The 227809-nt window shown below is 71.2% G+C and carries 198 protein-coding genes, 4 tRNA genes, 7 pseudogenes and 1 riboswitch (2 of these 210 running past the window's edge); of the genes and pseudogenes, 89 read left to right on the top strand and 120 right to left on the bottom strand.

The window, feature by feature from the left end:
• From ACZ3KP_RS14375 to ACZ3KP_RS14385, 3 genes are all read right to left on the bottom strand, one after another.
• A protein-coding gene (locus tag ACZ3KP_RS14375) for a transglycosylase family protein (protein ID WP_467499443.1) crosses the window boundary here: on the bottom strand, positions 1-236 show its 5' portion. 469 nt of this gene lie to the left of the window's left edge; only the first 236 of its 705 coding nucleotides appear in the window; it begins with the start codon at positions 234-236; the stop codon falls past the left edge of the window.
• 3 nt (positions 237-239) lie between these two features.
• Positions 240-444, bottom strand: a riboswitch (cyclic di-AMP (ydaO/yuaA leader).
• Between the two features lie 197 nt (positions 445-641).
• The gene (locus tag ACZ3KP_RS14380; protein WP_467499445.1) at positions 642-1640 is read right to left on the bottom strand and encodes a transglycosylase family protein; all 999 of its coding nucleotides are present in this window, start codon (positions 1638-1640) and stop codon (positions 642-644) included.
• Positions 1641-1876: 236 nt separating this feature from the next.
• The gene (locus tag ACZ3KP_RS14385) at positions 1877-3091 is read right to left on the bottom strand and encodes an RNA-guided endonuclease InsQ/TnpB family protein (RefSeq protein ID WP_467499447.1); all 1215 of its coding nucleotides are present in this window, start codon (positions 3089-3091) and stop codon (positions 1877-1879) included.
• Positions 3092-3141: 50 nt separating this feature from the next.
• On the opposite strand from ACZ3KP_RS14385, the gene tnpA reads away from it, so the two are divergent.
• Positions 3142-3570, top strand: a complete 429-nt coding sequence (gene tnpA / locus ACZ3KP_RS14390; RefSeq protein WP_467499449.1) for an IS200/IS605 family transposase — start codon at positions 3142-3144, stop codon at positions 3568-3570.
• A gap of 3 nt (positions 3571-3573) precedes the next feature.
• On the opposite strand, the gene ACZ3KP_RS14395 is transcribed toward tnpA, so the two are convergent.
• The gene (locus ACZ3KP_RS14395; protein ID WP_467499451.1) at positions 3574-3948 is read right to left on the bottom strand and encodes a recombinase family protein; all 375 of its coding nucleotides are present in this window, start codon (positions 3946-3948) and stop codon (positions 3574-3576) included.
• 284 nt (positions 3949-4232) lie between these two features.
• Between ACZ3KP_RS14395 and ACZ3KP_RS14400 the strand changes: the two genes are divergently transcribed.
• Positions 4233-5471 (top strand): cytochrome P450 family protein, encoded by a 1239-nt coding sequence (locus ACZ3KP_RS14400; protein ID WP_467499453.1) that lies wholly within the window; start codon positions 4233-4235, stop codon positions 5469-5471.
• Here ACZ3KP_RS14400 and ACZ3KP_RS14405 read toward each other — a convergent pair whose 3' ends face one another.
• The 6 genes from ACZ3KP_RS14405 to ACZ3KP_RS14430 form a co-directional block, all read right to left on the bottom strand.
• Complete coding sequence (locus ACZ3KP_RS14405; protein ID WP_467499455.1) at positions 5472-6473, bottom strand: nucleoside triphosphate pyrophosphohydrolase; 1002 nt, start codon at positions 6471-6473, stop codon at positions 5472-5474.
• A 135-nt stretch (positions 6474-6608) separates the two neighbouring features.
• Positions 6609-7256, bottom strand: a complete 648-nt coding sequence (locus ACZ3KP_RS14410) for a SurA N-terminal domain-containing protein (RefSeq protein ID WP_358977083.1) — start codon at positions 7254-7256, stop codon at positions 6609-6611.
• A gap of 171 nt (positions 7257-7427) precedes the next feature.
• Positions 7428-8252, bottom strand: a complete 825-nt coding sequence (locus ACZ3KP_RS14415; RefSeq protein WP_467499457.1) for a glycoside hydrolase domain-containing protein — start codon at positions 8250-8252, stop codon at positions 7428-7430.
• Between the two features lie 79 nt (positions 8253-8331).
• Positions 8332-9819 (bottom strand): protein kinase domain-containing protein, encoded by a 1488-nt coding sequence (locus ACZ3KP_RS14420; protein ID WP_467500257.1) that lies wholly within the window; start codon positions 9817-9819, stop codon positions 8332-8334.
• 38 nt (positions 9820-9857) lie between these two features.
• On the bottom strand, positions 9858-10451 hold the full coding sequence (locus ACZ3KP_RS14425) for a hypothetical protein (protein WP_467499458.1): 594 nt from the start codon (positions 10449-10451) through the stop codon (positions 9858-9860).
• A 183-nt stretch (positions 10452-10634) separates the two neighbouring features.
• The gene (locus ACZ3KP_RS14430; protein WP_467499460.1) at positions 10635-12788 is read right to left on the bottom strand and encodes an N-6 DNA methylase; all 2154 of its coding nucleotides are present in this window, start codon (positions 12786-12788) and stop codon (positions 10635-10637) included.
• Positions 12789-12975: 187 nt separating this feature from the next.
• Between ACZ3KP_RS14430 and ACZ3KP_RS14435 the strand changes: the two genes are divergently transcribed.
• From ACZ3KP_RS14435 to ACZ3KP_RS14450, 4 genes are all read left to right on the top strand, one after another.
• Positions 12976-13218: a hypothetical protein gene (locus ACZ3KP_RS14435; RefSeq protein WP_467499462.1), complete on the top strand. Its 243-nt coding sequence runs from the start codon at positions 12976-12978 to the stop codon at positions 13216-13218.
• A 116-nt stretch (positions 13219-13334) separates the two neighbouring features.
• Positions 13335-14060 (top strand): hypothetical protein, encoded by a 726-nt coding sequence (locus ACZ3KP_RS14440; protein ID WP_467499464.1) that lies wholly within the window; start codon positions 13335-13337, stop codon positions 14058-14060.
• A 53-nt stretch (positions 14061-14113) separates the two neighbouring features.
• Positions 14114-15901, top strand: a complete 1788-nt coding sequence (locus ACZ3KP_RS14445) for a M48 family metalloprotease (protein ID WP_467499466.1) — start codon at positions 14114-14116, stop codon at positions 15899-15901.
• A gap of 159 nt (positions 15902-16060) precedes the next feature.
• A complete protein-coding gene (locus tag ACZ3KP_RS14450) occupies positions 16061-17179 on the top strand; it encodes a hypothetical protein (protein WP_467499468.1) in 1119 nt (372 codons plus the stop codon).
• A gap of 39 nt (positions 17180-17218) precedes the next feature.
• On the opposite strand, the gene ACZ3KP_RS14455 is transcribed toward ACZ3KP_RS14450, so the two are convergent.
• The 4 genes from ACZ3KP_RS14455 to ACZ3KP_RS14470 form a co-directional block, all read right to left on the bottom strand.
• Positions 17219-18001, bottom strand: coding sequence for an HNH endonuclease family protein (locus tag ACZ3KP_RS14455; protein WP_467499469.1), 783 nt, complete (start codon positions 17999-18001; stop codon positions 17219-17221).
• A gap of 163 nt (positions 18002-18164) precedes the next feature.
• Positions 18165-21698 (bottom strand): transcription-repair coupling factor, encoded by a 3534-nt coding sequence (mfd, locus tag ACZ3KP_RS14460; RefSeq protein ID WP_467499471.1) that lies wholly within the window; start codon positions 21696-21698, stop codon positions 18165-18167.
• A 245-nt stretch (positions 21699-21943) separates the two neighbouring features.
• Positions 21944-24523, bottom strand: a complete 2580-nt coding sequence (locus tag ACZ3KP_RS14465; RefSeq protein WP_467499473.1) for an ABC transporter permease — start codon at positions 24521-24523, stop codon at positions 21944-21946.
• Positions 24520-25308 carry an ABC transporter ATP-binding protein gene (locus ACZ3KP_RS14470; protein ID WP_467499475.1) on the bottom strand — a complete coding sequence of 263 codons (789 nt, stop codon included), beginning with the start codon at positions 25306-25308 and terminating at the stop codon, positions 24520-24522. Before ACZ3KP_RS14470 ends, ACZ3KP_RS14465 begins: the two co-directional genes overlap by 4 nt.
• A 537-nt stretch (positions 25309-25845) precedes the next feature.
• On the opposite strand from ACZ3KP_RS14470, the gene ACZ3KP_RS14475 reads away from it, so the two are divergent.
• Positions 25846-26256: a DUF485 domain-containing protein gene (locus ACZ3KP_RS14475; protein WP_467499477.1), complete on the top strand. Its 411-nt coding sequence runs from the start codon at positions 25846-25848 to the stop codon at positions 26254-26256.
• Positions 26257-26282: 26 nt separating this feature from the next.
• Positions 26283-27881 (top strand): sodium/solute symporter, encoded by a 1599-nt coding sequence (locus tag ACZ3KP_RS14480; RefSeq protein ID WP_467500259.1) that lies wholly within the window; start codon positions 26283-26285, stop codon positions 27879-27881.
• A 61-nt stretch (positions 27882-27942) separates the two neighbouring features.
• Here the strand turns inward: ACZ3KP_RS14480 and ACZ3KP_RS14485 are convergent, their stop codons facing one another.
• The 3 genes from ACZ3KP_RS14485 to ACZ3KP_RS14495 form a co-directional block, all read right to left on the bottom strand.
• Positions 27943-28830, bottom strand: coding sequence for a cellulose-binding protein (locus tag ACZ3KP_RS14485; protein WP_467499479.1), 888 nt, complete (start codon positions 28828-28830; stop codon positions 27943-27945).
• Positions 28831-29060: 230 nt separating this feature from the next.
• Positions 29061-31754: an SUKH-4 family immunity protein gene (locus ACZ3KP_RS14490; protein ID WP_467499481.1), complete on the bottom strand. Its 2694-nt coding sequence runs from the start codon at positions 31752-31754 to the stop codon at positions 29061-29063.
• Positions 31755-31762: 8 nt separating this feature from the next.
• Positions 31763-32746 carry an SMI1/KNR4 family protein gene (locus ACZ3KP_RS14495; protein WP_360561889.1) on the bottom strand — a complete coding sequence of 328 codons (984 nt, stop codon included), beginning with the start codon at positions 32744-32746 and terminating at the stop codon, positions 31763-31765.
• 297 nt (positions 32747-33043) lie between these two features.
• On the opposite strand from ACZ3KP_RS14495, the gene ACZ3KP_RS14500 reads away from it, so the two are divergent.
• Together ACZ3KP_RS14500 and ACZ3KP_RS14505 are read left to right on the top strand one after the other, a co-directional pair.
• Complete coding sequence (locus ACZ3KP_RS14500) at positions 33044-33580, top strand: YwqJ-related putative deaminase (protein ID WP_467499484.1); 537 nt, start codon at positions 33044-33046, stop codon at positions 33578-33580.
• 82 nt (positions 33581-33662) lie between these two features.
• Entirely contained in the window at positions 33663-34199 is a 537-nt protein-coding gene (locus tag ACZ3KP_RS14505) for an SUKH-3 domain-containing protein (RefSeq protein ID WP_467499486.1), read from the top strand.
• 16 nt (positions 34200-34215) lie between these two features.
• Here the strand turns inward: ACZ3KP_RS14505 and ACZ3KP_RS14510 are convergent, their stop codons facing one another.
• Positions 34216-35604: a sensor histidine kinase gene (locus tag ACZ3KP_RS14510; RefSeq protein ID WP_467499488.1), complete on the bottom strand. Its 1389-nt coding sequence runs from the start codon at positions 35602-35604 to the stop codon at positions 34216-34218.
• A gap of 167 nt (positions 35605-35771) precedes the next feature.
• Here ACZ3KP_RS14510 and ACZ3KP_RS14515 point away from each other — a divergent pair, with 167 nt between their 5' ends.
• The 7 genes from ACZ3KP_RS14515 (at position 35772) to ACZ3KP_RS14545 (ending at position 41448) form a co-directional block, all read left to right on the top strand.
• Positions 35772-36632, top strand: a complete 861-nt coding sequence (locus tag ACZ3KP_RS14515; RefSeq protein ID WP_467499490.1) for a hypothetical protein — start codon at positions 35772-35774, stop codon at positions 36630-36632.
• A gap of 14 nt (positions 36633-36646) precedes the next feature.
• Positions 36647-36719 (top strand) — tRNA-Gln (locus tag ACZ3KP_RS14520).
• 128 nt (positions 36720-36847) lie between these two features.
• Positions 36848-38296, top strand: coding sequence for a bifunctional UDP-N-acetylglucosamine diphosphorylase/glucosamine-1-phosphate N-acetyltransferase GlmU (gene glmU, locus ACZ3KP_RS14525; protein WP_467499492.1), 1449 nt, complete (start codon positions 36848-36850; stop codon positions 38294-38296).
• Positions 38297-38437: 141 nt separating this feature from the next.
• The gene (locus tag ACZ3KP_RS14530; RefSeq protein ID WP_358977031.1) at positions 38438-39418 is read left to right on the top strand and encodes a ribose-phosphate diphosphokinase; all 981 of its coding nucleotides are present in this window, start codon (positions 38438-38440) and stop codon (positions 39416-39418) included.
• A gap of 198 nt (positions 39419-39616) precedes the next feature.
• Positions 39617-40213, top strand: coding sequence for a 50S ribosomal protein L25/general stress protein Ctc (locus ACZ3KP_RS14535; RefSeq protein WP_467499494.1), 597 nt, complete (start codon positions 39617-39619; stop codon positions 40211-40213).
• Between the two features lie 74 nt (positions 40214-40287).
• Positions 40288-40905: an aminoacyl-tRNA hydrolase gene (gene pth / locus ACZ3KP_RS14540; RefSeq protein WP_467499496.1), complete on the top strand. Its 618-nt coding sequence runs from the start codon at positions 40288-40290 to the stop codon at positions 40903-40905.
• A 42-nt stretch (positions 40906-40947) separates the two neighbouring features.
• Positions 40948-41448 (top strand): hypothetical protein, encoded by a 501-nt coding sequence (locus ACZ3KP_RS14545; protein WP_467499498.1) that lies wholly within the window; start codon positions 40948-40950, stop codon positions 41446-41448.
• 67 nt (positions 41449-41515) lie between these two features.
• Here the strand turns inward: ACZ3KP_RS14545 and ppc are convergent, their stop codons facing one another.
• Complete coding sequence (ppc, locus tag ACZ3KP_RS14550) at positions 41516-44257, bottom strand: phosphoenolpyruvate carboxylase (RefSeq protein WP_358977022.1); 2742 nt, start codon at positions 44255-44257, stop codon at positions 41516-41518.
• A 302-nt stretch (positions 44258-44559) separates the two neighbouring features.
• On the opposite strand from ppc, the gene ACZ3KP_RS14555 reads away from it, so the two are divergent.
• Both ACZ3KP_RS14555 and ACZ3KP_RS14560 read left to right on the top strand, forming a co-directional pair.
• Positions 44560-45570, top strand: a complete 1011-nt coding sequence (locus ACZ3KP_RS14555) for an acyl-CoA desaturase (RefSeq protein ID WP_467499500.1) — start codon at positions 44560-44562, stop codon at positions 45568-45570.
• The gene (locus tag ACZ3KP_RS14560; protein WP_467499502.1) at positions 45567-46244 is read left to right on the top strand and encodes a TetR family transcriptional regulator; all 678 of its coding nucleotides are present in this window, start codon (positions 45567-45569) and stop codon (positions 46242-46244) included. The genes ACZ3KP_RS14555 and ACZ3KP_RS14560 overlap by 4 nt, the downstream gene beginning before the upstream one ends.
• 29 nt (positions 46245-46273) lie before the next feature.
• On the opposite strand, the gene ACZ3KP_RS14565 is transcribed toward ACZ3KP_RS14560, so the two are convergent.
• From ACZ3KP_RS14565 to ACZ3KP_RS14575, 3 genes are all read right to left on the bottom strand, one after another.
• Positions 46274-46447: a CsbD family protein gene (locus ACZ3KP_RS14565; RefSeq protein WP_467499504.1), complete on the bottom strand. Its 174-nt coding sequence runs from the start codon at positions 46445-46447 to the stop codon at positions 46274-46276.
• Positions 46448-46526: 79 nt separating this feature from the next.
• The gene (locus ACZ3KP_RS14570; RefSeq protein ID WP_358977007.1) at positions 46527-46889 is read right to left on the bottom strand and encodes a VOC family protein; all 363 of its coding nucleotides are present in this window, start codon (positions 46887-46889) and stop codon (positions 46527-46529) included.
• Positions 46889-47716 (bottom strand): trans-aconitate 2-methyltransferase, encoded by an 828-nt coding sequence (locus ACZ3KP_RS14575; protein WP_467499506.1) that lies wholly within the window; start codon positions 47714-47716, stop codon positions 46889-46891. The genes ACZ3KP_RS14570 and ACZ3KP_RS14575 overlap by 1 nt, the downstream gene beginning before the upstream one ends.
• Positions 47717-47804: 88 nt before the next feature.
• Here ACZ3KP_RS14575 and ACZ3KP_RS14580 point away from each other — a divergent pair, with 88 nt between their 5' ends.
• Entirely contained in the window at positions 47805-48302 is a 498-nt protein-coding gene (locus ACZ3KP_RS14580; RefSeq protein ID WP_358977001.1) for a MarR family winged helix-turn-helix transcriptional regulator, read from the top strand.
• 143 nt (positions 48303-48445) lie between these two features.
• Here ACZ3KP_RS14580 and ACZ3KP_RS14585 read toward each other — a convergent pair whose 3' ends face one another.
• Positions 48446-49219, bottom strand: a complete 774-nt coding sequence (locus ACZ3KP_RS14585) for a LuxR C-terminal-related transcriptional regulator (protein ID WP_467499508.1) — start codon at positions 49217-49219, stop codon at positions 48446-48448.
• A gap of 258 nt (positions 49220-49477) precedes the next feature.
• Between ACZ3KP_RS14585 and ACZ3KP_RS14590 the strand changes: the two genes are divergently transcribed.
• Positions 49478-49936 (top strand): GNAT family N-acetyltransferase, encoded by a 459-nt coding sequence (locus ACZ3KP_RS14590; protein ID WP_467499510.1) that lies wholly within the window; start codon positions 49478-49480, stop codon positions 49934-49936.
• Positions 49937-49939: 3 nt separating this feature from the next.
• Here ACZ3KP_RS14590 and galK read toward each other — a convergent pair whose 3' ends face one another.
• The 3 genes from galK to galT are packed head-to-tail and all read right to left on the bottom strand — an operon-like array spanning position 49940 to position 53123.
• Positions 49940-51094, bottom strand: a complete 1155-nt coding sequence (gene galK / locus ACZ3KP_RS14595) for a galactokinase (protein ID WP_467499512.1) — start codon at positions 51092-51094, stop codon at positions 49940-49942.
• Complete coding sequence (gene galE, locus ACZ3KP_RS14600) at positions 51094-52065, bottom strand: UDP-glucose 4-epimerase GalE (RefSeq protein WP_358976989.1); 972 nt, start codon at positions 52063-52065, stop codon at positions 51094-51096. Before galE ends, galK begins: the two co-directional genes overlap by 1 nt.
• Positions 52065-53123 (bottom strand): galactose-1-phosphate uridylyltransferase, encoded by a 1059-nt coding sequence (galT, locus tag ACZ3KP_RS14605; protein WP_467499514.1) that lies wholly within the window; start codon positions 53121-53123, stop codon positions 52065-52067. The genes galE and galT overlap by 1 nt, the downstream gene beginning before the upstream one ends.
• A 125-nt stretch (positions 53124-53248) precedes the next feature.
• Here galT and ACZ3KP_RS14610 point away from each other — a divergent pair, with 125 nt between their 5' ends.
• Positions 53249-54949 carry a sodium:solute symporter family protein gene (locus tag ACZ3KP_RS14610; protein ID WP_467499516.1) on the top strand — a complete coding sequence of 567 codons (1701 nt, stop codon included), beginning with the start codon at positions 53249-53251 and terminating at the stop codon, positions 54947-54949.
• A gap of 27 nt (positions 54950-54976) precedes the next feature.
• Positions 54977-55318, top strand: coding sequence for a hypothetical protein (locus tag ACZ3KP_RS14615; RefSeq protein ID WP_467499518.1), 342 nt, complete (start codon positions 54977-54979; stop codon positions 55316-55318).
• A 79-nt stretch (positions 55319-55397) separates the two neighbouring features.
• On the opposite strand, the gene ACZ3KP_RS14620 is transcribed toward ACZ3KP_RS14615, so the two are convergent.
• From ACZ3KP_RS14620 to ACZ3KP_RS14640, 5 genes and pseudogenes are all read right to left on the bottom strand, one after another.
• Positions 55398-56090 (bottom strand): helix-turn-helix transcriptional regulator, encoded by a 693-nt coding sequence (locus tag ACZ3KP_RS14620; protein ID WP_467499520.1) that lies wholly within the window; start codon positions 56088-56090, stop codon positions 55398-55400.
• Between the two features lie 234 nt (positions 56091-56324).
• On the bottom strand, positions 56325-58001 hold the full coding sequence (locus ACZ3KP_RS14625) for an outer membrane protein assembly factor BamB family protein (protein WP_467499522.1): 1677 nt from the start codon (positions 57999-58001) through the stop codon (positions 56325-56327).
• 81 nt (positions 58002-58082) lie between these two features.
• Positions 58083-59888, bottom strand: a complete 1806-nt coding sequence (locus ACZ3KP_RS14630; protein ID WP_467499524.1) for an outer membrane protein assembly factor BamB family protein — start codon at positions 59886-59888, stop codon at positions 58083-58085.
• Positions 59889-60144: 256 nt separating this feature from the next.
• On the bottom strand, positions 60145-61947 hold the full coding sequence (locus tag ACZ3KP_RS14635; RefSeq protein ID WP_467499526.1) for an ABC-F family ATP-binding cassette domain-containing protein: 1803 nt from the start codon (positions 61945-61947) through the stop codon (positions 60145-60147).
• 87 nt (positions 61948-62034) lie between these two features.
• A pseudogene (locus ACZ3KP_RS14640) lies at positions 62035-62986 on the bottom strand (SDR family NAD(P)-dependent oxidoreductase).
• Positions 62987-63197: 211 nt separating this feature from the next.
• On the opposite strand from ACZ3KP_RS14640, the gene ACZ3KP_RS14645 reads away from it, so the two are divergent.
• On the top strand, positions 63198-63461 hold the full coding sequence (locus tag ACZ3KP_RS14645) for a hypothetical protein (RefSeq protein WP_132891910.1): 264 nt from the start codon (positions 63198-63200) through the stop codon (positions 63459-63461).
• 65 nt (positions 63462-63526) lie between these two features.
• Here the strand turns inward: ACZ3KP_RS14645 and ACZ3KP_RS14650 are convergent, their stop codons facing one another.
• The 6 genes from ACZ3KP_RS14650 to rsmI form a co-directional block, all read right to left on the bottom strand.
• A complete protein-coding gene (locus tag ACZ3KP_RS14650) occupies positions 63527-64480 on the bottom strand; it encodes a 4-(cytidine 5'-diphospho)-2-C-methyl-D-erythritol kinase (protein WP_467499528.1) in 954 nt (317 codons plus the stop codon).
• Positions 64477-65394 carry a 16S rRNA (adenine(1518)-N(6)/adenine(1519)-N(6))-dimethyltransferase RsmA gene (rsmA, locus tag ACZ3KP_RS14655; protein ID WP_467499530.1) on the bottom strand — a complete coding sequence of 306 codons (918 nt, stop codon included), beginning with the start codon at positions 65392-65394 and terminating at the stop codon, positions 64477-64479. The genes ACZ3KP_RS14650 and rsmA overlap by 4 nt, the downstream gene beginning before the upstream one ends.
• A gap of 52 nt (positions 65395-65446) precedes the next feature.
• The gene (locus ACZ3KP_RS14660; protein WP_467500261.1) at positions 65447-66895 is read right to left on the bottom strand and encodes a ubiquitin-like domain-containing protein; all 1449 of its coding nucleotides are present in this window, start codon (positions 66893-66895) and stop codon (positions 65447-65449) included.
• A 439-nt stretch (positions 66896-67334) separates the two neighbouring features.
• On the bottom strand, positions 67335-68270 hold the full coding sequence (locus ACZ3KP_RS14665; RefSeq protein ID WP_467499532.1) for a TatD family hydrolase: 936 nt from the start codon (positions 68268-68270) through the stop codon (positions 67335-67337).
• Positions 68271-68317: 47 nt separating this feature from the next.
• On the bottom strand, positions 68318-68758 hold the full coding sequence (locus ACZ3KP_RS14670) for a hypothetical protein (protein ID WP_467499534.1): 441 nt from the start codon (positions 68756-68758) through the stop codon (positions 68318-68320).
• Positions 68759-69210: 452 nt separating this feature from the next.
• Positions 69211-70059, bottom strand: coding sequence for a 16S rRNA (cytidine(1402)-2'-O)-methyltransferase (gene rsmI, locus ACZ3KP_RS14675; protein ID WP_467499536.1), 849 nt, complete (start codon positions 70057-70059; stop codon positions 69211-69213).
• Positions 70060-70154: 95 nt separating this feature from the next.
• On the opposite strand from rsmI, the gene ACZ3KP_RS14680 reads away from it, so the two are divergent.
• From ACZ3KP_RS14680 to ACZ3KP_RS14690, 3 genes are all read left to right on the top strand, one after another.
• Positions 70155-71933, top strand: a complete 1779-nt coding sequence (locus ACZ3KP_RS14680) for a dolichyl-phosphate-mannose--protein mannosyltransferase (RefSeq protein ID WP_467499538.1) — start codon at positions 70155-70157, stop codon at positions 71931-71933.
• Positions 71934-72076: 143 nt separating this feature from the next.
• Positions 72077-73687: a penicillin-binding transpeptidase domain-containing protein gene (locus tag ACZ3KP_RS14685; protein WP_467499540.1), complete on the top strand. Its 1611-nt coding sequence runs from the start codon at positions 72077-72079 to the stop codon at positions 73685-73687.
• A gap of 112 nt (positions 73688-73799) precedes the next feature.
• On the top strand, positions 73800-75470 hold the full coding sequence (locus ACZ3KP_RS14690; protein ID WP_467499542.1) for a penicillin-binding transpeptidase domain-containing protein: 1671 nt from the start codon (positions 73800-73802) through the stop codon (positions 75468-75470).
• Positions 75471-75481: 11 nt separating this feature from the next.
• Here ACZ3KP_RS14690 and ACZ3KP_RS14695 read toward each other — a convergent pair whose 3' ends face one another.
• Entirely contained in the window at positions 75482-75829 is a 348-nt protein-coding gene (locus ACZ3KP_RS14695) for an SsgA family sporulation/cell division regulator (RefSeq protein ID WP_132891919.1), read from the bottom strand.
• Positions 75830-75924: 95 nt separating this feature from the next.
• Between ACZ3KP_RS14695 and ACZ3KP_RS14700 the strand changes: the two are divergent.
• The 4 genes and pseudogenes from ACZ3KP_RS14700 to ACZ3KP_RS14715 all read left to right on the top strand — a co-directional run.
• Positions 75925-76179, top strand: a pseudogene (locus ACZ3KP_RS14700) (cobalt ABC transporter ATP-binding protein); the annotation flags it as partial.
• Positions 76180-76232: 53 nt separating this feature from the next.
• The gene (locus ACZ3KP_RS14705; protein WP_132891921.1) at positions 76233-76694 is read left to right on the top strand and encodes a MarR family winged helix-turn-helix transcriptional regulator; all 462 of its coding nucleotides are present in this window, start codon (positions 76233-76235) and stop codon (positions 76692-76694) included.
• Between the two features lie 175 nt (positions 76695-76869).
• Positions 76870-77274, top strand: coding sequence for an organic hydroperoxide resistance protein (locus tag ACZ3KP_RS14710; RefSeq protein WP_207921871.1), 405 nt, complete (start codon positions 76870-76872; stop codon positions 77272-77274).
• 27 nt (positions 77275-77301) lie between these two features.
• A complete protein-coding gene (locus tag ACZ3KP_RS14715; RefSeq protein ID WP_467499545.1) occupies positions 77302-78465 on the top strand; it encodes a serine hydrolase domain-containing protein in 1164 nt (387 codons plus the stop codon).
• On the opposite strand, the gene ACZ3KP_RS14720 is transcribed toward ACZ3KP_RS14715, so the two are convergent.
• The 5 genes from ACZ3KP_RS14720 to ACZ3KP_RS14740 all read right to left on the bottom strand — a co-directional run bounded on the left by ACZ3KP_RS14720 (position 78455) and on the right by ACZ3KP_RS14740 (position 84905).
• Positions 78455-78730, bottom strand: a complete 276-nt coding sequence (locus ACZ3KP_RS14720) for a DUF1876 domain-containing protein (RefSeq protein ID WP_132891924.1) — start codon at positions 78728-78730, stop codon at positions 78455-78457. The genes ACZ3KP_RS14715 and ACZ3KP_RS14720 overlap by 11 nt on opposite strands.
• Before the next feature lie 72 nt (positions 78731-78802).
• Positions 78803-79696, bottom strand: a complete 894-nt coding sequence (locus ACZ3KP_RS14725) for an NAD(P)-dependent oxidoreductase (protein WP_467499547.1) — start codon at positions 79694-79696, stop codon at positions 78803-78805.
• Positions 79697-79835: 139 nt separating this feature from the next.
• Positions 79836-82589: a phosphoesterase gene (locus ACZ3KP_RS14730; RefSeq protein ID WP_467499549.1), complete on the bottom strand. Its 2754-nt coding sequence runs from the start codon at positions 82587-82589 to the stop codon at positions 79836-79838.
• A 13-nt stretch (positions 82590-82602) separates the two neighbouring features.
• Complete coding sequence (locus tag ACZ3KP_RS14735) at positions 82603-83967, bottom strand: ABC transporter permease (protein WP_467499550.1); 1365 nt, start codon at positions 83965-83967, stop codon at positions 82603-82605.
• Complete coding sequence (locus ACZ3KP_RS14740) at positions 83964-84905, bottom strand: ABC transporter ATP-binding protein (protein ID WP_467500264.1); 942 nt, start codon at positions 84903-84905, stop codon at positions 83964-83966. The genes ACZ3KP_RS14735 and ACZ3KP_RS14740 overlap by 4 nt, the downstream gene beginning before the upstream one ends.
• Before the next feature lie 324 nt (positions 84906-85229).
• On the opposite strand from ACZ3KP_RS14740, the gene ACZ3KP_RS14745 reads away from it, so the two are divergent.
• Entirely contained in the window at positions 85230-85493 is a 264-nt protein-coding gene (locus ACZ3KP_RS14745) for a hypothetical protein (RefSeq protein ID WP_467499552.1), read from the top strand.
• Positions 85494-85578: 85 nt separating this feature from the next.
• Here ACZ3KP_RS14745 and ACZ3KP_RS14750 read toward each other — a convergent pair whose 3' ends face one another.
• On the bottom strand, positions 85579-86055 hold the full coding sequence (locus ACZ3KP_RS14750) for a hypothetical protein (RefSeq protein ID WP_467499554.1): 477 nt from the start codon (positions 86053-86055) through the stop codon (positions 85579-85581).
• A gap of 93 nt (positions 86056-86148) precedes the next feature.
• Positions 86149-86271 (bottom strand): annotated as a pseudogene (locus ACZ3KP_RS14755) (EamA family transporter); the annotation flags it as partial.
• 25 nt (positions 86272-86296) lie between these two features.
• On the opposite strand from ACZ3KP_RS14755, the gene ACZ3KP_RS14760 reads away from it, so the two are divergent.
• On the top strand, positions 86297-87745 hold the full coding sequence (locus ACZ3KP_RS14760) for a recombinase family protein (RefSeq protein ID WP_467499556.1): 1449 nt from the start codon (positions 86297-86299) through the stop codon (positions 87743-87745).
• 552 nt (positions 87746-88297) lie between these two features.
• On the opposite strand, the gene ACZ3KP_RS14765 is transcribed toward ACZ3KP_RS14760, so the two are convergent.
• The 4 genes from ACZ3KP_RS14765 to ACZ3KP_RS14780 form a co-directional block, all read right to left on the bottom strand.
• Complete coding sequence (locus tag ACZ3KP_RS14765) at positions 88298-89647, bottom strand: replication initiator (protein WP_467500266.1); 1350 nt, start codon at positions 89645-89647, stop codon at positions 88298-88300.
• Positions 89648-89945: 298 nt separating this feature from the next.
• Positions 89946-90143: a hypothetical protein gene (locus ACZ3KP_RS14770; protein WP_234545274.1), complete on the bottom strand. Its 198-nt coding sequence runs from the start codon at positions 90141-90143 to the stop codon at positions 89946-89948.
• Positions 90140-91441, bottom strand: a complete 1302-nt coding sequence (locus ACZ3KP_RS14775; protein WP_467499558.1) for an FtsK/SpoIIIE domain-containing protein — start codon at positions 91439-91441, stop codon at positions 90140-90142. Before ACZ3KP_RS14775 ends, ACZ3KP_RS14770 begins: the two co-directional genes overlap by 4 nt.
• Entirely contained in the window at positions 91441-91788 is a 348-nt protein-coding gene (locus ACZ3KP_RS14780; protein WP_467499560.1) for an SCO3933 family regulatory protein, read from the bottom strand. Before ACZ3KP_RS14780 ends, ACZ3KP_RS14775 begins: the two co-directional genes overlap by 1 nt.
• A gap of 167 nt (positions 91789-91955) precedes the next feature.
• Here ACZ3KP_RS14780 and ACZ3KP_RS14785 point away from each other — a divergent pair, with 167 nt between their 5' ends.
• A complete protein-coding gene (locus tag ACZ3KP_RS14785) occupies positions 91956-92735 on the top strand; it encodes a GntR family transcriptional regulator (protein ID WP_467499562.1) in 780 nt (259 codons plus the stop codon).
• 407 nt (positions 92736-93142) lie between these two features.
• Here ACZ3KP_RS14785 and ACZ3KP_RS14790 read toward each other — a convergent pair whose 3' ends face one another.
• On the bottom strand, positions 93143-93439 hold the full coding sequence (locus ACZ3KP_RS14790; protein ID WP_467499564.1) for a hypothetical protein: 297 nt from the start codon (positions 93437-93439) through the stop codon (positions 93143-93145).
• A 311-nt stretch (positions 93440-93750) separates the two neighbouring features.
• Complete coding sequence (locus ACZ3KP_RS14795) at positions 93751-94314, bottom strand: ATP-binding protein (RefSeq protein WP_467499566.1); 564 nt, start codon at positions 94312-94314, stop codon at positions 93751-93753.
• A gap of 326 nt (positions 94315-94640) precedes the next feature.
• Here ACZ3KP_RS14795 and ACZ3KP_RS14800 point away from each other — a divergent pair, with 326 nt between their 5' ends.
• Entirely contained in the window at positions 94641-94940 is a 300-nt protein-coding gene (locus tag ACZ3KP_RS14800) for a hypothetical protein (RefSeq protein ID WP_467499568.1), read from the top strand.
• Positions 94941-94978: 38 nt separating this feature from the next.
• Complete coding sequence (locus tag ACZ3KP_RS14805) at positions 94979-95932, top strand: tetratricopeptide repeat protein (protein ID WP_467499570.1); 954 nt, start codon at positions 94979-94981, stop codon at positions 95930-95932.
• 114 nt (positions 95933-96046) lie between these two features.
• Here ACZ3KP_RS14805 and ACZ3KP_RS14810 read toward each other — a convergent pair whose 3' ends face one another.
• The 6 genes from ACZ3KP_RS14810 to ACZ3KP_RS14835 all read right to left on the bottom strand — a co-directional run bounded on the left by ACZ3KP_RS14810 (position 96047) and on the right by ACZ3KP_RS14835 (position 104186).
• A complete protein-coding gene (locus ACZ3KP_RS14810) occupies positions 96047-99220 on the bottom strand; it encodes an NACHT domain-containing protein (RefSeq protein ID WP_467499571.1) in 3174 nt (1057 codons plus the stop codon).
• Positions 99221-99364: 144 nt separating this feature from the next.
• The gene (locus ACZ3KP_RS14815) at positions 99365-99712 is read right to left on the bottom strand and encodes a trypco2 family protein (RefSeq protein ID WP_467499573.1); all 348 of its coding nucleotides are present in this window, start codon (positions 99710-99712) and stop codon (positions 99365-99367) included.
• Positions 99713-99818: 106 nt separating this feature from the next.
• A complete protein-coding gene (locus ACZ3KP_RS14820) occupies positions 99819-100562 on the bottom strand; it encodes an EamA family transporter (RefSeq protein WP_467499575.1) in 744 nt (247 codons plus the stop codon).
• Positions 100559-101080 (bottom strand): YbaK/EbsC family protein, encoded by a 522-nt coding sequence (locus ACZ3KP_RS14825; RefSeq protein ID WP_467499577.1) that lies wholly within the window; start codon positions 101078-101080, stop codon positions 100559-100561. The genes ACZ3KP_RS14820 and ACZ3KP_RS14825 overlap by 4 nt, the downstream gene beginning before the upstream one ends.
• 111 nt (positions 101081-101191) lie before the next feature.
• A complete protein-coding gene (locus tag ACZ3KP_RS14830) occupies positions 101192-103459 on the bottom strand; it encodes an MMPL family transporter (RefSeq protein ID WP_467499579.1) in 2268 nt (755 codons plus the stop codon).
• Positions 103460-103583: 124 nt separating this feature from the next.
• A complete protein-coding gene (locus ACZ3KP_RS14835; RefSeq protein WP_467499581.1) occupies positions 103584-104186 on the bottom strand; it encodes a TetR/AcrR family transcriptional regulator in 603 nt (200 codons plus the stop codon).
• Positions 104187-104354: 168 nt separating this feature from the next.
• Here ACZ3KP_RS14835 and ACZ3KP_RS14840 point away from each other — a divergent pair, with 168 nt between their 5' ends.
• Entirely contained in the window at positions 104355-107660 is a 3306-nt protein-coding gene (locus ACZ3KP_RS14840; protein WP_467499583.1) for a S41 family peptidase, read from the top strand.
• A 98-nt stretch (positions 107661-107758) separates the two neighbouring features.
• Here the strand turns inward: ACZ3KP_RS14840 and ACZ3KP_RS14845 are convergent, their stop codons facing one another.
• The 4 genes from ACZ3KP_RS14845 to ACZ3KP_RS14860 all read right to left on the bottom strand — a co-directional run bounded on the left by ACZ3KP_RS14845 (position 107759) and on the right by ACZ3KP_RS14860 (position 111472).
• On the bottom strand, positions 107759-107995 hold the full coding sequence (locus ACZ3KP_RS14845) for a hypothetical protein (RefSeq protein WP_467499585.1): 237 nt from the start codon (positions 107993-107995) through the stop codon (positions 107759-107761).
• 89 nt (positions 107996-108084) lie between these two features.
• Positions 108085-108969 carry an SDR family oxidoreductase gene (locus ACZ3KP_RS14850; RefSeq protein WP_358976902.1) on the bottom strand — a complete coding sequence of 295 codons (885 nt, stop codon included), beginning with the start codon at positions 108967-108969 and terminating at the stop codon, positions 108085-108087.
• Complete coding sequence (locus ACZ3KP_RS14855) at positions 108966-109922, bottom strand: alpha/beta fold hydrolase (RefSeq protein WP_467499587.1); 957 nt, start codon at positions 109920-109922, stop codon at positions 108966-108968. The genes ACZ3KP_RS14850 and ACZ3KP_RS14855 overlap by 4 nt, the downstream gene beginning before the upstream one ends.
• Positions 109919-111472 carry a flavin-containing monooxygenase gene (locus ACZ3KP_RS14860; RefSeq protein WP_467499589.1) on the bottom strand — a complete coding sequence of 518 codons (1554 nt, stop codon included), beginning with the start codon at positions 111470-111472 and terminating at the stop codon, positions 109919-109921. The genes ACZ3KP_RS14855 and ACZ3KP_RS14860 overlap by 4 nt, the downstream gene beginning before the upstream one ends.
• 188 nt (positions 111473-111660) lie before the next feature.
• Here ACZ3KP_RS14860 and ACZ3KP_RS14865 point away from each other — a divergent pair, with 188 nt between their 5' ends.
• The 3 genes and pseudogenes from ACZ3KP_RS14865 (at position 111661) to ACZ3KP_RS14875 (ending at position 113797) form a co-directional block, all read left to right on the top strand.
• Entirely contained in the window at positions 111661-112281 is a 621-nt protein-coding gene (locus ACZ3KP_RS14865) for a MerR family transcriptional regulator (RefSeq protein ID WP_467500268.1), read from the top strand.
• A 253-nt stretch (positions 112282-112534) separates the two neighbouring features.
• A pseudogene (locus ACZ3KP_RS14870) lies at positions 112535-113323 on the top strand (recombinase family protein); the annotation flags it as partial.
• Between the two features lie 144 nt (positions 113324-113467).
• Positions 113468-113797 (top strand): hypothetical protein, encoded by a 330-nt coding sequence (locus ACZ3KP_RS14875; RefSeq protein WP_467500270.1) that lies wholly within the window; start codon positions 113468-113470, stop codon positions 113795-113797.
• Here the strand turns inward: ACZ3KP_RS14875 and ACZ3KP_RS14880 are convergent.
• Positions 113764-114567: an exodeoxyribonuclease III gene (locus tag ACZ3KP_RS14880; RefSeq protein ID WP_467499591.1), complete on the bottom strand. Its 804-nt coding sequence runs from the start codon at positions 114565-114567 to the stop codon at positions 113764-113766. The genes ACZ3KP_RS14875 and ACZ3KP_RS14880 overlap by 34 nt on opposite strands.
• Before the next feature lie 87 nt (positions 114568-114654).
• On the opposite strand from ACZ3KP_RS14880, the gene ACZ3KP_RS14885 reads away from it, so the two are divergent.
• The gene (locus ACZ3KP_RS14885; RefSeq protein WP_467499593.1) at positions 114655-115143 is read left to right on the top strand and encodes a GNAT family N-acetyltransferase; all 489 of its coding nucleotides are present in this window, start codon (positions 114655-114657) and stop codon (positions 115141-115143) included.
• Between the two features lie 160 nt (positions 115144-115303).
• Here ACZ3KP_RS14885 and ACZ3KP_RS14890 read toward each other — a convergent pair.
• The 7 genes from ACZ3KP_RS14890 to galU all read right to left on the bottom strand — a co-directional run bounded on the left by ACZ3KP_RS14890 (position 115304) and on the right by galU (position 121005).
• A tRNA-Ala gene (locus ACZ3KP_RS14890) sits at positions 115304-115377 on the bottom strand.
• 102 nt (positions 115378-115479) lie between these two features.
• Positions 115480-116733 carry a divisome protein SepX/GlpR gene (gene sepX / locus ACZ3KP_RS14895; protein WP_467499595.1) on the bottom strand — a complete coding sequence of 418 codons (1254 nt, stop codon included), beginning with the start codon at positions 116731-116733 and terminating at the stop codon, positions 115480-115482.
• A gap of 185 nt (positions 116734-116918) precedes the next feature.
• Positions 116919-117590 (bottom strand): GNAT family N-acetyltransferase, encoded by a 672-nt coding sequence (locus ACZ3KP_RS14900; protein ID WP_358977320.1) that lies wholly within the window; start codon positions 117588-117590, stop codon positions 116919-116921.
• A 20-nt stretch (positions 117591-117610) separates the two neighbouring features.
• The gene (locus ACZ3KP_RS14905; protein ID WP_467499597.1) at positions 117611-118138 is read right to left on the bottom strand and encodes a MogA/MoaB family molybdenum cofactor biosynthesis protein; all 528 of its coding nucleotides are present in this window, start codon (positions 118136-118138) and stop codon (positions 117611-117613) included.
• Positions 118135-118647, bottom strand: coding sequence for a cyclic pyranopterin monophosphate synthase MoaC (gene moaC / locus ACZ3KP_RS14910; protein ID WP_360511326.1), 513 nt, complete (start codon positions 118645-118647; stop codon positions 118135-118137). The genes ACZ3KP_RS14905 and moaC overlap by 4 nt, the downstream gene beginning before the upstream one ends.
• Positions 118648-118774: 127 nt before the next feature.
• Positions 118775-120097 (bottom strand): molybdotransferase-like divisome protein Glp, encoded by a 1323-nt coding sequence (glp, locus tag ACZ3KP_RS14915; RefSeq protein ID WP_467499599.1) that lies wholly within the window; start codon positions 120095-120097, stop codon positions 118775-118777.
• Positions 120094-121005 (bottom strand): UTP--glucose-1-phosphate uridylyltransferase GalU, encoded by a 912-nt coding sequence (gene galU / locus ACZ3KP_RS14920; RefSeq protein ID WP_467499601.1) that lies wholly within the window; start codon positions 121003-121005, stop codon positions 120094-120096. Before galU ends, glp begins: the two co-directional genes overlap by 4 nt.
• A gap of 157 nt (positions 121006-121162) precedes the next feature.
• On the opposite strand from galU, the gene ACZ3KP_RS14925 reads away from it, so the two are divergent.
• Complete coding sequence (locus tag ACZ3KP_RS14925; RefSeq protein WP_467499603.1) at positions 121163-121720, top strand: 5-formyltetrahydrofolate cyclo-ligase; 558 nt, start codon at positions 121163-121165, stop codon at positions 121718-121720.
• A gap of 88 nt (positions 121721-121808) precedes the next feature.
• Here the strand turns inward: ACZ3KP_RS14925 and ACZ3KP_RS14930 are convergent, their stop codons facing one another.
• Positions 121809-124568 carry a penicillin acylase family protein gene (locus ACZ3KP_RS14930; RefSeq protein WP_467499605.1) on the bottom strand — a complete coding sequence of 920 codons (2760 nt, stop codon included), beginning with the start codon at positions 124566-124568 and terminating at the stop codon, positions 121809-121811.
• 186 nt (positions 124569-124754) lie between these two features.
• Here ACZ3KP_RS14930 and ACZ3KP_RS14935 point away from each other — a divergent pair, with 186 nt between their 5' ends.
• The 6 genes from ACZ3KP_RS14935 to mscL all read left to right on the top strand — a co-directional run bounded on the left by ACZ3KP_RS14935 (position 124755) and on the right by mscL (position 130708).
• Positions 124755-126326 carry a potassium/proton antiporter gene (locus tag ACZ3KP_RS14935; RefSeq protein WP_467499607.1) on the top strand — a complete coding sequence of 524 codons (1572 nt, stop codon included), beginning with the start codon at positions 124755-124757 and terminating at the stop codon, positions 126324-126326.
• A 278-nt stretch (positions 126327-126604) separates the two neighbouring features.
• Entirely contained in the window at positions 126605-127897 is a 1293-nt protein-coding gene (locus ACZ3KP_RS14940; protein ID WP_467499609.1) for an MFS transporter, read from the top strand.
• 67 nt (positions 127898-127964) lie between these two features.
• Positions 127965-128300 carry an FmdB family zinc ribbon protein gene (locus ACZ3KP_RS14945; RefSeq protein WP_358976858.1) on the top strand — a complete coding sequence of 112 codons (336 nt, stop codon included), beginning with the start codon at positions 127965-127967 and terminating at the stop codon, positions 128298-128300.
• Between the two features lie 145 nt (positions 128301-128445).
• Positions 128446-129279: an S-methyl-5'-thioadenosine phosphorylase gene (locus ACZ3KP_RS14950; protein WP_467499612.1), complete on the top strand. Its 834-nt coding sequence runs from the start codon at positions 128446-128448 to the stop codon at positions 129277-129279.
• 232 nt (positions 129280-129511) lie between these two features.
• Positions 129512-130108 (top strand): hypothetical protein, encoded by a 597-nt coding sequence (locus ACZ3KP_RS14955; RefSeq protein WP_467499614.1) that lies wholly within the window; start codon positions 129512-129514, stop codon positions 130106-130108.
• 138 nt (positions 130109-130246) lie between these two features.
• A complete protein-coding gene (gene mscL, locus ACZ3KP_RS14960) occupies positions 130247-130708 on the top strand; it encodes a large conductance mechanosensitive channel protein MscL (protein ID WP_467499616.1) in 462 nt (153 codons plus the stop codon).
• A gap of 22 nt (positions 130709-130730) precedes the next feature.
• Here the strand turns inward: mscL and ACZ3KP_RS14965 are convergent, their stop codons facing one another.
• Positions 130731-130907, bottom strand: a complete 177-nt coding sequence (locus tag ACZ3KP_RS14965) for a hypothetical protein (protein WP_467499618.1) — start codon at positions 130905-130907, stop codon at positions 130731-130733.
• Positions 130908-131017: 110 nt separating this feature from the next.
• Between ACZ3KP_RS14965 and ACZ3KP_RS14970 the strand changes: the two genes are divergently transcribed.
• The 4 genes from ACZ3KP_RS14970 to ACZ3KP_RS14985 all read left to right on the top strand — a co-directional run bounded on the left by ACZ3KP_RS14970 (position 131018) and on the right by ACZ3KP_RS14985 (position 135677).
• The gene (locus ACZ3KP_RS14970) at positions 131018-132253 is read left to right on the top strand and encodes a low temperature requirement protein A (protein ID WP_467499620.1); all 1236 of its coding nucleotides are present in this window, start codon (positions 131018-131020) and stop codon (positions 132251-132253) included.
• A 40-nt stretch (positions 132254-132293) separates the two neighbouring features.
• Positions 132294-133328 (top strand): P1 family peptidase, encoded by a 1035-nt coding sequence (locus tag ACZ3KP_RS14975; protein WP_467499622.1) that lies wholly within the window; start codon positions 132294-132296, stop codon positions 133326-133328.
• 218 nt (positions 133329-133546) lie between these two features.
• A complete protein-coding gene (locus ACZ3KP_RS14980; protein ID WP_467499624.1) occupies positions 133547-134773 on the top strand; it encodes a L,D-transpeptidase in 1227 nt (408 codons plus the stop codon).
• A 157-nt stretch (positions 134774-134930) separates the two neighbouring features.
• Positions 134931-135677 carry a DUF6227 family protein gene (locus ACZ3KP_RS14985; protein WP_467499626.1) on the top strand — a complete coding sequence of 249 codons (747 nt, stop codon included), beginning with the start codon at positions 134931-134933 and terminating at the stop codon, positions 135675-135677.
• A 20-nt stretch (positions 135678-135697) separates the two neighbouring features.
• Here the strand turns inward: ACZ3KP_RS14985 and ACZ3KP_RS14990 are convergent, their stop codons facing one another.
• The 5 genes from ACZ3KP_RS14990 to ACZ3KP_RS15010 all read right to left on the bottom strand — a co-directional run bounded on the left by ACZ3KP_RS14990 (position 135698) and on the right by ACZ3KP_RS15010 (position 141803).
• The gene (locus ACZ3KP_RS14990; RefSeq protein ID WP_467499628.1) at positions 135698-135949 is read right to left on the bottom strand and encodes a hypothetical protein; all 252 of its coding nucleotides are present in this window, start codon (positions 135947-135949) and stop codon (positions 135698-135700) included.
• 133 nt (positions 135950-136082) lie between these two features.
• The gene (locus tag ACZ3KP_RS14995; protein WP_467499630.1) at positions 136083-138179 is read right to left on the bottom strand and encodes a PTS fructose transporter subunit IIABC; all 2097 of its coding nucleotides are present in this window, start codon (positions 138177-138179) and stop codon (positions 136083-136085) included.
• A 247-nt stretch (positions 138180-138426) separates the two neighbouring features.
• Positions 138427-139374 (bottom strand): 1-phosphofructokinase, encoded by a 948-nt coding sequence (gene pfkB / locus ACZ3KP_RS15000; RefSeq protein ID WP_467500273.1) that lies wholly within the window; start codon positions 139372-139374, stop codon positions 138427-138429.
• Between the two features lie 29 nt (positions 139375-139403).
• Entirely contained in the window at positions 139404-140165 is a 762-nt protein-coding gene (locus ACZ3KP_RS15005; protein ID WP_358976827.1) for a DeoR/GlpR family DNA-binding transcription regulator, read from the bottom strand.
• 180 nt (positions 140166-140345) lie between these two features.
• Positions 140346-141803 carry an MFS transporter gene (locus ACZ3KP_RS15010; protein WP_467500275.1) on the bottom strand — a complete coding sequence of 486 codons (1458 nt, stop codon included), beginning with the start codon at positions 141801-141803 and terminating at the stop codon, positions 140346-140348.
• Positions 141804-142006: 203 nt separating this feature from the next.
• On the opposite strand from ACZ3KP_RS15010, the gene ACZ3KP_RS15015 reads away from it, so the two are divergent.
• The gene (locus ACZ3KP_RS15015; protein ID WP_467499632.1) at positions 142007-142978 is read left to right on the top strand and encodes a helix-turn-helix transcriptional regulator; all 972 of its coding nucleotides are present in this window, start codon (positions 142007-142009) and stop codon (positions 142976-142978) included.
• A 52-nt stretch (positions 142979-143030) separates the two neighbouring features.
• Here ACZ3KP_RS15015 and ACZ3KP_RS15020 read toward each other — a convergent pair whose 3' ends face one another.
• The gene (locus ACZ3KP_RS15020; RefSeq protein WP_467500277.1) at positions 143031-143624 is read right to left on the bottom strand and encodes a TetR/AcrR family transcriptional regulator; all 594 of its coding nucleotides are present in this window, start codon (positions 143622-143624) and stop codon (positions 143031-143033) included.
• Positions 143625-144253: 629 nt separating this feature from the next.
• Complete coding sequence (locus ACZ3KP_RS15025) at positions 144254-145267, bottom strand: sigma-70 family RNA polymerase sigma factor (RefSeq protein ID WP_366889558.1); 1014 nt, start codon at positions 145265-145267, stop codon at positions 144254-144256.
• Between the two features lie 225 nt (positions 145268-145492).
• Here ACZ3KP_RS15025 and ACZ3KP_RS15030 point away from each other — a divergent pair, with 225 nt between their 5' ends.
• Entirely contained in the window at positions 145493-146011 is a 519-nt protein-coding gene (locus ACZ3KP_RS15030; RefSeq protein WP_358976817.1) for a GNAT family N-acetyltransferase, read from the top strand.
• Positions 146012-146127: 116 nt separating this feature from the next.
• Here ACZ3KP_RS15030 and ACZ3KP_RS15035 read toward each other — a convergent pair whose 3' ends face one another.
• A complete protein-coding gene (locus ACZ3KP_RS15035; protein ID WP_467499634.1) occupies positions 146128-146940 on the bottom strand; it encodes a dioxygenase family protein in 813 nt (270 codons plus the stop codon).
• 119 nt (positions 146941-147059) lie between these two features.
• On the opposite strand from ACZ3KP_RS15035, the gene ACZ3KP_RS15040 reads away from it, so the two are divergent.
• The gene (locus tag ACZ3KP_RS15040) at positions 147060-147575 is read left to right on the top strand and encodes a MarR family winged helix-turn-helix transcriptional regulator (protein ID WP_467499636.1); all 516 of its coding nucleotides are present in this window, start codon (positions 147060-147062) and stop codon (positions 147573-147575) included.
• 124 nt (positions 147576-147699) lie between these two features.
• Here ACZ3KP_RS15040 and ACZ3KP_RS15045 read toward each other — a convergent pair whose 3' ends face one another.
• Both ACZ3KP_RS15045 and ACZ3KP_RS15050 read right to left on the bottom strand, forming a co-directional pair.
• The gene (locus ACZ3KP_RS15045) at positions 147700-149238 is read right to left on the bottom strand and encodes an MFS transporter (RefSeq protein WP_467499638.1); all 1539 of its coding nucleotides are present in this window, start codon (positions 149236-149238) and stop codon (positions 147700-147702) included.
• A gap of 272 nt (positions 149239-149510) precedes the next feature.
• Positions 149511-150161, bottom strand: a complete 651-nt coding sequence (locus tag ACZ3KP_RS15050; RefSeq protein ID WP_467499640.1) for a TetR/AcrR family transcriptional regulator — start codon at positions 150159-150161, stop codon at positions 149511-149513.
• A gap of 479 nt (positions 150162-150640) precedes the next feature.
• Here ACZ3KP_RS15050 and ACZ3KP_RS15055 point away from each other — a divergent pair, with 479 nt between their 5' ends.
• From ACZ3KP_RS15055 to ACZ3KP_RS15065, 3 genes are all read left to right on the top strand, one after another.
• Positions 150641-152119: a M6 family metalloprotease domain-containing protein gene (locus tag ACZ3KP_RS15055; RefSeq protein WP_467499642.1), complete on the top strand. Its 1479-nt coding sequence runs from the start codon at positions 150641-150643 to the stop codon at positions 152117-152119.
• Positions 152120-152261: 142 nt separating this feature from the next.
• On the top strand, positions 152262-153878 hold the full coding sequence (locus ACZ3KP_RS15060) for an IclR family transcriptional regulator domain-containing protein (protein WP_467499644.1): 1617 nt from the start codon (positions 152262-152264) through the stop codon (positions 153876-153878).
• 68 nt (positions 153879-153946) lie between these two features.
• Positions 153947-154022: transfer RNA gene (locus tag ACZ3KP_RS15065), tRNA-Arg, on the top strand.
• 78 nt (positions 154023-154100) lie between these two features.
• Here ACZ3KP_RS15065 and ACZ3KP_RS15070 read toward each other — a convergent pair.
• Together ACZ3KP_RS15070 and ACZ3KP_RS15075 are read right to left on the bottom strand one after the other, a co-directional pair.
• Positions 154101-154819, bottom strand: a pseudogene (locus ACZ3KP_RS15070) (tyrosine-type recombinase/integrase); the annotation flags it as partial.
• 194 nt (positions 154820-155013) lie between these two features.
• Positions 155014-155802, bottom strand: coding sequence for an RsmD family RNA methyltransferase (locus ACZ3KP_RS15075; RefSeq protein WP_467499646.1), 789 nt, complete (start codon positions 155800-155802; stop codon positions 155014-155016).
• A 147-nt stretch (positions 155803-155949) separates the two neighbouring features.
• Here ACZ3KP_RS15075 and ACZ3KP_RS15080 point away from each other — a divergent pair, with 147 nt between their 5' ends.
• The 3 genes from ACZ3KP_RS15080 to ACZ3KP_RS15090 are packed head-to-tail and all read left to right on the top strand — an operon-like array spanning position 155950 to position 159636.
• Positions 155950-157455, top strand: a complete 1506-nt coding sequence (locus ACZ3KP_RS15080; RefSeq protein ID WP_467499648.1) for a methyltransferase domain-containing protein — start codon at positions 155950-155952, stop codon at positions 157453-157455.
• Positions 157452-158330: an SAM-dependent methyltransferase gene (locus ACZ3KP_RS15085; protein WP_467499650.1), complete on the top strand. Its 879-nt coding sequence runs from the start codon at positions 157452-157454 to the stop codon at positions 158328-158330. The genes ACZ3KP_RS15080 and ACZ3KP_RS15085 overlap by 4 nt, the downstream gene beginning before the upstream one ends.
• 43 nt (positions 158331-158373) lie before the next feature.
• Complete coding sequence (locus ACZ3KP_RS15090; RefSeq protein WP_467499652.1) at positions 158374-159636, top strand: cytochrome P450; 1263 nt, start codon at positions 158374-158376, stop codon at positions 159634-159636.
• Positions 159637-159994: 358 nt separating this feature from the next.
• Here ACZ3KP_RS15090 and ACZ3KP_RS15095 read toward each other — a convergent pair whose 3' ends face one another.
• The 3 genes from ACZ3KP_RS15095 to ACZ3KP_RS15105 form a co-directional block, all read right to left on the bottom strand.
• Complete coding sequence (locus tag ACZ3KP_RS15095; RefSeq protein ID WP_467499654.1) at positions 159995-160366, bottom strand: hypothetical protein; 372 nt, start codon at positions 160364-160366, stop codon at positions 159995-159997.
• 453 nt (positions 160367-160819) lie between these two features.
• On the bottom strand, positions 160820-161395 hold the full coding sequence (locus ACZ3KP_RS15100) for a dihydrofolate reductase family protein (protein WP_467499656.1): 576 nt from the start codon (positions 161393-161395) through the stop codon (positions 160820-160822).
• Positions 161396-161527: 132 nt separating this feature from the next.
• Positions 161528-161734: a hypothetical protein gene (locus ACZ3KP_RS15105; RefSeq protein ID WP_467499658.1), complete on the bottom strand. Its 207-nt coding sequence runs from the start codon at positions 161732-161734 to the stop codon at positions 161528-161530.
• Positions 161735-161894: 160 nt separating this feature from the next.
• On the opposite strand from ACZ3KP_RS15105, the pseudogene ACZ3KP_RS15110 reads away from it, so the two are divergent.
• Positions 161895-162339: pseudogene (locus tag ACZ3KP_RS15110) on the top strand (cupin domain-containing protein); the annotation flags it as partial.
• Between the two features lie 102 nt (positions 162340-162441).
• Here the strand turns inward: ACZ3KP_RS15110 and ACZ3KP_RS15115 are convergent.
• On the bottom strand, positions 162442-163035 hold the full coding sequence (locus ACZ3KP_RS15115) for a TetR/AcrR family transcriptional regulator (RefSeq protein ID WP_467499660.1): 594 nt from the start codon (positions 163033-163035) through the stop codon (positions 162442-162444).
• A gap of 111 nt (positions 163036-163146) precedes the next feature.
• On the opposite strand from ACZ3KP_RS15115, the gene ACZ3KP_RS15120 reads away from it, so the two are divergent.
• Positions 163147-164031, top strand: coding sequence for an SDR family oxidoreductase (locus tag ACZ3KP_RS15120; RefSeq protein WP_467499662.1), 885 nt, complete (start codon positions 163147-163149; stop codon positions 164029-164031).
• Between the two features lie 154 nt (positions 164032-164185).
• Here the strand turns inward: ACZ3KP_RS15120 and ACZ3KP_RS15125 are convergent, their stop codons facing one another.
• The gene (locus ACZ3KP_RS15125) at positions 164186-164443 is read right to left on the bottom strand and encodes an LmrA/YxaF family transcription factor (protein WP_467499664.1); all 258 of its coding nucleotides are present in this window, start codon (positions 164441-164443) and stop codon (positions 164186-164188) included.
• A gap of 241 nt (positions 164444-164684) precedes the next feature.
• Here ACZ3KP_RS15125 and ACZ3KP_RS15130 point away from each other — a divergent pair, with 241 nt between their 5' ends.
• The gene (locus ACZ3KP_RS15130; protein ID WP_467499666.1) at positions 164685-165251 is read left to right on the top strand and encodes a Uma2 family endonuclease; all 567 of its coding nucleotides are present in this window, start codon (positions 164685-164687) and stop codon (positions 165249-165251) included.
• 615 nt (positions 165252-165866) lie between these two features.
• Here ACZ3KP_RS15130 and ACZ3KP_RS15135 read toward each other — a convergent pair.
• Positions 165867-166694, bottom strand: a complete 828-nt coding sequence (locus tag ACZ3KP_RS15135; protein ID WP_467499668.1) for a ZIP family metal transporter — start codon at positions 166692-166694, stop codon at positions 165867-165869.
• 487 nt (positions 166695-167181) lie between these two features.
• The gene (locus tag ACZ3KP_RS15140) at positions 167182-167880 is read right to left on the bottom strand and encodes a cupredoxin domain-containing protein (RefSeq protein WP_467499670.1); all 699 of its coding nucleotides are present in this window, start codon (positions 167878-167880) and stop codon (positions 167182-167184) included.
• Here ACZ3KP_RS15140 and ACZ3KP_RS15145 point away from each other — a divergent pair.
• Positions 167879-168480, top strand: a pseudogene (locus tag ACZ3KP_RS15145) (cation diffusion facilitator family transporter); the annotation flags it as partial. The gene ACZ3KP_RS15140 and the pseudogene ACZ3KP_RS15145 sit on opposite strands and share 2 nt — an antisense overlap.
• Positions 168481-168884: 404 nt before the next feature.
• On the opposite strand, the gene ACZ3KP_RS15150 reads toward ACZ3KP_RS15145, so the two are convergent.
• From ACZ3KP_RS15150 to ACZ3KP_RS15160, 3 genes are all read right to left on the bottom strand, one after another.
• Positions 168885-169652, bottom strand: coding sequence for a class I SAM-dependent methyltransferase (locus ACZ3KP_RS15150; protein WP_467499672.1), 768 nt, complete (start codon positions 169650-169652; stop codon positions 168885-168887).
• Positions 169653-170282: 630 nt separating this feature from the next.
• The gene (locus tag ACZ3KP_RS15155; protein WP_467500279.1) at positions 170283-170492 is read right to left on the bottom strand and encodes a hypothetical protein; all 210 of its coding nucleotides are present in this window, start codon (positions 170490-170492) and stop codon (positions 170283-170285) included.
• 410 nt (positions 170493-170902) lie between these two features.
• Positions 170903-171439, bottom strand: coding sequence for a hypothetical protein (locus tag ACZ3KP_RS15160; protein WP_467499674.1), 537 nt, complete (start codon positions 171437-171439; stop codon positions 170903-170905).
• 518 nt (positions 171440-171957) lie between these two features.
• On the opposite strand from ACZ3KP_RS15160, the gene ACZ3KP_RS15165 reads away from it, so the two are divergent.
• The 3 genes from ACZ3KP_RS15165 (at position 171958) to ACZ3KP_RS15175 (ending at position 175174) form a co-directional block, all read left to right on the top strand.
• Positions 171958-172032 (top strand) — tRNA-Trp (locus ACZ3KP_RS15165).
• 324 nt (positions 172033-172356) lie between these two features.
• Positions 172357-174039 (top strand): Ig-like domain-containing protein, encoded by a 1683-nt coding sequence (locus tag ACZ3KP_RS15170; RefSeq protein ID WP_467499676.1) that lies wholly within the window; start codon positions 172357-172359, stop codon positions 174037-174039.
• A 556-nt stretch (positions 174040-174595) separates the two neighbouring features.
• The gene (locus ACZ3KP_RS15175; protein ID WP_467499678.1) at positions 174596-175174 is read left to right on the top strand and encodes a fasciclin domain-containing protein; all 579 of its coding nucleotides are present in this window, start codon (positions 174596-174598) and stop codon (positions 175172-175174) included.
• On the opposite strand, the gene ACZ3KP_RS15180 is transcribed toward ACZ3KP_RS15175, so the two are convergent.
• The 4 genes from ACZ3KP_RS15180 to ACZ3KP_RS15195 all read right to left on the bottom strand — a co-directional run bounded on the left by ACZ3KP_RS15180 (position 175143) and on the right by ACZ3KP_RS15195 (position 181137).
• Positions 175143-177788, bottom strand: a complete 2646-nt coding sequence (locus ACZ3KP_RS15180) for a protein kinase domain-containing protein (protein ID WP_467499680.1) — start codon at positions 177786-177788, stop codon at positions 175143-175145. The two genes, ACZ3KP_RS15175 and ACZ3KP_RS15180, sit on opposite strands and share 32 nt — an antisense overlap.
• A 190-nt stretch (positions 177789-177978) precedes the next feature.
• Entirely contained in the window at positions 177979-179019 is a 1041-nt protein-coding gene (locus ACZ3KP_RS15185; protein ID WP_467499682.1) for a LacI family DNA-binding transcriptional regulator, read from the bottom strand.
• A gap of 138 nt (positions 179020-179157) precedes the next feature.
• On the bottom strand, positions 179158-180405 hold the full coding sequence (locus ACZ3KP_RS15190) for a serine hydrolase domain-containing protein (protein ID WP_467499684.1): 1248 nt from the start codon (positions 180403-180405) through the stop codon (positions 179158-179160).
• A gap of 138 nt (positions 180406-180543) precedes the next feature.
• Positions 180544-181137, bottom strand: coding sequence for a TetR/AcrR family transcriptional regulator (locus tag ACZ3KP_RS15195; protein WP_467499686.1), 594 nt, complete (start codon positions 181135-181137; stop codon positions 180544-180546).
• A 199-nt stretch (positions 181138-181336) separates the two neighbouring features.
• Here ACZ3KP_RS15195 and ACZ3KP_RS15200 point away from each other — a divergent pair, with 199 nt between their 5' ends.
• From ACZ3KP_RS15200 to ACZ3KP_RS15210, 3 genes are all read left to right on the top strand, one after another.
• The gene (locus tag ACZ3KP_RS15200) at positions 181337-181888 is read left to right on the top strand and encodes an ATP-binding protein (protein WP_467499688.1); all 552 of its coding nucleotides are present in this window, start codon (positions 181337-181339) and stop codon (positions 181886-181888) included.
• A gap of 167 nt (positions 181889-182055) precedes the next feature.
• Positions 182056-182307 (top strand): hypothetical protein, encoded by a 252-nt coding sequence (locus tag ACZ3KP_RS15205; protein WP_358973954.1) that lies wholly within the window; start codon positions 182056-182058, stop codon positions 182305-182307.
• Between the two features lie 12 nt (positions 182308-182319).
• Positions 182320-183504: a flotillin family protein gene (locus ACZ3KP_RS15210; protein WP_467499691.1), complete on the top strand. Its 1185-nt coding sequence runs from the start codon at positions 182320-182322 to the stop codon at positions 183502-183504.
• Positions 183505-183530: 26 nt separating this feature from the next.
• Here ACZ3KP_RS15210 and ACZ3KP_RS15215 read toward each other — a convergent pair whose 3' ends face one another.
• Positions 183531-184100 carry a GNAT family N-acetyltransferase gene (locus tag ACZ3KP_RS15215; protein ID WP_467499693.1) on the bottom strand — a complete coding sequence of 190 codons (570 nt, stop codon included), beginning with the start codon at positions 184098-184100 and terminating at the stop codon, positions 183531-183533.
• Between the two features lie 165 nt (positions 184101-184265).
• Between ACZ3KP_RS15215 and ACZ3KP_RS15220 the strand changes: the two genes are divergently transcribed.
• A complete protein-coding gene (locus ACZ3KP_RS15220; RefSeq protein ID WP_467499695.1) occupies positions 184266-185258 on the top strand; it encodes a slipin family protein in 993 nt (330 codons plus the stop codon).
• Here the strand turns inward: ACZ3KP_RS15220 and ACZ3KP_RS15225 are convergent.
• A complete protein-coding gene (locus ACZ3KP_RS15225) occupies positions 185203-186405 on the bottom strand; it encodes an MFS transporter (RefSeq protein ID WP_467499697.1) in 1203 nt (400 codons plus the stop codon). The genes ACZ3KP_RS15220 and ACZ3KP_RS15225 overlap by 56 nt on opposite strands.
• A gap of 120 nt (positions 186406-186525) precedes the next feature.
• Between ACZ3KP_RS15225 and ACZ3KP_RS15230 the strand changes: the two genes are divergently transcribed.
• The 3 genes from ACZ3KP_RS15230 (at position 186526) to ACZ3KP_RS15240 (ending at position 189196) form a co-directional block, all read left to right on the top strand.
• Positions 186526-187557 carry an ArsR/SmtB family transcription factor gene (locus tag ACZ3KP_RS15230; RefSeq protein ID WP_467499699.1) on the top strand — a complete coding sequence of 344 codons (1032 nt, stop codon included), beginning with the start codon at positions 186526-186528 and terminating at the stop codon, positions 187555-187557.
• On the top strand, positions 187554-188060 hold the full coding sequence (locus ACZ3KP_RS15235) for a glutathione peroxidase (protein ID WP_358973970.1): 507 nt from the start codon (positions 187554-187556) through the stop codon (positions 188058-188060). The genes ACZ3KP_RS15230 and ACZ3KP_RS15235 overlap by 4 nt, the downstream gene beginning before the upstream one ends.
• A gap of 248 nt (positions 188061-188308) precedes the next feature.
• Complete coding sequence (locus ACZ3KP_RS15240) at positions 188309-189196, top strand: MerR family transcriptional regulator (RefSeq protein ID WP_467499702.1); 888 nt, start codon at positions 188309-188311, stop codon at positions 189194-189196.
• 117 nt (positions 189197-189313) lie between these two features.
• Here ACZ3KP_RS15240 and ACZ3KP_RS15245 read toward each other — a convergent pair whose 3' ends face one another.
• The 3 genes from ACZ3KP_RS15245 to ACZ3KP_RS15255 all read right to left on the bottom strand — a co-directional run bounded on the left by ACZ3KP_RS15245 (position 189314) and on the right by ACZ3KP_RS15255 (position 191600).
• The gene (locus tag ACZ3KP_RS15245; RefSeq protein ID WP_358973975.1) at positions 189314-189505 is read right to left on the bottom strand and encodes a DUF397 domain-containing protein; all 192 of its coding nucleotides are present in this window, start codon (positions 189503-189505) and stop codon (positions 189314-189316) included.
• Between the two features lie 202 nt (positions 189506-189707).
• On the bottom strand, positions 189708-190565 hold the full coding sequence (locus ACZ3KP_RS15250) for a helix-turn-helix domain-containing protein (protein ID WP_132891558.1): 858 nt from the start codon (positions 190563-190565) through the stop codon (positions 189708-189710).
• 282 nt (positions 190566-190847) lie between these two features.
• Entirely contained in the window at positions 190848-191600 is a 753-nt protein-coding gene (locus ACZ3KP_RS15255; protein WP_132891559.1) for a GOLPH3/VPS74 family protein, read from the bottom strand.
• Between the two features lie 168 nt (positions 191601-191768).
• On the opposite strand from ACZ3KP_RS15255, the gene ACZ3KP_RS15260 reads away from it, so the two are divergent.
• Together ACZ3KP_RS15260 and ACZ3KP_RS15265 are read left to right on the top strand one after the other, a co-directional pair.
• A complete protein-coding gene (locus ACZ3KP_RS15260) occupies positions 191769-194549 on the top strand; it encodes a D-alanyl-D-alanine carboxypeptidase (protein WP_467499706.1) in 2781 nt (926 codons plus the stop codon).
• Between the two features lie 197 nt (positions 194550-194746).
• Positions 194747-196612 (top strand): MFS transporter, encoded by a 1866-nt coding sequence (locus tag ACZ3KP_RS15265; RefSeq protein WP_467499707.1) that lies wholly within the window; start codon positions 194747-194749, stop codon positions 196610-196612.
• Positions 196613-196734: 122 nt separating this feature from the next.
• Here ACZ3KP_RS15265 and ACZ3KP_RS15270 read toward each other — a convergent pair whose 3' ends face one another.
• A complete protein-coding gene (locus ACZ3KP_RS15270) occupies positions 196735-197583 on the bottom strand; it encodes a hypothetical protein (protein WP_467499709.1) in 849 nt (282 codons plus the stop codon).
• A gap of 74 nt (positions 197584-197657) precedes the next feature.
• Here ACZ3KP_RS15270 and ACZ3KP_RS15275 point away from each other — a divergent pair, with 74 nt between their 5' ends.
• From ACZ3KP_RS15275 to ACZ3KP_RS15285, 3 genes are all read left to right on the top strand, one after another.
• The gene (locus ACZ3KP_RS15275; protein ID WP_467499711.1) at positions 197658-198443 is read left to right on the top strand and encodes an SDR family oxidoreductase; all 786 of its coding nucleotides are present in this window, start codon (positions 197658-197660) and stop codon (positions 198441-198443) included.
• 217 nt (positions 198444-198660) lie between these two features.
• Entirely contained in the window at positions 198661-200226 is a 1566-nt protein-coding gene (locus ACZ3KP_RS15280; RefSeq protein WP_467499713.1) for a sodium:solute symporter family protein, read from the top strand.
• A 94-nt stretch (positions 200227-200320) separates the two neighbouring features.
• Positions 200321-201109 (top strand): hypothetical protein, encoded by a 789-nt coding sequence (locus tag ACZ3KP_RS15285; RefSeq protein WP_467499715.1) that lies wholly within the window; start codon positions 200321-200323, stop codon positions 201107-201109.
• A gap of 24 nt (positions 201110-201133) precedes the next feature.
• Here the strand turns inward: ACZ3KP_RS15285 and ACZ3KP_RS15290 are convergent, their stop codons facing one another.
• Together ACZ3KP_RS15290 and ACZ3KP_RS15295 are read right to left on the bottom strand one after the other, a co-directional pair.
• Entirely contained in the window at positions 201134-202246 is a 1113-nt protein-coding gene (locus ACZ3KP_RS15290) for an ADP-ribosylglycohydrolase family protein (protein ID WP_358974663.1), read from the bottom strand.
• Positions 202247-202477: 231 nt separating this feature from the next.
• Complete coding sequence (locus ACZ3KP_RS15295) at positions 202478-204862, bottom strand: tetratricopeptide repeat protein (protein ID WP_467499717.1); 2385 nt, start codon at positions 204860-204862, stop codon at positions 202478-202480.
• Positions 204863-204991: 129 nt separating this feature from the next.
• Here ACZ3KP_RS15295 and ACZ3KP_RS15300 point away from each other — a divergent pair, with 129 nt between their 5' ends.
• Positions 204992-205495, top strand: a complete 504-nt coding sequence (locus ACZ3KP_RS15300; protein WP_467499719.1) for a DUF2165 domain-containing protein — start codon at positions 204992-204994, stop codon at positions 205493-205495.
• A gap of 6 nt (positions 205496-205501) precedes the next feature.
• On the opposite strand, the gene ACZ3KP_RS15305 is transcribed toward ACZ3KP_RS15300, so the two are convergent.
• The 3 genes from ACZ3KP_RS15305 to ACZ3KP_RS15315 all read right to left on the bottom strand — a co-directional run bounded on the left by ACZ3KP_RS15305 (position 205502) and on the right by ACZ3KP_RS15315 (position 209763).
• Positions 205502-206068, bottom strand: coding sequence for a hypothetical protein (locus ACZ3KP_RS15305; RefSeq protein WP_467499721.1), 567 nt, complete (start codon positions 206066-206068; stop codon positions 205502-205504).
• A gap of 88 nt (positions 206069-206156) precedes the next feature.
• Positions 206157-208742, bottom strand: a complete 2586-nt coding sequence (locus ACZ3KP_RS15310; RefSeq protein WP_467499723.1) for a bifunctional FO biosynthesis protein CofGH — start codon at positions 208740-208742, stop codon at positions 206157-206159.
• A gap of 175 nt (positions 208743-208917) precedes the next feature.
• Entirely contained in the window at positions 208918-209763 is an 846-nt protein-coding gene (locus ACZ3KP_RS15315; protein WP_358974006.1) for an LLM class F420-dependent oxidoreductase, read from the bottom strand.
• 154 nt (positions 209764-209917) lie between these two features.
• Here ACZ3KP_RS15315 and ACZ3KP_RS15320 point away from each other — a divergent pair, with 154 nt between their 5' ends.
• Positions 209918-211420 carry a CehA/McbA family metallohydrolase gene (locus tag ACZ3KP_RS15320; RefSeq protein WP_467499725.1) on the top strand — a complete coding sequence of 501 codons (1503 nt, stop codon included), beginning with the start codon at positions 209918-209920 and terminating at the stop codon, positions 211418-211420.
• A 90-nt stretch (positions 211421-211510) separates the two neighbouring features.
• A complete protein-coding gene (locus ACZ3KP_RS15325) occupies positions 211511-212167 on the top strand; it encodes a class I SAM-dependent methyltransferase (protein ID WP_467499726.1) in 657 nt (218 codons plus the stop codon).
• A gap of 26 nt (positions 212168-212193) precedes the next feature.
• On the opposite strand, the gene ACZ3KP_RS15330 is transcribed toward ACZ3KP_RS15325, so the two are convergent.
• Positions 212194-212787 carry a hypothetical protein gene (locus ACZ3KP_RS15330; RefSeq protein ID WP_467499728.1) on the bottom strand — a complete coding sequence of 198 codons (594 nt, stop codon included), beginning with the start codon at positions 212785-212787 and terminating at the stop codon, positions 212194-212196.
• Positions 212788-212855: 68 nt separating this feature from the next.
• Here ACZ3KP_RS15330 and ACZ3KP_RS15335 point away from each other — a divergent pair, with 68 nt between their 5' ends.
• A complete protein-coding gene (locus ACZ3KP_RS15335; RefSeq protein ID WP_467499730.1) occupies positions 212856-213440 on the top strand; it encodes a 3'-5' exonuclease in 585 nt (194 codons plus the stop codon).
• A 32-nt stretch (positions 213441-213472) separates the two neighbouring features.
• Here the strand turns inward: ACZ3KP_RS15335 and ACZ3KP_RS15340 are convergent, their stop codons facing one another.
• The 3 genes from ACZ3KP_RS15340 to ACZ3KP_RS15350 are packed head-to-tail and all read right to left on the bottom strand — an operon-like array spanning position 213473 to position 214316.
• Positions 213473-213613, bottom strand: coding sequence for a hypothetical protein (locus tag ACZ3KP_RS15340; protein WP_467499732.1), 141 nt, complete (start codon positions 213611-213613; stop codon positions 213473-213475).
• Complete coding sequence (locus tag ACZ3KP_RS15345; protein WP_467499734.1) at positions 213610-213882, bottom strand: hypothetical protein; 273 nt, start codon at positions 213880-213882, stop codon at positions 213610-213612. The genes ACZ3KP_RS15340 and ACZ3KP_RS15345 overlap by 4 nt, the downstream gene beginning before the upstream one ends.
• Positions 213876-214316 (bottom strand): ATP-binding protein, encoded by a 441-nt coding sequence (locus ACZ3KP_RS15350; RefSeq protein ID WP_467499736.1) that lies wholly within the window; start codon positions 214314-214316, stop codon positions 213876-213878. Before ACZ3KP_RS15350 ends, ACZ3KP_RS15345 begins: the two co-directional genes overlap by 7 nt.
• A 201-nt stretch (positions 214317-214517) precedes the next feature.
• Between ACZ3KP_RS15350 and ACZ3KP_RS15355 the strand changes: the two genes are divergently transcribed.
• Genes ACZ3KP_RS15355 through ACZ3KP_RS15365 form a run of 3 tightly spaced genes read left to right on the top strand, consistent with a single transcriptional unit; the run spans position 214518 to position 216429 of the window.
• Complete coding sequence (locus tag ACZ3KP_RS15355; protein WP_132891586.1) at positions 214518-215372, top strand: Scr1 family TA system antitoxin-like transcriptional regulator; 855 nt, start codon at positions 214518-214520, stop codon at positions 215370-215372.
• A 9-nt stretch (positions 215373-215381) separates the two neighbouring features.
• The gene (locus ACZ3KP_RS15360; RefSeq protein WP_467499738.1) at positions 215382-215567 is read left to right on the top strand and encodes a DUF397 domain-containing protein; all 186 of its coding nucleotides are present in this window, start codon (positions 215382-215384) and stop codon (positions 215565-215567) included.
• 7 nt (positions 215568-215574) lie between these two features.
• Positions 215575-216429 (top strand): serine hydrolase domain-containing protein, encoded by an 855-nt coding sequence (locus ACZ3KP_RS15365; protein ID WP_467499740.1) that lies wholly within the window; start codon positions 215575-215577, stop codon positions 216427-216429.
• A 98-nt stretch (positions 216430-216527) separates the two neighbouring features.
• Here the strand turns inward: ACZ3KP_RS15365 and ACZ3KP_RS15370 are convergent, their stop codons facing one another.
• Positions 216528-218177 carry an alkaline phosphatase family protein gene (locus ACZ3KP_RS15370; protein ID WP_467499742.1) on the bottom strand — a complete coding sequence of 550 codons (1650 nt, stop codon included), beginning with the start codon at positions 218175-218177 and terminating at the stop codon, positions 216528-216530.
• Between the two features lie 166 nt (positions 218178-218343).
• Here ACZ3KP_RS15370 and ACZ3KP_RS15375 point away from each other — a divergent pair, with 166 nt between their 5' ends.
• Entirely contained in the window at positions 218344-218730 is a 387-nt protein-coding gene (locus ACZ3KP_RS15375; RefSeq protein WP_467499744.1) for a nitroreductase/quinone reductase family protein, read from the top strand.
• Positions 218731-218752: 22 nt separating this feature from the next.
• On the opposite strand, the gene ACZ3KP_RS15380 is transcribed toward ACZ3KP_RS15375, so the two are convergent.
• The 7 genes from ACZ3KP_RS15380 to ACZ3KP_RS15410 form a co-directional block, all read right to left on the bottom strand.
• Positions 218753-219307, bottom strand: a complete 555-nt coding sequence (locus ACZ3KP_RS15380; protein ID WP_467499746.1) for a DUF3455 domain-containing protein — start codon at positions 219305-219307, stop codon at positions 218753-218755.
• A gap of 200 nt (positions 219308-219507) precedes the next feature.
• Positions 219508-220968, bottom strand: a complete 1461-nt coding sequence (locus tag ACZ3KP_RS15385) for an aldehyde dehydrogenase family protein (RefSeq protein WP_467499748.1) — start codon at positions 220966-220968, stop codon at positions 219508-219510.
• Entirely contained in the window at positions 220965-222695 is a 1731-nt protein-coding gene (locus ACZ3KP_RS15390; RefSeq protein WP_467499750.1) for an N-acyl-D-amino-acid deacylase family protein, read from the bottom strand. The genes ACZ3KP_RS15385 and ACZ3KP_RS15390 overlap by 4 nt, the downstream gene beginning before the upstream one ends.
• Positions 222696-222782: 87 nt before the next feature.
• Positions 222783-223901: an LLM class flavin-dependent oxidoreductase gene (locus tag ACZ3KP_RS15395; RefSeq protein WP_467499752.1), complete on the bottom strand. Its 1119-nt coding sequence runs from the start codon at positions 223899-223901 to the stop codon at positions 222783-222785.
• 88 nt (positions 223902-223989) lie between these two features.
• Entirely contained in the window at positions 223990-224760 is a 771-nt protein-coding gene (locus ACZ3KP_RS15400) for an SDR family NAD(P)-dependent oxidoreductase (RefSeq protein WP_467499754.1), read from the bottom strand.
• A gap of 12 nt (positions 224761-224772) precedes the next feature.
• Positions 224773-225693: an LLM class F420-dependent oxidoreductase gene (locus ACZ3KP_RS15405; protein WP_467499756.1), complete on the bottom strand. Its 921-nt coding sequence runs from the start codon at positions 225691-225693 to the stop codon at positions 224773-224775.
• Positions 225690-226934 (bottom strand): amidohydrolase family protein, encoded by a 1245-nt coding sequence (locus ACZ3KP_RS15410; protein WP_358974054.1) that lies wholly within the window; start codon positions 226932-226934, stop codon positions 225690-225692. The genes ACZ3KP_RS15405 and ACZ3KP_RS15410 overlap by 4 nt, the downstream gene beginning before the upstream one ends.
• A 255-nt stretch (positions 226935-227189) precedes the next feature.
• Between ACZ3KP_RS15410 and afsR the strand changes: the two genes are divergently transcribed.
• Positions 227190-227809 carry the 5' end (the start) of an SARP-family global regulator AfsR gene (gene afsR / locus ACZ3KP_RS15415; RefSeq protein ID WP_467499758.1) on the top strand. It continues 2332 nt past the right edge of the window, so the window shows 620 of its 2952 coding nt (coding positions 1-620); its start codon is at positions 227190-227192; its stop codon lies beyond the right edge, outside the window.

Here is a 227809-nt window from a genome sequence, read left to right on the forward strand (position 1 = left end):
GCCCAGGTGGAGGCGGAGAACTGCAGACCGCCGTAGTAGCCGTTGCCGGTGTTGATCGACCAGTTGCCGCCGGACTCGCACTGGGCGACGGTGTCCCACTCGGAGGCGGTGGCGGCGGAGGCGCCACCGGCCGCCATCAGCGGGGCGGCGACGGCGGCACCGGTGACACCGGCGACGGCGATGGCGCGGACGGCCTTGGACGGACGACGGTGCTTGCCCTTGCCGGAAAACAGCATGGAAGATCCCCTCACCGACGCCTGCGAGGTGAGCTGTCGGGTTCGGGCCGGTTGAGTTGCCCGGCCGCACGGCCCGCTCTCGCGAGACGCGCGGCTCCACCCCTAGCCGGTTCCGGCGGCCTTTCGGCCGTGAGGCCCCTGAGGGCTCAACTGCCGGACCCGGCGCTTACCTTGGGTCCCCCGCTCCTGCCTACGGCGCTTGACGCGACGACTGTTCCCGGGCGGCCGCTGGCAGGACTCGGCGTTGCGACAGCCGGGGCTCGCGGTGACGAGCGGCCTCGACCGTAAACAGACGATCAGGTGAATTTCAAAGATGATCAGGGCTTCTGAGACTCATCCCACACTTTCACCAAAGCGGACAATAATCTCCAAACGGGGCGTCAACTCCCGCCCCATTTGGCCCGTTCAGCTACCGAGTTTCAGGGTCTGACCGGAGGCGATGTCGTTCGGGTCGGCGCCGATGTCGGCCTTGTTCACCGCGTAGAGCGCGCGCCACCCGCCGTCGAGGCCAAGGGAGTCGGCGATGGAGGCGAGGGTGTCGCCGTCACGGACGGTGTAGGTACCGGCGGCGTCGGCGGAGGCGTGACGGCCGGAGGATGCGACCCCCTGACCTTTTGTCACACTTTCGTCCGCCGAGTCACCGCGATGCTTGCCGCCGCTGCTGACGGCACCCGTGTCGACCAGACTCCAAGAGCCGCCGGTCTGCCACGAGTGGTCCGAGTCGTCACTGGAGTCCGGAATCACCGGATTCTCGTGGGCCTTCGAGGAGGCGGAGGCAGAAGGTGCCGACTTGTCCACCTTGCCCGCACTGTCGGATGTGCCGGAAGTGGGCGCCTTCGAGGTGTCACTCGCGCTGGAACTCGGAGCAGGGGACGCGGATTCGGTCCCGGGGCCCTTCGTCGCGGACGACGCGCCGGAGTCGCCGGAGTCACTCGTGGAGGACGAGTCCGACAAACCGGAGGACGAGTCGGCAGAACCCGAGGAGCTGGATGACCCGTCGAGGCCCGTGTCGACGTTCACCGAGGCGTCGTCCGACGAGAGCCCGGCCAGCAGGGCACAGGTCCGCCAGGGCTTGGTGCCCTGGTCCGCGAGTATCTTCTCGGCGACCGCGATCTGCTGCGAACGGCTCGCCTGGTCGGGCGTGGCGGCGTAGTCCGTACCGCCGTACTTGTCCCAGTCGTCCTGGGACATCTGCAGTCCGCCGTAGTAGCCGTTGCCGCTGTCCATGCTCCAGGAGCCGGCGCTCTCGCACTCGGCCACCTTGTCCCAGGTGGTGTCGTCGGCCGCGTTGGCGCTCGCCGCACCCAGCAGCGGGATGGCGATGGCGGAGCCGGTCACTCCGGCCGCGACGAGAAGAGCCGGAGCCTGACGGGGGCGACGGTGACGACCGTTCCCGGAGAGCATGCGGAAACCTTTCGAGCGACAGCGGTGACCTGCGCGACGGGTCCCGCAGGGGCGCCGCGCTGATGGGTGAACGTATCGGCAGACGATCACTTGTCACAAGTTAATGCCGCGCAGATCACGTGAAGATCACAGACTTGAGCAGGCTTCACGTTCTGCTCGACTCCCTGTAGCCCCCACCATGACCTCAAGGGGTGGAACACGTGACTCCTCCCCCGGCTGAAGCTGGGGGCTTCTCGCTATGCCGGGTTGGCGTCGCGACGGACCAGCCCGGCCCGTAGAACGTTGATGGCTCCCACTGTGTCGGCGTGCGCGTGGTGGCCGCACGAGACGCAGTGGAACTTTTCCTGTGTGGGCCGGTTCTCCTTGGCGGTGTGCCCGCATTCGGGGCAGGTGCGGGAGGTGTTGCGGGGGTTCACGGCGATCACTTCTCGTCCGGCGCTCTCAGCCTTGGCGTGCAGGATCGTCAGGAACACCCCCCATCCGGCGTCGTTGATCGACGTGTTGAGCCCTGCCTTCGCGGCGGCCCCGTTGGGCAGGAACGCGCCCGGCTGACCGGGGTCGGGTTTCGGTGCGGGGGCCTTGCTCATGTTGCGGATCTTGAGGTCTTCGTGCGCGATGAAGTCGTGTGCGCGGACCAGTTGGAGGGCGGTTTTGTGTGCGTGGTCGAGCCGCTGGCGCCGCACCTTGCCGTGCAGTTGGGCGACCTTGTCCACTGCGCGCTGGTGGTTGGCGGTGCGGTCCTTGGCCTTGCGTCGTGGGAACCGGGACAGGGCCTGCTGCGCGGCTTCGAGTTTCGCGGCGGCCTTGCGCCCGTGGCGCGGGTTGGGGACGAAATCGCCGTTCGAGTCGGCGAGGAAGTTCGCGATGCCCAGATCGATCCCGGCCACGGATCCGGTTGCGGGCAGCGGTTCGGGCTGGTCCTGTTCGGCGGTCAGCACGACGAACCACTTTCGGCCCTCGCGCTTGACCGAGACGGTCTTGATGTGGCCGGCCACAGCGCGGTGCTGGTTGACCTTCACATGCCCGACGCCTTGGAGGCGGACGCGGGTGGTCGCATCGTGCGGGGTGGAGTTCCACCGGCAGCCGTCCCCGTCCCTGGGGAAGTCCACCGTGTCGAACCAGCTCACCCCGCGGAAACGCGGGTAGCCGGGCGTGTCGCCGGACTTGACCCGGCGGAAGAACGCGGCGAACGCCTTGTCGAGACGGCGCAAGGTGGCCTGCTGCGAACTGAACGACCAGCGGCCCTGACGTTCCGGGTCGAACGCCCGGATCTCCTTGAGCTGCGCGGACTGCATCCCGTACGTGACGGTGGTCTTCGAGACGTGCTGGTAGGCGTCGCGGCGTTCCTGTAACGCTCCGTTGTAGAGGGAGCAGTGATCCCGCAGCATCTCGGCCAGCGCCTGCTCCTGGCGGACGGTGGGCCGCAGGAGGAACTTGTACGCACGGATCATCCAGCCCACCCCCTCCGGTCGGGTTCGCTTGACCTTACTACACTTGGCGTATGTCACCGCGCTGGGAGCCAGATCCCGATGTCCGACGAGGAAATCATGTCATTTTCAACCTCCACGCACACTTGGTGTTTGTCACGAAGTACCGGCGGCAGATCTTCAACGACGAGATGCTGACGCGCTGCGAGGCGATCATGCGGGACGTGTGCGAGAGCTTCGGTGCGGAACTGCGCGAGTTCAACGGCGAGGGCGATCACGTCCACCTGCTCGTGCACTACCCGCCGAAAATCGCCCTGTCCAAGCTCGTCAACTCCCTCAAGGGCGTCAGCTCCCGATATCTGCGCGCGGAGTACACCGGCCGGATCAACCGGATCGGGACGGGCTCGGTGTTCTGGTCCCCGTCCTACTTCGCGGGGTCCTGCGGCGGCGCACCGCTGAGCATCGTCAAGGACTACATCGAGAACCAGAAGCGCCCAGCCTGACCGTCACCCCGAAGAGCAGAGATCTCCGGCGCTGCGCGCCTCCGAGCCGAGGATCGCAATCCCGCCCGGCCTGAAGGCCGGGATTCCCTGCGAAGAACAAGGGATGGCCCAGATCCAGGCCCAGAAAGCGGCACCCGTACGCCCGATGCGGTCGAACTTGTGGACCACGATCACATCGATGAGGCCCTGCCGGGCGGCAGCCTCCAGACGCAGCATGGCCGGAGGCTCGACGATCGCTCCTGATACCCCGACGTCCTTGAAAATCAACTCAGGGGACAGGACCCACCCGGCCCGAGCACCGACATAGGCACGCCCGGCCCGCTCCTGGACATCGAGCCCGTATCCCTGCGTCTGCTCCTGCGTCGACACGCGCAGCATCAAAGCTGCTCGAACTGTACGAACCGGTTCCGGCCCACGGTTGACCGCAGGCGCAGACACCGCTGTAGCGTTGCCCACGTCAGCCCCTCCACGGCTGGCAAGGTCCTGGAGCCCTGGCCGGCTCTGGGACCTCTTGCGTTGCTGGGAACCTAACGCGCCACAACGGACAGTGTTGTAAAACGGGTGGAATTCCCTCGTGAGTGCCTGTTTGCCGATGAATCCGGATGAGAGCCGGTATCTGTGCGACAGGGCATGCACGGGCCAACTCCGGATACGGTTTTCTCGTGAACGTGCCGAACACCGCTCCTGAACTCTTCACCTGGGAGTTCGCCGCCGACCCCTACCCGGCCTACGCCTGGCTGCGTGAGCATGCTCCCGTTCACTGGACGAAGCTCCCCAGCGGGGTGGAGGCATGGTTGGTGACCCGTTACGCCGACGCACGCCAGGCCCTCGCGGACGGACGGCTCTCGAAGAACCCCGACCATCACGCCCAGGACGCGCACGGCAAGAGCAGAACCGGCATCCCCGGTGAGCGCAGCGCCAATCTCATGACGCATCTGCTCAATATCGACCCGCCGGACCACACACGTCTGCGCCGCCTCGTCTCCAGGGCGTTCACTCCGCGCCGCGTGGCTCACATGGCGCCTCGGGTCCAGGAGTTGACCGATGACCTCATCGACCGGTTCGCTCCGCAGGGCAGGGCCGACCTCATCCACGACTTCGCCTTTCCCCTTCCCATCTATGCGATCTGCGACCTGCTCGGCGTGCCGCACGAGGATCAGGACAAGTTCTGCGAGTGGGCCGGCATGATGATCCGGCACGGCGGCGGACCACGCGGCGGCGTCGCCCGGTCCGTCAAGAAGATCCGCGACTACCTCGCCGAACTCATCCACCGCAAACGGGGCAACCTCGGTGATGACCTGATCTCGGGGCTGATCCGCGCCTCCGACCACGGGGAGCACCTCACCGAGAACGAAGCCGCCGCAATGTGCTTCGTACTTCTGTTCGCAGGTTTCGAGACCACCATCAACCTCATCGGCAACGGCGTGTACGCGCTGCTGCGCAACCCCGCGCAACGGGCCCGGCTCCTGAAGTCGATCGAGGCCGGTGACACCGGGCTGCTCGACACCGGGATCGAGGAGCTGCTCCGCTACGACGGGCCGGTGGAGCTGGCCACCTGGCGCTACGCCACCGAGCCCCTCACCATCGGCGGTCGGCGGATCGCCACCGGCGACCCGGTCCTCGTCGTCCTCGCCGCCGCGGACCGCGATCCAGCACGGTTCGCGGAACCCGACACACTCGACCTCGCCCGCGCGGACAATCAGCACCTCGGGTACGGCCACGGCATCCACTACTGTCTCGGCGCGCCCCTGGCCCGTCTCGAAGGCCGTACCGCGCTCGAGACGCTGCTACGCCGCCTCCCCGATCTCCGGCTCGCAGCAGACCCCGCCGACCTGCGCTGGCGGGGCGGACTCATCATGCGGGGACTGCGGGAGCTCCCCGTGGAGTTCACCGCACGCTGATCAGGGAGAGCCTTCCGCCGCCCTGATCGCGTCCCGGTACGTGCGGGCTGCTGCTCTGAGGGCTGCTTCGGGGTCCACGCCCTCCGTTTCGGCGCGGGCTGCCAGGGCCAGGAGTTCGTAGCCGATGCCCTCGCCGGTGGGGAGGGGGACGTCCAGGCCCGCGGTGCGGACGCGGGAGGTGAGTTTGGCGGCGAGGGCGAGGCCGGGCTGGCCGAGGGGGACGCCGTCGGTCACCGACTTCCGCTGCTTCTCCGCCGCCTTGGTCCGCAGCCAGTGCTCCTTGACCTCTTCCGGCGTGGACGCGGTCTCGTCGCCGAAGACGTGCGGGTGGCGGTGGATGAGCTTGGCTACGATGCCGCCGGCCACGTCGTCCACCGAGAACGGGGCGTCGGGGTCCTCCTCCGCTATCCGCGCGTGGAAGACGACCTGGAGAAGGACGTCGCCCAGTTCCTCGCGCAGTTCGTCGCGGTCGCCGGCCTCGATCGCCTCGACCAGTTCGTAGGCCTCCTCGATGGCGTACTTCGCCAGGCCCTCGTGGGTCTTGCGGGAGGACCAGGGGCACTCCTCGCGGATGCGGTCCATGACCTGGACGAGGTCGAGCAGGCGGGCGCCCGGCAGGTCGTAGGAGGCGGGGAGCAGCTCCAGCTCGGGCATCCGGACCCGGCCGGAGCCGGCGAGGCGGGCCAGGCCGTCGGTGAGGGCGGGTTCGCCCTCACCCGTCGCGACGACCACCACGGTGCGGCCGCCGGCGCAGGCGTCGACCAGTTCCCCGGCGGTGGGTGCGGCCTCGTCCACGGCCGTCCCGGCCTCCCGTAGGTAGGGCAACTGCGGATGTGCGCCGTCGGCGCACAGCACGCGGTCCGCCGTGCGCAGCGCCTGCCAGGCGGGCCAGGACAGCAGGCCGGGGGCGACCCGATGGCTGGTGGTGAGCAGGACGATGCGGCCGGGGTCGGTGGCGGTGCCGGCTTCCGGGGTGGTGGGTTCGGGGCTGGTGGTGTTCACGCTCCGAACGTAACGCACGGCCGTCGCCGACCTCGCGCTTTGTCCACAGCCCCGGGGTGATCAAGCGATCGTATGACCGCCATCCCAGCCCGGGTGTCGGCCCGGGTGTCGCCCGGGGCCCGGGTGCCGGGTGCCTTACGCCGACACCTGGCTCCCTGCCGAGGTGACCTCCCGTACCCACGGTGTCTTGGCGTCCACCCGGCTGCTCTTCTGGACGTCCCAGGCGCCGTAGCGCGGGTTGAGGTCGACGTGGAGTTCCTCGGAGGCCCGGGAGAGGGCCTTCCAGAAGGCGGGCTGCGAGGTGTCGGTGCCGAGGACCTGGGCGAGCTTGTTGGCCTCCACCTGGAAGCGGAGGTTGTCGTCCAGCTGCCGGGGGGCGATGCCGTACTTCTGGAGCCAGGCGGCCTGGAGCGCCTTGGCGCCGCCGGCCTGCCGTTCCAGGCGGGCGCGCATCTCCTCGACGTCCTTGCGGGAGACGCTGACGCCCGCGTCCCGGGCGGCGCGGTGCAGCACCCGGTCGAGGACCATGTTGTAGAGGGTGTCCCGGGTGAGGCTGCTGGTGGCGGAGAGCACCTGCTGGTACTGCGCCTGGTCCGGTACCGCGGCCCGCTGGGCCCGGCGCACCTCGTTCACGCGGTTCTCCAACTGCGTGACGGTGATCCGCTCGCCGCCGACGACGGCCGCCGCACCCGGGTGGGCGCCGCCCGAGCAGGCGGTGAGGAGGGGGGCCGCGGCGGCGATCGCGGCGGACAGGACGAGCGCGGTGCGACGGCGGCGGTGCAAGGAGGCCTCCCGAGGAGATTGTGCGACGGTGCACAAGGTCTTGCGGTGATCGATGGTAGGCAGTGGGCAAGCTCTGGCCAACCCATTCGACCAACGATTCACACACGCATCCGGCACCGCCGCGCCACCCCCCGGAAGGGTTTGCGGGTCGTCCCTCCCCGTGAACGGGGCTCAGCCCGTGATCGCCACCGGGGCGTCCCACGCGTCGCGGTCCACGGTGATCGTGTAACCGCCGCGGGTCTCCTTGCTGTTGACCAGGTACTGGTGCGCCCGGCTGTGCCCGGTGAACTGCGTCGAGCCGAACGGCCAGTCCGCGGTGGTGGTGTTCTGCTTGTCCCACAGTGCGTACCAGAGGTTGCCCGGCAGGTCCGTCTTGTCCGTGGCGTTCGCGATCGCCTTGGCGCTGGAGCTGGTGAAGCCGTAGAGGCCCGCGCGGTACGTCTTGGCGCGCAGTTCCTTGTCGAAGGCGCGGACGTACGTCAGCACGGCGTTGTTGCACGACGTGTTCGTCGTGTCGTACGCCTCCATGTCGAGGTAGATCGGGCTGCCGGCCTTCATCCCGAGGGCGGCGGCCTTGGCCACGGCGTCGTCCGCCTCGGAGGTGCCCACGGCGGCCGCGGTGGAGGCGCTGATCTTCACGGAGCCGCCGGATCCGCAGGACGGCTGGGAGCCGACGTAGAGCGGGACGAGCTTCCAGCCGAGCGTGGAGACGGACTTGACCCAGGAGGCGGTGAGGTTGGGCTGGTTGCAGCCGCGGTTCTTGCCTCCGATGTAGACGGCGGCGGCGCCGTAGAAGCCGGTGTTCCACGCCTTCATCGCGGCGAGGGAGGGTGCGGCGCAGGTGTCGAAGGCCCGGCCGGTGAACGTCTTCTGGGCGGGCCAGGTGGTGGCCGCCATGGAGGTCTGCGCGGCTATCCCGGCGCCGGCGACGACGGCGGCGCCCGCGACGCCCCAGGTGATGTATCTGCGCTTCTTCGACTGGCGATGGCTGGACATACCGGATCCCACCCCTGTGTGTGCACTATGCAAGAAAGTCCTGCGGAAAACGGACGGCAACCTATCAGGCGCGGTGGGACTAGCCGCGCACCTGCCCCAGCCACTGCAGCGTGCGCCGGACCTCCGCCGCTATGGGGTGTCCGGGCCCGTGCAGCCGCTCGACGTCGAAGAGCAGCCGGGTGAGGGTGTCGTGGGCGGCCGGCCGGTCGCCGAGGGCGAGCAGCAGGTGCCCGATCCGGCGGCGCACGTCGTGGGCGAGCTGGGGGTCGCCGGCCACGTACTGGTTCTCGTAGTAGGGCAGCAGCGCGCGGTACTCGGCGAGTGCCGCCGCCGGTTCGCCGAGTTGTTCCAGGCACTGGGCGATCTCGTAGCGGAAGCGCAGGGCCTGTGGGTCGGCCTGGCCGGCCTCGGCGGCGCGTTCGTCGGCGAGCCGGCGCAGCTCGGGCAGCGCGCGCCGGTACTGCCCGTCGTCCATGAGGGTGGCCGCGTACTGCTTGCGCAGGGTCCGTACGACCGTGGAGCGCTCCCCGTGCTGGTCGGCGGCGACCGGCAGGATCGCGCCCAGGATGTCGACGGCCTGGGTGATCCGCCCCTCCCCGAGCAGCCGTTTGACCTCGTCGACGGCGGTGGCGACGTCGGGCCGGGCGGGGACGGCGGCCACGGGGGCGGCGGGCTGCGGTGCGGGCGTGCGCGCGCGGTCCGGCCAAGGGGCGTGCGGGCGCAGGAAGGGGCGTGTCGGGTCCAGTGGCGCTCCGGAGGGCGTTCCGCGCGCGGGCAGGAGGGACGCCAGGTCCTCGTAGACCTCCTGCGCGGACGCCGGCCGGTGCTGCGGGTCCTTGGCCAGCAGGCGCAGGACGAGGCTTTCCAGCGGCTCCGGGGCCTCGGGGCGGATCCGGCGCACCGGCACCGGTGGTTCGTACAGGTGGCGGTGGAGCACGCCGAGGGCCGTGGAACCAGCGAACGGCACCTCGCCGCTGAGCAGTTCGTGCAGCAGTACGCCGAGTGCGTACAGGTCGGTGTACGGGCCGACCGCGCCGCCCATCGCCTGTTCGGGCGCCATGTAGGCGGGCGAGCCGATCGGGGAGCCGGTGTGGGTGAGCCGGGTGGTGTCCGTGTCCATGACGGAGGCCACGCCCAGGTCGAGGACGGTGACCGTGCCGTCCTGCTTCACCATCACGTTGCGCGGCTTGAGGTCGCGGTGGACGATCGGCACCGCGTGCACGGCGCTCAGCACGGCGCACAGTTGCGCGGCCACCGCCACCGCCCACTGCCACGGGTAGGGGTCGTGTTCCGCCAGGTGGTCGGAGAGGTCGGCGCCGTCCACGTACTGCATGACGAGGAACAGTTCCTCGCCCTCGCTGCCCGCGTCGTGCACGGTGACCAGTCCCGGGTGGTCGACCTGCGCGGTCACCCGGCACTCGCGCAGGAACCGCCGGCGCAGTTCCTCCGCCTCCGCGCCGGCCACCTTGTCGGGGCGCAGCAGCTTCACCGCCACCCGCCGGTCGAGCCGCTGGTCGTACGCCGTCCACACCTGGCCCATGCCGCCCTGGCCGATGAGCGTGGACAGTTCGTAGCGGCCGGCGACGAGCCGTCCCGTCGCCACGGTCACCTTCCGCTCTCGTGGTGGCCGTCGTGCTGGCGCAGGTAGTCGCTGAGTTCGTCGAGTTCGGCGCGCACCTGCTCGATGCGGGCGGGTGCCGGACGCTGGGGCGGGGCGGGTATCGGGGGGTGCGCCGGCGGCTGCTGGATGACCGGGGGCGGGGTGTGCGGAGGCCGCGTGTCCAGGGGCACCGTTCCCGTGGTGTACGGCGAGGCGGGGGGCGCGTACCGGTACGTCTGCGCCGCGTACGCCGCGCGCCGGCGCTGGAAGTGGCGTACGTCGGCCGCGAGGTAGTAGCCGACCGTGGCCAGCAGCGTGCCGAACAGCAGGGTGATCCCCAGGTAGCCGCCGGCGGTGTGCACGTCGTCGCCGGATTCGCTGCCCAGCAGCACGAGGCTGAGGACGTCGGCCGCCGCGGCCGCCACCAGCAGGCCGTAATCCACCGACCTGCGGGTCACGACGGCCAGCCGCAGCAGCATCACCCACGCCAGGAAGCCGAGGCTGACCAGGCCCGTCGCCACGAACACCACGCGCAACAGGACCAGTACCGCGTTGTGCGGCGGCCGCTGCACCGGCTGCGCATGGCCCTGGCCTTGCATGATCGCTCCTGTGTCGCCGGGAAAAGGGCGTACGTGCCCGTCCGGTGCGGCCCGCTCGCGGAGGCACCGGTCGTACGGTGGTCGTCCCGAGCATATGGCCCGGCACGGACATACGGTCGGGGTTGTACCGAACCGTTGTGCGCAGCCCGGCCGGTGGGGTCGCGCGCCCGCCCGGGTGACGGCTCAGTCGGGTGCGACCGTGCCGACGGTGAGACCGTCGTACATCCCGCGTACGAGCTGTTCCCCGAGCCGGCTCGTGTGGCGCAGCGCCCGCTCGAACTCGTCGAGCGCGCGGAACCGCGCGCCGTAGCGCCGCTGTTCCTCCAGTGGGAGCCGCGGCAGTTGCAGCCGGCGCACGTCCAGCCGGGTCGCGGTGGAGGCGTAGCTGCTGGCCTGCCGGTTGTTGGCACTGCCCCGCAGGAAGCCGGCGAGGAACCAGGCGTCGAGCGCCGTGCGGTCGGGGCGCAGCAGGACGAGGTTGCGGCCGAGGACGGCGCCCGCCGTGGCGTCGTCGACCACGCGCGCCACCGAGCCCCCGCCGAGGACCGGCACCACGACGTCGCCCGGCTCGGTCAGCACGGCCGCCTCCTCGCTCTCGGGAAGCGTGCCGGAGGGCGCCGTGCCGGCGAGGACGTCCTGGTCGGTGAGGACGGGCACGCGCGCGTGCCCGCCGTGGCCGCCGGTGCGCAGCACCAGGGCCCCGCCGCGGGCGAGTTCGCCGACGGTGGTGAGCGGCCAGCGCGCGGGCGGCGCCTGGCCGGCCGGGGGCGGGGTGAGGTCGGCGGTCAGTCGCAGGGTCTCGCCGAGCCGTTCGCGGACCGCCGTGAGCTGCTCCGCGCCGTCGGCCGCGGGCTCCGGCGGCAGGTGGCGGGCGGGTGCGAGGTCCACGTCGTCGTCGAGGAGTTCGATGACCGGCACCGCCCGGGCCAGTCCGGGCCGTTCCCCCGGGCCCCCGCCGCGCTCGAAGGCGCGCCAGGCGTCCAGCACGGCGTCCCGTACCGCCGCCCGGTCGGGTCCGCCCCGCCCCTCCCCCGCGAACCTCCCGGTGTCCACGAGCAGCACCTCCGGCGCGGCCGGAGTCCGGTCGGGCGCCCGCAGCACCCACAGGTGCAGCGGGATGTTGTACGGCGGTGCCGTCCCGACCGGCAGCGCCACCACCGCGCGCAGGGCGCCCCGGCGCAGCAGGTCGGCGCGGATCCGGCGGCCGGAACGGCGGGACGCGGCGGCCGGCGGCATCAGCAGGACCGCGGTGCCGCCGTCGGCGAGCCGGGCGAGGGCGTGCTGCACCCAGGCCAGCTCCGACTCGGTGCGCGCCGGGAAGCCGTACTCCCAGCGGGGGTCGTAGGCCAGCTCGTCGTGGCCCCAGTTGCGCTCGTTGAACGGCGGGTGGCACAGCACGGCGTCGGCGCGCAGCTCCGGGTGGGCGTCGGCGCGCAGGGTGTCGCCGGTGGCGGCGTGCACGCGGGCCCGGGAGTGCAACGCGAGGCGCAGCGCGGTGAGCGCGGCGAGGTCGGGGGCGCTGTCCTGGGCGTAGAGCTGCCGGTCGGGACCGGTGGGCACGGCCCGCAGCAGGGCGCCGGTGCCGCAGGCCGGGTCCAGGACCGTGCGGGCGGGCCCGGCGAGGTCGGCCATGAGACCGGCGAGTTCGGGCGGGGTGAGGGTGTACTGGCGGGGGTTGGCGTCGAGGTACCGGCCCAGCAGGAACTCGAAGCACTGCCGGGCCCCCGAGTCGGCGGCCAGTTCGGCGACCCCGCGCAGGAGGGGGACGGACGGCAGGAGCTGTGGGCCGGTGGGGGTACGTGGTTCGGCGTTCACGGCGGCGCCGGGGGGCGCGGGGTTCACGGCGGCGGCGGGGGGTGCGGGGTTCACGGCGGTGAGCGGTGGTGGCGTGTTCACAGCGCGGGCCGGTGCCGTGGTGTTCACAGCCCTGGTCGCCGCCGCGTTGCCGAAGCGGGAGGTCAGCACCTGCTCCAGCGTGCCCGGCAGCATAGCGGCCAGGCGTTCGTCGGAGCCGGCGCTCACGTCGAGCCAGACGGTCGGGCGCTCGTGGATCAGCAGCAGTGCGCAGCCGGCGTGCACCAGCGCGGTCAGCGGGCCGCCGGGGTGCCCGGCGAGTTGCTGCCAGACCCGTTCGCGCAGCGGGACCTCGGCGAGTTTGCCCTGACCGCGCAGCCAGGCCTCGACCTCGGCGAGCGCGAACGACGGGCTGGTCTCGGTGCCGCCGACCGGCTTGGGGAAGTCGGCGTGCCGGCGGCGCCAGTTGCTGACGGCGGCCCGGCCCACCCCGGCGAGCCGTGCGATACCGGCTGCGGTCACCTCTGTGGCGTTGTCCTGCACGCGGCCCCGCTTCCCTCGTTCCGTGGTGCGCCGAGCATACCGGCGTACACAAGATCCATCGATTCACGCCGTGTACGGAGCATAGCCAAGGCTTAGTGTTGACTCGGTTCACAAGCCCTGCTCTTATTGACCCCGCGAACAACGGCGGCCGGAGGGGTGACCGCCAGGGGAGGGATCTGCCATGGGCATGAAAACCAGGACGGGACTGAGCGCCCTTGTGGGATTCGTCATCATCGGCACCGTGTCCGCCAATGCCGGCAACGGCGCCGCGGGCGGCGTCGGCGGCACCCCGGGCGGCACGTCCGGCGACGCCGCGGGCGGCACCTCGGCCTCCGCCGGCCGTACCCCCCACGCCGGGAAGACCCCGGCCCCGGCAACCCGCAGCCTGCCTGCGCCGGACCCGACCTCCGCCGGGCCGACCCCGCGATGAGACCGACCCTGCGATGAGGCCGACCACGCGATGAAGCCCGCCCCGGCCGCCCGGCCGTCGCGCACACCACCGTTCCACGAGATCCACCCACCCACCACCACCCGAGAAGGACTCCGATGCGTCTCCCGTCCCGTGCCGTCGTGCTGATGGCCCTCGCCGCACTCCCGCTGGCCCTGTCCGCCTGCTCCTCCGGTTCCTCCTCCGTCTCCGGTACCGGCGCGGGCACCGGCAGCGGCACGAGCGCCGGACCCGCCAAGGCGAAGAACACCGACGCCGCCGCTCTGCCCACCGGCACGCAGCTGAAGAAGGCGCTCGCGCCCGCCTCGGCCTTCCCGGCCGGGCTCACCCTGGAGTCCGACGGTTCCGCCGACAGCGGCGGCCGGTTGCTGTCCCCGGCCGCGCGGAAGACCGGCAAGCCGGACTGCACCCGGCTGGAGACCACGTCCTGGATCCAGGTCTCCGGGTACAAGGGCGGGGTGTCGTTCGCGCAGAACGGCTACGCGAACCAGACCGAGGAGGTCGACCAGGAGATCGACGCCTTCCAGGGCACCACGGCGACCGACGTGATGAAGGCCCTGCGGTCGGTGGCCGCCGCGTGTGCCACGTACACGGACACCGACGCGCACGCCAAGGTGAAGCTCACCGGCAGCGCCACGCCGGGACTCGCCGACGAGGCCTACACGATGACGCTGACGAGCGGCTCCTGGGAGAACGGCACCACGCTGATCGCGGCCCGTTCCGGGAACTCCGTGGTCACCGTGCTGTCCACGGCGGGCACCGACGACGGCGCCGCGTCCGCGAAGAAGGTGACGACAACGGTCCTGGCGGCGCTTAAGAAGTAGCCGGGCATGGCTTCCCGGCCGCACCACCGTTCCGTCTCCCCCGAAGGATGCCGATGCGCCAGTCGTCCCGCGCCGGCGGCCGGGCAGCGGCCCTCCGGGCTCCCGGGCGGCGGCCCGCCGTACCCGGAACGCCCCTGCGCGCCGCGCTCGCTCTCACCCTGCTGACCGGGTTCTACGTGCTGGCGCTGCTCGTGCTCGTCGTGCTGGCGCTCCTGGACGTGTTCCTGGCCCGCGGCCCGGGCGTCACGGCCATGACCGTCGAGGGCTGGCTCGGCTCGCTGGCCGTCGCCTGGTGCGTGGTGCGGGTCGTCCTGCTCAGCCTCCGCCGCGACGACGGCGAGGACGAGATCCCCGGTGTGTCCGTGGCGCCGGTGGAGCAGCCCGAGCTGTGGCGGCGCGTGACCGGGCTGGCCGAACGGGTGGGCACGCGGCCGCCCACGGAGATCCGGGTGATCCCGGGGGCCGGCGCCATGGTGCAGGAGGAGGCCCGGTGGCTCGGGCTTGTCACCGGCGAACGGCGGCTCTTCCTCGGCGTGGCCCTGCTGATCGGTCTTCCGGAGAACGAACTGGACGCCGTGCTCGTCCACGAGTTGGGCCACTACGCGCGGAGCGACACCCGTCTGGGCGCTCTGGTCTGGGCGCTGCACCGCAGGCTGCTCGGGACCGTGCGCACGTTGCGGCAGCGGGCCGCCCGCGAGGAGGCGCAGGAGCGGGCGGCGTCCGCCGCACGGGCCGCACGGCGCCGTGCGGCCGGCAAGCCGCCACGGGCGAAGCGGGAGCCCACCCGGGGCCCGGACCACTACCTGGCCGTCGTCTTCTCCGCGTACGCCGGGCTGTGTCTGCGCCTGACCGAGGCCGTCAGCCGCCGGCAGGAGTACGCGGCCGACGACCTGGCCGCCGGGATCGCCGGACGGGACGCCATGGTCGCCGCGCTGCGCCGCGTGCCCGCTCTCGAAGCCGTGGACGACCTCTACCTGCGCGACTACGCCCTGATGGGCCGCACGGCACGCCTGCTGCCGCCCGAGGGGCAGTTCCACGGCGGGCTCCGGCACCTCCTCGCGGACGAGGACCGCCGCGCCGGCCTGGAATCGTGGGTACGGACACCGTCCTCCGAGGACCCGTACGAGGAGCGGTCCCCCTACGACAGCCATCCGCCCACCGCCGACCGGATCGCGGCGCTGTCGGCGCTGCCCGACGACGGGCGCGGCACCGCGTCCGTACGACGCCCCGCACTCGCGCTGCTCCGCGCGCCGGACCGCCTTCTCGCCGCACTCGAACAGCGCGTGCTGGGCGAGGAGATGCTCTCCTGGCGGCGGGTGCCATGGGCCGAACTGCCCGCCCGGGCGCGGCACGAGAGCTGGACCCGGGAGACGGCACCCCTGTGCGAGGCCATGACCTGGGTGACCGGACCGGGCGTCCTGGCCGTGCCCGCGGCCGCACGGCTCGGCCAGCTCCTGGACCTGGTCGACCACGGCCTGCTGTACGACATCGCGGACCGGCTGCCCCGGTCGGAGCGGGCCGCCCTCAGCAGTGGGCGTGCGGCACGCGAGTTCGCCCGGACGGCCTTCCGTTCGGCCCTGCGCCGACTGGCCCTGCTCGCCGCGCTGGAGACGGGTCTGTGCCGGTGGGAGCTGTGCTGGTCCGGGCCCGCGGTACGCACGGCGGAGCCCGAACGGTTCACCGAGGCGCTGGAGGAGGCGCTGGACCACGCGGTCGCGGAGCCGGCCGGCACGGCGCCCCTGCGCGCCCTGCTGCTGTCCGGCGGGAGCGGGCACCCGGCCGAGGGCACGGCACCGCCGACCGCCGCCCGGCCCTGGCCGCCGCCCCGTGTCCCGAACTGACGGGCTGTCCCGAACTGACGGGCTGTCCCGAACTGACGGGCTGTCCCGAACTGACGGGCTGTCCCGAACTGACGGACCGCCACCTCTCCGCCTCCCCCGGTCACCTCGACCGCCATCAGAACCGCCACCTCAAGCGGCCCCGACCCCGAAAGACCCGTCATGAACGTCCTGATCGACATCGCCGGTACCGGCGCCCTCGCCTACGCGGCCGTCACCGTTCCGCGCAACGCCCGCAAGGCGCGGGCGATGCGGGCGGAGGCGAAGGCCAAGGCGCCGGTCACCATCGACCCCGCCGCGTACGGGCTGGTGCCGGCCGCTCAGCTCGACAGCCGGTTCGCGGGGCCGGATCCCGAGGCGGACGCGGTCGCCGCGGACGCCCTCGCCGGTGACTGGCGGCGGGCCGCCGGCTACCTGGCCGCGGCGGGCCGGGACGGGGACCTGCGGTGGTACCGGCTCGGCATCCTCGTGCACGCCGCCGCCGAGGACGACGCCTGGGTCAAGGCGTGGCGGACCGAGTACCCGGGCGACCCGTCCGCCGCGCTGGTGCACGCCGACGCGCTCGTCGTGCTCGCCGGCAAGGTGCGCGGCGCGAAGTCGGCCCAGCACACCACCGCCGAGCAGTTCGAGGGCTTCCACCGGCTGCTCGCCGAGGCGCTGCCCGCCTGCCAGGAGGCCGCCCGGATGGCGCCCGAGGACCCCAGTCCCTGGGTCGCGCAGCTCACCATCGCGCGGGGGCTCGGCTGGTCGAACGACGACTTCCGGGCGTTGTGGGCCGAGGTCACCGCGCGCGACCCGTACCACTTCGGCGCCCATGCGAGCGCCCTGCAGTACTGGTGCGCCAAGTGGCAGGGATCGCACGAGCTGATGTACGCGTTCGCCGAGCAGGCGGCGGCCTCGGCACCGGCGGGGAGCCTGCTGCCGGTACTGCGTCTGGAGGCGCTGATGGAGCACGCGTCCCGCGAGCCGCAGGCGTCCGTGTACGACCAGCCGTTCGTGCACGCGGCCGTGGACGCCACCCTGGACGCCGTGGACCGGGTGCCGGCCGGGCACCACCGGCTGCCGGCGGTACGGCACCTGCTGGCGGACGCCCTGTTCCGGACGGAGCGGTACGCGGAGGCGGTGGAGCAGTTCAAAGCGGTCGGCGGCTACGTCGGCAGCGCGCCGTGGACGTACTCCGCCAACCCGGTCAAGGCGTTCGTCTTCGCCCGCACCCACACCTTCGTCGCATGGGAGAAGGCGGGCCGCCCCGCCCCCGGGCCGCGTGGCGGGGCTCGGTGATCCGGACGCCCGCCGCGGTGGTCAGCCGTGTCGGGCCGGTCAGCCGCCGCACTGCGTCAGCATCATCCGCTTGTCCGCGGCCGTCACCGGAAGGTCGTACTTCAACGACACCTGGGCGAAGCGCACCGCGTAGGAGCAGCGGATCCGCTTGTTCGGGGGCAGCCAGGCAGCGGGCCCCGAGTCGCTCTTGGCGCCGTTGCTGGGGCCGTCCACGGGGATCAGGTTGAGCGGGTCGTTGGCGATGTCCTCCCGCTTGCCCTTCGCCCAGTGGGCCGCACCCATCTGCCAGTCGTACGACAGTGGCATGACGTGGTCTATCTGCACCGTCGTGGCGCGGGACTTGGTCCATTCGATGGTCCTGCCCGTGTACGGATCGCGCAGCGTCATGGAGGCGACGACGCAGTGGGACCCGGCCCGGAAACGGACCTTCTCGCCGTCGCGTTTCAGCAGGTCGTTCCGCGAGTCACAGCCGTTGTGGGCGAAGGGGATGCCGCCGGGTGCGGAGTCCGTCCAGGCGTAGCCGAACTTGTCCCTCTCATAGCCCGTCTTCGGCCCGCGCCCCTTCGTCGCCACCTTCTCGATCAGCGCCCGCGCCTTGGCCCTGTCCGCGGTGGAGGTGATCGCCCCGAGCCCCGGTTTGGTGCCGTCCGGATTGTCCAGCGGGTTCACGGCTCGGCCGTCACCGGTGGTCGAGACGGCGGAACCGGCTGATCCACCGCCCTCGGGCGGAGCGATGTCCCTGCAGCCCGCGATCAGGATGCCGCCGGTCACCGTGAAGGTCACGACGACAGCGGTGACCGCCCCGCCCCTGAGCCGCCTCACGTGCGCCCCCTCGTGTTCTCCCGCTGCCGCCTCCGCACGGGCGGCTCTCCGCCAGGACGGATGCCCGCAACTCCCCCGGGTAGTCGGGGCGGTCACGAACCGGGGGGGCGGCGCGAGGAGACGCCCTCGGTCAGGATGCCCCCCGGGTCAGGACGCCCCCGGGTCAGGACCCCAGCACCGACGCGAGGAACTCCCCGACCCAGCCCAGCAGTTCCCGGCCGACCAGCGGCTTGCCGCCCACCTTCGCGGTCTTCGGGCGGGGCACCAGCACCTGGTGGACCGTCGGCTTGATGACCGTCCCCGGGTACAGCCGCTTGAGGCGCAGCTCCTGCGACTCGCGCAACTCCACCGGCGCGAAACGGATGTTGGTGCCCTGGAGGACGATCTCGCCGACCCCGCAGGCGCGCGCGAGCATCCGCAGTCCGGCGACGAGCAGCAGGTTCTCCACCGGCTCGGGCAGCTTGCCGTAGCGGTCGGTGAGTTCCTCGCGGACCGCCCGGATGTCCTCCTCCGAGTTGGCGGAGGCGATGGCCCGGTAGGCCTGGAGGCGCAGCCGCTCGCCGGGCGCGTAGTCGTGCGGGACGTGCGCGTCGACGGGCAGCTCGATCTTGACCTCGAGCGGCGGCTCCTCCTCGATCTCCCCGGTCTCCAGCTGCCGCCGGTAGTCCGCGACGGCCTCGCCGACCATGCGCACGTACAGGTCGAAGCCGACGCCCGCGATGTGCCCGGACTGCTCGCCGCCGAGCAGGTTTCCGGCGCCGCGGATCTCCAGGTCCTTCATCGCCACGTACATGCCGGCGCCCATCTCGGTGTGCTGGGCGATGGTCGCGAGCCGCTCGTGCGCGGTCTCGGTCAGCGGCTTCTCCGGCGGGTACAGGAAGTACGCGTACCCGCGCTCGCGGCCGCGGCCGACCCGGCCGCGCAGCTGGTGCAGCTGGGACAGGCCGAAGGTGTCGCCGCGCTCCACGATCAGGGTGTTGGCGTTGGAGATGTCGATGCCGGACTCGACGATCGTGGTGGAGACGAGGACGTCGAACTTCTTCTCCCAGAAGTCGACGACGACCTGTTCGAGGGCCGACTCCGACATCTGGCCGTGCGCGGTCGCGATGCGCGCCTCGGGGACGATGTCGCGGAGTCTGGCCGCCGCGCGGTCGATGGACTCCACCCGGTTGTGGATGTAGAAGACCTGGCCCTCGCGCAGCAGTTCGCGGCGGATGGCGGCGCCGATCTGCTTCTCCTCGTACGGCCCGACGAAGGTGAGCACCGGGTGCCGCTCCTCGGGGGGAGTGGTGATCGTGGACATCTCGCGGATGCCCGTCACCGCCATCTCCAGGGTGCGGGGAATCGGGGTCGCCGACATCGTCAGCACGTCGACGTTGGCGCGCAGCTTCTTCAGCTGCTCCTTGTGCTCGACGCCGAAGCGCTGCTCCTCGTCGACGATGACCAGGCCGAGGTCCTTGAACTTGGTCTCCGAGGAGAACAGCCGGTGAGTGCCGATGACGACGTCGACCGCGCCCTCCCTGAGGCCCTCCAGGGTGGCCTTCGCCTCGGTGTCGGTCTGGAAGCGGGAGAGCGCCTTCACGCTGACCGGGAACTGCGAGTACCGCTCGGAGAACGTCCCGAAGTGCTGCTGCACCAGCAGGGTCGTGGGCACGAGGACGGCGACCTGCTTGCCGTCCTGGACGGCCTTGAAGGCGGCCCGCACCGCGATCTCCGTCTTGCCGTAGCCGACGTCGCCGCAGATCAGGCGGTCCATCGGGACCGACTTCTCCATGTCCTCCTTGACCTCGGCGATCGTGGTCAGCTGGTCGGGGGTCTCGGCGTACGGGAACGCGTCCTCCAGCTCGCGCTGCCAGGGCGTGTCCCCGCCGAACGCGTGTCCGGGGGCGGCCATGCGCGCGCTGTACAGCTTGATCAGGTCGGCGGCGATCTCCTTGACGGCCTTCTTGGCGCGTGCCTTGGTCTTCGTCCAGTCCGCGCCGCCGAGGCGGTGCAGGGTGGGGGCCTCGCCGCCGACGTACTTGGTGATCTGCTCCAGCTGGTCGGTCGGGATGTACAGCCGGTCGCCGGGCTGGCCGCGCTTGGCGGGCGCGTACTCGACGACCAGGTACTCGCGGGTGGCGCCCTGGACGGTGCGCTGCACCATCTCGATGTAGCGGCCGACGCCGTGCTGTTCGTGGACGATGTAGTCGCCCGACTCCAGGGTGAGCGGGTCGATGGTCTTGCGGCGGCGGGCCGGCATCCGGGCGCCGTCCTTGCCGGCCGCCTTCTGGCCGGACAGGTCGGTCTCGGTGAGGACGGCGAGTCCGAGCGCCGGGTCGACGAAGCCGTAGTCGATCGAGCCGCACGACACGTGCACGACCGAGGGGCTCAGCTCGCCCAGGTCGACGTCCAGGCGGGCGGCGATGCCCTCGCCGCCGAGCACCTCGGCGGTGCGGGAGGCGGGGCCGTGGCCCTCGGTGACGAACACCGTGCGCCAGCCGTCGGCGAGCCAGCCCTTGGTGTCGGCGAGGGCCTTCGCGGTGTCGCCGCGGTAGGTCTCCGGGGCGTGCATGCCGAGCTTGAGGGTGTCGGCGGACAGCTCGTCGTCGGCGGCGAACGGCGACACCGACCACCACATCATGTCCAGCTCGCGCGCGCGGTCGCGGACGTCGGCGATGGACCACAGGGAGGCCGCGCCGACGTCGATGGGCGCCTCGCCGCCGCCCGCGGTGGCCGCCCAGGACGCCTGGAGGAACTCCAGGCTGGTGGCCACCAGGTCGGCGGCGCGGGTGCGGACCCGCTCCGGGTCGCACACGACGGCCATCGCGCCCTTGGGCAGCACGTCGAGCAGCAGCTCCATGTCGTCGACCAGGACCGGCGCGAGGGACTCCATGCCCTCGACCGCGATCCCCTCGGCGATCTTGTTCAGCAGTTCACCCAGCTCCGGGTGCTCCTCGGCGAGGGCACGCGCGCGTGCCCGGACGTCCTCGGTGAGCAGCAGCTCGCGGCAGGGGGGCGCCCACAGGCCGTGCTCGGCGACTTCGAGGGAGCGCTGGTCGGCGACCTTGAAGTAGCGGATCTCCTCGACGTCGTCGCCCCAGAACTCGATGCGCAGCGGGTGTTCCTCGGTGGGCGGGAAGACGTCCAGGATGCCGCCGCGTACGGCGAACTCGCCGCGCTTCTCGACGAGCTCCACGCGCGCGTAGGCGGCCGCGGCGAGGGCTTCCACGACCTCGTTCAGGTCGGCGCTCTGCCCGGTGCGCAGGGCCACGGGTTCCAGGTCGCCGAGGCCCTTGACCTGTGGCTGGAGCACGGATCGCACGGGTGCGACGACCACGGAGACCGGGCCGGTCTCGGGGTCGTCGGGGCGGGGGTGGGCGAGGCGGCGCAGGACGGCGAGGCGGCGGCCGACGGTGTCGCTGCGGGGGCTGAGCCGCTCGTGCGGGAGCGTCTCCCAGGAGGGGTACTCCACGACGCCCTCGGAGGGCAGCAGGGTGCGCAGGGCGGCGGCCAGGTCCTCGGCCTCACGGCCGGTGGCGGTGACCGCGAGCACCGGGCGGCCGGTCTCGCGGGCCAGGGCGGCGACCGCGAAGGGGCGGGCCGCCGGGGGGCCGACCAGGTCGACGTGCATGCGGTTGCCGTCCCCGGCCGCCTTGATCGCTTCCGCGAGGGCGGGGTCCTTGACGACGGCGTCGAGCAGACCGTGCAGGCTCATTCTGGGCGGCTTTCGTCCGGGGGCGGGCAACGCAAATGGCCCGGCGCGGGGTGCGACCGGGGGGTGTCCAGCCTACGACGACGGGGGCGCGTGTGCCGGGGGCTGTGGACAACCCCCGTTGCGGGGGCGTACCGGGGGGCCGCGCGGACAGCACACGTGCCCGGCGCCGCCGAGTCCCCCAGGACTCGCCGGCGCCGGGCGTTCCCCCGCAACCCCCGTGTGCGGTGGTCTGTGTCCGCGTCCCGTCAGTCCGTCGCGATGGCGTTCAGGACGTTCATGCGTCCCGCGCGGAACGCCGGGACCAGGGCGGCGAACAGGCCCACGAAGGCCGAGCCGACGAAGACCCCGATGATCGTGGGCCAGGGGATCTCCAGGACCTTCAGGCCCTGCAGGGCGAGCAGCTGCTGGGCGGTCGCGCCCCAGCCCATGCCGAGTCCGAGGCCCAGCAGGGCGCCGAACAGGGCGATCACCACGGACTCCATGCGGATCATGCGGCGCAGCTGACGGCGGGAGAGTCCGATGGCCCGCATGAGGCCGATCTCGCGGGTGCGCTCGACGACCGACAGGGCCAGGGTGTTCACGACACCGAGGACCGCGACGATGATCGCCAGGGCGAGCAGGCCGTAGATCAGGTTCAGCAGCTGGCCGATCTGGTCCTTCAGCGCCTGCTTGTAGTCGGTCTGGTCGCGCACGGTGTACTGCGGGTAGTCGTGCAGCGCGGTCTTGAGCGCCTTGTAGGCGCTGTCCTGCTGTCCGTCCTTGGCGGTGGCGAAGACCAGCTGGTCGAGCGGCATCCGGTCGGCCGGGACGTACTTGGCCAGGGTGGCGATGGACGTGTACTTGGCGCCCTGGTCGATGACGACGTCGCTGCTGGTGATCGCGCGGACCGTGAGGTGCGCGGTGCCGCCGTCCTTGAACCTGACGGTGATCTTCGAGCCGAGGTGGATGCCGTGGGCCTCGGCGAACTTCTGGTGCACGGACATCGAGTCGGGCAGGTAGGCGTCCTTGAGGTCGCCGGCGACCGTCTTGGTGCGCAGGTCGGTCGCGTAGGTCGGGTCGGCCGCCGTGATGTCGGTGTCCTTGAGCGTCCTGCCGTCGGGGGTGGTGTAGTCGGCGGTGGTGGTGCGGTACTCGGTGACCCGGGCGAGGCCGGGTACGTCCTTGACGGCCCTGACCGCCTGCGGGGTGACCCGCTGGCCGCTGTCCGACTGGATGATGAAGTCGGTGCCGACGGTCTTGTCGAGCTGGTCGGAGGCGGAGGCGACCATGGAGGAGCCGACCACCGACAGGCAGGCGACCAGGGCGAGGCCGATCATCAGGGCGGCGCCGGTGGCGCCGGTGCGGCGCGGGTTGCGCAGCGCGTTGCGTTCGGCCAGGCGTCCTACGGGGCCGAACATTCGCAGCAGGACGGCGCCCAGGACCCGTACGACACCGCCCGCGAGCAGCGGGCCGACGACGACGAACCCGATGAGCGAGGCCACGATGCCGAGGCCCAGCCAGAGCGAGCCCTCCTTGGCCTGGTCGGCGGTGGAGGCCAGCCACAGGCTGTAGCCGCCGCCCGCGGTCGTCAGGAGGCCGACCAGGGCGCGTACGACGCCCGCCCTGGCGTCGGCGGGGGCGCCCGCGTCGCGCAGCGCGGCCATCGGGGAGACCTTGCCGGCGCGGCGCGCGGGCAGGTAGGCGGCGAGGACGGTGACGACGACGCCGAGGACGAGGCCGACCACCGGGGTCGTCCAGGCGACCGTCAGGTCCCTGGTCGACAGGTGCATGCCCATGGAGCCCATGAGCTTCATCAGGCCGACCGCGATGCCGACGCCCGCGCCCACGCCCAGGACCGAGCCGACCACGCCGAGCAGCAGTGCCTCGACGAGCACGGAGCGGTTGACCTGGCGGCGGCCGGCGCCGATGGCCCGCATCAGGCCGATCTCGCGGGTGCGCTGGGCGACCAGCATGGAGAAGGTGTTGATGATCAGGAAGATGCCGACCAGGAAGGCGATCCCGGCGAAGCCGAGCATCGCGTACTTCATGACGTCCATGAAGCTCTCGACGTCCTTCTGGTTGGCGTCGGCGCTCTCCTTGGCGGTCTGCACCTTGTAGGCGGTGCCCAGTTGGGCGAGCACGTTCCGCTTCAGCTGCGGGTCGGTCACGCCGGGCGCCGCGGTCACGTTGACGTTGGTGAAGACACCGGTCCGTCCGACGAGCGTCTGCTGCGCGGTCCTCGTGTCCAGGTAGAAGATCGCGGCACCGGGGTTGGTGACGGTGAAGTCGGCTATGCCGGAGATCTTCGCGGTGTGGGTGCCGACCGCGCTGATCACGCCGATCTCGTCGCCGAGCCTCAGGTGGTGCTTGTCGGCGGTGTCGGCGTCCACCATGACCTGGCCGGCGTTCTTCGGCGCCGTGCCGGAGGTGATCTTCATGGTGCGGGCGTCGTTGGAGTTCCAGCTGCCCACGATGGTCGGGGCGCCGCTGGACGGCGACAGGCTGTCCTTCCGGGCGTCGACGACGGTCACGGACGTCGAGAAGACCGTGCCCTCGGCCGCCTCGACACCGTGCACCGCGCGGACCTTCGCCACCACCGAGGCGGGCAGGACCGGCGGCCTGCCGTTGTCGGAGGTGGTCTGACCGGTGTCGGAGGCGCTGTGGGCACTGACCGTCACGTCGGACGAGGTGGCCGCGAACAGCTTGTCGAACGTCGTGTTCATCGTGTCCGTGAACACCAGCGTGCCGCACACGAACGCCACCGACAGCAGCACGGCGACCGCCGACAGGGCCATGCGCCCCTTGTGCGCGAAGAAGTTGCGCAGCGAGGTCTTCAGGACGGTCATGACGTACGCCCCCGGGCGTCGAAGTCCTTCATGCGGTCGAGGACGGTGTCCGCGGTCGGCTCGAACATCTCGTCGACGATCCGGCCGTCGGCGAGGTAGAGGACGCGGTCCGCGTAGGAGGCGGCCACCGGGTCGTGGGTGACCATGACGATCGTCTGCCCCAGTTCGTCCACGGAGCGGCGCAGGAAGCCGAGGACCTCCGCGCCCGCGCGGGAGTCGAGGTTCCCGGTCGGCTCGTCCCCGAAGATGATCTCGGGACGGGCGGCGAGGGCGCGCGCCACGGCCACCCGCTGCTGCTGACCGCCCGAGAGCTGGGTGGGGCGGTGCTTGAGCCGGTCCGCGAGCCCCACGGTGGTCACCACGCGCTGCAGCCACTCCTTGTCGGGCCTGCGCCCGGCGATGTCCATGGGCAGCGTGATGTTCTCCAGCGCGTTCAACGTGGGCAGCAGGTTGAACGCCTGGAAGATGAAGCCGATCCGGTCCCGGCGCAGCTTGGTGAGCTTCTTGTCCTTCAGGCCGGTGATCTCGGTCTCGTCCAGGTGGATCTGACCGCTCGTCACGGTGTCGAGCCCGGCGAGGCAGTGCATCAGGGTGGACTTGCCGGACCCCGAGGGGCCCATGATCGCGGTGAACTGCCCCCGCATGATGTCCACGTCGACATGGTCCAGGGCGACGACCCGGGTCTCCCCGGACCCGTACGCCTTGACGACCTGCCGCGCCCGCGCGGCAACGGCCGTACGCCCTCCAGTACCCCCGTGCCTGGGAATGGTCACAGCCGATGTCACGGTATGTCTCCTAAGTCGGTCAGCGAACGGGCAGCGTGGTGCCGCCCCTTGCTGTGCGGCGTGCGGCGTTCGGTACGTCGATGAGTCTCGCGGTCGGCGGGGTCGCTCCGCGCTGGTGCGAAGCCCCCTCTTCCCCGGGGGAAAACCCCACCTCCGCGGGTTCGGTCAACCGCCCCCCGGCGGCGTAAAGCCAGGTTAAGGACGACGGGGGCGCCGTCTCGTCCTCCGGGGGTACGACCCCTCCCCGAGCCGTCATGCGGAGAAGCCCCTAGGGGTCCTCCACCGCCGGGTGGAGACCTTCTAGGGGTCCGGCTCCACCCTTGACCCAGGGAGCCGTCTCCCACCTCAGGGTTAACGCGGGTAACACCCGAGGTCAGACACGTTCTGATGAAGTAAGCGCATACCGACCGCCCAGTTCGGGGAAAACTGCGCGCGCTCCGGATACCTCCGGGTAACGTGCGTGCCCCGCTCCCCCTCTCCCTCTCCCTCTCCCTGCGGTCCGCCGCCACGGACCCGAGCCACGCAAGGAGCACCGGGATGTCCCACCACCCCTGCCCACCCGACCCGCCCCACCACACCTACCCCTGGCGGCCGTTGCCGCCGCAGCCGGCGCAGCACCGGCACGTGCCGCACCGGGAGCCGGTCGGCCACCACAGCGACCTGCGCGTGCTGCGCGGCGCCTACCGCCTCCAGCGGCGCGCCGCGACCCTCACCGCCCTCGGCTACTTCACGCTCTTCCTGCTGCTGTCGGCGTTCGCGCCCCACGTGATGACCCGCACGGTCGCCGACGGCATACCCGCGGGACTGCTGCTCGCCCTCCTGCAACTCCCCGTCACCTGGCTGGCGATCGTCCTGTACGAGCGCACCGCGCGCCGCCACGTCGACCCCCTCGCCGACCGGATCCGCAGGACCACGGAGCTGGACGCCAGACGAGGGGCCGTACGGTGACCGGACTGAGCGGCTCCGCGCACTCCATGTCCCTGGTCGCGTTCACCGCGGTCGCCACGCTCACCCTGCTGCTGTGCGTGATGGCCGGCCCGGACCGTGACGACCTCGACGAGTTCTACACCGGCTACGGCTCCCTCTCACCGCTGCGCAACGGCCTCGCGATCGCCGGCGACTACATCTCCGCGGCCACCGTCCTCGGCACCGGCGGCGTGATCGCCCTGTGCGGCTACGACGGCGTCGTACTCGCCCTCAGCACGGCACTGTCACTCCTGCTGCTGATGTTCCTGCTCGCCGAACCACTGCGCAACGCGGGCCGGTTCACCATGGGCGACGCGCTGGCCCGCCGGATGCCCGGCCGTTCGGTACGGATCGCGGCCTGCGCGGTGACCATCGCCGCCCTGCTGCCGCTGATGCTGGTCCAACTCGCCGGAGCCGGACAGCTGCTGGCCTTCGTCCTCGGCTTCTCCGACAGGTCCGTGGGAACCGGCTGCGTCATCGGCCTCGGCACCCTGATGATCAGTTACGCGGCCATCGGAGGCATGAAGGGCACCGCCCTCATCCAGATCCTGAAGATCGTCATGCTGCTCGGCTCCGGCACCGTGGTCGCCCTGCTGGTCCTGCACCGCTTCCACTGGGACCCGGGCGCCCTGCTCAGCGCGGCGGCCCGCGGCAGCGGCGCCGGTGACGCCTTCCTGCACTCGGGCCTCCAGTTCAAGGGCGGTCCCGCGCCCCGGCTGGACATGATCAGCTCGGAGCTGACCATCGTCCTCGGCGGCGCCTGCCTGCCGCACGTCACCATGCGCATGTACACCGCCTCCAGCGCCCGCCAGGTACGCCGCTCGATGTCCTGGGCCGTGTCCTGCGTGGCCCTGTTCGCGCTGGTCGTCAGCGTCGTCGGGTTCGGCGCCACCGCCCTGGTCGGCCGGGCCGCCGTCACCGGCGCCGACCCGCAGGGCAACACCGCCTACCTGCTGGGCTCCCGCGCGGCCTTCGGAACCGACGTGTCGACCGCGGAGACCCTGCTCTTCACCACCGTCACCACGGCGATCTTCCTGACCCTGCTCGCCTCCGTCGCCGGCATGATCCTCGCCTGCGCCAACTCCCTCGCCCACGACGTGTTCGCCACCCGCGCCCGGGAGATGCCGGCCCGCCGCGAGATGGGCCTGGCCCGCGTCTGCGCGCTCGCCATCGGAGTCCCCACGATCCTGCTGGCGACCCTCGTGCAGCACCACAGCCTGCAGCCCCTGGTCACCCTCTCCTTCTGCCTCGGCGCCTCCGCCCTCGCCCCCGCCCTGGTCTACGGCCTCTTCTGGCGCCGCTACACCCGCACCGGCCTGCTCTGCACGCTCCTCGGCGGCAGCCTCACCGTGCTGCTGCTGATGCCCGGCACCAACCTGGTCTCGGGTTCACCCGGCGCCGCCTTCCCGGGCGCCGACTTCAACTGGTTCCCCTTCACCACCACCGGGATCGTCTCCATCCCGGCCGGCTTCCTGCTGGGATGGCTCGGGACGGTGGCCTCCGGCCGGCGCGGAGCCGCGGAACAGCGCCGGCAGTACGAGGCGGTCGAGGGCTGGATCCTGGCGGGCGCCGGCCGCCGGGGGCGTGAGGACACCGAGGGGGCGTGAGGCTGCCCGGGGGCATGAAGCTACCGAGGGGACGTGAGGCTGCCCGGGGTGTGACCGCGCGCTACTCCGCCGCCGCGCGCCCCGTCAGGGTCATGAGGCTGTCGCGCATGTGGTCCATGTGCGCCTGGACGTCGTCCCAGGTCTCGCCGTGTTCGCGCAGCACCCGTTCGGTCTCCCGCGCGATGCGTTCCTCACGCAACCGCGCCTCCGTGAGGATCTCGGCGGCCCGCGCGTGCGCCTCCTCCTCCGAGCGGCGCGCCGACTCCTCCGCCTCCTCCAGGGCCCGCTCCGCCTCGGCGAGGGCCGCCTCCGCACGGGCGATGCGCTCGGCGTTGTGCGCGTCGACCGCGGCGGCGCTCGCGACCTCCTCGCGCTCCGCCTCGGCCCACCGCTCGGCATGCTGCTTCGCCTGCTCCGCGAGCATCGCCGTGGTGCGCTGGCGCACCTCGCGCAACGCCGCCAGCGCCTCACCCCGCCACTCCTTCACGTCGAGACGGGCGCCGATACGGATGTCGTCCGCCTCCGCCCGCGCGGCGAGGAGCAGCTGACGGGCGCGTTCCTCGGCGTCCGCGCGGAGCGCGTCGGCCTGCTCCTGCGCCGCCCGAAGCGCGTTCTCGACGCTCTCCTCGCACTGCGCGGCCCCGTCCGTCAGCGCCCGCCGGGCGTTGTCCCGCAGGGCCGCCGCCTCGTCCTGCACCAGCCGCCACACCCGCTGCGCACGGTCCCCGAGAGCCCCGTAGGACTGGGGCGGGAGCTGCTCGACGGCGATCCGCAGCCGCTCGGCCTCCGCACCCATGTCCTTGGCGAGCACGGTGAGCCGCGCGGCACGCTCCCAGGCCGCGTCCCGGTCCTCGCAGAGCACGGCCAGGAACGAGTCGACCTGCTCGGGGCGGTAGCCACGCCCTCGGACGGTCGCGAAGCCGTACGGCGACATCGATGCGTTGCTCACCCTGGGAACCCCTCTCCACCGGACCGCGAGAAATGATGATTTCGCGCACATCTTGATGGATGGGACGTAAGTGTTCATAACGCGACACTCCGCAGAGATGTCACGGCCGAAGCGCCCCATGGCACACCTGGGCGCACCTGGGCACACAAGCGCACCGGAGGGCGCACGGCTTCAGCCGTGCGCCCTCCGGTAGCGGGTCAGCGCCTCCGCGCCGGGCCGGTCACCGCTCCCTACAGCAGCCCGTCCCACATCTGTTCCAGCAGCACCGACCACCAGCTCTCCGGCGATCCCAGCGCCGCCGGGTCCAGCGAGGCCAGCTGAGCCTGGAAGTCGACGGTCCAACGGCCCGCCTGCTCCTGGTTCAGACCGAACCTGAGCCGCCACATCCGGCCCAGCAGCGCCAGACAGCGGGCGAACTCCGGCAGCCCGGTGTTGACGAACTGCGGCGGCACGGACGCCCCGCCCGGACCGGCCTCCACCGGTACCGCCACGATGTTCGCGGTGCCGTACTGCACACAGACCGCCTTGCCGAAGTCGGTGCCCATGACGAGGTACGACCCCGCGTCCGGCGCCGGCCGCAGCCCGCGCTCCTGCGCCAGCTCCGCCAGCGTCGGCACCGGACGGCCCGGCTGGGCCTGCGCCCAGAAGAACGGCCCCATGTCCAGCGGCAGCCCCGCGGCCACCAGCGTGTGCGCCACGATCGGCGGAACGCCCTGCCGCGACACCGCCGCCTGCTCGAACCGGAACACGCCGGGACCGAACGCCGCGCCCAGCTCCTGCGCGATCGCCTCCGGCGGGATCGGCGGCGCCGCCTGCACCTGCGGCAACGGCGCCCGCACCGGCGCGGGCCGCGCGGGACCCGCGGCCACCTGGTGCAACTCGCCCTGATGCGCCAGCAACTGCCGCATCCCCTGCTGCCGGCTCGCGTGGTCCGTCCCGTACGGCGCGATGCTCGCCAGCCGCGCCTGCGGCCACTGCTCCCGGATCATCCGTGCGCAGTAGGCACCCGGCAGCTCGCACGACTCCAGCTCCGTGTGCAGCTCCAGCACCTGGTCCGGCGGCACGTTCATGGCCCGCAGCTCGTGGTAGATCTGCCACTCCGGGTGCGGGGTGCCCGGCGCCGAACGCCGGATCAGCTGCTGCTCCGAGCCGTCCTGCGCGCGGTAGCGCAGCACCGCCTGGTAGCCGGGACCGACCGTCGGCTGACCCTGCTGCGGGTAGCCGTACGCGGACGGCGGCCCAGCGGGCATCCCACCGGGCACGGACGGCCCGGGCATCGGCTGCCCGGGCGGCGGCGGCACGACCCCGGCCGGCATCGGCGGCGGCATCGGCGGGGCACCCGGCGGCGTACCGGGGGCACCCACCGGGGGTGCGGCGAGCACGGTCTCCGCGTGGTGCACCGCTCCGCGGGAACCGCCGGGGGAGCCCTGCCCAGGGGGCGCGGGGGGCATGCCGGGGGCGCCCGGCGGTTGCGGAGCGCCAGGGACGGCCGGGGCTGCGGGAGCGCCGGGAGCGGCGGGCGGGTTCGGCGCACCGGTCATGCCGGGGGCGCCCGGCGGCCGTTGCGCGCCCATGCCGCTCGGGTCGGCCAACATCGTGGCCGCGTGATGAACATCGCCCGGCGGCCTGTTGCCCGGCGCACCGGGCACCTGCCCCTCAGGTCCGTCCGGACCCGGCGAGGACACCATCTGCGTCGGCGCGTACCCACCCGCCGGCGCGGACGGCTCAGGCGCACCACCGGGACGCGCACCCGGCGCTCCCGGAGCACCCGGCGGCGGAGGCGGCGCACCGGCCGCACCGCGTCCCCTGCGGGGCGGAGGCGCCGCCTTGCTCGTCGCGGCCTCGGCTATGTCACCGGCGTTCGGCGCGAGCGACCGCCCCGGCGCACCCGGGCCCACGGGAGGCTGGGGCGCGTGAGGAGCCCCGGCGGGCGGCTGCGGATAGCCGTAACCGGGGCCGGCCGGGGCCGGGGCCGGTGCCTGCGGGTAACCGTAGGAGGAACCGGCGGGCGCCTGCGGAAAACCGGCCCCGCCCGCGGCGTCCGGACCCTGCGGAGCCCGGCCCGATGCCGCCGGGCCCTGCGGATAGCCGTACGACGGGGGTCCCTGCGGGGGTGGCGGAGACGTGCTGCTGCCGGCGTGCGGTGTTGCCGAGGCTCCAGGGGCTCCAGGGGCTCCAGGCGCTCCAGGGGCACCCGGCGCAGTGGACGTGCCGGGCGCTCCCGGAGCACCACCCTCAGTTGCAGGCACCCCCTGCGCGCCCGGCCCGTTCGGGGCGTCGAGCGCCGGGGACACCGCCGTCGGCGGCAGCTGACTGCCGCCCGACATCAGCGCCGTCTCGGCATCACCCAGCGCGCCGTCGCCCGCGTCGCTCAGCGGTGGCGCGAACACCGTCGCGGGCAACGGGACGGAACGGTCGTCACCGGCATCCGCATTCGTGTCCGTACCCGCCCAGGGAGTCGCCCCGGCGCCCGCACCGGAACCGGCCGCCGGCGCCCCCACGCCTCCCGAGCCCCCCGAACTCTCAGAACCCTCCGACCGCCGATCCGGAATACCCAGCTTGTCCGCCGCGTCCTGGAGCCACTCCGGCGGGCTCAACAAGAACGACGTCTGATTCAGGTCCACCCGGGCGGCCGGCGCCGGCACCGCGTCGGCGACCTCCGCCTCCCGGCCGTACTCCTCCTCGTACCGGCGGATCACCTCCCCCACCGGCAGCGCGGGCCACAACGTGGCCTCCCCGCTGTCCCGGGCGATGACCAGCCGCTGCCCACCCGCGTCGGAACGCGGGCCCTCCGCGCGGTCCTCGCCCCACACCACGAACCCGAGCCCGAACTCCCGCACCCGCACCTCACGGTGCTGGTACCCGGGCACGTCCCCGTTGATCCACTCTTCCGCGCGCTCCTGCGCCTGCGCGAACGTCACCATGCCGAAACTCACTCCCCCGAGCCGACCGGGACGGCATGCGCGAAACCGCCGTCCACCATCAGGTTCGCCACCGTCTCCAACTCCGGCGGAGAACCCGCCAGCCGGGACAGGAACACGTCGAAGTCCTCACCGCACGGCAGCAACAGCCGCTCCACCCGCTCCGCCGGCGACCACGAGGGATCCACGTCACGCACATCGTCGTACGCGCAGAACCACACCGAACCCGGCCGCTCGCCCCGCACCTTCACCGCCACCAGACCGCCCTGGACGAAACAGACCCCGAGGTAGTCCTTGGTCAGGTGGTCGCGCAGGCACTTGTTCACGTACACGAGGTCGTTGACCGCCGCCTCGTCCCGCACCGTGAAGAACGGCTGGTCGACCAGCAACCCCAGATCGGCGAGCAGCGCCGTGCCCACCGGCGCGCAACCACCCGCCGCCTTCAGGAACGAGCGGTAGGCGCCGGGCAGCCGGTACCCCAGGTCCTCCTCTACGCCCTGCACCTGCGACTCCGACACCGCCACACCCGACTTCGGCAGCCCGAAGTGTGCCGGACGCGTCTCCTGCAACGGCCGCGTCCCCCGCTTCCCCTGGTCCACCCGCGCCGTCGCCACCCCGCCGTGATGCCGCAGCAGCGCCTTCACCTCGACCGGAACCAACTCGAGCCGCCGCGACCCCACCACGTGGTGCCAGGTCCAGCCGTGCGGCGTCGCCACCGCCGGCACCGTGTCCCACAGTTCGTGACCCGAAGCCGCCAGCACCGCGTTCGCGGACACGAAGTCCGTCAACCGCAGTTCGTCGACACCGAAGCCCTCCGGCGGATCGGCGATCTCCGCCACCGCACGCGCGTAGGGCGAGAAATCGGGGTAGCCACGCTCGTCGACACGTACCCCTCTCGGGTGACGTGCCGCCCGGACCGGATCCGGGAAATGCACGACCTGCCCGGCATAGGCCGCGTTCGGCGGCGCGGCCTGCCCGAGCCGACCTGTCGTCATGACGGTTGCCCCCTGCGGCACTCTGTACGAGTCCGGACCACACCCCTGCGGCGCGCCACGGCCCGTATCCGGCTGTCTCTCCCACGTCCCAGACGCGTCGACCGCGCCCATCGCGGTGCCGACAGCCTATGCGGTACGCGAACCCCGGTCACCGGCCCTCCGCTTCGTGACCAGCCGTCACCCCGCCGTGACAGCCCGCCCAAACCCGGGCGTGTCGTGACGCCCCAGCTACCGCACCCGCCACGGGATTTGGCAGTCTGTGACTTTCGGGGGGATGCCCGGGAGGGGAAGACGATCATGAACGCCACACAGACGGGACCTCACAACGCCGTACCCGGCGCCGCCCACAGCGCCCTCACCGGCGACCCGCGCATCGGCTGGAGCAGCACCGGGACACCGCCCGCGCCCACCCTCCAGCACCGCCGTGACGGCATCCTGCCCACCGTCGCCGCCGCCCTGTCCGTGCGCGGCGCCACCCTCACCGGCACCGCCGCCCGCGGCGACCAGCCGCCGCCGCTGCACCCCCTGGTCCAGGAGTTCCTCGACACCCTCCCCAGCGGACAGCGCGACCGCTTCACCGGCCGCTGCGCCGAGGCCATCCTCATCTCACGGCACATCACCACCGCCGACGCCGCCCGCAGCAAACGCGCCCTGCGCAAACCCATGACCAACGGCGAGGCCCGCAAAGCCCTCAAGCAGGCCAAGCTCACCGCCCGCCGGATACGCGAGGACGGCGACCCCCTGCACGGCAGCTTCGCCCCGCCCTGCCGGGCCTGCACCGCCCTCACCGCACACTTCGGCGTCCGCGTCGTCGACCCCACCCAGGACGACTGACACACGCCCACACCCCCCATCACACGACGCACCCGCACCCGCACCCGCACCCGCACCCGCACCACACACGAACGAAGGGCAGATGCACGCCGACCGCACCACGTCCGCCAGTCTCGGCCTCACCCGCCCCGCCGCGGGACCCCCGTCACGCTTCCCGGCGCCCGTCGACACCGCCCTGCGCACCGCCGGCTGGCAACCCGGACGCTGGGACATAAAACAGGCCGAGATCTGGGCCGACGCCCTGCGCGACCACGTCTCACCCGCCGGACACCGGCACGCCGTCTTCCCCGCCGCCGTCGAGGCCTGGGCCGAGTTCGGCGGCCTGCGCATCACGCCCGCCGCAGCGGGCCGCCAGGTCGCCCCCGCCACCCTCCACCTCGACCCGCTGCACGGCCTCCACCTCGCCCGCACCCTCGGCGACCTGGGCCGCGCCCTCGGCACCGAGGTCTGCCCGCTCGGCGCGGAGACCGACACCCACGCCCTGCTCGCCGTCGACACCGAAGGCCGCGTCTACGCCCTCGACCACACCGGCGACTGGTACGTCGGCCCCGACATCGACCACGCCCTCACCGCCCTCATCGCGGGCATCGCACCACAACGCCTCACCACCCACGGCTGACCCCCACCCGGCACGATCAAGCCGCCGGAATCACCGCCGACACCCGGAAACCCCCCGCGTCCGTCGGACCCGACACGAACACCCCGCCCAGCCCCAGCACCCGCTCCCGCATCCCCACCAGACCGTTACCCCCCGACGGCAGCCCGGCCGACGCCGCCGACGCCGGCTCCGGCGGCGGCTCGTTCTCCACCTGCATCGCGATCTCCGCCACCCGGTGCGCCAGCCGCACATGCGTCTTCGCACCCGCCGCATGCTTGTGGACGTTGGTCAGCGCCTCCTGCACCACCCGGAACGCCGTCTGCTCGATCTCCGCCGCGTACGACCGCACATCCCCCTCCACCGACAGATCCACCACCATCCCCGCCGCCGCCGACTGCCCGATCAGCACATCGAGCTCCGACAGCCACGGCCCCTCCTCCTCGGCCACCCGCGAAGCCGCCGCCGCGGCCGCCACCCCCACCGACGCCAACGGCACCGAACCCGGCGCCGTCGACACAGCCACCGAAACCGCAGCCGCGGCCGCAGCCGCACCCGAGCCCGGCACCGAGACCGAAGCCGACGCCGACGCCGTACGACGCTGAGCGCCCTCCCCCGAACGCAGCACCCCCAGCATCTCCCGCAACTCCGTCAGCGCCTGCCGCCCCATGTCCCCCACCAGCGCCGCGTTCCGCACCGCCTTCTCGGGGTCCTTGCGCGCCACCGCCTGCAACGCCGCCGCATGCACCACCATCAACGACACCCGGTGCGCGACCACGTCATGCATCTCCCGCGCGATCCGCGTCCGCTCCTCACCCCGCGCCCACTCCGCACGCTCCTCCGCGCGCTCCGCGAGCAGCTGCAACTCCCGCTCCAGACTGTCCGCCCGCTCCCGCAGGCTCTCCATCAGCCGGCGCCGCGCACCCACGTACAACCCGAGCAGCAACGGCGGCGCCGTCAGACCGAGGGACGTGGTGACCGCCGCGAAGGGCACGAACCAGTCCCCCAGCGTCAGATCCCCCCGCGCCATGTCCTGCTTCACCCGCACGAACGTCACGATCATCGTGCCGACCAGCGACATCCCCGCCAGCGCCACGATGATCCGGCGCGGCAGCTCCGCCGCGGCCAGCGTGTACAGGCCGACGATGCCCATCAGGAAGCCCATCTGGGCCGGCGTGACGGCGATCGCGACCAGGACGACAGCGATCGGCCACTTCCTGCGCAGCACCAGCACGGAACCGGCCAGCAGACCGAACACGATCCCCGCCGCCAACGGGATCCCCGCGTCCCGCGCGAACGGGATCCCCTCCGCGCCGCACTCCAACGCCGACACCAGGGCGAGCACCCCGTCCAGCACCGCACTACGCCACCGCGACCACCACCACGGCCCGGTCACGGCCGTCGCGTGGTCTGCCCCCGTCGTGGTCATGCGTCCAGCCTACGGGCGCGAGGGTGGGCTTTTCCGGTGAGTTTCGTCTACTGCCCTACACCACACTCCGTAACCGAACAACACCGAAACCCCCCGGAAACCCTCGAACTGCTGAACCATCCCTCGCTCACCCCCGGAACCCACCATTCCACCCGGACCGTATGCCCATGGCACATACACCGGGCAAATACCAGGACTTCGAGGCCCTACGGGACCAGGCGGTGGCACTCCGGCGGCGGGGCTACAGCCTGCGGCAGATCCGCGACGAACTGAAGGTCTTCAACAACGACCTCCTCAACCAACTGGTGAAGGGGGAACCGCCGCCGGAGTGGACCAAGCGCCCGAACGCCAAGGACGGGCTGCGGGCAAGGGCACGAGAGTTGCGGTTGCAGGGCTGGACGTACGACCGGATCGAGGCGGAGCTGGGTTGTTCGCGAAGCTCGGTGTCACTGTGGGTCCGGGACCTGCCGCGCCCGGAGCCTCGGTACACCCCGGAAGAACAACGGGCTCTCATGCAGGAGGGGCTCGCGAAGCGCCGCGCGGCCGATGACGAGGAGCGGAAGAAGACCAAGGCGAGCGCCCATCGGGAGATCGGCGAGATGACGGACCGCGAGCTGTTCATGGCAGGCGTCGCGCTGTACTGGGCCGAGGGGTCGAAGAGCAAGCCGTACGACCGGCGGGAGCGGGCGGTCTTCGTCAACAGCGACCCGGGGGTGATCCGCGTCTACCTCGCCTGGCTCGATCTCCTGGAGGTGGAGCGGGGGAGGCTGGGTTTCCGGCTGCTCATCCACGAATCGGCCGACGTCGAAACGGCGCATCGGTTCTGGGCGGGGATCGCGGACATCGACCCGGAGGTCTTCGCCAGGCCGACGCTCAAGAAGCACAACCCGAAGACTGTCCGCAAGAACACCGGCGACGACTACCACGGTTGTCTCGTCATCGGCGTGGCCCGCAGCGCCCACTTGTACAACCGTATCGAGGGCTGGTGGAGCGGAATCGTGGCCCAGGCAGAGGGGCGGCTCGGGTAAGGTCTGAAGCGCTGTCCCCCGTGGTGTAACCGGCAGCACACTAGATTTTGGATCTAGCAGGACAAGGTTCGAATCCTTGCGGGGGAGCTCACAGCAGACAAGACCTGGGTTCGGGCCCTGACAGCACCGTCAGGGCCCGCTCTCATGTCGCCCGGTAAACGCCCCGGTATCCTGCGGATGTCACCCCCACCCGTCCAAAGCCGAAGGGCACATCCGTGAGCGCCATTCGCCCGGCAGCCGTCGTCGTTCTCGCAGCGGGTGAGGGCACCCGTATGAAGTCGGCCACACCCAAGGTCCTGCACGACATCTGCGGCCGTTCCCTGGTGGGTCATGTGCTCGCCGCCTCCCGTGAGTTGGACCCCGAGCACCTGGTCGTCGTGGTCGGGCACGCGCGCGAGCAGGTCGCCGCGCATCTCGGCGAGGTCGACGCGGCCGTCCGTACCGCCGTGCAGGAGCAGCAGAACGGCACCGGGCACGCCGTCCGGATGGCGTTGGAGGAGCTGGGCGGGGCGGTCGACGGAACCGTGGTCGTGGTGTGCGGGGACACCCCGTTGCTGACCGGGGAGACGCTCACCCGGCTCGCGGAGACCCACCACACCGACGGCAACGCGGTGACCGTGCTGACGGCGGAGGTGCCGGACGCGACGGGGTACGGCCGTATCGTGCGCGACGCCGGTTCGGGTGCCGTGACGGCGATCGTGGAGCACAAGGACGCCTCGGAGGAGCAGCGGGCGATCCGGGAGATCAACTCGGGTGTGTTCGCGTTCGACGGCCGGTTGCTGGCGGACGCGTTGGGGAAGGTACGCACGGACAACAGTCAGGGTGAGGAGTACCTGACGGACGTACTGGGGATCCTGCGGGAGGCCGGGCACCGGGTGGGTGCTTCGGTGGCGGCGGACCACCGGGAGATCGCGGGGATCAACAACCGGGTGCAGCTGGCGCAGGCGCGCCGGATCCTGAACGACCGGCTGCTGGAGCGGGCGATGCTCGCCGGGGTGACGGTGATCGACCCGGCCACCACGTGGGTGGATGTGACGGTGACGTTCGGGCAGGACGTGGTCGTGCATCCGGGGACGCAGTTGCTCGGTACGACGCATGTGGCGGAGGGTGCGGAGGTCGGGCCGAACAGCCGGCTGCGGGACACGCGGGTGGGTGCGGGGGCGCGGGTGGACAACACGGTGTCGGAGTCGGCGCAGATCGGTGCGGACGCGTCGGTGGGGCCGTACGCGTATCTACGGCCGGGGACGCGGCTGGGGGCGAAGGGCAAGATCGGTACGTACGTGGAGACGAAGAACGCCTCGATCGGGGAGGGGACGAAGGTCCCGCATCTGTCGTATGTCGGTGATGCGACGATCGGGGAGTACTCGAACATCGGTGCGGCGAGTGTGTTCGTCAACTACGACGGTGAGAACAAGCATCACACCACCGTCGGGTCGCACTGCAAGACGGGGTCGGACAACATGTTTGTGGCTCCTGTCACGGTCGGGGACGGTGCGTACACCGCCGCCGGGTCCGTGATCACGAAGGACGTGCCGCCCGGTTCGCTGGCCGTGGCCCGCGGTCAGCAGCGGAATATCGAGGGTTGGGTGGCCCGGAAGCGTCCGGGGAGCGCGGCGGCGAAGGCGGCCGAGGCGGCTTCCCGGCGGGGCGCGAGCGAGGACTGACCGGAAACAGGTGCGCCGAAGACGTCGTACCGTGATAAGTGCACACCCGCACCTAACCAGCTGATTCGGCCCTCCGCGTCCGGCGTGGAGGTCACCGCACATGCGGCTGTACGGCTGAGACACCTCTGAGGAGACAGTGCTGTGACCGGGATCAAGACGACCGGCGAGAAGAAGATGATGTTCTTCTCCGGCCGCGCCCACCCCGAGCTTGCCGAGGAGGTCGCCCAGCAGCTGGGTGTCGGGGTCGTCCCGACGAAGGCCTTCGACTTCGCGAACGGCGAGATCTACGTCCGTTACCAGGAGTCGGCGCGCGGTGCCGACTGCTTCGTGATCCAGAGCCACACGGCTCCGATCAACCAGTGGATCATGGAGCAGTTGATCATGATCGACGCGCTGAAGCGTGCGTCGGCCCGCTCCATCACCGTGATCGTGCCGTTCTACGGTTACGCGCGGCAGGACAAGAAGCACCGGGGTCGTGAACCGATCTCGGCGCGGCTGATCGCGGATCTGATGAAGACGGCGGGTGCGGACCGGATCCTCACGGTGGATCTGCACACGGATCAGATCCAGGGTTTCTTCGACGGTCCGGTGGACCACCTGTTCGCGCTTCCGCTGCTGGCGGACTACGTGGGCAGGAAGGTGGACAAGGACAAGCTGACGATCGTGTCTCCGGACGCCGGCCGGGTGCGGGTGGCGGACCGTTGGTGCGACCGGCTGGGTGCGCCGCTGGCGATCGTGCACAAGCGGCGTGACAAGGACGTGGCGAACCAGGTGACCGTCCACGAGGTCGTGGGTGAGGTCGAGGGCCGGGTGTGTGTGCTGGTCGACGACATGATCGACACGGGTGGCACGATCTGTGCGGCCGCGGACGCGTTGTTCGCGCACGGTGCGGAGGACGTCATCGTGACGGCGACGCACGGTGTGCTGTCGGGTCCGGCGGCGGACCGGCTGAAGAACTCCCGGGTGAGTGAGTTCGTGCTGACGAACACGCTGCCGACGCCGGGTGAGCTGAGCCGTGATCTGGACAAGATCACGGTGCTGTCGATCGCGCCGACGATCGCGAGTGCGGTGCGTGAGGTGTTCGAGGACGGTTCGGTGACGAGCCTGTTCGACGAGCAGTGAGCTGTAAAAACGCTTCTGCATGATCGCCCGCGCCGGTGGGCGCCGATGATCGATTTTTCCGTGGCCTCCCGCGCCGAGTAGACTTCTCCAGTTGCTCGGCGAGGGAGGCCACGCCTCCGTTATCGACGCGCTCTTCGTAGCAGGCCGTTCGTGGCCGGGTGACCACGTCCGCATCTGTCTTTACGAGGAGTGATCCACATGTCCGAGGTGAAGCTCGCCGCCCAGACGCGCACCGAGTTCGGCAAGGGTGCCGCGCGTCGTATCCGCCGCGCCTCCCAGGTCCCCGGTGTCCTGTACGGCCACGGTTCCGACCCGATCCACCTGACCCTGCCGGGCCACGACCTGCTGCTCGCGCTGCGTACGCCGAACGTCCTGATCTCCCTGGACATCGACGGCAAGACCAACGAGCTGGCGATCCCGAAGTCCGTGCAGCGCGACCCGATCAAGGGCTTCCTGGAGCACGTCGACCTGCTGCTGGTCAAGCGGGGCGAGAAGGTCACGGTCGAGATCCCGGTGCACACCGAGGGCGAGCTGGCCCCCGGCGGCAACCTGCTGGAGCACGTCCTGAACGCGCTGCCGGTCGAGGCCGAGGCCACCCACATCCCCGAGGCCGTCACCGTCTCCGTCGAGGGCCTGGAGGCCGGTGCCTCCGTCCTCGCCAAGGACATCACCCTGCCGTCCGGCGTGACCCTGGCCGTCGAGGAGGACGCGGTCGTCCTCCAGGTGCTGGCCGCGCAGGCCGAGGAGGCCCCGGAGGGCGAGGCCGCCGAGGGCGAAGAGGCCGCCGAGGCCTGATCCTCACCTTCGTTTCATCGTTCGTCAGCCGCTGCTTCCTCCCGGGAGCGGCGGCTGGCGCGTATCAAGGAGACATGGACGTGACCACCCCCACCGGGGCCTCCCCCGCCAACGCCCCCTGGCTGATCGTCGGTCTCGGGAATCCCGGGCCGGAGTACGCGGCGAACCGACACAACGTCGGGTTCATGGTCGTGGATCTGCTCGCCGACCGGATCGGCGGGAAGTTCAAGCGGGCCGGGAAGGCGCAGGCGCAGGTCGTGGAGGGGCGGATCGGGGCGCCGGGGCCGGCGAACCGGCGGGTGATCCTGGCGAAGCCGATGTCGTTCATGAATCTGTCCGGCGGTCCGGTGAACGCGCTGCGCGACTTCTACAAGGTGCCGCTCGCCCACATCGTGGCGGTCCATGACGAGCTGGACATCGACTACGGCACCCTGCGCCTCAAGCTGGGCGGCGGCGACAACGGCCACAACGGGCTGAAGTCGATGACGAAGGCGATGGGTCCGGACTACCACCGGCTGCGGTTCGGAATCGGGCGCCCTCCGGGTCGTATGCAGGTCGCGGACTTCGTGCTGAAGGACTTCTCCTCGGCCGAGCGCAAGGAGCTGGACTACTGCGTGGACCGCGCGGCCGACGCGGTGGAGGCGCTGGTGACGGAGGGGCTGGAGCGGGCGCAAAGCACGTACAACTCCTGACTTGTCCCCCATGGAAGTTGACCGGCCGTAGGGACATGGCCAATGATCCCGGCCATGCCTGCTGCCTCCGCGACCTCCTCCCGTACGGCCGCGGTCGACGCGCTGCGTGTCGTGACGATGGGCGCGGTCGCCGTGCTGATCCTGGTCGGCGGGGTGTGGGGCTCCTGGGGCACCGCGCAGCACGTGATGCTGACGAAGGGCAAGGAGCGGGGCACGGTCAGGGTGACCTCGTGCGGTGCGGACAGCTGCTCGGGACCGTTCACCCCCGTCTCGCCCGGCGCCTCGGCGCGCCCCGGGGTCGTCATCGACAGGTCGGTCGCGGTGCGCGAGGGGCGGACGTACGACGTGATCGTGAAGCCCGGTACCGACGAGGTGGTGCGGGCCGGCACTGCGGGGTTCCTGTACTCCTGGGTGCCGTTCGGCGGGGCGTTGCTGCTGGCGTCGGTGGTGGTGGCCGGCGGGCTGCGGCTGAGCCGGGTGGCGTGGGTGCTGGGGATCTCGGGGCTCGCGCTGCTCACGGCGGCCTTCGTCACGGCGCGGTAGCCACACAGGACTGTGCCCCCGGGGGTACGGACGCCCCCGGGGGCACAGTCGTGTCCGAGAGCGGCGGTCAGCCGGTGTTGCGCAGGCCCGCCGCCACGCCGTTGACGGTGAGGAGGAGGGCGCGGGCGAGGAGCGGGTCGGGTTCGGCGCCCGCCGCGGCCGCGTCACGCTGGCGCTTGAGCAGGGTGACCTGGAGGTAGGAGATCGGGTCCAGGTAGGCGTCGCGGATGGTGAAGGTCTGCTTGAGGGCCGGGGTGGCGTCGAGGAGTTCGGCCTCTCCGGTGATCTTCAGGACCTCGGCGACGGTCAGCTCGTGCTCGGCCTTGATGGTGTCGAACACGTGCTTGAGCTCGTCGGGGACGAGGGTGTCGACGTAGTGCTGGGCGATCCGCAGGTCCGTCTTGGCGAGGGTCATCTCGACGTTGGAGATGAAGTTCCGGAAGAAGTGCCACTGTTCGTGCATCTCGTCCAGGACGGTGTCGAGGCCGGCCTCGCGCAGGGCCTTGAGGCCGGAGCCGACGCCGAACCAGCCGGGGACGATCTGCCGGGACTGGGTCCAGCCGAACACCCACGGGATGGCGCGCAGGCCGTCGAGCGAGACGCCGGAGCCGGGGCGGCGGGAGGGCCGGGAGCCCAGGTGCAGGTCGGCGAGCTGGTCCACCGGGGTCGACGCGAGGAAGTACGTCGGCAGGTCCGGGTCCTCCACGAGGCGGCGGTAGGCGGCGTGGGCGGCGTCGGAGACGACGTCCATGGCGGCGTCCCAGCGGGCGAGGGCTTCCACGGACTGGCGGGGGGCCGTGTGCAGGGCGGAGGCCTGGAGGGTGGCCGCGACGGTCAGTTCCAGGTTCTCCCGGGCGAGGGAGGGGATGAGGTACTTGTCGGAGATGACCTCGCCCTGCTCGGTGACCTTGATCTCGCCTTCCAGGGTGCCCCAGGGCTGGGCGAGGATCGCGTCGTGCGAGGGGCCGCCGCCGCGGCCGACGGTGCCGCCGCGGCCGTGGAAGAGGCGCAGCCGCACCCCGTAGCGGTGGGCGACGTCGCGCAGGCGGCGCTGGGCGCGGTGGATCTCCCACTGGGAGGTGGTGATGCCGCCGAACTTGGAGGAGTCGGAGTAGCCGAGCATGACCTCCTGGACGTCCCCGCGCAGTGCCACCAGCCGGCGGTACGAGGGGTCGGCGAGCATGTCCTCCAGGATGGTGTCGGCGGCCTTGAGCTCGTCGGTGGTCTCCAGGAGCGGCACGATGCCGATCTTCGCCCAGCCGGCGTGCAGGTCGAGCAGTCCGGCCTCGCGGGCGAGCACCGCGGCGGCGAAGACGTCGTCGGCGCCCCGGCACATGGAGATGATGTACGACTCGACGACCTCGGGTCCGAAGACCTCCAGGGCCTTCTTCACGGTCTGGAAGACGCCGAGGGTCTTCTCGCCGGCCGCGTCGACCGGTGCCGGGGTGGGCGCGAGGGGCCGGCGGGAGCGCAGTTCCTTGGCGAGGAGCTTGGCGCGGTACTCCCGGGGCATGTCGGCGTAGCGCCAGGACTCCTCGCCGAGGCGGTCGAAGAGCTGGCCGAGGGCGTGGTGGTGGGCGTCGGCGTGCTCGCGGACGTCCATGGTGGCGAGCTGGAGGCCGAAGGCGGCGAGGGTGCGGATCGTCCGGGCGAGGCGGCCGTCGGCGAACAGGCCGCCGCGGTGGGCACGCAGGGAGGTCTGGATGACGCGCAGGTCGGCGAGGAGCTCGGCGGTGCCGAGGTAGTCGTGGCCGGTCTCGTGCGGGGTGCCGGTGGCCAGGCGGCGCTTGGTGTTCTCCAGCTTCTGCCGGATGCAGGTGGCCTTGAGCCGGTAGGGCTCCTCGGCGTTGAGCCGCTTGTAGCGGGGGCTGATCTCGGGGAGCCGCTCCAGGTCGGCGCGGAGGGACTCCAGGAGTTCCTCGGTGGCGCCGGTGTAGCGGATGGAGTTGGAGAGGAAGCCGCGCAGCTCGTCGATCATCTCCAGGGCGTCGTTGATGCCGTGTTCGTGCTGGAGGATGAGGACGTCCCAGGTGACCTGCGGGGTCACGTTGGGGTTGCCGTCGCGGTCGCCGCCGATCCAGGTGCCGAAGGTGAGCGGGCGGGTGTCGTCGGGGAGCTTGACGCCGACCCGTTCCAGCTCCGCGGTGAGGTCCTCCAGGACGTCGCCGACGGCGTCGGCGTGCAGTTCGTCCAGGTAGTAGATGGCGTTGCGGGCCTCGTCGGCGGGTTCCGGGCGTACGACGCGCAACTCGTCGGTCTGCCAGACCAGGTCGATGTTCTCCGCGAGGCGGACGTCGGTGCGGCGGCGGTCGGACTCGATGACGGGGGTGTCCAGGAGTGCGGCGATGCGCCGGAGCTTGTTGAGGACGGAGCGGCGTGCGGCCTCGGTGGGGTGGGCCGTGAACACCGGGCGGACGTTGAGGTTCTGGACGGTCTGGCGCAGGTGGTCGGGGTCGGCGTCCTTGAGCCGGTCGGCGGTGCGGGCGAGCAGGCCGCCCTCGGCGCCGCGGCGGGCGCGCAGCTCGCGGCCGCGGTGCACCTGTTCGGTGACGTTGGCGAGGTGGAAGTAAGTGGAGAAGGCGCGGACCAGCTTGGCTGCGGTCTCCAGTTCGATGCCGCGCAGCAGGTCGGCGGCGGCCTCGCCGTCCTCGCGGGTCAGTCGGCGGACCCGCTCGACGAGGTCCAGCAGTTCGGGGCCCTCCTGCCGGACGAGGGTCTCACCGAGGAGGTCTCCCAGTCGCCGGATGTCGGCGCGCAGCTCACTGCTGGTCGTCGTGGCACTGGTAGTCAGGTCGTCGGCACTGCTCACAGGTGCGGCTCCTTGCAGTGTTGAAGCTCATCTGGAGGGGTACCCGTCGGTCGGCCGTGGCGGGCGTGCCCCGCATACGGGCCGGACATCCGGGAAGGAAACAGAGCGGACCGCGCTGTCCGACCGACTCAAGGATAGGTGTCCGTGAGGACGCGCAGGCTGTCGGGCTCTTGCTGTGAGACGCCTCGCTGCCATACTTACGTCGCCGTAGGTTACGGAACCGTAGGGAATGAGTTCTAGAGTCCCGTGCGGTGGCCGCGGATCGGCACCTGTCTCAACCCTCGACCCCACAGGGGACGCGCATGACCTCGTCTGGTTCCGATGTGATCGAAGAAGCCCAGCAGCCCCCCGCCGCCTCGTCCTCGTCCGCCACTCTGGGCGGCGAGCAGAAGGGTTCGATCGAGCAGATCACCCTTCTGCTGTTCATCGTCGTCCCGTTCCTCGCGCTGCTGGCGGCGGTGCCGCTGGCGTGGGGCTGGGGCGTGAGCTGGCTCGACCTGGGTCTGCTGGTGTTCTTCTACTACCTGGGCTGTCACGGCGTGACGATCGGTTACCACCGGTACTTCACGCACGGGTCGTTCAAGGCGAAGCGGCCGCTGCGGATCGCGCTGGCCGTCGCGGGCTCGATGGCGGTGGAGGGCCCCCTGGTGCGGTGGGTGGCCGATCACCGCAAGCACCACAAGTTCTCCGACGCGGAGGGCGACCCGCACTCCCCGTGGCGGTACGGGGAGACCGTGCCGGCGCTGATCAAGGGCCTGTGGTGGGCGCACATCGCGTGGATGTTCGACGAGGAGCAGACCAACCAGGAGAAGTACGCCCCCGATCTGATCAAGGACCCGGCCATCCGGGCGATCTCGCGGCAGTTCGTCTACTGGACCATGCTGTCGCTGGCGCTGCCGCCGCTGATCGGCGGTCTGGCGACGATGTCCTGGTGGGGCGCGTTCACCGGGTTCTTCTGGGGTTCACTCGTGCGGGTGGCGCTGCTCCACCATGTGACGTGGTCGATCAACTCGATCTGCCACGCGGTGGGCAAGCGGCCGTTCAGGTCGCGGGACCGCTCGGGCAACGTGTGGTGGCTGGCGGTGCTGTCCTGCGGCGAGTCCTGGCACAACCTGCACCACGCCGACCCGACCTCCGCGCGGCACGGTGTGGAGCGCGGGCAGCTGGACTCGTCGGCGCGGATCATCCGCTGGTGCGAGCAGCTGGGCTGGGCGTACGACGTGCGCTGGCCGTCACGCTCGCGTATCGATTCGCGCCGTAACACCGGGGACGGCGGCTCCCGACAGGGGGTGGAGCCCGCGAAGGCGGCATGATTGACGCCGTGGCGACCGACTCCAGCACCCCCAGTCCCGACGGCAAGCAGCGGCGGACGCGCCGTACCCGGATGACCGGGGCGGAGCGCCGCCAGCAACTGTTGGAGATCGGTCGCACCCTCTTCGCGGCGAAGGGGTTCGAGGGCACCTCGGTGGAGGAGATCGCGGCGAAGGCGGGGGTCTCCAAGCCGGTGGTCTACGAGCACTTCGGCGGCAAGGAGGGGCTCTACGCGGTGGTGGTGGACCGGGAGATGGGGCGGCTGCTCGACATGGTGACCGGTTCGCTGACGGCCGGGCATCCGCGGGAGCTGTGCGAGCAGGCCGCCTTCGCGCTCCTCGACTACATCGAGGAGTACACGGACGGTTTCCGGATCCTGGTCCGCGACTCCCCCATCCCGCAGTCGACGGGGTCCTTCGCCTCGCTGATCTCGGACATCGCCACCCAGGTGGAGGACATCCTGGGCCGCGAGTTCAAGTCCCGCGGCTTCGACCCGAAGCTGGCCCCGCTGTACGCGCAGGCGCTGGTGGGCATGGTCGCGCTGACCGGCCAGTGGTGGCTGGACGTGCGCCGCCCGAAGAAGGCGGAGGTCGCCGCCCACCTGGTCAACCTGGCCTGGCACGGTCTGGACGGCCTGGAGCAGAAGCCACGGCTGATAGGGCACCGGAAGGCGTGAGGGCCCCGGTGCCCTGATATCAGCGTTTCTCAGTGCTTGAAGACGTCCTTGATCTTCTCCTTGGCCTGGCGGGCGTCGCCCTTCGACTGCTCCAGGCGGCCCTCGGACTCCAGCGGCACGTCGCGCACCGCGCGTCCGCTGACCTCCTTGGCCTTGCCCTTGAGCTGTTCCTTCTTGCCCTTGGCCTTCTGGTGTCCTGACACCGTGGGTCCCTCCTGACGCCGAAGACGTGCGTGGGGTCACCGGTCCGGGTAACCGGAGCGGGCCGGAGCAAACCGCCGCTCAGCGCACCGGTTCCAGGAACTCCAGGCGGTTGCCGACCGGGTCCTGGGAGTAGAAACGGCGGTGTCCGGGGAGTTCGTCGTCCCAGGTGACCGGGGCGCCGCCCGCTTCGAGCCGGTCGGCGACGGCCTCGATGTCCGTCACCCGCAGCCCCGGGTGGGCCTTCAGGGCGGGACGGAAGGCCGCCTCGACCCCCAGGTGCAGGTGCACGGTCCCGGCCCGGAACCAGCAGCCGCCGCGCGCCGCGAGCACGGGCGGCTTGGGGATCTCGGTCATGCCGAGGAGGTCGACGTAGTACGCGCGCAGCAGGTCCTCGGAGCCGGGTGGCACGGCCAGCTGGACGTGGTCGAGGGCGGTGAGCATCAGGAGGCCTCCTTGCGGGCGACGGCGAAGATCCGCCGGAACGGGAACGGGGTGCCGTGCGGGCCGGCCGGGTAGGCCTCGCGCAGGGCGGAGCGGTAGTCGGCGAGGAAGGCGTCACGGGCCTCGGGGTCGTCGGCGAGGGTGGTGAGGACGGGGCGCAGGCCGGTGCCCTTCACCCAGTCGAGGACCGGGTCCTCGCCGGTGAGCAGGTGGATGTACGTCGTCTCCCAGACGTCGGCGGCGCAGCCGAGGGCGGTCAGCCGCTCCAGGTAGGCCTCGGGGGCGAGGACCGCGTCCTCGTGGCGGAGGGTCTCGGCGAGCCGGCCCCGCCAGCGGGCGGAGTCGGCGAGGTCGCGCATCAGCCGGTGGCTGGGGGCGGCGAAGTTGCCGGGGACCTGGAAGGCGAAGGTGCCGCCGGGGGTGAGGGCGGCGGTCCAGTCGGCGAAGCGGTCGGGGTGCCCGGGGACCCATTGGAGCGTGGCGTTGGAGACGATCAGGTCGTAGGGCGCCTCGGGGGTCCAGGTGCGGACGTCGGCGTGGCGGAAGTCCAGGCGGCCGCCGCCCGCGGTGGGGCCCTCGTACTCCACGAGCGCCTTGTCGAGCATGTCGGGTGAGTTGTCGTAGCCGGTGATGTGGGCGGTGGGCCAGCGTTCGGCGAGCAGGGCGGTCATGTTGCCGGGGCCGCAGCCGAGGTCGGCGATGCGGGGGCGGCCGGTGGTGGATGTGGCGGGGAGGCCGGGGACGCGGGCGAGGAGGTCGGTGAAGGGGCGGGCGCGGTGGCCGGCGTGCCGGAGGTACTGGGCGGGGTCCCAGGCGGGATTCGTCATGTGTCCACCATCCCCACCCTGATAACTTGATGTCAAGATACTCGACATCAAGAGACTTCATGTCGACACAACCACTACACTGATCGCCATGGAGGACGAGGTCGATCGGCTGGTGGCTGCGTGGCGCCGGGAGCGCCCGGACCTCGACGTGGAACCGCTTGAGGTGCTCAGCCGGGTGAGCCGACTGGCCCGGCACCTGGACCGGGCACGTCGGCTGGCCTTCGCGGAGCACAGCCTGGAGCCCTGGGAGTTCGACGTGCTGACCGCGCTCAGGCGCGCGGGCACCCCCTACCAGCTCTCCCCGGGCCAGCTGCTGACGCAGACCCTGGTCACCTCGGGGACGATGACCAACCGGATCGACCGGCTGGCCAAGAAGGGGCTGGTGGAGCGGTTGCCGGACCCGAGCGACCGGCGTGGCGTGCTGGTCCGGCTGACCACCGAGGGCCAGGACCGCGCGGACCAGGCCCTGGCAGGTCTCCTGGAGCAGGAGCGGGCGATCCTCGCCGAACTCTCCCGCCCGCAGCGTTCCGAACTGGCGGGTTTGTTGCGCCGGCTGACCGCCCCGTTCGACAACATCCCCGGGTAGGCGCTTCGCTGGACTTGCCCGACATGCCGTCTGCCGGCTGCGGCGCCGTCGTGGCTGGTCGCGCAGTTCCTCCCCCAGCCTTCGGCCGGGGGTGCCCCCAGCGCCCCCAAGGGGCGCTGCCCGAACCGCGGCGCACCGACCCGTCAGGCGCTGCTGCTCGCCTCCGGCATGATCTGGCCAGTGGGTCCCAGGTCCGCCGGTCCGACCCCGGCCCGCCGCGCCAGGGCGACCGCGGCCAGGGTGCTGTGGACGCCGAGTTTGCCGAGGACGTTCTGCATATGGGTGCGGACGGTGTGCGGGGACAGGAACAGGCGCTCGGCGACCGCCTTGCGCCCCAGGCCCGCCACCATGCACCGGAGCACTTCCCGCTCTCTCGGCGTGAGGGACTCCACCAGCCGTTCGCTCTCGGTGCGGTGCTTGCGGGCGGCCGTCAGCTCGCGCAGCACCCCCGTCAGCAGGGCGGGCGGCAGGTGCGTCTCGTCGCGCAGCACACCCCGGATCACGTTCAGCAGCCGGGACAGCGAGCAGTCCTTGGCCACCCAGCCGCAGGCGCCGGCCTGCAGGGCCAGGGCCGCCCGCCGCGGGTCGTCCCGCTCGGCGAGGACGACGACCCGCACGGCGGGATGCGCGGTGCGGACGCCGGCGACCAGCGATATGCCGTCGACCAGCCCCTCCTCGTTGGCCACCTGCACCGGCACGGCCGCCCGGCCGCCCGGCAGTTGGCCGCCCAGGTCGGCGTCGACGAGCAGCACGTCGTAGCGGCGGCCCTCGGCGACCGCGCGCTCCAGGCAGCGCAGCGCCGCCGGACCGCTGCCGGCCGCAGACACGTCGACATCGGGCTCGGCGGCCAGTGCGGCGGCCAGCGACTCGGCGAAGATGCGGTGGTCGTCGACGACCAGAACTCGGATGCGAACCACGAAACCCCCTTCCCCAAGCTCCTCAAGAGCAGGGGATGCCCCAAGGTCGGGAAACGACGACCCATGCGGACACGACACCCGTGGGAGGAGGGAACCGCACGGCCGCCGCCGTGCCTGAACAGCTACCCCACCACGGGCGTCGTATCCGACTTGTCTCGCCCCCTGATCAGCACCGGCCCCCACCGGTACCGCTCATCAGAGTACGGCTGGGCGCCGGAAGCGGAAGGCAATTTGCAGAACTGTCCGACGGACGCGTTTATGGTGTGCCGCATGTTTCGTATTGAGGCGGAAGTCGACAAGGAACGACGTGATCTGCTCCGCGCTCGGCTGCTGGCCACCAACACCGCGGCCTCCCCGGTGCTGGCGGCCCTGCGCGGTACCCCCGCGGAACGCGACGTGCCGCTGCACGTCTGGGCGATGGACGAGCGTACGGGCGACCTGGGCGGCGGCCTCGTCGGGCACACCTGGGCGTCCTGGCTGCACGTCACCTACCTGTGGGTGGACGCCCGCCGACGCGGCACGGGGCTGGGCGGCCGACTGCTCGCCGAGGCGGAGCGCATCGCCCGCGAGGACCGCGCCTGCACCGCCGCCCGCCTGGAGACCTGGGACTTCCAGGCCCCCGACTTCTACCGGAAGCAGGGGTACGACGTGGTGTGCGTGATCCCCGACTACCCGCCGGGGATCACGGAGTACACCCTGACCAAACGGCTGGCCTGAGGCTCAGCCCGCCTTGCGGGCACCCGCCGACGGCACCGCCTCGAAGACCCGCGGCGCCTTGAAACCGGCCGCCGCGAAGGCCTCCTCGACCGCCTTGGTGACCGTGTCGACGTCGGCCGTCTCGGCGAGGACGATCGCCGAGCCGCCGAAGCCGCCGCCGGTCATCCGGGCGCCCAGCGCACCGGCCGCGTTCGCCGCCTCGACCACCAGGTCCAGCTCCGGGCAGGAGACCCGGAAGTCGTCGCGCAGCGAGGCGTGGCCCTCGGTGAGGACCGGTCCGATCGCCCGGGTGTCGCCGGCCTCCAGGAGGGCGACGACGCGTTCGACGCGGTGGTCCTCGGTGACGACGTGGCGGACCAGGCGGCGCACCTCCTCCTCGTCGCCGAGGCGGTCGAGCGCCGCGTCCAGTTCGCCGTAGGGAACGTCCCGCAGGGCGTCCACCCCCAGCAGGGCCGCGCCCTTCTCGCAGCCCGCGCGGCGCTTGCCGTACTCGCCGTTGCTGTGCGCGTGCTTGACCTGGGTGTCCACGACCAGCAGCCGCATGCCCTCGGCCGCGAGGTCGAAGGGGATCTGCTTCTGCGAGAGGTCGCGGGTGTCCAGGAACAGGGCGTGGCCGGCCTCGCAGCAGGCGGACGCCGTCTGGTCCATGATGCCGGTCGGCGCCCCGACGTAGACGTTCTCCGCGCGCTGGCACAGCCGGGCCAGCTGCCAGCGCTGCAGGCCGAGTTCGAAGAGGTCGTTGAGGGCGAGGGCGATCACCACCTCCAGGGCCGCGGAGGAGGACAGGCCCGCGCCGGTCGGAACCGTCGAGGTCAGGTGGACGTCGGCGCCGGTCACCGGGTGGCCGGCCTCGCGCAGCGCCCAGACCACACCCGCCGGGTACGCCGTCCACTCCTGGTCGGTGCCGGGTTCCAGGGCGTCGAGGGAGAGTTCGGCGACGCCGCCCTCGATGTCCGAGGAGTGCAGGCGCAGCACCCCGTCGGTACGGCGGGCGACCGCGGCCGTCGTCACGTGCGGCAGCGCGAACGGCATCACGAAGCCGTCGTTGTAGTCGGTGTGCTCGCCGATCAGGTTGACCCGGCCGGGCGCCGACCAGACGCCGTCCGGTGCGGTGCCGTACAGCTCGGTGAAGCCCTCACGGACCTGCTGTGCCCCCACTACTGCTCCCTTGCCGCGCTTGCGATGGTCTGTGCGAACTCCCAGGCGTCCGCGACGATGCCCGCGAGGTCCGCGCGGGTCGGGTGCCAGCCCAGCTGCTCGCGGGCGGCGGCCGCCGAGGCGACCAGGACGGCCGGGTCGCCGCCCCGGCGCGGGGCCACGACCTCGGGGATCGGGTGGCCGGTGACCTGCCGGACGGTCTCGATGACCTGGCGGACCGAGAAGCCCTCGCCGTTGCCGAGGTTGCAGATCAGGTGCTCGCCGGGCCGTGCGGCCGTGAGCGCCAGCAGGTGGGCGTCGGCGAGGTCGGCGACGTGGATGTAGTCGCGGACGCAGGTGCCGTCGGGCGTCGGGTAGTCGTCACCGAAGACCGAGATGGCCTCCCGCTTGCCCTGGGCGACCTGGAGGACCAGGGGGATCAGGTGCGACTCGGGGTTGTGCCGCTCGCCCTGCGCGCCGTAGGCGCCGGCCACGTTGAAGTAGCGCAGGGAGACCGCGCCCAGGCCGTGCGCGGCGGCCTCGCCGGTGATCATGTGGTCGACGGCGAGCTTGGTGGCGCCGTACGGGTTGGTCGGCTTCGTCGGGGCGGTCTCGACGATCGGGACCTGCTCCGGCTCGCCGTAGGTGGCCGCCGTGGAGGAGAAGACGAGCTTGCGCACGCCCGCCTCGCGCATCGCGCCGAGCAGGGCCATGGTGCCGCCGACGTTGTTGTCCCAGTACTTCTCGGGCTTCACGACCGACTCGCCGACCTGGGAGAACGCGGCGAAGTGCAGGACCGCCTCGTAGGAGGAGTCGAGCCACTTGGCGGCGTCGCGGATGTCGCCCTCGACGAAGGCGGCGCCCGCGGGGACGCCCTCGCGGAAGCCGGTGGAGAGGTTGTCGAGGACGGTGACCTCGTGGCCCGCCTCCAGCAGGTGCTGGGCGACCACGCTGCCGACGTAACCCGCTCCGCCCGTCACCAGGTACTTCATCAACTCGCTACCTCTCGCAGTCGCTCGGCCGCGCGCTCCGGCGGCACGTCGTTGATGAACACGCTCATGCCGGACTCGGAACCCGCGAGGAACTTCAGCTTGCCGGACGTCCGGCGGATGGTGAAAAGCTCGAGGTGGAGCGCGAAGTCGTCGCGCGTGACACCCTCGAACTCCTCCAGCGTCCCGAACGGCGCCTGGTGCCAGGCGGCGATGTAGGGCGTGGGGGGTTCACCCTCGCCGAAGATACGGTCGAAGCGCCTCAAGAGTTCCAGATAAACCTTGGGGAACTCTGAGCGGGCCGCCTCGTCGAGGGCGAGCAGGTCGGGGACGCGGCGCTTCGGGTACAGGTGGACCTCGTAGGGCCAGTGCGCCGCGTACGGCACGAAGGCGACCCAGTGTTCACCCTCAAGGACGATCCGCTCGTCGGCGAGTTCACGCTCCAGGACGGCGTCGAAGAGGTTCCCGCCGCCGGTCGCCTCCTTGTGTGCCGCGAGTGAACGCAACATCAGGGCGGTGCGCGGGGTGGTGAAGGGGTAGGCGTAGATCTGCCCGTGCGGGTGACCGAGCGTCACGCCGATCTCCTCGCCGCGGTTCTCGAAGCAGAACACCTGCTCGACGGAGGGGAGATGCGACAGTTCCGAGGTCCGGTCGGTCCACGCGTCGAGGACCAGCCGGGCCTGCTCCTCGGTGAGGCTCGCGAAGGAGGCGTCGTGGTCCGAGGTGAAGCAGACCACCTCACAGCGTCCGGAGTCGCCGGCCAGCGAGGGGAAACGATTCTCGAAGACCACCACGTCGTACGACGAGTCCGGGATCTCGCTCAGCCGGTCGCCCTCGGTCGGGCAGAGCGGGCACTGGTCGGCCGGCGGGTGGTAGGTGCGGCCCTGCCGGTGCGAGGCGATGGCGACCTGGTCGCCGAGCAGCGGGTCCCGGCGGATCTCCGAGGTGGTGTGCGTCCGCTCCAGCGGCCGACGGTCCACCGCGTCCCGCACGGTGTCGTCACGCAGGTCGTAGTAGATGAGCTCGCGACCGTCGGCCAGCCGGGTCGAGGTCTTCTTCACTGCGGACTCCCGTTGATCGAGTCATCCAACCTTCAAACAGAACCGAACACACCAAAACACAACTCACCACGCCAGTCAACATCGGAATCAATCAAGGTGAGACAACGAAAGTGTTGAATTACTGGGTGCAGAACCCCACAAACGCCCCATGTTCCCCCACATACCTCGCGGCGGGGCTACGGCTCCCCACCAACGGCCTCGACTACACGATCCTGGCGATCTACTTCGTCGTCGTCCTGGGCATCGGCTTCGCGGCCCGCCGCTCGGTGCGGACGAGCCTCGACTTCTTCCTCTCCGGCCGGTCGCTGCCCGCCTGGATCACCGGCCTCGCGTTCATCTCGGCGAACCTGGCCGCGACCGAGATCCTGGGCATGGCCGCCAACAGCGCGCAGTACGGCGCGTACACCGTGCACTGGTACTGGATCGGCGCCATCCCCGCCATGGTCTTCCTCGGCCTGGTGATGATGCCCTTCTACTACGGCAGCAAGGTCCGCTCGGTCCCCGAGATGCTGCTGCTCCGCTTCGACAGAGCGGCGCACCTGCTGAGTTCGATCCTGTTCGCCTTCGCGGCCATCCTCATCGCGGGCGTCAACCTGTACGCCCTCGCGATCGTCGTCGAGGCGCTGCTCGGCTGGCCCCAGTGGGTGGCGATCGTGGTCGCCGGCGCGTTCGTACTGGCGTACATCACCCTCGGCGGCCTCTCCTCGGCCATCTACAACGAGGTGCTCCAGTTCTTCGTGATCCTGGCCGCCCTCATCCCGCTGTCCGTGCTCGGCCTGAAGAAGGTCGGCGGCTGGAACGGCCTGGTCGACAAGCTCACCGCCACCCACGGCCACAACTTCACCACCGCCTGGGGCGGCACCGGCATCGGCTCCCCCAACCCGCTCGGTGCGAACTGGCTGACCATCGTCCTCGGCCTCGGCTTCGTCCTCTCCTTCGGCTACTGGACGACGAACTTCGCCGAGGTGCAGCGCGCCCTGTCGGCGAAGAACCTCTCCGCCGCCCAGCGCACCCCGCTGATCGCCGCCTACCCGAAGATCTTCATCGTCTTCCTGGTGATGATCCCGGGGCTGGTCGCCGCCGCGCTGGTGCCGAACATCGGGACGGCGAAGTCCGGCCTCCAGTACAACGACGCGATCCCCTACCTCATGTCGCAGCTGCTGCCCAACGGCGTGCTCGGCATCGCGGTGACCGGTCTGCTGGCGGCCTTCATGGCGGGCATGGCCGCGAACGTGTCGTCCTTCAACACCGTGTTCACCACGGACATCTGGGCGAAGTACGTGGTGAAGGGCCGCGAGGACGGCTACTACGTGCGCTTCGGGCGGCTGATCACCGCGATCGGCGTCTGCGCGTCCATCGGGACGGCGTTCCTCGCGTCGTCGTTCTCGAACATCATGAGCTACCTCCAGACCCTGTTCTCCTTCTTCAACGTGCCGATGTTCGTCGTCTTCATCGTCGGCATGTTCTGGAAGCGCGCCTCGGCGAAATCCGGCTTCTGGGGGCTGCTCGCGGGGACGGTGACCGCGATGGTCAACTACTTCGTCCTCTACAAGCGGCACATCATCCACATCCCCTCCGACCAGGGCGCCAACTTCGTCTCCGCGATCGCCGGGTTCGTCGCCGGCGCGGTGGTGATGGTGGTCGTGTCCCTGTTCACGGCGCCGAAGCCGGAGGAGGAACTGGCCGGGCTCGTCTACGGCACGACCTCCCCCGGCATGGCCGAGCCGCCCGCGCCCGGGGACGAGGCCTGGTACCGGCGGCCGGCCCTGCTGGGCTGGGGTGCGGTGGTCCTGGCGGCCCTCTGCTACATCCCGTTCTCGTTCTGATCGCCGTCGCTGGAGAATGGAGAGACCATGACCGACGACTTCGGGCACCCGGAGCGCACCGGGTTCCACTACTCCGAGCAGGACGTCCAGCGCGAGGTCACCGAGCTGGAGGGACGGTCCGCGACCGCCGCGCGCATCTTCGACCTGCGGCGGATCATCGGCGGGCTGTTCGTGCTGTACGGGATCATCGTGACGATCACCGGGATCACGGACTCGCAGGCCGAGATCGACAAGGCACAGGGGATCAACATCAACCTGTGGACGGGGATCGGGATGCTGTTGCTGGGGGCGTTCTTCCTGGTGTGGCTCTGGCTGCGGCCCACTCCGCCGCCGGTGCCTCCGGTGGAAGGAGAGGGTAAGGCGGAGTAGGTCGTGTTTCGGGTGCAGGTCTGTGGGGGCTGGTCGCGCACCCGCGGCGGTGGCCGCACATCGATACAGCCCCGCGCCCCTAACGGGGCGCTTCGGTGCCGCCGTTGAGGGGTCCCGCCCTGTCCAACAGGCCTGTCCTCGCCGCCAGGGCCGCCGCTTCCAGGCGGGACCCCACGCCCAGCTTCATCAGGACCCGCTGGACGTGGGTGCGGGCTGTGCTGGGGGCGATGTTCATGCCGGCGGCGATGAGGCGGGTGTCCTCGCCGTCGGCCACCCGGACCAGGACCTCGACCTCCCTCGGGGTGAGCATCTGCAGCAGGCGCTGGCCCTCGTCGTCGGGCTGGGCGGCGGGGTTGAGGAGTTCACCGAACGCGCCCTGCAGGAGGGCGGGGGCCACGGCCGCCTCACCCGCCCGCGCCTTCATGATGGCCCGCTCGACGCCCTCTATCCGCTCGTCGTGCCGTACGTAACCGGAGGCGCCCGCCGCGAAGGCCGCCGCGATGCCCCGCGGGGACGGCACCGGGCCGAGCACCAGCACCGCGACCTGCGGGCGCTCCTTCTTGATCCGCACCACCGGGTCGAAGATGCCGGGCTCGGCCGGGGTCGCCGTGCCCAGCAGGCACACCTCGGGCGCCCGTGTGATCACCAGCTCGGCCGCGCCCGCCGCCGGTGCCGCCGCCGCGAGCACCCGGTGGCCGCGCAGTTTCAGCGCAGACGCCAGCGCCTCGGCGAGCAACCGGTGGTCGTCCACCACCATGAGCCGCACTCCCATAGAGCAACCCCCCAGTCCCCCCAATGGATGCCCCACTATGGATGCCCACTGGTCCGCATGGACAGAGGGCCCCCCGGCACCCCGTCCTTTCATGCCCCCGGAAGCTACACGCTTGTTCGACGTTGCGCTGCCCCTACTGATGAGAAGTGCCCCGGATCGGAGGAATCTCAGGCTTTTCTCGTATTCGCGGGTGAAGAGCGGGTGTGGTGCGGTAAGCGCCCACTTGACCGGACCTCAGCCTCCCGCGCCGAACGCGGTGACCAGGTACTCCTTCCCCGACGTCGAGGAACCGACGGTGTGGGCGTACACCGCGGACAGGTAGAGCCGGCCCTGTCCGTACAGGACCTCCGCGTACTGCGGTGACATGCTCGTCTCCACCGCCTTGACCGCCGTACTCACCGGATTCTCCAGCAGCCTGGTCTCCTTGAACGAGCCGCCGTCGATACTGACGACCTGAGCCCCCTTGTTGTACGGGGCGCTCTTGTACGCGATCACATTGGGGCCGTCCATGCGCAGCGGCGTGATCGTGTAGTTGTTGCCGGCGTCGGCGCGCTGGCCGGTCTGCTCGCCGGTGGCGAGGTCGAAGGCGACGATCTCGTTGGTCTTCGCGAAGGCCCCGCTGCCGTCGTGCTCCTCGGTGGCCAGGTACAGCCGGTCGTTGCCGACGACCACGCCCTTGCACTTCTCCACCTCGTAGATGCCGTCGCAGCGGGCCGCGTACGAGCTGCCCGGGGTGGAGATCCGGGTGCGCAGCTTCCCGGTGGCGTTGTCGAGGGAGAAGACGTCGGAGAAGCCGCTGCCGTCGCCCGCGCTGTCGTTGACGTCGGCGGCCACCACGAGCGGGTCGGTCGACACGACGCTGGCGTATTCGATGCCCGAGGTCATCCTGTACTCGGACACCACCTTGCCGGAGACCGGGTCGATGGTCTGGATGTGCAGCTGGGCGGAGTCGCCGCTGCCGCACCTGCGGACCGCGACCAGTTTGGTGCCGCCGCCGTAACCGGCGTCGTAGCAGGTGTCGGCCGGCTTCGGCTGCCAGCGCACCGTGCCGGTGGCCAGGTCGAAGGCGGCGCCGCCGCTGGTGCCGCCGACCGCGACGGTCCCCTGGGCGACCGTCACGTTGTTGAAGTTGACCGGAACGTCACCGGACTTGACGGACTTGGTCCACAGCTTCTTGCCGGCCTTCAGATCGATCGCGGCGACCTGGGAGCAGCCCGAGCTGGAGCCCTTGGGGGGCGTCTTCGGCTGGAAGACGATCGCGGTCCTGCCGTCGGTGCTGACGTGGCCGGTGGCGTAGCAGACCGGGCCGGGCAGCGGGACCGTCCACAGCCTGGCGCCCGACTCGGGGTCGTAGCCGGTGATCCCGGCGACGCCGGTCTTCGCGTACACCTGGTCGGTGAGCCAGGAACCCGCGGTGACCGTGGTGTCGTTCGCCGTGGGCATCGGGACCTGGAAGAGGACCTTGGAGGTGGGGTCGGCGGGGACCTTCTCGGTGGCCTTGCCGCTCTTGCCGCCGCCGGTCGTCCGGCCGCCGGTGCCGCCGCCCGCGGAGTTCGCGGAGTCGTCCTTCTTGCCGTCGCCGCCGGAGGACCTGGCGTACCAGATGCCCCCGCCGACGATCAGCGCGATGGCGACGACCGCGGCGGTGACGATGAGCAGCACGGCGTTGTTGCGGCCGGGACCGGAGGGGCCGGGGCCGGGGCCGCCGGGGTGGCCGTAACCGGGCTGCTGAGCATAGGGGTTGGCGCCTGCCGGGGGCGGGGCCGGGTAGCCGTAGCCCGGCTGCGGGGGCGAGGGCGGGGCCGGGTAGCCGTAGCCCGGCTGCGGGGCCGGGGGCTGCTGGGGGTAGCCGTAACCGGGCTGCGGGGCCGGGGGCTCGTTGGGGGGTGGTGGCGGGGGTGGCTGGGTCATGGTGGGTGTACCTCTGGGGACGGCGGGTGGGGCGGCGGCCGGGGACGGTGTCCGGGCCGGACGGGAAGGGGCGCGCCCCGCTCAGTTGCCGAAGGTCATCATCAGCTTCTCCTTCGCCTGGTCACTGCCGGTCAGCCGGGTGGAGGAGAGGTAGAAGCGACCGTCGACCCAGTCGACCGCGCCGTTGTAGAAGCCGTCCTCGATGTCGGCGGTGTGCTGCGGGTTCTGCAGCAGCCGGACCGGGGTGTGGGTGGCGCCGGTGGTCGGGATCGACACGACCCGGCCGCCCGCGTCGTACGACGGCCGTACATAGGCGACGAGTTTCCCGCCCTCGGCCCTGACGGGGGACATCGGCTCGTCCGTCGGGGACTTCACCCGCCACTTCGCCTTGCCGTCGGTGAGGCTGATCGCGACGATCTCGTTGGCGCCGCCGCCCGCGTCCGTCGGCAGGTAGAGGGTGTTCGCGTCGGCGACGACGCCCTGGCAGCCCTGGAGGTCGCTGTTGAGGAGCGCCCAGCCGCACTGGGGGGCGAACTTCTCGTCGACCTTGACCTCCGAGCGGAACGTGCCCCTGCCGTCCAGCGTCGAGATGTTCCAGGCGTTCTTCTCCTCGTTGGTCATGTAGACCACGAGCGGGTCGACGGAGTAGGTCCGCCCGACCTTCCAGCCCTTCTTGACCGGCCGCGTCCACTTCACCTTGCCGGTGGCCGGTTCGAGTTCCGAGATCTCGTCGTGCTCGTTGCTGCCGCCCGCGGCGCAGGACGCCACCTCGACCAGCCGGTCCGTGCCGCCCGCGAAGCCCGACGGGAAGCAGGCCGCGCCGTACTTCTCCTTGTCGTACAGCTTCTTGCCGCTGCCGAGGTCGTAGGCCGTGCCCGACTGGGAACGGCCGACCATCAGCGTCTTTCCGCTGATCGTCAGCTCGATGCTGAGGGCGCTGTCGAACAGCGCGCCGTCGGCGACGGTCGCGGTCCAGCCCTTGCGGCCCGTGTCCAGGTCGATCTCCTGGAGCTGGTTGCACTTGGCCCGGTCGCTGGTGCCGTTCATGTAGGCGACGACGACCTTGTCGTCGGCGGACTTGGCCGAGGTGACCGCGCAGATCTTCTGCGGGAACGTGATCGGGCCCCACGCCGGATCGCCGTTGCCCACCTTGTAGGCGAAGACCTGCTTGTACGCCGCCTTGACCGCCGTCCTCCCGGTGATCCACATGCCGGGGGCGTCGGCGCCGTTCGCCGGTGCGTCGGGGGCCGACTTGTACCAGAGCACCTTGGCCTCGCCGGACTTGCGGCCCTCGTTGAGGTTCTCCGGGTCGGCGCCGCCGTTGCCGCTGCCGTCGCCCGGGTTGACCGGGTCGGCGGACGTCCCGGAGGCCTGCGACGGGTGGGCGACCGGCTTCTTGCCGTCGTCCCCGCCGCCGGTCACGGCGTACACCGTGCCCCCGACGACCAGCAGACCGGCCACCACCGCCGCGACGACCAGCGCGGGCTTCCCCTTGAAGGGGCCGCCGGCGCCCCCGCCGCCCGGCGGCGGGGCGACCCCTGGGCCGCCCGGGTACTGCGGCTGCTGGGGGTAGCCGTAACCGGGCTGCGGGACCGTGGGCTGCTGCGGGTGGCCGTAGGGACCGGGCGCGGCGTACGGGCCGGCCGACTGGCCGTAGGGGCCGGGCTGTTGGCCGTAGGGGCCGGGCTGCTGTGGGTAGCCGTAGCCCGGCTGGGGCGGCTGGGCAGGGGGCGGCGGCGTGCCGGGGGCGGCCGGAGGCGTGCCCTGGGGGGCGCCGAACCCCCCCTGCGCGGGCGGTTGTTGCGGAGCGCCGAAGCCACCGGCCGGCGGCTGGTCCTGTGGTGGCCCGAAGCCGCCCTGCGGCGGCTGGTGCGGTGGCTGGGTCATCAGCGCTCTTCCCCCGTTCACTGATTTCTAGCCACGTCCCGGGACCCGTGACGGACCCAGGACGCTCTCAGACGGCTCTCAGACCGACCTTTCTATCACCCGGCACCGACAGGCCCCGGAGCCGTGTCACCCGCCGTTCCCAAGGCAGAACCGCCCCGTGATGCGCCCGTTACGCGCCTTCACGCCCCCTTCACCGGGCGCACGCAAGGGGGTTGCGCGCCCGGTGGTCACCGGCTGATTCACGCCGATGGGAGTGCTACGCGTCCTCCGCCAACTCCAGCCAGCGCAGCTCCAGTTCCTCGCGCTCACCGGCCAGGTCCCGCAGCTGGGCGTCCAGTTCGGCGACCTTGGTGAAGTCCGTGGCGTCCGCGGCGATCTGGTCGTGGAGCTTGGTCTCCTTCTCGGAGATGCGGTCCAACTGGCGCTCGATCTTCTGCAGTTCCTTCTTGGCGGCGCGCTGGTCGGCGGCGCTGCGCTCGGCCGAGGGGGCCTTCGGGGCGACGGCGGTGGCGGCGACCGCCTCCTCCATGCGCTGCCTGCGCTCCAGGTACTCGTCGATGCCGCGCGGCAGCATCCGCAGGGTGGCGTCGCCGAGCAGGGCGAAGACGCGGTCGGTGGTGCGCTCGACGAAGAACCGGTCGTGGGAGATGACGATCATCGAGCCGGGCCAGCCGTCGAGGAGGTCCTCCAGCTGGGTGAGGGTCTCGATGTCGAGGTCGTTGGTGGGCTCGTCCAGGAAGAGGACGTTCGGCTCGTCCATGAGCAGGCGCAGCAGCTGGAGGCGGCGGCGTTCACCGCCGGAGAGGTCGCCGACCGGCGTCCACTGCTTCTCCTTGCTGAAGCCGAACGTCTCGCACAGCTGCCCGGCGGTCATCTCGCGCCCCTTGCCGAGGTCGACGCGCTCGCGGACCTGCTGGACCGCCTCCAGGACCCGGGTGTTCGGGTCGAGCTCGGCGACCTCCTGGGAGAGGTAGGCGAGCTTCACGGTCTTGCCGACGGCGACCCGGCCGCCCGCCGGCTGTGCCTCGCCGTCGGTCCGCGCGGCCTCGGCCATGGCGCGCAGCAGCGAGGTCTTGCCCGCGCCGTTGACGCCGACCAGGCCGATGCGGTCGCCGGGGCCGAGCTGCCAGGTGACGTGCTTGAGCAGCACCTTGGGGCCGGCCTGGACGGTCACGTCCTCCAGGTCGAAGACGGTCTTGCCGAGCCGGGAGGAGGCGAACTTCATCAGCTCGGAGCTGTCGCGCGGCGGCGGCACGTCCTTGATCAGCTCGTTGGCCGCCTCCACGCGGAAACGCGGCTTGGAGGTACGGGCGGGGGCGCCCCGGCGCAGCCAGGCCAGCTCCTTGCGGACCAGGTTCTGCCGCTTGGTCTCCTCGGTGGCCGCGATCCGCTCGCGCTCGGCGCGGGCGAAGACGTAGTCGGAGTAGCCGCCCTCGTACTCGTAGACGGCGCCGCGCTGCACGTCCCACATGCGGGTGCAGACCTGGTCGAGGAACCAGCGGTCGTGGGTGACGCAGACCAGCGCCGAGCGGCGCTCGCGCAGGTGCCTGGCCAGCCAGGAGATGCCCTCGACGTCGAGGTGGTTGGTGGGCTCGTCCAGGACGAGCAGGTCCTGTTCCTCGATGAGCAGCTTGGCGAGCGCGATGCGCCGCCGTTCACCGCCGGACAGCGGGCCGATGACGGTGTCCAGGCCCTTGGGGAAGCCGGGCAGGTCCAGTCCCCCGAAGAGGCCGGTGAGGACGTCCCTGACCTTGGCGTTGCCGGCCCACTCGTGGTCGGCCATGTCGCCGATCACCTCGTGCCGGACGGTGGCGGCCGGGTCGAGGGAGTCGTGCTGGGTGAGGACGCCGAGGCGCAGTCCGCCGGAGTGCGTGACACGTCCGGTGTCGGCCTCCTCCAGCTTGGCGAGCATCCGGATGAGGGTGGTCTTGCCGTCGCCGTTGCGGCCCACCACGCCGATGCGGTCGCCCTCCGAGACGCCGAGCGAGACGCCGTCCAGCAGGGCACGGGTGCCGTAGACCTTGCTGACGTTCTCGACATTGACCAGGTTGACGGCCATTTCACTCCTGCGCACGGGGACGGTCAGCCTCCCAGCGTAATGCGCGCGGAGAGGCCGCCCGGCCGTGAGCGCTTCCGCCCGCCCGCGCTAGCCGAGGGCGGTAGCGGGATCGGTGCCGGTCAGGTCGCGGCTGGCGTCCCACAGCCGGGTCGCGGCAGCGGGGTCGGCGAGGTGGTTCCACAGGGGTTCGGGGCGGGGCTCGCCGCGCAGGCCGAAGGCGCGCGGGGCCCAGAGCCGGCCGCCGCGTACGGCCGGGTCGAGCACCGCCCGGACCGCCGGCCACGCGCCCGCGTGCTTGCCCTGGACGAGGAGGGCGGCGGGTGCCGCGGCCAGCCGCGCGCCTGCCGTCCGCGTGTGCACGGGCGGCCGTGCGGGGGTGAGGGAGTCCAGTGCGCCGCCGGGATGGACCACCACGCTCGACACCGTGCTGCCTGCGGCGCGCAGCCGGCGGTCGAGTTCGACGCCGAAGTACATCTGCGCCAGTTTGGAGCGCCCGTAGGTGCGCTTGGGCCGGTAGTCCGCACGGGACTGGAGGTCGTCCAGGTCGAGCCGCTCGGACTTCGCCGCGAAGCTGCCCATGGTCACGACGCGGGCCGCGGGCGCGGCCGACAGCAACGGCATCAGCCAACGGGTCAGGGCGAAGTGCCCGAGGTGGTTCGTGCCGAACATCAGCTCATGGCCGTCGCCGGTCTCCTGGCGCGGGGGGGTCGTCGAGCGCGACCCCGGCGTTGTGGACCACCGCGTCGAGACGTCCCGGCTCCAGTGACTCCACCGCCGCGCGGAGCGAGGGGAGGTCGGCGAGGTCCATCCGCACGGCCCGCACCCGCGCGCCGGTGACCCGCGCGCGGATCGAGGCCATGGCGTCCTCGGCCTTCGCCGGATTCCGGCAGCCGAGTACGACGGTCGCTCCGGTCGCCGCCAGCTGCTCCGCGACGAAGTACCCGATGCCGGCGTTGCCGCCGGTGACCAGGAAGACGCGGCCGTCGGCGCGCGGCAGGCGGTGGACGTCCCAGGGCGGGGTGGAGGATGCGGACGACATGGCGACGGGGCTCCCTTGCCGGTGAGGTCGGCTGCGGCTGACTGCCGGGCAACTCGGTCCTCACGGTTCCAGCGAACGCCGACACCTCGCCTACAGATCACCTACAGTCCGGCCCGGCGGCGCCGACAGGGTCGCGAATGAGGCAAAAGCTGCGGGTCACTCCGATTCGTGATCCCGTAGACGTGATCCCGTACAGAACGGAGACAGCCCTATGGTGATCAAGAAGCTTCACGACATGGGCGTTCGCAGCGAGCACGCCTACATCGCCGGCCTGGCGTCGATCGGGCTGAGCTTCGCCTCCTGGCTGGCCAGCCTCCAGGCCGAGCAGGCCGGTGTCGAACGCGCCGACCGCTGGGGCATTTTCGTCGGCGAGTGGGCCCCCACCTTCATCGGTCTGGGTCTCGCCCTGTCGCACTACGAGCAGCAGGAGGGGACGCTGAGCGGATCCCTGCACGCCGTACGCCAGGCCGGCTGACCGGCACACCCACCCCGGTACGGTCCGGCCCCCGCCGGCCCGCGCCGGGGTTCAGGCGCCGGGGTTCAGGCGCCGACGGGGGCGCCCGGGTCCTGCGTAGTCGCCTGCGCCGGGGCCTGCGCAGGGATGAGCACCCGCGCACCCGGCGCGGGGGACGTCGCCGTGCGAACCGCACGGCAGGTGCCGGAGGCGCGCAGGGCCTCGGAGACCTCTGCCGCCCTCTCGGCGTCGCGGACCAGGAACGCCGTGGTGGGCCCGGAGCCGGAGACCAGCGCGGCGAGGGCACCGGCCGCCCTGCCGGTGTCGAGGGTGGCCGCGAGGTCCGGGAAGAGGGAGAGCGCGGCGGGCTGGAGGTCGTTGGAGACGGCGGCGGCGAGCGCGTCCGGGTCACCCTTGGCCAACGCGGCGAGGAGGTCGTCGGAGGCGACGGGCTCGGGGATGTCGTGGCCCTCGGCGAGCCGGTCGAACTCGCGGAAGACGGCCGGGGTGGACAGGCCGCGCCCGGCCATCGCGAACACCCAGTGGAAGGTGCCGCCGACGTCCAGGGCGGTGAGGCGTTCACCGCGGCCGGTGCCCAGTGCGGCGCCGCCGACCAGGCTGAACGGCACGTCGCTGCCCAGCTCGGCGCAGATGGCGAGGAGTTCGGCGCGGGAGGCGCCGGCGCCCCAGAGCTCGTTGCACGCGAAGAGCGCGCCCGCCCCGTCGGCGCTCCCCCCGGCCATGCCGCCGGCGACCGGGATGTCCTTGACGATGTGGATGTGCACGGCCGGTTCGATGCCCCGGCGCGCGGCGAGCGCGAGCGCGGCGCGTGCGGCGAGGTTGGTGCGGTCCAGGGGTACCTGGTCGGCGTCCGGGCCCTCGCAGGTGATGCGCAGCTCGTCGGCGGGGGTGACCGTGACCTCGTCGTACAGGCCCACGGCGAGGAAGACGTTGGCGAGGTCGTGGAAGCCGTCCGGGCGGGCGGCGCCGACCGCGAGCTGGACGTTGACCTTGGCGGGCACGCGCACGGTGACGCTCACTTGCCGGACTCCTCTGCCTGGGACTCGGGGGACGCCGGGGGCGCCTCGGGGGCCGCGGGCGCGGACTCGGCGATCCTCGCGAATTCCGCCACCGTCAGGGACTCGCCGCGGGCCTGCGGCGAGACCCCCGCCGCGACCAGGGCCGCCTCGGCGTTCGCCGCGGACCCGGCCCAGCCGGCGAGCGCCGCCCGCAGGGTCTTGCGGCGCTGCGCGAACGCCGCGTCGACGACCGCGAAGACCTCTTTCCGCGACGCCTTCGTCTGCAGCGGCTCGGCGCGCCGGACGAGGGAGACCAGCCCGCTGTCGACGTTCGGCGCGGGCCAGAAGACGTTGCGGCCGATGGCACCGGCGCGCTTCACCTCGGCGTACCAGTTGGCCTTGACGGAGGGCACGCCGTACACCTTGTTGCCGGGCGCGGCGGCGAGCCGGTCGGCGACCTCGGACTGCACCATCACCAGCGTCCGCTCGATGCTCGGGAAGGTCTCCAGCATGTGGAGCAGGACGGGGACGGCGACGTTGTAGGGGAGGTTCGCGACGAGCGCGGTCGGCGGGGGCCCCGGCAACTCGGTGACGTGCATCGCGTCGGAGTGGACCAGCGCGAACCGGTCCGCGCGCGCCGGCATGCGCGCCGTGATCGTCGCGGGCAGGGCGCTCGCCAGGACGTCGTCGATCTCGACGGCGGTGACCCGGTCGGCGACCTCCAGGAGGGCGAGGGTGAGGGACCCGAGCCCCGGCCCGACCTCGACGACGACGTCGTCCGGGCGGACCCCGGCGGTGCGGACGATACGGCGGACCGTGTTGGCGTCGATCACGAAGTTCTGGCCGCGCTGCTTGGTGGGGCGTACACCGAGCGCTGCCGCGAGCTCACGGATGTCGGCGGGGCCGAGGAGGGCGTCGGGGGTGGGGCTGCTCACGGGACTAGGGTACGGGCCGCCGAGAACGCCCCCCGCCGGTCACCCCGTCACCTCACCCGTGCAGGCGGGCCCCGCAGTGTGGCCAGGGAGTGGAGCCGCGGCTCACGTAGAGCTTCTTCGCCCGGAACGTCTGCTCGTCGGCCGGGGCGTCCTGCGGGCGGCCGCTGCCGCCGAGGCTGTGCCAGGTGTGGGTGTCGAACTGGTACAGCCCGCCGTACGTCCCCGAGGGGTCCACCGCGTGGGGGCGGCCACCGGACTCGCAGACGGCGAGACCGTGCCAGTCCAGGCCCTCGGCGCCCCTGACCGAGTCGGGGTGCGGCTTGGTGCCCACCTTCACGAGCTGCGCGGTCGGTTCGCGCACCAGCTCGGACCACTCGCGGTGCGGCTTCTGCCGGACCCCGTTGACGGTCCGCAGGTAGTAGGTGACCCGGCGCAGCCCCGGCCGCCCGGCTTGTTCGACCACCTCGGTGCCCTTGAACAGGCTCGGGTCCTGGGTCCGCCGCACCTCGAACGGGATCACCTCCTCGCGCACCTCCTTGCTGCCCGTGACCCGCAGCACCGTCACGGTCTGCCCGTCGCGCGGGAAGCCGGTTCCCGGCACGGAGGTGGTGTCCTGGCCGTGCAGGGTGATGCCGGCCTCCTCGACGGCCTCGCCGACGGTCGCGGCGTTGGTGCGGATGGTGCGGGTCCGGCCGTCCGCCAGGACGGTGACGGTGCGCTCGGTGCGGACGTCGAGCGCCAGACCGGCGCGTCCGATGCTCTGGGAGCGCGACGCCGACAGGTACGCGCCCTCGGCGCGCACCCCCAACTGCCTCAGCGCCCCGTCGACCGTGCGCGCCGTCGTCCACACCTCGCGCGGTTCGCCGTCCAGGGTGAGCCGTACGGGCCGGCCGTAGCGCACCGCGACCTCGTCGCCGGTGGCCAGGGCGGTGCCGGGGGCGGGCGCCACCACGTCGTGGGCGCCCACGGGTACGCCCTGCTCGGCCAGCAGACCGCTGACGTCGTCGGCGAACGTGTGCAGGGTGCGCGGCCTGCCGTCGACGGTCAGTTCGACCGCCTTGTCCTTGGCGAGGAAGGCGGTGGTACCGCCGGCGAGGAACACGACGACCAGCGCCTGGGGCAGCAGACGGCGGACGGCGGACTCCGGCCGCTGCCCGTACCGCGCCCTGCGCCGGCGTGCGGCACGCCGGCCTCCGGCATGCGTACCCGCCTCCCGCGCCTCGCCCTGCGGCCCGCGTCCGCCCTGCCGTGCGAACGCCGGCTCACTCGCGTACCCGCCGGCCGCCGCGTGCCGACCGTCCGCCTGCACCTGGGTCTGGGTCTGGGCCTGAGCCCGTACCTGAGCCTGCACCTGGGCATGGGCGCGCGCCTGGGCCCGTGCCTGCGCCCGCCCCTGCGCCGGCGCCGCCGACGGCACCGCCCCGGCCGCCGTCTCGTAGGCGGGCCGGTAGGTGTCGCCGCCGTAGGTCATGCCGTAGCCGAGCGTCTCGGCGTCGTACATGGCCTGCGCGCCCTGTGCGCGGTACACGCCCTGTGCGCCGTGCACGCCGGCCACCCCCGGCGCCCCGTGGCCGCCGTACGTCCCGTAGGCACCGCGGACGCCGTGCGCGGCGTGGGCGCCGTGTGCCCCGGGCGTGCCGTAGGCCCCGTACTCCCCGTGCGCGCCCCAGGCGCCGGGCGCCCGGTGGCTTCCCTGCGCCGGGGGTGTGCCGCCGGCGCCGTGCGCCCCTGACATGCCGTAGGGGTCGTACGCCTTTGGCGTCTCGTACTGCGATGCGCTCACGCCGACACGCTCCAGAGGGCCAGACGGGTCCGGATCGGGCCCCCAGAACCTAGCGGAGCTCCCGTCACTCTCCAAAGCGGCACGACTACGCACGGTCGCGACCGGAGCGGAGCCGCAACCTGGCGGTCGTTACACGCCAGTTATGATCGATACACCCTCAGTAGTCAAAGGCGTGGGCGGTGTTGGCGCCCAGGGCCGTCGCCAGCGCGTCCTCGCCGATCCCCCGCACGGCGGCCATCGCGCGCACCGTGACCGGAATGAGATACGGGGCGTTGGGCCGTCCGCGGTACGGCGCCGGGGTCAGGAAGGGCGCGTCGGTCTCCACCAGGAGGAGTTCGAGGGGGGCCACCGCCACCGCGTCCCGCAGGTTCTGGGCGTTCTTGAAGGTGACGTTGCCGGCGAAGGACATGAAGTAGCCCTCGCGGGCGCACTCCTCGGCCATCTCGGCGTCCCCGGAGTAGCAGTGGAAGACGGTCCGCTCCGGGGCGCCCTCCTCCTTGAGGATCCGCAGGACGTCGGCGTGGGCGTCGCGGTCGTGGATGACGAGCGTCTTGCCGTGCCGCTTGGCGATCTCGATGTGCGCGCGGAAGGAACGCTCCTGCGCGGCCTTGCCCTCGGGTCCGGTCCGGAAACAGTCCAGGCCGGTCTCGCCGACGCCCCGCACCTGGGGCAGCCCGGCCAGCCGGTCGATCTCGGCCAGCGCCTCGTCCAGCGCGGCGTCACCGCCGGCCGCGCGGGCCCCCTGCCGCGACCATCCTCCCCCAGCCCCAGAGGGCTGGGAGGTGCCCCCAGGGTCCCCGTGCACGATCCGCGGGGCCTCGTTGGGGTGCAGGGCCACGGTCGCGTGGACGTGCTCGTGGGCGGCCGCGGTGTCCGCCGCCCAGCGCGAGCCCTTGAGGTCGCAGCCGACCTGGACGACCGTCGTCACCCCCACCGACGCGGCCTTCGCGAGGGCCTCCTCGACCGTGCCGGACTGCATGTCGAGATGGGTGTGGGAGTCGGCGACCGGCACCCGGAGGGGTTCCGGCAGCGGCGGTGCCGCGTTCTTGTCGGACGTACCGGAGGCGCCGGTACCGGCGGCGTTCGAAGGCATGCCCCGATCCTACGGAAGGGGCATGCCCCGCCGGACCCGCGCCCGGGTCAGCCCGCCTTGCGCTGGAACGGGTGCAGGAGATCGGACAGGTGCCAGTGGTGGTCCGCCTCGGCTCGTGCGGGGGCCTCCGTCGCCGCCGCCCCGGGTCCGGGCTCCGTACCGTCCTCCCCGGCCGGCCGGGGCCGCGGCGGCCGGTGCTGCTGCGACCGGCCGGCCGCGTTCTGCACCGACGAGACCTGGCCCGCACGCATGATCCGCACGACCTGTCCGTCGCAGTTCTGGCACGCGGGCCGGCTCAGCGGGGACGGCACCACGCGGCCGTTCGCCACGTACGTGACGAACTCGTGGTTGTCGGCGTCCGTGTGGTGCTCTATCTCGTACGACTGCTCCCAGCCGTGCCCGCAGCGCATGCAGGCGAAGGAATACGACTCGTGGACGACGGCTGTGGCCGCACTGCGGAGGCCGGTCTGCCCTGCGATCTCACTCATGCCAGCTCCTCTTGTCCGCTGGACAAGCACCCCCGGCGCGGGATTCCCCCCGGAATCCCATGGGGGTGAGGGACGGGTGCGTCCCTGCTGACCAGTGGACGCCTTCACCGGCGCGAATGCAGCAGGGCTGTCGAGTGTTGGAGGCGATTTGGACTTCGCTTGCCGAATCGGCCTCGCGAAGGGGGGCTCGCCTTTGCCTTTCCCCACCTTGCTTTACCGTCCTGTGGGGCGCGCGCTCAGAGGAGAAGCTTCCTGCTCATAGGACATATTTCCGCAGGTCAGGGGCGCACGCTCAAAGGAGAAGCGGCGCGCTCGGAGATCAGCAGCGCCCCCTTTGCGACACCGCTCACCGAAGCGCCCCTTTCAGGGGCGCGGGGAACTGCGCGACAAGCCCCCACCGGCCCGCACCCGACTACACAAAAGCAACCACGAGGGCGCTACAGAAGCCGACCTCACCCGTCCACACGCTTCGCCGCGACCACGGCGTCGAAAACGACCCGCTTCGGAATTCCCGCCTCCACCGCCACCGCCGCGATCGCCTCCTTGCGCCGCTCACCGGCCTCCTCCCGCACCCGCACGCGCCGCACCAGCTCCGCCGCGTCCAGCTCCTCGGGCCCCCGCTCCGGCGCGCCCTCCACCACCACGGTGATCTCGCCGCGCACCCCCTCGGCGGCCCACACCGCCAGCTCGGCCAGCGGGCCGCGGCGCACCTCCTCGTACGTCTTGGTCAGCTCACGGCAGACGGCGGCCCGGCGTTCGGCCCCGAAGACCTCGGCCATGGCGGCGAGCGTGTCGTCGAGGCGGTGCGGGGCCTCGAAGTAGACGAGGGTGCGGCGCTCCTCGGCGACCTCCTGGAGCCGGGAGCGGCGCTCACCCGCCTTGCGGGGCAGGAAGCCCTCGAAGCAGAACCGGTCGACGGGCAGTCCGGAGAGCGCGAGCGCGGTGAGCACCGCGGACGGCCCCGGGACGGCGGTGACGCGGATCTCCTGCGCCACGGCCGCGGCGACCAGCCGGTAGCCGGGGTCGGAGACGGAGGGCATCCCGGCGTCGGTCACGAGCAGCACGCGCGCGCCGCCGACGAGTTCCTCGACCAGTTCGGGGGTGCGGGCGGCCTCGTTGCCCTCGAAGTACGACACCACGCGGCCCTTGGGCGTCACCCCGAGCGCCTGGGTGAGCCACCGCAGCCGCCGGGTGTCCTCGGCCGCGATGACGTCGGCGCCGGTCAGCTCGGCCGCGAGCCGGGGCGGCGCGTCCGCGACGTCGCCGATGGGGGTGCCTGCGAGGACAAGGGTTCCAGTCACCCCCCCATCCTCCCAGCCCGGGCCGATCGCAAAGGAACCCACCGTGAAGACCCATTGCACGGGACTCACACAGAACGGTTCCCTACGATGGCGCGGTGACCAGTACCGCGTCCTCCACGGACACCCGGCAGGACCAGGCGGCGCTCGACCAGCGGCCGGCGTGGCAGCAGCGGCTGCGCCGGTTCGGCTACCCGCAGAGCACGGCGCGCACGGCGGGCGCCGCCGGCGGCAGAGGCGCCGAGGACGCCGGTGTCGTCGACCGCCTGGTGCCGCCGTACGCCGAGCCCGGCTCGCGGCTGTGGCTCGCGCTGGGCGTGCCCCCGGTGCTCGCCGACCGGATCACGCGGTGGTCGGCATGGGGCGGCCCGCTCCTGGTGACGCTGATGGCGGGCCTGCTGCGGTTCTGGAACCTGGGCAGCCCGAAGGCGGTGATATTCGACGAGACGTACTACGCGAAGGACGCGTGGGCGCTCGTCCACCGCGGTTTCGAGGTCAACTGGGACAAGAACGCCAACGACCTGATCCTGCAGTCGAACGGCCACCTGACGATCCCGGCGGACGCGGCGTACGTCGTGCACCCGCCGGTAGGCAAGTACGTCATCGGGCTCGGCGAGCTGGTCTTCGGCTTCAACCCGTTCGGCTGGCGCTTCATGACGGCGCTGCTGGGCACGCTGAGCGTGCTGCTGCTGTGCCGGATCGGGCGCCGGATCTTCCGCTCGACGTTCCTGGGCTGCCTCGCGGGCGCGCTCATGGCGGTGGACGGCCTGCACTTCGTGATGAGCCGCACCTCGCTGCTCGACGGCGTGCTGATGTTCTTCGTGCTGGCCGCGTTCGGCTGTCTGGTCGTCGACCGGGACAGGTCGCGGGCGAGGCTCGCCGCCGCGCTGCCGCCGGACGCGGACGGCCGGATCCGCCCCGACGCGCGCGTGGCCGACGGTTTCCGCTTCGGCTGGCGCCCCTGGCGGTGGGCCGCGGGCCTGCTGCTCGGGCTCGCGATCGGCACCAAGTGGAACGGGCTGTACGTGCTGGCCGCGTTCTGTGTGATGGCGCTGTTGTGGGACGTGGGCGCCCGCCGGGTGGCCGGTGCCGCGCACCCCTACCGGGCGGTCCTGACGCACGACACGGGGATCACGTTCCTGGCGACGGTCCCGGTGGCGATCGCCGTCTACCTGACCTCCTGGATCGGCTGGATCCTCTCCCCCACCGACGGCACCGGCGGCTACTTCCGCAACTGGGCGGCCGGTGACGGCAAGGGCGGCGACTGGACGTTCCTGCCGGACTGGCTGCGCAGCCTGTGGCACTACGAGCACGAGGTGTACCTGTTCCACATCGGCCTGTCGTCGCCGCACACGTACATGTCGAACCCGTGGTCCTGGATCGTGCTGGGCCGCCCGGTGTCGTACTACTACGAGTCGCCGTCCCCCGGTGCGGACGGCTGCCCCGCGGACGCCGGTGAGAAGTGCGCCCGTGAGGTGCTCGCGATCGGCACGCCGCTGCTGTGGTGGGCGGCCTGTTTCGCGATCGCCTACGTCCTGTGGCGCTGGGCCTTCCGCCGGGACTGGCGGGCCGGTGCCATCGCCTGCGGTGTCGCGGCCGGCTACCTGCCCTGGTTCATGTACCAGGAGCGCACGATCTTCCTCTTCTACGCCGTCGTCTTCGTGCCGTTCCTGTGCCTGGCGGTGGCGATGATGATCGGCGCGATCATCGGCCCGCCGGGCTCCAGCGACACCCGCAGGCTGGTCGGCGCCTCCGGTGCGGGCGTCCTGGTGCTGCTGATCGCCTGGAACTTCATCTACTTCTGGCCCCTGTACACGGGCACGGCGATCCCCATCGACTCCTGGCGTTCACGGATGTGGCTGGACACCTGGGTCTGAGACACATCCCTGATCTCCGTTCGGCCAACAATCGGTCAACCTCTGTCACGGGAACCCCACAACGACCTACAGTGCGAGTCACGACCAGCTTTTGAACGCGTTCACAAAACGCGGCAAAAGCACACGGGGAGGGATGTCGCGCCATGCGCAAGGGGGTCAAGGCGGCCATCGTCGGCAGCGTCTGCACCGTCGTGGTGGGCGGTGCGGGCTACGGCGCCTACAACGTGCTGTCGGCGCTCAGGGGCGACAGCACACCGGCCGTGCGGACCGGGCCGCCCACCGAGGACGAGATCAAGGACACCACGCAGGAGTTCTTCACGGCCTGGGAGAAGGGCCGGTCGGTGGACGCCGCGTCGTTCACGAACAACTCCGCCGACGCCGAACCGGTCCTCACCTCCTTCAGCGCCACCGCGCACATCAAGGACGTGCACATCACGCCCGGCAAGGCCCACGGCGCCACCGTGCCGTTCAGCGTCAGGGCGACCGTGACCTACGGCGGGAAGTCGAAGCCCCTCGCCTACAAGAGCTCCCTGCGGATCGTGCGCGGCGAGACCACGCACCGCGCGCTCGTCGACTGGCAGCCCTCCGTGGTCCATCCGCAGCTGCGGCGCGGCGACACCCTGGCCACCGGCGAGGCCGCGAGCCCGCCGATCGAGGCCGTCGACCGCGAGGGCAAGGTCCTCACCAAGGACGCGTACCCGTCGCTCGGCCCGGTCCTGGACGAGCTGCGCAGCCGCTACGGCGACAAGGCGGGCGGCACCCCGGGCGTGGAGCTGGTCATCCACCACGCCTCCCAGGAGGCCGCCGACACGACGCTGCTGACCCTCGCCGAGGGCCGGGCGGGCAAGCTGCGCACCACGCTCGACGCGCGCGTGCAGGCCGCCGCCGAGACGGCGGTGACGAAGTACGCCGAGTCCTCCGTGGTGGCCGTCAAGCCGAGCACCGGCGAGGTGCTCGCGGTCGCCAACAACCGCGTGGACGGCTTCAACGCGGCCTTCCTCGGCGAGCTGGCGCCCGGCTCCACCATGAAGATCATCAGCGCCGCCACCCTCATCGACACCGGCCTGACCACCTCGACCGGACCGGCCCCCTGTCCGCCCACGGCGACCTGGCAGAGCCAGACCTTCAGCAACCTCAAGGGCCTCCAGCCGGACGAGAAGGCCACCCTCTCCGACAGCTTCGCGCGCTCCTGCAACACGGCGTTCGTGAAGTACGCGGACTCGGTCCAGGTGGACTCGCTCACCAAGGAGGCCGAGGACCGCTTCGGACTCGGGAGGAACAACTGGAAGGTCGGCATCCCGAGCTTCGACGGCCGGGTGCCCGCCTCCGGCGGCCCGGACACCGCGGCCAACCTGATCGGCCAGGGCCAGGTGCAGATGAGCCCGCTGAACATGGCCTCCGTCGCGGCGACCGCGATGACGGGCACCTTCCGGCAGCCGGTGCTCGTGTCCCAGAAGCTGGACGGGCGTGAACTGGCCACCGCCAAGGGCCTGTCGGCCGGTACGACCGCGCAGCTGCGCGCCATGATGAACCGCACCGCGACCAGCGGCACCGCGGCCGGTGTGATGCGCGGGCTGAGCGGCAGCATCGGTGCCAAGACGGGTTCGGCGGAGGTCGACGGGCAGTCCAAGTCGAACAGCTGGTTCGCCGGCTACCGCAACGACGTGGCCGCCGCGGCCATGACCCAGGACGGCGGGCACGGCATCGACGCGGCCGGTCCGATTGTCGCGAGTGTGCTACGGATCGGTGGCTGACGTCATCCCCGCGGGGCGGGACTCTAGGCTGATGCAGTCGTTGGGGAGCGTGAGGGCGACGAGGGCGACGGGGCGGCGGGGGCCCTGGGGAAGTGCGCGGAGGAACTGAGCTGTGGGCAAGAGAAGGCGTGCCGCCGAACGGCGGACGAAGAGACCCGCCGTCATCGGCGGGGCGATCGCCGTCGTCATCGGCGCCGCCGGGTTCGGCGGCTACGCGCTGTACGGCGGCGGGGCCGCCGCGGACGCGGCCTCCGGCACGGCCGACCACAAGGACGTCAGGACCGGCCCGCTGTCGGCGACCGAGGTGCAGACGACGGCCCACACCTTCCTGGCCTCCTGGCAGCAGGGCCGGACCACCCGGGCCGCCGCCGTCACGGACGACCCCGCGGCCTGCGTCAGGCTGCTCACCGGCTACGGCAAGGACGCCCACATCAAGGACGTCACCCTCACCGAGGGCACCCGCACGGGTACGAAGGTGCCGTTCTCGGTGAAGGCGACGGTGTCCTACAAGGGCGTCAGCAAGCCCCTGTCGTACTCCTCCTCCTTCACCGTCGTCCGGCACAAGAGCGACGGCAAGCCGCTGGTCGACTGGCACGCCTCCGTCGTCCACCCCGACCTCCAGGACGGCGACACCCTGGTCACCGGCGAGTCCGGCGCCCCGCCCGTCACCGCCCTGGACCGCGACGGCGGGAAGCTCACCACCGCCGCGTACCCGTCGCTCGGTTCGGTCCTCGACGGACTGCGCGAGAAGTTCGGCAAGAAGGCCGGCGGCAGGGCGGGCGTCGAACTGCGCGTGGTGCGCGGCAAGGCGTCCGAGAAGGCGAAGCTCTCCGACAAGACCCTCCTGGAGCTCAGCAAGGGCACCCCGGGCACGGTGCGGACCACGCTCAGCCCGACCCTCCAGGCGGCCGCCGAGAAGCAGGTCATGACCCGGAAGAACGCCTCGGTGGTCATGGTGCGCCCCTCGACCGGCGAGATCCTCGCGGTCGCCAACTCCAGCCACGGCTTCAACGTCGCCTTCCAGGGCTCCCTGGCCCCCGGCTCCACCATGAAGATCATCACCTCGACGATGCTCTTCGAGAAGAACCTGATCACGCCGGACGCGTCGCACCCCTGCCCGAAGACGTACAAGCTCGCCGGGTGGACCTTCCACAACGACGACGACTCCGAGATCAAGAAGGGCACGTTCAAGCTGAGCTTCGGCGCCTCCTGCAACAACGCCTTCATCGACTTCGCGCCGAAGCTCTCCGACAGCGACCTGACCACCGAGGCCCAGCAGGTCTACGGCCTCGGCATGGACAACTGGGCCATCGGCGTGCCGACCTTCGACGGCTCGGTCCCGGTGCAGAGCGGCGCGCAGATGGGCGCCTCGCTGATCGGGCAGGGCGGGGTGCGGATGAACCCGCTGAACATGGCGTCGGTGGCGGCCACGGTCGAGACCGGCACCTTCCACCAGCCGTACCTGGTCGCGCCGAGCGTCGACAACCGGACGCTCGCGAAGGCATCGCGCACGATGTCCGCGAAGACCCAGTCCGAGCTGAAGGAGGTCATGTCCTACACGGCGGCGTACGGCACCGCGGCCAAGGCGATGGCCGGGCTCGGGCCCGACTACGGCGCCAAGACGGGTTCGGCCGAGGTCGACGGGCAGAAGAAGCCGAACGGCTGGTTCACCGCCTACAAGGGCGACCTGGCGGCCGCGGGCGTGGTCCAGGCCGGCGGCCACGGCGGCGACACGGCCGGCCCGATCGTGGCGGCCCTGCTGAAGCTGGGGTCGTCCCTGTAGGGCCCTGGGGCTCAGCCGGCCACGGGGGTGGCCATGTAGGTGCGCCTGAGGAAGCGCAGCAGCGCCTTCGACTCGAACTGCACCACCGAGGTGCCGTGGTCGGAGTGGAACTCCACCACGGCCTGTACCCGCCCGAGCGGCCACACCCGGACGTCGCCGCTCTCCGCCGGGGTTCTCAGGCCCTGCTCCAGGAGCGAGCGCGAGAAGGTCCACTCGTCCGTGCCGGGCAGGCCGACCCGTACCGACCGCGGGTCCGCGTCGGGGTCGTACCGCAGGACGACGGGCACCGCGGGCGGCTCGCCCCGGGCGTCCTCGTCCGTGACGATGTGGGCCCGCGCGTACTGCTCGACTACAGACATCGGACTGCCCTCTACGCTCCGTGATCCCTGCGAAGACCGTGCATCCGCTTCCTCTCCAATGTCGCACATTTTCCGGAATGCGCTTGCGGACGGTACTCGACGCACGCGTGCGCGCCGCCCTCGCGGAGGTCCTGCGCACCTTGGAGGTGGCGGTCCTCATGGTCACGCATGACCTCCCCTACGCCCTCGAACCGGGGCCGCGCACCCCGATCCTGAGCGACGGCACGATCGCCACTGACGGCCCCACCGGCGAACTCCTCGCCGGCGTCGCCCTGTTGCGGCCCCACCGGCTGGAACTCCGCTTCGGTTCCGACCCCCGGGCGGCGACGGCGCGGCGCCAGGAGATGTGACGCGTTTCCGTGACGGCCGTCCCGCACATGCCCGCGTCCGTGACAATGGGCACGTGACGACAGAAGAGGACGCCAGGGTGCCGCGCCTGGACGACCAGCTGTGCTTCGCGCTGTACGCCGCGCAGCGTGCCGTGACCGCCGCCTACCGCCCGCTCCTCGACGAACTGGGGCTCACCTACCCGCAGTACCTGGTGCTGCTGGTCCTGTGGGAGCGGGGCGAGACCACGGTGAAGGAGCTGGCCGGCGCGCTGCGCCTCGACTACGGCACGGTCTCACCCCTGCTGAAGCGACTGGAAGCAGCCGGCCTGGTGCGCAGGGAGCGCTCGGAGCAGGACGAGCGCTCGGTGCTCGTCGCCTGCACCGAGCGCGCGGAGGAGCTGCGCGAGCGCGCGGCGCGCATACCGGGCGCGCTGCTCACGACGACGGGGCTGGGCGGGGCGCAGGTGGCGCGGCTGCGCGAGGAGCTGCGCGAACTCGCGGACCGGGCGGGCCGGTCGGCCTGGCACCAGGTGTAGCCACCGCCTGTTACCCGCGGTTTCCACCCCCCTGCTCGTCACAGCCCTTCCTACTGGTCGGTACCTTGTGCACGATGTGCTTGCACACTTCTGTGTTGCCCACCACCGTTTCCGCTCTGGGGGAGGTCCCGCCGTGCTCGAAGGCGCCACCGTCGACACCCGTCCGACGAAGATCATGTATGTCGCGGAGGCGACCGCGCACGGCGGCCGGGACGGGTACGTCACCAGCCAGGACGGCCATATCGACCTCAAGGTCGCGATGCCGCCGGAGCTGGGCGGCGACGGGAACGGCACCAACCCGGAGCAGTTGTTCGCGGCCGGCTACAGCTCCTGCTTCCACAACGCGCTGATACTCGTCGGCAACCGCTCCGGCTACGACCTCACCGGCTCCACGGTCGCCGCGAAGGTCGGCATCGGCCCCAACAAGCAGCGCGGCTACGGCCTCGCGGTCGCCCTCAGCGTCTCGCTCCCGGTGCTGGACGCGGACGTCGCGGCGAAGCTGGTGGACGCCGCCCACGAGGTGTGCCCCTACTCGAACGCGACCCGCGGGAACATCGACGTGACGATCGTGCTTGGTTGAGAGAGGAACGACAGGAGGGGGACGGACGTGGACGTGAACGGCACTGTGGCCGAGGGCTTCGAGCCGGTGAGGGACGCGTTCACCCGTAACTTCGAACAGCTGGGGGACCGCGGCGCGGCGGTGGCCGTCTACCGGGGCGGCCACCGGGTGGTCGACCTGTGGGCGGGCACGAAGGACGTCGACGGCACCGCGCCCTGGGAGCGGGGCACCGCGCAGATCGTGCGCTCGGCCACCAAGGGCGTGGCCGCCGCCGTACTGCTGCTCCTGGCGCAGCGCGGGGAACTGGACCTGGACGCACCGGTGGGCGAGTACTGGCCGGAGTTCAAGGCCGCGGGCAAGGAGCGCACGCCGGTACGGCAGCTGCTCGCGCACCGCGCGGGCGTGCCGGTGCTGGACCGGCCCCTGACGCCCGCGGAGGCCGCCGACCCCGAGGTGGGCGCGGCGGCGGTGGCCGCGCAGGCGCCGGTGTGGGAACCGGGCACCGACCACGGCTACCACGCGCAGACATTCAGCTGGCTGACCGGCGAGCTGGTACGGCGGGTGACCGGGCGCGGCGTCGGCGCGTGGATCGCGGACGAGATCGCCCGGCCGGTCGGCGCCGACCTGTGGCTCGGGCTGCCCGAGGCGGAGCGGGCACGCGTGGGGCGGGTCGGGCCGGTGGCCGCGCCGGAGGCCGCCGGCGGGCTGCGGACCCGGCCGAAGCGGGCCGTGTCCGAGGCGTACGCCGACCCCGGATCGCTGACCCGGCGGGCGTTCGGCGCGATCAGCCCGCTCCCGGACGAGAACGACCCCGCCTACCGCGCGGCCGCCCTCCCCGCCTCCAACGGCATCGCCACCGCCGACGGCCTGGCCCGCTTCTACGCCGCCCTGATCGGCGAGGTCGACGGCGGCCGCCGGCTGTTCGCCCCAGGGACCGTGGAGCTGGCCCGCGCCGAGCAGTCCGCGGGGCCCGACCGCGTCCTGGTCGTCCCCACCCGCTTCGGACTCGGCTACATGCTGCACGGCAGCGCCTCCCCGATGCTCTCCCCGGCCTCCTTCGGCCACCCGGGCCGCGGCGGCTCGCTGGCCTTCGCGGACCCCGTCTCAGGCATCGCCTTCGGCTACGTCACCAACGGCTTCCGCAAGAGCGTGACGGCGGACCCCCGGGCCCAGGCCCTGGTACGGGCGGTACGCACGGCGCTCACACGTTGATCGGGTGCGAGTGGCGGCCCGAGTCCGCGTCGATCTCGCCGTGCGCCTTGGTCAGCAGTTGCATGGCCAGTTCGTTCAGGGCGCGGGCGCCGGCGATCTCCTCGCCGACCCGCGGCTGGTTGTTGTCGGAGTCGTGCCGGCTCGCGTGGCCGTGCGCGCGTACCTCGGTGCCGTCGGGCAGGCGGACCAGGGCCACCGCGCGCGTGTGCGTCTCGTCCTCCAGGAACTCCAGCTCCACATGCCATCCCACAGCGGTTCGCATCATGAGCACCACCTTTCCGGAATCGCTGCTTCCAGGGTGCTCCCGAGGGGCCCGGGCCGTCACGTCGGCCCGGGCCTACTCCTTGTCGGACTCCTTGTCGAAGCTGGCGAAGTACGCGGCGGCCATGTCCTCGTCGGCGTGCCCCTGGGCGGCGGCCCGAGCGAAGCGTTCGGCCGCGGCCTCGGCGACGTCGAGGCGCACGCCGTTGCCCGCGCCCGCGGCGACGATCAGCCGGGCGTCCTTCTCGGCGGTGTCCACCGCGAAGGACGGCGGGGTCAGTGCGCCGTCGAGGATCAGCTTGGCCTTGGCCCGCAGATAGCCCATGTCGAGCGGGCCGCCCTCGATGATGTCGAAGAAGTCCTGCGGGTCGACGTCGAGGGCCCGCGCCAGCGCCACCACCTCGCCGGTCGCCGCGGTGGCCGCAAGCACCCAGCTGTTGGCGACCAGCTTGAGCCGGGTCGCGGCCGCGGACGAACCGTCGTCCCCGGTCCACAGCGTGCGGGCGCCGACGGCGTCGAAGACCGGCGCGAGCGTCTCCCGGCCCTGCTCGGGCCCGGCGGCCAGGACGGTCAGCTGTCCGGCCTCGGCGGGCTGGCGGGTGCCGAGCACCGGGGCGTCGTAGAAGACCAGGCCGTGCTCGCTCGCGAACGCGGCCAGGTCGGGGATCTGGTCGAGTCCCGCGGTGGTCGACTGGACCCAGAGCAGGCCGGGGCGCAGCGCCGGGGCGGCCTCGCGCAGGGCCGCCAGGGCGGTGGCACCGTCGTAGAGCATGGTCAGCACGACGTCGGCGCCCTCGACGGCCTCGGCCGGGGTGCCGGTGACCCGGGCGCCGTCGGCCGCGAGCGGCTCGGCCTTGGCGCGGGTGCGGTTCCAGGCGCGGACCGGGTGCCCGGCCTTCAGGAGATTGCGGGCCATCGCCGCGCCCATGATCCCGGTGCCCAGCACGGCGACGGTCGGCTTGTCGGTCATGACGTCTCCCTGTCCTCGTACGTTCCGCAGGCCAGCTTTCCGCATTGCGGTCGGCTGCGCGCGACGCCTACCCGTTCCGGACCGGACGACACGGAAGACCCCGGCACCGGCCGGGGTCTTCCGGTGTGCGCGGGCGGGATCAGCCGTCGTTCTCCGAGGAGGGCAGGTAGGCGCCCGGGACCTCGTCCGGCGTGTAGATCTTCTTGTCACCCGGGTACGGCTTGGTCCAGTTGTGGGTCTGGTACCAGGTCCAGCGGTTCATCTGGGTGGGGTTGGCGTAGTCCGGCACCGCGTTCTTGCCGGTCAGCCGCTGGTGCGAGGCCCAGCTCTGCCACTGCGCCGCGACCTGCTTCTCGGCCGCCGGCACCGACACCGACGTCGGCGCGGCGGCCGCCCTGGTGTCCTGGGCCGCCGGGGTGTCCGAGCCGCAGGACGGCTGCGGGTTCACGCCGAGGGTCAGCGAGGTCCGGTTGGGGACCGCCGTGAACGGGGTGTCGTCCGCCTTGCCGGTGAACGCCCCGTACATCGGGGTGGCCGCGCTGTCGAGCTGGTTCATCGGGTGGATCCCGAGGATCTGCTCGATGGTGCGGACCATGGTGATCTGCGAGTAGTAGTGGTCGTCGACCTTGCCGTGCTGGGCGTACGGGCTGATGACCTGGACCGGGGCACGGTGGCCGTCGACGTGGTCGAGACCGGCCTGGGAGTCGTCCTCGACGACGAAGATCGCCGAGTCCTTCCAGTACGTGCTGTGGGTGATCTCGTCGACCATCCGGCCGACCGCGAGGTCGTTGTCGGCGACCTCGGCGGCGGCGTTGGCCGGGCCGCCGGTGTGGTCGTTGGAGAACCAGAACATGTTCAGGTTCGCCGGGCCGTTCTTCTCGAAGTCCTGCTTCCAGATCTGCTCTTTGTAGATGTCCGGGACGCTGAGGTCGAACAGCGGGAAGCCCTGCACCGACACGTCGTTGAGCGAGGGGATCGCCGAGCCCGTCTTGATGGGGTAGGCGGTCGAGGCGCCGGTCGCGGCCATGTTCTTGCTGTCGCAGTACAGGTTCTGCCAGGTCGCACCGGCCGGCTTGGTCTCGACCGACTGGAACTCGCCGAAGTCCTTCACCGACTTGCCGGCCGCCTGCGCTCCGGTCCAGATGAACCCGGTCTTCTGGTGGCCGAGGACGTCGTCCTCGGTGTCGTAGCTGCGCGTGTACTCGCCGGCCGACGACTCGGTGTACTCCGGGTTGTCCGACTGCATCAGCCAGTTGTGGCCCTCGGCGGAGTTGGTGCCGATGTCGTAGAAGTTGTCGTACAGCCCGAACTGCTGGGCCAGCGCGTGCTGGTTCGGCGTGACGTTCGCGCCGAACTGGGTGAGCGCGGAGTCGCCGTTGCCCTGCGGGAGGTCGCCGTAGACCTGGTCGTAGGTGCGGTTCTCCTTGACGAGCAGGAAGACGTGCTTGATCGTCGACGGGTCGCCGATCCGCTTCGGGACCGGGACGGCCCTGGCGTGGCCGTAGCCCCTGGCGGTCTTCACCGAGCCGGCGGTCCAGCCGTTCTGCCTGAAGACCTTGGCCGTCTCGGACCTGACGACCTGGTCGCCCGGCAGCGTGAACCGGGTGAGGCTCGACGTGGTGTCGTGCGTGTTGTGGCCGGCGGCGTCCGGGCGCCGCGCGTCGACACCGCGGGTGTTGGCGACGACGATCTTCTTCCCGTCGGCGAAGACCCCGGACGGGTAGTAGTCCGTCGGGAGCAGGCCGACGTAACGGGCCGGCATCTGCGGGGAGGTGTACCGGTAGACGGCGACGGCGTTGGCACGGCCGAGCGTGACCAGCAGGCGTCCGTCGTCGGTGAGCGTGACCGCGTTGGGCTCGTAGCCGACCGACGCCTCCGGCCACGGCTGGGTGGCGATGGTCTGGACGACCCGGTCCTTGCGGCTGTCGATGACCGACACGCTGTTGTCGGCGGTGTTGGTGACGAACACCGCGCCCCTGCTCGCGTACACCGCGGTCGGGTGCAGGCCCACGGCGACGGTGCCGACGGCGGCGGACGGGTCCGCGGTGTCGATGACGCTGACCGTGCCGGTGGTGCTGGCCCCGGTCCTCGGGTTCGCCACGACATCCGTGCCGTACGAGTTGATGGTGGTGTCGCCGGCCTTGGCCGGGCGCCCGCCCTCGTTGCTGACGTAGAGCTTGCCGCCGACCAGGGCGATGCCGCGCGGCGCGTTGCCGACCGCCCAGGTCTGCTTGATCGTGCCGGTCGCCGCGTCTATCGCGACCACCTTGTTCTGGCCGTTGACCGCGGAGTACACGGTGGAGCCGTCGGCCGAGAAGACGGCCGCGCCCACCAGCGCCTGCTTGGCGCCGTCGGCCGGGATGTTCACGGCCGTCGGGGTGCCGAGGGTGCCGTCGGCGTTGACGGTGAACTTCGTGTAGCCGTTCGCCTGCCCCAGCCACAGCTGCTTGCCGTCGGGCGAGTAGGTCGGGCCCTCCTGGCCGACCGCGCCGCTGCTGATCCGCAGGTCGTCCGCCGTGCTGGTGCCGATCTTCTGCTTGACCTGACCGGTGCTCAGGTCCATGACGACCAGGGAGGCGTCGCCGTCGGCGATCGAGGCGGCGAGGTGGGTGCCGTCGGGGCTGACCGTCGACGACATGATCTTGCCGTCGTTGATGACGGTGCGGGTGCCGTAGGGGTTGATGTACTGGTCGGCGGAGACGACCTGGCCGTTGGCGGTGTTCTGCCCCACCTGCTGGGTGCCGAACTGGTACGTCGAGGCGACCGCGGTGCCCGTGACGCCGAGGGCGACGGCGATACCCGCCGTCACCATCATGGCCCGGCGGCCGACGCGGTGGCCGAAGAGGTTGAGCTGTCTGGTCTCACTGGTCCGGCGCTGGCGGATTACCTGCACGGAACTGTTCCCTTCAGTGGATGTCGAGCAGATCGACGTTGCCGTCGAACTGCCACAGCGGATTCGGGGCGTCGCCGGTGGAGGTCCGCACGAGGAAGTAACCGTTGACCTCCTTCGGACCGTCACCGTCGGCCACGAACCGCCCGTCCGAGGTGATGTCGAGCTGGTAGATCGCCGTCCCCGTCACCGGGACGCCGGGGAGGTGCCAGCTCACGACGCAACGCCAGTCGTTCCCCGCGCCCTCCTGGGCGGCCTGGCCGTCGCTCTTGGTGCACGCCGCCGTGGCCCCCAACTGCCTCTCGGTGACGGCGGGTCGATGGAGTTCCTGCGTCTGCAGGCGGTAGAGGTGCCCGAAGGCCGTGGCGAGGGACTCCTGCACCTTGTCCTGCCGGATGCCGGAGCCCGTCGAGGGGGTGGCCGCGGCGACCACCCCGACGGTTACGGCGGTCAGCGCCGCCAGCGGCAGCACGCCGAGGGTGAGCGCGCGGCGTCCGGAACCGTCGTCAGCGGGGTTGGTGAAGTCCCGCCGTACGAACAGCACATGGGCGAGGACGGTGGCGAGCACCGCCCACGCCAGGCTCACCGCGACGCCGGTCAGCAGCGGGGCGAGCTGGGTGGGACTGGTGAACAGGCCGTTCCAGGAGACGAAGGCGTAGCCGGGCAGAGCGAGGCGCACGGCCACGGGCAGCGGCAGCATCTGGGCGACCGACATCGCGAGCGCGACGACCGGGGGCAGCAACAGCCCCATCGGGGAACGGCCCAGCGCCACCGAGCCGAGCAGTCCGATCGCGGCCAGGGCCAGGGTCGGGGCGAGGGCGGCGGCCCAGGCGAGCAGGACCCTGACGGCCGTGTCCCCCGGCGTGAGCAGATGGCCGTCGAGCCCGACCAGCGGCTGGTCGCCGACCGCCAGCAGTCCGCCGACCGCGCTGGAGCAGGCCAGCCCGGCCACCAGGAGCACGATGACGGTGAGGCTGGCCAGCGACTTCGCCACGAAGATCCGGGTGGGCGAGCGGACCGCGACCAGCAGGTGCCGCCAGGTGCCGAGCCGGTCCTCGGCGGCGAACACGTCACCGGCGACCACCGCGGCCAGCAGCGGCAGCGCCCAGGTGCCCGCGAAGCCGAGGATCACCAGCGGTCCGGCCCAGCCGGTCGCGTGCATCCAGCGCCCGAACAGCGTGTCGGACGGGAGCGTGCTCTGCTCGCCGACCCCGGCGACGAACAGCCCCGGAGCGATCCAGCAGGCAAGGACCAGCAGCCGGATCCGCCACTGCGAGACGAGTTTGACCAGTTCGAAGCGGTAGCCGCGGGACACCGGGATCCGGCGCGCGACGGCCGGGCCCGGCCCGGTGCCGGTCGTGGGGGCGGTGGTCGCGGTCATCGGGCGGCCTCCTGCTGCTCGGTGAGGGCGAGGAAGGCGGCCTCCAGCGGCGAGACGACCGGGGCGAGTTCACGGACCGCGACGTCCGCGCGCACGACCTCGGCGACGAGGTGGTCGAGGGCGGGCACCAGGGCGCGGACGACGAGCACGTCGGGGTCCTGCCGTACGCCGCTGTCGTCGACGATCCGGATGCCGGCCGCGTCACCTGCGATCCGGCGCGCGGCGGCCGGGTCGGAGGTGCGCAGCCGGTAGTCGAGTTCGCGGTTCTCGGCGGCGAGTTTGCCGAGCGGACCGGAGAACACGACGCGTCCGGTGGCGAGGATGGTGACCTCGGAGCACAGGGCCTCCAGGTCGTCCATCCGGTGGCTGGAAAGGACCACGGCGGTGCCGTCGGCGGCGAGCCGGTTGAGGACGCCGTGCACGTGTCTCTTCCCGGCAGGGTCAAGGCCGTTGGACGGCTCGTCGAGGACGAGCAGCCGGGGTCCGGTGAGCAGGGCGGCGGCGAGGCCGAGCCGCTGGCGCATGCCGAGCGAGAAGCCACGGGCCTTGTCGTCGGCGACGTCGGTGAGCCCGGCCTCGCCGAGCACCTCGTCGATGAGCGCCGTCCCGGTGTCCAGACCGCGCAGCGCGGCGAGGGCGGCGAGGTTCTGCCGGGCGGTGAGCGAGGGGTAGAGACCGGGCGCGTCCACGAAGCCGGCGACGCCGTCGGGGGCGGTGAGGGCCCGTTCGACCGGCGTGCCCAGGATCTCGAGGCGGCCGCCGTCGGCGACGGCCAGGCCCAGAAGCAGGCCCAGCAGCGTCGTCTTTCCGGCGCCGTTGGGTCCGACCAGGCCGTGGATCTGACCTTGCGTCACATCCAGGTCGACGTCGTCGAGTGCGACGACCTCGCCGAAGCACTTGGTGATCCCGCGGGCCCGGACTGCGTGGAGTGTGTCCATGAGTCCCATGCGTCCCTTCTTCCGCAATCCGCAGGGACCTTATGGAGACCACACAACCCGGGCACAGGCGGGCGTCTGAACGTTCGACGAACGGTTCGTCAAGGCAACGGCAAGTCCGCCGGACGGGCGGTCGGCGCAAGGGGCATACCGGCCGAGGTCGGTGCGGGCCGGACTCCGCGGGGACGGCCGTCCGGCGGACTTCGCGGGGACGGCCGTCCGGCGCGGCGCCGCACGCACCGACGCCGGCGGTCGCAACCCGGTGCGGACGCGCCGGACACGAGCGGAGAGAATCCTCCCACCTCGACCGAAAGCGAAGGTGCCGTCATGAAGGGACCGACCCCCCGCCACGCCACCGCCCTCTACGCGGTCGCCGCGACCTGCGGCGCCCTGGGCGCGCTGCTGTGGGTGCGGGGGCAGACCGCACCGCCGCGGGTCTACGCGTCCTACCTGGCCGCCGACAGCTACTCGGGGTCCGCCTGGCGGGTGTGGTCACCCGCGGTGCCCGAAGCCCGCCTGGGCCTGTACCTCGTCGGCGTCGGCCTCGCACTGGCCCTGGCAGCACGCCTGCTGCCGTCCCGCCGCCGCTGAGGGACCACGGGTCAGCCGGCGTGGAGCATCAGCTGGGCCGATGGCGGCGCCGACGAGTCGGCCGCAAGCAACAACTGACGGCCGCTCATGAAGTGAGCGGCTGATTCCCGGGTGGCTGAGTGACGACGACCCGCCACATCACCGAATCAGCCGTCGAGAACTTCCATGTGAGCCGGCGCACATTGGCATGCGGAATCCTGGCGGTGAACACGCCGCTCCCGTCACCGCACTGAGACCCGGCGAGGGCCTCTCCGGCGGCAGTGATGTCGAACTTCGAGGGACCGGCGCATGTCCACATCACCGTGATGGATGAGGCTTTCCCCGCCGACGCGGGCAGCGTGAGGCCACCCGCGCCGCGGCCTGACCCGGTGTAGAGCGTCTTCGATCCCACCGGAATCGGAGATCGGACCGGATCGGGAAGGCGGTCCGGGCTTGTCGGGACCGACGCCGGAGCGGCCGTCGCACCATGGGAGGCGGTGGGCCGGGGGTGCGCGGAACCCCCGGAACAGGCCGACACAAGTACCAGAACAGACAGGCCGACGGCCGGCAGGGAACGCTTCATCAGGTCGTCCTCACGTCACGAGTGGGCGTGCCCGTCGCGGGCCGGTCGTGGTGCTGACACTTCCGCCGAGATCTGAGGCATCGGGGCCACCGGTCAACCGGCATGCAGCATCAGCCCGATGCCCACGACCAGGAGACCGGCCGCCGCGATCCTGGGGGCCCCGAAGCGCTCCTTGAAGAAGAGGGCGCCGATGGCGGCGCCGACGATCACTGATGTCATAGCAGGCTCATACAGTGTTTCCATGAGTCGATCCAAGTTAGCCAAGGCCACTGTCACACCGGGCGAGCCCGCAGCAATCTACTGCCGTATCTCGCACACCCGGGACGAGGACCAGACCGGGGTGGACCGGCAAGAACGCATCTGCCGTGAGATCGCCGAACGGCTTCAGCTCCGCGTCGAGTCGGCCCACGTCTACGTGGACAACAACCGTTCGGCATGGCAGCGCAACCGGAATCGGCCGGGGTGGGAAGCGATGCTGAAGGCGATGGGGGAAGGGGAGATCCGGCACGTCATCGTCTACCACCCTGACCGGCTCATGCGGCAGCCCAAGGACCTTGAAGAGTTGCTCTCCATAGCCGATGACAAGCGCGTCTTGCTGCACGGCGAGGCGAACCGGCGTGATCTGTCAGACCCCGATGACCGGTTCATCCTGCGTATTGAGGTCGCCCACGCATGCCGATCGTCGGACGACACGTCGCGACGCCTCAAGGACGCCTTGAAGGACCACGCCCGTGAAGGCCGGCCGCACGTGGGCAACAGGCCGTACGGCTACACCCGCGACGGAAGCGCGATCGTCGAGGAAGAAGCCGAGATCGTCCGTGAGGTCTACCGCCGTTACCTGGACGGCGAGTCACCGAACCTCATAGCGCAGGATCTCACCGCACGCGAGATCCCCACGTCCAAGGGCAAGGCCTGGAACCCGGAGAACGTCCGCCATCTGCTGTCGTCCCACTTCGTGGCCGGACTACGGTTCCACCTGGGCGAGGAGGTGGCCGTCGGGACGTGGCCCGCCATCATCGACCGGGGGCAGTGGGACGAGGTACAGCGGCTCAAGGAGTACCGCGCCCAGCAGCACCGGGACACGAAGAAGCGGCCGCTCCGTAACTACATCCTGCGCGGAGTCGTCACGTGCGCGTGCGGGGCACGGATGGGCGGATCCAACAGCGTCCGGTACCCCTACTACCGATGCAACCGCTCCGACAACACCGACCAGCAGAAGTGCGACCGTTCCGTCTCGGCCGTGCCGCTGGAAGCCTTCGTGCGGGACGTCGCGATCAAGGTGCTGACCAAGCTCGACACCTCCGGCTACGAGCCCGCCACAACTACGCGCCCCGAGGCTGACGTACTCGCGGACGAGAAAGACCGCGAGAAGCTGAAGGAACTGAAGGAGCTGTGGCTCAACGACGACGACTTCACCACCGCCGACTTCCAGGCCATGCGCGCGCCGATCATCAAGCGGATGAAGGAGCGGCAGCGCAAGACCGTCAAACGGCCGGTCGCCGTGCTGGAGGGGATCGCTGGGCCGGATGCCGAAGCCAACTGGGAGAGGCTGGAGAAGGCGGGGGACTACGCGCGCATGAACGCCATCTACCGGTTCCTGTTCGCCGCCGTGATCGTTCGGCCGCCGACACGGAAGGGCAGGGGGTTCGACACGGACCGGGTGGAGATCGAGCCGAACCCGCTTGAGTGACTGGCACTTTGCGCAAGTCGTCCGTTCCGACCTCACCAGGTGGGCCCGCACCGCGGTCGTAAGGGACCGCTAGATAGGCTTCTAAAACTAATGTGCGGGTTCCCGCAGGTCAGGTGCAGAGGTCAGGAATGTCGGCAGTCTGACAAAACGCCGAACTGCCCAGGTTCACAACGTTAAACTCCCCATCCGAGGACGTCGAACCACTGACCATACGGAGGGGAAAGATGAGCGCGAGCGGGACCCGAACTTGCTCATGGTGCGGTGGGGGAGGGCACGACAAGCGGTCGTGCGACGTCTCTCCCAACGCCGGGAAGTGCAGCGTGTGTCGATACCACGGGCATGACAAGCGCAACTGCCCGCGCAAGTGACACCCAAGCAGTAGAGCCCCTGCCATTTCGCCTTGTGGCAGGGGCTCGCTCGTGGGTTCCTAGTCCTTCCGCACCGGGCCAAGAAGCCGCGCGAGTCGGGCAGCGCTCCTCGGTCCGATCCGTGTAGGGAACTTGGCCGCCTGCCGCTCCACCGCCCGAGTCCACTGCTCGCTGTGGCGTCCCGTCACGCAAGCACCTCGCGCTGCTCCCGGGCGATCTCGCCGTTCGCTGCGACGTCTTCGGCAACGCCTGCGGCGATGAGGGAGGCGCCGGGGGTGTGGCCGGACCCGACGTAGCGCCAGTGCCGTTCGGTGAGCGTGTCGGGTGTCTCGGTGTGGCCCATGTGGTGGGCGCGTTCGGCGCGGAGCGCTGCGTAGGTGGTCGAGTAGGCCCGCGACTTGGTGAGTATGTGGCCCCGATAGCCGAGGGTATGAGTCCAGCCTCGGAGGTGGAGGGGTTCGTATTCGGGGAGGCCGCCGAGGCGCCAGCAGGTCCGCATGAGGGTGCGGACGTGTGCGCTCACGGGTGCCGACTCGATGTCCGCCTGATCGGTGACGGGGTGGTCGAGGCCGGCGCCTGTCTCGTTGGCTCCCTTGGTGACGTATTTGGCGACGTACGCGGCAACGGCATCATCGTCGGGGCCGTCGCCGTTCGTGCGCAGGGGCCGAGTGTCGACCTGGGCGCCCCAGCGCAGTGCCAGTTCGCCCACGGCCAAGCTGTAGGGAGTGTGGACCAGGACCCGCCGGGCGGAGGCGCGCGCGGCGTCGGCCAGTAGCTCGGTGGTGCCCCAGGCCGGTGGTTCGTCGTCGGCCCCGTCTGGTCCGTCGAGGCGGACGACAGCGTGCACGTGGACGGCCGCGCGTTTCTGGTACTCGGCGACGCGGGCGAAGGACAGGCGCGCGTGCCGTGCGAACTGGGACTGTACGAGGCCGACCGAGGAGGCCAGGCGGCGGCGGACGTCGATGACGAAGCGGTCCCACAGCTTGGAGGCGTGCGCGTGCCACAGCACGTGGGCGGTGTAGTCGTAGCAATCGGCGCACAGCGGTTGGCCGGTGGCCGGAGCGTCCGGGGTGTGGACGGCGCCGCAGCCGAGGGGCCGCCCGTGCTGGCAGGTTCCGCCGTCGCGGCGAGGGCGGCACGCATCCCCGGCGCGGTGGACGGGGCCGAAGGAGGGGGCTGTCAGGGTGACGAAGAGCCGGGGCCGGTGGCGGACCGTGGAGGGGATGTTCTTGCCGCCGAGGAGGCCCGCGCGGACGAGGTGGAAGGTGTCTCCGGCGTGGAGGCGGGAGCAGGCGGGACAGATGGTCGCCCGGCGGTTGCGGCAGCGGACGAGGAGACGTTCACCCGGTTCGGCGCGGGTGTCGTAATGGTGGAGGATCTCACCGGTCGCGCCGTCCAGGGTGGTGGTGGAGCCGGACAGGTGGACGGGGTGGGCGCATCCGCCGGTAGCGGTGACCTGCTCCAGCCAGCGAGGGAAGTTCGGATCTTGGGCGAGGCGTATGGCGTCGCGGTCGGTTTCGGAGAGCTGACGCAGGCGCGCCGCGCGGTCGAGGACGGCACGCCTGTCAGCCGGGGTGAACTCCGGGGTGATGGTGGTGACCTTCCGGGGTGGGCCGCCGAAGCGGCACGGTGAATGGGTGGTAGTGCGCCGTAGGTCATGGGGATCACTCCCTTGCGGGTGTCGGGCGGGCAGGGGTTCAGCGGATGGTTCCGGTGCCCCGGCAGATGCGGCAGCGCCGCAGCCGTCCGGTCCAGGTCTTCCGTGCTCCGTCGCCCTTGCAGTACGGGCACCTCACGCGAGGCATAGGCATGGTGGTGTGGTCCCTTCGTGCTCAGTGGTGGGAGAAGCCGCTGATGACCCAGGTCACGAGTTCGTGCACGGTCAGGCCCACGGGGGTCTGGCCGAGGTAGAGGCCGAAGAGGCCGACGCAGACGGCTTCCCACGGACGGACGTCGCGGGAGCGGACGAGGAGGACGGTGATGATCCCGAAGATCACCGCGAACCCGTAGGCCGTACCTTCGCTGATCACTTGTCGTCTCCTTCCAGCACCGTGAGGGTGCGGACCAGGGCGGGCAGGTGCGGAGTCAGCGCGCTGTACTTCCGGGCCGTCGACACGGCGTCTTCGGTCGGGGTGAGGTGAGAGCGGGCGCGGCTCCAGCCGCCATCAGGGCCGGTGCAGACAGCCACGCCGCGTTCCTCTGCCGTGATGGACTGGGCGACGGCCACGGCGTCTTTGTTGAGGTCGCCGAGGGTCATCTCTGCGGTGCCGGGGTCGTTGACGCGGTGGCAGATGCGGCCGCCGAGCTGGGCGCGCAGGGCGGTGACGCCGGGGCCGAGGTCGGAGCCGACGCGTTGTCCGGCGACGACCAGGTGCAGGCCGAGCGCGGCCCCGAGCTGGGCCAGCCGGAGCAGGAGCGTGGAGCACTGCTCAGCCTCCGTCTTGCTCTCCCGCGTGCCGTCGGACAGGTACAGTTCCGCGATCTCGTCGACGATGACGACGATCGGTACCGGCCGGAGCTTGTCGGGAAGCTCCCAGATCGAGCGGACGCCGGCCGCCCTGCACGCGCTCATGCGCTCTCGCATGTCGGCCACCAGCGCGAACAGCACGGTGACCGCTTCTTTCCGGCTGGTGGCCAGTGCGCTGAGCCGGTCGGCGAACAGGCCCAGTTCCATGCCGCCCTTGCAGTCGATCCCGACCAGGGCAACCGGCTGAGTCGCCAGCTGCGTGATGAGCCGGGCCAGCAGGGTGGACTTACCGGAGCGGGTGGCACCGGCGATCAGCCAGTGCGGCACCAGCCGCAGGTTCATCACCCAGGCGCCGCCGGACTCCAGAACCCCGATGAGGGCGGACAGCAGCTCGGTGGGAGCCGTCGCTAAACCGGGCCGCTCCAGCGGATCCGTTGCGGTCGCGGTCAGGAGCACGAGGCCTCGTTCGGGTGAGGTGACCCGGACCGCGTGGACCTTCCACGCGTGCACCAGGGCATCCGCTGCCTTCATGTACGTCGCCGGGGTCTGTCCAGCGTGCAGGCGCACGGTCACGGTCAGGCCCATGCGCGTGGCGCGGGGGAATGAGGCCCGCGGGATGACCGGCCGCAGCGGATCGCCTTTGACGACGAGGTCGCCGAGGAGTCCGCGGGGCGGGCGCCGGGACACGGACAGGTCGTTGAGCATGGCCACCTTGCGCCAGGTCGCCAGCACCCGGAAGGCGGTCACCGGGTAGCCGACGACGTACCAGTGCCAGACTGGGCGATACCGGCGGACCAGGTCACCGACGACGAGCATCCAGGCGAGGACGGCGAGAGCGAACGCGAGCACGATGGGTTCCATCACGCGTCACCGCCCTTGTGCTGCGCCGAGGTTCCCTGCACGGGCGTGATCGCGTCCGCGCGGAAGCTGACGCCGTGCCGCTCACCCATCGACCACATGAATGCGGTCAGCCCGGTGACCTTGACGATCTGACCTTCCTCGATGCCCTTGGGCTGCCCGCTGACGGCGATCTCGATAACGGAGATCCGCCGCCCGTCCTGCCGCACGGTCACGGCCACGGTCCAGACCGGGTTGCCGTCCCGGTCCCTCTTCACCTCCTGTGTCTCGCTGTTGGTGATCTTCGCTTCAGGCGCGATGGCGCACCGCAGTACGCCCAGCCGCGCCGTGTCCACGGGAATGGACTGCATTTCTTCGGCCTCCCTGGCCAGTCGAGACGCCAGACTCACTCTGACGTCACTTGTCCTTACGAGTGATGACTATGGAGCTCTGTACGGCGAGTGCGCAAGTACTTATGCTGACGAGTGATGTCGCGCGTGCGACGTGCCTACGACCCCGACCCGCCGGAGATGCCCTCATGTCGGAGATCCAGCGCCCCGGAGCCCTCTACCAGCAGGTGGCCGCCGCGATCCGCCAAGCGATCCTGTCGGGCGAGTTCGCCCCCGACTCCCTGCTCCCGTCCGAAGCCCAGCTCATGACCCGCTACGCCGTCTCCCGCCCCACCGTCCGCAACGCCATCGCAGCCCTGCGCGCGGAAGGCCTGATCGACGTACGCCACGGCAAAGGCAGCTTCGTACGCTCCGACGGACAGCCGTCCCTGACGATCGAGCGCCGGATCAGCCGCACACCGGACGGCAAGTTCGTCATGCCCAACGGCGACATGTGGCAGGAAGCCGAAGAGCCCAGCGCGTATCGCACGCACACCACGAAGGCCACCGGCCGACTCCTTCAACTCGGGGAGGAGGAGGCTCTGTTCGGCTGTGACCGGTTGCTTCTGGATCCTGGTACGGGCACGCGTGCCATGCACCGCACCCTGATCCCGTTCGCCGTCGCGGACATGGTTCCTGCGCTCGCCGAGGATCCTTACAAGCGGTCGGGTGCCCTCTACCGGCAGCTCACCGAGGACGGCCACAAGCTCACCTGGTCCGAGACCGTGCGCGCCCGCATGCCGCTGCCCGACGAGCGCAGCACGCTCCAGCTCCCCGACGCGACCCCGATCCTGCACCTCGCTCGCGTCACCCACGACACCGACGAGACGCCCCTGATCCTCGAAGAACTCCGCATCGGTGCCGACCGCGCCGAACTCGCCTACCGGATCACCGCCGACAAGCAGCCCGCCCGACGCGCCCGCGCCTGAGCTGGGTCGAGGATCGGTCGAAACAGCCTTCACTTCCTCAAGGGCGCGCCTTCGGCGCGCCGGGGCGCTCGGCCGCCCCGGCCGGGCGTGCGGCGTGGCCGCCGGTCCCGTCCGGTCGGCAGCCGCCCCCGCACCCAGGACACCCAGGGAGTCGAGGCGTGGACCGGCCGACGAGGGCCGGGGCCCACGGGGCTGGGGGTCGCCGGCCTCCGAGACTTTAGGCAGCTCCCATGGGGCGAGCCTCGAAGAACAGGGGGCCGATCGGGCTCTTGCGGGCAGGTCCAAGGACTGCCCGATCCGCTGGCGAGCGTAAGGCCCCCTGTTCACTCGCCCCATGGCAGCTACCGCCCAAAGTCTCTGCGGCCTGCGACGTGCCCACGCACACCACTCACCAGCGAAAACACCTCTCACGACGCACCACCGTCACCATCCGCGCGCGCTTCCAGGAGTTGAGCAAGCCGCTCTACCGCACCAGGCCAGCCCACGAAGCGGACGACCCCGCGCCCGTCGTCGTACGTCGAGCCGGCGGCGCGCACCTCCGACAGCTCGAAGCCCGCTCCCAGAAACGCGCGGTTGAGCCGGTCGGCGCTCTCCCTCGCGTCACGCCACCCGGCGAGGTAATCGACGCCGGACACCCAGAGCCCGAAGTCCCTGCCCGTTGCGTCGAGCCCGTCACCGATCCACTCATCGTTCGCGCCAGTCACTGCGTCACTCCCCGCTCGGGTAACAGATCGTCAACTGTCTTTGGCCCAGGGCGAATGCACAGCACAGCGACCCCGGTACCATCAGGCACCGGGGATCGCCGTATCCCCTCCCGGACCACCCCGGTTGCTGCCAGGCGCGGGGGTGGTCCGGTCTCGGTATGAGGTTGTGAGGCGTGGCCCCTGGGGCCGGGTGGGGATCCCGGCGGACAGTCCCGAGGAGCCACGCCCCGATCACCGGAGGATCTGCCTCCGGCCCCTGACTGCCGCCCCGTCAGCACGGATGGGGCGCAGGAGCGGCAGCCCGGAGATCATCAGGCCGAGCAGAGTCCGCCTCCGTCGTCAAGGTCGAAGCGGCACCAGACCGTCTTTCCTCCGCCTTGTTTCGGCGTCCACCACACCGCCGCCGCCATCCGCTGAGCGAGCATCAGGCCACGGCCGCTGTCGGCCAGAACTGCCTCTGAGAACGCCGACACCAACTCCGGCGAGTAGAAGTCGCCCATGGGGAGCAGCGGAGGCGTCGAGTCCTCATCGGCAACACCGATGAACAGCCACTTCGGGTAGAGCTTGAAGGTCACGTCGATGCGCCGAGCCCCGCCAGCATGGGCGCGACAGCGGTCCGGCACCACATGGTTCACGACGTTGCCGACCAGTTCCGAGACGACCAGCCGCGCGTCACATATGACGTCGTCCGTCACCGCGCCGCGAAGGAACACGGCCGTCGTATCGCGCGCTACACGTCCTGTGCTACTGCACTCGGCAAAGAGCGTCAGCGTAAGGAAGTGCCCGGAGGACGGATCCGGCACCACGAACCAGTGGGCATATGCGTCTAACTCACCGGCCAGCTCTTCCGACCGCCGCACTCTCCTCGCACCCATGACACAGACCACCGACCCTGATCACGTCCACCGAGGCTCTCCCGGCAGGGTGACCCGAGGATGCACACCAAACGCCAGCCGTCGCTTCCCCCTCATGGGGACCCCCCTCATGGGTACCCCCCGGCCAACCGGCCACCTCCCGGTACCACTTGGGTCCCTCCGCTGGGCAAAGCCCCTGGGTAGACTCGCCAGCAGGACAGGGCTTGAAGAGCGAAAGAGACGAACGACCCAGACGAGACTTTGGTCAATCACGATGGGGAAGTGAGATGACCGCAGCCGCACCGACACCGGCCGCTTTGCCGCCTCACGTTCTGGAACGCGCAGACGTGCGGTCAGCGATCGCCAACCACGACTTCGGCGAGGTCTTCAGACTCGCCAAGATCCACGGAAACGTCAGCTACGCGAAGATCTCCGAAGCCGTCGGCTACAAGCGCGAGCACATCGGCAAGATGGCCCGGCCCGAGACCGACGGCACGAGCACCCGCCCACGGATCACGCAGTTCCACAAGATCCTCGAAGTGGTGGACGGCCTACGCATCCCCGGCCACCTCGCAGGACTCTCCCCGCGCCCATGGGAGCTGGAGAAGTCAGCCAAGACCACCCAGACGGACGACCCAAGCACCTGATCGCACAGGGCGGGGCAGGCATATGGGACATCGCCGAGATGCTGCGCCGCACCGAGATGTCCAGCATCAACAGCGCGGCCCTGGAGTCGATCGAAGAGGGCATTGACCAACTCGCCCGCGCCTACCCGTACGCCAACGCCGACTACCTGCACGAGCGCACCCGCAACGGCCTGAACTACGTCACCAAACAGCTCGAAGGCCGTGTGACCCTGCGCCAACACCGGGAACTACTCGTCGACGCCGGATGGCTCTTCCTTCTCAACGCATGCGTCCAGTACGACCGAGGCCAGCGCGAGGCCGCCAACCTCAGCAAAGCCGCCGCACTCCGCATCGGCGAGGAAGCCGGACACGGCGAGATCAAAGCATGGGCGTGGGAGATCGAAGCCTGGTTCGCCCTCACCCAAAGCCGCTGGCAGGACATGCTCAACGCCGTCGAGGCCGGACACATGGCCGACCAGACGCACTCCGTCGGCGTCCAGCTCTACGCCCACAAGGCCCGCGCCGCCGCCCGCATGGGAGACGCCCGCCTGGTCCGCGACTCCCTCGACGCCGGCCGCGCCAGGCTGGACCGACTTCCCAGGCCCGCCCACCCCGAACACCACTTCATCATCGACCCCGACAAGTGGGACTTCTACGAGATGGACGCCTACCGTCTCCTCGGAGACGACGAACGCGCCGCCGCCCACGCCCGATCGGTCATCCGCATCAGCACCGGCCCCGACGGCACGGAGATCTCTCCCATGCGTGCCGCAGAAGCCCGCCTCACCCTCGGAGTCGCCGCCGCCCGCATGGGAGAGATCGAAGAAGCCATCGGCATGGGCACCACAGCCCTGGAAGCCGACCGCAAGTCCCTCCCGTCCCTGCTTTTAGTCGCTGACGAGCTGGACAAGGAACTACGCGCCAGGTACCCGCGCGAAGCCGCCACCCGCGACTTCCATGAGCAAGTCATGGCCATCAAGCGAGGTGCCGTCAGACCCCAGCTTCCGTTCTGAAGAAGTTCCAGCGCATCCGCGCCTCGCTCGTCAACTTTCTGAACCCCTGCCTACAGCGCGCCCCGATTCCGACAGACCATAAAACCTCCGCGGTCCAACATCAGGACTTCAGGGTCACGCTGCCCCGATTCTAAGCATCCCAGCGACATCATCCGGCATATTCAGTCGTTCGCTAAAACCGCGTAATTGAATCTTTAGATCGGGCCGGAACTGAACCCCGTGGAAGTCAGCTATCCCGTCAGGTCTAATATGTTGGAGGGTAAGCCGTCGCAACCCAGGGAAACCGTCTAGAAGGGGAGCCACGGACACACGCTGAGGGCACCGAAGAGTGAGCGTTTTCAGATGAGGAAACGTGTGGCTGCCCAAGTCTTTCAGAGTACTAGAAGCAACTTCAAGATCCTCCAGCGCCTCAAGTGAGTGGAGATGCAATAGCTCTTCAGTAGCCCAAGGTCCCATCAGACGGACTTCCCGCAGACCGCTCCAACTATCTATGCCACGCAAAGAAACACGATTATTCATACCGGCACCAAGCCATAGGCTATCGACTTGCTCAAGGGGGGGAGCCTGCCGAAAATCCGACCATGGCAGCTTAGTGTTGATATTGAGCGAGCGTAGCTGTGACAAGTGAGGCAAGACAGAAACATCCACCTCACTGTGCGCATGCACGAGATTTAGAAACTCCACCCGAGTCCCCATGAGCGCAGACAAGCTTTCCACGTTTGTACATCCACGCAGCCACAATGCGCGCAAGTTCGGATAGGCGTGCAGAAATCCGAGATCACGCAATGCCATGTTCTCGTGAAATATCAGTTCACGTACATCAAGGGTGCGAGTTTTCTCAACAAGAAAATCATCGCCCCAGTCGCCAACGCATCGTAGATTGCACTCGCCCGATAGGTAGGCAAGGCTATCAAATTGGCGAATATTCTCAAGGGTCAGGTGAACATCAGCCAATGACATTGAGGACAAGACCTCGGCAGCAAACTCCTCGATGGGGAATTCATTCCAAACCTCCACAATATTTCGCCGAACCTGAAAACTTGGATACGTCGCGAATTTCTTTATCAGTGCCAGCGCGCGACTTCCCCGGATTTCACCAGCTGTCACAACAACTGCCGCTGAACTTATCGGGTCCAAGCCGTCCGGGCCTGGCAGGATGTCCAACATGATAGGTCCAAGGCGCCCGAACTGAACGGCATCACGATGATTTCGCGGAGGCATCAGGGAGGCGATCTTTTTCCAAACTTCAGTCCGCACTGAATCCTCGAGGAAAATTGCACTGTTCGCACAAATAGCTGCCAGGATAATCGCGTCCCGTCGGCTCCGTGATCTAGTAAAATTCTCTCCTACTCGCAGCAGATCTTGTATAAGGCGTCGACTATCTGGCCGATTGCAATGTCCTACCGCCATCTTGATAACGTCTTGCCACGCCTCATCGTCTGCATGCAGGACCAGTTCGTCTAGGCTGTCATTCTCCACGAATTCCTTGGCAGCAAGGTAGTCTTGAAAAGTTCTATGAATGAATTGAATGGAATCATCAGATAGCTCCTGCAGCAATCCCGTCCGATTGAGCAGGTGAGTAAAGACCGTCTGCGGAGGGCCCTGATCTCGAACCTGTGGCATCCCCTCAAGAGCTATGGATATCTGCCTGAGAGCCTGGTCTGATGAGAGTTGGGAGCGACTATTCCTTACGAGCCAAATGGCGACCCGCTGAAGTAGTTGCTGGTGTTCCTCAAAACTGAGAGTTATCCCTTCAGGCGCTGCGATGCTACGTCGGGAATCCCGCTCGCCGAGTAGCATCGTTAGTGCTGCTCGATACAACTCCCATCGCGTCTGGGGGAGGACACCGCGACGTCGACGGTGAAGCGCACAGATTACAGCGCAGAGGAGCGGCACACGGGCAAGGTCACGCAACGCGTCATTACGGAAGAGTTCTCTTAGCAGCTCATTCCTAAGTTCGTCTATACGCGCATTTTGAGCGGCAAGTTCATCCTGATCAGAATGGGCATGATGTTCCAAACATGCTGCAGCATGCCACACGGTGACAAACTTTCGAATTTCGATGTCACGCATAGGAAGCAGGCGTGTTTCTCGGAATCCTTCGGATTGGAGCCAGTCCCGTTCTACGGCGAGCGGTCTAACGGTGGCGATGCATCGAGATTTCGGATACATGCGAAGCAATTCCGAAAGCCATCTCCTTGCGCCTTCCCTCTTGTCTTGTGTTACTTCATCGAGACCATCTACCAACAAGACGGCGCGCCCGGCATCAAGTACCCGACCGGCCCATCCGGACGGCGCCTCGTCCAAGGGAAGCCTTGTCACCCGTGGTAGTTCCGCTGGACTCGGGAATTCCTGGTCCACCAGATTGCGCATTGGAACGACGAACGGAACCAGTCCGTTCAGCGAAGCCAGGCTGCCTTTCAGGGTTCCACATGCAGTATGCGCAGCTAGCCACCAAACTAGAGTTGTCTTTCCCGCGCCAGCTTCACCCCTTACGACAATTTTGGGATACATAGCCAGAAGCTCGTCTATGACTCGCCTCTCCGTCGTAGCCGGGATCGTGCGGGCCTCTGATATCTCCGATCGTCCAGGCTCTACGATCTCCGCCTCAAGGCTAAGGTATGCAGTATCCAGGTCCCAATTACTATCGTTACTGGTGATTTCATCCAGACCGAAAATCTCAGTTCGCCGATAGCGTGCTTTGATCGCTTTTGCGTACTGTTCCTCATAGTTGGAGTCGTCGGGATGTGAACTGGTCAGATCTTCCAATAGCGGAGCTTGCTTCCACAGCAGAGGTAGGTCAGATGCAAATCCAGGTTGACTAAGGATTCGCTCAATCGGCACGGCCTCGATTCTGCCATGCTGTCGGTTCGCCGGGTCTCTCGCCACCACACCAATAAGAACTGGTCCCGCAAATAGGGGAGCGCCGGACAAGCCAGCCCACGGCGAACCACCTCCCACCTCGGACGGAGGGGTATGGTCGATGTCGAGGGCATAAACTCTCCGCAAAAGGCCGGCGGCGGCCTTTACGGTGCCCGTCAACTGCTCACATTCCAACCGATTGCCATCGTAGCGCTGCACCGCTGGAAAGCCGAATACTTGACAGTCCCGTAACGGCGTCCGAGTCGCAATACGCCCCCAGCGCAATGGGGGAAGGGTTTCGGCGAACGAAACATCAATCAGATCTTGGTCAGCGCGCAGCAAGGCTGCGTCACATTCTGATTCGGAGCCTACCCAAATTACGTCGCAGTGGGTCGGTTTATCAGCGTAGGGCGATATGGCCTTCACTCGCTGCGCATCCATAATTACGTGCGCGCTAGTGAGTACAAGTTTCGACGTTAGCAGAATTCCGCTACCTTGACGTCCTGCGAGAACCGCGACCATGCGGTCTTCATGGCTAACCACAGTTCAGTCCTGATTGGAATGCGCTAATCAAGGATTTACAGGGACGGAGACGCCGAATCCGCTGGTATCGGCCTCCTTGTCATCTGCGATTAGCCATCCACTGCCATCAGATGATTTCTTCGCTGCCAGAGTGAAAGAGATCTTATGTGTCTGCCCGGTAGTGGTAGTAGCTCCGGCATCCATGGAAACCACCCAGGCTTTGACTCCGCCTTTCACCGTGGCATCCTCACGGAATTCCACAGCGAATTCCATGTGGATATCACCGACTTCGAAAACGAGCTGTTCGTTTTGCCCGATTTGCGCTGCGGCCACAAGATCGTCACGCACTGCCCGCACGGCACGAACAAGATCAAAGCCATTGACATCCGGCCCCATGCGCCACCCCCGAGATAGATGCAACCTCGGAGTATGTTATGGCTGGTTGAGCCTGGATGCACCAGAAACGCGCCTACCAGTCACGACCAGCGAAGTTATTACCGCATCAGCAAGAGTTGACCGAGGATTCGCGCAGTGCCGCGATCGGGGCGAGTTCGGCGCGGGTCTGGGCCCACAGGACCAGGCCGTAGGCGCAGACGGACAGGAGTGCGCCGAACAGTCCCAGGGCCGCGAACGGGCGTGCCGCCGTGATGAGTTCGCCGCGTCTGCGGGCGAGGGCGTACGCGGGGATCACCAGGCCCTGGAGGGTCATGAGCCAGGCGATGTAGCCGACGGGGGAACCCGAGGCCCGTACGCCGAGGCCGTCGATGACCGTGTACGCGGCGATCGTCAGGCCGGTGGCGAGGGCCGCGCCGATCGCCGCCCAGTCGGGCCGGCGGCCGCGCAGCCCCCACAGCGCGACCCCGGTGAGCCCGGCGCAGGACACGGCGATCCCCGCGGCCGCCGGGGCGTCCGGCACCTCGTGCGCGAACGCCGCCGCGAACAGCGTGACCAGCAGCGGCGCGGTGCCGCGTGCCAGCGGGTACGCCTGCCCGAAGTCGCCGAGCCGGAAGGAGAGCATCAGCAGCGCGAAGTAGGCGACATGGACGACCGCGGAGGCCAGGAGGTACGGCCAGGCGGCGGCCGCCGGTGTCGCCGAGAGCGGCATCAGCAGCAGCCCGATCAGCACGCCCCCGGCGGCGATCAGCGACGAGCCGACCAGCTTGTCGCTGATCCGGTGGGCGATCGCGTTCCAACTGGCGTGTGTGACGGCCGCGACCAGCACGGCCGCGGTGACCAGTGGGGTCACGCGGTGGGCTCGCGTACGTCCACGACCGTGGCGCCCGCGTGTGCCACCAGGGCGGCGGGCGCGATCGGGAAGACCGTGTGCGGGTCGCCCGCGGCGGCCCACACCACGTCGTGCCGCAGCAGCGCCCGGTCGGCGAGCACGCGCGTGCGAGTGCGGTGCCCGAACGGCGGTACACCGCCGATGGCGTACCCGGTCGTCCCGCGTACGACGTCGGCCCCGGCCCTCGTCACCTTCCCGGCGCCGAGCACCTCGCGGACGCGTTCCACGTCGACCCGGGAGGCGCCGTCCATCAGCACCAGCACCGGGACGCCGTCGGCCGCGAAGACCAGCGACTTGCAGATCTCGCTCAGCTCGCAGCCGAGCGCCGCGGCGGCCTCCGCCGCGGTACGGGTCGCGTCCGGGAATCGCCGGACCCGAGCGGTCAGCTCCCCCAGCCCCAGCTCCTCCAGGGCGGCGGCGAACCGCGGGTGCGCCCCGGGCTCCTGGGCGTCGGCGTCAGTGGCGGCTGTCGTCGTCATGAAGGGCACGCTAACGAAGAGGGTGCGCGCGCTGCGAGCGGATAAGCCGGAAGCCGGTGAGGGCTTCCCGTCCCCACGGGCCCTCACCGGCGGTCGGTCACGCGCCCCGCGTCAGGCGCGTACCAGCTCCCGGTCCTCCTCGTCCCGTCCGCTGTCGCCGCCCGCGTTCGTGTCGGCGGCGGTGCGCAGGCCCTCGCCCTCGACGTCCACGTTGGGCAGCGCGCGGTCCAGCCACCTCGGCAGCCACCAGGCGCGCTTGCCGAGCAGGGCGAGCACCGCCGGAACGATCGCCATGCGGACGACGAAGGCGTCGAAGAGGACGGCGATGGCGAGGCCGAAGCCGATCATCTTGATCATGGACTCGCTGGAGGTGATGAACCCTCCGAAGACGGACATCATGATGACCGCGGCGGCGCCCACCACGCGCGCGCTGTGCCGGAAGCCGGTCACCACGGCCTGGCCGGGCGTCTCGCCGTGGACGTACGCCTCCCGCATCCGGGTCACGAGGAACACCTCGTAGTCCATGGCGAGTCCGAAGACCACGCCCACCATGAAGATCGGCATCATCGACATGATCGGGCCGGTCTGCTCGACGCCGAGCAGGCCGCCGAGCCAGCCCCACTGGAAGACCGCGACGACGGCGCCGAGCGCGGCGAGCACGCTGAGCAGGAAGCCGAGGGCCGCCTTCAGCGGGACCAGGACGGAGCGGAAGACCGCGATCAGCAGGAGGAAGGCGAGGCCGACCACCAGCGCGAGGTAGGGGACCAGCGCGTCGTTGAGCTTCTGCGAGAAGTCGATGTTCATCGCGGTGGTGCCGGTGACCAGGACCCGTGCGTCGGTGTCCGCCCTGACCTCGGTGCCCTCGCCGCGGATGGCGTGCACCAGGTCCTCGGTCCCGGTGGAGGACGGCTTGGACGACGGGACCACGGTGATCATCGCGGTGTCGCCGGCCTTGTTGAACATCGCCGGGCTGACGGAGGCGACGTCCTTGAGGTTCTTGATGCCGTTCGTGACCGTGGTGGCCGCGGCCTTCGGGTCGGCGCTGTCCTTGGCGTCGAGCACGATCAGCAGCGGGCCGTTGAAGCCGGGGCCGAAGCCCTCCGAGAGGAGGTCGTAGGCGCGGCGCTGGGTGGTGGAGGTGGGCTGCGAGCCGTCGTCGGGCAGGCCCAGTTCGAGCTGGGAGACCGGCAGGGCGACCGCGCCGAGGCCGACGACGCCGAGCAGCAGCACAGCGGCCGGACGGCGCACGACGAAGCTCGCCCAGCGCTCCCCCAGACCGGGCTTGGCGGGGGCGCCGGAGACCGTGGCGGAGGAGACGGCGCCCGCGGCGGCCGAGCCGGCGCCGCGGCGCCTGCCGCGCTTCTCGCCGGCCGGCTTGACCCGCTTGCCCGCGTAGCCGAGCAGCGCCGGGATCATGGTCAGTGCGATCAGGACGGCCACCACGACCGTGCCGGCCGCCGCGAGACCCATCTTGGTCAGCATCGGGACGCCGACGACGGACAGGCCGGCCAGCGCGATCACGACCGTGAGGCCCGCGAAGACCACCGCGGAACCGGCGGTGCCGGCCGCGCGACCGACCGCTTCCTCGCGGTCCCGGCCCTCGGCCAGTTCGCCGCGGTAGCGGGAGACGATGAACAGCGCGTAGTCGATGCCGACGGCCAGGCCGATCATCAGCGCCAGCGTGGAGGTGGTGTCGCCGAGGTCGAGCGTCTTGGCGAGCGCGGTGATGGTGGAGACGCCGATGCCGACGCCGACGATCGCCGTCAGCAACGGCAGACCGGCCGCGACCAGCGAGCCCAGGGTGACGACCAGGACGACGGCGGCGATCGCGAGGCCGACGACCTCGCCGGCCGCGCCCGGTTCGGCCCCGGCCTGCAGGGCGTCACCACCGATCTCGACGGTCAGCCCGGCCTTCTGCGCGTCGTGGCCTGCCGCCTCCAGCGCCTCGCGGGAGGCGTCCTTGAGTTCCATGCCGGAGACGCCGTAGCGCACCGAGGCGTAGGCGACGGTGCCGTCCCCGCTGACGGCCCTGGTCTTGAACGGGTCGTCGACGGAGGTGACCTCGGAGCCGTCGGCCAGCTTCCGCACGGTCTTCTCGACGGTCGCCTTGTTGAGCGTGTCGGAGATCTTCTCGCCTGCCGGGGCCTTGAAGACGACCCGCGCGGTGGCGCCGTCGGAGCTCGATCCGGGGAACCGCTGGTCCAGCAGGTCGAAGGCCTTCTGCGCCTCCGTACCGGGGATCGAGAAGGACGTGGAGCCCGCGGCGGGGGCACTGGCCGCGCCGACCCCCGCGAGGGTCAGCAGCGCCACCCAGAGGAGGGTGACGAAGTGCCGTCGCCGAAAGGCGAGCCGGCCCAGTTTGTAGAGGAACGTGGCCACGAGGGCGTACTCCTGGTCAGGTCGTGGGGTGTGCAGGGCAGGGGTGATCAACCCGGTGGGTGGCAGGGGTGATCGGCCCGACGACATGAGCGGAGGCGTCAGGTGGGCAGGCTGTGGGGAAGGGTCAGGGGGCGGTGCGGACACCGAGGGCGGGGAGCACCACGGCGTCGATGTACCTCAGCAGGAAGGCCTGGGTGGGCGGCTCTTCGTCGATCAGCGACCGGGCGGCGAACCCCCCGATCATCATGTGCATCACGAAGTCGATCGCCGGGTTGTCCGCGGGGACCTCGCCCCGGTCGATCGCCCGCTGCAGCACCCGGCGGAACTCGGCCATCTCGGGCTCGATCAGGTGCTCCTTGAACGCCGCCAGGAGCTCCGGACTCCCGTGGACCGCCATGGCGAGACCGCGCATGAGCGCGGAGCTCTGCTCCATCTGGCAGTCGTCCGAGCGCAGGGTGAGGGCGTGCAGGTCGCCCCGGAGGGAACCGGTGTCGATCTTCCCGAGGCCGCCCGGCTTGTTGTGCCGCACCGCCTTGGCCACCAGCTCGGCCTTGCCGCCCCACTGGCGGTAGAGAGTGGCCTTGCTGGACTTGGTACGGGCCGCGACGGCGTCCATGGTGAGGGCGTCGTAACCGACCTCACGGAGCAGTTCGAGCACGGCCTCGTACAGCTCGGCCTCGCGCTCGGGCGTGATCCGACTGCGACGCGCCGTTGCGACCTCAGTCATGCCACTCACCCTCCATTGCTCCATCGGTGTCTTCCCGCCTACATCATGAAGATACCCCGAGATCTATAGAAACGAAACCGTTTCGTACGTGTGCTCCCTCACGCCGGGCGCCCCACACGTGTGTCCTCACGAGTTGCTACCCCTCCCGGCCCGGAAAAGCATGGGGAGGTGAGCTATCTGCGCCTGCCGCATCTCCACGGCGACCTGTTGTGCTTCGTGGCCGAGGACGACCTCTGGCTGACCTCCCTCGACTCCCCGGGCCGCGCCTGGCGGCTCACCGTCGACCGCACCAAGGTCGGCCATCCGCGCTTCTCCCCCGACGGCCGCAGGATCGCCTACACGAGCTGGCGCAGCCTGGTGCCCGAGATCCACCTGACCGACGTCGACGGCGGCCCCGGACGGCAGCTGACGTACTGGGGCAGCGCGGACACCCGGGTGTGCGGCTGGACCCCGCCGGACGGCGAGGGCGGCGCCGACATCCTGGCGGTCGCCTCGCACGGCCAGCCGTTCTCCTACTTCACCTGGGCCTACAAGGTCTCCCCGGACGGCGATCCCGGGCGCAAGCTGCCCTGGGGCCCGGTCGCCGACATCCAGGTCACCGACATCGCGGGCGAGCGCAGGACCCTGCTGCTCACCGGCACCCCGCCGCACGAACCGGCGGGCTGGAAGCGCTACCGGGGCGGCGCCACGGGCCGGCTGTGGCTGCACGGACAGCGGCTGCTGGCCGGCATCGGGGGCCACCTGGACGCCCCGATGTTCGTCGGCGACCGCATCGTCTTCCTCTCCGACCACGAGGGCGTCGGCAACCTCTACTCCTGCGCCCACGACGGCTCCGACCTGCGTCGGCACACCGACCACGACGCCTTCTACGCCCGGCACGCCGCCAGCGACGGCACCCGGGTGGTGTACCAGTGCGCGGGCGACCTGTGGCTCGTCGAGGACCTCGGCCCGAACGCGGAGCCGCGCAGGCTGGACGTGCGGCTGTCCGGGCCGCGCGCGGGCCGCCGCCCCTACCAGGTGCCGGCCGCCCAGCACGTCGACGGCGTCTCGGTCGACGAGACGGGACGGGCCAGCGCCGTCGTCGTACGCGGCAGCCTGTACTGGCTCACCCACCGCGACGGCCCGGCGCGCACCATCGCGGACACCCCGGGGGTACGGGTACGGCTCCCGGAGATGCTCGGTTCCACCGGGCGGATCGCCTACGTCACGGACGCCGGGGGCGAGGACGCGATCGAGGTGGCCTCGCTGCCCCGGGCGAGCGGTGACCGTCCGCCGCGCCGGCTGGCCTCCGGGCGGCTGGGCCGGGTTCTCGAACTGGTCTCCGACCCGCTCGGCGAACGGCTGGCGGTGGCCTCGCACGACGGACGGCTGCTGCTGATCGACATGCCGGAGGACGAGGGCGCAGAGGGGGCCGAGGGGGCCGATTCCTCTGCTGACCTGATGGATCCCGCCGATCCCGTCGAGCTGATCCACTCGCTCAACGGTCCCGTCCGCGATCTGGCCTTCTCGCCGGACGGGTCATGGCTGACCTGGTCGCATCCGGGGATCGGCCGTACGCTGCGGCAGATCAAGCTGGCCCGGATCAGCGACCGGCTCGTCATCGACGTCACCAACGGCCGCTTCGAGGACGAGAACCCCGTGTTCACGCGTGACGGCCGCTACCTCGCGTTCCTCTCCTGGCGCGGCTTCGACCCGGTGTACGACGTGCACACCGGCGACCTGTCCTTCCCGCTGGGCTGCCGCCCCTACCTGGTCCCGCTCTCCTCGGCGACCCCCTCCCCCTTCGCCCTCAGCCCGGACGGGCGGCCCGCCGCCGGCGGTCTGGACCCCGTCGAGGACGAGGAGCCCGGCGACGGCAGTGCGGTGACGGTCGAGGTCGAGGGGCTGGAGAACCGGGTGACCCCGTTCCCGGTCGCCGCCTCCAAGTACTCCACCATGTACCCGGTCGCCGGCGGCGGTCTGGTCTGGCTGCGCTGGCCGATCTCGGGCGCGCTGGGCGAGACCTTCGCCAACCCCGCCGACACCAGCGGCCGCCCGACCCTGGAGTACTTCCACATCAGCAAGGCGAAGAAGGCCGAACTCGTCGACCACCTCGACTGGTTCAGCGTCAGCGGCGACGGCAGCCGGCTGGTCGTGGTCGACGAGGGCGAGCTGCGGGCCGTCCCGTCGACCGAGTCGGGCGACGGCGACACGACCGTCTGGATCGACCTGCGCCGCATCCTGCACGAGGTCGACCCGCCCGCCGAGTGGCGCCAGGCCTACGCCGAGGCCGGCCGGCTCATCCGCGACTACTTCTGGGACCCCGGCATGTGCGGCATCGACTGGGACGGGGTGCTGGACCAGTACCGTCCGCTGGTCGAACGCGTCGCCTCGCCCGACGAGTTCGCCGACCTGATGCGCGAGGTCCTCGGCGAGCTGGGCACCTCGCACGCCTACGTCACCCCCGCCCGCCGCAACGAGGGCCCGCCGCACTACCAGCGCTTCCAGGGCCTGCTCGGCGCCAACCTCGCCCGCCGGGAGGGCGGCTGGACGGTCCAGCGGATCCTGCCCGGCGACTCCTCCGACTCCAAGGCACGCTCCCCGCTCGCGGGCACCGGGATCCGCGAGGGCGCGGTGCTCACCCACGTGGACGGCCGGCCGGTGGATCCGGTGGCCGGCCCCTATCCGCTGCTCGCGGGGGCGGGCGGTACGACGGTGGAGCTGACGTTCGTCCCGGGCGAGGGCGAGCCGGGGCCGCCGCGCCGGGTCGCCGTCCTCCCGCTGATCGACGAACGGCCGCTGCGCTACCAGGACTGGGTGGCCAAACGCCGTGAGGTGGTACGGGAGATGAGCGGCGGCAAGTGCGGCTACCTGCACATCCCGGACATGGGCGGTTCGGGCTGGGCCCAGTTCAACCGCGATCTGCGCGGGGAGGTCGCGCGGCCGGCGCTCATCGTCGACGTGCGCGGCAACGCGGGCGGGCACATCAGCGAACTCGTGGTGGAGAAACTCACCCGGACCATCCTCGGCTGGGACCTGACGAGGAACGCCCAGCCGGTGTCGTACGCCTCCAACGCCCCGCGCGGCCCGATCGTGGCGCTCGCCGACGAGGCCACCTCCTCCGACGGCGACATGATCACGGCCGCGATCAGGCTGCTCAGGCTCGGCCCGGTGGTCGGGCAGCGCACCTGGGGCGGCGTGGTCGGCATGACCGGGCGGCACCGGCTGGGCGACGGCACGGTGATCACGGTGCCGATGAACGCGGCCTGGTTCGAGGAGTACGGCTGGTCCGTGGAGAACCACGGCGTCGCCCCCGACCGCGAGGTCCTGCGCACCCCGCTGGACTGGGCGGAGGGCCGCCACGTGGAGATGGACGAAGCGATCCAGCTGGCCCTGGACCTGCTGCGCGACCACCCGGCGGCGATCCCCCCGGACTACACCGAAACCCCCGACCGCTCCCGCCCCAAGCTGCCGCCGAGGCCGACGGCGACGTAGAGCGGGACCGACGGCGACTAGGGCCCCGGCAGCACGCGGGGCGCCCTCCGCGAAGAAGGGCGCCCCGCGCCTACCGGTCGAGCCGAGGAGGACGACGGCTAGGCGTCGTAGTCCTGGCTGAACCGGTCCTGCATCTCCTGCTCGGTGTCGTCCATGGTCTGACGACCGCGCTCACGCGTCTGCTGGCCGTGCTGCTGGGCCTGCTGCGACTGCTGGCCACGCTGCTGCGTCTGCGGGCCGTGCTCCTGCGTCTGCTGACGGCCGTGCTGCTGGCCCTCGCGCGTCTTCTGCTTGGCCTGACCCTGCGTCTTGCCGGCCTTGTCCTTCATACCCATGTGGGTTCACTCCCGTGGAAAGTGAGGGGAATCGGCCCTCGGTGGGGCCTCGACCAGATTCACACGGGCCGACTACGCACGCATGTCGATCAGTGACGCTGCGTAGCACGAGCCTCCTCGTCCGCCGCCCCACCCGCGCCGACGAGCCCCGTGCGCACCCCCTGCAAGCGGGGCGCGAACCGCTTCATCTCGCGCTGCCCGACCGTCCCGATGAGTGCCGGCAGGTAGCCGCGCACGCCCTGCATCCCGCGCAGCCACCACTGCCCGTACACGTGCGCCGAGCGCCGTTCGATCCCGGCGACCATCCGGTCCACCGCCGGACCCAGCGGGTACGTCTTGTTCGACGGCCACGGCAGCCGCTGCCGCAACTCCCGCATCACGTCGTCCTGGTCGGCGCCGCGCACCATGTCGGTGTCCGTCCACGACAGGTACGCGACGCCGACGCGCACGCCCTGGTGGCCGACCTCGGCGCGCAGACTGTGGGCGTACGCCTCCACACCCGACTTGGACGCGCAGTACGCGCTCATCATCGGCGCCGGTGTGATGGCGGCCAGCGAGGCGACCTGGAGCAGATAGCCGCGGCTCTCCGTGAGCACCGGCAGGAACGCCCGTGCCGTCACCGCCGAGCCGATCAGGTTGACCTCGATCACCCGCCGCCACGCCTCGGGGTCCGAGTCGGCGAACGGACCGCCGTTGGCCACCCCGGCGTTGGCGACCACGATGTCGACCTTGCCGAACCGCTCCTTGACCTCGGCCGCGACCCGGCTCATCGCCTCGTGGTCGGTGACGTCGGCGTACCAGTGGGCGCCTTCGGTGTGCAGCCGCCCGGCGGCCTCCTTCAGCGCCTCCTCCTCCAGCCCCACGAGCGCCACCTTCGCCCCGCGCGCGGAGAGCTTGCGGGCGAGCAACTCGCCGACCCCGCGCGCCGCTCCGGTGACGACCGCGACCTGTCCTTCGAGACCGACCCTGCTCATGAGCCCTCCGTGATCCGCTCGGGCGCCTCGGCGCCGGTGTCCGCCGGGGTGACCGTCACATACGTGGTGACGAGGTCCCGGATCTTTCCGTTGACCGGCTCCGGAGCCTCGACCGGTGTCATGTGGCCGATGCCGGGCAGCTCGGTGAGGCCGAGGGAGTGCGGCAGCGCGGCGACCAGCGCGCGGGCGTGCAGCGGGGGCGTGAGCCGGTCGGCCGTACCGGTGAGGACCGCCGTGGGGACCCGCAACTCCCGTACGCCGGCGTCGAGGTCGAGCTCCGCGAGGACACCCGCCCAGGCATGCCGTACGGCGCGCGGGCAGGCGTGCACGATCCGTGCGCACGCCTCCACCATGTGCGGGGCGGAACCTGCGCCCATGGTCGCGTACTTGAGGATGCGCTTCGCGACCGGCGTGACCGGACCGAGCGGGGCGCGCGACGCCAGCACACGCGTCGTGAGCCGGGTGCGCAGGGCCCCGGCGCGCAACGGTATGACGAGCGCCTCCGCGATCAGCCGTGAACTCCCGGTGCTGCACAGCAGGACGGCGGCGGCGTGCTCCCGGAAGCGGGGACGCGCGGCGGCCGCCATGACCGTCATGCCGCCCATGGAGTGGCCGACGATCACGGCCTTCTCCCCGGGCGCGAGTGTCTCGGCCAGCACCGCTTCCAGGTCGTCCGCCAGCGCACCGGTGGTGCACGCGGGGCTCGCGGGACTGCGCCCGTGCCCCCGCTGGTCGTAGGCGACGACCCGGTGGTCGACGGCGAGTTCCCGGATCTGTGTCGCCCAGAAGGCGGTGGAGCAGGTCCAGCCGTGGGCGAGGACGACGGGGGGCGCGCCCTCGGGGCCGTGCACCTCGACGTGCAGCCGGGCGCCGTCGGCGGAGACGGCGGTGAGTTCCCGCGCGGGCACGGGCGGGGCGTAGGGCCCGCTGGTCACGTGGGCCGGCCGGCTCATGCGCCCACCTCCGCGCCGGACCTGGCTCCCGGCTCGCCGGCCCCGTCCGCGGCCCCGTCTTCGGCCCCGTCGTCGGGCAGGGGCGGGCGGATCACGTCGTACTCGGCCAGGTCCACGCGCTGGGTCGCACGCCGGAACTCGGTCGTCGTGCCGGGCCAGATGGTGGTGTTGCGGCCGTTCGCGTCCAGGTACCAGCTGGTGCAGCCGCCGGTGTTCCAGACGGTGCGCCTCATGCGTTCCTGGACCTTGTCGTTCCAGGCGGCCACCGCGCCGGGGCGGGCGTCGAGGGCGACGCGCCCGCCGAGGACCCGGAGCTGGCGCAGGTAGTCGGCCAGGTAGTTCAGCTGGGACTCGATCATGAGGATCATGGAGGAGTTCCCGAGGCCGGTGTTGGGTCCGATGATCGTCATCCAGTTGGGGAACCCGGCGGCCGAGGCACCGCGCAGCGCCTGCATGCCGTCCTTCCAGGTCTCCGCGAGGGTGCGACCGTCGGCGCCGACGACGCGTTGCGCGATCGGCATGTCGGTGACGTGGAAGCCGGTGCCGAAGATGATCGCGTCGACCTCGGCGGTGCTGCCGTCGGCGGCGACCACCGTCGAACCGCGGACCTCGGCGAGGCCGCTCGCCACCACGTCCACGTTCCGCCGGGCGAGCGCCGGATAGTAGGTGCTGGACAGCAGGATGCGCTTGCAGCCGATGCGGTAGTCCGGGGTGAGCTTCGCCCGCAGCGCCGGGTCCTTGACGGCGCGGGCCATGTTGCGCAGGGCGAGCTTCTCGACCAGGCCGAGTTCGTCGGGGTGCTTGGTGAACGCCTGGACCTGGAGTTCCCGGATGCCCCACAGGAGCCCGCGCCGGGCCCGGGTGGTGAAGGGCAGCGCCCGGTGCAGCCCGCGTTCGGCGGCGCCGATGGCGCGGTCCACGCGGGGCATCACCCAGGGCGGGGTGCGCTGGAAGAGGGTGAGGCGGGCGACCTCGGGCTGGATCGCGGGCACGATCTGGATCGCGGAGGCACCGGTGCCGACCATGGCGACCCGCTTGCCGCGCAGGTCGTAGCCGTGGTTCCAGCGGGCCGAGTGGAAGACCTCGCCCTCGAAGGAGTCCAGGCCCGGGATCGCGGGGATCTTCGGGTCGGACAGCGGGCCGGTGGCGGAGACGACGACGTCGGCGGAGAAGGTGCCGGCGGCCGTCTCGATGTCCCAGCGCAGCTGCCGCGCGTCCCAGGTCATCCGCTGCACCTCGGCGCCGAAGCGCAGGTGGGGCCGGAGCCCGAAGGTGTCGGCGACATGCTCCAGGTAGGCGCGGATGTGCTCCTGCCCGGAGAAGGTGCGCGGCCAGTCGGGGTTCGGGGCGAAGGAGAAGGAGTACAGGTGGGACGGCACATCGCAGGCGCAGCCCGGATAGCTGTTGTCCCGCCAGGTGCCGCCGACGCCGTCCGCGCGTTCCAGGACGACGAAGTCGGTGACCCCCTCCCGGCGCAACCGTACGGCCGCGCCCAGTCCGCCGAAACCGGACCCGATCACCGCCACCCGTACATGCTCGTGCTGGGCCATCCCGGAGCCTCCACACCTCGACCGTGATTGCGCCAGTAATCACTGGCGCAGTCGCACTCTAGGGCAGCTCCGTACTGATGGGTAGGGGCCGCGCGGAAGACGTTCGCATCAGCGGCTCCGCCGCGGGTACCGTCGGTACAACGTAGGCTGCGGCCGTGGCAGACGACGACGGACCGCGCGAGTACCGCATGGAGGAGCTGGCGAGAAGGGCCGGCATAACCGTGCGCACGCTGCGCTTCTACCGCGAACGCAAGCTGCTCGCACCGCCCCGCCGTGAGGGCCGTATCGCCTGGTACGACGACCACCACCTGGCGCGGCTGCGCACCATCTCGGCGCTCCTCGAGCGCGGCCACACCCTCAGCGGCATCGCCGAACTGGCGGAGGCCCTCGACCACGGCCGGGACGTGGCCGACCTGCTGGGCGTCGACACCCCCAGCGAGGAGGAGCCGGTCCGCCTGACCCCCGAGGAACTCGCCGCCCGCTTCGAGGGCGAGGTCACCCCGGAGAACCTCGCCGCCGCCATGGAACTCGGCTACCTGGGCACCGACGGCGACGACATCGTCCACATCAGCCGCCGCCTCCTGGACGCCTCCTCGGCCCTGGTCCGCGAGGGCTTCCCGCTGGCGGAGGTGCTGGCGGCGGGGCGCAGCGTACGCGAACACGCCGACGCCCTCGCCGATCTCTTCGCCCGGCTCGTCCTGCGCCACGGCCCCGAGGAGGACCTGGCCCGCCTGCGCCCGCTGGCCCGCAGCGTGGTGGAGGCGGAGGTCTCCCTGGCCCTGGACCGCAGGCTGCGGAAACGTAGCTAGATCGCCGACCGCAAGGACTCACTCCTTCGGGGTACTTTCCGGAGACTGCCCCTCGGAATGATGTTCGTGCTCCGAGAGTGAGTCGAAAGGCCCCGGCGGCTGTGCGACCAGCCCCGGGGTACGGCCGACTCTGCCTAGGAGCGTCGACGTGTCCGAGCGTAGTCCTCAAGCACCTCCTTCCGTCCCGTTCCCTCTTCGCCGTACCGAGCGACCAAGAGCTCTTGCCGCGTTGCGCCTCAGCTGCCTCACCAGCGTGACGACCTCACCGGACCTACAGCGCGCGGTCATTCAGCTCACCGCAGAGCGACTCGGTTTCGACCTCGTGGCCGAGGCTTCGGACCTCGGCGTCTCGGCCCGTCGGACGACACCGTTCGAGAGGCCTGCTCTCTCGTCCTGGCTGCTACGGCCGCAGGCATTCGAAGCGATCGTCTGGTCCCACGTGGATCGCGCCGTGCGCTCCGTGGCCCACATGACCGAACTGCTCGCCTGGGGGCGGCGGCACGGGCGGACGTTCGTCTTCGGTATGCCCGAGACCGGTCCCCCTCTCGTCGTGACACCGCAGGCGAAAGGTTCGGCTGTCCGGCAGTGCATGGCCCTCGCCCACGATGCCGAGCAGGAGGCACGCACCATCTCCGCCCGGCTCAGCAGCAGCCATGAAGCGCTGCGGACAGCGGGCCGATACGGCGGCGGGCTGGTCCCGTTCGGATACCGGAAGGCACCGCACCCCTCGGGCAGCGGGTGGTGCCTGGCCCCCGACCCCGAATCCGCCGCCGCCGTTCACATGATTGTGGCTGCCGTGCACGAAGGACGTTCCCTGATCTCCATCGCACGCGAACTGAACGATTCGGAGGTACTGGTACCCCGCGACCGACACGCCCGGCTTCAGGGCCGCCCGACGGGCGGGCATCGACACGGACGGGAATTCGAGCGGTTCCGGTGGACTTCGGGGACTCTGTCCAAGGTCCTGCGGAGCCCGTCACTGGCAGGGCACCGGACACATGGCGGGCAGACGGTCCGCGACGCACACGGCAGCCCGGTACTCGTCGGCCAGCCGCTGCTCTCCGAGGAGGAGTTCCAAGCCTTGCAGGACATCCTGGCGGCCCGTTCCAACGGCACTCGCCGACCGAGAAGCCGGACAACCGCCCTGCTCACCGGCATCGCGCATTGCGCAGGCTGCGAAGGGCGCATGTACTTCGCCGCACGCAAGGGGTATCCGTACGGCGACTACATGTGCCGCGCGACAGCACGCGGCGACGTCTGTCCCCGCCCCACTGGAATCCGCTCCGACTGGCTCGACGAGTACGCCGTCAACCGCTACCGCGAGGCGTTCGGCACGGCCGGTGAGGTGACGCGGGAGCAGTTGCTCAGGGACGGAGTGCGCGTCACTGTCGGCAAGGGGCGCTCGGGTGGCGGACGGGACCGGTCGGCCGGGCCCGACACCTCACGCCTGACCTTCACCCCCGGTGAACGGCCCATCTCACCTCACACCTCGAAGACCACCGTCACAGGCGCGTGATCCGACCACCGCTGCTCATGACTGGCCGCCCGCTCCACGAACGCCTTGACGGCGCGGGCGGCCAGTCCAGGGGTCGCGACGGCGAGGTCGATGCGCCATCCTGAATCGTTGTCGAAGGCCCGCCCCCGGTAGGACCACCAGGTGTACGGGCCCTCCATGTCCGGGTGGAGCGCGCGTACGACGTCGACGTAGCCGCCGTCGGCCGGGTCCAGGACGGTGCCGAGCCACTCCCGCTCCTCCGGGAGGAAGCCGGAATTCTTGGTGTTGCCGCGCCAGTTCTTCAGGTCGGCCTGCTGGTGGGCGATGTTCCAGTCGCCGCAGACGACGACCTCGCGTCCGTCGGCGGCGGCGCGTGCGCGCAGTTCCTTCAGGTGGGCGTGGAACTCGCCCATGAAGCGCACCTTCTCGTCCTGCCGCTCGGTACCGACCTCGCCGGAGGGGAGGTACAGGGAGGCGACGGTGACACCGGGGAGGTCGGCCTCGACGTAGCGCCCGCTCGCGTCGAACTCGTCCGACCCGAAGCCGATCCGCACCCGGTCCGGCTCACGCCGGGTGTACAGGGAGACCCCGGCGCGCCCCTTGGCCGCCGCGGGGGCGTGCACGACGTGCCAGCCGCCGGGCGCACGCACCTCCTCCGGGAGCTGCTGCGGTTCCGCGCGCACCTCCTGGAGGCAGAGCACGTCCGCGGAGGTCTCGGCGAGCCACTCGACGAAGCCCTTCTTCGCGGCGGCACGCAGCCCGTTCACATTCACCGAGGTCACAGTCAGCACGCGGGAACGATACCGGCACACTGGACGGAGTCCCGACGCCCACCGCGCCGCCCGACCGAGCGCCCGTACGAATCTACGATGCCCCTCATGAACATTCGCCGCGTTGCCTTCGACCACCCCGACGCCGTCAAGCTCAACGACGAGGTCCAGGCCGAGTACCACGTCCGCTACGGCGACGGCGGCGACGCCACGGTCCTGGACCCCTCCGACTTCCGGCCTCCGAACGGGGTCTACCTGATCGCGTACGACGAGTCCGACCGCCCGGTGGCCACCGGCGGCTGGCGCAGCCAGGACGCGAACGGCGAGGGCAACGAGGACGGCGACGCCGAACTCAAGCGCATGTACGTCGTCGAGGGGATGCGCGGCCGGGGCCTGGCCCGCCGGATCCTCACGGCCCTGGAGGACGACGCCCGCGCGGCCGGCCGGCTGCGCATGGTCCTGGAGACCGGCACCAAGCAGCCGGAGGCCATCGCCCTGTACACCTCCAGCGGCTACGCCCCGTGCACCAAGTTCGGCTACTACCGCCACTACGAGTCGAGCCGCTGCTTCGCGAAGGACCTGCGCGGGGACCGGTAGCCGGCCTCGGGCGCCCACCGCCCCCACGGCGTCGACACGGAGTCGCGGGGTGGTGGAGTGCTTCGAGCGGACCCCGGAAACGACGAAGATCCCGACCGATCATGAAGATCGACGGGATCTCGTCAACCACCCCCGAGCGAACTCGAGAACAGATGTGCAGTGGACCTGAGGGGATTTGAACCCCTGGCCCCCTCGATGCGAACGAGGTGCGCTACCGGACTGCGCCACAGGCCCTTGCAACGAGTGAAACTCTAGCATCCCCGTCGGGGTGCTTGGAAATCCGTTCCCTGACTGGTCAGGACCGGGGTCCCGAGGGAGCCTCGGGCCCGCTCCGGATCACTCGTTGGCCGCGCGCGGGCGCTCGCCGTCCTCGTACTGGTCGAAGAGCGGCGTACGGCCGCGCTCCCGTGCCCGGCGGGCGGAGGCCGCCCGGCGGGCGTCGGTGCGGCCGTCGTCCGGCCTGTCGTCGTCGGCGGCGGTCCCCTGCGCCTCGGGCTCCGGCGCCGCCGGCCTCGCCTCCAGCTCCGGCGCGACGGAGCTGGACCGCGCGGAACTCCACGCGTCGGGCGCCCCGAGGTCCACGTCGGAGGTGGCGCGCGGGGCGACCGGCGCGGTCACGTAGGTCGGCAGCGGCACCGGCACCGGGTCCCAGCTGTCTCCCTGTCCGGGCCGCCGCTGCCGCTCGCGCTGCTGGTCGACCCACTCGGCGTGGTCGGTCTGCTCGACCAGGGCACGCCGGTCCGCGGCGAGCGCGGACAGCCCGGGGTCGGTCTCGGTGGCCGGGCCCTCGTCGGGTTCGTCGGCGACCGCGCCCGGATCGAGGGGTGCGCGCCGCCGCGGCTGCCGCTCACGCAACCGCTGGGCGGCGGCCTCGGCCTGACGCCGGTCCATCTGGTAGGCGAAGCGGCGCCGTTCCTGCGTGCGCAGGTAGGCGATGTACGTGCTGAGCATCACGGCGGGCACGCCGGGCGCCCACAGGAACGCCAGCCCTCCGACGGCCGCGACGATCGCGCCGAGCGTGAAGGCGACGAAGAGCAGGACGGTGGTGCGCCGACGGCGCGCGAGCACCTTCGAGCGCTGGGCGCGTGCTGCCGCCGTCTGCGTGGAGGGCGCGCGCCGGGCAGCCGGGACCCGCTTGCGCGCCGCGTCCGGTTCGGTCGCGGGGGTGGCTGCCGGGGCCTGCCCGGAGGCGGCCGCGCCGCCTTGCCGACGTGCCGGTGCGGAGGGCGACTTGGCCGCCACAGCGGCCTGCTGGTCGTGGGCCGGTTCCCGGTACCCGGGTGTCTCCGGCTCCGCCTCCGCCCGGACCTGACGGCGGGTCGGAGGCATGGCGAAGGCCCGGACGTCCACCGAGTCGGTGACGTCCGGATCACCGGCGTCCTGCTCCCCCTCCGAGGCGGAGCGCGCCCTTAGGTCCCTGGCGTACCGGCGCTCCATCCCCGCCCGTCCGGACAGCAGCCGGATGGCGGTGCTGAAGCGTTCCGTCGGACGGGCCTCGTTCAGCTCGTCCTGCCTACGGAGCCACATCGGCACCAAGTAGGCGGCCCAGGCCCCGACAATGACTGCGTAGATGAGGCCGCTGCTGCTCACGCCTCACACGGTAGAGGGGTTTGCGTGGGGCCATCTGCCAATTGCGTCGGTGTGTCGCACGATCCGGCTGATATTTCGAGCTTTTTTTGTGACCGATGCGATCAACAGGCCGCCGGAGTCGCGAATTCAACGCCCCGAGGCGGTCACCAACCGATCAATTTCGAACACTTATTCAATTTCCGGGGCTAGCCGGGATTCCCCGAGGTGTTCTGCTGATTCCAGGGGGCGTTCGGGCCGCCCGTCGTGCCCGGCGCCTTCGCGGACGCGCTCCTGGAGCGTGCCCGCTGCCAGCGCGCGAGCAACCCCTCGGGCACCTCTTCCGCCGTCAGGGCGAAGACGAGGTGGTCGCGCCAGGCTCCGTCGATGTGCAGATAACGCGGCCGCAGCCCCTCCTCGCGGAATCCGAGTTTCTCCACCACCCGGCGGCTGGGCCGGTTCTCAGGGCGAATGCAGACCTCGATGCGGTGCAGCCCTACGGTGCGGAAACAGTGATCCACCACGAGCGCGACGGCCGTCGGCATCACCCCGCGGCCCGCCACCGACCGGTCCACCCAGTAGCCGACGTGCCCCGAGCACATCGACCCCCAGGTGATCCCGGCGACCGTCAGCTGCCCCACCAGCCGCCCCTGGTACTCGATGACGAACGGCAGCATGCGCCCCGCGTTCGCCTCGGAGCGCAGGTGCCGGACCATCTGCCGGTAGGTCGGGCGGTGCGTGACCGGCCCGCTGGGGGTGGGCGGCGGAATGGTCGCCTCCCAGGGGCGCAGCCAGTCCCGGTTGCGCCGGTTGACCTCGCGCCAGGCCCGCTGGTCGCGCGCTTTTATGGGCCGCAGGACGACATCGCCGTCCACCAGCACCACGGGCCAGGAAGGGCTGTTCAGCTCGCACCCCCACTGCCGGTTCCAGGGTGGTCGCCGCCGCGGATCTGGTCGACGGCGTGCGCCAGCAGCGGTTCCAGGACGGCGAGGCCGTCCCGCACCCCGCCGGTGGACCCCGGAAGGTTGACGATCAGTGTCCGGCCCGCCACCCCGGCCAGGCCCCGGGAGAGCGCGGCGGTGGGCACCTTCTCCCGTCCGAACGCCCGGACGGCCTCCGCGATGCCCGGCACCTCGTAGTCGATCACCGCGCGGGTCGCCTCGGGGGTGCGGTCGGTGGGCGAGACGCCGGTGCCGCCGGTGGTCACGACGACGTCGTACCCGGCCTCCACCCCGGCGCGCAGCGCGGCCGTCACGGGCTCCCCGTCGGGCACCACCCGCGGCCCTTCGACGGTGAACCCGAAGCCCCTGAGGCCGGCCACGACCAGCGGACCGCCCCGGTCCTCGTAGACCCCGGCGGCGGCACGGTTGGAGGCGGTCACCACGAGCGCCCGGTACGGCGCACCGCCGCCCGCGGGCCCGCCCGTCACGTCCGGCTCCAGTCGCCCGACTTGCCGCCCGTCTTCTCCTCCACGCGTACGTCCGTGATGACCGCTCCCTTGTCGACCGCCTTGACCATGTCGATCACGGTGAGTGCCGCCACGGAGACCGCCGTGAGGGCCTCCATCTCGACGCCCGTGCGGTCCGTCGTCCGGACGGTGGCCAGGATCTCCACCGCGTCGTCCGCGACCGACAGGTCCAGTTTCACACCGGAGACCGACAAGGGGTGGCACAGCGGGATCAGATCGGGGGTGCGCTTGGCCCCCATGATCCCGGCGATGCGCGCGGTGGCGAGGGCGTCGCCCTTGGGAACGCCCTCGCCGCGCAGCAGCTCGACCACGCGGGGCGAGACGAGGACGCGTCCGCTCGCGCGGGCGGTGCGCGCGGTCACGTCCTTGCCGGACACGTCGACCATGCGGGCGGCACCCGCGTCGTCGATGTGCGTCAGACGCTCGGGCACAGGGGGTCCGGGGGTCTCCCCCCGGAAGGGCTCAGTCATGCTGTGTGGCGCTCCCGGTCCGGGCCCGTCGCGGTGCGGCGCTCGGGCCTGCTGTGCGCGACACGGTACCGCCAAGCAGGCGCACCCGACCGGGCAGGACCGCCCGCCGGACAGCACCGCCCACGCCCTAGCCGAGCAGGACGACCTCGACCTCGGTGCCCGGCTCGACGGTTTCCACGTCCTCCGGTACGACGATCAGCGCGTCGGCGTGCGCCAGTGCCGCGACCAGGTGCGAACCGGCCCCGCCCACGGCGGTGACCTCGCCGTCCGCGTACGCCCCGCGCAGGAACTGCCGGCGCCCCTTCGGGGAGCTCAGCGCCTTGCCCGCCCTGAGCGTCGCCGTGGTGCGGGGGCGGTGGACGTCGGGCAGGCCCATCAGGGTGCGGATGACGGGCCGGACGAACAGCTCGAAGGAGACGTACGACGACACGGGGTTGCCCGGCAGGGCCAGCAGCGGGGTGTGCTCGGGGCCGATGGAGCCGAACCCCTGGGGCTTGCCCGGCTGCATGGCGAGCTTGCGGAAGTCGATGCCGCCGCCCGCCTCGTCCTCGTCGGCGACGTGCGCCAGCGCCTCCTTGACGACGTCGTAGGCCCCCACGCTCACCCCGCCGGTGGTGACCATCAGGTCGGCGCGGACGAGCTGGTCCTCGATGGTGGAGCGCAGCGTCTCGGCGTCGTCCACGACGGCGCCCACCCGGTAGGCGATGGCACCGGCGTCCCGGGCGGCGGCGGTGAGGGCGAAGCTGTTGGAGTCGTAGATCTGGCCGCTGCCCAGCTCCTCGCCGGGCTGGACGAGTTCGCTGCCGGTGGACACGACGACCACGCGCGGGCGCGGGCGCACCCGCACCGTGCCGCGGCCGACCGCGGCGAGCAGGGCGATCTGCGGCGCACCGAGCACGGTGCCGGCCTCCAGGGCGAGGTCGCCCGCCTTCACGTCGCTGCCCTTCGCGCGCACGTGCGCGCGTGCCTCGGCCGGCCGGTGCACGCGCACGTGTCCCCGGGCGCCCTCGGGCGTGAGGCTGCGCGCCCGCATCCCGGTGACCGGTCCCTCGCCGAGCCCGCCGTCGGTCCACTCCACGGGGACGACGGCCTCCGCGCCGGGCGGCAGCGGGGCGCCGGTCATGATGCGGGCCGCCTGGCCGGGGCCGACCGGGGTCAGCTCGGCCGCGCCCGCCGCGACGTCCCCGACGACCTCCAGGACGGCCGGGAACTCCTCGCTCGCGCCCGCCACGTCCGTGACCCGTACCGCGTACCCGTCCATGGAGCTGTTGTCGAAGGGCGGCAGCGAGACCGGCACCATGACGTCGTCGACCAGGACGCAGCCCTGCGCGTCGAGCAGTTGCAGCTCGATGGGGTCCAGGGGGCGGACGGTCGAGAGGATGTCCTCCAGGTGCTCGTCCACCGACCACAGGCGGTCCGGGCCGGCGGGGCGGGTCGCGGCGCTGCTCAACTCTGCTGCATCTCCTCGGCTACGTAACTGCGAAGCCAGGCCCGGAAGTCCGGTCCCAGGTCTTCACGTTCGCACGCGAGTCTGACAATGGCACGCAGATAGTCGCCGCGGTCGCCGGTGTCGTACCGCCGGCCCTTGAAGACGACGCCGTGCACCGGGCCGCCCGCCTTTTCGTCCTGGGCGAGCTGCTGGAGGGCGTCGGTGAGCTGGATCTCGCCGCCGCGCCCCGGTTCGGTGCGCCGCAGTATGTCGAAGATGTGCGGGTCGAGCACGTACCGGCCGATGACCGCGTAGTTGGACGGGGCGTCCGCCGCGTCCGGCTTCTCGACCAGTCCCGTCACCTTGACGACGTCGCCGTCGGTGGTGGTCTCGACGGCCGCGGAGCCGTAGAGGTGGATCTGCTCGGGGGCGACCTCCATGAGGGCGATCACGCTGCCGCCGTGCCGCTCCTGGACCTCGATCATGCGCTGGAGCAGGGGGTCGCGGGGGTCGATCAGGTCGTCGCCGAGCAGCACGGCGAAGGGCTCGCGGCCGACGTGCGGGGCCGCGCACAGCACGGCGTGACCGAGGCCCCTGGGGTCACCCTGGCGCACGTAGTGCATCGTGGCCAGGTCGCTGGACTCCTGCACCTTGGCGAGCCGGTGGGCGTCGCCCTTCTTCTGGAGGGCCGACTCCAACTCGTAGTTGCGGTCGAAGTGGTCCTCCAGGGGACGCTTGTTGCGTCCGGTGATCATGAGGATGTCGTCGAGCCCCGCGGACACGGCCTCCTCGACCACGTACTGGATCGCCGGCTTGTCGACGACCGGCAGCATCTCCTTCGGAGTGGCCTTGGTGGCCGGCAGGAACCGGGTGCCGAGGCCTGCCGCGGGAATGACAGCCTTGCTGATCCTGGGGTGCGACTGAGTCATGTCCGCAACCTTATCCGGTGCCTTTGCCGAGAATCTGAGCCTCCGGTCAATTGGCACGCATATGACCTGATTGAGAAGGGTACGGGAACGACCAGTGGAGCACGGTGGACCCGAGGCCGAGAGTGACAAGCCGACATTGCGGCGGAACTTCCTGGGGATGAGGAACAGGTTGACGACGGATGTCGTCAGGGAGGCGGCCGACGCGCTGTCCGGACACGCACTGGAGCTGCCCGAGCTGGCGGGCGCGCAAACCGTCGCGGCCTACGTCTCCGTCGGGAACGAGCCGGGCACCCTCCCCCTGCTGAACGCGCTGCTCGCGCGGGGTGTGCGCGTCCTGCTCCCCGTACTGCTGCCCGACAACGACCTGGACTGGGGCGCCTATGCCGGGGAGGACTCCCTGGCCCTCGTCCGACATGGCGGGAAAATGGCCCTGTTCGAACCCTCGGGTGAACGCCTCGGGCCGGACGCGGTGCTCCGCGCGGACGTGGTGCTGCTGCCGGGACTGGCCGTGGACGCGCGTGGGATGCGGCTGGGGCGCGGCGGCGGGTCGTACGACCGTGTGCTGGCCCGGCTGGAACGCGCGGGCGCGCGGCCCGCGCTCGTGGTGCTGCTCTACGGCACGGAGATCGTCGGGCACGTGCCCGCGGAGGCGCACGACCGGCCGGTGCAGGCGGTGGTGACGCCGTCGGGCACCCGCCGGTTCGCCGGCCCTTGAGCGGTCCCGTGCGCCGCACGGGTGCGAAACGGCCCACCACGCGTACGTGGTGGGCCGTTTCGGCGGTGCCCGGGGTGCGGTCAGCCGCTCACGGCTTGAGGACGAGCGTGTCGCTGGTGCTCTTGTCGACCGCCTTGTCCGAGAACGACCAGGGGAGCAGCTCGCCGGCGGCCCACTTGCCCGTCTGGTCGGTGTAGTGGGCGCTGAAGGCGTGGCCGGAGGCCCCCGTCAGGTTGATCCACTTGGATTTGTCGAGGTCGTCGAGGTTGACGACCATCCGCATGGACGGGACCCAGACGACGCCGTAGCCGCCGGCCGCGTTCCAGCCGGTCGCGTTGACCGTGGCCTCGCCGCCGCTGAGCTTCCAGGGACCGCGGTTGAGGACGTACTGCAGGAAGCTCGGGCCGTCGGTGCCCAGGGTCTGGTTCTTCAGGAACAACCGGTGCAGCCGGCCCCAGCTCCAGGTGTCGATGTCCTTGCCGAGCTTGGCGGTCAGCTCCCAGCGGGCGTCGATCATGGCGCGCGCGAACAGCTCGTTCATGTTGTCGGCCTTGGGGCGGGTGCCCGACTTCGGCGTCTTCCACCAGTCGCTGTTCGGCTGGTTCATGAGGGTGCGGACCACCTCGAACCAGCGGTCGCCGCCGTCCGGCTGGGCCTGGTCGGCGTCGCGCTCGCCGCACTCGCGCACCTTGGCGTCGTCGTCGACCGGACCGGTGCTGTCGATCTTGTCGACCCACAGGCACTGGCCCTTGACCCGCAGTTCCTTGGGCAGCTTGTTGCCGAAGGCGAGCTTGAGGACGTTGCGCCAGACCGCGTTGAAGTAGGCGGCGGCCGCCGAGTCGGAGTCCTGGGTGTAGTCCCAGCCCTCGAGCAGCTTCTGGGCCTCGCGCACGTCCTTGTCGTCGAGGTTGATCTTCAGCAGCCTGGGCACCAGCAGCTTGGCGATCTCACTGCTGTTGTCCAGCTGCATCTGGCGCATGTCGTCGGTGGAGATCTTGCCGCCGTCCTTGATCTTCGACTCGATCAGGTCGGTGATGCGCTGGCTGCGGGTGCCGTAGCCCCAGTCCGTGGTGAGGGTGTAGGGGTACTTGTCCTTGTCGATCACGGCCTGGTTGGCGGTGACGATGTAGCCGCGCTTCGGGTTGTACTCGTAGGGCAGTTCGTCCTGCTTGATGAACCCGGTCCACTTGTACTTGGAGTCCCAGCCCGGGGCGGGGATGGAGCCGTCGTCCACCGAGGACCGCGTGGGGATCTTGCCCGGAAGCGTGTAGCCGATGTTGTTCTTGGTGTCGGCGTAGATCAGGTTCTGCGAGGGCACGTCGAACTGGGCGGCCGCGTTCCGGAACTCGCTCCAGTCGGACGCCTTGTCGAGGGCGAAGACGGCGTCCATGGTGGTGCCGGGGTCCAGCGCGGTCCACCGCAGGGCGATGCCGTAGCCGTCGCCGCGGTCGGGCGCGGCGGTGTTGACGGTGGCCCGCTTGCCGACCTGGACGAGTTCGTCGTCGCGGTCGGACAGCAGGGGCATGCCGTCGGCGGTCTGGCGTACGACGATCGTCTTCGACGCGCCGCCGGCGACCTTGATGGTCTCCTCACGCGTGGTGAACGGCTTGGTCCTGCCGTTGTAGAGGTAGCCGTCGCCGGAGAGCTTCTCCAGGTAGAGGTCGGTGACGTCGACACCGGAGTTGGTCATGCCCCAGGCGATGTCCGCGTTGTGGCCGATTATCACTCCGGGCATGCCGGCGAAGGTGTAGCCCGTGACGTCGTACTGGCACTTGCTGGAGACCGTGGTGCAGTGCAGGCCCATCTGGTACCAGACGGACGGCAGCGAGGCCGACAGGTGCGGGTCGTTGGCGAGCAGCGGCTTGCCGCTGATGGTGTACTGGCCGCCGACGACCCAGGAGTTGGAGCCGATGCCCTGGCCGTTCACACCGACGGCCGTGGGGACGTCGTCCAGGACGTTGTAGAGGCCCGCCAGCTGGCTCGTGACCGCCGAACCGGCGGACGACGAGGTGGTGCCGGTGCCGGTGCCCGTCGAGGTCCCGGAGCCGCTCGTGGCGCCGCCCTGCTGGAACGTCCGGGTGACGTCGTCGTACTGGCCCTCCTGGACGATCGCCTTGTTGCGGCTGTACGGGTAGTCCGGGTAGAGGTCCTTGATCTGCTGCGGGTCGAGGCGGCTGGTCATCAGGGCGCGGTCGATCTCGTCCTGCATGTTGCCGCGCAGGTCCCAGGCCATCGCCTTCAGCCAGGAGACCGAGTCGACCGGGGTCCACTGCTCGGGCTTGTAGTCGTTGACGAAGCCGAGGGCCGCGTACTCCAGGGAGATGTCCTTGCCGTCCTTGCCGGCCAGGTAGGCGTTGACCCCCTTGGAGTACGCCTGGAGGTATTTCTTCGTGGCGGCCGACAGCTTGGTGTCGTACTCCTGCTTCGCGACCCGGTCCCAGCCCAGGGTGCGCAGGAACTCGTCGTTCTTCACCTGGCCCTTGCCGAACATCTCCGACAGGCGCCCGGACGTCATGTGGCGGCGCACGTCCATCTCGTAGAACCGGTCCTGCGCCTGGACGTAGCCCTGGGCCATGAACAGGTCGGCGTCGGTCGAGGCGTAGATCTGCGGAATGCCGTTGCCGTCGCGCTTCACGGTGACGGGCCCGGAGAGGCCTTCGAGCGTGATCGAACCCTTGGTCTGCGGGAAGGACGCACGGACGGTGCTGATCGACCAGTAGGCCCCAAAGGCGATGCCTCCGACGACGGCCAGGACGAGCACCAGAACGATCAGACGGGCTTTGCGCCCCTTCTTCCTGCCGGTCTTGCCGGGCTTGTCACCCGATGTGGCGGTGGTGTTGGGGGGCATCGCTGTCCTTGCTGTCCTAACGCGAGCGGCAGGCGGGCATGTGCTTTTGACTGAGCGCTGGAGCAACCATAGGCGCAGGGCCCGTCACCACTTGACGCGGAGTCGGGTACCGGCGGGCACGGGCGTTCGATCTTGCCTCGGCGAGCGTCAAGAAAGCGTCAAGAGTTAGGTAAGGTAACGAAGTACTTGGGTGCCGTGTACCGCACCCTCGGGTCCTGTGCACGTGAGCTTCCGCGCCGCCCGCGCGCGAGCCAAGGAAGGGAACCGCCGCTGACTGTCCACCACCTCAACCAGCTCCTGCTCGTCTGCTCCCTGGTCCTGCTGGTCGCCGTCGCGGCCGTCCGGATCTCCTCACGCAGCGGGCTCCCCAGCCTGCTCGTGTACCTGGGCATCGGCGTCCTCATGGGCCAGGACGGCATCGGGAACATCCACTTCAGCAACGCCGAACTCACCCAGGTCATCGGATACGCGGCCCTGGTCGTGATCCTGGCCGAGGGCGGCCTCGGCACGAAGTGGAAGGAGGTCGAACCCGTCCTCGCGTCCGCCACCATGCTGGCCCTGGTCGGGGTCGGGGTGAGCGTCGGCGTCACCGCCGCGGGCGCGCACTACCTGGTCGGTCTGGAGTGGCGGCAGGCGCTCATCATCGGGGCGGTGGTGTCCTCCACGGACGCGGCGGCGGTGTTCTCGGTGCTCCGGCGCATCCCGCTGCCCGCGCGCGTGACGGGCACCCTGGAGGCGGAGTCCGGCTTCAACGACGCACCGGTGGTCATCCTGGTCGTCGCCTTCTCCACCGCGGGACCGGTCGAGCACTGGTACGTCCTGCTGGGCGAGATAGCCATGGAGCTGGCCATCGGCGCGGCCCTGGGCCTCGCGGTCGGCTGGCTCGGCGCCTGGGGCCTCCGGCACGTCGCCCTGCCCGCCTCCGGCCTCTACCCGATCGCCGTGATGGCCATCGCCGTCACCGCGTACGCGGCCGGCGCGCTGGCGCACGGCAGCGGCTTCCTCGCCGTCTACCTCGCCTCCATGGTGCTCGGCAACGCCAAGCTGCCGCACTGGCCCGCCACCCGGGGGTTCGCCGAGGGGCTCGGCTGGATCGCCCAGATCGGCATGTTCGTCCTGCTGGGCCTGCTGGTCACGCCGCACGAACTCGGCGACGACTTCCTGCCCGCCCTGGTCATCGGGCTGGTGCTCACCATGGTGGCGCGGCCGCTGAGCGTGATCGCCAGCCTCACGCCCTTCCGGGTGCCCTGGGGGGAGCAGACCCTGATGTCCTGGGCCGGGCTGCGCGGCGCCGTCCCCATCATCCTGGCGACGATCCCCATGGTGAACGGCGTCGACAGCAGCCGCCGCATCTTCAACATCGTCTTCGTGCTGGTCGTCGTCTACACCCTCGTCCAGGGGCCGACCCTGCCCTGGCTGGCGCGCAAGCTGCGGCTCGGCGAGGGCCCGGAGGCCGCCGACCTGGGCATCGAGTCCGCGCCCCTGGAGCGGCTGCGCGGCCATCTGCTGTCCGTCTCCATCCCCGAGGGCTCCCTGATGCACGGGGTCGAGGTCAACGAGCTGCGGCTGCCCGCCGGGGCCGCCGTCACCCTGGTCGTCCGCGAAGGAAAATCGTTTGTCCCGCTGCCCGCGACGGTGCTGCGGCGCGGCGACGAACTCCTCGTGGTGGCCACCGACCCGGTGCGGGACGCCGCGGAACGGCGGCTGCGCGCGGTCGGACACGGCGGCAAGCTCGCGGGCTGGCTGGGCACACGTTAAGGGCATGTTTCGGAGGGTTCACACCGCTCTCGATCCCAGGTGAACGAACCTCTCCGTGCGCGTTTTCACAGGCGGACAAGGCCTCTGCCCCTGTACGATGAATGCACCCTGATCGAACCAACTCTGCCTGACGCAGAGCTGGCGCGACCGTATGGCGGCCGGGATCGCTCTCGCACAGCGCGCCGGTATCTACCGCAGTTCCGCGCAAGAGGACAGCTCTCGGCGCCCGCCTCCCGTCCGGAGGGGCCGCGCTACCAGGCGGCAGAAAGGCACGGGCCGTGGCATCCACGGTCACCACCGAGCCGTCGGACACCTCGGCGGCGCCGACCCGCCCGGGTTACGGACAGCTGCTGCGCACCCGCGGCGCCTGGACGTTCCTGCTTCCCGGTTTCGCGGCGCGCCAGCCGTTCGCGATGCTCACCATCTCCATCGTGCTGCTCGTGCAGCACACCACCGGCTCCTACGGCGCCGCGGGCGCCGCCGCGGCGGTCACCGGTGTCTCCATGGCGCTGTTCGCCCCCTACAGCGGCCGCCTGGCCGACCGCCACGGCCAGCGCGCGGTGCTGCTGCCCGGGGTCCTCGTGCACGCCCTGTCGGGCCTCGCCCTGACGGCGCTCGCACTGGCGCACGCGCCCCTGTGGGCACTGTTCGCCGCGGCCGTGCCGACCGGCGCCTCGGTGCCCCAGGTCGGCCCCATGGTGCGGGCCCGCTGGGGCGTGCGGCTCCAGGACTCGCCGCTGATGTCCACCGCCGCGGCCTTCGAGTCCGTCACCGACGAGCTCACCTTCGTGTTCGGTCCCCTCCTCGCGACCGCCCTGTGCACCACCGTGACCCCCGCCGCGGGACTCGTCACCGAGGCCGCGCTGACGCTGGTCGGCGGTCTGCTGTTCGCCGCCCAGAAGGGCACTCAGCCCCGGGTGACCGGCGCCGGGCACGCGCGCGTGCGGCACGCCTCGGCGCTCCGCGTCCCCGGCGTGCGCGTGCTCGTCGTGGCCTTCCTCGGCATCGGCTCCGTCTTCGGCGGCATGCAGGTCTCCCTCGCGGCGTTCACCGAGTCGATCGGCGAGCCCGGCCTGAACGGCGTCCTGTACGGCACCTTCGCCGCCGGGAACATGCTCTCGGGCATCGTGTGCGGCGCCATCGCCTGGAAGGCCGCCCCGCACCGGCGGCTGGTCCTCGGCTACGCGGCGCTCGCGCTGACCGCCTCGGCGCTGTGGACCTCCCACTCGGTGCTCGTCCTGGCCGGCCTCGGCCTGCTGGTCGGCATGTGCATCGCGCCCGCCCTGATCACCGGCTACACGCTGGTCGAGGGCCTGGTCCCGGCCGGCGCCCGCACCGAGGCGTTCACCTGGCTGACGGGCGCGGTGGCGCTCGGCCAGGCGGCCGCCGTCACGGTCGCCGGTCAGCTGGAGGACCGGCTGTGGGGCGGCGCCGGGTTCCTGGTGCCGATGGCCGGCACGCTGCTCGCCCTGGTGACCCTGCTGGCGCTGCGGTCACGACTGGTCGTGCGCCCCCGGAACCGCACGGTGGCACGTGGCGTCGGTCACCGCGAGCCGGTGACGGTGGACTGATCCTCAGGAATACGTCACTATGGACCGTCGTTAGCACTCATCGAGTGAGAGTGCCAGGAGGAAGACAGTGCCGACCTACCAGTACCAGTGCACCGAGTGCGGCGAGGGCCTCGAGGCGGTGCAGAAGTTCACCGACGACGCCCTGACCGAGTGCCCCAACTGCGGTGGCCGCCTGAAGAAGGTGTTCTCCGCGGTGGGCATTGTCTTCAAGGGCTCGGGCTTCTACCGCAACGACAGCCGCGGCTCCTCGTCGAGCAGCAGCCCCGCGTCGAAGACGTCGGGCTCCACGTCGTCCGAGTCGAAGACCTCGTCCTCGACGTCCTCGGGTTCCGGCTCGTCCGAGTCCAAGGCGTCGTCCTCGACGTCCTCCTCGTCGGGCTCCGCGAGCACCTCCGCGGCCTGAGCACCTCCTTACGGAGCCCTTTCGGACCCCGCTGTCGAGCGACGGCGGGGTCCGAGGCGTGCTCGGACGCCAGGGCGGGGGCGTTCCGGAGGCGTTCCCGGACACCGGCTCCTGCCCGCTCGGACGGGCGACTAGTGTGCTGGGCATGGTGAACGCAGAGATCGGCGTGATCGGCGGTTCGGGCTTCTACTCGTTCCTCGACGACGTGACCGAGGTCCAGGTCGACACCCCCTACGGGCCGCCCAGCGACTCCCTCTTCCTCGGCGAGGTCGCCGGCCGCCGGGTCGCCTTCCTGCCCCGCCACGGACGCGGCCACCATCTGCCGCCGCACCGCATCAACTACCGCGCCAACCTGTGGGCGCTGCGCTCCGTCGGGGCGCGCCAGGTGCTCGGCCCGTGCGCGGTGGGCGGCCTGCGCCCCGAGTACGGTCCCGGCACGCTGCTCGTGCCGGACCAGCTGGTGGACCGGACGAAGTCCCGGGCCCAGTCGTACTTCGACGGACTTCCGTTGCCCGACGGCAGCGTGCCGAACGTGGTGCACGTGTCCCTGGCCGACCCGTACTGCCCCACCGGGCGCGCCGCGGCGCTGAAGGCGGCCCGGGGCCGCGACTGGGAGCCGGTGGACGGGGGCACGCTGGTCGTGGTCGAGGGGCCGCGCTTCTCGACCCGTGCGGAATCGCTCTGGCACCAGGCGCAGGGCTGGTCCGTGGTGGGCATGACCGGTCACCCCGAGGCGGCGCTCGCCCGGGAACTGGAGCTCTGTTACACGTCGTTGACGCTGGTCACCGATCTGGACGCGGGCGCGGAGAGCGGCGAGGGCGTCTCGCACGACGAGGTGCTCCGGGTGTTCGCGGCGAACGTGGACCGGCTGCGGGGCGTGCTGTTCGACGCGGTGGCGGCCCTGCCGGAGAACACGGCCCGGGACTGCCTGTGCACGAACGCGCTCGGCGGGATGGAACCGGGGTTCCGGCTGCCGTGACGCAAGCCGGGGTTCCGGCTGCCGTGACGCAAGCCGGGGTTCCGGGCGCTGCGACGGGAGTCGGGGTTCCGGGCGCTGCGACGGAGCCGGGAACCCGGGCGGGGTGACGGAACTTCCCGTTCGAGTGACGGAGTTGTCCACAACCAGCCGGTAGCCCACCAGCTCCGACGCGTTTCGGCGCGAGGCCTCATCGTGGCCTTGCAAGCCGATCCCTCGTCGCAGGTGGTGCCCCATGACCGTTCCCCCGTCCCCGCCGCTCCCGCTGCCCCCGTCCCCGCCGCTCCCGCCGTCCCTTCGCGTTCCGCGCCCCCTGGGCACGGACGCCCCCGCCACCTGCGTGGTCCCGCAGTTCGAACCGGTGCGGGTGCGCGGCGGCCGGTACCGGCTGGCACAGGTGCTGCGGCACCGCAAGGGGGTGCTGGCGGCCACCGGCCTGGCGGTCACCGCGGCGGCGCTCGTCGCGGCCGGGCCCCGCACCGCCCCGGACGCCCCGCGCGCCGAGCGGACCCGCGGTCATCCGGCCGCCCAGCCGGTACGACGGCACGCCCCACCGGTGGACATGGTGACGGCGCCGGTGCGGATCGCCGACGCGGCCACCGTGCGGCTGCTGCGCCCCGGCGACCGGGTGGACGTCATCGCCGCCGGAGACCGGGCGGCGGGCGGGGACGCCGAGGTGATCGCGCGCGGCGTACGCGTGACGGGACTGCCGGAGCCGGTCGAGGGGGCCGCGGAGAGCGGGGCGCTGGTCGTCCTCTCGGTTCCGCGCGGCACCGCGGCCCGGCTGGTCGGCGCGAGCGCCACGGCACGGCTGGCGGTGACCTTGTGCTGAACAACCTGGGGAGATTTCTAGGGCGAATCGCGTCAAGTCGCTCGTTCGAGCTACCGGATACGGCGCAATGGCCGCATGCTGACGTAGGTTGCGGAGCGTTTTGTTCCACACCCTGTGCATGCGAGGAGAGTCCCCTAGGTGAGCGCGAAGCAGGAACCGAGCGTCTGGCAGGGCTTCAAGGCCTTCCTGATGCGCGGCAACGTCGTCGATCTGGCGGTAGCGGTGGTCATCGGCGCCGCCTTCACGAACATCGTCAACTCGGTGGTGAAGGGGATCATCAACCCGCTGGTCGGCGCGGTCGGCACGACCAGCCTCGACAACTACAGCTCGTGCGTGAGCTCGTCGTGCCACGGAGGCCATGGCATCCGGCTGATGTGGGGCTCGGTGCTCGGCTCCGCGCTGAATTTCGTGATCACCGCGGCGGTCGTGTACTTCCTGATGGTCCTGCCGATGGCCAAGTACCTGGCCCGGGTGCAGGCGCACCGCAAGGCGCGCGAGGGCACGCACGAGGTCATCGAGGTGACCGAGCTGGAGGTGCTCAAGCAGATCCGCGACGAGCTGGTCGCACAGCGGGGTACGGCGGGCCGTCAGGAGCGCTGACCGGGGCCTCGCCGGGGCCGGTTCAAAGGTGGTGGGGCGGCTTCTCGTCGAGGAAGCGCTTGAGGTCGGCGGCCGAGTCGCCCGTCGGGCGGTCGCCCCAGCCGCGGTCCGTGTCGTCGGAGGACTGCCGGTCCAGCGGGTCGTCGAAGATCAGCGCGGCCTTGGGATCGCGCGCCTCTGGCTCGGGGACGGTGCTCATCACTCAAGGGTACGGCGGACCCACCGCCACTCCGGCCGGACCGCCCCCACGGACGCCGTCACCGGACCCCGAGCGCGATGACGCCGCGGTTTTCTGCTGTGCTGGAGGGCATGACGTCGAGTTCCACCCCGGCGCCCGCCTCCTCGGGCACGCCCCAGCCGATCCGGCCGCTGCGCCGCCTCACCGCGCGCGGGCGCGGGGAGTCCCACCGGGTCTCCTCGCCGCTCGAGCTCTTCTTCGACCTGTGTTTCGTCGTGGCCATCGCCCAGGCGGGCGCGGAGCTGGTGCACGCGGTCGCGTCGGACCACGCGGGCGAGGGCGTCCTGAACTACGCGATGCTGTTCTTCGCCATCTGGTGGGCCTGGATGAACTTCACCTGGTTCGCCTCGGCGTACGACAACGACGACGTGCTCTACCGGGTCGTCACCCTGGTCCAGATCGCCGGCGTGCTGGTGCTGGCGGCCGGCGTCTCCCAGGCCTTCGCGGACCACGACTTCGCCGTGGTCCTGATCGGCTACGTGATCATGCGGCTGGCGCTGGCCTCGCAGTGGCTGCGGGCCGCGCGGGAGGCCTCGGGGGCGGAGCGGACCATGGCACTCCGGTACGCCGGCGGGGTGCTGCTCTGCCAGGTCGGCTGGGTCGGTCTCGTGGTGCTGCCGGAGCACGCGCGTCCCTGGGTGTTCCTGGTGATGGCGATCGCCGAGCTGTGTGTGCCCGTGTACGCGGAGAAGGACTACAGCACCTCCTGGCACCCCCACCACATCGCCGAGCGCTTCGGGCTGTTCACGATCATCGTGCTCGGCGAGACGATCTCGGCGGCGACGGTCGCCGTGAAGTCGGCGGTGGCCGAGCACGACGCCCTGACCGAGCTGCTGCCGATCGCGGCGGGCGGTCTGCTGATCGTCTTCTCGGCGTGGTGGATCTACTTCGTGGTGCCGATCCACGGCCACCTGCGCTCCAACAGGCAGTCGTTCCTGTGGGGTTACGGCCACTACCTGATCTTCGCGGCGGCGGCTTCGATCGGTGCGGGCCTGGAGGTGGCCGTGGAGGACGCGGTCGGCAAGGCGCACATCTCGACGCTGTCCGCCTCGGCGGCGGTGACCGTGCCGACCGCGCTGTACCTGCTGACCGTGTGGGCCCTGCACGCGAGGCACTTCAAGGTCGGCACGGCCCAGCAGCTGGTGCTGCCGGTCACGGCGCTGCTGGTGGTCTGCTGCACCTTCGTGGGCGGCTGGGCGGTACCGGCGGCGGGCCTCGTGTCGGCGGCCGCGGTGGCCACGGGCACGACCCTGACGGCGCGCACGGCGGGCCGCGGGCGCCCCTCGGACGCCGCCGACGCCTCCTGACCTCGCCGCCGGGGAGCCGGGCTGGGCCAGACTGGCCGTCATGACAGTTGACGCATTGACGGACGTGGCCGGGGTGCGGGTGGGACATGCCACCCGCAGCGGCGACGGCTGGCTCACCGGCACCACGGTCGTCCTCGCTCCGGAGGGCGGCGCGGTCGCCGCCGTGGACGTGCGTGGCGGCGGTCCGGGCACCAAGGAGACGGACGCGCTCGATCCGCGCAACGTGGTGCAGCGGGTGGATGCGGTGGTGCTCTCGGGCGGCAGCGCCTACGGGCTGGACGCGGCGTCCGGGGTGATGGCCTGGCTGGAGGAGCGGGGGCGCGGGGTGCGGGTGGGGCCGGATCCGGCGCATGTGGTGCCGGTGGTGCCCGCCGCCTGTGTCTTCGACCTGGGGCGCGGCGGCGACTTCCGGGCCCGGCCGGACGCGGCGACGGGGCGGGCGGCGGTCGAGGAGGCGGCCGCGAGCGTGCCCGGGGCGCCGGTCCGGGAAGGGTGCGTGGGCGCGGGCACGGGTGCCGTGGCCGGGGCCCTGAAGGGCGGGGTGGGCAGTGCGAGCACCCTGCTGGCCTCGGGGATCACGGTGGCCGCGCTGGTGGTGGCGAACGCCGCCGGTGGGGTCCTCGACCCGGGAACGGGGGTGTTGTACGGGGAGTTGTTCCAAGGGCGGGTGGACTACCCCGAGGAGCGGGTGCGGGAGGCCGCGCGGCTGCGGCTCGCCGAGAGCGCCGCAGCGAACGGGCTGCCGCCGTTGAACACCACCCTCGCCGTGGTCGCGACGGATGCCGAACTGTCCAAGGCGCAGGCGCAGAAGCTGGCCGGGACGGCGCACGACGGGATCGCCCGCGCGGTGCGGCCGGTGCACCTGCTGCACGACGGGGACACGGTGTTCGCGCTGGCCACGGGCGCGCGTCCGCTCGACGCGAGCCCGCTCGCGCTCAACGAGATCCTGGCGGCCGGCGCGGACGTGGTGACGCGGGCGATCGTGCGGGCGGTACGGGCCGCCGAGCCGGTCGACGGGCCGGGCGGGGCGTGGCCGTCGTACGAGGAGCTGTACGGGGCGCGCGCGGAACGGTGAGGTCCGGACCGGTGAGATGCGGGACCGGTGAGATGCGGGACCGGTGAGGTGCAGGGCCGGTGAGGTGCAGGGCCGCCACCTTGCGGGTTCCTGTCGATTGTCCTGGTTCTGTCACGTGATGGCGTCAGCGCGGACCGGCGGGAACCCCGGCGGGGGCCCGCCGCCTCTTCTTCCACGCACTGGAGCGGATCACCCACCTCACGAACCTGGAGCAGCCCGTGACAACGCCGGACATTGCAGCGCGGCGCGTACTGGGGGCCTGTGCCGCCCTGATGGTCGGCGCCCTCACGCTCACCGCCTGCGGTGGCAACGCCGACGCCAGGACCGACGACGGCAAGGGCGGCGGTCAGGACAGCGCCGCCAGGACGTCGGCCGCGAAGATCGCGATCTCGGCGAAGGACGGCTCGACCGGCGCGTCCATCAACACGACCGGGGTGCGGGTCAGCGGCGGCAGGCTGACCGTGGTGAAGATGACGGTGGCGGGGTCGGGGCAGACCGTGGCCGGCACCGTCTCGGCGGACGGCAGCACCTGGAAGCCGAAGGAGCAGCTGGAGCGCGGCACCAAGTACCAGATATCCGCGACCGCCAAGGACTCCAAGGGGCTCACGGCCGCGGCGAACTCGATCTTCACCACCGTCAACTCGGCGAACAGCTACATAGGCACCTACACGCCGGACAACGGGACGACGGTGGGCGTGGGGATGCCGGTGTCGTTCGACTTCGACAAGGTCATCACCGACAAGAAGGCCGTACAGTCGCACATCACGGTCACCTCCAGCAGCGGCCAGCAGGTGGTGGGGCACTGGTTCGGGGCGCAGCGGCTGGACTTCCGGCCGCAGGAGTACTGGAAGGCCGGCTCCAAGGTCACCATGAAGATCGACCTGGACGGGGTCGAGGGCGCGAACGGCGTCTACGGGGTGCAGAAGAAGACGGTCACCTTCACCGTCGGACGTTCGCAGGTCTCCACGGTGGACGCGCACACGCAGACCATGACGGTGATGCGGGACGGCAGGCTCCTCAAGTCGGTGCCGGTGTCCACGGGCAGCCCCGAGCACACGACGTACAACGGGCAGATGGTGATCTCCGAGAAGTTCACCCAGACCCGGATGAACAGCCAGACGGTCGGCCTCGGCGGGGAGTACGACATCCCGGACGTGCCGCACGCGATGCGGCTGACGACGTCGGGGACGTTCATCCACGGAAACTACTGGTACAGCAAGGGCAACCCGCCGTTCGGGCGCGTGGGCACCAGCCACGGCTGCGTGGGCATGGCGGACGTGCAGGGCGCGCAGGGCGACACGACGGCCAAGTGGTTCTACGACAACTCGCTGATCGGTGACGTCGTGATCGTGAAGAACTCCCCCGACAAGACCGTGCAGCCGGACAACGGGCTCAACGGGTGGAACCTGTCGTGGAGCGAGTGGACCGCCGGAAGTGCCATCTGAGCGACAGATTTTGACGGTTCGTCGGGCCGCGCGGGAACAGTTCGCGCGGCCCGCGCGTTTTCCCGGCGTACGTTTTCTCGGTTCCCGGACATGATGTCCGACCGAGGGGCTACGGTATGCACCCACAAGGTGACATGCAGCAACGCCGGGAGAGACCTTGAGCGTTCCGTACGAGACGGCAGCGCCCGAACCAGCCGAGTCGCCCGAGTCTCCGGAGGAGCATCTCGCGCGGCTTCTCGGCCGTGCCCTGAACTCCTTCGAGTTGCCGGACGAGGCCATAAGGCAGCTGGACTGCGCGCTCGCGCACGACAGTTCGCTGCACTCCGCGCACCACAGCGCGGGGCTGCACCGGGAGACGTACCGGCACACCTGGCTGCTCGCCGACGGCTCGGCGGTCACCCTGTGGGAGCTCGTGCACAACACCGCGCCGGGCAGCGAACCGCAGCACGAGGTGTACGTCGACGAGGAGGAGCTGCGGGCGGCGACCCTGCGGCTGCCGTTGCCGCCGGACGCCCCGGACTTCGAGCTGCCGGTGCTGATGACGCTGGCGCCGGTCCCGGAGCCCCGGCACGTGTATCTGCCGGACGAGTCGGCGGACCACGCACGCCGGCTGCTGCGCCGTGCGGAGAACGCGGACCGGCCGGGCACGGAGACCGCGCGGGCGCTGGCGACGGCGTTCGCGCACCAGATCACCCAGGCGTTCGGGCGGCTGGGGCGGACGGGCCGGGCGGGCGTGAGTTTCTCGCTCTACGAACACGCGTTCCTGCTGGGTGACGGCCGTGAGCTGTCCCTGTGGGAGGTCGAGCACACGGCGACGCCGGACGGCCGGCACATGTGCGAGGTGTACCCGACGGAGGACGCGGCCAGGGACGCGATGGAGCGGCGGGCGGCGCGGCTCGGCTAGCGCCAGGTCTTCCGGGCGGCTCAGCGTCCGCCGAGGCGGCGGACCAGGCCGGCGAAGGCGTCCTGTTCGGCCGGGGTCAGTTCCACGACCTCCCGCGAGGGGCTGGGCCTGAGCGGGTACGGGAAGCCGGGCAGGGTGTCCGCGGTGTACCGGGCGAGGGCATCGCGGCGGTTGCGGCGCAGCAGGCGCGTCACGACGGCCGCCCAGGCCACGGTCGCCAGGGTGAGCGCGGCCATGCCGATCAGCTGGAGGGTCGAGACGTGCTCAGGCATACGCCCCAGTACACACCACGGTCCGGGACTTTGGCCCCGGACCGTGACGTATCTCGCAGGTGCCGTGAACAACTCACAGCGAATCAAAGGGACAAGAGGGGTGCGGGCCCCACGGGGCGGGCCGCGCGGGCGCTCAGGCCGCGACCGGCTGCTTGGCCTCCTTCGCGGGGGCGGCCGGGCCGGAGACGGCGCCGTCCTCCGAGGCCTGTCCGGCCGGCTTGCGCATGCCCTTCAGGATGACGACCAGGGCGGTGGTGACGCAGACGCCGACGGCGATGGCGATCAGGTAGAGGAACGGGTTGCCGATCAGCGGGACCACGAAGATGCCGCCGTGCGGGGCGCGCAGGGTGGCGCCGAAGACCATCGACAGGGCTCCGGTGATCGCGCCGCCGACCATCGAGGAGGGAATCACGCGCAGCGGGTCGGCCGCGGCGAACGGGATCGCGCCCTCGGAGATGAAGGAGGCGCCCAGGACCCAGGCGGCCTTGCCGTTCTCGCGCTCGGTCTCGGTGAAGAGCTTGCCGCGCACGGTGGTCGCGAGGGCCATCGCCAGCGGCGGGACCATGCCGGCCGCCATGACCGCGGCCATGATCTTCATCGCGGAGTCGCTCGGGCTGGAGACCGCGATACCGGCGGTGGCGAAGGTGTACGCGACCTTGTTGACGGGGCCGCCGAGGTCGAAGCACATCATCAGGCCGAGCAGGGCGCCGAGCAGGACGGCGTTGGAGCCGGAGAGGCCGTTCAGCCAGTCGGTCATGCCCTTCTGGGCGGAGGCGATGGGCTTGCCGACCACGACGAACATCAGGAAGCCGACGATCGCCGTGGAGATCAGCGGGATCACCACCACCGGCATGATGCCGCGCAGCACCGCCGGGATGTTGATCTTCTGGATCGCCATCACCACACCGCCGGCCAGCAGACCGGCGACCAGACCGCCGAGGAAGCCCGCGTTGATGGTGGAGGCGATCATGCCGCCCACGAAGCCGGGGACCAGGCCGGGCCGGTCCGCCATGCCGTAGGCGATGTAGCCCGCCAGGACCGGCACGAGGAAGCCGAAGGAGACGGCGCCGATCTGGAACATCAGGGCGGCCCAGCTGTCGGTCTGGGTCCACACGAAGTGGTTCAGCACCGAGGGCGCCGACTTGATCTCGTAGCCGCCGATCGCGAAGCCGAGGGCGATCAGCAGACCGCCGGCCGCGACGAAGGGGACCATGTAGCTCACGCCGGACATCAGCCACTTGCGCAGCTTGGTGCCGTAGCCCTCGCCCGCCTCCCCGGCGCGCTCGACCGGCGTGGCCGGTGCGGAGCCGGAGGTGACCTCGCCGCGGGCGGCCTTCGCGCGGACCTCGCCGATGAGGTCGGCGGGGCGGTTGATGCCCGCCTTCACGCCGACGTCGACGGTCGGCTTGCCGGCGAAGCGGTCCTTCTCGCGGACGGGGACGTCGTGGGCGAAGATCACGCCGTCCGCCGCCGCGATGACCGCGGGGTCGAGCCGGGTGAAGCCGGCCGAGCCCTGCGTCTCGACGACGAGTTCGACGCCCGCCTCGCGGCCCGCGTTCTCCAGGGACTCGGCGGCCATGTAGGTGTGGGCGATGCCGGTGGGGCAGGAGGTGACGGCGACGATCCGGAAGGGACGCGCGTCGCCTTCCGGGCTCGCGTCCTCGTCGCTGGCCGCTGCGGTGCCGGCGGAGGCCGCCACCGGCGCCGCAGCGGTGTTCTGGGGGGCGCCCGCGGCACTCACGGCGTCCTCGGCAGCGCCCTCGGCCGGTTCCGCGCCCTGCGCGGGCGTCTCGTCGCCCCGGATCAGCGCCGCCGCGGTCCCCGCGTCGGCCGCCGAGCGCAGCGCGTCCGTGAACTCGCTGTTCATCAGCTGGCGGGCCAGCGAGGAGAGGATCGTGAGGTGGGCGTCGTCGGCGCCGGCGGGGGCCGCGATCAGGAAGATCAGGTCGGCGGGGCCGTCGGGCGCGCCGAAGTCGATGCCGGCGGCGCTGCGCCCGAAGCCGAGCGTCGGCTCGGTGACATGGGCGCTGCGGCAGTGCGGGATGCCGATGCCGCCGTCGAGTCCGGTCGGCATCTGGGCCTCGCGGGCGGCCACGTCGGCGAGGAAGCCCTCCAGGTCGGTCACCCGGCCCAGGGCCACCATGCGCTCGGCGAGGGCGCGCGCCGCCGCTTCCTTGGTGTCGGCGGACAGGTCGAGATCGACCAGGTCCGCGGTGATCATGTCGCTCATCGCGGGCTCCTATGCACGCGTATCGCCCGGAGTGTGGGGTGGGCGGGGGTGGGGACGGGGGTGCCGTGGGGGGCGGGGTGGGAGACGGGGCCGGGGAAGCCCCGCCTCCCGGGGACGGCGGGGCGGCTCAGGGTGCCCCGACGGCCCGTCGGCGCGGCGAGTAACGAGGGACCTCGCCGCTCCTGGGCCGGTTGCCGGGGGGCGGCGCCGGGGCGGAGCGCGGCGGTACGGGCGGTCGTGTCCGGGGTCATGACACCGGCTCCGTCAGTTCGCGGTCGACGGGGACGAGGTCGGTGACGGTCACCGCCGCGGGGTCCAGGTCGGCCGGGGTGGGCATCACGCTGCCGGGCAGCTGGACGGCGGCCGCGCCGTGGGCGACGGCGGAGGCGAGGGCCTGCGGGCCGCTGCCGCCGGCGATGAGGAAGCCGGCCAGGGAGGAGTCGCCGGCGCCGACGTTGCTGCGGACGGTGTCCACGCGGGCGCTCGCGAACCAGGCGCCGGTGTCCGCCACGAGGAGCTGGCCGTCGGCGCCCAGGCTGGCGAGCACCGCGCCCGCGCCCATGCCGCGCAGCTCCTCGGCCGCCTTCAGAGCGTCACCCACGGTCGACAGGGGACGCCCGACGGCTTCCGCGAGTTCCTCGGCGTTGGGCTTCACCACGTCGGGGCGTTCACGCAGCGCTTCCAGCAGCGCGCGCCCGGAGGTGTCGAGGGCGATGCGTGCGCCCCCGGCGTGCGCCCGGGCGACGACATCGGCGTACCAGGAGGGGGCGAGCCCGCGCGGCAGGCTGCCGCAGCAGGCGATCCAGTCGGCGTCGCGGGACTGCTCGCGGACGGTCTCCAGGAGGAGTTCCTGCTCGGCGGCCGAGAGCTCGGGGCCCGGCGCGTTGATCTTGGTGAGCACCCCGTCGGACTCCGCGAGGGCGATGTTGGAGCGGGTGGCCCCGGCGACCGGGACCGGCGCGACCTCGATGCCCTGCGTGTCGAGCAGCTCGGCGACGAGCGCGCCCGGCGCACCGCCCAGGGGCAGGACGGCCACCGTGCGCCGGCCGGCCGCGGCGACGGCGCGGGAGACGTTCACCCCCTTGCCGCCGGGGTCCATGCGTTCACCGGTGGCGCGGATGACCTCGCCGCGCTCCAGGGCGGGGACCTCGTAGGTGCGGTCGAGGGAGGGGTTGGGGGTGACGGTGAGGATCATGCCCGTACCGCTCGTGCTGTTCGTGGTGCTCATGCTCGTACTACTTCCGTGCCGCCGCGCTCGATGGCGGCGGCATCCTCGGGGGTCAGTCCGGTGTCGGTGATCAGCAGGTCCACGTCGTCCAGGGCGCCGAAGCGGGCGAAGTGCTCCTGGCCGTGCTTGGCGGAGTCGGCGAGCAGGACCACCCGGCGGGCGGCGGCCACGGCCGCCCGCTTGACCGCGGCCTCGGCGAGGTCGGGGGTGGTCAGGCCCTGCTCGACGGAGAAGCCGTTGGCGGCCACGAAGAGGACGTCCGCGCGGATCTCGCTGTACGCGCGCAGCGCCCACGCGTCCACGGCGGCGCGCGTACGGTGCCGTACCCGCCCCCCGACCAGGTGGAGCTGGATGCCCGGGTGGTCGGCGAGACGGGCCGCGATGGGGAGGCTGTGGGTGACGACGGTGAGGTCCGCCTCCAGCGGGATGGCCGCGGCGAGCCGGGCGACCGTCGTACCGGCGTCGAGGATCAGGGTGCCCTCGACGGGCAGTTCCGGCACGGCAGCCTTGGCGATGCGGTCCTTCTCGTCGGCCGAGGTGGACTCGCGTTCGGCGAGGTCCGGCTCGAAGTCGAGGCGTCCGGCCGGTATGGCGCCGCCGTGCACCCGGCGGACCAGGCCGGCCCGGTCGAGGGCCTTCAGGTCACGGCGGATCGTCTCCTGGGTGACCTGGAACTCCTCGGCGAGCGACACGACGTCCACCCGACCGCCGTCACGGGCGAGCCGGAGGATCTCCTGCTGCCGCTCCGGTGCGTACATGCCCCTGTGCCTCCGCTCCAGCCGACGACGTCCACTCGATGTTCGGCCGGGTCCGACTGTGTCCGACTGATGCCCGAACTTGTGGTTTCGCTTCGGAGGCTACGCCTGCATTTCCGGAAAGTAAACAGGTTCGGACCTCAAACGGGCATGATCGGACTTCCGGCCTCTTCCGGGCGACGGTCAGTGGACGAGTTCGCCCTCCTGCTCCGGCGCCCCCGCGCCCCGCTCCGGAAGCGGCTCGTCCGCCGCGCCCGCCTCCGGATGCCGCGCCGGGCGCTTCGGCAGGGCGAACATCAGCAGGAAGATCACGCCCAGGACGGCGGCCACCCACAGCAGCGCGTGCCGGAAGGCGTGCGCGAAGGCCGGGCCGACCTCGGCCGGGGTCAGCCGGTCGCCGATGACGCCGAAGAAGACGACCGAGACCAGGCCGAGGCCGAGCGCGTTGCCCATCTGCTGCACGGTGTTGATCAGGCCGGAGGCGGAACCGGCGTGCTCGCGCGGCACCTCCGACAGCACCGCGTCGGTCAGCGGGGCGACGATCAGACCCATGCCCGCGCCCATCACGACCAGCGGCAGCGCCATCTGCCAGGAGGCGACGGCGAGGCCGTAGCGGTGGGACTCCCAGACGTAGATCAGCACACCGAGCGCCATCAGCAGGGCGCCGGCCTGGAGCACCCCGCGGCCGAAGCGCGGGACCAGTTTCTGCACGGACAGGCCGGCCGCGACGGACACGGCGAGGGAGAACGGCACCCCCGTGAGGCCGGCGTGCAACGGGGTCCAGCCGAGGCCGATCTGCATGTACAGCGTCCAGACCAGGAAGAACACCCCGAGCGCGATACCGAAGACGGTCTGGACGGCGATCCCCGCGGCGAAGCTCTTCACCCTGAAGAGGGACGTCTCGATGAGCGGGGAGCCGTCGGCGGCGGCCTTGCGGCGTTCGTACGCGACGAGGACGCCGAAGACGACGAGCGCCCCGGCCATCGACGCGTACCCCCACAGCGGCCAGCCCAGCTCGCGGCCCCGGGTCAGGGGGTAGAGCAGCATCAGCAGGCCGAGGGTGACCAGGGCGACGCCGACCAGGTCCAGTTTCAGGGCGCGCGGGGCCTTGGATTCGGTGATGTAGCGGCGGCCGAGGAGGAGCGCCGCGATGCCGACCGGGAGGTTGATCAGGAAGATCGGGCGCCATGCGAGACCGAACAGGTTCCACTCGGTGAGGAGGGCGCCGAGCACCGGACCGGAGACCGCGCCGAGGCCGACGATCGCGCCGAACAGGCCGAAGACCTTGCCGCGTTCGTGGGCCGGGAAGGTCGCGTGCACGATCGACAGCACCTGCGGGACCATCATCGCCGCCATGGCGCCCTGCAGGATACGGGCGGCGACCAGCGTCTCCGGGTTGGCGGCGAAGCCGCACAGGGCCGAGGCGAGGGTGAAGCCCGCGACGCCGAGGAGGAACAGCCGCTTGCGGCCGTGGATGTCGCCGAGGCGCCCACCGGTGATCAGACCGGCCGCGAACGCGAGGGCGTAGCCGGCGGTTATCCACTGGATCTGGCTGAACGAGGCGCCGGCGTCCCGCTGGATGGAGGGGATCGCGATGTTGACGATCGTGACGTCGACGAGGTCCATGAAGGCGGCGGTCATCACGATGGCGAGGGCCAGCCAGCGGTGCGGTGCACCGGAGGAGGCCGAGGCCGACGTCCCGGGTGTCGCCGGGGTGGGCGTGGCGGGTCGGGCGCGCAGTTCTCCGCGCCGCTGGGGAGCGTTCATCTCGCTGGAGGTCATGGGACGAACCTAAAGAGGAATTAGGCCAGATCCTGTCCTCTTGGTACGGCATGCTCGGACGCATGACGACGGACACTCCGGCTCGGCTGCTCCAGCTTCTGTCTCTCCTCCAGACACCCCGTGAGTGGCCCGGGGGTGAACTCGCCGAGCGGCTCCAGGTGTCCCGGCGCACCGTGCGGCGGGACATCGACCGGTTGCGGGAACTCGGCTACCCGGTGGAGGCCAGCAAGGGTTCCGACGGGGGGTACCGGCTGGTCGCCGGCAAGGCCATGCCGCCGCTGCTGCTCGACGACGAGGAGGCGGTGGCCATCGCGGTCGGACTGCGGGCCGGGGCCGGGCACGCCGTCGAGGGCGTGGACGAGGCGTCGGTGCGGGCGCTGGCCAAACTGGAACAGGTGCTGCCGGCCCGGCTGCGGCACCGGGTGAGCACGCTCCAGGCCGCGACCACTCCGCTGACCAGCGGGGACGGGGCGAGTATCGCGCCCGAGACGCTGACCGTGATCGCCTCCGCGGTGGCGGGGCAGGAGCGGCTGCGGTTCGCCTACCGGGCGGCCGACGGGAGCGAGAGCCGGCGGCAGGCCGAGCCGTACCGGCTGGTGTCGACCGGCCGGCGCTGGTACCTCGTGGCGTACGACCTCGACCGCGCCGACTGGCGGACGTTCCGCGTGGACCGGGTGAGCGAGCCGTTCGCGACCGGGGCGCGGTTCACCGCACGCGAGTTGCCGACCGGGAACGCGGCGGAATACCTCCGGCGGTCCATCCAACGGCAGCAGGAGACGTACGAGTTCGAGGTCGCGTTCGCCGCGTCGGCGGCGGAGGTGGGGGCCCGCGTCCCGGCGTGGGTGGGAACACCGGTCGAGGAAGGGGACGGTGGCCGGTGCGTCCTCCGGGGGGTGACCGGGGATCAGGTGGAGTGGCTGGCGGTGCGGTTGGCGATGACGGGGTACGAGTTCGAGGTGCGGGCGCCTTTGCGACTCGCGGAGCGCGTGAAGGAGTTGGGGGCCCGGCTGAGCCGGGCCGGCGGGGGGTCCTGAGCGGGTGCCTGGGTGGGCGCCTGGGCGGGCGGGACGGTGCCGGCGGTGCTGGTCACGCTCCCGCTGCCTGCCAGTCGAAGCCCCGCAGCGCCTCCAGGTTCCGCAGTGCCAGCGCCATCGGCCCCTGCTCCCCCGTCGGGGCGGCCGTGCCCGCCGCCCAGGTCTCCATCGCCACCCGCACTGCGGCGCCGGCCACCGCCGCGGTGAAGCGGAGGCGCGGTGTAGGGGCAACGTTGTCGCCGCCCTGCGCGGTGCGCTCCGCCAGGACCGACGCCAGGTGGTGTTCGGCGGACTGGCAGACCTCCGCCCACACCTTCCGCAGAGCCGGGCTGGTGTCGGCCAGGTGGATCAGGGTGCGGACCCATTCCCAGGAGGCCGCCGAGACCCCGGCGCCCGGGGTGAGGGTGTGGCGGACCGCGTGGTCGAGGGCCGCGGGCACGGAGAGGGCCGCCGGGGCGGACCGCACCGCCTCCGCCCAGCGCTGGGCGCCGGTCACGTAGAGGGGGGCGATCGCCTCCTCCTTCGTGGCGAAGTAACGGTAGAACGTGCGCGGGGCGATCCCCGCGGCCTGCGCGATGTCCTCGGCACGGGTGGCCCGCAGGCCCTGTCGTACGAAAAGGCCCGCGGCCGCACGGGCGATCTCCATCCGGGTCTCCGCTTTGCGCCGTTCCGTCAGGGAGGCGGTCGGAGGGTTCTGCCCGGGGGTGTCGCCGGCGATGCTGGGGGTGCTCACCTCGGCAGGCTATGCCTCTGTGGCAGAATCTGCCATCCGGTGGTTCACCCCGTGGTTCAGGTACGGGGTGAACCACCGTCTCCGCATGCGGGAGCGAACCGGTACCCCGTGCGGGAGAGCGCGGGGACCCTGGAAGCGCGGGGACCCTGGAAGCGCGGGAACCCTGGAAGCGCGGGGACCCTGGAAACGTGGAGCCGGGCTCCGGCGCCCGGGGGGGGGGATGGGCGCCGAAGCCCGGCTCGGGGTAAGTCCCGGCGCCGGGGGGATGGTGCACCGGGACGTGGCTCAGGGGCAGGTTGTCAGAAGTCTTCGAGGGCGGCCGGGGTCCGCTGGAACGTTTCGTCCCATCGAGCTCCCGACTTCCGGGCCCGTCGGGCCCAGAGTGCTTGTTCCCGACGCGCGGCTCTTGAAGCGGCGGTACCGCGCCATGTTTGCGCCGTCTTTCGTCACCCGGCGCACGCGTCCAGGGTGTGTGGCACCTCGCGCGCTCCCAGGCGCGCGAGCCCCACAGTCACGCCTTCCCCTCACAACCCCTCACGCCCTCACGCTGCCGGTTCGAACCCGGTGGAGCGGGCCAGCTTCTTCAGTTCCAGGAGGGCGTGCTTCTCGATCTGGCGGATCCGCTCACGGGTCAGTCCGTGTTCCTTGCCCACCTCGGTCAGCGTGCGCTCGCGGCCGTCCTCGATGCCGTACCGCATCTTGATGATCGACGCCGTCCGCTGGTCCAGGCGGCCGATCAGGTCGTCCAACTCCTCGCTGCGCAGCAGGGTCAGGACGGACTGCTCGGGACTGACCGCCGACGTGTCCTCCAGGAGGTCGCCGAACTGGGTGTCGCCCTCGTCGTCCACCGACATGTTCAGCGAGACCGGGTCGCGGGCCCAGTCGAGGACGTCGATGACGCGCTCCGGCGTGGAACCGAGCTCGGCGGCGATCTCCGCCGGCTCCGGGTCGCGACCGTTCTCCCGGTTGAACTCGCGCTGGACACGACGGATCCGGCCCAGCTCCTCCACCAGGTGGACGGGGAGCCGGATGGTCCGGGACTGGTCCGCGATGGAGCGGGTGATGGCCTGCCGGATCCACCAGGTAGCGTAGGTCGAGAACTTGAAGCCCTTGCGGTAGTCGAACTTCTCGACGGCGCGCACCAGGCCGGCGTTGCCCTCCTGGATCAGGTCGAGGAGGGGCAGTCCGCTGCGCGGGTAGCGCCGCGCGACGGCCACGACAAGGCGGAGGTTGGAGCGGATGAAGACGTCCTTCGCCCGCTCGCCGGCGGCGACGAGCGCCTCCAGCTCCTCACGGGTGGCGTCCGAAGCGGACTCCTCCTCGCCGTCGAGGACCTGCCGCGCGAACACACCCGCCTCTACGGCCTGGGACAGCTCGACTTCCTTGGCGGCATCGAGCAGCGGCGTGCGCGCGATCTCGTCGAGGTACATGCCGACCAGGTCACGGTCGGCTATCTCGCCGCCGTGGCCGCGAACGGCACGGGCGCGAACACTGCTTGCCGAGTCGGCCGCCTCGCCAGTGGCGGTCTTACGACGGGCGACGGCACGGGTTGCCATGCGTGCTCCCTTGCGATGGTGGGCGGGCGGGGTGGTCCTGTCGGTCCTTCAGCTGCCGGGTCCTCGACTCGACGCCCTGGGGAACTCCACTCCTGGAACTCCTCGGACTCTCGCCGAGTGCCCTGCATCCGATGGAAACAACGACTGGAATCCGGACAGAATTCCCACCCCGCACCCCGAATTTCTGATCATGCAGTATCCTGCGCGACCCCGTGAGGAGACCGGATGCCGTCGGAACGCACAGAGGTGCAGGTCAGGCCGGGGAACGAGGGGGACCTCGCAGCCCTCACCGAGATCTACAACCACTACGTCCGTGAGACGCCCATCACATTCGACACGGTGGCCTTCACTCCGGAAGAGCGTCGGCCGTGGCTGCTCTCCCACCCGGAAGACGGCCCGTACCGCCTGATGGTTGCCGTGGCGACGGACTCACAGGAGATTCTCGGGTACGCCACATCCAGTCCCTACCGAGCGAAACCGGCCTACGCGACCTCGGTGGAGACCACCGTCTACGTCGCCCCGCACGCCGGCCGACGCGGTGTCGGCACCCTTCTCTACGAGGCCCTCTTCGAGGCGCTCGCGGGCCACGACCTGCACCGCGCCTACGCGGGCATCGCACAGCCGAACGAGGCGTCGACCCGGCTGCACGAGCGCTTCGGCTTCGGGTACGTCGGCACGTACCGTGAGGTGGGCCGCAAGTTCGGTCGCTACTGGGACGTCGCCTGGTACGAGCGCCCGCTCTGACCGCCGCGCGCACGAGCGCCCGCTCCGCGCGAGCGCCCGCCACAACCCCGCCACGGCGGAGCGCCCGTTGCGGTCGCCCCGCGCACGAGCGCCCGCTCCGGCCGCCCCGCCGCGCGTCACCCGAACTGCACCGACCGCTTCGCCATCCCCATCCAGAACCCGTCGATCACCGACTTCTGCGCGTCGAGACCGCCACCGGCGTCCGCCGCGCCCATGGTGACGAAGAGCGGGGCGAAGTGTTCGGTGCGCGGATGGGCGTAGCGGCCGGCCGGGGCCTTGTCGAGGAAGTCGAGCAGCGCGTCCCAGTCGCGGTGCTCCAGCGCCCGGCGGCCCCAGTCGTCGAACTCGGAGGACCAGGTAGGCACACCTCCCCCGGCGTGGCGCAGGGCGGCCAGGTTGTGGGTGAAGAAGCCGGAGCCGACGATCAGCACGCCCTCGTCGCGCAGCGGGGCGAGCCGGCGGCCCATCTCCATCAGCCGGACCGGGTCGAGGGTGGGCATGGAGATCTGCAGGACGGGGATGTCGGCGGCCGGGAACATCTCCACCAGGGGCACGTAGGCGCCGTGGTCCAGGCCGCGGTCCGGGATGTCCTGCACGGGGGTGCCGGGGGCGCGCAGCAGCTTGCGCACGCTCTCGGCCAGCTCCGGTGCGCCGGGGGCGGCGTACTGCACCTTGTAGTAGTGCTCGGGGAAGCCCCAGAAGTCGTAGACGAGCGGCACGGTCCGCACGGCACCGAGGGCGAGAGGGGCCTCCTCCCAGTGCGCGGAGACCATCAGGATCGCCTTGGGGCGGGGCAGGTCGGCGCTCCACGCGGCCAGCTCACCCGGCCAGACCGGGTCGTCGGCGAGCGGCGGCGCGCCGTGGCTCAGATAGAGCGCGGGCATGCGCTCCTGGGAGGCGGCGGATCGCTCCGGGGTGGCGGCGGACATGACGGCGACTCCCTCCGGGTCTTTCCTGGACCCGATGTTTTAACTCTCAAGCTTTACTCCCGAACACCTTACGCCGGACTTGTTTAATTTTCAAGGAGAGGCCTCGTAGAGTGGGATACATGAATAGGGCATCCTTCGACTCCGCCGCCGCGCAGGACCGCTGGCTCACCGCCGACGAACAGCGCGTCTGGCGCTCGTACCTGCACGCCTCGACCCTGCTGGAGGACCATCTGGACCGTCAGCTCCAACGGGACGCGGGGATGCCGCACATCTACTACGGCCTGCTCGTCGGCCTCGCCGAGGCGCCCGGCGGGCGGCTGCGGATGACCGAGCTGGCGATGTACGCGAAGATCACCCGGTCCCGGCTGTCGCACGCCGTGGCCCGCCTGGAGAAGAACGGCTGGGTCCGGCGGGAGGACTGCCCCTCCGACAAGCGCGGCCAGTTCGCCGTGCTGACCGACGCGGGCGCCGAGGTGCTGCGGCGGACCGCGCCGGGCCACGTGACCGCCGTACGGCAGGCGCTGTTCGAACGGCTGACCCCGGAACAGCAGCAGACCCTCGGCGAGATCATGCAGATCGTCGCCGAGGGCCTGCAGCCCAGCGATGCGGGCGCGGACCTGCCCTGGCTCCGCTGAGGAGCCGCTCCGCTGAGGAGCCGGACAGGCCCGCGGGGGTACCCGAACCAGTCTCGTCAGAGGCCACGCGGCCTCTTCAGTGACCGCACGGCCTCGTCAGTGGCGCACGGCCTCTTCAGTGGTCTCAGTGGGCGACCACCGGGATCGCCACCTCGTCCGCCGAGCCGTCCCCGGAGGCCACCGGGGTGGCTTCCGGCTTGCCGGCGTTGACCAGGGTCACCACGATGACCGCGGCCAGCACCAGCATGCCGACGGCGAACCAGATGGCGTTGGTGTAGCCGTGCACCGCGCCCTGCATCTGGACCAGCTGCTGCTGCGACTTGGAGGTCGCGGTGGCGATGTGGTCCTTGATGTACGACGTCGTCGCGGACGCGGCGATCGTGTTCAGCAGGGCGGTGCCGATGGCGCCGCCCACCTGCTGCGAGGTGTTGACCATCGCGGAGGCGACACCGGCGTCCCGCGGCTCGACGCCGAGCGTGGCCAGGGACATGGCCGGCATGAACGCCGTACCCATGCCGAGGCCGAGCAGCAGCACCGCCGGCAGGACCGTCGAGGCGTACGACGAGCCGATCTCCAGCCGGGTCATCAGCAGCATGCCGAGCGAGGCGACCAGGAAGCCCGGGCCCATCAGCAGCCGGGCCGGGACCCGGGTCATCAGCCGGGTGCCGATCTGGGTGGAGCCGATCATCATGCCCGCGACCATCGGCAGGAAGGCGAAGCCGGTCTGGATCGGCGAGAAGCCCTTGATGGCCTGGAGGTAGTAGGTCAGGAAGAGGAAGGTGCCGAACATCGCGATGATCGCGATACCGAGGGAGAGGTAGATACCGCCGCGGTTGCGGTCGGTGACCACGCGCAGCGGCAGCAGCGGGGCCTTGACGCGGGCCTCGGTGACGACGAACGCGATCAGCAGTACCGCGGCGGCGACGAACAGGCCGATGGTGGTGGCGTCGCCCCAGCCGTCGGACTCCGCGCGGGTGAAGCCGTAGACCAGGGAGACCAGGCCGAGGGTGGACAGCAGCACGCCGGGGATGTCGAGCGGGTTGCGGTTGCGGCCGCCCTCCGGCTCACGGATGACGAAGTACGCGCCGAGCGCGGCGACGATGGCGAACGGGATGTTCACGAAGAACGTCCAGCGCCAGTCCAGGTACTCGGTGAGCACACCGCCGAGGATGAAGCCGACGGCGCCACCGCCACCGGCGATCGCACCGTAGATGCCGAACGCCTTGGCACGCTCCTTGGCATCCGTGAACATCACGGCGAGCAGGGACAGCGCGGCCGGGGCGAGCATGGCGCCGAAGACGCCCTGGAGGGCACGGGCACCGAACATCATCGCGCCGGAGGTCGCGGCGCCGCCCAGCGCGGAGGCCGCGGCGAAGCCGGTCAGGCCTATGACGAAGGCCCGCTTGCGACCCCACAGGTCGGCGATGCGGCCGCCGAAGAGGAGCAGACCGCCGAAGGCGAGGGCGTAGGCCGTGACGACCCACTGCCGGTTGCCGTCGGAGATGCCCAGGTCGGTCTGGGCGGAGGGCAGTGCGATGTTCACGATGGTGGCGTCGAGGACGACCATCAGCTGGGCGAGCGCGATGAAGACGAGCGCTTTCCAGCGGTTGGCGTCACCGGACGGGGCCGGTGCGCCGGGAGCCTTGGCGGCTGTTTGAGACATGGGGGTACCCACTTCGTGACTTCGTGACTTCGTGACGGAAAGTCAGGTGTTCGTGACGGAAGAAGTGCTTCGTGGAAACGTGCTTCGTGGAAACGTGCTGCGTGAAGGACGGACGCGTGGAATACGGCCGCGGTGACTAGGAATGCGTGAAAGAGGGGACCTGTCGGCGGCCCCGGACTAATCGGCGGTCGGACTGATCGGCTTCGGACTGATCGGGTGTCGGACTGATCTGGTGTCGGACTGATCGGCTTCGGACGGTTTTCGCGGCTGGGTCAGGCCTGGCGCAGGTCCTCCATGGTCACGGCCGTGCCCGGCAGGTCGGAGCGGGCCGGGGCCCGCAGCCCGTCCAGGAACAGCTGCAGATGACGGTGGACGAAGCGGTCGTTGATCAGGCAGCCGGTGCCGGCCGGCGGCCGGCTGAGCTGGGCCACCGCGATCATCAGATCGCCGACGCCCACGTCCGGACGGAGCTGTCCGGCCGCCTTGGCGCGGTCCATGAGCTGCCCGATGAGCTGCTCACACCGCTCGCGCGCCGCTTCCAGATCAGGGTGGTTCTTGTCGAAGGTGCTGGAGACCATCGGGCACAGCGCGCTGACCCGCTCGTCGGCGGACGTGTGCACGAACCGCTCCAGTGCCCCGAAGGCGTCGCCGGTCTCCGCGAGCGCCAGCTCGGCCGCCTCCGACGTCCGGTCCATCACGGAGCAGACGACCTCACGGACGAGCGCGTCGCGGTCGGGGAAGTTGCGGTACAGGGTGGCGTTGCCGACGCCGGCCCGGCGGGCGATCTCGTCGAGGGGCACGTCGTGGCCGTGCTCGGTGAACATCTCGCGGGCGGCGGTGACGATCCGCTCCCGGTTGCGCAGGGCGTCGGCGCGGGGCCGGGGTGCCTTGCGCACGGCGGGGGTGGCGGTCGCGGTCTGCACGGCGCACTCCTGTCCAGTTCGGTCGGTCGGTCGGTGGTCCGGGACGGTTGAGCCCGGAGTCTGCCTGTCGAACGATCCGGGGACCGGCTCCCCGTTTCGCTCGGACACAGGTCTAAACGGGGAGCCGGTCCCCGGTTATTTCCCCACCCTCCTCCCAATCGCTGTGATCTGAATCACACTCGCATGCCCGGGGAAATCCCACGATCGGCCTCTACAGCGCGCGCCACCACCCCCCTCGACACAGGGTGATCGAAAGGGTGCAGCCGGACACCGGCGGCTGCCGTGGCGCGAAAGGTCCATGCATGCAGCCGCAGCAGCCCGGCCGCCGTAACCCCGTGAGCCGCAGCACCCCCACGCACCGCCGAGGACCCGCCCACCGCCGCCTTCGGCTTCCCAAGGGCCGCCGGGGGGCCGCCAACGGCGGGATATCCACGGGCGCCGGGATACCCGCGGACCGCGACCCAGCCACGGACCACCGGATGTCCACGGACGACGAGAAATCCGGGAACCGCCGGACCTCCACGGACCACCGGACCTCCGCAGACCGCCAGACCTCCACAACCCGCCAGACCTCCTCGAACTACCGGACCTCCACGGACCGCCGGACACCCGCGGCCCCCCGGACCTCCACGGACCGCCGGACCCCCTCGGCCCCCCGGACCTCCACGGACCGCCGAATACCCGCGGGCAACCGCATACGCCGCCACCGCCGTGCGGTCTGCCTCGCCGCCCTCACCGCGCTGCTCCTCGTGGTCGGCACCTCGGCGGGCTCCGGGCACCTCACCGCGGCCCCCACACCGGCCGGCGCCGGCCCGTTCGCGCTGGCCCGCTCCGCCGCCTACAGCCCCTGCCTGATCAGCGGCGGCCACAACGTCCAGATGACCGAGGGCATCCCGACCCCCGGCGGCTACTCCCGCTCCACCGGCACCGTGCACGCGCTGACCCTGATGGTCGACTTCCCCGACGCACCCGGCCAGGGCAGCGCACTGGACCGCTACGCCGAGTTCTTCCCGCAGACCCAGGAATGGTTCAGGACGGCCTCCTACGGCAAGCTCGACTACCGGCCCGAGGCGCCCGTCGACCACTGGCTGCGGATGCCCAAGCCGTTCAAGGCCTACGGTATAGAGCGCGGCGCCCCCTTCGACCCCGGCTACCGGCAGCTGGTCCAGGACATCGTGGCCGCCGCCGACCCGGACGTGGACTTCCGGTCGTACGACCTCCTGAACGTGCTGGTCACCCCGAACGCCGGCCCGTCCGCCCTGGACACGGTCCTGTCGGTGACCTTCGCGGGCAACGGCGACGCCCCCGTCGCCGACGGCGTCCCGGTCGCCAACGCGTCCTTCGTGTACTCCCGCCAGGACGACGGCTCCGGCTCCTACGCCCACACCGGCTACCGGGTCCTCCCCCACGAGAACGGCCATGTCTTCGGCCTGCCCGACCTCTACACCCAGGAGGGCGGGGGCGCGGTGGGGCACTGGGACATCATGAGCGAGGACTGGGGCGCCGACAACGACCTGCTCGCCTGGCACAAGTGGAAGCTGGGCTGGCTGGACGCGGACCAGGTCAGCTGCGCGGCGGCCCGGGGCACCGCCGACTACACCCTCACCCCGCTGGCCCGCACCGGCGGCCGCAAACTCGTCTTCGTCCCCGTCGACGCCCGTACCGGCTACGCCCTGGAGGTACGCGCCAAGGGCGGCAACGACGAGGAGGTCTGCCGCCCCGGCGTCCTGATCTACAAGGTCGACGCGAACGTCGACACCGGCCGCGGGCCCATCAAGGTCTATGACGCCCACCGCGACAGCGACGGCTGCACCCGCAGCCCCAACGTCCAGGCGGAACTCTCCGACGCCCCGTTCGGCCCGGGCGAAACCTTCAAGGACCCACGACACAAGATCGAGGTACGGGTGGAGGGGGTGGAGGGGGACGGGGGATACCGGGTGCGGGTGATCCGTGGGTAGACCGGATCGTGGGCCCACCTCCTGGGCCCGACCCCGCACGCCACCTCCTGGCTCGGCCCAGCCCGAGGGACCACGGTTTACGGTAGGCGTGCCCTGAACGAGGCCCGCGCCGCCCCCGTTGGCCGGCCGTACCGGAGAACCGATGACCGCCGCCACCCCCCTGCCCTCCCCGTCCCCCACCCCTCTTCCTGCCTCCTCCTCCGCGGGGCACGAAGCGCAGCCGCCCGCCGAGGCGGTCGCACCGCTGATCCGGGGTGTCGCGGTGCTGGAGGCGCTGACCGGGGCGGGCGGGACGCTGAGCGCGAGCGCGCTGGAACGGCGCACCGGCCTGGCCCGTTCCACGGTCGACCGGATCACGGCGACCCTGGCGCGCACCGGGTACGTCCGTCTGGACGGCCGGGACGCGGCGCTCACGCCCCGGGTGATGGAACTGGGCAACGCCTACCTGGCCGCCCTCCGCCTCCCCGCCCTGCTCGACGCACACGCCGACGCGCTGGCGGACGAACTGGACGAGTCCGTGTCCCTGGCGGTCGCCGACGGGGACGGCATCCGTTTCATCCACCAGGCCACCCGCCGCCGAGCCCTGTCCGTCAGCTTCCGCATCGGCGACCTGCTGCCGGCCGAACGCACCGCCCCCGGCCCGCTGTTCGCGGCTCAGTGGACCGAGCCGGAGTGGACGGCATGGCGCGCCCGGCGCGCGGCGGACCCCACGGACGCCGGCTTCCCGGCCGTACCGCCCAGAGGCCCCGACGGTCAGGACGACTTCGTGTCACGGACGGAACGGGCCCGCCAGGACGGCTGGGCCCTGGACGACCAGCTGATCGAACCGGGCCTGGTGGCGGTGTCCGTACCCGTCCGCGACCCGGCCTCCGGCCGGCCGGCGTGCGTGGCCAGCGTGGTGAGCCACACGAGCCGTCACACCGCGGCAGACCTGCGCGACACCCTCCTCCCCCGTCTGCGCACGGCGGTGACGGCGATGGCACGGGAACTGCGCGAGGCGCGCCCCCCGGAGCCGGGCCCGCCCCCCGCCGACCTGGCGACCTGGACCACCGCGTCCAAGCACGAACTGGGCCGCGACTTCGTGGAGTCCCTCGCCAGGGGCCTGACGGTCCTCACGGCCTTCGGCGAGGGCCGCTCGGCCCTGACCCTGACGGACGTGGCCAAGGCGACGGGCCTGGCGAGGGCGACGGCCCGCCGCGCCCTGATCACGTACGAGCACCTGGGCCTCGTGACGGCACAGGACCGCACCTTCGCCCTCACCCCCCGGGTACTGTCCCTGGGCTACCCGCCCCTCTCCCGTACGACCCTGGCCCGCCTGGCGGCCCCACACCTGCGCACCCTCGCGGACCGCCTGAACGAGCCGGCGGCACTGGCGGTCCCGGTCCCGGGCAGCGCCCCGGAGGAGATCCAGTACATCGCGGTGGCGGCCGCCGGCAGGGTCCTCACCGTGGACATCACGGTCGGCACCCGCCTCCCCGCCACGCACACCGCACTCGGCCGAGCCCTGCTCACCCCGGACGCCCCGCCCGGATACGCCCTGGCGGACGAGGAACTGGAATCGGGCCTGCGCTCGATCGCCGTACCGGTACGAGACCGGTCGGGCCGCCCGATCGCAGCCCTGAACGTCGCCACCCACGCGGCCCGCCGCACCCTGGACGACTGCGTGACGGACTTCCTCCCCGCACTGCGCACCACGGCGAACGCCATCCAGACCGACCTCCACACCGCCACCCGCTTCGCCCAGATCCCACTGTCCTGACACCCCCACACCCCACCAGCGGAATCCGGTACGCTGACGCCTACGGCCCACCAGCCGCGCACCACCCCGCCTTCGTAGCTCAGGGGATAGAGCACCGCTCTCCTAAAGCGGGTGTCGCAGGTTCGAATCCTGCCGGGGGCACCAGCCAAAAGGCCCCGGACCGATCATGGTCCGGGGCCTTTGACATCAACTTTTGACATCAACGGGGGCGGTCGCCGCTGATCACTGGCGACCGGGGCGCCTCCTCCCGTTCCTGAGGAGCCGGTCCATGTGGCTCATGGCTTCCCGCTGGGTGTCCTGAACGACGTGTGTGTACACGTCCATGGTGGTGCTGATCTGGGAGTGCCCGAGGATCTCCATCACGACGCGGGGCGCGACCCTGCCGCCGTGAGGAGAGTGGCCGTGCCGTGGCGGGCGTCGTGCAGCCGGATGGCGCGGATGCCGGCTGACTCGGCAACGCGGGTGAAGGAGCGGTAGAGGTTGCGCGGCTCGACGGGGCGGCCGGTGCGGGTGGCGAAGACGTAGTAGGAGTCCTGCCACCTCTCCCCCGCCTTGGCGCGGTCATCTGCCTGCCGCATGCGGTGCCAGCGCAGGGGTGCGATGCAGAGGGCGGGCAGCGGGACGACTCGACGGCGACGGCTCTTGGGGTCGTCGTCGTAGAGGACGCCACGGCGGCGCTGGACCTGGTGGCGGACGTAGAGCACACGGTTGTCGAGGTCGACGTCAGACCAGCGGAGCCCGACGATCTCTCCCCGGCGGAGCCCCATGGCGATGGCAAGGACGAACGCCGCGTAGAGCGGGTCCTCACGGGAGGCGGCGAGGAAGTCGAGGGTCTCGTCGAGGGTCCAGGGGTGCAGTTCGGGCGTGTCCGTGCGGGGCGGCTCGACGAGCTTGGCGGCGTTGCGCGTGATGAGTTCCTCGGGACAGGCGGAGGACAGAGCCACCGCTCACCGCACAGACCCCCCCTGGCGACCTGGCAGCCCGCCGCCGGCCCCGGTCGGCCCGGAGGACGCGGCGTTCCTGACGGCGATGCGCTCCAGCAACTTCGCCATGACCGGTGTCGCGGCCCCCGACAGCAGCGCTGCTTCCTCGGCCAGATCTGCCGTCCGGGCCGTCCAGGAGGGGCAACGGGGGTTCAGCGGTGGTCGTTCGGGCTGAGCCGGTAGAGGTGGAAGTCCATATTCGCGCCGTACGGGAGGGCCGGTGCCGGGGTGATGCTGCGCAGGTGCCGGGCTTGGTGGAAGGACCGGGCGAGGGAGTCGTGGGCGATCTGGTCGTTGGTTTTGATCACGACCAGGCAGGGGATGCCGTCGCGGGCACGGCTGATGTCGTCCAGGATTTCGGGCACCGGCGGGGAGGTGCGGGTGAGGTCGAGGCCTTCGGGGGTGAAGGCGGGTCCCCAGGGGGGCTCGACGAAGAACGTGTCGCGATGACCGCGTGCGGGGTGCTTGCCGAGGAGGTCACGGTAGTCGCCGAGGAACAGCTCGGTGGAAGCGCCGACTTGCTTCAGATTGTGCGCAGTGGCGGCATGGACCTCGGGATCGAGTTCGGCGGCATACGCGGTGGTTCCCAGGCGGGTGGCGAGGGGGTGACTGAAGTTGCCCGAGCCACAGAACAAGTCCATCAGCAGCGGCTTTTGATCACCGGAAAGAGTGGCGTGGTATGCGGCGATGACGTCGGCGACAGCGGTGGCGTAGTCGTCGACGCAGCACTCGATGGTGGTCCGCCCGAGCAGGCGGATGCCGACGCTTTCCATCTCCGGGGCGGGCACGCCGTAGAGGGAGAGCCCTTCCGGCCGGCCATAGATGAGGCGTCCGGCCTCGCACAGCTGCTCGCCGCTGAGGGTAGTGGTGCGCAGGTCGCCCAGGAGTCGGTCGCGGTAGGCGAAGTAGGCAGCGTGGGGGCTTTCCGCCGTGGTGGTCACGAGGAGGGTCTCCGCTCAGGTGCGTGGGCGTGCGCCCCGTAGTGCGCCGGAGCAGAAGCCCGACCCGCTACGATTAGTTATTGATCAAGTGCGGAGTGTAATCTTCGCTCGCTCTTGATCACCAAATCCGGAATGAGATCCTCCGCCATGACGACGCATGCCCCGACGTTCCCCCCGCAGGGTGACGCATCATCCGAGCGGGCTGCACGACCGTTCGATGTCCTCGGCAAGGTGTACGAGGAAACGTATGCGCACCTTCCCGAACAGCTGGCGGCCATCGACTGGCTGCTGGCACGGCTGCCCGCGCGGGCAAAGGTCATGGACATCGGCTCCGGAACCGGGCGTCCGACCGCCGACCTCCTCACGGCAGCCGGGCACCAGGTGACCGGCTACGACGTGTCCGCCACGATGGTCGAGCTGGCGCGCGCTCAGGTCCCGGGCGCACGGTTCGAACAGGCCGACGTTCGCGCCCTGCCCGAGGCGCTGGGGCAGTGGGATGCGATCACCGCGTTCTTTCCGCTGCTGCAGATGCCGCGGGCGGACCTCGACGCCACCCTCGCGCGCATCGCCGACTGGCTGGCGCCGGGCGGCCTGTTCGTCTTCGCGACGGTTCCCTTCGACGCGGAGGACGAGGAGATCCAGTGGATGGGCCAGACCGTCCGCTGCACCAGCTACCCGGCCCCCGCCTACGAACGGATTCTGCGGGACGCAGGCCTGGACATCGAGCACCAGCAACTGAGCGTGTTCCACCCCGACTTCCCCGGCATGGGGGCCGAGGAGCACCTGTTCGTCCACGCGCGTAAGCCCGGAGGATTCGGCGTCACCGCGCACGCGCTGGCCGGTCCCTACCCGCTGCCCGCCTCCTACCGGGGGCCGCACGAGCTGAGCGAGCAGGGCTGGCTGGGTATGGAGGCCCGCTTCGAGCGACGTGACGTCGAGGTGGTCGTCGACGCGCTCGCCGCCAACACCCGGGTGCTGGATGTCGGCGGCGGCACCGGTGCGGTCGTACGGGAGATCGCCGCGCGGCTGGGGTCGGTGACCACCGTCGAGCCGCACGCGGCACGCGAGGAGAGCATGCGGCCCCTGGCCGCCGCAGGGGTCGAGGTCCTGCCCGGGCGGGCCGAGCAGCTCCCCTTCGCCGACGGGCAGTTCGACGCGGCCGTGGCGACCTGGGTGCTGCACTACACCGACGACCCGGCAGCGGCGGTCGCCGAGATGGCGCGCACGGTCGACCGCGCCCACCCCGAGGCGAAGGTCGTCCTGGTCCAGGGCGCCCCGGACAACGAGCTGGTCGAGCTGTGGAACCGCACCTGCGCCGATCTGATCGGTGAACCGCGCGATCACCAGGGGTATCTGCTCTCCCTGGCCGCGGGCGTCCTGGCCGAGCACGGTTTCGACGACATCGCCTTGACCCGCGCCCGCGTGGACGTGGTCTTCCCCGAGGACGGTGCCGAGGCCAAGGCGCAGGCGGCCTCCGAGGTGCTGGCCGCGTTCTGGAACACCGGACACCCCCGCCTCGGCCGGCTGCGCGAAGCCCTGCTGCCCGCTCTGCGCGCGCACTTCGCCGACGGAACCGACCGGTTCAACGACGACGCCGTGATGCTCACCGCCCGCCCTCGCACTCGCGCCGTCCGACAGGAGCCGCAGGCATGACGACCACCCCCGCCGCCCCCGCCGCCCCCGCTGCTCCCCTCACCTCCGCGGAGGTAGCCGCCTGGTACGAGGCCTCTGACGAACTGTGCAAGCTGATCAGCGGCGACAGTTTCCACTACGGCCTCTGGTCGCCCGGCAGTCTCGATGAACCGCTGCCCGCACGGCAGCTCGCCACCCGGGCCCAGAACCGGATGACCGACTTCTTCTGTGACCTGCTCGCCGTCGAGCCGGACGGCCATCTCCTTGACGTCGGCTGCGGACACGGCAGCCCCGCCCTGCACGCGGCCCGCGAGCACGGCATCCGCGTCACCGGGTGCAGCATCAGCCACGCCCAGATCACCGAAGCGGCCCGCCGCGCCGCCGCAGCGGGCATGTCCGACCGGGTCGGTTTCGGTTTCGGCGACGCCATGGACCTCCCCTACCGCACCGGCGAGTTTGACGCGGTGTGGGCGCTGGACAGCTTCCCCCACCTCAACGACCCCGTGAAGGGACTGCGTGAACTCGCCCGCGTCGCCCGGCCCGGCGCACCCCTCCTGGTGACCTTCTACACCCAGCGCGTACCCGCCACCGATGCCGAACTGGCCATGTGCCGGGAGGCTTTCGCCTTCTGTCCCCTGCCGACGAACGACCACGTCCACGACCAGATCCGCGCGGCCGGTCTCATCGCCGAGCAGGTCCACGACCTGGGCGAGCACATCGCACCGACCTGTGTGTCGTACGGGCGGATCTACGAGGACAACCGCAGCCTGATCGCGGACAGGTTCGGCGCCGAGTACGCCGACGCCATGGACACCGCTCTGGCCGACACGCTCGCCTTCCTCACCGACAAGACGGGCTACCTCGCCTGTCTGCTGCGCGATCCCGCCCGCAGCTGAGCCCGCTCCCCGCCCCGCTTTGGCCCCCTTCACCGAGGAAGCCGTGACGACGACCCTTCCCGTCTCCGCCGACAGCCGATGCCCGGCCCGTTCCCCTGGAGCGATCGCCCAGCACGGCGCCGGGGACTCCCGCGACGCCTACGCACACCTGCGCCAAGAACACCCCGTCCACTACGACCCCGAGCTCGGCCTGTGGGTGGTCTCGCGGCATCGCGACATCGACGAGGTCCTGCGCGACCGCAACGGGTCCTTCACCCCCGCCCACAGCTACGACCCCGTCCAGCCCACCGACCCCGAGGCCGCCCGCATCTACACGGCGGTCCACGACGTCCCCGTCGCGGCCTCCACCGATCCCCCCGTGCACACCCGCTATCGTGCCGCTCTCACCGCGGTGTGGCCCACCAGCACCGGCCAGCTCGCACCGTGGCAGACCACCGTCGAGAAGCGGGCACTGGACATGGCGCACGCACTCGCCGCCCGGCCCGGCCGCACCGGCGAGCTCACAGCCGACTACGCGCGGCCGCTGACCGCACGCATCATGAGCGAGATCATCGGCGTCGCCCCCGCTGACGAGCAGTGCGTCATCGACGGATCATCCGCCATGGCCGACCTGCTGTGGTCCTTCCAGTCGCCCGCCGCCCAGCAACGCTGCAGCCAGGCGGTCGTGGACCTGTGGAACCTGTGCACCGACCTGGTAGCCCGGCGCCGCGACCGCCCGCAAGACGACCTCACCAGCGCGTGGATCGCCTACCGCGACGAGCAGGGCGTTGCGCTGACCGACGCCGAGATCGCCTCCACCCTCATGGAAGTCCTCACCACCAACGCCGAGACCCTGGCCCTCCTCATCACCACCGCCCTCCAGCACGTCCTGGCCGGCGACGGCTACCAGCGTCTGGCCAGTCATCCCGGCGAAGCGCCCGCAGTCGTCGAGGAGACCCTGCGCCTGGATCCGCCCCTGATCGGCTGGCTCCGCACCACCACGCGCCCCGTCACCCTCGCTGACACCCCCCTTCCGCAGGGAGCCCGCCTGCTGCTCCTGATGCACTCCGCCGCCCACGACGAAGCCCACGCCGTCGCCGCGCCCAGGGTCTTCGACCATCGGCGCACCGACGCACCCCCCACGCTCAACTTCGGTGCAGGCATCCACTACTGTCCCGGCGCCCAGTACACACGGCTGGTCGCCCAGCACGCCCTGACCGCGCTGACCCGCGTGCTGCCCGGTCTCGCTCTCACCGCCGCAGCACCGGGCCCCCGCCCGGTGAACCTGATCCTGCGCCGCACCGTCCATCTCCATGCCCACTGGTAGACCAGAGCCGGCCCGCCGGCTCGCGCGGTAACCGCATCACCCACGCCCGGGGCTGTCCGCACGATGACAGCAGCCCCGGGGAGGGCGACCAGGCCTGCCGTGTGACGCAGAGCGAGACCAAGGCCCTGGGACGCGTGGGCGCAGAGGGAAACAGGGCAGAGACGAAAGCACGGTGGCCCGGGCCGATGAGGGCCCGGGCCACCGCTGTTGTCGCAGAAGCCTCGTACTGGCTCCGTGTCTGTTCTCGATCGCTTGGAGGGCAGGCCGCAAACGGTGAATGAGCGCCGGCGCCCTGAGCGATGGCCGGACGGCTCGTCTGACCCGACCAGGGGCGGGCATTCACCCGCTGGGGCTCGGGCTAGAGCAGGCGGATGGAGCCGGTGGCGGTGCGGGGATCATCCTTGACGGTGACCTTGTGGCCCCGCAGGAGCCCGTCGAGGGCGGCGTCGAGGCGAGAGATCGCGACGGTGGCGGCCGTGCAGAGCGGAACGTTGCCGAACGAGGTGAAGGTGACCTTCTCGCCGACGATGCCCGGGCTGAGAGTGGCTGACAGGCCGGTGACCTTGAGGGGCAACTTCTGCAGCCTGGCCTGCTGGGCCGTCACCGAGCCGCCGGTGCCGGGAGCGGGGACGTTCTCCGGCTCGTCGCACACCAGGACGTCAGGGTCTTCGTTGAACCACAGGTCGCCAGCCAGGGCACTTGTCGAGCCTGCGCCGGTAGGCGCCGTCACAGATGTAGAAGTACGGCGGGTCGACGCGGTGCTGGTGGTAGCGCGTGCCTCGAACAGCGCGGCAACATCTCCTCAGCCTCGGTCCTCGACGTCCTGCAACGCACCCTCACGACCCCGCCCAGGGCTTGATCAAGTTCCGGAAGCGTGTGGATTTGCTGCGATTCCCAGGATGGGGAGTGCTCCGGCTGGTTCATCACGAATCGCCCAGATGGTCCTGGCGAGGTTCTCGGCTCCGAGGAGGCGTTCCGGGTGGACGGTACACGGAACCCTGCGAGGTCTGCGCCGTACCCGGAGCCCAGGTGGGCTTGCCATTGCCCCACGATCATGTGACCCGACCGCAGGATCGGATCAAGAGACACTGTCTGCGCGAGTCAGATGCCCTTCCAGACTCTGCGCCCCGAGCCAGGCGCTCGCCTTCGTGGTCTCCTTCAGCCAAACCATCGTCCCTCGCGGTCAGCGAACGACGCGGTAGGAGAGGTGGGTTGCCGCCGGGGTCGCTGTCACCTGGGTGCGTTCGAGGGTGATCGCGGAGTCGAGCACGCTGAACAACCGCGTGCCACCGCCGACCAGGACCGGGATCACATGCACGCGGATCTCGTCGACCAGGCCGAGCGGGAGCGCCTGCTGCATGACGGTAGCGCCGTGCAGCCCGACGACCTTGTCGCCCGCCGCCTTCTTTGCCTGCTCGATCGCGCTGACCACTCCGTCGGTGACGAAGGTGAACACGGGCGGGTACGAGGTGGTCGGTGCCTGGTGGGTGACCACGAAACACGGGACGTCGCCCATCGGGCCGCCCTGGCCCCAGCCACCCTCTCCCTCGTTCTTCTCGAAGGACGTACGGCCCATCACCACCGCACCCGAGTCATCGACCACCTGCTCCAGGATGGCCCGGTCCTCGTCGGTCGCCTGGTCGGACATCCACTTGTGCAGCATCCAGGCACCGTCGCCGAACGGGTTCTCGCGGCTGTCATTCGGTCCGGTGACGTATCCATCGAGCGAGATGGACATGTCGCAGATCACTTGTGCCATGGGTGACGCCCTCCCTCTGCCGGTGCTCCACAGTGCGCTGTGTACGACTCGGCGCGCCGGCCGAATTCATCGGTGATCCGTGGATCGCCCATGACGCCCTTCCGCCGCGAACGAGCGCCCGCGGCGATCCCCTCACCCCCACGGCCCCGCCCGGTCCGACCGGGGCGCTGCGCCATGCCGTCCCGGCCGGGTGGTCTTGGCGATGTTCTCGGCTCCGAGGGTCTTCAGTGCGCCGATGGCGAGGTTGCGGAGGGATGCCATGGCACGCGGTGCGGTTCCGGCGTGGACGGAGGAGGCGTCCTCGGCGAAGGTCTGGGCTTGATTCGCTTTGCCGGACATCCGAGATCAGGGGTTCCGCCCCGGAAGGATGTCCATCATGGAGAGCGTGGGGAAGAAGAAGCCTCGGCCTCGCCGTTCGTTCACGCCGGAGTTCAAGGCCGAGATCGTCGAGCTGTGCCGACGCGGTGACCGCTCAGTCGGTCAGATCGCCAAGGACTTCGAGTACGGCGTCTCCCTGGACGAACTGGCCGGCACCGCGCCCGCCCCCCGCGGCCGAGCCGCGCGCTACGGCGCCGCTGAGCTTCGGGGATGACAAGGCGGTGCTGCCGTTGACCCGGTACGTCGGCGGCCTGCACGCCCACAAGCACGTCCTGCCCGCTGTCGAGAGTCCGCCCGCGCGGCCGCGGCAGGTCTCCCACGACGGCCACGAGTGGCTGTGCGTCCTGTACGGGCGGCTGTGGCTCGCGCTCGGAGACCAAGACCTCATCGTGACCCCGGGGGACGTCGCCGAGTTCGACACCCGCACCCCGCACGGGGTGGCGAACTCCAGCCCCGGCGGGCCGGTCGAGTACCTGGTCCTGTTCGGACCGCAGGGCGAGCGCCTGCGACCGCGCACCCCTCCAGCCGCTGGTCGCGGGACTGGTGACAGAAAGGCGGATGAATGAGCACGTGTGACAAGCCGGGTGCCTTGTTGACACCGTGACCGGCAACCGCCCCCTCAGCTCGCTCCAGCGGCCCGGGGCGGACGCGGGGCGGACGCGGGGCAGTCACATGATCGTGGGCGGTTCCCTGACGAGTGCGGCTGTCGCGGCTCGGAGTTCGTCCAGCGTGTGGCGTACGAGTTCGATGAGCGTCTGCTGGTTGGCCGCATCGGCCCACTGGTCGAAGGCGTGATGAAAGGCGCGGATGCCGAGTTCGGCGGCGAGACTCGCGGTCGGCTCCGGTACGCCGCGCTTGTGGAGTGCGTCCGTCATGGCCTTGGCCAGTCCGCCGCGCTTGAAGGCGGCGCGCTCCTGCAGCTCGCCGTTACCGGCGGTGACCGAGCGGATCCTGGCGGCGAACTCGCGGCGGTCGTCGGTGAAGGTGGCCGCGAGGGCGTCGAGGGCCCCGCCGACCGCTTGCAGTGGCGTGGCCGGGCCGGGCGCTTCGGTGATCGCGTCGGCGAGGAGCCGGGCGTGCACCTCCTGGCCGGCGAAGAGCACTTCCCGCTTGTCGGAGAAGTGCCGGAAGAAGGTGGTCTTGGTCAGGCCGGCCAGATCGGCGATCTCGTTGACGGTGGTGGCCTCGTAACCCTGTTCGGTGAACAGGTCGAGTGCGGCACGCACCAGCCGTTCCCGCGCGTTCGGTTCCCATCGAGCCATGCGGAAAGCATAAGTGACGTTACTTAGTACCGTCACTTGGGCTAGGGTGATGGCACCAAGTCACATCACTTCGCTCCGCGGGCGGAGTGCCGCATCCCAGGAGAGCTGCTCATGCGTGTAATCGTCACCGGCGCCGGCGGGCACATCGGATCGGCCGTGGTGCCCGAACTGATCCAGGCCGGACACAAGGTCGTCGGCCTGGCACGGTCCGACGCCTCGGCTGCCGCCATCAAAGCCATGGATGCCGAGGTACGCCGCGGCGACACCGCAGACCTGGACGGTCTGCGCGAGGCCGTGTCCGACGCGGACGCGGTCATCCACCTCGCGTTCAACCATGACGCCCTGGCCCCCCGGGACTTCGCCGCTGCGGCCACCGCCGACCTCGCCGCGGTGCACACCCTCGGCGACGCGCTGGCCGGCACGGACAAGACCCTCATCGGCGTCGGCCTGACCCCCACCGGCGATCCGAAGCGCGACGCGGCGATCGACGCCAACCCCCGCTCCGCCGTCGCGCGCGCGATCGCCGGGTTCACCGGGCAGGGCGTGCGGTCCATGCTGGTCGCGGTCCCACCGGTCACCCACAGCGTGCGGGACCGGCACGGCTTCATACCCAGGCTGATCAGGATCGCTCGCGACACGGGCGTGTCCGGCTACGTCGGTGACGGCGCCAACCGCTGGGCCGCCGGGCACACCCTGGACGTCGGCCGCTTGTTCCGGCTTGCGCTGGACCATGCTCCCGCCGGATCCCAGCTGTACGCCGCGGCCGAGGAGGGCATCACGGTACGCGAGATCGCCGAGACCATAGGCCGCCACCTGAACGTGCCGACCGTGAGCATCCCCGCCGAGCAGGCCGCGGAACACTTCAAGGGCTTCCCGTTCATCACGCTCGACACCACCATGCCCAACGCGGACACCAGGCAGTTGCTGGACTGGCAGCCGGTCCACCCCGGCCTGATCGCCGACCTCGAGGCCGGCCACTACTTCACCACCGGCTGACGCCCGCACGCTCCACCAGCACAGCCGGCGGTCCGTCCACCGGCTGTGCCGACACGGGCACCCCCGGCCCCCGCCACATGATCGCCCGGACAGTTTCCGGCACTCCGGCCGGAGATCCCGATCGGGCTGGTCACGGGTGGTGCGGGGGGGCAGGTTAGGCCGCCGACGATGTCACGCGGCGGCGTGCTGTCCGCCCAATCCCTCGGCAAGCGCTTGATCGCGTCGGCGACGAGCGCCTGCAGTTGCTCGGCGGTGCGGTCGAGGGCTCGGTGCTGCGCCTGGCTCGGCAGATGGCGACCATGCCCTCGACCGCCGCCACGATGGGCGTCGAAAGCTGCACGGCCTGTTCCGCCTCGGCGCCATGTTCCCGCAGGGAGCCGGTCAGCAGACTCTCCCAAGAAGCCCGATGCACACCTCCCTCGCCAACCTGCCCGCCACCGGCACCGCTGAGCTGGAACGCCAGAAGCTGGAACGCCGGAAGGCGGCCATCACCCGACCGGGGCGTTTCGCAGGCCGGCGCCGGTTCCTCACTTGTTGTGGGATCGCCGGCCGACGGGGAGTGGCGTGAACGGGATCAGCGTGCCGGGCGGATGACGGACAGTACGCTGAATCCAGCGGGATCAGGCCCGCAGCACAGTGTCCGGAGGTGCTTCATGTCGGCCGAGATGGTGGCCCCGGCGTGGATGCATGAGCAGATCACGGCGGAAGAGTACGAGTCCTGGTCCGACGAGCAGTGCGCCGGCATCGAGATCGTGGACGGGATGGTCGTCGTAAGTCCGGGCGCGTCCAAGCGGCACAACCGGCTGGCCCGGATTCTGGCGAACGCCCTGGACGCCGCCGCGGGCCCGGAGTGGAACGCCGACACGGACTTCGACGTCCGGCTCCAGGACGTCCCGCTCACCAATCGGCGCCCGGACGTCGTCATGTACCGCGCAGACACCATCGACGTCACCCCCACCCGTCCCGAGCACGTGCTACTGGTCGCGGAAGTGGTGTCGCCGGGTTCGGAGACCACCGACCGGATCGTGAAGGTCGACCAGTACGCCAAAGCGGGCATCGGCTTCTACTGGAGGATCGAGCAGGCCGCGACAGGCGTTCCCCTTGTGTACACCTCCATTCTCGACCCCGCGACAAAGACCTACCGGGAGGGAGACGTGTTCACCGGCGTTCTCAAGGCAGTGGCCCCGTTCCCCATGGAGATCGACCTCGGGCAGGTCTGATCTGGCGCTGCTCAACAGCCGGCGGCGCGTGAGCAATGCGTGAGCGGACGGTCCGGCACAGGGCGGCACGAGCCGGATCAAGTGGCTCGCCGTGCTCTTCCGACCAGGGGAAACAGCACCATGCAGCAGCGTCGGGCACCACCCGGCAAGGATCCAATCCCACTCCTAAAGCGGGTGTCGCAGGTTCGAATCCTGCCGGGGGCACAATTGACCTGCGGTTTTGCCGCGGAGTAGATCGGCGGGCTCGTTTCCGTGGGGAAATGGGAACGCCGTGGGAACGAAAGCTGACCGTCCGTCAGGACTGGCTGTGGGTGAGGGTGGCAGGGCTGCCCCATGCGCAGCGGCCGAATTGACCTGGCCGTAGGATCCCCGCAGGCGCGGGGAGCAGTCCGAGGCGCGTGCATTTCAGCCAAGCCTTCGCCTGGGGGTTCAGGGGCGAGCGGGGCGTTCTGACCTGGGGCGCAGCGCGCGGTGGTGACCGTTCCGTACAGCATCGGGCCGGGGTGAACGAGACCAGCACTGAGACCAGACACCTGTCGGTCCTCGCTGGTCAGCGACACTTCGGGATTCCGGCCCGCCGACCGGCCTGGAGCGGTTGACGGGCTGCCGGTCGGTTCAGGCGCCGGCGGCCGTGACGACGGCGTCCGTGGCGAAGCCGAGGAGGAGGCCGAGCAGGATGCACCAGGTGGTGAGTGTCTTCAGCCCGGTCCTGCGGGCAACGGCCAGCAGCTCGATGACCACGTAGAGGATCGAACCGGCGGCGAGGCCGAGGAAGGCGATCGACAGGGTGTCGTTGACCAGGTGCCGGCCGACGAGCGTGCCCAGGAAGGTGGGGCCGCCGCCGATCAGGCCGAGCCACAGGAGGGTGAGCCAGGACGGGCGTTCGCCTTCCGCTGCCAGTGGTGCGACGATGCCGAAGCCTTCGGTGGCGTTGTGCAGGCCGAAACCGATGATCAGCAGGACGGCGAGGGAGAGTTCGCCCCGAGCGGCGGAGTTTCCGATGGCCAGGCCCTCGGCGAAGTTGTGCAGGCCGATACCGGTGGCGATCATCAGCGCCAGGGCCCCTGCCTGGCTGCGGACCTTCGGGGCCAGCTCGGCGGTGGCGGCGGCGCCGGGTCCCGACGGGCGGTCGGCAGACGTCCGGCGGCGGCCGATCCAGCTGTCGTAATGCACGAGACCGGCCAGACCGATCGTCAGACCCACAGCCAGAGTGCCGCCCCCGGAAGCACTGGTTCCCCACTCGTGCTTGCTGAGCGCCTCGTCAACCGGCTCCCACGCGTGGGTCAGCACGTCCCACACGAGGAAGACGAGGATACCGATGGCCACGGCGTTCAGGGCCGCCTTGAGGCGGGGAGTCGGTGCGCGGAGTCGGCCGATCGGGAGGCCGAGGTAGATGGTGAAGCCGGCGATGGCGCCGAGCAGGGTGACGTTTGCGCTGGACATGATGACTCCGGTCTGACGTGCGGGGACGCAGAGCGAGTAAAAGTTAGACAAGGCTTGCCTAACAATCCCTGAAGCGCCATTTCACGCAAGTTTGGTGAAGTCATTGCATGGGGGCGCGGCGAGCGAGCCCGTGGCCTGCCCCGGGCCTGGCGGCCGTCAGGGGGTGCACGAACGCCGCACCGGCCGATCCGTCCAGCACCGTTGCCCGCATGTGAAGTCAGCGGAAAGGGGTGCCGAGACCCGCCGCCCCAGCACTCTCCGAGCGCCTCCTCGGCGTCGGGTGTACGGCGGGCGACGGACATGCCGGCCCCGCTCCCGGACGGGGCGCCGTACCTGCTCGACCGGTGAAGCGGCGCGCTGCGAGCCGCTACGCCCTGGTCTCTCAGGTCTGCTGGTGGGGCGCCGTCGTCTGATTCACCATGGCGCAGTCGCCTCTGGTGGCGGCAACGCCGACCGGCATCTGGAAGCGCCGCACTTGGCGCCGTGCTCAGTTCCTGTCCGCCTCGACGTCAGCCGTTGAGGGAGCTCCGGACGCGGCCGCGGAGCGGGAGCCGACGAGCAGCAGGCACAGCACCGCGACCCCCGCGACAATGCCTGCGAGGACGAGCAGCGGGTCGAGCGGCCGGGCGGCTGCGGCGCTGTCGGCGGCTGTCGGGACCTGCGCCTGAAGCGTGGGCGCCGTGCTCTGAGCGCGGGAGAGCGGGCTGTCGGACGCGGCTGGTACAGCGGCCGCCGACGCGGTGGCATGCGGGTGCGTGGACGCGGTGACCCGGGCAGGGGTACGCGGGGCGGCCGTCTTGGTGGGGCCCGAGGGGTTGTTGTGCTGGTGGGCGGGCGCCGCGGTCGTCGGCTTCTGGGTGGTTGCGGCTTGGACCACGAGCTGGGCGGTCATGCCGGGGTGCACGGTGCAGACGTAGCCGTACGTTCCCGCAGTGGTGAAGGTATAGCTCCACGTGCCGCCCTTGTTGAGCATCGGGGAGTGGACCGATGCGGGGCCGGACGTGGTCTTCACGTCGTGCGGCGCCTGGTCATGGTTGACCCAGGTGACGGTGTCCCCGGCGGTGACGGTCAGAGAGCGTGGGGCGAACGCGTAGCCGGACATGACGACTTGGTGGCCGGCGGCGCTCGCCTGCGGAGCGCCGAGGAAGGTGACTGCACCCGTGGCGAGGGGGAAAGACGTCAGCATGAGCGATCACGGCCACGACCACGGGCATGGTCCGCGGCACGCACACGATGCAGGGCACAGTGCGGGCGGGCACGCCGGGCACTCCCACGGTGTCTCGGCGGACGCCGACCGCCGCTGGCTGGCCATCGCCCTTGCCCTCATCACCGCGTTCATGGCGGTCGAGGTCGTCATTGGCATCGTCGCCGGTTCACTGGCCCTCATCTCCGACGCGGCGCACATGCTCACTGACGCCGCCTCGATCGTCCTCGCGCTGATCGCCATGCGGCTGGCCGCCCGGCCGGCCAAGGGCGGCTTCACGTACGGCCTCAAGCGCGCCGAGATCCTCTCCGCCCAGGCCAACGGGCTGACACCCTGCTCCTGCTCGGCGTGTGGCTGGCCCAGGAGGCCGTACGCCGTCTGATCTCCCCACCGGAGGTCGAGGGCGGCCTGATGCTCGCCACCGCGCGCGCCGGCATCGTGGTGAACGTGGCCGCGACCTGGTGCCTGTCCAAGGCCAACCGGTCCTCGCTCAACGTCGAGGGCGCCTACCAGCACATCCTCAACGACCTGTTCGCCTTCATCGGCACCGCGATCACCGCCCTGATCGTCGTCCTGACCGGGGTAACGCCTTCGACCTCGCCTCACTCGGGCCAGACGCGTAGCACGGCGACAGCAGCCGGGTGCACCGCGCCATTCTCGTGGCGCACCCGGCCCGTGCCACTCTTCGGCGTGAGCGCTGCGTGAGCGGACGGCCGAAAACCAACCGCCACGACTCAGCTTGGCCAACATGCTGGGTACCTCTGGCCTGCCCAAACATCAGGGTGCGGCAGAGACAAGCACCACCCGGCACGAATTCGATCCCACTCCTAAGCAGGTGTCGCAGGTTCGAATCCTGCCGGGGGCACCAGGCAAAAGACCTCGGACCGATCATGGTTCGGGGCCATTGGCATCAACGGGGGCGGTCGCTGGTCTTCGGCACGCCTCCTGGGCGGCGTGGCAAGCGATCCGCGAGGCGGCGGGATCACCTACTTGTCGGCGCGCGCCGCGAGCAGCGGCTGGAAGAAGCCTGTCTCGTGCGGCATCCGCCACTCGGGGTCCACAAACCCGGCATCGGCCACGAGGCCGGTCAGCCGGTCCCGGCCGAGCGCCCAGTAGACGGTCCGACGGACCTTGACGCGCCATTCTCCGCTGGCCGGCAGCAGTTGGAAGTGCTCCACGTCGTAGTGCTCGCCGTCCTCGTGCCAGTGCCAGAGCTGGAAGGTAACGGTCCGTTCTCCTCCGTCAGCGGGCTGGTGGACCTGCGGAGGCGCCGAAGCAGGTCGGCTGCGCAGCAGGTCATCGTAGGAACGCGTGCTGAGCAGCAGCAGTCCGGCAGGACGCAGCACGCGGCGCATATCCGCCAGGGCAGCGTGGACATCCTGCTCCGTCAGCAGGTGGGGCAGGGCGTTGTCGGCGCAGACGACGGCGTCGAACCGGCCGTCGGAAAACGGCAGGCGTCGCATGTCGGCGGCGGCCGTGCGCAGGGGCACATTGCGGTGGGCGGCTTCCCGGGCGGCGCGGGCGGCGGCGCGGACGCTGAGGTCCGTGCCCGTTACGCGGTGCCCGCGCAGCGCGAGACCGATGGCCTGCGTGCCGATGCCACAGGAGCAGTCGAGCACTGACGCGTTGTCCTGGCCAATCAGGCCGTCCAGGGCGTCTCCCTGCCGGCGAATGGCTGCGTCCCAATCTGCATAGATCAGGTGGTAGTCGTCGGCCAGGTCGTCGTAGAAATGTGCCACCGAGGTCTCGGACATGGACCGAGGCTACGGTGCGTGAGGCCCAGCGCAAGGGCCCCGGGCCGAGCACGGTCCGGGGCCCATCACGGGCTGGGACGTTACGCGGCGGGTTCACCACCAAGCTCGACGTGACCGTCGATACAGGGCCAGAAGCCCGTGGCGATCGGCATCGCGGCAGGAAGCTGCACCGTCGCGGAATCCGCTGCGCCATCCCCGATAAGGCCGACCATGCCCGCAACCGCAGAAGGCTCGGCCTCACGGCAGGTATTGAGAGGGGTCAGAGAGTGCGAGCGTCGGGGGTGGAGGCGGCCACGCCGGGCCGGCGAGCCGCCCCGGACCGACGGATGACGGACAACCGGCATGCGCCTTCCACGGCCACCTGAAGAAGGTACGGGCCCACGTACGTCGGTGAGCACGGAATTACCCATCGGTTCACAGACCGCGGTCGGGTCGACGGACCGATGTCCGGGCCGTCCGAGGCCGTTCAGCGGTGACCAAGGACGACTGCGTGGAAAACCTTGACGACCAAGCCCCCTACCAGAGGAGACCCACGGGTAGGGGGCTTGTTGCTGTGATTACCGATCAACGGTCGGGCTGCCGCTCAGGTCGTCAGCGGTCACCCGGCGAGGGAGTCCGGCGATCCGGCGATCAGAAGGAGACGGTCAGTCCCACCTGGTGGTACTGGCCGACGGTGTCCAGGACCTCGTCCTTGACCGTGCCCAACTGAGCCACGAGGTCCGAGCTGCCGAGCGCCGTGGGACCGGCGGTGACACCGGCCTGCGGGCTCAGGCCACCGGAGACGGTGTCGAGCTCGGTGTCGGAGATTTCAAGGGTCTGAACCTGGGGAGCGGAGTTCATCATGAAACTGCCCTTCGTATGGATGTTCCACAAGGGGGGAGCGGCCAAGTTGGGGGACGGACGGTCGGCCGCGGCCTCAGCCCGCGCCGACCCTTTCCAGACACTTGGCGTGATCCCTGCGGCGCGAAGGATCAAATCACGGAGCATGCCCGGCATCCAGTCGGTCGCCGTTTCCAGCCGCGCAGTTGCAACGGTCTGCCCCTCATCCGTGCACGCGTGCACACGAATTCAGGGCAGCGTCTCTACATGTAGTGCTGCACATGGAAACCGGCAGCTGTTGTCACGTCCGCTCCGAGTCGGACAACTCGGCATCAACCGAACTCACCTGTGCCGCAGTTGCACCTTTGCTGTGTAGATCCGGGCGCCGGGTCCTGGCCGAACAAAGTGTGGGGCGAGCGCTGGCCGATGTCCTACGAGGGGCCGGTCCGGGTGGTGCATGTGAACGGCTCGTCGATCCAGTAGGTGTCGTGCTGCGCGTCGTGGACGATCGGGTACCTGGTGGTCGGATCGCAGAGCCTGTCGATCTGCGTACGGTCCGCGGAACTGATGGTGAACCAGTACCGGTTGGTGTCCGGCGCCACCTTCTGGCACTTGTAGAAGAACCCCTTCATGCCAGGACCGAACACGTCGCTGCGGAATTGGGCGCTCAGCTTCTTATTGATGTTGATGTTGACGCAGTCGGCCTTCATGCCCTCGACATTGACAGTCTTGGCCGCCTCGGTCGTGTACCCCTTGGCCGTGTGGGTGCCCGACGCCGTCCAGGTCTTCGCCGGCAGGGCGATCTGCCGGGCGACCTCGGCGAGAAGCGGGCTGCCCTGAGCGGTCGACGCGATCCGCGTCACCGTGCGGGCCTCCGCGGTGCAACCGGCGACGGAGGCGGCGGTGACCATCGTCGCCAGCACTAGGGATGCCATCCGGATCCCGCGGACCAGGGACGAGGATGTCACGTTGCTCTCCGTTCCGGGCTCCCCGACGGACCCGGCCACTTCCGGGCGACTCTTCGCACCCTAGCCGCGAGAACGAACGGCCGAGGGGATCAGGGGTCGACAAATGTTCTGCGGCGTCACGGTCACAACCCGGACGGGCGAACGAACGAGGGCGCCACCTGGCACGGCCGTCCGTTCGCGGGGGTCTCCAGGCGAGACGGTGGGTCTGTCGGTCTGTGGGTCACTCTGCCCCATGGACGGGCGGGCTCTGATCCTCTCCCGTATCGCAGCACTCGTGGCCATGGATGCACCAGCGGTCTCATACCTGGCCCACATCAACCCCGCGGATCGATCCCGCGGTCAAGGCCGAGTTCACGGTCCAGTTCACGGTCGAGCAACTCGCCATAGCGGCCGTCGTCGGGACAGGACGGGTGATGTCGGCCGCAAGGCCGCATGGCCCGGTGCCGGGGAGGGCGAAGCCCGGTACGGGCCGGAGCGCGGCGCGCGGCGCGCGGCGCGCGTTAGGATCCCCGCCGGGCGGAGCCGTAGCGCAGAGGTCGTCGCGCGCGGTCTCCAAAATCGCGAGGACGCCGGTTCGATTCCGGTCGGCTCCGCCGCTCACGGCACGGCCTTGCGGGGGCGGGTGGGGCGCCGGGGCGTCTGTCCCATCCGGTGGCGTGCTGGTCTGGATGGGGGGCATGCCCGGTGTGGTGTGGATGACGGTGCCTGACGGACTGTCATTTTATGGGGCGGTCCGTCTCGTTCGCTCACCTGCCTGTTCCGGCAGGGGGATGTGGTGGGCTCCTCACGGTGGTGGGTCGCTGCCGTGAGGCCTTCTCTGCGCGCGCCCGCGCCCCGTCCCCCCGCTCCGGCCGGAGTCGGGCGTGTGTGCGGTGGGTGGGGTGCGCCGTGGCCAGAAAGGGTTCTGGATTCATCTCATGGCCGTTTCCACCATCGTCGGGCACGGGCGGGTAGCACGCCTGGTGTCCGGCCGTGCCTCTCATGGTCGTCGGGCGGGGCGTGCGGCGCTGGCCCTGGTCTGTGGGGTCGTCGCCGGCAGTGTCACGGTCCCCGTGGCCGCGACCACCGCTTTCGCCCTGCCGACGGCGTCCACGGTGCGCGTCGCGCACGCCTTCCCCACCTCCGCGGGCAAGGCAGGTCCCCGACGGCAGCCCCAGTCGGTCTCCTTCACCTGCACGCACGGCGACCAGACGTTCACGGTCCCCGCGGGTGTGTCCTCCATCGTGGTGGACGCCGTCGGCGCCCCCGGCGGCAACGGAGCCGACACCGGTGGCAGCACCGGCGGGGCCGGAGGCAACGGCGGCACCGTCTCCGGCGCCGGCCTGACCGTCACCCCTGGCCAGGTACTCCACGTCGAGGTCGGCTGCGCGGGCAGCAGCACCGGCGCGGGCGGTTTCAACGGCGGCGGCTCCGGCGGCTCCGGTGCCGCCGACATCACCAACCCGGGTGGGGGCGGCGGCGGTGCCACCAGCCTCCAGACCGCGGACAACAGCGGCTGTGTCCTGTCGGGCAACCCCGCCACGGACTGCCGCCTCCTCGTCGCCGCCGGCGGCGGAGGCGGCGGCAGCATCAACAACCCGGCCGCCACCGGGGCCGCAGGCGGCAACGCGAGCGGCAGCGGCGGCGCCCCCGGCACCGCCTCCACCAACTCCCACGGCGGGAGCGGCGGAGGCTTCGGCATCGGCGGGGGTGGCGGCGCCGACAGTGAGGCCAACCGCCCCGGCGGTGACGGCACCTCCAGTGGTGGCGGCGCCGGCAACGGCAGGGGAGGCGACGGCGGCGGCGCCTCGGCCACGACCGCCGGCGGTGGCGGAGGCGGTGGTGGCGGCGGGGTCATCGGGATCGGCGCCGGCGGGGGCGGGGGCGGTTCCACCCATGGCGAGGGAGCGACCGTCACCCCGGGCGTCGGCTTCATCCCTGGTGGTGACGGTGCTGCCGGCCACGGCGGCACCGGCGGCACCGGCCCCGTCACCGGCCCGTTCGGTACCGCCGGTGGTGGCGGTGGGGGTGGCTGGTTCGGCGGCGGCGGGGGCGCTTCGCGCGGTGGCGCGGGGGCGGGCTCCTCGTACGCTCCGACCGGCTCGGGGGCGACCGCGGGTACGGACACCACGGGCACGCCGATGCTGAAGATCACCTACACGGCGGCGCAGGCGACCACCCTGACCGCGACCCCGGCCACGTTCACCCGTACCGCCGCCACGCTGGACTTCACCGGCATGACGGCCACCCTCACCACCACCAGCGGCGGCACTCCCGTGGCCGGGCAGACGGTGACCTTCACCAGCACCGGCAGCGGCACGCTGCTGTGCACGGCCACGACCGACGCCAACGGTGTGGCCACCTGCGCCACCTACACCGCCCCCGACCTCGCCACCGCCATCGCGGTCGCACTGGACCTGCGCCTCAACGGCTACACCGCCACCTTCGCCGGCACCGCCGACCTCGTCGGCAGCACCGCCCACGCCGACGCCACCCAGATCGTCAGGCCCTGCCTCCCCGGCATGCCCTGCGACTGCGACCAGGACGGCGACGGCGGCTACTACGGCGGCCATGGCGATCACGGTGGGAGCGGCTGCGACCACGACGGCTACAGCGACTGACAACACCGTCGAGCCGGCCGCGCACGTATGTTTCCGGTCGGCCCGGCGGCCATGAGCACCGTGGTGACGACAGCGGGGCGAGGAACAGCACCCGGGTCTGCGCAGCGATCACGCGCAGACCCGGGTGCTTCGCGATCCGGTGGGCGTTGAGGTACACCGCGAGGCCTGAGGCCTTCAGGCCCTTCAGGCCCTTCAGGCCCGGGCACGAACGCGCGGGTGCGTTGCGCCAGCTCATCCCCATCGAGCAGGAGCTGGGTCCGCAGGCCCGCTACGCGGGGGCAGCCGCGCTGGGCCTGCGCCGCTGAACCGCGCGCACGCCCCGGTCCGGTTGCGATCTCGGGTGGGACGGGGCGTGCGTACGGGGCGCGACCTCGAGATGCGGTGACCGCACCTGCTGGATACGCTCGCTCAGTGGCCGGGTGACCATGGCCCAGGGCCGTGGCACGGCACTCGCCCACCCCGCCCGCGGAAATGAAGAGTTCCGCAGTCTCAGACCGTCCCAGACCTCTGCAGTGTTCACGCCTCCACGGGAGGCTTCCACGGGAGGAAGGTTGCGATGAGGTTCACCCGCATGCGTACCGCCAAGGCAACGGCGGCCGTCCTGGTCGCCGTCCCGCTCGCGTTCGGCGGCCTGGCGTCCCAGAGCCAGGCGCAGGACGCGTCTCCCAGCCCCTCGGGGACGTTCGGTCCCGGCTGCTCGGCGCTCTCCCAGAAGGCCAACACGGCCAAGGACAAGGTCGTGGAGGCCGCGGCCGCCTACCCCCAGCTCAGCCAACTGGTCTCGGCCCTGGTCAGGGCCAGGCTGAACGGCAGCCTCGACGGGAAACCCGCCATCACCGTCTTCGCCCCCAACGCCCAGGCCTTCCAGAAGGTGACCACGTCGCAGCTCTCCTCGCTTCTCAGCAACGAGGGGCAGCTGAAGAAGGTGCTGACCTACCACGTCGTGGACAAGCAGATCACCCCGAGCGAGCTCTCCAACGGCTCCTTCACGACGGTCGAGGGCGGCAAGCTGACCACGTCGGGGTCGGGCAGCAACTTCAAGGTCAACGGCAAGGCGAGCATCGTCTGCGGCAACATCAAGGCCGCGAACGCCACGATCTACGTCATCGACTCGGTTCTCCAGCCGCCGTCCTGACTCCCGCACCGCCATCCGGTTCCGGCGAGGGCTCGGCCGCCGGGGCCGGAGCCGCGGTCGGGGCGGTGTTGTCGGCGGGCGTGGTCGGGGCGGGGGCCGTGGTGGCAGGGGTGGTCGGGGCCGGGGCCGGGGTGGCGGGGGTGGTCGGGGCCGTGGTCGCGGGGGTGGGGTGGGAAGGGTGCGGTGTGGACCGGGTGGTGTCCTCGGTGGTGAGGGGCCGGGTGAGGGCCTGGGTCCTCGCCCTGCGGGTGGTGGGCGTGGTGGCGTGCTCGGCGACCAGGGTCCGCGCCCGCTCGGGCAGCGACGGCGGATCGAGCCTGCCCGCACCGGCTCCGGGCACCAGCGCCTCGGCCACCTCACCCGCCGTCGGCCGCCCCTCCGGGTCGGGGTGCAGACACCGGCGGACCAGCTCCGCGAGGTCCTTCGGCAGCCCGGCGAGATCGGGGGTACCGGCCCGGATGCGGGCGACCACGGACGGCGTGTCCCGGCCCCAGGGACTGCGCCCCAGGGCCAGGCGGGCGAGGACGGTCCCCAGGGAGAAGACGTCGCTCGCGGGGGTGAAGGCGGCCTGTTCGCGCAGCTGCTCGGGCGAGGCGTACGCGTACGTGCCGGCGAAGCCGCGCCGTGGCTCGGTGAGCCGTTCGATCTGGGCGATGCCGAAGTCGATGACGCGCGGTCCGTCCTCGGTCAGCAGCACGTTGGCCGGCTTGAGATCCAGGTGCACGATGCCCTCGGCGTGGATGGCGCTCAGGGCGACGGCGATGCCCGCCCCCAGTGAACGCACCAGGCCGGGCTCCAACCGGCCGCAGTGCGCGACGAGTTCCTGCAACGAGGGGGCGGCCACGTACGGCACCGCCATCCACGGGGTCGCGCCGTCCGTGTCCGCCGCGATCACCGGCACGGTGAACCGTCCGTCGACCCGCTGGGCCGCCCGCACCTCGTGGGCGAAGCCCCGCTTGATCGGGGGAGCCGCCGCGAGGTGCGCGTGCAGCGTCTTGACGGCGACCATCAGCCCGTCGGCGTCCTGGCACAGGTAGACCCGCCCGAAACCGCCCTCGCCGACGCACTCCAGGACCTCGTACGTACCGAAGACCGTCGGCTGGTCCGCCCCGCCCGCCCCGGCCGCGGGCCGCGCCCGCTCCATCTCCCGCCAGGTGCCGATGGCGGCCGCCTGCGGGTGGAACGCGATCCGGCCGTCCTCCGCGGCCGACGCCCGCTCGCGCGGACCTTCCTCACCCGTGGCCGTCCGCTCCGCCTGCTCGTCCTCCACCACGACGAACACCGCCGTCTGCGGCGTCCGCGCCGACTCCGGGCCGCCGTCCTCGAACACGTACGCCTGGATCTGCACGTTCTCGTCGCTCATGCGGGACACGAAGACGCCCGGCAGCCCCAACCCCGCGCACACGGAGGCCTCTTGTGGGGTCGGCCGCAGGTCGTCGCGGGCGAAGCACAAGGCCGCCACCTCGTACCCCTGCACGGTCAGGCCCCGCAGCACGTCCTTCCACTGCTCCGCCGTCCAGGCGCGCCACGCCGGTTCGGCCGCGATGTCGTTCACGACCGCGAGGCGGTTCGCGACGGCCGCGCCGCCCGCGCGCGCCAGCACCGCGCACGCCGTGTCCGGCGCCGCCTGCACCGTCTCCCCCAGCAGCGTCGCGGTCCGCTGCGCGACGCGCAGTACGGTGCGGCCGACCATCCGGGCGAGCCCGTCGCGCTGCCCGCGCAAGGTGTCGTAGACCGGCGAGCCCGGCAACTGGCCCTGGAGTTCCATGCACGCGAGCACCTTGTCGAAGCAGTCGACGGCCGTCGCATGGTCCTCCGCCCGCACCGCCGCTTTCGCCTGCGCGACGAGCGCGGAGAGAACCTCGGAACCGGCCGGGCCGTAGAGCTCCTCGGCCCGTACGGCTATCTGCCCGTACATCCGGCCGGCGCGCGCGTAGTCCCCGGCGGCCTCGACCGCGGCGGCGGTCGCGAAGAAGTCCCGCAGTCCCTCCTCGCCGCCCTCGTTGCCGAACGGCAGTACGCCCGCGACCTCGACGTAGCGCTGGCGGGCGATGCTGACCAGTTGGTGGGTGGGGCCGAAGTTCTGCTGGGCGGTCCCCAGCATCTGGGAGAACGCGCGCAGCGCGGCCGCGTTGTCGCCGCTCTTCTGCTGCCAGTAGCCCACCTCGCACAGCAGGGTGAGGGCGGTCTCGGTGCGGTTCTCCCGCTCGGCGGCCCGGCGCATCGCCTCGTAGCGGCGCACGGCCTCCTCCGGCCTACCCGACCGGCCGTGCCAGTGGGCGAGTTGGTGCCGGGCCAGTTCGGTGTCCCGGTGGCGCGGTCCCTGGATCCGCTCCCGGTCGGCCAACAGGCGTACGAACAGCTGGACCGCGACCTCGGGGCGACCCGACTCGCCGGTCCAGTGGGCGAGTTGATGTCGTAGCGCCAAGGTCTGGGGGTTCTGCGGTCCCAGCCCGTCCTCCGCCTGCGCGACGAGTCGCCCGTAGTGCTCGGCGGCCTTGCGCGCGTCGCCCTGGCGGCCGGTCAGCTCAGCCGCCTCGCCGCCCTCGCGCAGCGCCTCGACGAGCGCGCGACGGCTCGACGGCGTTCCGTGCCCTCTGCCCAACCACCTCATCGAGTCTCCCCCAACGCCGGATCCGGACGTGCGCCGAGTAGCCAGTATGCGCTACCCAAACGATTGCGCCAATCGTTTGGGCAACCTTGCCCATGGAGTTCCGCTGCCTACCAACCGGCGGCTGCGGACGCCGAGTTACGCCGCTTCGGCAGCCGACGAGGCGGAGTTGCGCCGCGCCGCGCCGCGCCGCTCACCGCAGGCTCGGGCCGATCGGTGTGCCGGTGGAGGTCCGCACCACGAGTTCGGGCGTGAGCGCCTCCGAGGCGACGGGCTCGCCCGCGATACGGCGCAGCAGCAGCCGTACGGCGCGACGCCCCTGTTCGGCCATCGGGGAGTGCACGCTGGTGAGCGGGACGGGCAGTTCGGCGGCGAGAGGGGTGTCGTTGAACCCGGCCAGCGCGAGGTCCTCACCCAGCCGCAGACCCAGGTCGCGGGCGGCGCCCATGGTGCCGATCGCGGCGAGGTCGTTGACGGCGAAGATCGCGGTGGGCCGGTCGGGGAGGCTCAGCAGTTCGACGGCGGCCTGGTGCCCGCCTGCCGTGTCGAAGCGGCAGTGCCGCACCCGGTGGGGAGGCAGCGGCAGGCCCGCCTCGCGGTAGCGGTCGGTGAAGCCGGTGGTGCGGTCGGTGCCGGTGCTGGCGAAGGGTTCACCGGCGACGACGGCCACCCGGCGGTGGCCGAGGGCCAGGAAGTGCTCGGCCACGAGCCTGCCGCCCAGCGGGTCGTCGCAGGTGACCGCCGGAAGGCCGGTGTCCGTGCGGCGGTTGACCAGCACGAAGGGCGTGCCGTCCAGGGCGGGGTCGGCGAGCACGGCCCCGTCCAGGTGTGCGTCGCCGATGACGAGACCGTCCACCCGGCGCCCGAGGACCATACCGATCCGCTCGCGCTGGGTGGCGGGATCGTCATGGGTGTTGGTGACGAAGGTGGAGAGTCCCCGGAGGGTCGCCTCCTCCTCCACGCCCTCGTAGATGGTGGCCACCACGATCTCCGACAGCCGGGGGAACAGCACTCCGACCAGGTTGCTGCGCCGGGTGCGCAGGCTGGTGGCGTGCGGGTTGGGCCGGTAACCGAGTTCGTCGGCCAGTTCCCGGATCCGCCGCGCCGTCTCGCCCGATGCGGCGCGGCCCTGCTCCCCGGACGGGCCGTTGAGGACCCGGGAGACCGTCGAGACGTGCAGCCCGAGCCGGTCCGCGATCCCGCGCAGTGTCACCGGACCGCCGTCGCCCGCCATAGTCGTCTCCCACGTCGCCGTCTCCGAACAGGTCACATTCTCTCGAACGGCGGGCCCTCGGGGGGTTGGCGGGGGCGGGGGGCTGGGCTCCGCGGGCCCGGTGGGCTCGGCAGGCCAGGTGTGGGACCGGTTCCGGGGTCAGCCGCCCGCCGGGACCACGGTGCCGAAGGAGGCGGCGGCGATCCGCTGGACGTAGCGGATCTCGGTGCCGTCGAGGTTCCTGGGGTTGAGGGAGTAGACGATCCTGCGGGAGAGGTCGCGGGTGGCGAACGCGCCGCTGGTGTAGCCGGGGCGGGAGCCCGTCTTGCCCCAGACCACGACACCGTCGGAGGCCTGGACCCGCATCAGGCCCATGGTCATGCAGGCCCGGCCGGCGTCGGCCTCGGTGCGGCACTGGCTGCTCCGGAAACTGGGGACGTCGGGGACCGTGAAGAGCTCGGCCTCCTGGGCCGGTGGCAGGAAGCGGCCACGGAAGAGCGCGGTCATGAAACGGTCCAGGTCGCCGGGGGTGGAGATCATGCCACCCTCGGCCCAGGGCCAGGGGCTCTGTTCGGTGACGTCCACCGGGTGCGTGGTGCCGTCCGCGGACCTCACCGTCAGATAGCCGTGGGAGTGCGGGCCGGGCAGCCGCGGGTCGTCGGCGTCGGGGACGTAGGTGTCGCGCAGGCCGAGCGGCCGGGTTATCCGGGAGCGGACCTCGTCGGCGAAGGTGCGCCCGGTGATCTTCTCGATCAGCACACCGGCGACGTAGTAGTTCTCCCCGTTGTACTGCTGTGCGGTGCCCGGCGTGAACTGCATCGGCTGGCCCGCCATCAGGTCGATCACCCGTTGCGGGGTGAAGCTCTTCAACCGGTTGGCGGCGAACCACTCGGGGCTGCCGTCGCCGAAGTCCGGGGTGTCGGCGCCGCGCGGCAGGCCGCTGGTGTGGTTGAGCAACTGGCCGACCGTGACGGGAGGCAGGCCCTTGGGCAGGACGCCCGGCAGGTACCGCTGGACGGGCGCGTCCAGGTCGATCCGGTGCTCGGCGGCGAGCTGGAGAACGATCGTGGCGGTGAAGACCTTCGAGATACTGCCGATGCGGATGTGCGCGTCGGGCGGCACGCCGCGGCCGGTCTCCAGGTCGCCCACACCCGAGGTGCCCGACCAGTGACCCGCACGACCGGTGATCCGTAGCAGGGCGCCGGTGACGTCAGCGTTCGGCAGGCCGCCGATGGCCGCCTGCAACGCGACCGGGTCCAGGCCGGGCAACGGTGCGGTGGCGGAGGCGCCGGCTGTGTCCGACGGGGCGGCGGAGGCGGGCCGGGCCACCCCCGTGGCCAGGGTGGCCAGCAGGCCGCAGCAGGCCGCCAGGGTGGCCCAACGGCTCCGGCGGGCAAGGTTGTTCACGATGAGGGGCTCCGTACTCGCGAGGGTCGGACCGACGGTCGAGCGGCCCGGCCATCAGTCTCGTCCGCGCCTGCGGTCCGCCCCATCAGGGAACGCCCCTGAGCAGACCCTGATCGGCCCCCGACACCTGATTGCGGGTCAGGTCGTCCAGCCCGGCTCCAGAGCGTCGAGGAGGGCGTGGAAGGCCGCCTCCGCCCGGTCCCAGTGGCCGTCCGCGAGGGGGGCGAGCAGAAGGCCCAGGGAGGCGTCCGTGAGGAGGGTGGCCTGGGTTCGGGAGCGGTGTTCGGACAGGCCCAGGTTGCGCAGGATCGACGTGATCATGTCGGTCCACTCGGTGACGATGTCGCGCATGACGGGACCGTAGCGGTCCGGGTGGAGCACGCTGGCGCTCATCACCTCCAGGTAGAGGGGGAGTGCGGCGCGCACCTCGGGGTCGCCGAAGTCGCGCCACAGCTGCTCCATGAAACGGCGCAGGCCCTGGGCGTCCGCGGGGGTGCCGACGGCGTCCAGCAGGGTGCGGGCGCGCAGGAGAGGGCGGCGGTCGTAGAGCGAGATCGCCTCGGTGATCATGCGTTCCTTGGTGCCGAAGTAGTACAGCAGCATGCGGTCGCTGGTCCCCAGCGCCTGGGCGAGCGGGCGCAGCGAGAGCTCCGCGAGGCCGTTGCGCAGGACGTATGCACGGATGCCGGCGAGGAGGGCCTGCCGTTTGGCCGGGTCGGGCGGGCGGGGCATGCGGGGCTCCTGATGCGAGAGGTGCTGGAGATGTATGAGGTGCTGAAGATGCGTGAGCGCCGGGCAGCATGGGTGACCGATTGGTAACTCTTGGGGGGGTATTTACCGTAGCATCCATTACGTCTATATTTGAATGTAGCGGCCGCTTCACGCACGACGCGTGCCGCCACCACTGGTCTCCCCCAAGGACTGATTCGCCATGACCGCCCAAGCCTTCGACTCTGCTGTCCCCGGGGAGGAGCGACTCGTCCACGGCACCGCTCTTTCCTGGTTCGCCAGGCAGTGGGCTCTGTGGTCGCGCATGCTCGCACCCGTGCGGCCGTTCGACGCGCCCCGGGGCCGGGCCACCGCCTGGGAGGCCTCCTGGCCCCTGGCACGGGAGCTCACCTCGGTGCGCCGGGCCCGGCGGCTGGTGACGGCCCAGTTGAGCGAGTGGGACGTGGGTGACCTCGCGGACGCCGCGGAGCTCCTCGTCAGCGAGCTGGTCACCAATGCCCTGCGCCACACGCGGGGGCCGCTGAGGCTCAACCTCCAGCTGTCCCGGGGCCGGCTGCTGTGCGAGGTCGAGGACACCGAGTCGACCGGCCCGGTACTCGGCGCCGCCGAACCCGACGACGAGGGCGGCCGGGGTACGGAGCTCGTCGACCTTCTCGCGGACGCCTGGGGCAGCACGCGGACGGCCACCGGCAAGACCGTCTGGTTCGAGCTGGGGCCCGTGGACCGGTTCCCGGCGGCTCCGGCGGCCACCTGATCCCTGCCGGCGCGGGGCGGGCGGAGCGGCTGTGTTCCCGCTCAAGCTCCTGCGGTGTCCGGACGGATCGGTGTGCCGTGCTCGCGGAAGTGCACCAGGCGTTGGGTAGGGGCGTCGCTGGGTCTATCGTCGGAATCACGAGGCCAGGGCGAGGAGGACGGTCGGTGATGCCGCAGGACGAGGCCGTGATCGGCTGCATGGGGAAGGTTCTCATCGGAACGCGTGGTACCGGTGGCCCCGGTGAAGTCCTGGTACGGGTCAGGGGCGGTTCGGAGACGTTCCTCGCCTGGTCGGAGGAGCCCCTGCCCGTGGGTGCGACCGTGCTCGTGATCGAATCACGGGGATGCCGAGAGGTCGGCGTCATCGAGTGGGTGGATCCATTGGACGCGCTCGGCGGGGACGCCGCCGAGGCAGGCTGAGGAGTAACAGGGATGTTCGGATACCGCGTTCCCGCTCCCGACGAGGCGATGTTGATCTCGGGGGGCAGGCGGGGACTGGGGGGCGCGCCGTTCCGAGTGGTCACGGGGCACGGGAAGTTCGTGCTGCCGGTCTTCAGGAAGGTCCGGTTCCTGACCCTCTCCATGTGCGAGTCCGAGGTCACCGAGACCTGTGTGACCAGGCAGGGCATCGCGCTGCACGTCCGCGCGGTCATCGCCTTCAAGGTCGGCAACGACCACGAGAGCATCATCAACGCGGGCCAGCGCTTCCTGTCCGACCAGGAGCAGATGTCGGTGCTGACCGGCCGCATCTTCGCCGGCCATCTGCGGGCCATCATCGGCTCGATGACCGTCGAGGAGATCGTCACCGAGCGGCAGAAGCTCGCCGCGGAGGTGCTGGACACCTCGAAGACGGAGATGGCGAAGATCGGCCTGATCGTCGACTCCCTGCAGATCCAGTCCATCGACGACGGCGACACCGGCTACATCGACGCCATGTCCGCGCCGCACAAGGCCGCCATCCAGCGGCAGGCGCAGATCGCCCAGGCGCAGGCCACCCAGGCCGCGGTCGAGGCGGAGCAGGCGGCGGCCCGCAAGCAGGCCGAGTACGCCCGTCAGACCGCCATCGTCAAGGCCGAGTACTCGGCCGAGGTGGACCGCGCCCAGGCGCAGGCCGGGCAGGCCGGGCCGCTGGCGCAGGCGCACGCCCAGCAGGAGGTGCTCGCCGCCCAGACCGAGCTGGCCCAGCGGCAGGCCAAGCTGCGCCAGCAGCAGCTGGTCGCCGAGGTGGTGAAGCCCGCCGAAGCCGAGGCCGAGCGGGTGAGGATCCTCGCGGCGGCCGAGGCGCAGCGGATGAAGATCCAGGCGGAGGCCGCGGCGTCGTACGACCGGGTCGCCCTCGACCGGATGCTGATCGACCAGCTCCCAGGGATCGTCAAGGAGGCCGCGGGCGGTCTCGCCGGCGCCAACGTCAACGTCCTCAACGGCGCGGACGGGCTCGGCGAGATCGCCGCCGGCCTCGTCTCCCAGGGCCTGACGATCCTCGACTCGGTGCGGCAGAACCTGGGCGGCCAGGACTCCGACGGCCGCCGGTCCGAGGACGGCAAGGGCAACGGCGTGCTGCAACTGCCCGGCGGCAAGGGGAAGAAGTCGGACGACGGCCCGGTGGACGTCGACTAGAGGAGCGCACGGGCCGGCCGTCGCTGTCAGCGGTGGCGGACGGCCCCCGTGGCCCGGTACTCCGAGGCGAGCAGGCCGTGGAGGAGATCGTCGGTCCACTCCCCCTTCATCCAGGTGCTCTGGAGAAGGTGGCCCTCACGGCGGAAGCCGACGCGCTCCAGGAGCTTCGCCGAGCGGACGTTGCGGGCGTCGCAGGCGGCCGAGACGCGGTGCAGTCCCTCCTCCAGGAACAGGAATTCCACCACCCGGGTCACCGCCTCGGTGGCGTAGCCGCGTCCCTGGAACGCCGGGTCGAACGTGAAGCCCAGTTCGGCCTGGCGCCCGTCCTCGCCGCGACGCACCCCGACGTCGCCTATCAGCCCGGGTGCGTCCCGCAGTTGGACGGCGTACTGGAACCAGCCCGGGGCCCGGGGATCTCCCGCCGCGAACCGGGCCGCGAGCCGTTCGGCCTCCGCCGACGGCACCGGCGCGGCCCAGGACTGGTAGCGGCTCACGTCCGGGTCCGACCGGTACGCCGCCAGCGCCGGCGCGTCCTGCGGCCCGAACCTCCGCAACCGCAGCCTCGTCGTCTCCATCAGGTCGGTCACGTCCCTCACGTCCCTTCCGTGGTCGTCGTGCATCCCCGGCGCGGCGGCCCGAGGGGCCCGAGCCGCTTTCTTTGCAGACTCCTGACGCCCGGGACCGCATCCGGGCGGGCCCGGCCGGTGTCGTTCCTGTTGGCCGGATTTTTGTCCGGGTCACGTCGAGAATGGAGTGTGCCCATGGACGGCGCCGTTGTAGGGGTCGTACTGGTGGTCGCGGCGGTACTGCTCGTGCTGCGCGGTGGGATGCGCGTGGTCAACCAGGTCGAGCGCGGGGTCGTGTTCCGGTGGGGCAAGGCGCTGCCGGGGTACCGGCAGCCGGGCGTCACCTTCCTCATTCCCTTCGCCGACCGGATGCGCAAGATGAACGTCCAGGTCGTCACCATGCCGGTGCCCACGCAGGAGGGCATCACCAAGGACAACGTGTCGGTGAAGGTGGACGCCGTCGTCTACTTCCGGGTGACCGACCCGGTGCGCGCGGCCATCGAGGTGCAGGACTACGTCTTCGCCGTCGGCCAGGTCGCCCAGTCCTCGCTGCGTTCCATCATCGGCAAGAGCGACCTGGACGACCTGCTGACCGACCGGGAGCGGCTGCACGAGGGGCTGGCCCTGATGATCGACAGCCCGGCCGCGGCCTGGGGCGTCCACATCGACCGCGTCGAGATCAAGGACGTACAGCTGCCGGAGTCGCTGAAGCGGTCCATGTCCCGGCAGGCCGAGGCGGAGCGGGAGCGGCGGGCCCGGGTCATCACGGCGGACGGTGAGTTCCAGGCCGCGCAGCAGCTCGCCAACGCCTCCCGGATCATGTCCGACACCCCGGAGGCGATGCAGCTGCGGCTGCTGCAGACCGTCGTCGAGGTCGCCGCCGAGAAGAACTCCACGCTGGTGATGCCCTTCCCGGTGGAGTTGCTGCGCTACTTCGACCGGGCGGCCAAGCGCCTCGACCAGGAGGTCGAGAAGAACGACCGTGAGCAGGCCGCGCCGGACGACACGCACGGGCGGCACGCGGCGGACGGGCGGGCCGCGCTCAAGGCGGGGATCGAGCAGATCGCCGGTGTCGCCGACAGGTTCGCCCCGGCCGCGGAGATCACGGCCCCGGACATCACGGCCCCGGACATCACGGCCCCGAGGGAGCCGGCACCGGAGCAGTCCGGTGCTGCCGAGCGGCCGTAGCCAGCAGCAGCGTCACGGCGAGCGAGGCGCCCGCCACCAGTGTCATCGCGTCGGCGGGCGAGGTGAGTTGAGCCACCGAGCCCGCCAGCGCCGCGGCCACGCCCTGCATGGTCAGCATGCCCGCCGAGTGCAACCCGAGGGCGTGGCCGCTGAGTTCGTCCGGCGTCAGTTTCATCAGCCGCTCCTGCTGGACCAGGCTCGCGCCGAAGCCGACGGAGGCGACGGCGGCGCAGCCCGCGGCGAGCGCCGGCGCCGGGTGCAGGAAGAAGACCAGGTAGGGCGTGGCCAGGAGCAGCAGGAGCGGGGTCGCGAGACGGGTCCGGACGGCGGGCGGGAGCAGCCGGCCGACGGTCAGGTCACCGGCCAGCATGCCGAGGGCCGCGCAGGCGAAGAGGGTGCCGGCCGACTTCGGGGCGTACGACACGTACAGCGACTCGCAGCCGACCACCAGGCCGTTGGGCAGCCACAGGCCCAGGTAGGTGAGCCGGCGTGGACGGGACGACCACAACAGGGCGTTGGTGCGCCAGGTCGCCGCGACGGAGAGGCGGCCCGCGGCACGGGGCGGGCGGGTGCTCAGGCCGAGGCGGACCACGACGGCGGCCGTCAGGTAGAGGGCGGCGGCGAGCAGCAGGCAGGTGCGCGGGGAGACGGTGGCCAGCAGGGCGCCGCCGGTGGCGTACCCGGCGACCTGCACCAGCCCGCTCATCATGTTGAACAGCGAACGCCCGGGCAGGTAGCCGTCCTTGGTGAGAATCTCGGTGAGCAGCCCCCAGCGGACCCCGCCGCCCAGCGCGGCGACCAGGCCGAGCAGCAGGACGCCGGTGAGCAGCACGGCGGGCGGGAGACCGGGCAGCGCCATGGCCGCGGTGGCCATGGCGAAGGTGAGGGAGATCGCCGCGAGGGTGGTACGGGGTGGCAGCCGGTCGGCGCCGGAGAGCAGGAAGGTCGCGCCGAGCACCTGGGCGAGCGAGGGGCCGAACATGCTGAGGGCGGAGAGCAGCGGGGAGCCGGTGCTGCGGTAGACGAGCGTGCCGAGGGCGAGGCCGCCGACGGTGCCGCCGGCGTTGTGGGCGGCGGAACCGAGGAAGAGGGGGGTGAACTCGGCGGTGCGGAAAAGGGACCGGTAGCCGGTGGGTGCGGTGGGCATGGTCGGGAGTCTCGGGGGAGGGTGCGGCGGGCGTTATTGTTTCGCGTGAGCGCGAAAGGTTCTCGGCGCCCGCGCGGGGCGGCGCGGCCGGGAGCGGCTCCGACACGGGGAGAGGCCTCCATGGGCTGGTGGGAGCTGAACGCGGACACGCTCGCCCGGAGCCGGTTCGTGCTGTCGCCGCTCGCCGAGACCTTCGCGAGCCTCAGGCTGCTGCACGTCCGCGCGCCCGCGCACCCCGGCGAGCGGCGCTGGCTGGACGCGTACCTGCCCGCGTACCGGGCGCGGCTCGCCGCCGACCCCGTCACCGCGCTGCTCGTGCGGGCCGGGCTCGGACGGGAGTGGATCGCCGACTTCCTCACCCCGACACCGCGGGACGGGGAGAGCGCGGAGGCGGGTATCGCACGGGTGGGGGCGGCCCCCGCGGACGCCGCCCGCGCACACCTGCGGGTCTCCCTCGGCGGCCCCCTCCCCGCCGCCCTGGACCGCGACGACCTGCCCGGCCGGGCCGCGGAGCTGCTGACGTGGGTGTGGGAGACGGCCGTACGGCCCGACTGGGACCGTCGGCGGCGGATCCTGGAGGCGGACGTGGTGGCCAGGACCACGCAGGTCAGCCGGGGCGGCTGGGCCGAGGTGCTGGACTCGCTGCGGCCGGGCCGGACCCGCTGGCTGGGCTCCAACCGGCTCCAGGTCAATCTGCACGAGTATCCGCCGCGCGCGATCTCCGGCGCGGATCTCCTGCTCGTCCCGGTGACGCCGAAGTCCGGTTGGGTGTCCTGGGAGGAGCCCGACCGTTACGCCCTGGTCTACTCCTGCGCCGGTGCCCTCGCCGACCCCACCGCGCAGCACGTCCCGGCGGCCCTGACCGCGCTGCTGGGGGCCGCCCGTGCCGGGGTGCTGGTGCTGCTGGGCGCGCCGATGAGCACGACCCAGCTGACCGCGGTGACCGGGCAGGGGCTGGGTTCGGTCGGCCGGCACCTGAGGGTGCTGCTGGACGCGGGGCTGGTGGAGCGGCGGCGGGCCGGGCGGGCGGTGCTGTACTCACGGACGGCGGCGGGGGACGTGCTGGTCGAAGCAGGAACGGGGCCGGAAGGGGGCCGGAACGGGGCCGGGAATCCTGGGCGGTCATCTGACGGAGCTAGCATCCGCACATGACGACTACTGAGAACAACGGGTCCGTGCTCGACGTCGAGATCGGGGCGCTGCAGGGCGGCTCCGCCGACCTGAGCCGCTATGCCGGCCAGGCCGTGCTCATTGTCAACGTGGCCTCCAAGTGCGGTCTGACCCCGCAGTACGGCGGCCTGGAGAAGCTCCAGGAGCAGTACGCGGCGCAGGGCTTCACCGTGCTCGGGGTGCCCTGCAACCAGTTCCTGGGCCAGGAGCCCGGCAGCGCCGAGGAGATCGCGGAGTTCTGCTCGGCGACGTACGGCGTGACCTTCCCGATGACCGAGAAGGTCGAGGTGAACGGGGAGGGCCGGCATCCGCTCTACGACCGCCTGGTCGGGTTCGCCGACGCCGAGGGGCACACCGGTGACATCCGCTGGAACTTCGAGAAGTTCCTGATCGGCCGCGACGGCCAGGTCGTCGCCCGGTTCTCGCCGCAGACCGAGCCGGGGTCGGCGGAGGTGGTGGCGGCGGTGGAGCAGGCCATCGGCTGATCCGGACGGTGCAGCCCGAGCGCCGGTTGGCCGCGCCGCCTCCGGAGAGGATTACCGTGCCCTTCTCCGGACGCGGTTGCGGTGCCCCTCTCCACACACGGTTGCCGCGGCCCCCTTCGGACGCGGTTGCCCCCCGACCCTCTCCCGACGCGGTTGCCCCGCTCCCCTCTCCGGGTCGGGGGGGCGGTTGACCTTGACCCTGGGGTAGGGGGGAGGCTCCTGGGCGTCGGGCGGGAGGGAACCGTCCGGTGACGGAGGATGTGGGCGTGGAGGACGAGGAACTGCTTCCGATCGGCGTGTTCGCCGCCCGCTCCCGGCTCTCGGCGAAGGCCCTGCGGCTGTACGACCGCCTCGGCCTGCTGGCCCCGGCGCACGTCGACGGGGCGACCGGCTACCGCTACTACCGCGCCGGCCAGGTGGAGCGCGCCCGGCTGGTGGCGCTGCTGCGCAGGCTGGACATGCCGCTGGCCGGGATCGCCGAGGTGGTGGCGGCGCCGGACGGGGACACGGCCGCCGGGCTGCTGGCCGCCTACTGGGCGGACGTGGAGCAGCGGTTCGCCGGGCAGCGGACCCTTGCCGCATACCTCCGTGGACAGCTTTCCGGGAGGAGTTCGGAGATGGGTGAGTCGTTCGCGGTGGAGATGGTGGAGGTGCCCGCGCAGGTGGTGATCACCGAGACGCGGCACACGCTGGCGGACGAGCTGCCGGCCTGGATCGGCGCCTCACTGGGGCGCCTTGAGGCGGCGGCCCGCGAGTGCGGGGGTGTGGCCGGGTCGCCGTTCGTCGTGTACCACGCTGAGGTGTCCCTGGAGAGCGACGGCCCGGCCCAGGCCTGTGTCCCGGTGGCGGACGAGGCGGCGGCCCGGACGTGGGCGGAGCGGCACGGGCGGGCCTGGGAGACGGAGGTGCGCGTCGAACCGGCGCGCACGCTGGCGTACACCCGGATCCGCAAGGCGCAGGTGGCCAATCCTCAGATCATGGCGGCCTTCGAGGCGGTGGAGCGGTGGATCGCCGGGCAGGACGGGCTGTCGTACGACGGCCCGTGCCGGGAGATCTACTTCGCGGACTGGGACGCGGCGGGGCCGGAGGACCCGGTGTGCGACGTCGCCTTCCCGGTCCGCCGTTCGGACGGCTGACGGGCACAAGCCGAGCCCCCTCGGCAAGGACGGCGAGCTGGTCGAGAGGGCTCTGTGCGTGACGCTTGTTCGGTTGTCGTAGCCGGATGCGTGAGCGGTGGGTCAGGGAATGCCCCCCTACGCCTTGACCGAGGCCACGAAGGTGTTCCAAGCGGTGGCCGGGAACGCGAGGACCGGGCCCTCCTCGACCTTGGAGTCGCGTACGGCGAGTCCTGCGGTCGTCGGCGACTTGACCTCGACGCACGCCCCGTTCCCTGCGGAATAGGAGGACTTCGTCCACGTCTCCGTGGCGCCCTGAAGCAGTGCCATGTCCACTCCTGTAGCGAGTTGCAGTGGTGCTTGCTGTAGTGCGATTCACGCCAACCTTTCTGACCGGTTGGCGTGATCGACGCTACTAGGCAACTTCCCCACCTGGAGTACCCGTTCACTCGACCGGATGGCATATTCCATTGGAGACTTCCGCTGGAGCGTGTCCTCCGTGTACTATCCGGCGCTCACAGCTCGAGAGGGCTCAACGGGCGTACTCCTTGGCCGCGTCGGCGATGAACTGCCGGGACTGCTCGACGTTCAGCGACTGGGCGCGCAGGTGCTCGTACATCACGGCGTACTTCTGCACGTCGTGGGCCTTCTCCAGGTACAGGTCGCTGGTGACGCCCTCCAGGTAGACGACGCTGGAGTCGGCCGTGTCGGCGAACTCCAGGATCGCGTACTGGCCGGTGACGCCGGGATGGGCGCCGCACTCGAAGGGCAGTACCTGGACGGTGATGTGCGGCTGCTGGGACATCTCGATGAGGTACTCCAGCTGCTCGCGCATCACCAGCCTGTTGCCGACCAGGCGGCGCAGCGCGGCCTCGTCGAGGACCACCCAGAGCCGAAGGGGGTTGCTCTCCGCGGTGATACGTTCCTGTCGCCGCATCCGGACCTGGACGCGCTTCTCGATGTCGGCGGCCGAGGTCTCCGGCAACGCGCCCTGCACCAGCGCCTCGGCGTACGCCCGGGTCTGCAACAGGCCCGTGACCAACTGGGGTTCGTACACCCGCAGCGACTCGGCGTCCGTCTCCAGGCCGATGTAGACGCTGTACGGGATGTCGCCGAACGCGTGCCACCATCCCTGCTGCCGCGAATCCCTGGCCATCTCCATCAGGGACTCGACGACCCGCTGGTCCTCGACCTCGTACACCCCGCACAGGTCGCGGACGTCACGCTGGCTGATGCTCCGGCGCCCGTTCTCCAGCCGGCTGATCTTCGACTGGGAGACGAGCAGCCGCTCGGCGACTTCCTCGGCCGTCATGCCCTTGAGCTCACGGAGCCTGCGCAGCTCCTGGCCCAGCCGGCGCCGCCTGACGGTGGGATTGACATTGGACGCCACGGGACGTGCACCTCCGGCTGCCTGCCTGTAACTACCACTTTGCGTATCTGCTGTTGAGCAGACTGCCACCAAGGTGCTTCCTACCGCTGGGAAACCCCGGATATGCAGCGCGTACGCGTCAGTTCGGGCACGTTCCGGTTGCCCCGGACCCGGATACCGGAGACGGCCGAGCGGGACGGCGGGGCACGCACTGCCGCGTGTGCCTCGCCGCCCCGCTCGGACCAGCGGCTCCCGAACCGGGTCTCAAGGGTGCTGAGGTGGTGCTGAGTTGCTGCCGGTCGCTCAGTGCACCACGGCGCGTGCCATCGCGCCTCGGCGCGGCTGCATCGGAACACCGCGTGCGGGTTCCGGCGCACCGGGCCTGGGGCCCGGACCGGCCGGAGCCGGCGCCTGGTTACGGCGTGGCTGGGCGCCCGCGCCGTTCTGCACGTCCATGACGGCGTGGGCCACGAGCCCACCCATCGGGTCGTGCCGGATCAGATCCCGCAGCCTGGAACGAGAGGACCGCCCCTCGTTGCCCGGATACAGGTGCTTGCCGAGGCCGACCGCGTGGGCCAGGGCGGCGAGCGCCGCGGTCCGCGGGTCCGGCGGTACGCCGGTGCGGATCGCCGAGTCCAGCCGGCCACGGATCTCCCGGGTGACGGCGTTGTCCGTCGCCTGGTAGCGAGTGGTCGGCAGCACCCCGCACATCTGGCCCGCCACGGCGGCGACCATGCCGCACCGTTCGAGATGCGAGAGGTAGACCTGACGGAGCCCCAGGCGGGGTCCGCCGATCCAGTGCACAGCCCGCACGGGAGCGCCACGCCTTCGCAGCAACTCCAACGCGCAGTCCAAAGTCGGATCTCCAGTCGGCCGTGGCTGCACCACGGCGATACGATCCCCGTCTGGGGCTATCCGTCCGGCCAGCGCCAGCTCCACTAGCTGTGCTCCGGCCAGACCGAGGTCGAGCGACTGCGGCTGCGCAGTGGTACCCGTGGCCGGGTCCAGTGCCAGCAGCAGAAGCTCCTCCGGAAGTGTTCTGCGGCTCCTGCCCATCCATGCCTCCCCGCGTGGATGAATGACAGGGTGACCCCTCTCACATTGGTCTGTCGAGGGTGCGTGACCGGTTCGTAAGGGAACCGGTAGGTATGTCGTTCTCGTCTACGCCAGGGGTTAAGCCCGCACACAGGACACTGGTACATGGTTCGGACAGCGCACGGAGACGTGCGAAGCGTGGAGGAGGCATCGGTGGCGGGCGAGTCCCCCGACAGGTCGAAGCAGCGCGAGTCGTCGGCAGAACCGACGTCGGGGAGCGCGGGTTCGGTTCCCGAAGCACGCGATCCGCGGCTGGCGGTGGCCGCCGCGAAGGAGACGGCCGGCGGTGTGGACACCGCCACCCGGGTCTTCTCGGTACGGGACCCGAAGGCGGCCGGGGAGGACGACACGGAGCTCCGCGAGGCGGTGGCGACGTGGGTGCGTACCCCCGACGAGGAACCGGAGGGGTCGGAGGGGTCGGAGGCGGCCACGGAGGGCGCTGAGCGCCCCCAGGAGGGCCGGGAGGCCCCGGAGGCTCCCGGGGCCCCGCAGGACGCCACCGACACCCCTGAGGCGAAGCCTGAGGCGACGGCCGCCCCGAAGGGCGCGGCTGCGCCGGAGGACGCCAAGCCCACGGCCCCGTCGGCGACTTCACCTGCCGACGCGGAGGACACGAAGCCCGCCGACGCCGATCCCGGGTCCGGCGCACAGGCGGACACCGAGCCCGAAGAGGCCGACGCCGAGGATGAGTTCACGCCCGAGGCCGAGCCCGAGGACGCCGAGCCGGCGGCCACGACCGAGTCCGAGGACGCCCGCCCGGCCCGCAAGCCCGAGGCCCAGCCGAAGGCAGCCACCGAAGCCGCCAAGGCCACGCCGGAGGACGCGACCCCCGAAGCCGCAGGCAAGCCGGGCACCGCGCCCGCCGACGCCAAGCCCGAGGACCGGCCCAAGGCCGACGTCGAACCCGAAGACGCCAAGCCCGAGGACCGACCCAAAGCCGACGCCGCGCCCGAAGACACCGAGTCTCAGGACCGGCCCAAGGCCGACACCGAACCCGAAGACGCCAAGCCCGAGGACCGACCCAAAGCCGACGCCGCGCCCGAAGACACCGAGTCTCAGGACCGGCCCAAGGCCGACGTCGAACCCGAAGACGCCAAGCCCGAGGACCGGCCCAAAGCCGACGCCGAACCCGCCGACGCCAAGCCCGAGGACCGGCCCAAAGCCGACGCCGAATCCGCCGACGCCGAGGCTCAGGAGGAGGCCGGGGGTGACGCCGGGGCCGAGGGGCGGTCCGGTGGCGGTGGTGCTGACAACGATGGCCGGGGGCAGGGGAAGAAGGTGGTGGATCAGCCGACCACCACGCTCAAGGCTCCGCGCGCCCAGCAGGTCGACCAGCCCACCACGATGCTCAAGCTGGGCGGCGCCCCCAAGCCCAAGGCCCCCGAGGCCGAGACCGAGACCAAGGCCGAGACCGAGGCCGAGCGCACCAGCAAGTTCGTCGCTCTCAAGTCGGACATAAAGCCGGGTTCGACCCCGTCGGCCAAGCCGGGCGCCAAGCCGCAGGCCACGCCGGGCGCCAAGCCGGAGAGCGGTCCGGAGGGGCGGCCCGAGACCGCGTCCACCACCCGTACCTCGGTCATGCCCCAGGTCGGCCCCGAGCGCACCACCCAGCAGCCGCTCCCCCCGAAGCCCCCGCTGGACCTGCTCGCCGAGCTGACCAACACGCCCCGGCCGCCGGAGACCCCGGTCAGGACCGCCCTGCGCCGGGTCAAGATCTGGACACCCCTGGTCATCCTCCTGCTGATCGTCTTTGCGGTCGTACAGACCCTGCGCCCGCTCCCCCAGCCCACCCTCGACCTCACCGCGAAGGACACGTACACCTTCGACGGCAGCAAGGTGGACATCCCCTGGCCGGCCGACGGACAGGCCGCGCTCGACGTGCAGGGCATCGGCACCTTCGGCTCCTCGGGTGCTCAGAAGCCGGTGCCGATCGCGAGCGTCGCCAAGGTGATGACCGCGTACATCATCCTGCGCGACCACCCCCTGAAGAGCGGCGCGGCGGGCCCGAAGATCAAGATCGACCAGGCCGCCCAGGACCAGGCGAACGCCGGTCAGGAGTCCACCGTCGACGTGACGGCGGGCGACTCGATCACCCAGCGGGAGGCCCTGGAGTCCATCCTGATCGCCTCGGCGAACAACATCGCCCGGCTGCTGGCCCGCTGGGACGCCGGCTCCGAGAAGTCGTTCGTGTCGAAGATGAACGCCACGGCGAAGAAGCTCGGCATGACCAACACGACGTACACGGACCCGTCGGGCCTGACGAACTCCACCGTGTCCACCGCCGTGGACCAGGTGAAGCTGGCGAAGGCGGCGATGGCGAGCGAGCCGGTGTTCCGCGAGGTCGCCGCGATGATGTCGTACGACGACTACAAGGGTGTCAACCACGGCAACTGGAACCAGCTGGTCGGCCAGAACAACGTGGTCGGCATCAAGACCGGCACCACCACCTCCGCCCTCGGCAACCTGGTCTTCGCCGCGAAGAAGGACGTGAACGGCGAGACGCGCACGGTCATCGGCGCGGTGATACGGCAGCCGGCCAACGCCAGCAACGACAACAGCATCCTCAAGGCCGCCCTGAACGCCGGCGACCGGCTGATCCGGGCCGCCCAGGGCGCCCTCAGGTCGGCGACCATCTACAAGAAGGGCGATGTCGTCGGTTACGTGGACGACCGTCTCGGCGGCCGTACCCCGGTGGTGGCGACCAAGGACGTCACCGCCGTCGGCTGGTCCGGGCTGAAGGTGAAGCTGACGTTCGCCGCCGACGACGTCCCGCACACCGCGAAGGCGGGCACCAAGGTCGGCACCCTCACCGTGGGTGACGGCTCCGGTTCCGCCGTCCAGGTTCCGGTCGCCCTGGAGAAGGATCTCGCGGAGCCCGGGTTCGCCGCCAAGCTGACCCGCCTCGGCTGACCCATAACCGGCATTCCGTCACCGCACCCCGCTGATGGCGGCCCACCCCAGGGCCCCGCGGCGGGGTGCGTGCTAGCGTCGCGAATCGGGGCAGGTCGCCGGACGCCGTGACGCGGCCGCGAACTGGACGGGAAGCGGCCGCCAACACCGTGGAACGCGGCCGAGAACAGAAGACGGGACACGGGGAGTGCCTTCAGGTGGCCACAGCGGAGCCGACACGCGCCGACAACGCCGATCCGGGTCCGGTATCCGGCCGGCGAATAGCCCGGACCCCGGCGGACCCGGGCGTCACAGCCGACCCGGCCGGTACGGAGAGTAACAGCCGCACCGCCCGGTTGCTGCGCGCCGCCGAACCCCTGCGCCGGCGGCTGCTGAGCCACCCGGTGCTCTCGATGACCGTCATCGCCGGGATCCTGCACGTCATCTGGTTCTTCACGTTCGCGAACAGCGGCGGGGACCTGGCGGCGCAGGACGCGTGGGCCGAGTTCGTCGGGCGGCACCCGGACTCGGCGTACAACCTCGCCTGGTACGGCGGCATGCACCCGGTCTCGTACAGCGTGGTGTCGCCGTACCTGATGTCGGTGCTGGGCGTCCGTACCACGATGATGATCGCGGGCACGGCCTCGGCCGGTCTGCTGACCCTGCTGCTGATCCGCAGCCGGGCGGTGCGCAACCCGCTGTGGGCGGCGTCCGCCGGGGTCTTCGCGCTGATCTGCAACGCGATCTCCGGGCGGGTCACCTTCGGTCTGGGCACGGTGTTCGCGCTGGGCGCGGTGGGCGCGGTGTTCTGCTGGCCTCACCGCTGGCGTCTCAAGCGGTGGGCGAAGGCGCTGGTCGCGGCGCCGCTGGCCGCGCTCGCCACCATGTCGTCCCCGGTCGCCGGGCTCTTCGTCGGCCTGGTCGCGGTCGCGCTGTTCCTGCAGAAGCGGCGGCCGGGTGCCTGGGCACTCGGTCTGGCGCCCGCGGCCGTGGTGGCGGTGTCCGCCTGGCTGTTCCCGTTCTCCGGCACCCAGCCCATGACCATCGGCTCGGTGATCCTGCCCCTCTCCTACGGCCTGCTGTGCCTGTTCCTCGTCCCCAAGGAGTGGCGGACCGTCCGGCTGACGGCGGCCGTGTACAGCCTCGGGGTGGTGCTGGTGTGGCTGGTCAGCTCGCAGATCGGCTCGAACATCTCGCGGCTGCCGATGCTGTTCGCCGGCGCGACCCTGATCGCCGCCCTCCCGTACACGGTCCCGCGCTCGCGCAAGTACTACGTCACCGTCCTCGCCTTCCTCGGCTTCGTGGGCTGGATCGGCTTCAAGTCGGTCGACGACATCATCCACACCACCCCGGCCGCGTCCTGGGCCCGTGAGCTCGCCCCGCTGGTCCACCAGCTCCAGCAGGTCGGCGCCGAGAAGGGCCGCGTCGAGGTGGTCCCGGCCCGCTCCCACCGGGAGGCGTCCGCGCTCGCGCCGTACGTCAACCTGGCCCGCGGCTGGAACCGGCAGGCCGACATGGAGCGCAACCCGCTCTTCTACGACGACACCCTCAACTCCGCGAACTACCACGAGTGGCTCCAGCGGTGGGCCGTCCACTTCGTGGTCCTACCGAAGGGGGAACCGGACGGTGACGGCGGCGAGCGGGAGCGTGCGCTGGTGCGGCGCGGGATGCCGTACCTGAAGCAGATCTGGGGCGACGCCAACTGGCAGCTGTTCAAGGTGACCGACCCGGTCCCGCTGGCCGAGCCGAACGCGGTGGTGGACAGCGCCGAGCAGGGCGAACTGACCATCGAGGTCCGCAAGGCCGGCCGGATCCTGATCCGGATCCCGTACTCGCCGTGGCTGAGCATCGTCGACGCCAAGGGCAAGAGCCTGAAGGCACCGCAGGAGACCCAGGCGTCCAAGCACCGGGCCGAGGGCACGCCGAAGACGTACGTCAACGTCAACGGCTGCCTCGCGGAGACCCCCGAGGACGCGAAGGGCGACAAGTGGACAGTGCTGCTGGCACCGAAGGCGGGCACGTACCGCCTGGCCGCGCCGTACCAGCTCCCCCGCGGCACACCCTGCCCCGACGAGCTGAAGTGACCGTGGGCCCGGCCACCGGGACGACCGCCGCGGGTTCCCCGTACCCGTCCGTGCCGGGGAACGTCGGCCGACGCGCCCCGGCGGTGCCCGGCCGGCCCGGGGAACAGGCCCCGCAGTCCCGGCTACCGAACTGACCGCAGTTCGTCCACGTACCGGTCCGTGCCCGGGATCGTCGGTACGAACGGGGCGGCGAACTGGACGGTGCCGAGTTCCGTGGCGGCCACCTCGGTGTCCAGGCCCGTGAAGTGCTCCTCCCACACGTCGCGGGGGTCGGCCTCCAGGAACCACAGCAGGGTCAGCCGGGTGTCCACCCCCTCCACCTGCTTCACGTACGTCATCCGGTCGCCGGGCAGCGGGGTCGGCCGGAAGACGGTCACCATGGCGCTCGGCGAACCCGCCAGCCGCTTCGGCAGGTGCCGGCCGCGCAGCCACTCCACCAGTTCCGCCCGCTGCTCGGGCGTCTCGCTGTCGACGACCTCCAGCACCAGTCCGGCGTAGGGGTGGTCGAGGGCGTGGAAGTCGCGCGGTCCGGCGGCGCCGTCGCGGTACACGGTCGCCTCGTGGTCCTGGAACGCCGTGAACACGTGGGTGCGGTCCTGGTAGACCCGGGCGTCCCGGTTCAGCCGCTTGTTGATGGCGACCGTCCACTTCATGTGGTCGGCGTAGCGGCCGTCGGTGATCCAGTAGGTGGAGAGGTAGCAGCCGGCGGTGACGGGCTGGGCGACGGCCGACTTCTCGGGGTAGCGCAGGAGCTGGAGGTCGCGGGGGGCGACCCAGCGGCGGCCGGCGTACATCCAGGGCATGGCCATGGCGCCCGCGTAGTAGTGGTCGTCCTCGTACCAGCGGTTGTAGGCGTACTCGTGCCCGGGGTGCGGCTCGACCATGGTGATGAGGGCATGGCCGGGGCGGACGCCGTACGGCCCGACGGCGGCCAGTTCGGCGTAGACGTCACTGCGGGTGTCGTCGCTCATGCGGTTCCCCTTTCCGGTGGTCGCCCATACTCTGACGCTCCGTCAGATAAAGCGCCAGGGTTCGGGAGGCTTCCATGTCGCTGCTCGCGGGCAAGACCGTCGTCGTCTCGGGAGTCGGCGCCGGGCTCGGGCACCAGGTCGCGGCGGCCGTCGTACGGGACGGCGGGAACGCGGTACTCGGTGCGCGGACCGAGGCGAACCTCGCGAAGAGCGCGGCCGGAATCGATCCGGAGGGCGGCAGGACCGCGTACCGGGCCACCGACATCACCGACGAGGCGCAGTGCGAGGCGCTGGCCGCGCTGGCGCGGGAGCGGTTCGGCGGGATCGATGCGGTGGTGCACGTGGCCGCCTGGGACTCCTACTTCGGCGGGGTCGAGGACGCGGACTTCGCGACCTGGGCCTCGGTCATCGACGTGAACCTGCTGGGCAGCCTGCGGATGACCCGGGCCTGCCTGCCGGGGCTCAAGGAGCGGGGCGGGGCGGTCGTGTTCGTCGGGACGCAGTCGGCGGTCGCCGCGCCCTCGCAGGTGCGGCAGGCCGCGTACGCCGCCTCCAAGGGCGCGCTGACCAGTGCGATGTACTCGCTGGCGCGGGAGCTGGGACCGTACCGGATCCGGGTCAACACGGTGCTGCCGGGCTGGATGTGGGGGCCACCGGTGCAGGCGTACGTGCAGTTCACGGCGCATACGGAGGGGGTGCCCGAGGACGAGGTACTGGGGCGGCTGACCGAGCGGATGGCGCTGCCGGAGCTGGCGACGGACGGGGACGTGGCGGACGCGGCGGTGTTCCTGGCGTCGGACCGGGCGCGGGCCATCACGGGGCAGTCGCTGCTGGTCAACGCGGGGGAGCTGATGCGCTGAGGTCTGTTTCCAGCCATCCCGGTCGTTCATGTACATAAATCAAGGTCAGCTAACCGAACGATTTTACGCCCCCTTGACCATACGCCCGCTTGTCGTGCCCGCGTAAGCGAACCCACGATGAGCGGGCACTTCGCGGCCTTCCCCGTCCTCGCTCCGCTTATGCGAAGTGCCAGCCTGCTGAGCGGAGTTCACAAGGCGGACCCTGGAAGGGGGGCGCATGAACGGGCTCGACTGGGCCGTGCTCATCGGCTACTTCGGCGTGATGGTCGCGATCGGCGTCTGGTCGCACCAACGGGTGGACGACGTCAGCGACTTCTTCACCGCCGGCGGGAAGATGCCCTGGTGGCTGTCCGGCATCTCGCACCACATGTCGGGCTACAGCGCGGTGATGTTCACCGGCTACGCGGGCATCGCCTACACCTACGGCGTGACGTCGTTCGTCACCTGGTCCTTCCCGATCGCGCTCGGGGTCGCGATCGGCTCCCGGCTCTTCGCGCCGCGCGTCAACCGCCTCCGCTCCCGCCTGCACGTGGCGTCCCCGCTCGAATACCTGAAGAACCGCTACGACCTGAAGACCCAGCAGGCCCTCGCCTGGTCCGGGATGCTGCTGAAGATCGTGGACGTGGCCGCGAAGTGGGCGGCCATCGCGACGCTGCTGTCCGTCTTCACCGGCGTCACCCTGAACCAGGGCATCCTCATCACCGGCGCGATCACCGCCGTCTACTGCACGATCGGCGGCCTGTGGGCGGACGCGCTGACCGAACTCGGCCAGTTCGTCATCCAGTTGCTGGCCGGTATCTCGATGTTCGTCGCGGTCGTGCTGAAGCTGAACGACCAGCACATCGGCTTCTTCGACGCCTGGAACCAGCCCGCCCTGCACGGCCACGGCAAGCCGCTGGTCGGGCCGTACGGGACCGTCTTCCTGCTCGCCTTCCTCTTCATCAAGCTCTTCGAGTACAACGGCGGCATGCTCAACCAGGCCCAGCGCTACATGGCCACCAGCGGCCCCCGGGAGGCCGAGCGCGGCGCCCGGCTCTCCGCCGTGCTGTGGCTGGTCTGGCCGGTGGTGCTGTTCTTCCCCATGTGGATGTCGCCGCTGCTGGTGCACGCAAAGAAGCCGGACGGCTCCGACTCCTACGGCCTGATGACCGAACAACTGCTGCCGCACGGCCTGTTGGGCCTGGTCGTCGTCGGGTTCTTCTCGCACACGATGGCCATGTGCTCCTCCGACGCCAACGCCATCGCGGCGGTGTTCACCCGGGACGCGGCACCGGTGCTGTCCCGGCGGGCCCGGGAGTGGGGCCAACGCACCGGGTTGATCGCGGCCCGGGTGACCACGGTGGTCTTCCTCGGCCTGTCGATGACGGTGGCGACCCAGGTCAACTCCCCCACCTTCAAGGACATCATCACGATCGTGATCAAGTGGGTGGCGGGCCTGATGGGCCCGATCGCGATCCCGATGATGCTGGGTCTGCTCCGCCCGTTCCGCCGCTCCGGCCCGACGGCAGCGCTGACCAGCTGGGCGGCGGGCCTGCTGGCCTTCTGGCTGGTCAACTACCCGATCAACTGGAACGTCGACGGCGGGGTCCCCCTCCAGTACCAGGTGTCGGTCCCGCTGGCCGTCTCCCTGGTCCTGTACATCCTCATCGGCTACCTGAAGCCGGAGGACACCCCGGAACGCCTGGCGATCATCGAGAGCGTCAACACGGACGACGACGGCGCGGCGGCGGCACCGGTTCCGGCCCAGGCCGGCGGAGAGGCGACCGTCGCTCCACCATCGTGATTAATCACCCCATATAACTGGTGCGTCGTGACGGGTCGGCGCACCGGCGATCCCTACCGTGGCTGACCTCGCACGGACCACGGAAGGAGTGGGTGTGAAGGCTCGCTTCGGGGTGAGAAGGAGAACGGCGCTCGCGGTCACGGCGGTGGCCGCGATCGTCGTTTCCGCAGTCCCGGTTCCGGCCACCGCCGACGTGGCGGGGCAGTTGGGCAGCCCGGACCACTGGGGCGTCATCACCCGGGACACGATCGGCTCTCCCGTCGCCGACCTGCGGCCCGGCCCGTTCGGCTCGTTCGGCCTGCCGGCGGCGGCCGCGCGACCGCCCTACGGCCGGGGCAGCCTCGGCATCTCGGTGGCGGACCGCGCCACCTCCCTCACGCCGCCCAGCGAGGCCGTCCACTTCGGCGACGAGACCGACTTCTACGGCATCCCGGTGCCGGGGCTGCGCCAGATCGGCTTCCACGTCTTCCAGACCGGCGAGAACATCTCCTACGGCGGCCCCGGGAACATGCCGAACATCAGGTTCGAGATCGACCCGAACCTCGCCGCGGCCCGCGCCACCACCTACTCCTCGATGGTGTGGAACCCGCCGCCCTCCCCGGTGGTGGACCAGTGGAGCCCCTACCTCGACGCCACCAGGACCGGCACCTGGTACCTCACCGGCAGCGCGGGCGCCACGGCCAAGTGCGCCGTGGACCACCCGTGCGGCTTCCACGCCCTGCTGGCCGCGCTGAACGACGGCGGCGCACCACCCGTCGTCTACACCGCCGGGGTGAGCAAGGGCCGCGACTACATGTGGAACGGGGCCGTCGACGGCCTGCGCATCAACGACGTCGTCTACGACTTCGAACCCGACGGGGTCCAGGCCCGCCGCGCCGGCTGAGCGGGTGTCTTGGGGCGGGCACGGTCAGCGCGGGTAGCGCGCGAGCCAGCCCGGGGCCGCTCCGACCGGGCTGTGCAGGGCCGGGCCCTGGGTCATCTCCATCGCGAAGTCGTCGGCGAGTTCGAGGATCGTGGGGCGGCCCTCCAACTCGGCCACCCAGGACGGCGGCAGGGCCGTCTCGCCGTGCAGGGCGCCGAGGAGGCCGCCGGTGAGGGCACCGGCGACGGCGGAGGGCCCGGCCTGGTTGACGGCGAGGCACAGCCCGTGCCGTACGTCCTCGCCGACGAGCGCGCAGTACACGGCGGCGGCGAGCATCCCGTCGGCCGCCCCGTCCCCGGCCAGTTCCTCGACCCGCGCCGGGGACGGCATCCCCTGCCGTACGGCGCCGAGCGCGTGCTGCAGCGCGTCCGACACGGGCTGGTGCCCCGGCCGGACCGCCAGCAGCGCGAGGGCCCGCTGGACGGCCCCGTCGAGCGAGTCGCCCCGCGCCAGCGCGTGCACGATCACCGCGTACGCGCCCGCCGACAGACAGGCGGTGGGGTGCCCGTGCGTCTGCGCCGAGCACTCCACGGCCAGCTGTACGACGAGTTGCGGCTCCCACCCCACCAGCAGCCCGAACGGCGCCGACCTGGCGACCGCCTCCGGCCCCATGTCCTCCGGGTTCTTGGGCTCCTCCAGCGTCCCCATCCGCTCGTCCCCCAGCCCGAGCAGCAACGACCGCGTGGGATCCCGCCGGGCGTACAGCCACTCCTCCCGGGCCAGCCACCCGTCGTCCGCACGCCGCTCGTCGGGTCCCCAGTCGCGCTGGGTGGCCGCCCACCGCAGATACGCCCGGTGCAGGTCGGTCGGCGGATGCCAGGCGCCGGTGTCCCTGCGCACCTGGGCCCTTATCAACCCGTCCACGGTGAAGAGGGTGAGCTGCGTGTGATGCGTGACCGTCCCGCGCCGCCCGTACCCGGCCCCGAGATCGACGATCCCCTCAGGTCCGTACGCCCCCTGGATCTCCTCCAGCGTCAGCCCGTCCACGGGCCCGCCGAGCGCGTCCCCGACGGCGGTCCCCAGCAGCGTCCCCCGCACCCTGCTGCGGAAGTCCTGCTGCTCCACACGCCCCCAGACGGCACCCGACGTCGCACTCACCATGACCTCCTCACGGGCACCGTCCGTACATACGAGCGCTGAGCACTGTAATCGACCGGGAACGGTCGGTTCAGGGGCCGGTTGGGTATGCGAGGTGTGGGTTGTGTGCGCCCGGCTGACCGGGTTTCGACCGGGTCGGGAGGCGCGGTGGGGCCGGGGACGGGGCGGCGCTCGTCTTCGTCGACGGTGCGTGGTCGGCGTTCGTCGGGGTCATCCGGGGGTACCGCGGGGTCATCCGGGAGTGGGTCCGCCGCGTACCCGGTCCCGTGCCTCCCGTGCCCAGGTGAAGTCGGGGGCCAGGGCGATGGCCCGGTCGAGGTCGGCCAACGCCTCCTCTTCTCGGCCCAGTTCGTGGAGGGCCACGCCTCGGCCGGCCAGGGCGGACGGGTAGTCGGGCAGCAGGGCGACGGCCCGGGTGAGTTCGGTGACCGCGTCCGTGAAGCGGCCCGCGCGCCGGTAGGCGTCGCCCCGCTCGGAGGCGATCCAGGGTGAGTCGGGGGCGCGCCGGACCGCCTCGTCGAGGTCGGCGAAGGCCTCCGCCCACTCGCCCCGCGCGCCGCGCAGCCGTCCCCTGCGCACCCGCGCCCACAGGTGCCCCGCGTCGATGCCCAGCGCGCGGTCGAAGTCGGCGAGGGCCTCGTCGTACTGCTCCAGTGCGTGCCGGCACACGGCCCGGGAGGCGAGAGTGCTCGCGTCGGCCGGTTCCAGGGCGACGGCCCGGTCCAGCGCGGCCACGGCCTCCTGGAAGCGGCCGGCCAGTCGGAGGGTCTCGCCCCGGGCGGCCAGGAACAGCGCGGTGCCGGGAGCGAGGGCGTCCGCGCGGTCCAGGGCGACGAGGGCCCCGGTGAGGTCGTCCAGGGCCCGGCGGCACAGGGCCCGGCCGTAGTGGGCCATCGGCCGTTCCGGGTCCAGTGCGATCGCCTGGTCGTACTCGGCCAGGGAGCGGGCGGGTTCACCGGCGTTCCACAGTTCCCGGCCCCGGACCACATGGGCCAGCGCCCGGCCGCCGTTGTCCAGTCCGGGCCAGGCGAGCAGCAGGTCCATGGCGCCGGTCACCCCGTCGGCGAGGGCCTCGGCCAGGCGGCGTCCCCAGTCCCGTACGGCCGGGGCGTCGGCGGCGGTGCCCGCTTCCGCCACGGTCGCCGCCCAGCGGCGGCCGACCGCCGGGTCCGCGGCGCAGGCCGCCAGGAAGGTGCCGAGCGCTTGTGCGAGTGCCGTCCCCGGCCGGGCGCACAGGCGGTGGTAGGTCTCCTCGAGCAGCAGCGCGCGCCATGGCTCGTGGTCCCACTCCGCGCCGGGGCGGAGCCCGTGCGCCGTCTCCGCGCGCCAGCCGCCGTAGGCCTCGGCGAGTGCCTCGTGGTCGCGGGTCCAGTCCCGTGGGGAGCGTCGCCGCCGCAGGCGGAGCATCGCGTCGCGGACCAGGTCGTGGTAGGTCAGCCGGTCGGGCCGCTCGGTCACGAACGGCAGGCCGCGCAGCCAGCCGAAGAGCGCGTCGGCCTCCTCGGCGGGGCAGTCGACGGCCGCCCGGAACACGTCCAGGTCGAGGCGCCGGGGCAGCGCGCAGGCGAGTGCCACGGACCGGCGTGCGGGATCCGGTTCCCACTTCAGGAAGCGTTCCACGGCGGTGGCGCTGGGGTCTCCCACGTCGTCGGGGTCGGTGGGGCGCTGTTCGGCCAGGGCGGTGACGAGTACCGGGAGGCCGCCGCTGAGCCGCAGCACCTCCGCGATCACCGGTTCGTCCCGCACCCCCTTGTCCGCGAGCAGCCCCCGCGCCTCCGCCTCCGTGAACGGGCGCAGCGGGACGTCGGCCATGAAGTCGGCGAAACCGCCCCAGCGGGCCGTGTCGAACGGGCGCTGGCCGGAGGTGACCACGACGACGTCGGCGGGCAGGGCGCCGTACCGGTCGGTGGTCATCACGTCGTGCAGCCAGGGGTCGAGGAACGTGCCGGTGCGCTCGTAGGTGTCGAGGAAGAGGACGATCCAGGGGGCGGTGTCGGCGGCCGCGGTCAGTTCCGCCAGCAGTACCGGGGTCAGCACCCGCTCGGGGGACAGGGCCAGCTGGACGTCCTCCTGGCTGCGGAAGCGGGCCCGGATCCGGTCGGCTCCCTGGGCGAGGCGGTCGGTGTCCAGGGCCGCGGCGAAGGCGCCGGCCACCGGGACCATCCCCAGGCCCACCTGGGCCGCCCGGGCCACGGCCAGGCTGCCCGCCGACGGTGCCTCCCGGTCCTGCGGTCCGTCCATCGCGAGGGCGGCCGCCGCCTCGTGCCGCCGCTCGCGGTGCGCGGCCAGCAGCCGGTCCAGTTCCTTGAACCGCCGTCCCTGGGCCGCGAACTGACGCGCCATCGCCGCCATCGTCTCGGGCACGCTGTCCGCACCCTCGTCGACGTAGGCGGTCAGCGCCCCGGCCTCCCGGGCGAGCTGCTCCAACTCCCGCACCAGGAAGGTCTTTCCGACGCCCGCGTCACCGTGCACATGGAACAGGAACCGGTGCCGCTCGTCCTCGGGCGGCAGTTCGAGGTTCCGCCGGAACGCGGCGCGCTCCTCGGCCCGCCCGACGAACCCGGCCCTGCGCCGCCGCCCGATCAGCTCCTGCATCGACGGCCGTGTCGACCCCATCCGCCCTCCACCCCCGCAGCCGGCCCACGCCCAGTCTCGCAGAGGCCGGGGGCGACGTGGGGTGCCGAAGCACCGCTTGTCCGCCCCGGTCAGGGGTGTAATCGGGCGGGGTGGGGAAAGGACGGTGTCATGTCCACCTCCCATGCGCCTCGTGCGCTCTCGCTTGCCGCCGCCGTGCTCACCGGTACGGTCGCGCTCTACATCGCCCTCGTCGCCTTCGGGAACATCACCGACTTCGGCACCAACCAGGCCTTCGTCCAGCATGTGCTGGCCATGGACACCACGTTCAAGGACGACGACCTGATGTGGCGGGCCATCACGGACAAGGGGCTCGAGAACACCGCCTACGTCGCCATCATCGTGTGGGAGACGCTGGCCGCGCTCGTGCTGATCGCCGGGACCGTGCTGTGGTTCCGGCGCGACGACGGCCGCGCGCGGCGCGTCTCCACCTACGGTCTGCTGATGCTCGTCCTGCTCTTCGGCGCCGGGTTCGTCGGGATCGGCGGCGAGTGGTTCTCCATGTGGCAGTCCAAGACCTGGAACGGCCTGGACGCCGCGACCCGGGTCCTGGTCCTGACCGGCCTCGCACTCGTCGTCGTCCAGCTGTCGGGCCGGTCGGCCCCGGAGGACTGAGCCGGCTTACTTCACCACCGTCACCTTGGTGTCCGGTTCCGTGCCGAAGGTCCACAGGGCCGTGCCGTCCGCCTTGCGCATGCGGATGCCGCTGGTCTGCTTGCCGACGGCAGGGGGCGGGGAGGCGCCGTCGACCGCGTTGGAGAAGGCGATCGACAGGCCCGACTTCGCGGCGAAGTAGAGGATGTGCTCGATCTGGACGCCGTCCGAACCGGTCGTGGACGCCAGCGTCTTGGAGATCGTGTAGGTGCCGGGGTCGGGGCTCACCGTCCCCGGCCACACCGTGAACGTCCGGGTCGCCTTGTCGCTCGCGTCGACCAGCCAGACCCGCTTGTCGCCCAGCGCGTAGACGACCCGGCGGCCGGTGCCGGAGGCCGCGGGGACGTCCGGGGCCTTCGCCGGGGCCGGGGACGCGGAGGGATGGACGCCTGCCGACGCGCTCGCCGACGGCCGGACCTTCGCGGCCGTGGGGTGCGGCCCCTTGTCGGCCTGCACGGCGAGGAAGGCGACGGCCACCGTCGCCCCCGCCGTCAGTCCGGTGACCGTGACCCAGGAGGGCAGTAGGGCAGCCACGGGTACGTATCTCCTCCGCTATGAGGCCCCCTGTACAGACGACAGAGGTCGGATCATCGTACCGGGCCGCACCCGGGCACCCGGCCGCTCAGTCCAGCACCGGCAGCAGCTCCGGCAGGTGCCCGTCGGACGCCTCCGCCGCCCGCCGCCGCTCCTCGGACACCTCGCCGTACAGCGTCGTACGCGGCCGTGCCGGACGGCCCGCCGCCTGCGCCACGGCGACCAGGTCGCGTACCGACTTGTACGAGCCGTACGACGACCCCGCCATCCGCGAGATCGTCTCCTCCATGAGGGTGCCGCCGAGGTCGTTGGCGCCCGAGCGGAGCATCTCCGCCGCCCCTTCCGTGCCCAGTTTCACCCAGCTCGTCTGGATGTTCGGGATGTGCGGGTGCAGGAGGAGCCGGGCCATCGCCGTCACCGCGCGGTTGTCGCGCATCGTCGGACCCGGACGGGAGATGCCCGCCAGATAGACCGGGGCGTTGGTGTGGATGAAGGGGAGCGTCACGAACTCCGTGAAACCGCCGGTTCGCTGCTGGATGCGGGCCAGGGTGCGCAGGTGGCCCAGCCAGTGCCGGGGCTGGTCGACATGCCCGTACATCATCGTGGACGAGGACCGGATGCCCACCTCGTGGGCCGTGGTGACGACCTCGATCCAGGTGGCGGTGGGCAGTTTGCCCTTGGTCAGCACCCAGCGAACCTCGTCGTCCAGGATCTCGGCGGCGGTGCCGGGGATGGTGTCCAGGCCCGCCTCCTTGGCCGCCATCAGCCACTCGCGGATCGACAGGCCGGTGCGGGTCGCGCCGTTCACCACCTCCATCGGCGAGAAGGCGTGCACGTGCATGCCGGGGACCCGCTCCTTCACCGCCTTCGCGATGTCGAAGTAGGCCGTGCCCGGCAGGTCGGGGTGGATCCCGCCCTGCATGCAGACCTCCACCGCGCCGACGTCCCACGCCTGTTGCGCCCGGTCGGCGACCTGATCGAGGGAGAGCGTGTACGCGTCGGCGTCGGTGCGACGCTGCGCGAAGGCGCAGAACCGGCAGCCGGTGTAGCAGACGTTGGTGAAGTTGATGTTGCGGGTGACGATGTACGTCACGTCGTCGCCGACGGCCGCCTTCCGGACGTCGTCGGCGATCCGGGTCAGCGCGTCCAGCGCAGGGCCGTCCGCGTGGAGGAGGGCGAGGGCCTCGGCGTCCGTGAGTTTCGTGGGGTCGTCGGCGGCGGTGGCCAGGGCCGCGCGGACGTCGGTGTCGATGCGCTCCGGTGCCATGCCGGGGGCCGCCGCCTCGCGCAGGGCGCCCCAGTCGCCGTACACCTCGTCGAAGTCGTCGCGGCGGTCGGCCGTACGGCCCTCGGTGTCGATGGCGGTGTGCAGGTCGGTGCGGCCGGTGGCGACGAAGACCTCCTCCGGCTCCTGCCACGGATGCCCCTCGACGACCGCGTCCGGCACCGCGAGGCCGGTGGCCGGGTCCGCCAGGGCGGCGATGTGCGGACGCAGCCGCGGGTCCAGCCAGGGCTCGCCGCGGCGGACGAACTCCGGGTACACGCAGAGGCGTTCGCGCAGTTCGAAACCGGCGGCCGCCGACTTCGCGGCCAGTTCCTCGATCCTTGGCCAGGGGCGTTCGGGGTTGACGTGGTCGATGGTGAGCGGGGAGACCCCGCCCCAGTCGTCGATCCCGGCCGCGATCAGCCGCTCGTACTCGCTGTCCACCAGGTTCGGCGGGGCCTGGATGTTGCCGGCCGGACCCATCACCAGCCGCGCCACCGCCACCGCCGCCACCAGCTCGTCCAGTTCGGCGTCCGGCATGCCGCGCATCGCCGTGTCCGGCTTGGCCCGGAAGTTCTGGATGATCAGTTCCTGGACGCCGTGGTACGACCGGGCCACGCGGCGCAGCGCGAAGAGCGACTCGGCGCGCTCCTCGTACGTCTCGCCGATGCCGATCAGGATCCCGGAGGTGAACGGCACGGAGGAGCGGCCCGCGTCCTCCAGGACCCGCAGCCGGACCGCGGGCTCCTTGTCCGGGGAGCCGTGGTGCGGGCCGCCGGGCTCGGACCAGAGCCGGGTCGCGGTCGTCTCCAGCATCATCCCCATCGACGGGGCGACCGGCTTCAGGCGCTGGAAGTCGGTCCAGGACAGCACCCCGGGGTTGAGGTGGGGCAGCAGGCCGGTCTCCTCCAGGATGCGGACGGAGATGGCGCGGACGTAGGCGATGGTGTCGTCGTACCCGTGCGCGTCGAGCCATTCCCGCGCCTCCGGCCACCGCTCCTCCGGCTTGTCGCCGAGGGTGATCAGGGCTTCCTTGCAGCCGAGGGCCGCGCCCTTGCGGGCGACGTCCAGGACCTCGTCCGGGGACATGAACATGCCGTGCCCGGCCCGGCGCAGCTTGCCGGGGACGGTGACGAACGTGCAGTAGTGGCACTTGTCCCGGCACAGGCGGGTGAGGGGGACGAAGACGCTCTTCGAGTACGTGATGACGCCGGGGCGGCCCGCCGCTTCGAGGCCCGCGTCCCGGACCCGGGCGGCGGAGGCGGCGAGGTCGGTCAGGGCCTCGCCGCGCGCCTGGAGAAGTACGGCGGCCTCGGCGACGTCGAGGGCGACGCCGTCCCGGGCGCGTTTGAGGGCGCGACGCATGGAGTTCTCGGTGGGGCCGGTTCCGGAGGTCGCGGAAGTCGTCATTCCTTGAGCATACGTAGGGGCTCCGCGGGTCCGGCGGGGCCGGGGGCGTGCGGTGCGGGGCCGGGTGCGGGTGCGTCGTGGCTGTTCGCGCAGTTCCCCGCGCCCCTGAAGGGGCGCGGGGAACTGCGCGAGGAACCACGACGGACCCGCAGCCGCGACGGCTCCCCAGTCCCCCTCACAGATACTGCGCGCACGCGTCCAGCACTCCCAGCACCTCCCCCTCCCCCGCCGGCGGCAACTGCACCACCACCTCCTCGATGCCCAGCTCCGCGTAGTGCGCCAGCTTCCCCGGCGTCGGGTACACGGCATACGGCACCACCTGGAGCGCCGCCGCGTCCCGCCCCGCGTCCTCCCACACGCCCCGCAGCACCGGCAGCGACTCCGTCAGCCCGCGCCCGCCGATCGGCAGCCACCCGTCCGCGTACTCCGCGATGTGCGCGAACAGCTTCGGCCCCGCCGCCCCGCCGACCAGCGTGCGCGGACCGACCACCGGCCCGCGCGGCTTCTGCACCGGCTTGGGATGGGCGGAGGAGGCCCGTACGCTCCCGAACTCGCCCTCGTACCCGGTCGGTTCCGCCGCCCACAGGGCCCGCATCAGGGCCATCCGGTCCCGGGTCAGCTCCCGCCGCGTCCGCCAGGTCACGCCGTGGTCCGCGGCCTCCTCCACGTTCCAGCCGAAGCCGACGCCCAGGGTGAACCGGCCGCCGGAGAGGTGGTCGAGCGTGGCGATCTGTTTGGCGAGGTCGATCGGGTCGTGCTGGGCGACCAGGGTGATGCCGGTGCCGAGGCCGAGGCGCTCGGTGACGGCGGCGGCCTGGCCGAGGGCGACGAAGGGGTCGAGGGTGCGGCCGTACTCGCGCGGCAGTTCCCCGCCCGCCGGGTACGGGGTGGTCCGCTCGACCGGGATGTGGGTGTGCTCGGGCAGGTACAGACCGGCGAAACCGCGCGCCTCCAGCTCACGGGCGAGGCGGACGGGGGCGATGGTCTCGTCGGTGAGGAAGATCGTGACGGCTATACGCATGCCCCATCTGTACCGGTGGTGGCTCGATCTGTCCATACCGACTGGTCGGCATCAGGCGTCCCACCTGTCACACCGCTGGGCACATGGCATACGGATGCCTGTGGATTCCCTGTCCTTCCGGGGGAGTTCACGTCCGGCGGGGAGAGTGAGCGGCATGTGTGAGGACACGCACGGCATCGGCAGACGCGCGCTGATCGTGACGGGCGCCACCACAGCCCTTACGTTGGGAACCGTGAGCTTCGCAGCGGCGGACGGTCAGCACCAGGAGACCCGCACGGTACGCGGCACGCTGCCACCCGGCTGCCCGGACTTCGTGTACGTGCCGGTCGAAGTACCGCCCGGCGTACGGGAGATCAAGGTCTCCTACACCTACGACAGACCGAGCGTCCCGGCCGGCACCCCGGGCAACGCGCTCGACATCGGCGTCTTCGACCAGCACGGCACCGAGCTGGGCGGCAAGGGCTTCCGGGGCTGGTCCGGCGGCGCCCGCACGGAGTTCTACGTCCGCGCCGACGACGCGACCCCCGGCTACCTCCCCGGCCCGGTGGGCGCCGGTACCTGGCACATCGCGCTGGGCCCCTACACGGTCGCCCCGCAGGGACTGTCGTACGAGCTGACGATCACCCTGACCTACGGGGAACCCGGCACCCCCGTCCGCCCGGTCCACCCGCCGCAGCGGGCCAAGGGGCGCGGCCGGGACTGGTACCGGGGCGACTGCCACCTGCACTCCTGGTACTCCGACGGCCGCCGCACCCCCGCCGAGATCGCCGCCCTCGCCCGGGCCGCCGGCCTGGACTTCATCAACTCCTCCGAGCACAACACGAACGCGGCGCACGCGCACTGGGCCGACCAGGCCGGCGACGACCTGCTGATCATGCTCGGCGAGGAGATCACCACGAGGAACGGCCACGTGGTCGCCCTCGGCACCGACCCGGGCACCTTCGTCGACTGGCGCTACCGGGCCCGGGACAACCGCTTCGGCCACTTCGCCCAGCAGATCCACCGGGCCGGCGGCCTGGTCGTACCCGCGCACCCGCACGCCACGTGCGTGGGCTGCGCCTGGAAGTTCGGGTTCGGGGACGCGGACGCCGTCGAGATCTGGAACGGGCCGTACACCCCCGACGACGAGGTGGCCCTCGCCGCCTGGGACGCCACGCTCGTCGCCTCGGTACGGAACGACCGGCGGTGGCTGCCCGGCATGGGCAACAGCGACGCGCACCGCGACCCGGACGCCGTGGGCTCGCCCCAGACCGTCGTCCTCGCCGACGACCTGAGCCGCGAGGCGATCCAGGAGGGCCTGCGCGCGGGCCGCTCCTACATCGCCGAGTCGAAGAACGTGACGCTGAGCTTCACGGCGACGGGCGGGCGGGGCGAGCGCGCGGGCATCGGCGAACGCCTCGCCGTGGCCGCCGACACCCCGGTCACCGTCCGCCTTGAAGCCTCCGGCGTCCCCCGTTGCACGGTCCGCCTCGTCACCGACGAGGGCGTCCTGCTCACCACCGACCCCTTCCCGGTGACCGGCTCGGGCACGGTCGAATGGGGGACCACGCCCTCCTACGCCGCGTACGTCCGCGCCGAGATCCGCCACGAGACGGCAGCGGGCCCGGTCCCGGGCGCCCTGGCGGCCCTGACGAACCCGATCTTCCTGGGGCGGTGACCTTCAGGAGGGGTTCAGGGGTTCTACGCTGGACCCCTGTCCTCGGTCTCCGGCGGACACGGGGCCGGCCTTTTCGAAGAAGGACTTGCCTTGCCCGCACAACACGACATCGCCGCCGAGACGGAGCTGTGGGACACCTTCGCCGCTTCCGCTTTCAAGGACGACGCGGAGCCGGGCTTCTGCTGGACCCAGTACGCCGGCCACGGCCCCGGCCCCGAACTGCTCGGCGACCCGCGTGCCGTCCTGGAGATCGGGTGCGGCACCGGCCGGGCCCTCGCCCACCTCGCCCAGCGTGGGATCTACGCTCGTGGTGTCGACCTGTCTCCCGTCATGGTCGAGAAGATCACCACCAAGTGGGGCCGCACAGGGGCGGAGTTCGTGTGCTCCGAGGTGCTGGAGTACCTGAGCGCACACGAGGACACGTACGACGCCGTCTACTCGATCTTCGGAGCGGCCTGGTTCACCGATCCGGGTCGCCTCTTCCCTCTCGTCCGCCGGCGGCTCAACCCGGGGGGCGTCTTCGTCTTCTCACAGCCCCCGGCCATCCCCGGCGCCTACGGACCGCAGGGCATGTACAAGGGCGGCTTCGCAGGCAAAGCGATGTTCACCTACCGCTACAGCTACCGTCCGGCCGTCTGGGAGCGCCTGCTCACCCGGGCAGGATTCGCCACGGCCCACGCGGAGGTCCTTGACGCGCCTCACCCTGGACATATCGGAACCCTTTTGGTCCGCGCTGTCGCGACGTGAACCTCGGCCTTCAGGGGCTGTCGCGCTCAGCGGCGGTCGTCCCGTCCGCGCTCGGTGCGCCGCAGTTCGCGCCGCAGCGCGCGTCGCTGCTTTCCCGGCAGGGTGGCGGCCAGCTCGCCCACCGGGGCGACGTCGTGACCTTCGCCGTCCCGGCACCACCACACCGGCGGCCCCGCCGCGTCCGTCGCACCCGGGTACCAGTCGTCGGCGGTCCCCGCGGGACGCGGGTGCATGCCGAGCTTGTGTTCCCCGCAGACCGGCCAGACCTGCCAGAGCAGCTCCACCAGGGTCTCCTGCGCCGCGTCCGCCACCACGGTCAGCACCGTCGCCTCGTCGTCCGGCTCCAGCGGGTCGCCCTCCTCGGGGTCCCACGCGTTCACCTGGTTGCCCTGCCAACGGCCGTCGGGCATCGCCACGTGGACCCGCCCCCTGTCGGTCTCCCCTGGGTCGACCATCAGTACCAACGCGTCCTGCCCCGGCAGGGTCGCCGTCACGTCACGGTTAACCACCGCGAGCGCGGCCTCCAGCTTCGGCCACTCACCGGGCTCGACGGGCCTGGGCTCCGGGAGCCGCGGGCGGTCGCGACCAGGACCGACACGGTGATACGAGAAGTAGCTCACCGGCGCATCGTGCCATCCGCGCCGAAACTCGCGTGCCCCGGTCGCCGCGCCTCCCTACGCTTCCCGTCATGGACAGCGCCCGGGCCGAGGGGCTCGTCAACGTCGTGGATGTCGAGGCGACCTGCTGGGCCGGTGCTCCGCCGCCCGGTGAGGTCAGCGAGATCATCGAGGTCGGGCTGACCGTCGTCGACCTGGTGGCGGGTGAGCGGCTGGCCCGGCACCGGATCCTGGTGCGGCCCGTCCGGTCCACGGTCAGCGTGTTCTGCACCGAGCTGACCGGCCTCACCCAGGCCGAGGTCGCCCGGGGGGTCAGCTTCGCCGAGGCGTGCCGACTGCTGGCGGCCGAGCACCGCGCGGGCGTCCGGCCCTGGGCCAGCTGGGGCGACTACGACCGCCACCAGTTCACCCGGCAGTGCCAGGCCACCCGGACGCCGTACCCCTTCAACCACCGCCACACCAATGCCAAGGCAGCCTTCACCGAGGCGTACAGCCTGCGCAAACGCCCCGGCATGGCCCAGGCCCTGGAGATCGCCGGGCTACCCCTCGAAGGCCGCCATCACCGCGGCGAGGACGACGCCTGGAACATCGCGTCCCTCGTACTTCTCCTCGCCGCGCGCGGCCACTGGCCGGACCTGGCGGAACACCTCGGCTGAGTGGTGTACGTCTACTCCACGGACGGAGGCCGTCACCCGGGGATCTCGCGGCCGGTCGCCGGGTTTCGGGCGATGGCGGCGAGCGCCTCCCGGACCGCTTCCCGCTCCCCCTCCGTCAGGTCCCCGAACGCCTTCCTCGCGGGCTCGGCCTCCTCCAACGGGACTTGGTTCACCCGCCGCCTTCGGCTCGCGCGTCTTCCAAGGCCGTCATGATCTCGGCCGAGTTCCTGATCAGGACCCGGTGCCGGTAGGCCCGGACCACGGCCGCGGCGCCGGTGAAGTCGTCGGTCGGGGAAGCTCCTATGGCGGCCGCCAGCTCCGCTTCGAAGCGCTCGCGATCGCCTGGGAAGCCGTAGCGGCTGAGTGCGCCGCGCAGGTCGTCAACGGTCCGGATCTCCGGGAGGGGCGTCGCTCCGTTTCCCAGCCTGGCACCGGTCACCACGCCGCCGCCGCGGCTCCGCACTCCGCCCACATCACCTTGCCGCCCTTCGACGTGCCCAGTTCACGGAGTACCGACGCGCCCCACCGGTCCGCGCAGGCCCGCACCAGGGGCAGGCCGCGGCCGTGCTCGGCGTCGGGTGGGGGTGGTGGGGCGGGGGCGGTCGAGAAACCGGGCGGGAGGTGGGGGTCCGTGTCCCATACGGTCACGCGGAGGCGGCCGTTGTCGGTCGAGCGGAGCCGGAGCGCGTACGGTCCCTTCGTGTGACAGTGCGCGTTCGCGAGGAGCTCCGCCGCCACCAGCTCCGCGGTCGGGGCCAGCTCCGGGAGCCCGTGCGCGGCGAGGACCAGCCTCAGGGTGCCCCGTGCGATACCCGGTGCGCGTGGATCGTGCGGAAGGTGCAGGGTGTACGCCCAGGACGGGGATACGGTGGCCATGGGAAGTCTCCGGTCACAGAGGGGAGTTCGACAGATGCCTGGTGTCTGTGCCGTGGCGTCCCGCGGTGCGCTTCCAGGCGTGGCGCCCGAGACGAAGACAGGGGCTCCGCAAAGTAGCTTTGCGGGCTTTCGAAGGATCTCGTCCTCATCTCCCTCGTGTGAGTGACAAGCTCGCTGTACGTCCGCTAGGAGGAAGCACTCATGACGCCACGGCCCGCGCCGACGGCCCGACGCGTCCGGCTCGCCACCGAGCTGCGCAAACTCCGTGAGCGGGCGGGCCTGACCTCCACCGAGGCGGCCCAGATGCTCGGTACCAGCTCGGGTCAACTCAGCAATGTGGAGTCGGCCAGGTTCGGAGTGAGCCCTGACCGTGTCCGGGCCATGGCCAACCTCTACTCGTGCACGAACCAGCCCTACGTCGACGCCCTCGCCGACATGGCCGCGGAGAAGACACGCGGCTGGTGGTGGGAGACGTACCGCGAGGTGCTTCCCTCCGGTCTGCTCACCCTCGCCGAACTGGAACACCACGCGACAGCTGTCCGTACCGCCTTCACGGCTCACATCCCGGGCATGCTCCAGACCGCCGAACACGCCCGGGAGATCTTCAGCAAGGCGATCCCGGCTCCCACCCCACCGGAAGTCGAGCACCGCGTCTCACACCGCATCAAGCGCCAGGACGTGGTGTTCCGTGAGCACCCGAATCCGTACAGCACCGTCATCCACGAAGCCGCCCTGCACATGCGGGTGGGCGGCCGGAAAGTGGCCCGCGACCAGCTCAGGCACCTGATCAGCATGAGCCTGCGGGATCACATCACCCTGCGGGTGCTTCCCTTCGACGTCGGAGCCTTCCCGGGATCAGGCCAGTCCATCAACTACTTGTGCGGCCCCGTGGCGGAGCTGGACACCGTACAGCTCGACCAGTTCCACGGTCCCGTACTGCTCGACGCCGAGGCCCACTTGGAGAAGTACCGACGCCTCCTGGACGTCGTCGAAGCCACCGCTCTCAGTCCCGAGAAGTCCCGCGACCTGATCCACGCCATCATCCAGAACATGTGAGGAGCCCGCATGCCCACGCACCCCTGGCGGAAGTCGTCCTACTGCCAAGAAGGAGAGGCCTGCGTCCACATATCCACCACCCCCACCCTCGTCCGCATAGCCGACGCCGACCCGCCCCGGAACGTCCTCACCGTCGGCGCCAAGGCCTTCGGCGGTCTTCTCGACATGCTGAAGTCATCCGCACACGGGATGTGACGGAGTTGTGCGCCCTGTTCCCACCTGCGTCCTCAGCAGCGGCCAAGCCCCCCGGGTCCAGCACGGACACGCCCTGGACTCGTACGTCCAGATCGGCTCCCTGAGCAAGCCGCTCACCGGAACCGTGCTGGCCCGACTGGCCGCGACGGGCGTGCTGCAGTTGGACGCCCCATTGGAGGAGTTCCTCCCGGTACCGCGGGGCACCGGCATCACCCTGAGGCATCTCGCCCAGCACACCTCCGGACTGCCACGGCTGCCCCCACACCTGAAAGGGCGCGACCCCTACGCCGCCTTCGACGACGCCGCCCTGCACGCCGTACTCCACGGACTGGACACCCTCACCACCACCGCCCCCGGCCACACCGAGGAGTACTCCAACCTCGGGTACGCCATCCTCGGAGCCGCGCTCACCTCCGCCACAGGGATGTCCTACCAGGACCTCCTGAACCACTACGTCCTTGCCCCGCTGGACATCACGGAGGTGACCGGCACTCCTCCGCCGGACAGACGCCTGCACAGCCGCGGGCTGTTCGGCCGCCCACGTCGCCCCTGGACCATGACCGGCGCCATCCTGCCCGCCGGAGGCCTCTGGGCCACCCCGCGGGCCGCCGCCGATCTGGTGGTCGCCCTCCTCGTCGACCGGAAACTGGGAGAGCCCGCCCTGTCCTGGCAGAGATCCGGCCCCGTGCTCTGGCACAACGGCGCCACGGGTGACGCCTCCGTTTTCGCCGGCGCCGTGCCGGACGGCAGATGGGTAGTGGTGCACCGGCTCACCGGACAGGCAGACCGCACCGACGAACTGGGCATCGAGGTCCTGCGGCAGGCCGTACCCGGCAACACGGTCGAACTTCAGGACGAGTGAGTCCTGCAAGGCTCCCCACGTCGTCGCCCGGGGCCGCGGCGTCTGCGTGGCCGCGGCCCCGGGACAGGGACAGGGACAGGGACTGGGACTGGGCCCGGTCAGCGGACCGGCAACGACCGGGTGTGTTCGATGCGGACGGCGTCGAGGGCGCGCGGGTCCAGGCCGAGCAGCCGGAGCAGCGTCGGTGCGATCTGCGTGGTCCGCACCGGGGCGTTGACCCGCACGGCGTGCGGGGTGCCGGCGCCGTAGACGACGAGCGGCACGTCGCGGTCGTCGGCGGCTGCTCCGCCGTGCTCGGCGATCTTGCCCTTGCCGCCCGTGTAGACCACGCCGTACCGGGCGATGCCGAACAGGTCGGGCACGCGCGGGTCGCCGGGCCGGGCGTGGAAGTACCGGGCGGCGGCCGCACCGGCGTACACGGTCTTCAGGCCGCTCGCCGTGAACGGCTTGGCGGCTCCGTCGATGCCGTCGCCGGTGCCCGACTGCGCGAGCAGGTAGGCCTTGGCGAACTCGGTGGCGGCCTGGGAACGGTCGCTGAGCCACAGCAGCATGGCGTCGTCGTCCACGGCGTGGGCGACCAGGTCGCCGGCGCCGGGGTGGGCGGCCTTCCAGGCGGCGTTCAGCCCGTCGAGCAGCGGTCCGTCATCGATGCGGGTCAGCGCCTTCGGGTCGGTGGGCGACTGGCCGTGCTTGGCGGACAGGATGACGGTCGTGCTGCCGTCCAGGCCCCGCTCGTGGATCTCGGCGAGGAACGCCCCGACCTCCCGGTCGACGAAGGCGAGGTTCTTCGCGAGCAGCGGGCCGGGGGTGCCGGGCGTGGTGTAACCGCCCGTCAGGCCGTCGGAGGACGGCAGCTTCTGGGCGGTGGACACGGACTGGAAGTTCATCCCGAAGACCGCCGGGACGCCGGTGCGGTGGGCACCGCTGTGGTCGTGGCCGTCGATCTCGTTGAGGACGGCCTTCACCTTGTAGGCGTCGTACTGCTCGGTGGCCGCGTTGTCCTTCGTCCAGTCCTGGCCGGCCGGGTAGCCGATGGCCTGGCTGTTGATCTCGGGCGCGAACAGGTCCTGGATGCCCTTGCCGGACGGCCCGTCGAGGATCTCGTAGGCGACGTGCTTGTCCGACCACGCGGTGCGCAGCCCCGCCTCGCGGGCCACGTCGAAGACCGTGTTCACCTTGAGGTAGGAGTGCGGGTAGACCGGCTTGCAGGTCTTCGGGTCGACGGGCAGCTTCGCCGGGTCGATGAGGCGGGCGGCGTCACCGGTCATGTTCAGGATGCCGCCGGGGAGCCCGGACAGGCCCTGGCCCGCGTCGAGGGAGTTCGGGTTCTTGTCGAGGTCCTCCGTGAGGTCGACCTCGGCGCCCGGCTTGACGCCCGCACAGTGGGTGGTGCCGGCCGGGAGCAGGGCGTTGCTGTAGGTGTCGTCGTAGTAGACGCCCGTGACGCCCGGGTCGCCGCCGGTCAGCTGGCCCACCATGCCGGGGAAGGAGTCGGAGGGGACGGTGGTTCTGGCGTGGGTGTACTCCACGCCGCCGCCGGCCAGCCGGGCGAGCGCGGAACGCGGGTGCCGGGCCACGTACCAGGCCAGGTCGGACTGGTGCAGGCCGTCCACCGACAGCAGCAGCACGTGCCGGGAGCGGGACGCCGGGGAGGCCGCGGCGGGATCCGCTGTCGCGGCGGTCAGGCCGCCGACGGCGGCGAGCGCGGCGGCGGCGGCCGCGACAGGACGGAGGGGGTGTCGGAACACGGTGGTTCTCCTCGAAACTGTGCGGAGCTTGGGATCCTGCGGGGGGCGCACCGACATTCGAGAAGGAGAACGTGTACGGAACCGGGCCTGCGTGCCCGATTCTGTCAAAGAACGTCATGTCGGCGCGCAAAGCCGACCGGCTCACCAACCTGTAGACAGAGGAACGATGTCCGACCGCAGATTCCGGATCACCACCGCCTTCCAGCGGCACGTCGCCAACCCGCTGACCCGGCTCATGCCCTTCCAGACCCTGCTGGAGACCACCGGGCGGGTGTCCGGGCAGGCCCGGCGGACCCCGCTCGGCGGGCGGCGGGTCGGGGACAGCTTCTGGCTGGTGTCGGAGTTCGGGACGAAGTCGCAGTACGTGCAGAACATCCAGGCCGATCCGCGGGTACGGGTGCGGATCGGCGGGCGGTGGCACCACGGCACCGCCCACCTGCTGCCCGACGACGACCCGGTCGCCCGGCTGCGCACCCTGCCCAAGGGCAACAGCATGGCCGTGAAGGCCCTGGGCACGCGGCTCCTGACGATCCGGGTCGATCTCACCGACTAGGACGACCGGGGCGGCCCCTGGTTCAGCTGGCGGCCTTGTAGAACGCGTACGTCGCCGCGTACGGCACCGAGATCTGGTCCGTGCCGGTGCAGGCCGCCGCCGGGGCCACGCCGCCCTCCGTGTCGAGGCGCTGGACGTAGGTGACGCCCTCGAACGTGCCGGCGCCGCGGGTGGCCGTGGCCTTCAGGAGCAGCTCGGGGACGGCGCCGTCCTTGGGGGAGTTGGCGATCGCCGAGGCGTTGACCGCGCTGCCGTCGACGGTGGAGACCCAGACCGGGCCACGGGAGTGCAGGGCGACCGGGCGGTGGGCGCGGTCGCGCTTGTCGGAGAGGGTGGCGGCGGGCTCCAGGAGCTTCCAGGCGCCGTCGGTGCAGGTGTAGGTCTGCACGCCGTGCGCGGCGTAGACGCCGGTCAGCTTGTTGCCGTCGGGCACTGCGAGGGCGGCGGGGGCGTGGACGGCCGGGAGGTGGGCGGGCCGGGCGGAGTAGGCCTGGACGGCGGACGTCCCCAGCGCGGTGACGGCCGCGGTGGCGGCGACGGCCGTGGTGGTCAGAGCGATTCTCTTGGCGAGCTTCATGGCGTGGTCTCCGGAAAATTCCGTGCGTGTGCGTGCGGGGAAGAGGGACGGCCGGACGTCGATCAATCGGAAACCGGCCGTCCCCCCTTGTGCCCCGGACGCTACGGACCCGCTCCGTCCTGTGCGGCCACTTTCACGATCTCTGCCCGCCGAGGACACCTCCCCGAGCCCGAAGGGGCAGGTGACCGGCCGGTAACACCTCATCCGGGCCAGACGATCGCCTGCACCTCGCTGTAGGCGTGCAGCGCGTACGAGCCCACGTCCCGGCCCACCCCGCTCTTCTTGAACCCGCCGAACGGCGCCTCCATGTTCCGGCCCACCGTGTTGATCCCGACCCCGCCCGCCCGCAGCCGCCGCGCCACCCGGAAGGCCCGCGCCACGTCCCCCGACCAGACGTAGTCGATGAGGCCGTAGTCGGAGTCGTTGGCGAGGGCGATGCCCTCCTCCTCGTCGTCGAAGGGGACCACGGAGACGACCGGGCCGAAGATCTCCTCACGGGCCGCCCGCATGTCGTTGGTGCAGTCGGCGAGGAGGGTGGGGGCGACGTAGAACCCGCGTTCCAGCGAGGGGCGTTCGCCACCGGCCACCACCGTCGCCCCTTCCTTGCGGGCGAGTTCGACGTACGACTCGACGCGCGCCCGGTGCTCGGCGGTGATCACCGGTCCCACCACGGTGCCGGGTCGCGCGGGGTCCCCGACCGGCAACCGGCGCGCGTACGCCGCCAGTTCGGCCACCAGCCGGTCGTACAGCCCGCGTTGCACCAGCACCCGCGTCGGCGCGGTGCAGATCTGTCCGCTGTAGAAGGAGTAGGTGGTGCCGATCCCGGCGACGGCCGAGCCGACGTCCGCGTCGTCGAAGACCACCGCCGCGCCCTTGCCGCCCAGCTCCATCAGCTGCCGTTTCATGTCCCGCCCGCACACCTCGGCGATGCGCTGCCCGACGGCCGTGGACCCGGTGAAGCTGACCATGTCGACGTCCGGGGAGGCGACGGCCGCCTCGCCGACCCCGGTGGACCGCCCGGAGACCACGTTCAGCACGCCCGGCGGGGCACCCGCCGCCTCCAGCGCCTCCGCCATCCGGTAGACGGACAGGGGGTCCTGCGGGGCCGGCTTCACCACCACCGTGTTGCCCATCGCCAGCGCCGGCGCGACCTTCCCCGCCGGATTGGCCCACGGGTTGTTGTACGACGTGATGCAGCTGACCACGCCGACCGGCTGCCGTACGGCCAGCGCGCCCATCACCCCGGCCTTCCCCATCGGCCCGGCCTCGTTGATCTGCGGTGCGATCGCCCACTCGGCGGGCTCCACGGTGGCGTACCGCCGGAACCGGGCCGCGGCCACCCCCACCTGCATCGCCCGCGCCGTCCCGGTGGTCGCCCCGGTCTCCGCCCGCGCCAGCTCCGTGTACGGCCCCAGCCGCCCCCGGACGATGTCGGCGGCCCGGCCCAGCACCGCCGCCCGCTCCCCCGCCGGCGTCCGCGACCACGCCCCGAACGCCTCCCGGGCCGCCGCGCAGGCCGCCAGCACCTGCTCCTCGGAGGCCTCGGGAGCCCAGCCGACGGTCTCCTCGGTCGCCGGGTCGACGACCGGGTAGTGCCCGGCGTCCGGCTCCACCCAGGCGCCCCCGACGAACAGCCGCTGCCCCTCGGCCGCCGTGCTCACCGAGTGCTCACCGTCCTGGTGTCCCGCCCGGACCGCAGCACCCTCCCCGGCACGGCACCGCTCACCACGTCGTCGCGGATGGCCTCGACGCCGTTGACCCACACCGCCCGCACCCCGATCGCCCTGGAGTCCAGGCGCGGGCTGTCCCCCGGCAGGTCGTGCACCAGGGTGGCCTGTCCCGCGGCGATCCGCTCCGGGTCGAAGAGCACCAGGTCCGCGTGCCAGCCCTCGGTGATCCGCCCGCGTTCGCGCAGCCCGAAGAGCCGGGCGGGGTCGTCGGTCAGCATCTTCACGGCCTGTTCGAGACCGAGCAGCTTCCGGCCGCGCAGACAGTCCCCGAGGAACCGGGTGGTGTACGGCGCCCCGCACATCCGGTCCAGATGGGCCCCGGCGTCGGACCCGCCGAGCAGGACGTCCTCGTGCTGCCAGGTCTCGGCGCGCAGCGCCCAGGAGGCGGGGTCGTTGTCGGTGGGCATGGGCCACAGGACGGTCCGCAGGTCGTCGGCGGCACAGATCTCGACCAGGGTGTGGAAGGGTTCCTGGCCGCGTTCCCGCGCGATGTCCCCCACCACCCGGCCGGTGAGCCCGGCGTTCGCCTCGCTGTAGGTGTCCCCGATGACGTACCGCCCGAAGTTCGCGAGCCGCCGGAACACCCCGGCCTCCTTGGACCCGGCCCGCTCCAGCATTTCCGCGCGCACCGCGGGATCCCGCAGCTTCTCGATCCGTGCCGGGACCGGCAGCCCCAGGATCGGGCCCCAGCCGGGGATGAGGTTCAGCGCGCAGAAGGTCCCCAGCGACATGTTCATCGGCGTGAGGATGGGCATGGTCAGCGCCACCACCCTGCCGCCCGCCTTCCGTGCCCGCTCACTGGCCCGGAGCTGCCGGGGCACCCGTTCCGGCACGGACGCGTCCACCGTCAGCACGTTCCAGTTCAGGGGCCGCCCGGCCACCGCGCTCATCTCGGCGAACAACTCGATCTCGGCATCGCTGAACTGGTCCAGGCACCCGGCGACGATCGCCTCTATCTGCGTCCCCTCGTGCTCCCCCACCGCCTTGGCGAGGGCCAGCAGTTCGGCGGGGCGGGCGTGCCGGGAGGCGACGGGCTGCCCGTCCCCGTCGGAGTGGGTGCTGGACTGGGTGGTGGAGAAACCCCACGCTCCCGCGTCCATCGCCTCGTGCGACAGCCGTACGATCTCGGCCAGTTGCTCCGCGCTGGGCTGGCCGCCGACCGCCTCGGGACCCATCACGTACCGCCGCAGCGCACAGTGCCCCACCATGAAACCGGCGTTGACGGCGATCCGCCCTTCGAGCGCGTCCAGGTACTCCCCGAAGGAGTTCCAGCTCCAGGGCGCCCCCTCCTCCAGCGCGACCAGGGACATGCCCTCGACCTTGGACATCATGCGCCGGGTGTAGTCGGCGTCGGCGGGGCGGGCCGGGTTCAGCGGCGCGAGGGTGAACCCGCAGTTCCCGGCGGCGACCGTGGTCACCCCGTGGTTGAGGGAGGGCGTCGCGTACGGGTCCCAGAACAGCTGCGCGTCGTAGTGCGTGTGCGGATCGACGAACCCGGGGGCGAGGACGAGCCCCGTGGCGTCCTCGACCGTCCGGGATTCCTCGGTGACGGTTCCGATGGCGGCGATCCGGCCGTCGCGTATGCCGACGTCGGCGGTGAAAGCGGGAGCGCCGGTCCCGTCGACAACGGACGCACCTTTGATGAGGTGATCAAGCATGGGGCTCCCTTTGAAACTCCGGTACTGAAAAGGGGCGCGGGGAACTGCGCGACCAGCCACAACGCACCCGCACCCGCCAACGCACGCTCAAGCCCCTTGACGGAACCGCGTGGTCCGGTGCACCGGATCCGTGTCGATCTTCGGGATCACGTGCTCCCCGATCAGCCGGATCGTCTGGAGCGTCTCCTCCTTCGGCACCCCCACCGGCAACCCGAAGCTCAACTGGTCGGCCCCGGCCTGCTCCCACCGCTTGCACTGCCGCAGCACCTCGTCGGGGTCGCCGCAGATCAGCAACTCCTCCTCGACCAGCAGCTCCACGAACTCCGGGGTGTACTCGGGCAGCGTCTCCGGCCACTCCGGGAACCCCTCGGGCCGCGGGAACGTGTCGTGGTACCGGAACACCAGCGAGGGCAGGTAGTGGAGCCCCCCGGACGCCGCGATCCGGATCGCCTCGTCGTGCGTGGGCGCGCAGATCGCGGTCGTCGTCACCATCACGTTGTCGTTGACGAAGTCCCCCACCGGCTCGGCGTTCACGATCGCCGTCTTGTACTGCTCCAGCACCCACTCCATGTCGGAGACCTTCTGGATGCTGAACCCGAGCACCCCCAGCCCCTTCTTCGCGGCCATGCCGTACGACGGCGGGGACCCGGCCGCGTACCACATCGCCGGGTGGGACTTCCCGTACGGCTTGGGCAGCACCTTGCGCGGCGGCAGCTGCCAGTGCTTGCCCTGGAAGCCGGGGTACTCGTCCTGGAGCCACATCTTGGGGAACTCGGCGATCGTCTCCTCCCAGATCTCCTTGGTGTAGTTCATGTCGGTGACGCCCGGTATGAACCCGAGGATCTCGTGGGAGCCGGCGCCGCGTCCGCTGCCGAACTCGAAGCGGTTGCCGGTGAGGTGGTCGAGCATGGCGACCTTCTCGGCGACCTTCACGGGGTGGTTGACCTGGGCGAGGGGGTTGAAGATCCCGGAGCCGAGGTGGATCCGCTCGGTGGCGTGGGCCAGGTACCCCAGGTACACGTCGTTCGCGGACAGGTGCGAGTACTCCTCCAGGAAGTGGTGTTCGGAGGCCCAGGCGTACTTGAAGCCGGACTTGTCCGCCTGGATGACGTACTCGGTCTCCTCCATCAGTGCCTTGTGCTCGGCCAGCGGGTCGGTCTCGGCTCGCTTGCCCACGTATCCCTGTACAAAGAGCCCGAATTCCAAGGCGGTTCACCGTCCCCAGTTCAGGTGGTCCCTATGAGTCCTACGACTTTCTGACGTTGCGTCAGAAACGTCAATAGCTGACAGTACGTCAGATGACGCTGACCCCGGCCAGCCATCCCCCGTCGATCACGAACGGCTGCCCGGTGATGTACGACGAGTCGTCCGAGGTCAGGAACAGTGCCAGCCGGGCCACCTCCTCGGCCCGCCCGATCCGCCCCAGCGGCACGAGCTTGCGGTACAGCTCGTCCAGGGCCCGGCTCATCTCCGTCGGGTCCGCGTCCGGGTCCAGCCGCGCCGGGTTGGACATCGGGGTGTCGATGGCGCCGGGGCAGATCGCGTTGACGCGGATCCCCCGGTCGGCGAGTTCCAGGGCGGCGACCCGGGTGAGGCCGAGCACCGCGTGCTTGGTCGCCGCGTACGTGCCCACCGCCGCCATCCCGGTCAGCGCGGTGTAGGACGCGGTGTTGACGATGGTCCCGCCGTCGGCCAGCTCCGGCGCCACCGTCTTCATGCCGAGGAAGCAGCCGACCTGGTTGACCTGCACGACCTGCATGAACTCGTCGAGGGGCGTGTCCACGAGGGCGTTGAAGCGCAGGATGCCCGCGTTGTTCACCAGCCCGTCGAGACGGCCGTACGCCTTCTTCGCGGCGGCGACGGCGGCCTGCCACTCCTGCTCCACACCGACGTCGAGGTGGACGTAGGCCGCCCCGATCTCCTTGGCGAGCGCCTCGCCCTGGTCGTCCAGCACGTCGGCCACGACCACCCGCGCGCCCTCCGCCACGAAGAGCCGCGCCTCCTGCTCACCCTGTCCGCGCGCCGCCCCGGTGACGATGACGACCCGCCCGTCCAGCTTGCCCATGCCCTGCACTCCTCAGGTCAGGTGGGGCGCGACCTCGGCCCCGAACGCGGTGATCTGGTCGACGAGTTCGGTGCGGCCCCGGCTGCGGAACCGCACCTGGATCTGGTCCACGCCCATCGCGCCGTACGCCCGCAGCGACTCGGCGAGGGACTCGGGGGCGCCGCTGAGGGTGCGGCGGCCGACGTCCCAGCCGGGCGTGCCGACGTACAGCGGCTCGGTGATCGCGCCGACCGTCAGCGGCCCGGTCGCTCCGGCCTCCTCGCGCAGCCGCCGCAGCCGGTCGATCTGGGCCGGGAGACGGTCCCTCGGGTCGCCCTGCGGCAGCCAGCCGTCGCCCTTGAGCGCGGCCCGCCGCACGGCCGCCGGCGAGGACCCGCCGACCCACACCGGGATCCGCCGCTGGGCGGGGCGGGGTCGCTGGCCGAGTTCCTCGAAGTCGTAGAACTTCCCGTGGTGGACCGGGAACTCGTCCGCCCCCAGCGCCGCCCGCAGCGCGTCGATCGTCTCGTCGAGCACCGCGCCCCGCCGCCGGAAGTCCACCCCGAGCACCTCGAACTCCTCCCGTACGTGCCCGGCCCCGACCCCGAGGATCAGCCGGCCGCCGGAGAGGTGGTCGAGGGTCGCGTACTGCTTGGCGGAGAGCAGGGGGTGGCGCAGCGCGACGACGGCGACATGGCTGAGCAGGCGGACCCGCTCGGTCACGGCGGCGAGGTGGGCGAGGGTGGCGACGGGGTCGTACCAGACCGTGCTCATCGCGGGGGCCAGCCGGCGCGGGATCGCCACGTGGTCGCAGACGGCGAGGTAGGCGAAGCCGGCCCGGTCCACGGCCCGCGCGATCTCGACGAGGTCGGCGGCGCCCGCCCCGGCCTCCCAGCGCTCCGCGTACATCGTGGACTGGGACTGGACCGGGAGCTGGATGCCGTAGTCGGTCACCGCGGACCGCCCCAGAGACCCTCCGGGGTGAGTCCCAGCAGGTCGATGGCGTTGCCGCGGACGATCCGCTCCACCACGTCCGGTGCGAGGTGGCCCATCTGCGCCTCGCCGACCTCCCTCGACTTCGGCCAGGTGGAGTCGGAGTGCGGGTAGTCGGTCTCGTAGAGGACGTTGCCGAGGCCGATCGCGTCGAGGTTCCGCAGGCCGAAGGCGTCGTCGAAGAAGCAGCCGTAGACGTGGTCGGCGAAGAGTTCGGAGGGCGGCCGGGTGACCTTGTCGGCGACCCCGCCCCAGGCCCGGTTCTCCTCCCAGACGACGTCGGCGCGTTCCAGGATGTAGGGGATCCAGCCGATCTGGCCCTCGGCGTACATCACCTTCAGGTGGGGGAAGCGTTCGAACTTGCCGCTCATCAGCCAGTCGACCATCGAGAAGCAGCAGTTCGCGAAGGTGATGGTGGAGCCGACGGCGGGCGGGGCGTCCTCGGACGTGGAGGGCATCCTGCTGCTGGAGCCGATGTGCATGGCGACGACCGTGCCGGTCTCGTCGCAGGCGGCGAGGAAGGGGTCCCAGGCGTCGGTGTGGACGGAGGGCAGCCCGAGGTGCGGGGGTATCTCGGAGAAGGCGACGGCGCGGACCCCGCGGGCCGCGTTGCGGCGGACCTCGGCGGCGGCCAGCTCGGCGTCCCAGAGGGGGATGAGGATCAGGGGGATCAGACGGCCCCGGGCGAGCGGGCCGCACCACTCCTCCACCATCCAGTCGTTGTAGGCCCGCACGCACAGCAGCGCCAGCTCGCGGTCGGCGGCCTCGGTGAAGGTCTGCCCGCAGAAGCGCGGGAAGGTGGGGAAGCAGAGGGCGGACTGGACGTGGTTGACGTCCATGTCGGCGAGTCGCTGCGGCACGTCGTAGGAGCCCGCGCGCATCTGCTCGTACGTGATCACTTCGAGCTTGATCTCGTCGCGGGAGTAGCCGACGGCGGTGTCGAGGCGGGTGAGGGGGCGGTGCAGGTCCTCGTAGATCCACCAGTCGCCGACCGGGCCGTCCTCGCCCGGCGCGCCCATCACGGGCTTGAACCGGCCGCCGAGGAAGCTCATCTCCCGCAGCGGGGCGCGGACGATGCGCGGCCCGGTGTCCAGGTACTTCTTCGGGAGGCGGGACTGCCAGACGTCCGGCGGCTCCACGGTGTGGTCGTCGACGGAGATGATCAGCGGAAGGGTGCCGTCCTGGATGTCGTCACTGTCCATGGCGCTCACGGTAGCGCCGATCTGACGAACCGTCAGCTCTTGTGATGACGGTTCGTCAGCGGTGCGCGGCGGCGCGCCGGCCGCTCCGGGGAGAATCGTTCTGCCAGGGAACCGGCCCGCTCGCGGGGCTCGTCGTCACGTGAAGACTCTGTGGACCACCGCGTGTCGCCCTGTGATCGGCGTCTCGCCCGGCTGACGCAACCCGGCTGAACAAGGCAAACTGACGGGGTGAGTCGGGTGTCTAGGGGGACGGGCATGGACGGTGGACCGCGGGTACCGGAGCAGCGGCGCCCCTCCTCCGCGGCGGAGGCGGCGGCGTTGCGCTTCAGCGTGCTCGGTCCGGTGCGCGCCTGGCGTGCGGAGGAGCCGCTCCACACCGGCTCCCCGCAGCAACGCGCGCTGCTCGCCGCCCTGTTGCTGCGCGAGGGCCGGACGGCCACCGCGGCCGAGCTGATCGACGCGCTGTGGGGTCCCGAGCCGCCCTCGCAGGCGCTGGCGGCGGTCCGCACGTACGCCTCCCGGCTCCGCAAGATCCTGGACCCCGGGGTCCTGGTCAGCGAGTCCGGCGGGTACGCGGTGCGCGGGCTCGGCGAGGGCGCCCTGGACCTGGCCGCCGTGCAGGACCTGGCGGCGGAGGCGGAGAAGGCGAAGAGCGCCGGGGACCTGCGCCGGGCCCGGGACGTCCTGAACCGGGCGCTGGCCCGGTGGGACGGCGAACCGCTGGCGGGCGTCCCCGGCCCGTACGCCGACGCCCAGCGGGCCCGCCTGGAGGAGTGGCGCCTGCAACTGCTGGAGTCACGCCTGGAGATGGACCTGGAACAGGGCTGCCACGCGGAGACGGTGTCGGAGCTGACGGCGCTGACCGCCGCGCACCC

The organism is Streptomyces sp. NPDC020958 (assembly GCF_055562175.1).

Coding starts and splice junctions, on each gene's coding strand:
- ACZ3KP_RS14510 (WP_467499488.1), bottom strand. CDS start 35,604: ATGACCACGACGGGGGCAGACCACGCGACGGCCGTGACCGGGCCGTGG.
- ACZ3KP_RS14685 (WP_467499540.1), top strand. CDS start 72,077: ATGCGCAAGGGGGTCAAGGCGGCCATCGTCGGCAGCGTCTGCACCGTC.
- ACZ3KP_RS14930 (WP_467499605.1), bottom strand. CDS start 124,568: ATGCCCCCCAACACCACCGCCACATCGGGTGACAAGCCCGGCAAGACC.
- ACZ3KP_RS14450 (WP_467499468.1), top strand. CDS start 16,061: ATGAACGTCCTGATCGACATCGCCGGTACCGGCGCCCTCGCCTACGCG.
- ACZ3KP_RS14480 (WP_467500259.1), top strand. CDS start 26,283: ATGTCCCTGGTCGCGTTCACCGCGGTCGCCACGCTCACCCTGCTGCTG.
- ACZ3KP_RS14670 (WP_467499534.1), bottom strand. CDS start 68,758: ATGAGTGAGATCGCAGGGCAGACCGGCCTCCGCAGTGCGGCCACAGCC.
- ACZ3KP_RS14635 (WP_467499526.1), bottom strand. CDS start 61,947: ATGGCCGTCAACCTGGTCAATGTCGAGAACGTCAGCAAGGTCTACGGC.
- ACZ3KP_RS14380 (WP_467499445.1), bottom strand. CDS start 1,640: ATGCTCTCCGGGAACGGTCGTCACCGTCGCCCCCGTCAGGCTCCGGCT.
- ACZ3KP_RS14965 (WP_467499618.1), bottom strand. CDS start 130,907: ATGAGCACCGTCCCCGAGCCAGAGGCGCGCGATCCCAAGGCCGCGCTG.
- ACZ3KP_RS14955 (WP_467499614.1), top strand. CDS start 129,512: ATGACCGTTCCCCCGTCCCCGCCGCTCCCGCTGCCCCCGTCCCCGCCG.
- ACZ3KP_RS14495 (WP_360561889.1), bottom strand. CDS start 32,746: ATGACGACAGGTCGGCTCGGGCAGGCCGCGCCGCCGAACGCGGCCTAT.
- ACZ3KP_RS14825 (WP_467499577.1), bottom strand. CDS start 101,080: ATGACGACGACAGCCGCCACTGACGCCGACGCCCAGGAGCCCGGGGCG.
- ACZ3KP_RS14665 (WP_467499532.1), bottom strand. CDS start 68,270: ATGCCTTCGAACGCCGCCGGTACCGGCGCCTCCGGTACGTCCGACAAG.
- tnpA (WP_467499449.1), top strand. CDS start 3,142: ATGTCACCGCGCTGGGAGCCAGATCCCGATGTCCGACGAGGAAATCAT.
- ACZ3KP_RS14535 (WP_467499494.1), top strand. CDS start 39,617: ATGTCCGAGGTGAAGCTCGCCGCCCAGACGCGCACCGAGTTCGGCAAG.
- ACZ3KP_RS15390 (WP_467499750.1), bottom strand. CDS start 222,695: ATGCTTGATCACCTCATCAAAGGTGCGTCCGTTGTCGACGGGACCGGC.
- ACZ3KP_RS15005 (WP_358976827.1), bottom strand. CDS start 140,165: ATGTACGCACCGGAGCGGCAGCAGGAGATCCTCCGGCTCGCCCGTGAC.
- ACZ3KP_RS14805 (WP_467499570.1), top strand. CDS start 94,979: ATGCTGCGCCGCACCGAGATGTCCAGCATCAACAGCGCGGCCCTGGAG.
- ACZ3KP_RS14745 (WP_467499552.1), top strand. CDS start 85,230: ATGAAGGGACCGACCCCCCGCCACGCCACCGCCCTCTACGCGGTCGCC.
- ACZ3KP_RS14490 (WP_467499481.1), bottom strand. CDS start 31,754: ATGGTGACGTTCGCGCAGGCGCAGGAGCGCGCGGAAGAGTGGATCAAC.
- ACZ3KP_RS15315 (WP_358974006.1), bottom strand. CDS start 209,763: ATGCGTATAGCCGTCACGATCTTCCTCACCGACGAGACCATCGCCCCC.
- ACZ3KP_RS14835 (WP_467499581.1), bottom strand. CDS start 104,186: ATGACTGAGGTCGCAACGGCGCGTCGCAGTCGGATCACGCCCGAGCGC.
- ACZ3KP_RS14850 (WP_358976902.1), bottom strand. CDS start 108,969: ATGAGCAGGGTCGGTCTCGAAGGACAGGTCGCGGTCGTCACCGGAGCG.
- ACZ3KP_RS14625 (WP_467499522.1), bottom strand. CDS start 58,001: ATGACCCAGCCACCCCCGCCACCACCCCCCAACGAGCCCCCGGCCCCG.
- ACZ3KP_RS14500 (WP_467499484.1), top strand. CDS start 33,044: ATGAACGCCACACAGACGGGACCTCACAACGCCGTACCCGGCGCCGCC.
- ACZ3KP_RS14860 (WP_467499589.1), bottom strand. CDS start 111,472: ATGGCCCAGCACGAGCATGTACGGGTGGCGGTGATCGGGTCCGGTTTC.
- ACZ3KP_RS14580 (WP_358977001.1), top strand. CDS start 47,805: ATGGAGGACGAGGTCGATCGGCTGGTGGCTGCGTGGCGCCGGGAGCGC.
- ACZ3KP_RS15335 (WP_467499730.1), top strand. CDS start 212,856: ATGGACAGCGCCCGGGCCGAGGGGCTCGTCAACGTCGTGGATGTCGAG.
- ACZ3KP_RS15235 (WP_358973970.1), top strand. CDS start 187,554: ATGACGACTACTGAGAACAACGGGTCCGTGCTCGACGTCGAGATCGGG.
- ACZ3KP_RS15045 (WP_467499638.1), bottom strand. CDS start 149,238: ATGTCTCAAACAGCCGCCAAGGCTCCCGGCGCACCGGCCCCGTCCGGT.
- ACZ3KP_RS15380 (WP_467499746.1), bottom strand. CDS start 219,307: ATGAAGCTCGCCAAGAGAATCGCTCTGACCACCACGGCCGTCGCCGCC.
- ACZ3KP_RS15360 (WP_467499738.1), top strand. CDS start 215,382: ATGCCCACGCACCCCTGGCGGAAGTCGTCCTACTGCCAAGAAGGAGAG.
- ACZ3KP_RS14545 (WP_467499498.1), top strand. CDS start 40,948: ATGATCCCGGCCATGCCTGCTGCCTCCGCGACCTCCTCCCGTACGGCC.
- ACZ3KP_RS15120 (WP_467499662.1), top strand. CDS start 163,147: ATGCGTGTAATCGTCACCGGCGCCGGCGGGCACATCGGATCGGCCGTG.
- ACZ3KP_RS14615 (WP_467499518.1), top strand. CDS start 54,977: ATGACCGACGACTTCGGGCACCCGGAGCGCACCGGGTTCCACTACTCC.
- ACZ3KP_RS14620 (WP_467499520.1), bottom strand. CDS start 56,090: ATGGGAGTGCGGCTCATGGTGGTGGACGACCACCGGTTGCTCGCCGAG.
- ACZ3KP_RS14990 (WP_467499628.1), bottom strand. CDS start 135,949: ATGCCTGAGCACGTCTCGACCCTCCAGCTGATCGGCATGGCCGCGCTC.
- ACZ3KP_RS14865 (WP_467500268.1), top strand. CDS start 111,661: ATGGAGGAGCTGGCGAGAAGGGCCGGCATAACCGTGCGCACGCTGCGC.
- ACZ3KP_RS15170 (WP_467499676.1), top strand. CDS start 172,357: ATGGCCGTTTCCACCATCGTCGGGCACGGGCGGGTAGCACGCCTGGTG.
- ACZ3KP_RS15245 (WP_358973975.1), bottom strand. CDS start 189,505: ATGGCACTGCTTCAGGGCGCCACGGAGACGTGGACGAAGTCCTCCTAT.
- ACZ3KP_RS14575 (WP_467499506.1), bottom strand. CDS start 47,716: ATGACGAATCCCGCCTGGGACCCCGCCCAGTACCTCCGGCACGCCGGC.
- ACZ3KP_RS15040 (WP_467499636.1), top strand. CDS start 147,060: ATGAATAGGGCATCCTTCGACTCCGCCGCCGCGCAGGACCGCTGGCTC.
- ACZ3KP_RS14395 (WP_467499451.1), bottom strand. CDS start 3,948: ATGCTGCGCGTGTCGACGCAGGAGCAGACGCAGGGATACGGGCTCGAT.
- ACZ3KP_RS14645 (WP_132891910.1), top strand. CDS start 63,198: ATGGTGATCAAGAAGCTTCACGACATGGGCGTTCGCAGCGAGCACGCC.
- ACZ3KP_RS14515 (WP_467499490.1), top strand. CDS start 35,772: ATGGCACATACACCGGGCAAATACCAGGACTTCGAGGCCCTACGGGAC.
- ACZ3KP_RS14425 (WP_467499458.1), bottom strand. CDS start 10,451: ATGCAAGGCCAGGGCCATGCGCAGCCGGTGCAGCGGCCGCCGCACAAC.
- ACZ3KP_RS14440 (WP_467499464.1), top strand. CDS start 13,335: ATGCGTCTCCCGTCCCGTGCCGTCGTGCTGATGGCCCTCGCCGCACTC.
- ACZ3KP_RS15375 (WP_467499744.1), top strand. CDS start 218,344: ATGTCCGACCGCAGATTCCGGATCACCACCGCCTTCCAGCGGCACGTC.
- ACZ3KP_RS15225 (WP_467499697.1), bottom strand. CDS start 186,405: ATGCCCACCGCACCCACCGGCTACCGGTCCCTTTTCCGCACCGCCGAG.
- ACZ3KP_RS15350 (WP_467499736.1), bottom strand. CDS start 214,316: ATGGCCACCGTATCCCCGTCCTGGGCGTACACCCTGCACCTTCCGCAC.
- pth (WP_467499496.1), top strand. CDS start 40,288: ATGGACGTGACCACCCCCACCGGGGCCTCCCCCGCCAACGCCCCCTGG.
- ACZ3KP_RS14845 (WP_467499585.1), bottom strand. CDS start 107,995: ATGGGTATGAAGGACAAGGCCGGCAAGACGCAGGGTCAGGCCAAGCAG.
- galU (WP_467499601.1), bottom strand. CDS start 121,005: ATGACTCAGTCGCACCCCAGGATCAGCAAGGCTGTCATTCCCGCGGCA.
- ACZ3KP_RS15155 (WP_467500279.1), bottom strand. CDS start 170,492: ATGAACTCCGCTCCCCAGGTTCAGACCCTTGAAATCTCCGACACCGAG.
- ACZ3KP_RS14465 (WP_467499473.1), bottom strand. CDS start 24,523: ATGACCGTCCTGAAGACCTCGCTGCGCAACTTCTTCGCGCACAAGGGG.
- ACZ3KP_RS14415 (WP_467499457.1), bottom strand. CDS start 8,252: ATGTCCAGCCATCGCCAGTCGAAGAAGCGCAGATACATCACCTGGGGC.
- ACZ3KP_RS14475 (WP_467499477.1), top strand. CDS start 25,846: ATGTCCCACCACCCCTGCCCACCCGACCCGCCCCACCACACCTACCCC.
- ACZ3KP_RS14695 (WP_132891919.1), bottom strand. CDS start 75,829: ATGTCTGTAGTCGAGCAGTACGCGCGGGCCCACATCGTCACGGACGAG.
- ACZ3KP_RS14660 (WP_467500261.1), bottom strand. CDS start 66,895: ATGTACGACGCCGAGACGCTCGGCTACGGCATGACCTACGGCGGCGAC.
- ACZ3KP_RS15140 (WP_467499670.1), bottom strand. CDS start 167,880: ATGCTGACGTCTTTCCCCCTCGCCACGGGTGCAGTCACCTTCCTCGGC.
- ACZ3KP_RS15035 (WP_467499634.1), bottom strand. CDS start 146,940: ATGTCCGCCGCCACCCCGGAGCGATCCGCCGCCTCCCAGGAGCGCATG.
- ACZ3KP_RS14385 (WP_467499447.1), bottom strand. CDS start 3,091: ATGATCCGTGCGTACAAGTTCCTCCTGCGGCCCACCGTCCGCCAGGAG.
- ACZ3KP_RS15100 (WP_467499656.1), bottom strand. CDS start 161,395: ATGGCACAAGTGATCTGCGACATGTCCATCTCGCTCGATGGATACGTC.
- ACZ3KP_RS15105 (WP_467499658.1), bottom strand. CDS start 161,734: ATGTCCGGCAAAGCGAATCAAGCCCAGACCTTCGCCGAGGACGCCTCC.
- ACZ3KP_RS14570 (WP_358977007.1), bottom strand. CDS start 46,889: ATGCTCACCGCCCTCGACCACGTCCAGCTGGCCGTGCCACCCGGCTCC.
- ACZ3KP_RS15275 (WP_467499711.1), top strand. CDS start 197,658: ATGTCGCTGCTCGCGGGCAAGACCGTCGTCGTCTCGGGAGTCGGCGCC.
- ACZ3KP_RS15200 (WP_467499688.1), top strand. CDS start 181,337: ATGACCGCCCAAGCCTTCGACTCTGCTGTCCCCGGGGAGGAGCGACTC.
- mfd (WP_467499471.1), bottom strand. CDS start 21,698: ATGAGCCTGCACGGTCTGCTCGACGCCGTCGTCAAGGACCCCGCCCTC.
- ACZ3KP_RS14775 (WP_467499558.1), bottom strand. CDS start 91,441: ATGGAACCCATCGTGCTCGCGTTCGCTCTCGCCGTCCTCGCCTGGATG.
- ACZ3KP_RS14760 (WP_467499556.1), top strand. CDS start 86,297: ATGAGTCGATCCAAGTTAGCCAAGGCCACTGTCACACCGGGCGAGCCC.
- ACZ3KP_RS15060 (WP_467499644.1), top strand. CDS start 152,262: ATGACCGCCGCCACCCCCCTGCCCTCCCCGTCCCCCACCCCTCTTCCT.
- ACZ3KP_RS14970 (WP_467499620.1), top strand. CDS start 131,018: ATGACGTCGAGTTCCACCCCGGCGCCCGCCTCCTCGGGCACGCCCCAG.
- ACZ3KP_RS15195 (WP_467499686.1), bottom strand. CDS start 181,137: ATGCCCCGCCCGCCCGACCCGGCCAAACGGCAGGCCCTCCTCGCCGGC.
- ACZ3KP_RS15255 (WP_132891559.1), bottom strand. CDS start 191,600: ATGGGCAGGAGCCGCAGAACACTTCCGGAGGAGCTTCTGCTGCTGGCA.
- ACZ3KP_RS15270 (WP_467499709.1), bottom strand. CDS start 197,583: ATGAGCGACGACACCCGCAGTGACGTCTACGCCGAACTGGCCGCCGTC.
- ACZ3KP_RS15400 (WP_467499754.1), bottom strand. CDS start 224,760: ATGGGCAAGCTGGACGGGCGGGTCGTCATCGTCACCGGGGCGGCGCGC.
- ACZ3KP_RS14925 (WP_467499603.1), top strand. CDS start 121,163: ATGAGGAACAGGTTGACGACGGATGTCGTCAGGGAGGCGGCCGACGCG.
- ACZ3KP_RS15055 (WP_467499642.1), top strand. CDS start 150,641: ATGTCCACGGACGACGAGAAATCCGGGAACCGCCGGACCTCCACGGAC.
- ACZ3KP_RS15185 (WP_467499682.1), bottom strand. CDS start 179,019: ATGGCGGGCGACGGCGGTCCGGTGACACTGCGCGGGATCGCGGACCGG.
- ACZ3KP_RS15115 (WP_467499660.1), bottom strand. CDS start 163,035: ATGGCTCGATGGGAACCGAACGCGCGGGAACGGCTGGTGCGTGCCGCA.
- ACZ3KP_RS14995 (WP_467499630.1), bottom strand. CDS start 138,179: ATGAGCGACATGATCACCGCGGACCTGGTCGATCTCGACCTGTCCGCC.
- ACZ3KP_RS15410 (WP_358974054.1), bottom strand. CDS start 226,934: ATGGACAGTGACGACATCCAGGACGGCACCCTTCCGCTGATCATCTCC.
- ACZ3KP_RS14720 (WP_132891924.1), bottom strand. CDS start 78,730: ATGATGCGAACCGCTGTGGGATGGCATGTGGAGCTGGAGTTCCTGGAG.
- ACZ3KP_RS15020 (WP_467500277.1), bottom strand. CDS start 143,624: ATGGAGATCGCCCGTGCGGCCGCGGGCCTTTTCGTACGACAGGGCCTG.
- ACZ3KP_RS15080 (WP_467499648.1), top strand. CDS start 155,950: ATGACGACGCATGCCCCGACGTTCCCCCCGCAGGGTGACGCATCATCC.
- ACZ3KP_RS15220 (WP_467499695.1), top strand. CDS start 184,266: ATGGACGGCGCCGTTGTAGGGGTCGTACTGGTGGTCGCGGCGGTACTG.
- ACZ3KP_RS15320 (WP_467499725.1), top strand. CDS start 209,918: ATGTGTGAGGACACGCACGGCATCGGCAGACGCGCGCTGATCGTGACG.
- ACZ3KP_RS15130 (WP_467499666.1), top strand. CDS start 164,685: ATGTCGGCCGAGATGGTGGCCCCGGCGTGGATGCATGAGCAGATCACG.
- ACZ3KP_RS15135 (WP_467499668.1), bottom strand. CDS start 166,694: ATGTCCAGCGCAAACGTCACCCTGCTCGGCGCCATCGCCGGCTTCACC.
- ACZ3KP_RS15230 (WP_467499699.1), top strand. CDS start 186,526: ATGGGCTGGTGGGAGCTGAACGCGGACACGCTCGCCCGGAGCCGGTTC.
- ACZ3KP_RS15085 (WP_467499650.1), top strand. CDS start 157,452: ATGACGACCACCCCCGCCGCCCCCGCCGCCCCCGCTGCTCCCCTCACC.
- ACZ3KP_RS15030 (WP_358976817.1), top strand. CDS start 145,493: ATGCCGTCGGAACGCACAGAGGTGCAGGTCAGGCCGGGGAACGAGGGG.
- ACZ3KP_RS14950 (WP_467499612.1), top strand. CDS start 128,446: ATGGTGAACGCAGAGATCGGCGTGATCGGCGGTTCGGGCTTCTACTCG.
- ACZ3KP_RS15280 (WP_467499713.1), top strand. CDS start 198,661: ATGAACGGGCTCGACTGGGCCGTGCTCATCGGCTACTTCGGCGTGATG.
- moaC (WP_360511326.1), bottom strand. CDS start 118,647: ATGACTGAGCCCTTCCGGGGGGAGACCCCCGGACCCCCTGTGCCCGAG.
- ACZ3KP_RS14885 (WP_467499593.1), top strand. CDS start 114,655: ATGAACATTCGCCGCGTTGCCTTCGACCACCCCGACGCCGTCAAGCTC.
- ACZ3KP_RS14785 (WP_467499562.1), top strand. CDS start 91,956: ATGTCGGAGATCCAGCGCCCCGGAGCCCTCTACCAGCAGGTGGCCGCC.
- ACZ3KP_RS14975 (WP_467499622.1), top strand. CDS start 132,294: ATGACAGTTGACGCATTGACGGACGTGGCCGGGGTGCGGGTGGGACAT.
- ACZ3KP_RS14735 (WP_467499550.1), bottom strand. CDS start 83,967: ATGACCGCGACCACCGCCCCCACGACCGGCACCGGGCCGGGCCCGGCC.
- ACZ3KP_RS14505 (WP_467499486.1), top strand. CDS start 33,663: ATGCACGCCGACCGCACCACGTCCGCCAGTCTCGGCCTCACCCGCCCC.
- ACZ3KP_RS14795 (WP_467499566.1), bottom strand. CDS start 94,314: ATGGGTGCGAGGAGAGTGCGGCGGTCGGAAGAGCTGGCCGGTGAGTTA.
- ACZ3KP_RS15300 (WP_467499719.1), top strand. CDS start 204,992: ATGTCCACCTCCCATGCGCCTCGTGCGCTCTCGCTTGCCGCCGCCGTG.
- ACZ3KP_RS14750 (WP_467499554.1), bottom strand. CDS start 86,055: ATGAAGCGTTCCCTGCCGGCCGTCGGCCTGTCTGTTCTGGTACTTGTG.
- galE (WP_358976989.1), bottom strand. CDS start 52,065: ATGAAGTACCTGGTGACGGGCGGAGCGGGTTACGTCGGCAGCGTGGTC.
- ACZ3KP_RS15025 (WP_366889558.1), bottom strand. CDS start 145,267: ATGGCAACCCGTGCCGTCGCCCGTCGTAAGACCGCCACTGGCGAGGCG.
- ACZ3KP_RS15015 (WP_467499632.1), top strand. CDS start 142,007: ATGACGACGGACACTCCGGCTCGGCTGCTCCAGCTTCTGTCTCTCCTC.
- ACZ3KP_RS15010 (WP_467500275.1), bottom strand. CDS start 141,803: ATGACCGCCGCCTTCATGGACCTCGTCGACGTCACGATCGTCAACATC.
- ACZ3KP_RS15175 (WP_467499678.1), top strand. CDS start 174,596: ATGAGGTTCACCCGCATGCGTACCGCCAAGGCAACGGCGGCCGTCCTG.
- ACZ3KP_RS15180 (WP_467499680.1), bottom strand. CDS start 177,788: ATGAGGTGGTTGGGCAGAGGGCACGGAACGCCGTCGAGCCGTCGCGCG.
- ACZ3KP_RS14855 (WP_467499587.1), bottom strand. CDS start 109,922: ATGAGCCGGCCGGCCCACGTGACCAGCGGGCCCTACGCCCCGCCCGTG.
- ACZ3KP_RS15150 (WP_467499672.1), bottom strand. CDS start 169,652: ATGTCCGAGACCTCGGTGGCACATTTCTACGACGACCTGGCCGACGAC.
- ACZ3KP_RS14445 (WP_467499466.1), top strand. CDS start 14,114: ATGCGCCAGTCGTCCCGCGCCGGCGGCCGGGCAGCGGCCCTCCGGGCT.
- ACZ3KP_RS14435 (WP_467499462.1), top strand. CDS start 12,976: ATGAAAACCAGGACGGGACTGAGCGCCCTTGTGGGATTCGTCATCATC.
- pfkB (WP_467500273.1), bottom strand. CDS start 139,374: ATGATCCTCACCGTCACCCCCAACCCCTCCCTCGACCGCACCTACGAG.
- ACZ3KP_RS15355 (WP_132891586.1), top strand. CDS start 214,518: ATGACGCCACGGCCCGCGCCGACGGCCCGACGCGTCCGGCTCGCCACC.
- ACZ3KP_RS14780 (WP_467499560.1), bottom strand. CDS start 91,788: ATGCAGTCCATTCCCGTGGACACGGCGCGGCTGGGCGTACTGCGGTGC.
- ACZ3KP_RS14875 (WP_467500270.1), top strand. CDS start 113,468: ATGTACTTCGCCGCACGCAAGGGGTATCCGTACGGCGACTACATGTGC.
- ACZ3KP_RS15210 (WP_467499691.1), top strand. CDS start 182,320: ATGTTCGGATACCGCGTTCCCGCTCCCGACGAGGCGATGTTGATCTCG.
- ACZ3KP_RS14630 (WP_467499524.1), bottom strand. CDS start 59,888: ATGACCCAGCCACCGCACCAGCCGCCGCAGGGCGGCTTCGGGCCACCA.
- ACZ3KP_RS14560 (WP_467499502.1), top strand. CDS start 45,567: ATGATTGACGCCGTGGCGACCGACTCCAGCACCCCCAGTCCCGACGGC.
- ACZ3KP_RS14555 (WP_467499500.1), top strand. CDS start 44,560: ATGACCTCGTCTGGTTCCGATGTGATCGAAGAAGCCCAGCAGCCCCCC.
- ACZ3KP_RS14590 (WP_467499510.1), top strand. CDS start 49,478: ATGGTGTGCCGCATGTTTCGTATTGAGGCGGAAGTCGACAAGGAACGA.
- ACZ3KP_RS14815 (WP_467499573.1), bottom strand. CDS start 99,712: ATGGGGCCGGATGTCAATGGCTTTGATCTTGTTCGTGCCGTGCGGGCA.
- ACZ3KP_RS15310 (WP_467499723.1), bottom strand. CDS start 208,742: ATGACGACTTCCGCGACCTCCGGAACCGGCCCCACCGAGAACTCCATG.
- ACZ3KP_RS15295 (WP_467499717.1), bottom strand. CDS start 204,862: ATGGGGTCGACACGGCCGTCGATGCAGGAGCTGATCGGGCGGCGGCGC.
- ACZ3KP_RS14725 (WP_467499547.1), bottom strand. CDS start 79,696: ATGACCGACAAGCCGACCGTCGCCGTGCTGGGCACCGGGATCATGGGC.
- ACZ3KP_RS14740 (WP_467500264.1), bottom strand. CDS start 84,905: ATGGACACACTCCACGCAGTCCGGGCCCGCGGGATCACCAAGTGCTTC.
- ACZ3KP_RS14710 (WP_207921871.1), top strand. CDS start 76,870: ATGTATGTCGCGGAGGCGACCGCGCACGGCGGCCGGGACGGGTACGTC.
- ACZ3KP_RS15205 (WP_358973954.1), top strand. CDS start 182,056: ATGCCGCAGGACGAGGCCGTGATCGGCTGCATGGGGAAGGTTCTCATC.